We start from the raw sequence: 230,686 nt of genomic DNA, 5'->3' as shown, positions 1-230,686 counted from the left end.
CCTGGATGGCGGTGGTGCCTTCGTACAGCGAGTCAATTTTCGCGTCGCGGATGTATTGCTCAATCGGGTAGTCTTGGAGGAAGCCCGAACCACCGAGGGTCTGCAGGCTCTCAGTGAGTTTCGCGTAGGCCTGCTCGGAGCCCACCCCTTTGACTAACGGCAGCATCAGGTCGTTGATCTTGACCGCCAGCTTGGCGTCCACGCCGTGCACCGCTTCGGCCACTGCTGCATCCTGGAACGTGGCTGTGTAGAGGTACAGCGCTCGCAGACCTTCGGCGTAGGCCTTTTGAGTCATTAGCGACCGGCGCACATCAGGGTGATGCGTGATGGTTACCCGCGGTGCGGTCTTGTCGGTCATTTGGGTCAGGTCGGCGCCCTGCACGCGGGACTTTGCGTATTCCAGCGCGTTCAGATAGCCGGTCGACAGGGTAGCAATCGCCTTGGTGCCGACCATCATGCGTGCCTGCTCGATGACCTCAAACATCTGCGCTATGCCATCGTGCACATCGCCGACCAGCCAGCCCTTAGCGGGCACGCCGTGCTGGCCAAAGGACAGCTCACAAGTGGCAGACACCTTGAGGCCCATCTTGTGCTCGACGTTGGTGACGAAGACCCCGTTGCGTTCGCCGAGCTCACCGGTTTCGAAGTCGAACAGGAACTTGGGCACGAAGAATAGTGACAGCCCCTTGGTGCCAGGCCCGGCGCCCTCGGGGCGGGCCAGCACGAGGTGGAAGATGTTCTCGAATAGGTCGTCGGAGTCACCCGAGGTGATGAATCGCTTGACCCCATCAATGTGCCAGGAATCGTCTTCCTGATGAACGGCCTTGGTCCGGCCGGCACCCACATCCGAACCGGCATCTGGCTCGGTGAGCACCATGGTCGAACCCCAATTGCGCTCGGCAGCCCACACCGCCCACTTCTTCTGTTTCTCGGTGCCGAGGTGGTAGAGGATGTTAGCGAAGCCGGCACCGCCAGCATAAATCCACACCGCCGGGTTGGCGCCCATCAGATGCTCGTGCAGTGCCCATAACAGCGCCTTGGGCATCGGCGTGCCACCGAGTGCCTCGTCGATGCCGGCCTTGCTCCAACCGGCTTCGGCCACCGCCCTGCAGGATTTCTTGAACGACTCCGGCAGTGTGATCGAGTGAGTTTCGGGGTGGAATACTGGTGGGTTGCGGTCGCCTTCAGCGAACGACGCGGCGACGGGTCCCTCGGCCAGACGGCTGACCTCGGTCAACATTTCGTAGGCGGTGTCGGCGTCCAGATTGCTGAACTCGTCTGTACCGAAAGCCTTGTCCACGCCCAACACCTCAAAGAGGTTAAAAACCTGGTCGCGAACGTTGCTTTTGTAGTGACTCACTACGGTCCTCCTAGTCGAGAAAACCATCAAGAGGTTGGGTACTTCGGACTAAGTTACCCACCAGTAACACCGAATAAAATATATTATCAGTCAATATAGTTCAATTAAAAATATACCCGATCAACAAATAGGTCAACGATATATCGAAATAAGTCAACGCAAGTCGGTGTCGGTTACAATGCACCGGTCAACCAACCAGCCAACTGGTTGGCTAGGATCTTTGCGACCACCTGGAAATCCATGTCATCTGCGTTGATAGTGGGTGGACAAATTGCCGACCGGCTGGTGGGGTTGCCATACGGCCCGTAACGGCGGCCGGTCATTATAGCGTAATCGGACCCGCTCGATTGCTCACCAATACGATCCCATGCCGACCTGAGCCCAGATCTTAGGTCGGCATGGATCAGCCCTCTCAGCAGGGCCACTGGCCAATTGTCCTATGCCAACGGCAGCCCCGGTGGCAACAGTGGTCCACTGTAAGGCGGCCTGTTCGAGGATGCTTAGCTGGCAGGCTTGCTGCTGCCGCTGGATTCGATCAGCTGGCCACGGCAGCGCGTGTCGTTTGCCCTCGATCCGATGACCTTCTGGCGCGCATGGCTCGGCGGCACCCAACACCGCCGCAGCTGTGCTCGAGAACCCCAACCTCGCACCGCCTACCGCGATGGCCCGGGGGTTCCCATGCTGTTTGCTGCATGTGGTCAAATAGCTCGCCTACCCGTGGCGAGGTAGACTCAATGCGAACAGATCGACATCGGCCTTGGAACGTGTGCCTATACATGTGGGCTCGGTAAGCCGCAACATCTGTGGTTGCTGGACCCCAAGCAGTGGCCCGGCTGCATTGCCCGGGATCATCCGCGAATGGGGCCGGTACGCTGTAGGATATGGCGCGTGCATTGTTCGGACATTGGCTGGTATCGTTAGTTAGGTGGTCCGCCTGAAGTGGTCGACTCAAAGACTTTGTTGGGCCACCCGCCGCTGAAACACGGCGGAAGGAAGTTGGTCTCCACATGGCCACCGCCCAGGGTGTGAGTGCGCGGCCGAGATGCTGGCGTCCTCACCCTAGCTTCTGGCCGAATCTAGTGGCCAATACGTCGTTACTCCGGTTAGGATGGGGACCGGGACTGGATTGACATTGAGCCACTGGACGGGGTGTTAGTCGTAAACATCAGCAAGCTGCTTCAGGTAGCGACGGCCGGCTACCTGCGTGCTACCGAACATCGGGTCACCCTGCATCAGCCGGCGGCCGAACGGATTTCGGTGCTGTACTTCATTTAATTTCAATCCACGGTTAGACGCGTGGATGCCGGTGCTATCGTCACCCGCCTAACTAGCAGCTCGCATAGTTACCTGGCCGTTGTTGTTCGAAAACCGGTCAGACCCGTCCGACTCTAATTTTCTCGGTTTATTTGGGTGCAATGCTTGGAAGAGCAGATTGCGGTATCACCCGGATGTTCCCGCCAAGCAAAGGGTATTCGCCGGGTACTCCCGGTCTGTGTGAGACCCAGCGGGTAAGATCTAATGCGAGCAATGAACAGCCTGACACCGTCCTTACTTCGTGATGCTTTCGGCCACTTCCCGTCCGGGGTGGTGGCTATTGCGGCTGAGGTCGAAGGAGTTCGGGAAGGTCTGGCGGCCAGCACCTTTGTACCTGTATCCTTAGAGCCTCCGCTAGTGTCGTTTTGTGTGCAAAACGTTTCGACAACGTGGCTAAAACTCAAAGCTGTACCGATGCTGGGCATCAGTGTGTTGGGTGAGGTCCATGACGAGGTGGCGTGCACGCTGGCCACTAAGCACGGGGATAGGTTCGCCGGTTTAGAAACGGTGTCCAATGACACCGGTGCGGTCTTCATCAAAGGCACCAGCCTATGGCTAGAGAGTGCGATCAAACAGCTGATTCCGGCTGGTGATCACACTATTGTGGTGCTGCGAGTTAGCCAGGTCACCGTAGATCCCGACGTGGCGCCTATTGTGTTCCACCGCAGTATGTTTCGTAGGCTCGGCTTCTGACAGCACAACGAGCGCTTAGTCCTGAAATTCAGGTGTCCTATAATGTTGTTTAGATTTAGGGTGTGCGCTGTGCCGATGGGTGACTGTTATAGATTTCCGTTAGCTTCCTCGCGTGGGTGTAGCACCACATGGTGAAACAACTTACTACTCAGTCACGCCACAGGATCGGTTTTGCGGTCGTCTACTAGACTCTATTAATTTAATCGGTATCGGTGTTCTTGATGTTTTTCTGGGAAGACCTCGGTGCAGCACTTGGTGGTGTTGTAGTAACCCGGGCCGTGCTTTTTCTGCTCCTGTTGACGTCGGTCGCTTGTGTTCAGCGGATGCATCTCCAACTCGACACTCCGCATCAAGAACCGCGGTCCGGCGAACGCCTGCTTGTTTTCCTCGTCATCGAGTACTACGTGGCAGCTGTTTCGGTACAGGAAGCATGCGATGCACTTTCGGGACTCCATGCAAGCTTTGGACGTCAACTTGCGTCATAAGATATTCACCGGACTGTAGTGCACTGTAGTGCTTTGATCAGCCCGAACGATGGGATCTTTCTAGTAGTTGAACGACACGTTGGTGACCGGATCGCGAATGAACGGGAATGTTCGCCCTAGGGTAGGGGTAACGACTTCGTCTTCTCCGAATGTCAACATCCGAGTCATACACATCAGTCCTAGTCTGCCGTTGATCTCCGCCGGGCATGATCCGCACCTGCCCTGCAGTTCCGGCGTACCGCGCGGTTGGTCGGTATTCTGCGTCCTTTACAGCCGGAAAATGATATCAAACACGATCTCGTTGACCTCTACCGTGAAGTCATGGAGTGCGCGACCATCTTCGTCGCCACGCTATACTGGGAATCCTATGCCTCGTAGGTTATTTAACACTTCCGACCTGACCTTTCGACCAGCTCTTCATCGGTGTAAGACTTCGCCAATCCCGAGGATTTCGAAGGGTTCCAGCAAGTTGGGCCGCATGGGTACCTGGGTTTCGTGGGTGATGGTGACGTGTGCACCGTCAGCTCTGCCGTTGATGTTTTGCGTTGCCCGACAGACCAACAGAGTCTTGCATCACGCAGGGAGTCCATATTGGGATGGCTGCCGCGGCTTTTGACGAGTTCCAGCGCGGCCTTAACCACGAACTCGCTAACCAGCAGCACGTTGCGCAGATCGATGGCTAGATTCTAGCCTAGGTTTTATTGGCGATGTTCTTCATATAAGCATGTTTTGGTATCAAGTACGCCACTCCTTTAACTAAATGTCAGCGCTCGCACTATCTCCTCCTGGTTGCAGATGATGCCGACTAGGTCGTGTATCAAATACTGCAAGTCCATGTACCGTGTGTACGGATTTTCTGGAGCCGAGCCGTCTTTCGTACCCTCTAAGGTTTTTAGCGCCTGCTTGGCCGAGGTGTAGACAACCTCCGGTGCGACAATCGGACGGCTGCCCAGTGCCCGCACGCAGTCTGCGGCTCCTAGGCCGGACTACCAGCTGAAGACCAGCAGATCTGATAACGAATTGCTGCCCAGCCTGTTGGAGCCGTGCATGCTGCCGGAACATTTGTCGGCAACGAACAGCCTGGGGACTATCGGCGCGCCAGTATCCGTGTCGACTTCGATAACGCCCATGACGTAGTGACAGGTGGGACCGACTTCTATTGGCTGCGTGGCGATGTCGACATCGGCGAGCTACATGAACTGGTTATGCATTGACGGCAACCGTCGCTTGATGTAAGCGGGTGTCAGATGGTACGTGATGTCGAGGTAGACCACGCCGTGCGGGGTGACTTGGCCGGCTTTGACCTCGGAGTTGATCGTGCGCAACTTCATCGTGCAGCAGCAAGTCCGGCGTGCGACGGGTGGAGTCATTGTTCTTTAGCCATTGGCCAGCCTCTGTGTTCGGTTTCAGCGTACTAGCCTTTGAACACCGGCTGTATGTAGTCGAAAATGAACCACTTGCCGTCTGAGTTCTTCAGAACCCCGCCGCTACGAGTACCTTTGGTACCTAGTATGCCTTTCACGCTGGGGCTACACCATTCCCGTCGTGTGCAACTGGACGCACTCCATGTTGATTAGCGATGCGCCAGCTCGCAGTGCCAAGGCATTCCCGTTTCCAGTGTTTTTCCAGGAATTCGAAGTCACCTTGAATGACTTGCCGATGCCGCCGAGGGCCAGCACAACAGCAGGAGCCTAGAACACTACGAACCAACTACTTTCGCGCAAGTAGCCGAAAGTGCCGACTATACGTTACCCGTTTTTTTGTATTGTCTTTAATCAGCTCGGTGATCGTGCATTCGGCGAAAACCTTGATCCACACTTCGTAATAACCGAGTTCAACGTCATCTTACTGCTGCAATGCGACGCTCTTCTGTTGGATGGTGCGGATAAACTCCAGCCCCATGGTTAATTTTCTTATGTTGAGGTGCGCGTGTACCGTGGCGATCACCTCGGCTATTTACCAGTTGCTGATAGACTTCCCACCGCACATCGTGTCGCCGAAGTGGGTCCGCTAATCGTCCTTCGGGTTGGTATTGCCCAGGGCAATCCGCAACCGCCCTCGGCCATCCTCGTGTAGGCCTTGCCGAACAGGTGTTTACACACTACTGTGACCCGCATGCCCCGTAACCCGCCTCGATGACTGCATCATGTAGTATCGTATCGTCGCCACTTACCACTACTACAGTCTTAGGAGTGGCGTTCGACCTCAGCCATGGAGAACCGGGCTTAGCTCTTACTGGTATTTCGATACCGCCTTCTCAACCAACAATCTGATTTCTGTGATGGTGCTGCTAGCCGTCAGCGTGATGTAGAAGTCGGTCAGCGTCAATGCGCCCAGTGTGATCTATGGGAATTGCATGTGATGGGTGTTCAAGTTCCTGGCCTGTGTCCAGATCCAGTGTCGTACTGGGTGTTTGGAGAAATGCTTGAGTCAGCTATCACTGATGTGCCGACACAAATGGCACGAGATGGTGTAGCATCACAGTAAAAGCAAATTGATCACCAAAATGGCGTTGCCTAAGCCGGCGAGTGGATGGAACGCCATTATATTATTATGTCGTATCTGTTGATTACCCAGTCCACCAGCTCTGTATAGAATAAGGTATGCGGTAGGTTTTTTGGGTGATTAGCCTGAGCCAGGCTTAGCCGGTGTACTGTACTCGTGGTTCGGATACTACACTTCTGGTCAGCGACTGCTACACCGACCTATAGCATGTTTCGTACTAATATAGTAGCAGGTAAGTCGAACCGTAAGCAAGAATGGTAATGCTAGCATTCCAACATCCACTATGGGAAATGACCCAATCAGATGTTGAATTAGTTGGCGCTGGGCTCGCAGCAGATGCTGATACACGGCAAATATAACCGCGCCAGATAGTGGTATTCAGCTGCCCAATCGTTGCTACTCAAGAACGCTCGGATAGTGGCGTAAAGAATGAAAGTTGAAAAACCGATATTAGTTATTAGCGGCGGCAACCACTACCAGTCAGTGCAGAGCCTTTGTTGTGGTATTTGGGCCCGAGCAGCTGAGAACATGCTGGTAGCAGGCCGGTTCGGTGTGGGTGTGCTCATTTACTGGGATCTTTTCCCGTGTTACCTGGTCTAAGGGTACACAGAGCACCCCCTTGATTTTCGGGGGTTTGATTGTTAGGACCTGCTGTGGCCCCCGACGCCTTCGTCGTCAACATCACGCCAGAAGTCGCTGTCGTATTGGGTGTCGGGAATAGCGATCTTCTCGTTCGACTGCTGGACGGTGGCGCGAGCCAGGTCCAATTCGGAGATGTCAGCATCAAGCAGTTCGATGTCGCTGAGGATCCGATCAGCGTCGATGGCGATGCGACGCATCGCGGGACTGTCTCCGTATCGCGCCTTAAACGAGGCTACGGACCGTCGCATTCTGCCGATGAGGTCGTGAAGTTCGGCGAGTTCAGTAGTGGCATACAAACGGATCTCCTCGGCAGGCGGTGCTATGGATCACAGTATGCCCCCGATACTATCCACGGCGCGGCCCTTATGTGAGATAGACCACGTAGCGTGATTTAGTAAGGAGACCCAATGTGGCCTTCGTCGGGTCAGATCGTGCCTGCTGAATAGATGATAGCGCTGCTGGAATGTCTGCCGGGTCTGTCATTTTCACCGTGGGTAGTCATCTATCTAGTAGTCGATTCGATGGATCCGACGGAACTGATGACCCTGCCGGATTCATCTGTATCGCTTGGCCCCGAAGTTACTTCTAGTGATGACGATACGTTGCGCTTGGCCTGCGTCAGGATACCTTAAAGGCATCGGTGACCCGCACCGTCAATATACCGGCGTCATAGGAAGGTTCGATTACCTCGCTGGTGACGTGCACGGTCAGCTGGAAGGCCCTGTGAAACGAGCTGTAGCGGACCTCGTGCAGCATGCGGTCAGCGCTTCTGTCTCCGCCGTGCTCATCGCGGTGTTCGTCGTGAATACCCAGGCTCACGGTAGACCTTTATGTTGACGTATTTGTCTACGTCAACACCCGACAGTTTCGAGGTGACACTGTGTCGTCGCCATTCTTGACGATCTCAGCTGCCGGATTGAAGGCCGAGCTTATTCCAATGGTAACGTGCTTGAAGCCAGTCCCCGGCGGTTTTGATTAATCCTACCTTTCCCTCAAAGTCATGGCTCCAGCCGGTCTGCAACGCACGATGCGACCCGCCACCTCATCGTGGTCGGGCACAGCACGGTGGGCCACCAGCTAGCCGGAAGTGCTCCGTGCCCGCTGCAGTGCTACTGAATAGGGCGGGTACAGGCGAATCACCATCCTGACCGGGGAGGTCTATGCGGCTTGTGACCGCGTTGGTCTGATTTCTTACAGCGATAATTGGAATTGTGGCTCGCTGGTGTTGCCTAGCAATGATTATGCCACTGACTATCGGGTTCGGTTGCTGTGCAACAAGCGCTTCGTTGAAATCGGCCGCGTAACAAATCGGTAGATAACCGTTTACGGCTAGTGGTATAGTTATGCCGCCCTGGTGCTGGCGGCCGAGTCATAATGCTTTTGTTTCGCTGATGCCCGGCTACCACCCTATTCGAGTGTCACGTTTACCGTACAGTTGACGATATTGATGCTATTTGGGCCGGTGCCCACCGCACGCTGGAGGTCGGCCATTGCATGCTCGGGCGTGGTCAATTGGTGGCGACCTGCTGACGCTAGGGGTCGCAAACGCGCTGTGCCAGTTTTGGTTGCAAACCCACGTCATCGAGATGATGCCGTACTTGATGGTCGACCAAATTGCCGCGGCTGGTGGCGCGTTGCTGGCGTGGCTAATCACCGATCTTGGTTTCGCCGTTCATGTCGGAACAGGTACCTAATTGATTGAATCTGTTGAACATTTGAGCTGCCTTAAGTCGTTGTGGGTGTGTCTTATCTACGGTCAGAATAATAAAATGTCATAGATGTCGGGTTGTGATCTTCGCTGCGGGTATTAGGCCGTGCGATGAGTTAGCAGTCCGGCGGTGATGATCGCCGAGCTGCACAGAACGCCCACCGACTTGTCATGCTGAACAGGGGTTTTCCGGATGTCTACGTCGCAGTAGAGGGCCCTGCACGTGAATCCAAAATGTCTGCTTTATGGACCAGCTGTTGGACGAGACTGTGGAGTTTCCAAATGCGGTCTGATCGACCAAACTCAAACTGCCTCAAACTGCTTAGTGCCGATGCGGCTAGCTTCAGCGAAGCTATGGGTGCGACCGAGAACTTTATCGAAGTTGTCATTAATGACGCGGTAAACTGGACATACACCAAACTGGTACTTTCCGACGTCGCCAAGAATTTGCTCGATGCGAATCTTGGTCGTCGATGCTTCATCGTCCGGGGGTGTTGCGCCCTATGGTCGTTACCCGGTCAGCTCGGGGACCTGCTCGAGCTGACCGCTCCAGCCTAGCAGACTAGAGGCGCTACGGCGCTGACGGTCGGACTGCTCAACGAGTGGACGACGTTAATAGCATGCGCTGATGTTCCTGCACTCAAGGCATGCACGGCGGCCGAGACATTCTGTGGGTTTTGTTGCCGCTGCTCAAATAGCTGCTGGAAGCCGAGGACTTGGAACAATTTAAAGCGCTGTGTGAGCACTTCAGTCAATACGTGACCTGAACTCTTTGAAATAATCGCTGCCATCGAAATCTGCACGTTCTTTGTCCTGTTGGCGTGCTTTGGCCGCGGAAAGTTTTGCAAAATCTGCAAACTCGTGGTTGTAAGCCAACTTGGTATCGAAAGGTTAGGATCACATTACGCGCCGTTCAGCCAGCGTGGCGCTACTTGTTGGCGTGGCACCGCGTGGGGCTTGCTGCCGACGAGCCGGAGCATCTGATTTTGATTGGGCAGATTGGCCAGACTTCGGGCTCTACACCAAGATCACTTTCGGCCAGAGGATCGATCTGTTCGAATCCCATGTGTGTACCAGCTGCCGCAGATCTAGAAGCGGTTGGTGTCCGGCAGTATGTGATTTGGCCACATCTATGGGCAAAGCGGTGCGTCCGGTGAAGAACTGCGTGGGTAGCCACTGGTGTCGCTACGGGTCAGTAGGATTCGGTGCACCTGGTCATCGGCCTGAAATTGCGCTACCGGGGTTTATCGGTGCCGCCCAAGTTCAAGTTGGGCATCTTGGGTTGCCCGTGGCAGTGTGTCGAGGCCCATGGTAAGAACGTGGGTGTCATCTACCGCTGAGAAAGGCTGGAACCTTTTATGTAAGTGGCAACGGTGGCCTGCTTGCCTAGGCAGCTGCTGTCCAGCAATTCGGACACCGAATGCTGATCCGTTACATTGACCGGTTCCTGATGTACTACATCCTAACCACCGTTCGACTGGAAAAGCACCGCTCCGTGGATCGAATCGATACAAGCCGGGCTGGATGACCTGCACTACGGCTTGCTGCTGGTAGACGGCCTGTGCGAGGACTTCATTCGTTCTAGCGGAGGAGTTCTAAGCCGCGATGCAGCCTCATGTGCAGAACTACAAGTACGAATAAAAATGCGTGCTATAGGACCCCAGACAAGTTGTCGCAATCCGTCTCCTTCGTCAACGCTCCAGAGGCTGTTGACACGGCTGTGACATTCATCGAGTAGTCGGCCGCAAAGTTCCTATTCCTATTAGTAATATGCTACGTCTGTAAACGACGTCAATGAGCAAGGAGAAAACGATATTCAAATGTGGCTGACCTCCTGTACATACCTACTACCTGGTTGTGGTGTCGGTGTGCTGCTTTCATGACGTCACCTCCTCGGTGTTGTTCCGGTTTGACGACTGGTCGGTTCACGCAATAGGCAATGTTCACCCGTTTTCGGGAGTAGCAGTGATTTCACGCGGGATCGTCGACGGCCGCGGGGGTCGCGCTACGGTCAAAGTGCCGATTCTGGAGCAGGCATTAACGCTTGACGACGGTAGCTACTTGGTTGGTGTCCGCAGTTTTCCGTGCCGGTCTGACCGGTACATGTAATGCCTGAAAGGCAAATACAGCCCGTCTTCTGGGTCACCGCCTAGCTTGGGCTAGCTGATATGACCGACAAAGGTAGCGCTGCATTGTCGGGCCGATGGCGTCGACGAGCATGTCCACCGACATGTAAGGTAGTGCTTCGGAGCGTATCCCGTAGCGCGGGATGCCCAAGCTGCAATGCGCACATCGACATCCGGAGGGTTATCTTGTCGTCCCCAGCAGCTTGAGCAGCTAATTGAACACTGGCCCCATGAACATGAACTGCACAATTTCGGTGGTCTTGGTCAGTACGGTCGATGAAATGGCACTGGCGGCAAAAGGACCTCCGTCGGTAACATCCTATGTGGTGGTCAGTATGTACGGCGTTCGTCGTTCCACTGATTTTTTACGCTTTCGGTGATGATTCGGTCGATACATTCCGCTGTGTCGAACGATAAACGCAGTGTCTTTGCTACTTGGCCGAGAAGCCTCCACGGGGGTTCGTGCTTGCCAAAGGCAGGTTAAAGTCGCACAGTCGAGCAAAGTCAAGCTTTAGTTGGTGCCGTGCTCCTCGTCAGCAAAGCTGTAAACAGCCAGATCGTGTTGGGGAATCGTCCCTATGGAAATCTGTTGGCAATTGTTTTGCTCTAGTTCGGCGTGGAGGTTCAGCGGCTATGTTGTGATCAGATCGGTGCCGCAGGCGCGTAACTGTTCTGAAACAGCCCCTGGTCCAGCAGATAGCACATGCCCACCGAAACAATTCGCCACCCTCGGAGACCGGCGGAGTCATTTTAAAGACCGACCCATTGTCCATCCCGGGTTGGGGTCATTTGCTGCCCAGCACGCCCAGAGTGACGCGGTTACTTTCCGTGCGATCGGTTACTTTCCACCGTAGATCCGTGACAACGACCCCAATAGTGGTCCGACGAAGGTCATCTTGCTGTACTATCCAGCGCTGCGTCGCCAATCCCCTGAAACTGTAGAGGTTTTGTTTGTAGTGGGGGTGATTGTTGGTGTGAAGCTGGGAGCTGCGTGATTCGGCGGGGCAGGGCTCTGTGCTTGCCATTGCTCCTGCGCGGTGCTGGGCGGAAAGAACAGCGGCGGTGGAGCCGCTTCCATCTGGGTTCGTGTGATTTGTCCGTGGTCGGGCTGGGTGCCAGGTGTCGCGTTGTTCGGCTGTGTGCAGATGTGTTCGTAATCGATCGGACTGAGCATGCCGTTGGTGGGATGCTTATGTGCCCTGTTAAGTTGTTAGTCCAGCAATAACTGCGTGGAACAGTTTCTTACCGGTTATGGATTATGGAAGTGGTTGTTACGCAATCATTACCATTCAATGGGGGAGTTCGAAGATTCCCCGACAGCATCGTCAAGATCGGACCCGGTACGCCCTATCGACTGCGTGACATCGCCTTGATCGGTTTGGAAAATCACTCTGGCTACCGACCCACAGAGAACCGCGGTGGCCATACACAACGCTGCTCGCGCCAACGCGGCGTTGTGGTGGATGTCTATGGCAAAATTGGGCACTCGCTGTAATGCAGGCCGGGTTGTCCGTGAACAGTGCTGCCGTGACGCTGACTATAGCCCAGAACACCCAGTAGGGCGCTTGGTGGTCTGCGGTGGAGACTACCAGTAAGCCGACGAGCTGGATGACTAGCACCTCGAGGTTGTCGGCGCCGGCATTGGTGGCTAACGTTGGGCTCCCGCGCCGCTCAGAGTAGAAAGGCGTTTACGCTAATCAGCGTGCCGCGTAGTTGTTGTCGCCGCTCAATACCGCGTACAGCATATACGGTCACAGCTGCACGCCAGGATTGGTCAGCAGCACGATGTTGCTTACCGTTGAGATAAGCAAACACGAATGCCGAGACGTGGTTCAGGTACGGCCCCCAAAGGGGCAATTCCCGAGGCGGGGAATATGCTTACACAGCCACCGACCCGACCATGGTGGCGATAGTGACTAGCAACAACTTGTCGCTGACCGTCGGCCAGTGTGCAAAACAAATTGCGGCGGACGATCTTGTTGTTGCCGATCTCATCGGTTTGTCAAAATCAGGTCGTTGCGCAACATTTAAGCCTTTGCGCCGACACGTCCCGGCGGGAATCGCAGTAGGTTCTGCTTCGCTTTGCGGCCAACGATTGCCCAGCCTATGATTCTTCTACCAAGGCTGCATCGAGCATACCGAAGAGATATTTTCCAGTAGGGTCAACTGGCTAGCAAAGCCGGCATCCCCTCCTACTTGCTGATCCGTACCTGACGATATCCGGGACGCGCTTATCAAGATCTGCACCGACGGTGTGTACTAATTCGGGCCAAGTTTTGTTGTTCTTGTGGGACGCCTCGTCGGTGTGAAGATGAGGTCGAGTTGCTCGCCACCGACCTGGTTATGGTCCAGTGAGTCTGTAGCCAAACTTGACGCCGGGATCTGACCTGGAAGGGTCACGTATTGCTGCTTAGAGCATGACAGTCAGAATTTGCTTCTCTTGAATGAGGACTTCGGACGATCTACCACTGACGCAGTGGTATGGATTCAATTGGACGACAAGCCAAATAGCAGCACAACGCGGGTACAAGCGGAAGTTTGCGGTGGTGTCGGGGCCGGGGGAGATTCCTGACGCCGAACATGAGTTTTAGTGATCGACCAAATGGGAACGATGGTTCAGCCGGGTGTGAGACGTGCCCAACATGCACCAAGACCATAGGCGGAGCTGGCCTAGCAGCTAATCGAGGCCGGTATCGAAAAAGTGACCGTAGAGTCCACCACGGACTACTGGTGGATCTGGTACTACCTGCTGAAGGTAGCGTGACTGTAGGTGCAGCTGGTCACCACCCGGAATGTGGAGAATGTGCTTGCCCAGAGCAAGACCGACAAGCTAGATGCGGTGTGGTTGGCCAATCTCACCGAGAAGGGCTTGCTGTGATCAACTTTCGTGCCATCGGCCAAGTTCTATCCACCGCTGCGCGACTACACTCGGCTGTGGGTGGATCTGACCCGCAACCACACCCGCTATTGGCGGCGGGCTAGAAAAGTTAGTCTAGAACGTGCTGATCAAATCTGGTTGGTGGCCTTACCCCTGATCACGCTGTCAACGCAGGACATGATCGAAGTCCTGATCGACCGCACCGGCGCCGACGCGCCCGGCACCAATCCTGGTACCGACATCGCTCCCGATCCCAACACCGGCGGCACCAATCCGATTCTGGTCGATCCCGCCATCGTTGCCGAATGTGTTATCAACACCGTTGAGTGCTCTCACTGAGAGTTTCGAGTATCAGCGTCAGCAACCAGCAGAACATCCTGACTGAGGTCGAAACCGACATGAGTCGCTTAACCACCCACGAACACCTAGTCTCATAAGCCAAGCCATGCCCTCGTACCATTTCGTTCGGGCCGGTTAGCAGTGCCGGCAAGACCAGCAAGGGCAACCCGTATCTAAAGGTGCACTCAGCGAGGCCGCAGCCGCCAAACTCGCGATTCCCACTCCCACCGCTACCAGCGCCTAGTCAAACGCCTCCATAGGCTAACCGGATCACTATCAAACTCACTTTCTTCCCCTATTAGCACTATTAAAATGACACCCGGTTCCACTGGGTCGCTGTCGCTTACCCACTAACCCTAGTCATTTTCCGGTCAACCGGGTGTGAAATGGAGTGCAGTTGATACTCAATGAGGCTTATGTCGACACTAGACCGATCGGATACATTAAGCCGACGTCACTGACGACGCAGTTTCTAACACGGCATGAGCGGAGGCTGGCTGCGACTGGTGCACGTATAAGTCCTCAGGTCAACACCGAGGTGGTCACGTAGATCAACCAGGAACACCCAGAAAAGCCGATGTCGCCGATACACTGTTCCGGTGGGTCGGCGGCGAAGTCAGATTGACACTGATGCCTCCACTTGTGCCGGCAAGGACAAGTCAGTGCTCCGGACATCGAACATGACTACAGCCGCCGCTCGGCGTCAGTCACCGGTTGCGTGCTTCGAAAATCTATGCAATCTTTTTATATATCAGGCGATTGTCTACGCTGACAGTGTGAAGAATTTAGTCACGTAACTGAATCATCGTTCCGGCAGCGTATGGATACCTCCGGTATAGTAAACGAAAGTTGTTGCGGTGAAAATTATTCCAGAGCTTGATATAAGAGCACAGAAGGCGGCAAGGATGACCAGCTCACCTCAGAAGCGGTCAGTGATACGGCTGCCTTAGTCGCGGTATAGTTAGACCAAGAGTGGTAACAGAAAAAAGATTTGGTTCTAATGCAGTGAAGTCTGCGCCGTGCTTTGACTGTCGGCAATGCGTGTATTTGCAGCACTGGGCCAAATGCGAACGAAAACCCGACGAAGACGAAAGTGACGATGTGGAGCAGCGCGATCAGCCAGATATACGGTTCAGATAGCACCGCCAGCGAGGTGTTCACCGCGATACAGTACTGTGTAAATTGTCCATGTCGCTCACCATGTTGATTATGCTGACTGCCAGCATCACCAGATATACGGTACACACCCAGTAGGGCTGTTGGTTGCCCACCGTCGCGATCACCGACAGGTCCACCGGGGCCTAGATAGCCGGCATCTCGAGGTTGGCGCCGCTGGTGTTGCGAGTCAGTGCCCAGCCAGTGGGTCGCTGCGGAAAACGCGTTGATGTTTGTCATGGCCGAGGCGGAATTGCTTCCGACTAAGCCGGCAAAGGCCGTGCACTCTAGGTACGGCCACAGCGGCAGAATGGGATTGGCTGGCAGTAGTAGTGTGCCGATGGTGAATATCAACAGCACCACCGCGAAGATATGGTCCAGTTACGCCCGTCGAACCTTGCGGTGGTAAATGTTGTAGGAGGTACTCGCGGGAATCCTTCCGATCAGCGTTGCCGTGGCGCCCTAACAGGAACTTATAGCCTGTCTAAAGGTCATCCACGGACGTAGGGATGAACCGGCATCATCACTTAACCAGATAGACCAGGTAGAGAACTCGATCTGCTTGGTGGCGGCCCACCAGATCAAGTTGCTACAGGCTAGGCTTTAGGTTGTCGGCTTCCTAGGCCGCAGTGTTTTCGGGATCCAAATCTGATAGCAGGTGTGAATGGCCTATAGCCATTCTCCGAGGTTACTATCGTGACCTTGCTCGTGATCACGCTAGAATCCTTTTGTTGCCTGGGTGTTGCCGCCACTGGCCCAGTGTGTGAATTTTCGACTCACCGCTACAATCCTGACCCAGTAAGCGGAGTACAGGCCAGGTGAGGCACTCGGAGTGAGATGCGTGTGTTAGTCAATCAGCTTGGCGTGCAAAGCCATCATCGGTAGGTGTACCGAGTCGGAACTGAGTAGCAGTGAAAATGGTTGCGATTTGGTATCCAACGTCGCGCAGTTGCTCCGAATACTCGTCCCCGAGCATTCTGGTAAATTGGCGTCGAAGAAATTCCTGAATTTCGACAAGATATGTTGCGGTACCGAGGAAGTCCATTCGCCAGCCGTTGGTGGTCAGCGTTTCGCTGAACGTTGGATTCGGGTACCGCGTTGATCAGCGCCCCAATTCCGTTGATGTTGCCCTCAGAGAAGCAGAACAGATGCTAGTGCGCGTCGGGTCAGGTCGCTCGGTGCAGCCCGGCATTATATTGTTTTCATTTTCGCTTAAAACAGTGGCCAACTGCGTTGTTCACCATGGTGTTGAAGCTCCTGTCGTAGCCAGTGAAGTTGGTTGCTCGTCGGTGGCTGCGAAGTCGACCGTGACGCCGATTTTTGCCGGATGGTTCCGGCATTTTTCGATTGCGGTGGGCGATCTTTCCGGACTAGTCACCGAATATCCTTATTTTTCAAGAAAAATGGAGCTCTCACCAAGACCGCAATAGATATCGGAAACTTCACTGCGAAATGCCGCTGAGGGACTCTAGTTCCATCAATGGTGCCTGCGGCTGGTGGACATTCCGGTACGCAACGAGGCGGGTAGCTCGACCCTCGCTAACCAGTTTGCCACTGTAGGTTCGCTTGAACATCTCGGATATGAGTGGCGGGGTCCGTACGCAGAAGCGGCCATGACAATCCAAACATACTTACCATCCAAGTTACCACACGTTGCCTGCGCGCCAATCGCACATCAACCCCGAGGAGGTGTCCGGGTTGATGCCGACCGGAAGGACAAACACCGAGCCGTCATCATCGGGCGTACGGATCACACCGGTAGGAGCCAGCACTGACGTCGGGCCGAGCCATGGTAACCACCCGCGCGACATATACACCCGACGGGCTCGGTCCGAGGAACTCAAGGCACCGAATTGATAGGCGCCGCGTATCACTTGCTCGATAGCGTCCAGCAGCGCATGTACAAGTCCGCGGCCCCGGCAGTCCTTCCGTACCGCGACACCTTCGAGGTAACCGCAACGCAACGCGTTGCCGTGGTAGAATAGTCGCCGCTGAACGACCGCGGCGTGCGCAATGATTGTGCCGTGCCGCCAGATCAGGGCGTGCATCCCGCCCAATGCGTGTTCCCAGTCGGTCTCGTCGAAGTCTCCGGCGAAAGCGTCGGTGACCATCTGCTGGAGGCGCCGGAGAGTCTCGCCGTCGAGATCGGCGGTATGAACCAGGCGGGCGGTATGTACGTGGTGGGTATCCATAGTAGTTTACCAGGCTTTATCTACCGGGTTGGTGTTACTAGAACAGTCAGTTCTGGGACGCGGACCGTAGTCGTTCCAGTGGCGACGACTGGGTCCTTACCCAGTGCAGCCGCACTTGCTGGCCAGGCCGCAACTGAGCGAGCTTGTCGATGTCCTCATCGATCACCACGCCCGCTACTGGGTAGCCACCAGTGACTGGGTGATCGGGCCCCAGGATCACTGGTAACCCGTTGGGCGGTAATTGAATTGCTCCGCAAGTGGTGCCTTCGCTAGGCAGCTGACGGTCCGGGTATCGGTACAGCAAGGGGCTGCCGAGCAACCGCATCCCTACCCGGTCGCTGCGGTCGGAGGCTACCCAGTCGGTATGCACCAGTACGTCGGGATCGATGAACCAATCGTCGTGCGGCCCGGGTATGACCAGCAGCTCAACAGGATTGCCGGTGATGGCGGCCACGGGGGCGTGGTCGAGTGCGGGGTAGTGGTCGGTGTGGTCGCCGACTGGCAACTCGTCACCGGCTCGTAGTGGCGCCGGACCGATTGCAGACAAAACGTCGTAGCTGCGTGAACCCAGCACCGGGGTGACGCAGATACCACCGCGCACCGCTAGATACGTCCGCAGCCCGACATGCGGTGCGCCCAGCGAGATCACCTGCCCATCGCGGATATGTTGTATACTGTTAGTGCCAAACACAATACCGTTAGCCGTGGGGTTGGTGTCGGCGCCCGTGACCGCAACATAGACGTTGCCTCCGCAAACTCGAGCTGAGAAACCACCGAACGTCACTTCGACCGTGGCGCGGTCGTCGGGGTTGGCGACCAATCGGTTGGCTAGCTTGTGTGCGCGTCGGTCGGCGGCTCCGGACCGACCGACGCCGAAGTGAGCCAGCCCGGCCCGACCGAGGTCCTGCACGACTGCAAACGGGCCACTACGCAGGATCTCCAACTTGATTGGCGGGTTTGTCATGGTGGGCTCTCTACGATTCTTTTACGTGGCACGGAACTGCACCCACATGCCCTGTGTCAGCAATGCGGGATTGGGCCGGTTGGTGTCCCACAGCACTGTGTTGGTGTGGCCGATGAGTTGCCAACCGCCAGGAGATTGGCGCGGATATATCGCGCTGAATTCGTCGGCGAGGGCGACCGAACCAGGCGGCACCGAGGTCCGCGGATCGCACCGGCGTGGCACTCGCAGTCGTGGATCGCCGTCGACCAGATATGCGAAACCTGGTGCGAAGCCATTGAATCCAACCCGCCACGGAGTGCCGGTATGGGCGGTGATGACCTTCGCTACCGTCAGTCCGGTAGTGCGGGCAACCTCGGCGAGGTCCGGGCCGTCGTAGACGACGTCGATCACCACGTCGGCGCCGCGGTCAGCTGGCGCAGTCGCCTCCGGGGTGACCCGCAGCTTGCGTAGCCGCTGAAGGGTGACCTTTTGGTCGCGGGGTCCGCCGAGTTTCACCAACACGGTGCGGGCGCCTGGGACGATGTCGACCACACCGGGTAGTGCCGCCGCACGTAACGCATCTGCCCATGCCAGGACATCAGAGGTGCTGCCGCATTGCAGCATCAGCGCTTGATCGCCGTAATTGAGAATGGTATCGTTCCTTACCAAGTTTTTAGATAGCTCTTGCGTATGGTTGCTTGTTGTTTCCATAACGCTCATTCTTTGAAGGTAACGCCGGAATAAGGGTAGTGGGGAGGGATTTTGGAGCATTGCCAGAGGTGCCTTAGTAAAAGCTCAAAGACAGGTAATTGAGCCGGGTTTAACTCAGGATCTTGCCGGTTTGTTCAGCCAGTTGTTCGGTGGCCATCGGTTAGCTCAATGTTGACGAAAAGGCGGTCGGGCCGGCCTGGTCTTTGACGGTGAAAATGTGACAGTTTTTTCAGGTCCCTTGCGATGCTGCTGTGTCGGGGTTGGTCGGCATCGGCTTTTGGTTATCTGGGCCTTCGGTCACCAGTCGCCACATCAGCGGAACCAAGCATAGCTTTGATGTGATCACGTGGGATGATTGCGCGGTGATCGTCGTTGAACGATTTGATGTTGTTCGGCTATTGCCCAACCCATCTCGTCGAGGAAATCTGTCTGCCAGTACTCTAGGGCTGCTACCCTAGTGCGTTGTCTTTAGTCCAGCGATTTGGTCGACCGGAATGCCGTTATCGAAGTTTAACACTACGGGTTGCGCTATACCGAGTTTAGGTTGGGTCCACTGGCAGACTGCGAACGGCTGATCGCCGAACCAGTTGATTACCGTGATGGGCACCATACCCCCTGCGAACAGGTCGTCTTGGTCAGTGTAACCGGCACGAACAACTCGCTTGAGTGACTCCGTGATGATGGTTTGACCGAAAAGGCTTGTGATTGTTACCGCTTCGCCTCCCGGGGTCTCCGGCAGCCGTTTGGGTGAAAAACAACCGCTGGCGTCCAGCAACCCTGCCTGTGGGGCCCCGACGAGCTGCAGGAACTCACGCCGATCCCATCCGTCTCGTGTCGTGTTGAGAGTATCGCGTGGCGGGCTCGCATCTGCACCGACAGGAAGCATTACTAGCTCGAGTAATGTTGTACCGCTTCGTGGTTCTGCAATGCTTTCGGCTTGTAGCCGTGCCACGGCTGCAATCAGTAATCAGTTCGTCTTGATGTGGGTGCTGGTCTAATCGGCACATGCTGCAGTTTGATCCTGCTCCGATACTGGATCAAATTCGATCCAACACATTCCGTAGAGTACAGATATTGGCTGGTTGTAGCCGGGTGGGATTGGTGCTGGCGGTGTCGACCGGCGCGCTGTCGTCGTCTCATCCTTGGTCTTGGCGCGGGCTATCTAGACAATCGGTATCGGGAATTTGCACCGACCGCTGTTAGGACTAGCAGTGTGCCAGACGCTTTGGGTGCCTGCTTTTGGGAAGAGTCCCATTTCTTCGGCCAGCATCAGCAGTCGGTAACGTGCCCAAGCGCGTAGTTAATACCTGCCACCGGGTAACTGACTTTGGCGAATCGATTGGGCACGGTGGCGATGATGAACGTCTCGTGCTTGCAATCGGCGACATCGTCCCAATGCAACGGCGTCGATACCCGGGCATCTGGGGTAACCGCACACAGAGTACGTCCACGCGACGGTGCGGTCTTTGGCGTTCTGGTTGAAGTCGACCGACCTTCTGCCGGTTATTTCCTTCCATCAGCGGCTGATGGTGCCCATCAGGTACCCGCCGCTCGACCTCGCGAGCAACGGTCTGAGTGGTGAGCCGTACCTGTGGCGAACTGTCACCGCAGGGTGATCCGGGTATAGAGATGAAATCCTCGCGACTCACAAGTCTTCGGCCACGCCCCCAGGCCGTAGTTCTCCAGCACTTACCGTGCCACCAGCGCGAGAGCGTGATTCAGGTTGGTGCCTTGCTAGTCGGGATGACCGAAGTCCTAGGCCAACACCGGATGTGGGCCGAGATCTACGCATCCCAGGTGAAACCACCCAGGTTAGGCCGGCAGCGTCATGTATGCTGGCTTTAGTAGCTGAAGTACCCGACGTGTAGCGCAGTTTGGCAACGTAGACCCAGTCCGGTCGGTGTGGGGGCAGGCTTCTAGGACACCGCTTCTTCGGAGATGCCTTTGATCGAAGTGCTTCAGGATCATCGGTCGGTTTGCCACACCGCGCAGTACTACATCCTCGGTGACATTCAGGTAATAGTTGCATTAATTAAGTCAAGCTTGGTGTCGCCTCGTCGGTCGAAGATGATTTTGTCCGTATGCGTGATGGCACCCTGGTGTCCGGCCACTTCCAGCGGGCCGGTCATGGCAGTTCATTGGTAATTCCGCATTCTTTTGCCGCTACTGGTATAGCTACGTCACGATATTGTGTGCTCATGCCTAACATCCCTGGCCTGCCTGGGCAGGCTGTGACCAAGCTTCGGCACTACCTTGAGCGTGGCGCCGCCGAGGTACATTACCTGCGCAGCATCTTCGAATCGGGCGCGCTCGGGTTCGAGCCGCCGCTCACCTACGCCGCAATGGCCGTCGCTATGAGAAAGTGGGGCGATCTCGCCATGCTGCCGGCGATGCCGGCTAGGCGCTCTCCACACCGCGCGGCGCTCATCGACGAAGAGGGGACACTAACCTACAAGGAGTTAGACAGGGCAGCCCACGCGTTGGCCAATGGGCTAATTGCCAAGGGAGTCCGCGGCGGGGACGGCATCGCCATCTTGGCACGCAACCACCGCTGGTTTGTCATCGCGAACTACGGCTGTGCGCGAGTGGGCGCCCGCATTATTTTGCTCAATAGCGAATTCTCTGGCCCGCAAATCAAAGAGGTGTCGGAGCGCGAGGGAGCCAAGGTAATCATCTACGACGACGAGTACACCAAAGTTGTCAGCAAAGCCGAACCGGCACTCGGCAAATTGCGGGCGCTCGGCGTCAACCCAGACGAAGAGGAACCGCCGGGCAGCACCGACGAGACGTTAGCGGAGTTAATCGCGCGCAGTAGCAGCGCGCCAGCCCCGAAGGTACGTAAGCGCGCCTCGATCATCATCCTGACCAGCGGGACGACCGGCACCCCTAAGGGAGCCAACCGCAATACCCCCGCATCGCTTGCGCCACTCGGTGGCATCTTGTCGAAGGTCCCGTTCAGGGCGCACGAGGTGACGTTGCTGCCGGCGCCGATGTTCCACGCTCTGGGGTATCTGCACGCCACGCTTGCGATGTTCCTGGGGTCGACGCTGGTGCTGCGGCGCCGGTTCAAGCCGGCGACAGTGCTCGAAGACATCGAAAAACACCAGGCAACAGCCATGGTTGTGGTGCCGGTCATGCTGTCGCGGATCCTCGACACGCTCGAGAACTTGGAGACCAAGTCCGATTTGTCCAGCTTGCGTGTCGTGTTCGTATCTGGATCGCAACTGGGTGCCGAACTAGCCACACGCGCGCTCGAGGAACTCGGCCCCGTCATCTACAACATGTACGGTTCGACCGAGATCGCGTTTGCCACGATAGCAGGACCCAAGGACCTGCAAATCAACTCGGCGACAGTTGGTCCGGTAGTTAAGGGCGTCAAGGTTAAGATCCTTGACGATAGCGGCAAAGAAGTGCCGCGAGGCCAGGTTGGTCGGATCTTCGTAGGGAACGCCTTCCCATTCGAGGGTTACACTGGCGGCGGTGGCAAGCAGATTATCGATGGCCTGTTATCGTCGGGCGACGTCGGCTACTTCGATGAGCATGACTTGCTGTATATCAGTGGCCGTGACGATGAGATGATCGTTTCCGGCGGCGAGAACGTGTTCCCTGCCGAAGTCGAGGATCTGATCAGCGGGCATCCTGAAGTGGTGGAGGCCACCGCGATCGGTGTTGACGACAAGGAGTGGGGCGCTCGGCTGCGTGCATTCGTGGTAAAGAAGCAGGACGCCACTATTGACGAGGACGCGATCAAAGCCTACGTTCGCGATCACTTGGCCCGCTACAAGGTGCCGCGAGAAGTGATCTTCCTCGAAGAGCTACCGCGTAACCCCACCGGCAAGGTCCTCAAGCGCGAACTCCGCGATTTCGAGGTTCATTAAAATAGCCAATCTCGGGGGTTGATCCTCCACTACGGTTACCGTCGGGCCTGAGTGGTGTAGCCGGCTTTGGCGGACTGCTCAACCAGGTCGGTCAGAAGTTGCTCGATCAGTGCGGTAAACACTTCTTGTACAGTGATGCGGACGACGCTGAGAGGCGGTCGGCGGCTTGTTTGTTGCCAGATAGTCGAGGGCTCAGTGTATCGCGAGTGCGAGGTCAACGTTTGTCGTGTTCGTTGTTCTCGTGTTGATTGAATGGTCGCTTGTTCGCGTTCTCAAAAATGACGACAGCTGTGTCGGTCTTGTCCTCTCCGGGTCTGGATAACGGGGCTATCCTCGGGTGCGCACGGAACCCTCTGACGTTGTTTTTGTTGGCCGGGTACGGACATCATTGCGACGACCTCCTCGGGGGTGCAAGTCAGTAGATCTGGGTATCAGTATGTGTTTTGTTGAACATTCTCCCTATCGATATTATCGTTACCGGAATTTTTGAGGTGCAGGCACCGGGGGCCTCCTATGCCTCGCGAGCGCCTTGATCGCCGAAGCGAAAGTCGCTGCTGTTGTATGTGAACAAAGCCCACTTATTTAAAACTTGCTACACCTTGATGGGAATATGGTGTTCCTAGAGCAGTAGGGAATTTTATTCGATCCCAATCAGGAAAGGATATTAAATATACACAAGGCTTATTGACCTAGCCCCGTGAACCGGTAAACAGCTTGATGACTGCTAAGATCAAAATCTTCCTCTAGTCAATATCTTTAGGAATTCCGTCTACTACTAGTGCGTAGACGGTTTCATTAGTACATGGTATTACCTAAGTAATAGGGATGACTATCAAGTATATATCAAGGATAGTTTATAAGAGTTCTCTTCGTGTAGATTTTGCATAAAATAGTAACATAATTCTTTTACTTTCGCATTTTCTTCACCTTGTGGAAGGAGAGTTAGCAATTGTTGATTTTACTGCATTTCGTCCGTAAGGCTGCGGCTGGTGCGCTGGGCACAGGGGGTGACCGGAAAGAAAGCTGTTCGGTGCTGCTCCGACTCAGACTGTCGAGGAGCCTACCGTCGCATCAGCAGACATCGTTGCCTAGAGTGTGCTTGCCGCGAATCTGGCTGACCGGCAGAACGGCATTGCCGTAGGCCGTGTCTACTCAATGGACTGGGGTGGGATACCGACGGATTAGTGGGGGCCTGGATGGCATGGGAAGCACCAACAAAACATTATTGGGTCATTGCCAACACTGGGATATGTCTTGGCTGAACGCGGTTGCCCCTGCTGAGGGGCTGGAGGCTTTTGGCCGCTTCGGTGCGGCAAAAACCTTCAGCGCCCGAACGTCGTTACGGGTCGTGCGGCAACCTTAACAGCCGTTCGGCGTTTGTACCTCCGATCGACGAAATGATCCACGCCGCGATGCCAAGAGGCGGCTGCTTAACCTGTTCGGCGGTGAACTCATGGGTAATGATGACTTACTCCACCTGGCCTGGTGGCTTGGGTATACACGGCAACACCCACCCGCCTTCGGCGATAGCGACTTTGCGTGGCATCGCATCGAGCGAGGCTCCCTCGGCGCGGATCTCAGCGCTGGAACCAACTCTATATTTTAGCTATTTTGGCTAGCTTCGTCGGTCGCGAGAGCGGGGTTGTACACCCCGGCGGTGGCCTGGTCGGAGTCAACGATCATCTAGCATGCTCTGCGCATGTGTGTTTGATGTCCTGGAACTGGCCAATCGGTTTGCCGAACTGCTTGCGGATCTCTTGGCGAACGTTGATGCTGCGGGGTCGGTTGCCCAGAGCGCCACTCCGACGGCCTAGGCGGCCAGCAGAGCTAGATACCGACTGTGAGGTCCGGGGGCCCCTTCGTCATCCCGAGATTCAGCGCGCTGGAGATCGCTTACGGCACGATCGGCCCAGTAGCCGAATTCGGTCAGGACGATGGCCTGCCGAAACTTTGACTGCCAACGGATTCGGCCAGATGCACTCCCTGAAGCCCCTTGTTCAGCCGCAGTTTGCCAGTATGGCGGCGTGTTCACACGTTTTCCAGGAGAATACCCTATCGTCTTGTACAGCAGCTCGGATGGTGCTACACGCGCTAACAGGGAGCGCATCGAATCGACAAGTTTTTGATGCTCAGGAGTAATAGCGAATGGCATTGGTCGTCTTTCCCATGTCTGCGGGGCTTGTTTTGGCTGAGCACTTTCCAAGCTAACAGTTGGTCGTTTGGTTGACCAACGACATTATGGATTGGCCAGTGGCTCGGCGAGAACTCTCACTGCCATTGCTTGTTGATCCAGTTGGCAATGGTGTCGTCCTGCTCGCTGCGCGTGCCTGGGTTGGTAAATGTAGTGGTTGGTATTGATCGAGTATTGCGTCTTAATCAGTATTCACGTGCGTCGTGGGTGCGCTGTGCGTCAAACGGCCAAACTCTTGCATCTGCCTTGGTGTTGATCACCAAGGCCGGTCGGGTTATGCGGGCCCGGTGTGGCTCGGCCCGGGCTTGAGGCCATCCACAGGGTACCCAATTAAGCCAATTGCGTAGTGTGCAGATAGCAGCGATGCCATACGCGGAGCGGTTTGCTTTCCCCGGGATGTCCGCGTAACACAGGTTGGGTGCACACTTGGTCGACTTAATGCTGGGGTCGACCATTCGTAGGTCGGCCCAAGTGCGTATCGCAGCGAGCGGCAAATCGGAAAACCCGGCTGGGCGAACGCGTTTGATCTCCGGCTGGGCCCAGTTGGTGATGGCATGGTGTCGCTTGGTCTGCGCCAAGCAGTAGCAAGTGGCAAAATCCTGACGCGCACTGCGGGCCGCTTTGCGAACTGTACAGATCCAGGTTGGGATCGGTGGTGACCGAGTCGCCTTAGTCGCCGCCGCCAGCATACATCCAGGCGTCCTGGATACACGGTGGTGGCAACATAGCCATAGGTAACGAGCAACTTTATCAGTTCGGCTGCCTACCTTCTAGCGGAATGACGTTCTGGTCTACCGCTTGCTGCTGGTAGGTGGGCATAAAGTAGCCCATGCCTCAATTGCCTAGCAGTACAACGGTTTCTACGTTATGAGCTTCTAGCAGCCAGCGTACCTCGACCCTGAGGTCAACTAATGTGTGATCGAACAGCAAGGTGCTTTCAAAACCCCGGAACCTGGTATTCCAGCCAGGAAATCCGATGCTGTGGGTGGCCTATATACTACTACCTAATATAGTGCTTAAATGAAGTTGCTGTCGTCTTGGGTGGTGGCCTTATTGTTACCTTCAGCTTACGTTCCGCCGCGAGGCAGTACAGCCCTTGGAACGGGTGCCCGCTGGAGTCGGTGCGCCCAGCGGTTGGTCCCGGCAGCCCGATAAACTCGCGGATAACTCCCGGCGATCGGGCCTCAGTGCCCACCGTCTGCGTTTTTGCTGCCGTAGCTGGTTCGGTAGTAGATGTTGGCGAGGCTCTTGATGCAGGTTGATCGTCATCGAGTGCCTCCGCGCTGACACGGGTCCCGTTGCGCTGGACATAGCAAGATAGTTACGGCGATTAGCTGGGCTCATCGTCGGGGCAGTAGCCCCCAGCTTGGGCGTGTCTGAACCTTCTCGGCGATAAAAAGATCGAGATAGCGTACATCCCTAGTCAATACTAGGCGAAGTTGTCGCTGATTATTTCCAGAGGAGACATACCGGTCAGCTCGACGAGCCGAGTGCGACCAAGACAAATATGCTCGTGAATTGCATTAGCGTAACATGCACGGCCGCGGTTGGAGAAGGGCTATGCAGGGTTACCGAAAGCGCCCATTCGTTGGCTTCAACCTGGACAGCGTAGGTCCCTCCGACGGATTATCGTCTGCCTTTGGCAGTCGTAGCAATTGTAAAAGGATACCGCTGTAAAAGGATACCGCGGAACGGCCCGCTTCAGCAGCGATGTCAGCGATGGTCGCCGCGAGGATGCTTTTGCCCGCGATGACGGTTGGGGCGGCGGCGTCGATCGTCGTTTGTGTCCACCGGTCCCAATGCGCGGGGTACCCGAGCTGGACTGGCAATCGGATTCCGTCGAGGTTGACACCTAGCGCCTCATTTCTCGCGCGCGGTGCTTGCGTTTCATGCACAGTGAGTCCCTAGAGCAAAGCCGAATCTGATGCTAGGTCCAGATTTGGAACCTGGCTGGGGCTGGGTTTCTGGGTCCGTCGGGGATTGAGGGAGCTAACGGTGATCAAGCTGTACAGCACCAACAGCGAATTCTAGCTCGACTGGATCAAGCATGTCGTGCGCAGATGTGTTCGGACATGGCCCGCAGTAGACTTCTACAGCAACATCCTAGGCATGCTACTGATCAAGTAGCTAGATCTGCCCGGAGGGTCAGGGCCAGCATTTCTTCTTCAGCGTCGTCATCGGTAATTGCGTGGGGTTTTTCGAGTTCGTCGGTCTACCGCCCTCCCCGGGTGTCGGGCATCTCGTGCCGGATGCCGATTCTGAGTGTTGGTGGTATTACCACCGTGGTGAGCACGATGAGTTATCTCGCGTTTCACGGTGCCTGCTGGGGAGTGCGGACGCCTACCGGAAACGGCTTAAGGACAAAGCGTGTCAATGGGCCCGATATTAACCTGCAACCAGAACGAGACACAGGTTTCCGTGACAGTGCATCCAGGGGTGTACGTGTGGTCGTTCTACTGCCAGGCCCGCAATGGCATTACGCCGGACTTCTATTTATTGCTAGACAAAGCAGTTCAGTATACATGATACATAGGCTGTACTAAAGAAAGCTGTACTAAAGAAGGCTGTTGGCTGGCGGATTGACATGCTGGCTTAGAGCTCATGATGACTCGATCGTTTTTTGGTCGATATGCGGATCACGGCGTTGTTTACCGAGCAGCAGCGCGAGCTGATTTCTCGACTGATGCAGCCGCTGAGCGAGCCAGTGGATCCGATGGCCTTCAGCCGGATGCGGCGTATCCGACTGAGTTTGATGGTCAACCGGTGCGATTGCATCAATCTCTTGGATTGTGTGTCTTGCAATGACACTGCCGCGAAACCATGTTGCCCATAACTCGCCCGCTACCTGTGTGGTACTCAAACATCCTGTTGGCCTAGTTGGCCACCGCTGTACTCGGATACCTTCACCGCTAGCTGCTGCTTGCCGCGTCTACCTCCGGGGTGTTGCTGGTATGCGACGCCGGGTTCGATCTCATGATCGCCGAACCCAATGACGTCTGGTTGTCGGTGATCACGCCCTGCTGGTTAAAGGTGACGTTGGCGATCCTACGATCACGTGTGCGCAGCGTATCATGCGACTCACCCTGCCGCTCTGATGCTTGCTGGAGCCTCAGTTCTCACTATGGTTGGTGCCCCCATTAGTCTGAGGCAAGGATGGTACAGAGGTTTGGGTCAGCGAGCCCGTCGAGCAGCGAAGTGAGTTGAGTGCATGGACAACATGCTGACCGGAAAACAGGGCAAAAAGTGCGCTGGATTCGGTCAGTTTACGCGCGGTTACTGGGTTGGCCAGTTGCGTGATGGACACTAGATGTCTGATTCGTGCGACCACATGTCGGTTCGCACAATGTTGGCCATCCCCCCGCGAGTCTGTTGGTACGCTGGCGTCGTGGCCTGAGTGGTGGCGGGCCATCCAATCGGAAAACATCTCTGGCAAGTCTGTATTTGTTTCAGTGAGACTTTCGTAGTAGTAGAAGTAACGTACCGCCCAGGCTGCCTTGGTGACAGACACTACCGTACGGTTAGCGCGGAAAAGTCCTTGTGGTTGGCCTCAGCAGATCCAGGCCAGAGGCCAGTAGTCGGTAACGTCGTACGGCCACACGCTGTGCGGTCTGCACGCCGCGGTACGGCCGCACGCTGGCCACCTCCGGTCACCTGGGGATAGATCGGTCACTGACTCCTTCTTGACACCAGCGTAAAGACGGAAACACTATCAGGAAACGAACGTGCGCCCCGGAGAGCCCTCCATCGCAGTTATTAACCGGGCTTCTCCTGAACTCGGTGGGCATGTAGGGAGTGCAATAACAGCTCCTCTCCTCCTGCCGTTGGCCTGGCGCCGGCCAGCGATGGGGGCCTCGGTACGTACTGCGGTTTATGGGGGTTGGCGCTACTGGTCGGTCCGGCCAACGTGATCATGCTATTAAGTTCGCTACCCGGCGTCGGCTACGGTGTGGTGGAGAACTCTAGGGGACGCTTGGACCTGCATTCGATCAAGCGGGCTAGCACCCATATTCACCTACCTCGCCGTGGACACCGCCGGCAACGTTGCCCAGAGAGCGATCTTCCACCGCGAGGTGAACCGCATGCCCGCGCAGGTGTATTTGACAGCCCACAGCTCGGTGCAGTACAACCCGTGCGATGCCGACCTGCAGCTGTAGGTGGGGGCGTGTTTCTAACAAGGGCGTGGTCGATATCTATCGCATCTTCATCGGTGAGCGAAGCGACGAGTATGCCGACTGTCCACTAACCGAGAGGGCATGGCGTTGGCGACCCTGTTGCAGGTGTCGTCCGACATGTGGCCACCGGACTGAGCGGCCTTAGGTCGATACTGGCAGGAGCCACTGGCCAAAATGTACATTGGCTACGCCGTCTGTGACCTAATCTGTATCCGATCGCCGCGGCCCACATATAAGCTATCAAGGACATTGCTTTGCAACGCCCAGGGTAGCGGTTATCGGAGAACATTGCGTTGCTAATTACCGACCGGATTTTTGCTGCAGCGATTCCTCGATTAGAGGCGGTTGCCGTAGGGTGCCATCAAAGAACGGCGGTTCGACCGGTTGATGGCTGTATTGTGCCCAGCGAACCGGCTCATGCCGCGATTTGTCCGACAGTTTCCCTGCAACTTGTTACTATGGGATCGTGACAGGCGGCTCAGGATGGGGCTTCTGCTGGGCTGCTTAGTTAGCTACATGTAGCATGTTATTAAACAGCCAGATGAGCAGATCCGCCTGATTAAGTCGCCGCTTGCCTACGCTGTTCTTTTGCTGTGTTTCAGCGCCCGATAACTCCGTTGAACTCGTGGTCGGTTTAGGCGAAGTTGTTACTCACGGTTAGCAGTGATTGGTGACTCAATGGCTCAGCCGCATAGCTTTATAGTTCCCGAAGTTACGTAGTTAAATTCTGTGGTATGGTGGACCTTGCTGTATTGCAAGAAGGGCCATTGCGCGGCGGCCGTATGGTCATAGGTGAAAGGTTTGACACCAAGTTGATGTTCGCGCTGTGCAGGAGGTCCGAGGTCGTGCTTCCCACAGGCCTGTGGCGTCCTGGTAGGACGGATCAGACATTCAGCAACAGGTTTTGGTGCCGACATGACCGGGCTATGAGCACCGGCCAGCGCTGCTCCCCCAACCTGCACGATATGGGGTTGCTCATTTTGAATCACGGGTCATGATCATGCTGGTGTCGATGGTAATCGCACCGGGCTCAAACTCCCGTTGTTAGGTCGTAGCCAAGAATTTCCTCGCGCTTGCGTTTGGTGCTGGGGTTTGGATGCGGCCGGCGAGGGTTCTACGGACGCTGCAGCCGGGTATTCGGCTTCGAGCTGCTTTGACCAATCCGGCATTGAGGGCGCAAAAACCTGACTCGCTGGTCGTAGACTCTAATACGTAGGTGTTTTGTTGTGCCTCCCGGCTGGCATGGCCTGATGGGACGACAATTTTCGAGGTGGGACCTTACACAGGTCCTCGACTTAAAGTGCTGAGGTGCCCACTGGGTGCCCAATCGTGTACCGACTGTCATGCAATCACGATAGATCTGCGTAATAACTGGCCACGGGTTTTGCAGGGCAGTGTATTTGACTTAGCATCGACGTCACTGTGGCAGCGACTCGCTTGCAGGGCTGGATAGCTATGTCGCCGTCGAGGATGGCGCACCACTCGACTCGGACGAATTTGAAGCCAAAATCGAAGAAGAACGCGCCGCGGCAGCCGGCTGCGACCAGGGCGTGTTTTTTCAGTTGGTCTACAACTAGCAGTGTGCGCTGGCCATCAAATCGTTTGGCGAACGAGGCTGGACTGCCTGCGGTAAGTCATTGTCCTACTTAGTTACGCCAGCCCAGCTGGTCCCCGGACCCGAAACCGAAGTTGGATCGCTGATCGCCCGCAAAATTGAGGTCAGTACTGCCAAGAGGCGCTCGCCGGGTTCGTTACCTGGTGTGAAAGTCGTCGAGAGAATCGTGGCTCTAGGAGGTAATTCTTGTGAGCTTAGCACCGACTACTACCTGCGTGGTGGTGTGGTTGCTGATAATGACCGTTCCGGTGTCGCTGGCTATGCCAGCGTAGATCCATTGAACCCTATTGAGTAGCTGTTTGAGTAGCTGTTCCGAATCAGCACCTCGGCTGTTGGCGTTCGCTGAGTTCTGCATTTACTTCGGCGGCAGACTAGCTCAATTGTGATCGTGGCGTTGGCGTGGCTGTGTCGGCGGGAAGGTTTCAATCGCCGAGCAATATGCGGCTGTTGTACATGGCCTGTAAGTGGCATGGCTGACGCGGGCTAGCATCAACAGAGCAGGGATGGTGGTATTGTATGAAGGCCGTTGCCTAATGGTGCTGGTGGCAGTGCCGATCTTGATGGAGGTGGCTGCCAATTATGCGATTCATGCGGTATTGCCGGCTACGAATTTCTTTGGGCTTGACACCATACTTAATCACTCTAATCAGGATGACTACATGAGGATGTAGATCCAGGCGACTGCCACGATGGTCATCTAACCATCAGACGGCCTTTAGCGTGGTGGTGGCATTAGCGCCCACAGACTTATCCGGCGCCGCAAATCGAAAATTCGGTCAGCTCCGACAGCAGTCGTTACAGTGATGGTCAAGACATCGTTGACGATGACATCGTCAACATCATATGAGCTGAGTCGGTAGAGGAATCGATTCCTGGAGGTTCCTGAAACCTTGTGGAGAGATGTACTGGAATTTCCGCAGGATTCCTCCGGTGCGACAGCGCAGTTACAGTCTGATATACTGGGGTTTCGTAGTGGACGAAGCTTATTTAGGCGTTTATCCACGAAATGCAGATACTTGCACTTGATGTGGCGATTGCTAACGTCCAATTATTTGGGGGGAGCTACTGGGGTAACTGGACTCGCTGGGGTTCAGCTATCCTGGTCCCGGCGGTGGCTGTACTGTATGGTCTTCCGGTGGCTACTAGTTCTGCGGTGCTGAGCGGTGCCCCAGCCGCGGCTGTCGCCCTGTTTACGGGCTGTGTGGCTATGGCGGTGCACCCTGGCGATAGATACCCAGGTTGAGCCAGCCTGGGGTGCACTAACAGCGCTGTGTTTCCCGCTCGCTTGCAGGGGCGGATCGGCCGCCTCGGCGATCGCTTTGGGTTCAGCGGTGGTGCACCTCATGGGTTTTGTCAGCACCATGCCTCGTGATGATGACCAGGTGGCGACGATACTGGCCACGCTGGCTGGTGGATGGATTCGGAGGCCTGCCGGCCGGTACCGCGATGGCGCCCTGCACATGGCAGGCTGAACAACGGCAGCTTGGCAAGGAGGCCCAAGACGCCAACCGGGAAGTTTTTGAATATGATAATCGTATTCAGTAAGGTGCACTGGGTGGCGTCGGCGCTGTGGAAGATAGCCACGCGATAATGAATAAACCCTGGTCAGTGCCACGGAAATCGGAGTTGAGTCGTGAAGCGAGCGGGTCTGAAAAGCTCGACGGTTAGCTTACGCAATGCTAATTTCAGGCAGGTCAGGTTGGGCGATACTAGGTACGGGAGGCAAAGCGGCCGTGAACCGCGGTGACGCCGGCAAGCTTGGCGGGCAGTCTGTCATTGCTCGGGCGCACGTTAAGGTTGATGGCGACGTTGTTAGCCGATTCGCTACCTGTTGTCGCGCCCTCGGCCTTGCGGTCTACGACCGTCAACGTCCGGCCGACCTGGCCGCCGCTCGGTCGGGTTTCACCGCACTTGCCCGCATCGCGCATGATCAGTGTGATGTCTGGATCGGGTTAGCCGCTGCTGGTGACGTGTCCACCCCTGTACTGGCAGCGATTTCGTGTACCGCTGACACCGCGGGCATGCTGCAACGTCAGGTGGAACTGGCCCCCGCCGCGTTGGGCTTTCACTACGACACCGGACTGTACCTGCAGTTTCGAGCCATCGGTCCGGATGATTTCCATCTCGCCTATGCGGCGTCACTAGCGTCAACCGGGGGGCCCGGACCCTATGCCGAGGCCGATCAGATAGTCACCGGTATCATCGACCGCCGGCCAGGTTGGCGGGATGCCCGTTGGGTCGCTGCCGTCATCCACTACCGCGCCGGGCGCTGGTCGGATGTCGTCAAGCTGTTGACTCCGATCGTGAATGACCCTGATATCGACGAGGCTTACACGCACGCCGCCAAGATTGCATTGGGTACCGCGCTGGCCCGGCTGGGTATGTTCGCCCCGGCATTGTCGTATCTGGAGGAGCCAGCGGGCCCGGTCGCGGTGGCGGCTGTCGATGGCGCGTTAGCCAAAGCGCTGGTGCTACGTGCGCACACGGACGAGGAGTCGGCCAGCGAAGTTCTGCAAGATTTGTACGCGGCACATCCGGACAACGAGCAAATTGAGCAGGCCCTGTCCGACACTAGTTTTGGGATCGTTACCACTACCGCGGCCCGGATCGATGCTCGCACCGATCCATGGGATCCCGAGACCGAACCTGGTGTGGAAGATTTCATCGACCCCGCAGCCCACGAACGCAAAGCCGTGCTGCTTCATGAGGCCGAGCGCCAGCTCGCCGAATTCATCGGCCTGGATGAGGTCAAAAACCAGGTGTCACGGCTGAAGAGTTCGGTGGCTATGGAGCTAGTGCGTAAGCAGCGTGGGCTCATGGTAGCGCAACGTGCCCACCACCTCGTCTTTGCTGGCCCACCTGGGACAGGCAAGACCACAATCGCCCGTGTGGTCGCCAAAGTTTATTGTGGCCTAGGCCTTTTGAAGAAAGAGAATATCCGAGAAGTGCATCGCGCCGACCTTATCGGCCAGCACATCGGTGAGACCGAGGCCAAAACCAACGCGGTCATCGACAGTGCACTAGACGGAGTGTTGTTTCTTGACGAAGCCTACGCCCTAGTGGCTACGGGCGCTAAAAACGACTTCGGTTTGGTGGCCATCGACACTTTGCTGGCACGGATGGAGAACGATCGTGACCGGCTAGTCGTGATCATCGCCGGCTACCGCGCCGATCTGGATAAGTTCCTGGACACTAACGAAGGCTTGCGGTCGCGGTTCACCCGTAATATCGATTTTCCTTCATACGCATCGCATGAGTTGGTCGAGATCGCGCACAAGATGGCCGAACAGCGAGACAGCGTCTTCGAGCAGGCTGCGCTCGACGAGTTGGAGGTTCTGTTCGCTAATTTGGCGACATCGTCTACCCCTGACTCCAATGGAATCTCTCGGCGCAGCCTCGACATCGCGGGCAACGGGCGGTTTGTCCGCAACATCGTTGAACGTTCAGAAGAAGAACGTGAATTCCGGTTGGACCATTCGAACAATGTCGGTACTGGTGAGTTAAGTGACGAGGAACTCATGACCGTAACGTCCGAGGATGTACGGAGATCGGTAGAGCCGTTGCTGCGCGGTCTCGGACTTATGGTACCGCATGACTAGTAATGAGCTGCCCGGCGAGTGGTCAGGGGAAAGGCGTTCGTTCTTCTCGCGAACGCCGGTCAACGACAATCCTGACAAGGTGGTCTACCGCCGCGGATTTGTCACCCGTCACCAAGTGACAGGCTGGCGGTTCGTTATGCGCCGGATCGCCTCCGGTATCGCTTTGCACGACACCCGAATGCTTGTCGACCCGTTGCGCACCCAGTCACGTTCGGTGCTGGTGGGCGCACTACTGGTGATTACTGGGCTGATAGGTTGCTTTGTGTTCTCATTCATCCGGCCCAATGGTGCAGCAGGTAACAACGCGGTGCTTGCCGATCGGTCTACCGCCGCACTGTATGTACGGGTGGGCGATGAGCTCCACCCGGTGCTCAACCTGACCTCGGCTAGGCTGATCGTCGGCCGGTCGGTCAACCCCATCACAGTGAAAAGCAGCGAGCTGGACCGGTTTCCGCGCGGCAATCTGATCGGTATTCCAGGAGCACCGGAGAGGATGGTGCAAAACACAACCCATGACGCGAACTGGACGGTGTGTGACGTCGTCAGTGGGGAAGGCGGGCACGCTGCTCACAGCATGGGTGTCACAGTGATCGCCGGTCCGCCGGACAGTCACGGCATGCGGGCCGCCGTGCTGGGGTCCGCGCATGGTGTCTTGGTTGATGCTCCGTCTGAGCGGGGAGGCAGCACCTGGCTGCTGTGGGACGGCAAGCGCAGCGAAATCGACTTGGCTGACCACGCAGTGACCGACGCGCTGGGGTTTGGTGTCGGTTTTGCTGAGGTGCCTGCGCCCAGGCCTATCGGGGCAGGGTTGTTCAACGCGATCCCCGAAGCGCCGCCGCTGAAGGCGCCCGTCATTCCGAATGCTGGTGCCACACCAAGCTTCGGAGTGCGCGCTCCTATCGGGGCGGTGGTGGTGTCCTTTGGTCTGGCGGCACTGGGCAAGAACCCATACGACTCGGTGCGGTATTACGCGGTGTTGCCGGACGGTCTGCAGCCTATCTCGCCGGTGCTTGCCGCGATCCTGCGCAACATCAATTCTTATGGGCTGCAGCAGCCGCCGCGGCTTGGTGCCGACGAGGTCGACAAGTTGCCGGTGTCGCGGATGCTGGACACCGAGCGTTATCCTGAACAGCAGATCAGTCTCATCGACGCTGGCTATGCCCCGGTCAGCTGCGCATATTGGAGCAAACCAGCCGGGGCCGCTACCAGCTTTCTGAGTCTAATGTCCGGCGCGGCGCTGCCAGTGCCTGATGCTGCGCGCGCTGTCGAGCTGGTTAGTGCCCCCTCCCGGGGAGATAGCTCGACGGCCAGTCGGGTTGTGCTGACACCCGGCACCGGCTACTTCGCTCAAACCGTGGGTGTTGGCTCGGCAGCGCCAGCCACCGCGTCATTGTTCTGGGTCTCCGATACCGGGGTGCGCTATGGTATTGACACCGAGGCTGATGCAAGATCGGAAGCTACCGCTGGCCCCGGCAAAATCGTTGAGGCTCTTGGCCTGAAACTACCTGCAGTGCCTATTCCGTGGTCAATATTGTCGCTGTTCGCGGTTGGACCGACGCTGTCGCGTGCCGACGCACTGCTGGAACACGATGGCTTGGCACCCGATACCAGGGCCGGTCGTACGACGACAGCATACGGGGAGCACCGATGAGTCGACTTATCTTCGAAGCTCGTCGGCGGCTACCGCCACCCAGTAGCCGCAAGGGTACCATCCTCATCGAGGCGCCTTCTGAATTGCCTCGTGTGATTCCGCCGTCGCTCCTGCGGCGTGCGATGCCCTACATGATCGTGATCCTGATCGTCGGCATGATCATCGCGATGGTCGCCACCGGGATGCGGATCATCTCCCCCCAGACATTGTTCTTTCCATTCGTGATGTTGTTGGCGGCGACCGCGCTCTATCGCGGCAACGACAACAAGATGAGCACCGAGGAGGTCGACGCCGAACGGGCTGATTACCTGCGATACTTGTCGGTGGTCCGAGACAACATCCGGAACCAGGCCGCTGAGCAGCGCGCGGCCGCACAGTGGTCCCACCCTGAGCCGACGGCGTTGGCAGGCGTGCCCGGATCCCGCCGTCAGTGGGAGCGAGACCCGCATGACTCCGACTTCCTGCTTGTGCGGGTCGGGCGGCGCCAAGTGCCGCTGGACGCCGCGCTGCGGGTCAAAGACACTGCGGACGAGATTGACCTGGAGCCGGTGTCGTATAGCGCATTACGTAGTCTGCTCGATGTCCACCGCATCGTTCGTGACGTGCCGACCGGAATTGATCTGAGCAAAGTTTCGCGGATTACGGTATTTATTGACACTGAGAGCTCCAAGGATGAAGCGCGTGCGGCGTTGCGCGCTTGGATTGCTCAGGCAGTGACCTGGCACGATCCGGCGTTGCTTGGGGTGGCGCTGGCCACTCGCGATCTGGAGAGCAGCGATTGGTCCTGGCTTAAATGGTTGCCACACGTCGACATTCCCGGTCAGCTTGATGGTGTCGGCTCGGCGCGTTACTTATCGACCGACCCCGACGAGCTGGTCTCACTGCTGGGAGCTGCGCTTACCGACCGCCCTGCGTTCACTGGCATGTCGGTTGATGCGCTGCGTCACCTGATGATAGTGATCGATGAACCCGACTACGATTTAAATGCCTCAACTTTGGTGATGGGCCGCGCCGGGGTTACGGTGGTGCATTGCTCTACCACACCGCCGCACCGCGAACAGTATTCGGATCCCGATCAGCCGATACTGCGTATTGTGCGTGGCACCATCGAACGTTGGCAGACCGGAGGCTGGCAGCCCTACATCGACACCGCTGACCGACTTGGCGCCCACGAGGCCGCCCACCTGGCCCGCCAGCTGTCACGGTGGGACTCCAACCCTACACACGCCGGGTTGCGCTCTGCGGCCACCCGCGGCGCCAGCTTCACGACGCTGCTGGGAATCCCGGATGCGTCACGGCTGGATGTGACCACACTGTGGGCTCCTCGACGCCGCGACGACGAGCTACGCATACCGATCGGTGTTACAGGCACCGGCGAGCCGTTGATGTTTGATCTCAAGGACGAAGCCGAGGGCGGTATGGGTCCGCACGGCCTGATGATCGGGATGACAGGATCCGGTAAGTCGCAGACTCTGATGTCGATTCTGTTGTCGCTGTTAACAACTCACTCGGCAGACCGGCTGATCGTGATCTATGCAGATTTCAAGGGTGAGGCTGGTGCCGACAGCTTCCGAAATTTCCCACAGGTTGTCGCGGTGATCTCGAATATGGCTGAGAAGAAGTCGCTGGCCGAAAGGTTCGCTGATACACTTCGCGGTGAGGTGGCCCGTCGGGAGACGCTGTTACGTGAGGCCGGCCGCCGGGTTCAGGGTAGTGCGTTCAACTCGGTGCTCGAATATGAGAACGCAATAGCTGCCGGCGCAGTCGATCTGCCGCCGATTCCAACACTATTTGTGGTTGCAGACGAGTTCACCCTGATGTTGGCCGATCATCCGGAGTACGCGGAGCTGTTCGACTACGTTGCACGCAAGGGCCGCTCGTTCCGGATTCATATCTTATTCGCTTCTCAGACGTTGGACTTCGGCAAAATCAAAGACATCGACAAGAATACTTCATACCGAATTGGGTTGAAGGTGGCCAATGCCAGCGTTTCCCGTCAGATCATCGGTGTGGAGGACGCTTATCACATCGAGTCGGGAAAAGAACACAAGGGCATGGGCTTTTTGGTACCGTCCCCGGGCGCAGCGCCGATTAAGTTCCGCAGCACCTACGTCGACGGTATCTACGAGCCTCCACGATCAACCAAGGTTCGGGTGGTGGAAGTTACTCCAGAACCAAAGCTGTTCACTGCCGGTGTGGTGGAGCCGGATCACCCCATCGTCATCTCCAGTGAAGACGAGGATGAGTCGGTAGCCCCGCCGCGCAAGCTGATAGCGACAATCGGCGAACAGTTGGCGCGCTACGAGCCCCGGGCGCCGAAGCTATGGCTGCCACCGCTTGACGAGTCGATCCAGCTGACTGCGATACTAGCCAGTGCCGAAGTGCCGCAACGGCAGTGGCGCTGGCCGCTCGGCGAGATTGACAAGCCTTTTGAAATGCGTCGTGACCTTTTGATGTTTGATGCTAACTCGTCTGCCGGTAATATGGTGATCCACGGCGGTCCAAAATCCGGAAAATCGACTGCGTTGCAGACATTTATCTTATCAGCAGCGAGTCTGCATTCGCCGCGTGATGTGACGTTCTACTGCTTGGACTATGGTGGAGGACAGTTGCGAGCGATTCAGGATCTGCTGCACATCGGTAGCGTTGCGTCGGCTCTAGAACCCGAACGAATCCGTCGTACCTTTGGTGAGCTTGAGCAGCTGCTGCTATCACGGCAACAGCGGGAGGTATTCCGGGACAAGCGGGCCAGTGGTTCGGCTCCAGATGACTGTTTCGGCGATGTCTTTCTCGTCATCGACAACCTCTACGCTTTCGGGCGCGACAATACGGATCAGTTCAATACCCGTAACCCGTTGCTGGCCAAGGTAACTGAGCTCGTCAATGTCGGACTGGCATACGGAATACATGTGATAATCACTACCTCGAGCTGGCTAGAGGTGCCGCTGGTGATGCGAGACGGGTTCGGTTTGCGATTAGAGCTCAAGCTGCCCGATGCCCGGGACAGCAACGTGCGCGTGGTTGGTGCACTACGTCGCCCGGCCGACGCTGTCCCGCACGATCAGCCTGGTCGCGGGTTGACTATGGCCGCCGAACATTTTTTATTCGCTGCTCCGCAGCTAGACCAGGTTGCCGTGATCAATGCTCGCCACGCCGGTGTGGCTGCGCCACCGGTGCGGTTGCTGCCCGCCAACCTTGCGCCCGATGCTGTTGGTGCACTCTATCGAGGCCCGGAACAAGTTGTAATCGGCCAGCGTGAAGAGGATCTGGCACCGGTTGTTGTTGACTTTGCCAACAATCCATTGTTAATGGTGTTTGGCGACAGTAAATCTGGTAAGACCACGCTGCTGCGCCACATCATCCGCACGATCCGCGAACATTCTTCCCCCGACCAGGTAGCGTTTATTGTGCTGGATCGGCGGCTGCACCTCGTGGACGAGCCACTATTTCCCGACAATGAATACACCGCCAACATCGACAGGATCATCCCGGCGATGCTTGGGCTGGCCAATCTCATCGAAGCGCGCCGGCCACCGGTAGGTTTGTCGGCAGCGGAATTGTCCCGCTGGGCATTTGCGGGCCACATCCATTACTTGCTCATCGACGACGTCGACCAGGTGCCGGATTCACCAGCGATGAGCGGTCCATATATCGGACAGCGGCCGTGGACCAACCTCATCGGGCTGCTTGGTCAGGCCGGTGATTTGGGGCTGCGGGTGATCGTCACAGGGCGTGCCACCGGATCGGGGCACGCGCTGATGACCAACCAACTGCTGCGTCGCTTGAACGACCTGCAGGCAACTACGCTGATGTTAGCGGGCAATCCGGCCGACAGTGGCAAGATCCGGGGCCAGCGATTTAGCCGATTGCCGGCCGGACGGGCGATTCTGCTGAGCGACAGCAATAGCCCGACGTATGTACAGTTGGTCAACCCGTTGGCCGGAGAGTCGGTACCAGAACGGGTCAACGATGGTGGATTCCTCTGATGATTGGTAAAACGCGACAGAAGGAGTGATAGTCATGACATTGCGAGTTGTTCCTGAGAAGCTGGCCGCGACCAGTGAGGCGATGAAGGCGCTGACGGCACGGCTGGAGGCCGCGCATGCTGCCGCGTTTCCATGCCTCGTTGCGGTGGTGCCGCCGGCGGCGGATCCGGTGTCGTTGCAGACCGCCGCCGGGTTCAGTGCTCGTGGTCAAGAGCACGCTCTGGTGGCAGCCCAAGGTGTTGAAGAGCTGGGCCGCGCCGGTATCGGTGTAGGCCAATCCAGTACGCACTATGCAATCAGTGATGCCTTGGCAGCTTCAACTTATGGGATCGTGGAAAGCTGACGATGAGTGCAACTGTCTGGATGACCTCGCCGCCGGCGGTGCATTCGGTTTCGCTAAGCTCTGGCGCCGGGCCGGGACTACTGCTGGCCACGGCCGCCGCATGGAGCAAGCTAAGTACTGCATACAGCCCGTTTGCAGCAGATCCCAATGCGTTCTTAGCAGTATCGGTTCCAGGGTACCCCGCCCAGGCGGCTGTGGGATTGACTACCCAGCATGAAAAAACCGCATCAGCAGTATGCACCAGTGCGGTAGCGGTGATGCCGATGTTAGTTGAATTGGCTGTCAACCGCATCATCCGTGGGGTATTGGTGTCGGCGAAATTTTTTGGGGTCAATGCGATCCCGATCGCGCTCAATGATGCCGACTATCCGCGGATGTGGGTCCAAGCCACTGCCACGATGGCCACCTATCAGGTGGCCATCGTGGCAGTGCTGGCGTCGGCTCCGCGCATCATCTCGGCGTCGGTCGTGCTGAATCCCGGAGTCGGGGAAGTCGTCAGCGCCACAGCCAACGATCCTGTGTCGTGGATCTGGCAGCTTCCCCAAGCACGGTGGAACGCATACATGAACTTGTCTCTATGGATATATCAAGACATCTATGAGTTTTTGAAGAATCTGATTGCCAAAACCGTAGCGATAATTGAAGCATTCTTGACCAATTCGGAAGCTGCGTTGGTGACATACGTTCTGCTGTTGTCTGCGGTCGTCTACCAGTTGTTCTTTAACGCTATAGGCTGGACGACCTGGGCTCTTATCTTGAGTTCGCCATTCACGGTACCGCTGGCTAGCAGTCTGGGCTTATTTGCATCATTGGCTTGGCTGCCCACCCAGATTGCAGTATTTGCAGATCCGGCCGTCGGGGCGGCGCCCCCAGTCGTCGCTGCTGCGGCGGGGCAGTTTATGTGGCTAGCAACGTCCTGGCGATTGGCTGAATATGTGTGTTCTACAGGGTACTTCTGGATGCCAATATCGGAGTTATGTTCGATTGCCACGCAGTGGTGTCCGGCTAGAGTGCTCGGGCGTTCGGATTTGCCGGGACCGTACACAAAGAAGCCTGCCTAGGTGCCCAATGATTAAGCGTGTTGTGGGTTGTCCATGCTAGTTGGCGATGAGTTCGGTGGCGGCTCACAAGTGCTGAGGGTGTTGGATACCTGGGGTCAAGATCCGGGAGATCTTGCCAAGCTCAGCCAAGCCAACACAATGGGTTGGGGAGAGGAGGCTCGGAAAGTTAATAACGCAATTTCACTATGTGTTCGTTAGTAATCGAAATATGAAAGGATATAATTGTTGTGAGTCTTTTGGATGTTCATATCCCACAACTGGTCGCCTCGGAGTCGGCGTTCGCTGCCAAGGCTGCGTTGATGCGCAGCCAGATTAATCAGGCTGAGTGTGAGGCGATCTCGGCTCAGGCGTTTCACCAGGGGGAGAGCTCCGCAGCATTTCAGTCCGCGCATGCTCAGTTTGTCACCGCGGCAGAGAAAATCAACGCTCTGCTCGATATTGCGCAGCAGCATTTGGGTGAGGCAGCAGAGACGTATGTGGCCACCGATGCTACGGCTGCGTCGACTTACACCACCGGGCTGTGATCCGACTACTAGACTAAAAATAACCGAAAGGATTTGTTATGACACAGATTATGTACAACTACCCGGCAATGTTGGACCACGCCGGGAATATGTCAGCCTGCGCCGGCGCTTTGCAGGGGGTGGGCATCGACATCGCTGCCGAGCAAGCTGCGTTGCAAGCTTGCTGGGGGGGCGATACTGGGATTAGTTATCAGGCCTGGCAGGTGCAGTGGAACCAGGCCACGGAAGAGATGGTGCGTGCCTACCATGCAATGGCCAACACTCACCAAAACAACACTTTGGCTATGCTCACCCGCGACCAAGCTGAAGCCGCCAAATGGGGCGGCTAATCGTGCGGTCATGAAGGTCGATCCCAACGCCGTTGAGTTGACGGTCGATCACGCGTGGTTCATTGCGGAAGTCATTGGAGCGGGTAGCTTCCCGTGGGTTCTGGCTATTACCACCCCATATCGCGACGCTGGGGAACGGAGCGCCTTCGTCGAACGTCAGGTGGACGAACTGACACGGATGGGTCTGTTGGTGGCAGAAAACTCCGTCGATCCGACAGTCGCTGATTGGATCAGGGTGGTGTGTTTCCCTGATCGATGGCTCGACCTCCGTTACTTAAGGTCAACGTCGGCCGTTGGCGACAGCGAGCTGCTACGTGGCATGGTTGCGCAGCGCGCTGGCGTCAGTGACAAAACCGTGGTCGCGCTGCGCAGTGCGCAGTTGATCACGTTTACCGCAATGGATATCGATGATCCGCTCAGGCTGGTGCCGATTCTCGGCGCCGGCTTGGCGCAGCGGCCACCGGCGCGCTTTGACGAGTTCAGCATGCCGATGCGGGTCGGCGTTCGGGCCGACGAACGATTGCGGTCCGGCACTTCGTTAGCGGAAGTCGCTGATTACCTGGGTATTCCTAAATCGGCGCAGCCGGTGGTGGAATCGGTGTTCTCCGGTCCTCGGAGCTACGTCGAGATAGTCGCCGGCTGCCGCCGCGACGGGAAGCACGCTACCACCGAGGTCGGGATGAGTATCGTTGACACCACCACGGGCCGAGTGCTGGTCAATCCGTCCCGCGCATTCGACGGCGAGTGGGTGTCCACGTTCAGCCCAGGGACTCCCTTTGCCATCGCTGTCGGAATCGAACAGCTAACAGCCACTTTGCCAGAGGGCCAATGGTTCCCCGGCCAGCGACTGTGTCGAGATTTCTCTGGCCAAACTTCATAGCCAGACTACGACGCGGGCCGCAAGTCCGAGCAGGCGATCGGCGATTCAAAACAGTCGGGTGACACAGCGTAGTAGTAGTGAAAACCATGGCCGTGCAGGCGATGCGGTCGTCATAGATAGAGAGAAAACGATGTACCAAGTATGGTGTACGTCTTTGCAGAAGAATTTTGCGAGGGCCCGGTGACGTCCGGTGCCGTCATGCCGATAGTCCGCGTCGCCATTCTCGCGGACAGCCGGTTGATAGAAATGGCTCTGCCCACCGAATTGCCGTTGCGCGAAATCCTTCCCGCGGTAAAGCGTTTGGTGGTTCCTGCAGCGTCGGATAATGATTCTCCGCTGGCTGCCAACGCGAGTTTGCACCTGAGCCTGGCTCCCATCGGTGGAGCACCATTCAGCCTGGATGCCAGCCTGGACACCGTTGGAGTCGTCGACGGTGATCTGCTCGCATTGCAGCCGGTGCCAGTCGGTCCGGCGGCGCCCGGTATTGTCGAGGATATCGCCGATGCCGCGATGATCTTCTCGACAGCCCGGCTACAGTCGTGGGGCCCGACGCATATTCGACGCGGGGCCCTGGCCGCGACGACCGCTGTGACCTTTGCGGCAACTGGGCTGGGTGTCACCTATCGGGCAGTCACCGGTGCGTTGACCGGATTGCTCGTGGTCATTGTGATCGCGGTGCTCATCGCATTGGGTGGTTTGGTCCTTAGGTCACGTGCGGCGCGCACTGGGTTGGTACTGTCGATCGCAGCGCTGGTACCCATTGGTGCCGTCTTTGCGCTGGCGGTACCCGGCATATTCGGGCCAGCGCAGGTGTTGTTAGCCTCCGCCGGCGTTACCGCGTGGTCGCTAATTGCTCTGATCGTTCCTGGTCCTGAACGCGTGCGGATCGTTGCCTTTTTCACTGCTACTGTGGTGATCGGGGTTGCTGTGATGCTGGAGGCCGGCGCTGCATTGCTCTGGCAGCTAACGCCATTGACCATTGGCTGTGGCTTGATTCTGGCTGCTTTGCTGGTTACTGTCGAGGCGGCTCAGCTCTCCGCATTGTGGGCGCGGTTCCCATTGCCTGTGATCCCGGCACCGGGTGATCCGACCCCGTCGGCGCCGTCGTTTCAGGTGCTTGAGGACTTGCCGCGTCGGGTGCGCATCAGCTCTGCTCATCAGAGCGGTTTTATCGCCGCCGCCACGTTGCTCAGCATGCTAGGCTCGGTGGCGATCGCATTGCGTCCTGAGGCGGTGAGCAGTGTGGGCTGGTACTTGGTAGCCGCAACCGCGGTTGCCGCTACACTGCGTGCCCGGGTGTGGGATTCGGTCGCCTGTAAAGCCTGGTTGCTTGCCCAGCCGTATTTGGTCGCCAGCGTGCTGCTGGGGCTTTACACCGCTACGGGACGTTACGTCGCTGCTTCCGCTGCGCTGCTGGTGCTTGTCGTGGTTGTGTTGGCATGGGCGGTGGTCGCACTCAACCCGCGGATCGCCTCGTCGGATAGCTATTCGCTGCCATTGCGCCGTCTGCTTGGCATGGTCGCCTCCGGTCTTGATGCTTCACTGATCCCCGCCATGGCCTATCTGGTTAGTCTTTTCAGCTGGGTACTCAATCGATGATGCGGTATCGATGATGCGGTCTGAACTTCGAATTGGGCTAGCCGGTATCGCAACGACTCTGGTCGTCTTCCAAGCAACATTGTTGCGAGGCTGTCCGTGGGCACTCGCAATCAGTCCGCCGGTAGTCGATCCAGGTGTACCACCGCCGAACGGCGCACCGGGACCCGTGCAGATAATGCAACAACGCGGCTCATGTATCACTTCCGGAGTCATCCCCGGCACCGATCTAGGTATCGTCACATCCAGTCAATCGATGCTGAATCTTCCTGCAGCCTGGCAGTTTTCCCGCGGCGAGGGTCAATTGGTGGCGATCGTCGATACTGGGGTACGGCCAGGACCGCGACTGCCCAACGTCGAGGCCGGCGGCGACTATGTGGAATCGAGCGACGGCTTGACCGATTGCGACGGGCACGGAACCCTGGTCGCTGGGATAGTCGCCGGCCAACCCGCTCCTTCTGGTGAGGACGGTTTTTCGGGTGTCGCACCCGCGGCGCGATTGCTGTCCATCCGGGTGACCTCCGCCAAGTTCTCACTGCGATCGCTAGGTGGCGATCCACAGCTTAAGCAGGCGTCCCTCGAGGTGACCAGGCTCAGCCGAGCTATTGTACATGCTGCAGACCTCGGTGCGCGGGTGATTAACATCTCTGCGATAACTTGCTTGCCCGCCGATCGGTCCATTGACCAGTCCGGGCTTGGTGCTGCGATCCGCTATGCGGCAGTGGACAAGGATGCCCTGCTCGTGGCTCCGGCGGGCAATGCCGGGTCGACCGGAACGGTTGGTGGTAACATGAACTGCGAGTCCAACCCACTCACTGACCTGGGCCGCCCGGACGATCCGCGGAACTGGGCGAGCGTCACCTCGGTCTCCATTCCGTCGTGGTGGCAGCCATACGTGCTATCGGTGGCGTCGCTGACACCGAGTGGGCGGCCATCGAAATTCACTATGGCCGGGCCGTGGGTGGGTATTGCGGCGCCGGGCGAAAATATTGTTTCGGTGAGCAACCGTGACAGTGGAGATCTGGCTAACGCCCTGCCTAACGATCGGGACCAACAGATCGCGCTGAACGGCACCAGCTATGCTGCCGGCTACGTCTCGGGAGTCGCGGCGTTAGTTCGCAGCAAATATCCGGAACTGACCGCTAAACAGGTGATGCGCCGTATAACCGCGACTGCGCACACCGGTGCCCGGACGCTCTCCAACGTCGTTGGCTCCGGTACTTTGGATTCTGTGGCAGCACTGACCTGGGACCTGCCCGCAACCAACGACTCGCCGCCAGTCCCAGTAAAGCTGGTTACTGTACCGCCGCCGCCAGCACCGAAGGACAACACGCCGCGAAACGTTGCATTTGCCGGGACTGCCACATTGGTTATGGTGGTCGCGGCCGTAGTCGGGACTGCCACGATTGCTGCGCGTCGCCGAGAGGGTACCACCCCGTGAGTGCGCACCGATCACGCCCGGCTGCTATGTGGCCGGGCAGCAGCCGGATTACGCTGGCGCTGCTGGCCGTCATGCCCGCGCTTATGGCGTACCCTTGGTGGTTCACTCGCAGCTACTGGTTGCTTGGCATCGTCGCGCTTGTCGTAGTCGTGTTGTTTGGCTGGTGGCGGGGGCTGTACTTGACCACCATCTTGCGACGACGACTGGCGATGATGTGGCGCCGTGGTCGGCCAGTCAGCGCATCCGGCTCTGCTACGCGGACAACCGTGCTGCTGCGGCTGGGGCCACCGGTCGGCGGTTCAGACGTGATTCCGCTGCCGTTGATTACCCGGTACCTAAACTGCTATGGCATCCGTGCCGACAGTATTCGAATAACCAGCCGCAACAACGAATCCGACGGTGCACTGTGCGAGACCTGGATAGGGTTGACAGTGTCGGCGGCCAAAAACCTGGCGGCGTTGCAGGCGCGTTCATCGCGGATCCCGTTGCAGGAGACTGCCCAGGTCGCGGCGCGTCGGCTCGCTGACCACCTTCGTGAAATCGGTTGGGAGGTCAGCTTGGCCGTGCCGGATGGTATCCCGCGGTTGATCACGGCTGCCGGTGACGAGACGTGGCGCGGGATGCAGCAAGGCTCAGACTACCTTACCGCCTACCGGGTCAATGTCGATGACGAATTGCCTGGCACGTTGGATGCGGTCCGGTTATACCCAGCGCGCGAGACTTGGACGGCGCTAGAGATCGCCTGCCCCGACTCCTCAAGTAACCGCAACACCATTGCAGCTGCGTGTGCGTTTCTCACCGATACGGCTCCACAAGGGGCCGCACCATTGGCAGGATTGACCCCGCAACATGGAAATCACCGGCCGGCGCTGGCAGTGTTGGATTTGTTCTCCGCTCAACGACTTGACGGACACACGGATACGGACGCCGACTTGCTGACCCGGCTCCGCTGGCCCGCTCCTGCGGCAGGGGTTTCATCGTGCACCGCGACCCGAAGCCCAGCCGTTTCGGCCTGATGGCACGACAATCTTGCCGTTCCGGCAGGTGTTCGTCGTTGTCGAGATTGGTGGCAGGCGCCGCTCAGCTGGGTCATCTCAGTATGAAGTGTCTCCTGCCATTAGCGGCCGACCCACTCGTCGGAACGACGGTTAACCTACCGTTCCAGCATTGGTGAGGGTGTCAGGCGCTGGTCTTGCCTGATCGCCTCCTTGGCTAATCAAGCGCGCCAAGTGTTTTCCTGGTCTTCCAGATCTCGGCGATGCGGACGCCGCTTGTGGAACGTTTAATCCATGATTAGCGCTCTGGATGCCATGCGACGGTCTGTCCCAGCGGTCTGGTCTGGATATCCCACTGTAGATCTCGCAGTGGTCGGTCCGCGTAGTTTTCGATTTAGCTGTATTTCTCTTGTGCAGATTGCTTTAATCATATCATAGGAGTCGTGGTAGGTATTGGGTAGTGTTAGGTGAGTTCGATAATGTGGTTGTCTGGAGCACGCAGCAGACCGGTGTGCGACATACTGTTCGATATCGGTCGACATGTTCAGACTTGTCAGTTCTAACAGTGTCGGAACCAGGTCGTCACTGCTGAACAGTTCGTCTTAGCCGCAGGGGCAGTTCCTGGGTGGTGGGCCCTGTGCGGATGACTAGTGCGATGCCGGGTCTGGCGTTATACAACGTGGATTTAGCCTGGGAAAACGCCTGGCCATGATAGGCGAAGAATATCACCTAAGTATGGGCACCGGGGTCGGTCTAGGTCAATGTGTCCAATACTGGCCGACAGCGGCGTCGGCGGTGGATTCGTAGAATTTGGCGAGGTCTTGCGCCCCTCTGGGGTATCAGGTCGGTAGTCAGTCTCAGATCGACGGCCGTACTGTCGCCAGATTGGTAGTGGTCATGCGGGTAGGGCCGGCGGGTTTCAAAGAGCCTGGTCGTCAACAGAAATAGTTGTCCGGCAAGCCCGGCACGGTGCTGCGCAGTTAGTCCTCGGCCTTGTTGATTACCTACTCGCAGTAGGAGTTCGACACGTAGGCCACATCGACGCCCAGCAATTTCATGCAGCATGCATGCTGCATGGCGCAGAAGAACTGAAAAGAACTTTATTCAGATAAAATCTGAGTAAGGGTGTTGCCCCGGCGAGGTATTGTTAGCCGTCATCGGCTAGGCTGACCAGTCCATTGGTGTTCGGGTAGTGACCGGTGAATAGCGATCCTCAGGACTGCGAGTACAGCTGCGCGATGGTATAAGCCCTGGCGAACAGAATGCCCTCGCTGCGAGGCTTATCCATCTGCGTGCTGGATACCTCCAAGGTGTCCGTATACGCTGAGCTGGCGCCCCAGGTCGTGCCAGGGAACGATCAGCAAGTTGTCTTTCCTTTTGTTGCGTTGTCGCCCCTCGCTGCACTGCCACCCGTCATTTTCGACATATTATCCGGCGCTCATACTGCACTGGTGCGAAGGACTCCTGCAAGCAGGGCCAGGTTATGCTTGAATGCTGTTGGTTACCAATGTGTTGTGACTTACTGCCGTGGTTGCCACCCAACCCGGGGTTGGCGCTGACGTCGACTTTCCAGTAGCTCACCGCAGCAGTTGTGGTGGGCCGGGCAATAGCACGATACCTTAACGTTGCATTCACTGGGGTGACGCCGTACGTAACTCTGTACGAGTTGGTGGCCTTGGTCGTCGGGAACGGACTTGATCGATTGGTCGCCGACTAGCGTAGCGGCCGTCTGATGCTGCGGCGTGGATAACTCCCGCCGTGGTTGACCCCATCGGTTCTCAGATACGAATTCCGACACCGGTTGCGCGAATGCTCAGCCATACTAATTCTAGCACAAGCTGATCAAGAAACTTGGGCACTGGGCCCAGACACAGGATGGCCACCGGTTCGGCATTGACTGGCATTGCCAGTAGGGTTGCCAACCAGTCGGGATCGAACAAAGACACCCAGCCCATGCAAAGAGCTGCCAGCCACAGGTTCGGTATGGCGCACGATATCTATGCTAAGTCCATCTGCGGTAGCGTATGTCGGCCGAAGACGTGTCTTTCGCGATCATCGAACAACGCCACTACCAAGAGTTCAGCACACTCGAGAATGCCCTCAACCTTAACCTGCAGAAACTCCTGGGCCCGTGGTCCTAAGGCTTGTGCGATAAGCGTGCGTTCTTCGTCGACCAGTGCGTGAATCCGTCCGCGCAGCCGCTCATCGGTGATCCGGATGAAGCGCTCCCGACTGCATCAGACCAACACTGGTCACGGCGTGTGCGGCTTGTAACAAGCATAAGGTGGTACTATGGAGCCCAGCACAAACTGGCGCATGTCTCGCAGTTGGGCGGTCACGTAGTATACGGCCCGGAGCTCTTGAGCATTGAATGCGTGATCGGCCACCCGGCCATGTAGAAAATTGTAGCTAGGATGAAGCTTGTAGAAAAATATAGAGTATACGGTGAAACTTTCTGATCTGCTCGAACAGCTTTCTGACGATCGCACTCTACAGATGTGGTCTACGGCAATCCCTATGAGATGGCTGATGGGGCCACTGTAATTCCGGGTGCCAGGGATGCGCGCCGATCGTGCATGAAGTTGTTTAAACGATGGTTAGTTAGTAGGTCACCCAGGATGACCAGGACATAGCGGTCTTCGACTGTATCGTGGTGGCCCAATGGACGTATCCGTTGTCCACGGGAGTCAGGCATTCTGGGTGCTTACTGTGGGTTCCAGCTGGGTCACGCTGATTGGAATTACCACCGAGCTCTGTTAGCGGCGGTCATAGGAACCCTAGTGGTGCTACTTCAACCGTCCTGGCCACGAATCATGGACTATATATGATATGACGCCTGCCGGCACAGAAGACGTATTCAGCCAGGATATCAAAAGCCAGTGATATAAAGTGGCAGGCCTGCCTGCATATCGTCGCCGATGACGTCCTTGTAATGTAGGGACAGTTGGCCGCTGAACTTTGGGTCGCCCTCGGCAACGTCGAGAGAATTGCAGCCTGGTGGGCCAGATCTCAGCTTGCGCAGCACCCGTCTGTGCCTGGTTTCAGCGCCAGCCAGTCGCTGTCCGGGCCAACCCCGATACCGCTTCATAGTGTCGCCAGGATCCGCTCGGTGGTGAATACCACCGAATCCACGTAACTGTCGACACTGGGTGACGCCCGCGTGTCGGTGATTGCGTCGACGGAACCGTCGGGCAGCTTGCCAATGCCGAGTCACTTGTGAACGAACATAGGCCGCCATCCGGCCAGATATATCCCCGAGTGAGAGTTTCAGGGGTATATTGTTGTATTTATTTATATTTATTCGTATAGATTATGTTGTGGCCGACATGTAAAATCCTGGCTGGCTGTTGTTGCTTTAGCTGCTGTCGTGGTTTATGTGTTATGTGGTCATCTGGATGGGCCACCAGCAGGATTGGAGTTGGCTGCACAGCGTTGATTCGCTGTTGTTGAACGTCGCGCACAACAGTAGGGGTGGGTGCGGTTCTGGGATGATGTGTCTTTATGACTTGGTTCCGGTCACGTTGCGGGTGCTGGGCGTAGCGGTTGCTTTGGTGTTGTTGGTCTGTTTGCCACCTGGTGACGACCGATGATGGCGCTGTTAGAACGTACCATCGACCTTAATTTTCGTCCGGTCACGCGCTTAAAGTGACGACCAGCTTGCTAGCGCTGCTTATCGTCGTGATGTTGCTGTTGAGTAGCGCAGTGCGTGGCGGTTGTCGTGGCTGCTTCTGAGCGTGCTGACAGTACGGATCGCCAGGGGTCAGGGTTGTGCTGGACGTGCATCATGCTAGCCCCGTGGGTATTTCATCCGTCGATGAGAAGCGCCAACGATCCGACCGAGGTGAGAAGCTTGTTGCGCAGGTGCTTTTGGTCCATTGTCGTCGCCGATGGGGCAGTCCGAGCTAGTCGAACCCGAGTTGGGGACGGCCCTATGTAAAACTGCGCTGTGGTTAGATCACAACGCGGTGACCTAACCGAGTCTCAAGTTTTACTTGACCTTGAGTCTGGGTGGGTCTGATCATGAAACCCTATGTGCCGACTGATAGCTCTGCTGAGCGCTGTGGTCTGTGCGGCTTGGGCCACCTTAATACTTGCACCGATCGGTGCGGCGGCCGGAGCTGCCTGGTTCGCAAATAAAGTAGGCAATGCCACGCAGGTGGTTTCGGTTGTAAGTACTGGCGGATCGAACGCGAAAATGGATATCTACCAGCGCACCGGCACGGGCTGGCAACCGCTCAAGACCGGCATTCCTACCTACGTCGGCTCGGCAGGCCTGGTGGCGCAGGCCAAGAGTGGCTATCCGGCCACCCCGATGGGGGTTTACAGTCTTGACTCCGCTTTTGGTACCGCGCCGAATCCTGGTAGCCAGTTGCCCTACACTCAAGTCGGGCCCAATCACTGGTGGAGCGGCGATGACCATAGCCCAACTTTCAACACCATGCAGGTGTGTCAGAAATCGCATTGCCGATTCAATACGGCAGAAAGCGAGAACCTGCAAATCCCGTCGTACAAGCATGCGGTGGTCATGGGCGTCAACAAGGCTAAGGTTCCCGGAAGTGGTTCCGCGTTCTTCTTGCATACCACTGGTGGTGGTCCGACGGAGGGTTGTGTAGCGATCGACGACGTGACGCTGGTGCAGATCCTTCGCTGGTTGCGGCCCGGTGCGGTGATTGCTATAACGAAGTAGGGGGGGTTAGGTCTTGATTGTGAACTTTACGATGGAATTTAGGGTCTTGGCACGGTTTGCACTTGGAGTTGTCCGGCGGATAGTAGCGTTAATGCGCAGCCAGGTTTCACTTTAAAAAACTACTGTCGGTGTATCGGTACTGGTAGTGGTAAAAGGCTGAACTGATCAGCATGAAATTGGACTCGGCAACGATAACCTGCCCTGGAAGAATACCGCGTTGCTTGTGCGGTATTGCCGGTTTACGGTGATTTTCGGGTGTGTCACACGATTCTCGATGCGTGCCGGAGGGATCATTGAGCGCATGTAGTCCACCAAGTAGGTACGGTTGGTGAAGTGCAGTTCCTCGCTGCAGTAGGAGCCATAGTCGCCAGAAACGTCGTCCGGTCAAGGTATGGGTAAAGTTGTCCCAGTGCTTGGTATCTAGCGCGCGTAGGTACCGATACTTGATCTGCTTGATTGCTTCGAAGTCGACGGCCGTATCGTGAACACTTATTATGTCATTGTAGCAAATGCAGGTGTTGCCGAAGGTTCGTCGCGTGACTAGTTTTGAGTCATGCTTGAAACCGGTACGCACCGTTGTCTCGCAACGAGAGTTGCCGACCTTGGTTCACGAATTGCTGGTGATCGGGCATGTGATCGACCACTTTGTCATGGCCTGGTGTGTTGAGAAGTTCGGCCACGAAGCAATGTTGCAGACAACCGTGGAGGATTGGACGTCCGCTAGCCTGGTCTATACTAAGCGCATTTAGCAGGCGCTGAACTTTGACGGCGACGATATGCCGACCCTCGTCAAAGGTCTGCAGCTCGACATCGGCGCTTTGCCGCAGTTCATGGATTGCCGACCGTGGCCGCGTCGAATTCTGCCTCGACCACTGCGGTGCGCTGCTCTATGTAGAGTCGATAGGTGCCCCTGTTTAGTCTTCGGAATGTGTCATAACATCGGTGGCTCCAACGTCGATGCCACCGCGCCGTCGAGCAATCCGCGCGCAGATGCGTCCTATCCACTCCAGCGCCATAACATACGGCAATGCATCGCGGTGACTGTCACCCTCGGCGAAGTGCGCCAGGTGGTCGAGTGTATTATTGTCTTGCAGCTGGTCCTCGAAACCAATTCGGCTAGTTGGAAACTCGCTGCTGTTAACTGTTCCGACGAGGTCTTGGCCGATTACTCGGGTCCATTGTTGTCTAACCTCGACTTTTGGAGTGTTCTCGCACTCTGCCCTAATGCGGATGGACAACGAAGTGTGCCTGCAGATGCACCTGCTGTATTTGTCGTTTGTGCTCGCAGTGTGTGTTTCCGAACGCTGGGGCCGACACCGAATTCGCAGTTTCGGTCGGCACCCGCCAACTGAGCTGCCTGGCTGGGCTCGCCGTTGAGCACATATCACCGCGCGTTGGCGCTGCCCGACGACATCGAGGGCGTGGCACGGTTGTTGAAATTGTATCCTATGCTGAACCCGACTGGCTGCATGGCTGCCAAAAGGATAGCGAATCGGCTAGCTATTGACCGGTCGCTGAACCACTTCGACGGAGCGTAGATATTCATGCGCTAACCGGATTCCGTGTAGCCGTTGCAGGCGATTGCCACCGCGCCGTCCCTGCACATTCAAGTTCGGACCAGGAGGACGAGCACTTATATTGGATATTGGACTGCAGAATTGGCGCAAAACGACATTGCCACGCCACAACTGAACTACCAGAGGTGATGGTCACCAAGGTTAGGTGTGGGTCCACATTCCAGTTCGAGAAGAGTTGCTCGCTGCCGTTCACTGTGATGTGAACGCAGTGCGCGGTGATCTTGGGATCGACGGCGCGTGATGACTTTTCAAGTGTGCAAGGGGATCGACCCCATTTGATCAAGGTGATAGCGGTACCACTTCTGTTACATAACCGCATCGACCAGATACCAATGAGGGGTTGATAACGGCGTGGTTAGGATACTGATTGCGGCTATAGTTAAAGCCAGCCCTCTACGACCCGCTGGGGCTGTCGATCGGCACCACCGGCGGCGCAGTGTCTAATTGGCTTCTTCCGGCGAGTCGCCGTGCCGTACTGACCCTTTATCAGCACTATTCATCGAAAATCGTTGTTCTCGAGTATCATCCTGAGTATGAACGACTCTGGCTGGCGCGTGAGTGGCTTTGTGGAGCGATGACTCTGTGGTCCCCAATGAATTTTTTGGGTGATGCTGTCCAGATGGATAATGCCAAGCTGCTAAAGAGTTGTTATCTACTGGCACTGTCACAGAATTGGCTGCTGAACTTGGTGGACGGCGTTCCCGTATAACGCTGACTCGTGACGAGCTGGGGCATCTGATCCAGGACCGGCTGACCGGCGTCATTTACGCATGTCGACGACATGCTGGTGTGTCAGTTGCAAGAGTTGGACAGACTTAGAGGCTGTCGATCACGCACTGAACGTCTTTCGGTGCACAGTCGCAGACCGGTCGTGACCATGTCGTAGCTTGCCGTTCGTAGCTGCCTGCGGTGCGTTGCCGTTATGTTACGGGGCTGGCCTTGCGCGAGGAAGAGCTGGACATACGGACGCGCACATCCGTCGGCCTGTCTGTGGTGGCAAGTACCCAGGTTATCGAATTACCGGCCGTCTTAGACGCTGGGGTGTTGGTGGTCGATACGGATGCCTTGACCAAGCGCGATTTGTCCTCGTAGCAGGCCGAATATTCGGGGGGGTATCGGAGCGTTTTAGCCGCGATTCTTTGTACGAAGACGATCCGACGTGTCTCTGCGGTGCGGCTAAACGTGATCGAGCCGCCCTAGGACGGTCCTGGCGGCATGTCCAAAGCGTTGACAATCTGGTCATCGTGCTGTGCGCCTTGGTAGCCATGATTGTGACCGGAAATATATTGTACTCGCTAATGAGCATACAGTAAAGCACTAAAGCCCTGGCGGTGCTTAAACGTAACACTTCGGCCGGCACTGCTGCCCTGTTCATTAGCAGCAAGTCCGGTCCCAAGTGTTATACTTTGCCGCTAAGCGGCACTATGAGACGCCGGCTTCGCTATTCGGTACCGCCGCAGGTACTTGTGACAACAGTGCCATCGATGGTTACCAAGGTAACCATCGTACCAACGATTAAGCCGTCGGCCACCATATACATTGATCAGGTAGTTAGGTCGGTGCCCGGTTACACGCGTTACCCACCCCAACCCAAGCTGGTGACAAGTTGCCGTTGTGATGCCTCGTCGTTGCTGGCCGAAATTTGATAAACGTTCCCAGTTCATCAATGACAGCCCGCACGGTGCGGTCCGTCCACTCAAATCGTGGCTAGCAGCTAAACAACGTTTTGCCGGCCTTTTGAAACTTTGGAGTACCAGTGAACATCTTACTTGGGGTATCGATGGCACCTACGACGGTCCACTTGGTGCTGATCAAAAGCGAGAATACCGACGGCATCATCGTCGGGCGGTACATGTTCCAGCTAGTTGTCGGTGGGGATTCGGCGACTTCATAGTCTTCTCGTTATTCGTTGCCGCAGTATTGGCGCTGGGATCGGTTACCAGCCCATCGCCATGTTGGTTTGTAAATCCAGACAACGCAACGTTGGCTGTCGTTGATGTCGCCGGCAGCGCCTGGTGTGCGCCTAAGTCTGCTGACGTCGAACTCACCTCGTAGGCGGACGGCGTAATTAATTATCAGCTATCCGAACCGACGCCGTCACACTCAAGCCTGGACTCTAGACAGCGCCTTTGCTCGAGGTCAGCGTCCCTGGGAAATCGGAGATAACGCTAGACTGCGGGGCTGCTCTGGCTTCTACGAACATGCCACTATTCGCGGCGTGATCGGGCCACTCTGGCTCACTGTGCTGGAGTGTATACCGGCGAGGTAACCCTCCGTGTGCTGAATCCGACAGATCTCGACGTCTGCGCACATGCAGACATGGGCGAGAATATTCTGGCTATAGTGCTCTGTATGACGACCAGACCGTGCAGAGGCAGGGGGTTTTAACATACTGGTCCGGTAGTGCAATAGTGGGATCGCTGCCATCGTGTGGTCGCTGGTGGTGATTTCGTTAGCGTTTAATGCACGCTCAGTGGCCCAGCGCTCGCACCGGCGTCGTCACTCTTGCGCTTCGGTCGTCGCTTAGCCTGCTGTCGGTGCCATAGATCTCGCTATCGGCTGTCCCGGGTACTACCCCGCCGGCTGCGGTGTCGTTCCCACCGTCACCGCTGGTCGAGACTCAACAGCCCACTCCAATCATAACGATGTAGCTGCACGTCCCGTTCTTCGGGATCCCGATTTCAAGCTATCCACCGGCGCACCGCCCCCGCTCCCAGGTCTGGTGCTGGGCTACGAAACGTGGCGGATGGCTTCGGCGAAGCGCACACTGGGCAGTGTCCAGCTACCAACAGCAAGGAGGTCGGGTGGGCGAGTACAGTGCATTCGGATTTGATCCCGACGATTTCGATCGACTGATCAAGGAGGGTAGTGAGGGACTGCGCGACGCCTTTGAGCGGATCAGCCGATTTGTCGGTGGCCCAGGTGTTCGGACAGCATGGTCGGCGATCTTCGAGGACTTGTCACGGCGTGCACGTCCCGCGCAGGAAACCGCCGATGAGGCCGGTGACGGTGTGTGGGCCATCTACACCGTGACCGGCGACGGCGCCGCTCGGGTCGAACAGGTTTATGCAACCGAACTCGATGCTCTGCGGGCGAACAAGAACAACGTTGATCCGAAGCGCAAAGTGCGCTTTTTGCCGTACGGCATCGCGGTCAGTGTGCTCGACTCTCACCAAGAGTCGACGCAACAGTTGTAGTCGCAGCCAGCTCTGTTGGACGACGTCCGAGTCGTTGGACTTGTCTATGCTCGGTAAGTCGGAGCGATAAATGACTTGGTTGTTGAAGCCGGGTGTGTCGATGGTGTCGCCCGAGTCGACGGTGACTGAGTTCTTCACGCCGGACAGGGTGAGGTTGGCACGATGGCCGGTGATAACGACGGTGTTTGGAGACTCCAGCTGACGCCCACAATGCTGTTGTTACAAACGGTCATCTTGCTCTGATTGACGCCGGAGATGCTGATGGAGCGGGCTTGGTCGTCGGTGGTGTCGACGCTCTAGCGTTGGACGTTTGAGACCGACTTACAGGGAACCCGGGCTGCTGGGGCTCCTTCTCGGTGAACTGGGACGGGAAATACTCAGGGGTAAGGGACAAAATGACGAAGTTGCCGTGGGACAATCGGTGTGCGCTTAATGTGGCTATGCCGCCGACGGCAGTCAACATTAACACAACGTTCACCGGGTCCACCACAGGCGAATGCCCAAGTGCGGTCTTGGCGACAGGTCCCGGATCGGGCCGTCGTAATCGGAGGACGGCGGCGGAGAAACCGGCAGGACGAGTACATAGCTGTAACTGTGTGGTGGCTGCATTCCCCCACAGTTCGGGTACAGTGTTCCTAGTTGGCCAGCGGGCGCTCCACTCCCGGATACGGGCTTCGGACCATCCTGGGGTTCCATGACCCGATGCTGCCACACCGGATCGTGCATAATGGGCCATTACCTGAGGAGCTTTCGGTCCTTTTGGAGGGGTTGCGGTGCTTCGGTAGTTTCAATTGCGTGCCCGATTTGCTCAACCGAATTGACGGAAGCTTAGATTGCTGCGTCGGTTGGTTTCAGGGCAGCTGCGCGCTGGCTGCTACGGTCCTTGGCTTATGCTAGAGTCTTGATCGTCTCCGCGTGATGATGGCAGGGTTAGGCACATTCGCTGCCGCTGACCCGATGCTGAAAGAAGAGCTTCCCCACTGTAACCACCTCCTGCCGCGCCCACGACACAATCCGGGGAATTCCTGTTTCACGACGAGTTTTCCGGTTCAGCGGGCTTATCACCGGACCGGTCGACGTGGATTGTGTTTTAAAACTACCGCACGTTGATCAGGAACCCGGCCGGTTTTGACAGAACCGAAGTTTTTTGGGTAAGTCGCCAAAACGTGTTTCTTGACAGCAATTGCAATCTCGTTATGAGCGCCAGAAGAGACCGCACCGGTTACTTCGGTAGCTTAGTCAATGGTACTTGGCGAGGATCCATCGGGACCACTTGGGAAGCACGAATAAAACTCAACTGCTTTACCAGCGGTTGCTGGTCTGCTTGGTGGTTTGTCCAATGATGACCCTAGTCGCAGCGGAGAAGTCGATCTCATGGAGTGGTACGGCAACGGAGAGTGGCCGTCGGGAATACGGTCCACGCAAACCCCGAGGGCACAGCTTTTGAGACGCCCCGATTGTGGTGGACAACGTGTGGCATAACTAGTGAGTCACCTGGAATACAATCGGCATGTACTTCTGGCCGGATTACGCAGATAGCATGGAACCCTATTCCAGATTCCAGTGTTTTAGCGACCGGCATCGAAAATCCCAACGACCCAGTCCGCCAGTGGCCATTCAATTGATCCCGACTATACGATGATTCCGGTCTTGAATCTTGCTGTTGGTGGTTAAGGTGGTGGTGACCCTGTGCGTGGTGCTTATCCGGCAGAAATGCTCGTCGACTGGACGCGGCTGTGGAGATATGTGCTAACCACGATGCGTGGTTTCATAGCATTGTTTGCGAAAGTTGTCTGGGGAAACATGCTAAGACGAAGGAATTGGTTTTTCTAACGACCGGCGGTATTTTGAGGCGGCTTGTCATAGCATGTTGTTGACAATGGGGGAATCGGCATGCTGGAAGTCGCCGTTCGTGTCTCATAAGGCCCGGGGGACAGCCCGCGTTAATGCCAGTCCACACCGGGCGATCGGGTGCTACTGTCAGGCGGCTAGCCCGGAGGGTGCAGGATCTGTCCAGCCAAGTGGGGCGGTGCAGAGCTGGCAGGACGATATGTTTCCGTCGGTCGCGACGGATATACCGCGACGATCGCTGAAGTTTGTTCATCGATGACAATTCCAACCTCGTCCTCTGCGCCATTCAAGAAGTTGGCACCTACTACGGTGCTAAACTGTGTGGCAACTTACGCAGCATGATCAAATTAAATTTGGGAAGCGCGGATAAAAAACTGGAATTTTTCCCGGTCCGATGTCCTCGTTCTGGCGTGTCAATGAGGATTCCCTGCTAGACGGCAAGGTCGGCTTTTCGAATGGTATAGCAACAGCCAGTGGGCGTCGTTCACCACGGTCCAGATTGCATAAAATAGAAAAATCTGGAAAGGGGAAAACGATTTCCGGTTTGATCGACAGGGACTGGCACACCTGGCTAATGTGTTGTAATGGAGAAGGTTGCAAATTCTGGCGGGACTATGTCGATAGCGCCAAACCCTACTTCAATGTTCTAATAGACCCATATCGGTTGTACAGTAATGTCGATGACATACGTTGGCTGTTCAACAATCCGTGCTATTGGATGACTCCTACGTTCACCATGGTGGTCGGCGGCCTGAGTGCTGGTTATCCGCCCTGAGTATTTTGCCGCAGGCCATACTCATCTACTACATAAGTATCTGTTAGCGGCTACTTCATCGTTTTGATCACCTGGATGAGATTGAACTGCCCGCGCCCGGCCAGAGCCGTAAGGCCTAGGTTGTGACGAACCGCGAAGGCTGATGAGGTTGCTCCGTAACAAGCCGACCCCGCCTGCAGCGCTACACCCTTCTCATGGGCTTCTCATGGGCCGGCTGTGAGGTCTCGGCTTGGGGTGATGGCCCACACGACTCCGCAGTGGCTCAACGGCTCGGTGACAACGTCTGGTATGAGATTGGTGTAGAAGACGTCATTGCTGGTCCGTAGCTTGTTGCCGAAGGGTGAAGCTGATTAGTTTCCGGTAGCCACCAGGACGCTCCACCGTCAATGGGCGCATTGGAGAAGGCGGGAACGTTACTGTGTCGTTCACGAGTAAGCAATCACCTGGTGCTGCTTGCACTGATCAGATCGGTCACTTGATTGTAATTGTAATCCATTAAGTATTTGACATACGGGCTGCGCTACGCACGCAGGCAAGTCAATAACTGAGGTCAGAGAGAAAAGGTGGACGAGAGCTGTAGCTATCCAAGACTTTACGGACACGGAAGCGATGCGGCCGATGAAGACATCCACGAGTAGTGCTGGCACGGTTAACGACAAGTAGCGGGGTGTGTAGATCGGGTGGACAGCAGCCGACCACAAGAGGATAAGAGCGGTAGGGGTGGAAAGTCGCGCTATCGCATGTGTCAACAGTTATCGATCTCCGGTAATAAGTTGTGCGGATGTGCACAGCCACAAAATAGCTGTTCCTGTGAAAAGTTACGACAAAACCATAAACGCGGGGCTTCGTTCGAAATAGTATGATATTATTATATCTTCGAACCTTTGCTGTCTACTCGGTTCGATCCAGTTGATTTGTTGTACTTTCCCGATGGCTTAAAACAAAAATCGTGTCACAGCGCAATTGTCAACACCGGACGTAATAACGAACCGCGATCGAATGGTTCATGTGTGCTGGAAGGTGACGGTAAATAATGCATAAGCTAACAACACGAGGTACGCATCGAGAAGAATCGATATCGCTAGGGCGTAGCCATAAAATAGCCAGATCCGAACGTTACACACAGCACGCCGCATATCCGAGCAACACTGTCAGCCACACAACGGCCATCATCGAAACGGCGTACGGGCGAGTTTCGATGCCTGCTCATGTCGATCGCGGCAAGATTGCGCAGATGGCCCCAGCCGCCACCGCCACAGTCCGATAAGAAAACTGCCTACCCAGCAGCACTACTCCGGTTACGGTGTCTCCAGCAGCAGGACCGCTTGGCACGCGAGACCAGAATGCGATAGCCGGGAATATAGGCAAACAGCGGTGCACCAGCATATAGTACGGGACGTTAACACCGTCGACATTGCTCAGTATATGCCACCACTGACCCAGTAACGACCGTATGAAGCCGAAATGCTTTCGCCTCGTCGTACCCAGAAAGATGGACAGCCGACGCTGACTAAAACTCACTGCGGCGGCCAATAATCCAACGATCAGCGAGTCCAGCGCAGCTGGTAGCAGTGCGAGCCGGTCTCGGCGAAGTGCTGGTCGACTAAGCGGTTTCCCGATGGGTAGATGCACAGGTTTATCGGTTCTAGCAGCTACCCGCCCTTATAAGAATCGCGGGCAAACGTCTGAGGGAAATGGTCGGGGGTGTCTACGAAGCTCGGAAAAAAACTGGATCGATAGTAGGATACCATCGTGTAACGGTAATTAAACTGGACATTTGCTCGTTCGCAGGCAAAGTCTGATCGTACTATCGCCGTCGACGATCAATGCGCCTTCCGGAATCGACACCAGTGCATCGGTGGCTTCGGTCAACAGCAAGATGAAAATGTGTCCAAGATGAATTCGAGTTGCCGATTGATCCCTCCCGGGTGGGTTGCTTGACGAACAGTACCCAGCCACGACCGCTTCCCAAACGAGATGTTACGGCGGTGCAGCGTGGGTGTCGCCTGCCCCACAATGCCGGGTCATCGCACGCGATGTGCGTTGATTAACCATCGGGCCCGATGACCGAGGTTTAGGAAAAACCAGCCCAACCGCGGCGCGCTCTGTAGTCCAGACGTGGGTATCAATGCGAAGATGGCTAAACGCATAAAAAAGCTGGAGCTCGGTGTTGACCGATCTCATTTCGCTTGCGCTGTTTATCGCATCTCGCCGCTGTCGATCATCCCGGCGATACTGTAGTCTTACATGTGCCACGGCAGCGACACAGTAGCCTAGTGTTCCTTGGCGGCGGGCTGCTGGGTATTGTGGCCCTGACTGCGCTGTTCATCGCGGCATCCGGTGTGCTGGAATGATTGGATAAAGTAACTGCCCACCAGGGCGTCTTGGCTGCGTGTGGTCCTCGGACCGGTGCTGGTGGTGATCAGGGTTGAGGTACTGTTGATTTATGTGGCGGCCAGATTGGCCATCGGTGCCGGCGAACTTGGTGTCGCGGGTACGTGGATAGTTGCCGCCTGCTTCGTCGCCGTAGCTGCTTTAACGGCTGCTATCCCAGTATTTTGGCCTACGTGACCGCCGGTAATCGCCTTGATGATGCGCTGGTGCGGCTAAAAGAGTGGATGGACTGCAACAATGCCGGATTGCGTGCGGCTATCCTGATTTTGAGCGGCTTCGTAGTGTTCTACAACGTAATTCACGAAATATGACCTAGGATGCTAGCTGCGCCAACTCGGCAATCGGTTTTGCAAACTACCGCGTGCCATATGTTCGCTGAGTCCGTTGGTTATGATGTCTTGGGTAGTAGCGTCGAAACCTTGCTCGGTCTTGGCTGTGGACAGTACGCTCGCCCCCTGATTGGGGTCGGCACCGCGGTGGCCTAGTGTGTGTGGTCGACTCGGGTGCTCACAACGAAGAAAGATTTCGACATGAGCATTAAGGTGTTGTCGTACTTGTCACGGCGAGCGTTCTGTTTGGTTTTCCCGATGTCGTTGATGCCAAGCCAAGATTATCTACGATAGTTTTAAAGGCTTAATTGCTGGGCAGATATGCCGGACTCAGATCGGGGATCCAGTTACATGATTGACATCAGCTTGCCAAGTTTCTACCCTGCACCATACAGCCGTTGTAAGATTATGTTGCCTAGACCCGTGACGGATTCGTTGATGTGGCCAAGTCGGCCGCGCAACGCAACGTACTTAACGAACTGGATATCACCTCGGTCCTTTACGGGTCAGTGGTAGTTTCGGCTCGTTATGCAGTCGACTGGTGCGCAAGACCTACCAGACGGTCGGTGATGCCAACTACAAGGCGTTCACTTGGGACCAGAGTTACCATCTACCTACACCACGTTGTGGAAGTCCGACACCGCCCCGCTGCTGGCGGTATTTTCTATCGTGTACGATGAAGTTGCAGAAGCAAACGTGACAGCTAGTGTCGATAGCTCCGGATTCAGGTTTAGAGCCCGCTAATTACCAGAGTTTCGTTATCACCAATGATAGTTTATTTTCTTCTTCGGCCAAGGCATTCTGCTGCTCGATGTGGTCGTCGCCTCCCAGGTAGTGGTTCCGCGTTATGTGGTTGCCCCGAGCCTGAAGTAACCCGCAAGTATCGACGAGCCGCTATGTCCGCTATACCGTGGCTCGGCTACCGTTGTTGGACGGTGTCGGGTTGTGTTCGAGGATTTGGTTGCATGCGTGACTCCGACGTGCGGGGCAGATCCATGTGGTGGTGATGTTCGTGGATGCTCGAGATTTCTTCCGAAGCCCTGTCCTTGGTTTCGAGTGCTATGACCAGGAGGATAACGAACGCCGCCGCGGTGAGAATCTCGCTGGACAGCATGGTCGTGTCGGCGCCAAGGGAGAGCGATGCTCAGCGGCAGCAGGTACGTTCCGGTCGTGATTCCAATCCGGCTGCCCAAGATCGCATTCCGACGGCCGTTGCCCGTGGACCTCGGTCGGGAACAGTTCGTTCGGATAGATCCACACTAAAGTGCAAAATGACCAGGCCGCCGTACACGAACGCGTAGATGTACAACATGGCGACGATAAACCACAACGGGCCGTTCGCCTACAACCTGCAGGCAGGCCTGCGGAATCACCATTATGCTCAACAGAGACACTGCCATCGGGCGCGGTCTCCACCGCTCGACCAAGTACAGTGTGAGGATCGACCCCGCAACGATTAGGTCGATGATGCTGGTCTCGATCATCAAACCCGTCGACTCGTTTACCGGAATCGCGAAGCCGGACAAGATCTTTGACAGGAAGGTGAGTAAAGCATAGAGTGGGGTGACGCCAGCCAGGTACAGCGTACTGCACATGGTTAGCCGACGCAGGTACTCGCCGCGAAAGTACTCCCGCAAGTCGACCTTCTGCTTTTCGGTAGCCTAGTCGGTCCGCGCTAAGCTCAAATCGACTGCGATATCGTAGATTTTCTTGATGTTCTTCTAGGTGTCGGCGACGCGGCCGGTCTGCACAAGCCAGTGCGGCGACTCCAGGATTTCGCGTTGGAGCATGATGACAATCATGCTGAGCGTCGCGCTCGTGACGAGCAACATCCGCCAGTGGTCGTTGATGCCTTATATGTCGATGAACAAAGCGCCCCCAGTGTAAGGCGAAGACGGCAGTGGCCGACTAGAAGAACGCCTACATGCCTACCGCTACACTTCGATTCCTCGAGGGTGTGAACTCGGTCAGCAGCGACGTCACGATCGGATAGTTTGCCGCCAATGGTGGCACCGATAACGAAGTACAGCACGATCAGCTGCCGCGGGGCAGTCACGAGCACCGACCGAGTGCAGCTCGTCACCAACATAGCTAGGTTGATGGCATACATCTTCTTCCGCACAATAACGATCGGTGACAAAGTCAAATACTGCTGGCGCAGCAGTAACATTATTTATAGATGTTGCCGATTCGATGAGCCCCGATTCGGTGGTCATCGGATTGAGTTGTTCGGCCACTCCGGGCAACGCAAGCACTGATTATGCTTATAACGCAGCCGTCGAAGAATGGTCCGCTGCAGCCGGTGGTCAGGAGTCTGGTGTAGAAGCTGTGCTTGCCCGATATGTCCATAACGTTGACTGGGTTCATGTCGTGTCGACCCTTGTTCCGGGCATACTGTTAAATTTAGGCCTGTTGCTCGAACAGCAATGGCGGCTTCCTTTGGCAAGTCAAGGTTTACGTCCAGCACTGACATTGTTAATGTTCAGCGCCAACGGTGAATGCGCGTCGAGTTCACACGCGATGGCCGTTGCCTGCTTCAGATGCTCGCCGGGTACGGTGATCGCGATGAGAATGCCCCACTGCTCGTATTGTTGCATGTCTAATCGCTTGCCGCACAATATCGGTGCGCGGGTCCGTCCGGTGCCGAGCATCCAGGTGAGCCGGGTGATGCCGCCAGAGTAGTACAGGATGCCGATTTCGATTTCGGGGAATTCGAAAACCTTCGTGGAGTTGGCGATCCCGATGTCGGCGGCGAGTACTAACTTGAGCTTGCTGCCCAGGCAGTAGCTGGTGATCGCGGTGTATGTGGTTGCCGCCTTGGAGTTGCCCGATGGCGACCGGGGTCGGCTGGAGTGGTTGACGAGGGCGTTGTGGGTGCTGGTGGGGCAGGTGACACGGGCGTGGATTGTGTTGTTGGTGTACGCTGAAGTGGCTAGATACTGATATCACCGTTCGGGCACACCGGGTACGGGACGATGGCTCATCATCTCGCCGTGTTCACGGATCATGCTGCGATCAAAATGCTGGGTGGAGTGTTGAGCATGATCGTCTCTGCCATGAAAGCAATCTTCGTGCAGTTTGTGCCGGAACAGCTTATCACCCCGCCAGTGACCGTGTCGGCACGGCGCTTTCTGATGCTCAGCCCGACTCGAACCACCGTGGTAATGCGTCTTCTGAACGCATCACGAGTTTTTCTTGCTAAGCATGGAGCTGGTGAACGGGCATCGAATCCGTGTGTTCAGGTCTGGGAGGTCGATTCAGGACATCTAACCTGATCACGGACGGGGTCTTCGTGACGATGGAACCCTTCTTAGATGCCGAAGCATCAGACCGTTGGTTCCACGATTTTATCGTGGATGGAGTGAAAACGATGCCAATGCCTTGTTCACTTCGTAGAGAGCCCGCTCGTTGCAGTCGGCTCAACTCCGTTATTAGGCGACGCGTTGGAAAATGACGGTATAGCGGCTGCGGATGGTGGCGATTTATTTGTTGAGCCGAACAGGCCTAATGATATAGCCGATATCCTTTCGACGGCAGTTGGCTACATTGCGCGGCCTAAGGACATCCTTCGGGCTCACGGGTTTGGTTCCACGGCCGTCGTCGACCCCGTCGCGGTAGATCGTGAGCACTTACAGTAGCTGGGTGAGCGCCTCGTCGAGCGTGCTCCAAGGGCCTAAAGACCCCATCGAAATTGAGGATCGCGAAGGTGAAACCGTCGATCTTGGTGCCATTGCGAGTTTGCAGATTGGCGAGTGTCATCTCATCGTCGGGTACGGTGAAATCGAGGTCGATCAAGAAGCGGCCGGCATTTCCGGTTCTGAATTTGCGTAGCGCGGTGTCGCTCTTGAACAACAAGCTGGCTTCTAACGGCCCAGAGTTGTGGAGCGCATGCAAAGCATGGTCCTGCGCAATGTCCAGCAGTGCGGCGTAGCGGCCACTTTTGACGCCTTGGTAGTGCTGAGTTGGATAACAATCGGTGGATATCCGGTACCTGCCGCTCAAATAGTTATGGACCAGCGTGTCGTTGATCTTTGCATCGGCATCGAATAAGCCCTCACCGGCAACGTGGGGACCGAAGCAGATCGTCTCGTTCGCAGGGATAAGTCATAACAATCGCTTGTCGTGCTTCATTATCACCTGTCATTCTGAGCATATACGCAGCGCACTGTGCTGTTCCGCGCGACACGACAGCGAGCAAGTTAATAGACGGTATCGATTTTGGCCGCTTCGGGTAACAACTGTGCTAGGCTTGATACATCACTTGTAGCTGGATGGCCGCGCCGCAAACACCGACGATTAGCCCTTCAAGGTTCCACAATAATAAATCGTTGGATGTCGTCAATCTTTTTTCAGGCAAGCTGGATGCGGACGTAACGTCAGGTGCGTGCGAGTGCTTTAGGGAAGGGGTTTTCGGTTGGGCGCCCAGTGGACCTCCTATTCGGAGATCCACTGGGCCAGCCCGAGTACAGATGCAGCAGACTCCATCGCAAGCATGCTGTAACACATAGAACCCACTGCCCGCTGCCGTCGAAATTCGATGAAGCGATTACTCTAGTAATAGGCTGCTGGTAACAAGCTGCTGGCATGGGTTCCCGGCAGGAATTCCCAGGCATGTCGGGTCCCGAGTTTGCCCAGCCAGCAGTCATGTTGGAGTTCGATAGGCCATGCGCCGGGCGTCTATGTTGGTGCTTTTACTTTTATGGCCCTCGTGATGCCATAGCAGTGCACAATCGGTCCAGCGCTATCACAAAGTAGCCGTGGATTTCGAACTGCTCGACTACCTTGGCGAAGGAACACGATAGCATTTAGTGCCACTCGCATTCACCATGTTGTTTAGGTTGAGGATAACGAAATAAGACGTCGTATGACAGTGCGAGTGGCGTCGCGATCCGACGGTCGGAGGGCAGCAAACGATTTGGGGACGATGTCGCGTGCAGGAGTGTTTGCACAAGCTAGGTAGCTTGCATTTGCCGCGTGGGCGGGGTGCGAGGCTGCGCACCGAACCGATGTTCGGACATTACTCGCGCTGATCATGTATGGAGCCGATGACGGGAATCGAACCCGCGTATTCAGCTTGGGAAGCTGATGTTCTGCCATTGAACTACATCGGCGCGGTTGCTTGAAAGGCTAGCATCTGCTGTTGCACTAGCAGGTAGGCTCCCTACTGCTCACTGAGCATGACTTCAAGGCGCCGCGTTTATGGTGTCGACGTCGAAATGCCGTCGCGCTGACGTGAAAGTGCGGGAAGTTTTTTGGTGCAACCCGATTAACCCGTTTGTCCTGGTCAGCGGATAACTACTAGATTTTTAACGGGGTATGTTGATTCGTTCGTTATCTCGGAAGATGCTTTCCGTGGTTTGTCACAAAATTCCGAGGAACCGACGAAAGTTGTCACTGGTGTTGGCTACATCCTGGCCTTAGCAGCCGTGCTCTGTGCGGTGGCTAGGGGAGCGATGCGGGCGAGTACACTCGGCTATCTAGATGGCTTGTCGCCGCGCTCGTTTTTTGCCTGTTGGGGTCGCACCGGAGCAGAGCCTACAAGTGATGGCCATCTTGGTGGCGTGCGCCATCGCCGCGGCTTTCTTCTTGATACGTGAAATTGTTTGCGTGCGAACGGATTCGTTGAAATGGCATCCGGGTGCTTTGCGATCGATGTGGTGATTTCCAACCCCGATGCCCCCGAGGGGGTCACGCTGGGAAACGCGATCGTCGCTTTTGTGCTCGACAACGCAACCTGATTTGAGTGCGAGACGCGATTGGCGATGAATTATACTATAACACAAACACACCTGTGGTGCGCACGTTACGGGGTTCGGCAACTATGACCACGTCCACGATGCCATTACCGGGGGCGGGTACCCCACGGGTCAGGAAAACGACCTCTGCTAACGGGGTGGATCCGGTGACGCTAATTGAATGTAGTCGGTGGCAGATACGCTCATCGGGTGCTGCTCTCCGATCGTGACCTCAGGGCCGAAATCACCGCCGGCCGATTCAGCATCGATCCGTTCGACGACACCCTGGTGCAGCCGTCCAGCATTGATGTTCGCCTTGACTGCATGTTCCGCGTGTTCAACAACACCCGCTACACTCACATCGACCCCGCGCGACAACAGGATGAGCTGACGAGCCTGGTAGAACTGGTTGACGGGGAACCGTTTGTACTGCACCCGGGTGGATTTGTGCTTGGCTCCACGCTAGAATTATTCACCCTGCCCGAGGACTTAGCAGGACGGCTGGAAGGCAAATCATCGCTGGGCCGGCTGGGCCTGTTGACGCACTCGACCGCGGGTTTCATTGATCCTGGCTTCTGTGGCCACATCACGCTCGAACTGTCCAATGTTGCTAACTTGCCGATCACCCTGTGGCCAGGCATGAAGATCGGCCAGCTGTGCGTTTTGCGCTTGACCAGTCCGGCGGAACATCCCTACGGTAGTGCGAGCGCGGGGTCAAAATATCAGGGTCAACGGGGGCCGACACCATCCCGAAGCTACGAGAATTTCATAAAAAATACCTAGCTTCTACCGGCACGCAGCACAGTCTTCCCGGCCATAGTCTGCGCTGTCGTGTGGTTTCTCCTCCGCTCAGATTACGGCTGTCTCGCAAAATTTTTGGCGAGGTCTTAGGTAGCGTGTTCGGGGTGGCGATGGCATCGGCTTCGGTGCCGCTGGTCCTGGTCGAGGGAGAAAATTCTGATGGCATCATGGTCGAATGGGGAGGTGGCCGCTAATTTTCTAATACCGCCAGCGCACCAGATAAGGCTATCTCGGCCATTCTGGGTACCTGTGAAGGCGTGGTTGAAGCCGGCCTTCAGCTGTCCGCTATTGGGGTGACGTGGACCGATCAGGTCGTGGCTGGTTGTGCTACGCGACACGCTGGCCACCTATAAGCGTTGAGAACGCCTTGCTGTTATCGGCCCGTTCCTAGTCGTGGCTGATGGCAGGACAATGGGTTACGAGTGCGAATTTTGGCTGTCGTCGAGACCGCCGATGGCTCCATCGTGGATGTATATGAAGAGCAGGAGTGCAAGTGTTGCCAGCCCGGCCGTCATCGTGAAGTGGGTGTGCTATTTTGGTGACCGACCTGCAGACCGCGGAGTTGGTCAAGGTATCTGCTAATGCGTTTCTGGCAAAAAGATTTCGTTCATCAACCCGGTCTCTGAGATGTGCGAAGTCGCCTATGCTGGTTTCAGCCTGCTAGCCAGTGTGCTCGGATACGATTCGCGATGTCTTAATGCGGGTTTGGATTTCTGTGGTGGTTGTCTGCCCAAGGACATCCGCGCCTTTATGGCATGCGCCGGGGAGCTGGGAGCCAACCAGGTGCGGACGTTCCTGGCTGAAAGGGACAGTGTCAACATACGGTGCTTCACTCGGATGGTTGAGCTGGGCCACCACCGCATGGGGGTGGCGCGCTGCTAAGAACCAACGTCGCTGTATTTGACGTGGCTTTTCAACCCGAATCCGACGATACTGAGTGACTCGCCCGCGCTCAACGTTGCGGCCAGCTGTAGTTCAATGGTGGTGCGGTGAATTGTAGGGATGGCTCCCAAAGCCCTGGACAACTCGCGTCGCCAATGCCCCACGCTGAACTACGCAGTTTCCGTGGTGGAGGCCTGCATGTCCGCGGATACGGTCTTGGTGCTTACTAAGTGGCCGGATTTAACGACCTCCACCTAGTGGATTTAGCCGACCACGTGCGGGCCCGGATGATCGTCGACGGCCGTACTTGCCTGGACATCACCCGTTATCAGCAGGCAGGTTGGCGGGTATTTAGGCGCGTCGCGTGCTGACCCTAACGATGCGTGGTGTGGTTGTGTTCAGCGCTGTGGCCGGCGTTGAAGGCGCCTCCGCCCTGGTGTGTCACGAAAATATTGTCTGCACTGTTCGGGCGGCTACATCGGCTATGCAGTGGTAGGCGATCACCTGGAGTCCCAGGGTGTGCCATGCCGCTATTGACGTTAATGGAGGGACAGAGGGTATTCGTAACCTTGCCGCTAGGCTGGGCATTCCAACGTGTGTTCGGCATCTCGGTCTGGACGATTTGACAGATACCACCGTGGCGGTATCGGCTGGGCTACTGATGCTTACGCAATATGGGGCCACGTTCTCGATCTTACTTACCGGCAGAGTTGAAAACCAAGAGCTGGGATTTCGACTTAGTGGCAGGTGTTGATCATCGTCGCGGCGCTCTCGTTCGAACCGTCCGGACCCCAATACTCAATTGGCTATTCAACGTGACCCGAGTCGGCAGCACTTGCCGGATCAGTGTCTAGCAGCGTGGCACCGAATTACTGCGCCGACTACGCTAATGAAACGGTGCGCACCGTACACAAACGGCCGTGCATAAATACATTTCAGTTCCTGATCTAACCGTGGATACCACACACTTTGCAGACCAAAACGAAACCCACAAAACAGCTGTCCGCTGATGCTGGGTAACTCCAGCGGCCTGTCTCGCCGGCGAATCGGTTATGACCCGCCGGGTAGCCTGACCACCTCCGGCACCTGGCTGCATTTCTCGAGCAGAACCGCGCCTTTTCGAATCGTACCCGTGATGCCGACGAATCCAGCCCGTTGCCTACGTGGCTGGGTTGGAGCCTTAAATAACGGGTCCACCACGTCGGCTGCGGTGATTGCTATCCCTGAAACTCGACCGGTCGCTCGACGATGCCGTCTCCTGGTTGTACTAGCACAGCCGGGTGTTGGTGGCGCCACTACGCGGTGGCGCCACCGAGCTGCTGCTGGCGATGATGCTCTGAATGTCTGTTGCCGCTTCCCGGTATCGAGATGTACGGCTACGATGTCGTGTGGCAAAACCGGGCTGGACCGCATGCCGTTTTGGGCTAGGCCGACGATGTCGGATGCTAAGCTCACACAGTAGTTTGCAGACCATGAGCATATCGGAGATCGCCACCGTTTTGGCGCGGCACCACGCCCTCAACGCCGTGGACTGCGAGACCTTGGTGACCTTGTCCAGTGATGATATAGACGTCGGCAGCAGGTTCCGGCACCGAATACCAGTGCCATGCGGTGCCGCGTCGGTGGGCAACATCCGTCAAGACCGCGGTGGACTTGGGCCGTATGTACGTGCGCCATGATGTCGTGGTCGTCGAACAGAAGATCTGCAGTCTGGAAGACTCAGGCGCCGTTACAATCGCTGCATCGGCTTTTTGAGTGCTCCACGAGCACGTACGTAACGTCGGTGTTCCGGTATGAGACTTTGGTCGGCGCTAGAAGCCGTCGATCTCACTGAAGCTGATTTCGTCAATCAGTGGTCGATAAGAAGCGTTAGGAGCTACCTATGCGGGGGATTATCTTGGCTGGCGGCTCTGGTACACGGCTGTACCCAATCACGCTGGGCATTAGCAAGCAGTTATTGCCGGTATACGACAAACCTATGATTTATTATCCGCTGTCCACGCTGATGATGGCCGGCATCCGCGACATCTTGGTGATTACCACCGCTCACGACGCACCCGGGTTTAAGCGACTCTTAGGAGACGGCACACAATTTGGTGTCAACATCAGCTACGCGACACAGGATCATCCCGACGGTCTGGCGCAGGCATTCGTCATTGGTGCCAATCACATCGGCGCCGACACAGTGGCATTGGTTCTGGGGGACAACATTTTCTATGGACCCGGACTGGGGACAAGCCTGAGACGCTTCCAATATGTCAGCGGAGGAGCTATTTTCGCCTATTGTGTGGCTAATCCGTCGTCCTATGGTATCGTAGAGCTGGGTATTGATGGCATAGCGTTATCCTTAGAGGAGAAACCCGCCACGCCAAAATCTCAGTACGCGGTTCCGGGTTTGTATTTCTATGACAACGACGTGGTCGAGATTGCCAGGGGCTTAACTAAATCAGCGCGAGGTGAATATGAGATCACGGAGGTTAATCAGATCTACCTCAACCAAGGCCGGCTGACGGTCGAAGTGTTGGCTCGCGGGACGGCATGGCTTGACACGGGGACTTTCGACTCACTGCTGGACGCTAGTGACTTTGTCCGCACGTTGGAACGTCGGCAAGGTTTGAAGGTCAGCGTTCCCGAGGAAGTGTCGTGGCGGATGGGTTGGATCGACGACGAGCAGCTCGCCTTGCGCGCACATAGCTTGGCTAAGTCAGGGTATGGCTGTTACCTGTCAGAACTTTTGGAACGCGGTTGATTTCGGCAGGCTTAGCCAACACCGCGGCGACTGTTGTGGTCAACGGGACTGACGGAGCAAGCGCTATGCCATCCACCGCCGAGCGCACCAACTCGATGACACGTTCTCGCTGGTCAGCACTTCGCCCTGTGTTCGGTCTGCGGTGCTGAGCAAACTATTGACGGTAACTGACCAAGAAGTTACCGAGCCGGTCGATCGCAGCCGCAAGGTCACGAGACCACGGCAGCGTCACCAAGCGCAGATGATCCGGTGCCGGCCAATTGAATCCGCTGCCCTGGGTGACCAGGATCTTCTCTTGTAGTAGCAGGTCGAGGACCAGTTGCTCGTCATCGACGATGCCATAGACTTCTGGATCTAGCCGGGGAAAGGCATACAGTGCACCGGTGGGTTTGACGCATGACACCCCCGGGATCTCGTTCAGTTTGGTCCAGGCGACGTCACGCTGCTCGAGCAGCCGACCGCCCGGTAGCACCAAGTCTTCGATGCTCTGGTGGCCACCGAGGGCTACCTGGATCGCATGCTGCGCAGGAACATTCGGGCATAACCGCATATTGGCCAGTAGATTGATCCCCCCAATGAAGCTACTGGCATGGTCCTTGGGCCCGGTGATCGCTAGCCAGCCGGACCGGTACCCGGCGACACGGTAGGCTTTCGAAAGACCGTTGAAGGTCAAGCACAGTAGATCAGGCGCAATTGAGGCCACGCTGATGTGCTTGGTGTCGTCATAGAGAATCTTGTCGTAGATCTCGTCGGCAAGCAGCAGCAGCTGATGCTTACGTGCTAGGTCGACTATTTGGTTAAGGATTTCGTTGCTGTAGACGGCGCCGGTAGGGTTGTTGGGGTTGATCACGACCAGTGCTTTGGTGCGCTCGGTGATCTTAGATTCCACGTCGGCGATATCTGGTTGCCAGCCTTGGGTTTCGTCGCAGAGGTAATGTACGGGTGTGCCACCGGCCAGCGAGGTCGACGCTGTCCACAGCGGGTAGTCCGGCGAGGGGATCAGCACCTGATCGCCGTTGTCTAACAGGGCCTGCAGCGTCATCGTGATCAGCTCGGAGACGCCGTTGCCGAGATAGACGTCATCGACGTCGAATCGGGGGAACCCGTCGACCAGCTCGTAGCGGGTAACCACCGCGCGACGTGCAGGCAGGATGCCCTGGGAGTCGGAGTACCCCTGCGCGTACGGCAGCGCCTGGATCATGTCGCGCATAATTACGTCAGGTGCGTCGAACCCGAACAGCGCTGGGTTACCGATATTCAGTTTGAGGATGCGGTGTCCTTCAGTTTCTAGTCGTGTGGCATGCTGGCTCACCGGGCCACGGATTTCGTAGAGGACGTCCTGAAGCTTGGACGACTGCGCGAAGGCACGTTGCCGGTGATAGCCAGGGGTGTGCATGGGCAGCTGGTGAGTAGTCACGTCACTCATGGTGCCACTGCCGTCCACTGAAATTTGCTGATATAGTGTCAATCTCTTGGTCAGTGCTTGCCCGGCGGACGTGCGCTCCGTGTGATGCCCAGCCTTTTGACGGGCGCGGTTGGCGGAGCCGGGTTGCCATCGGCATGGTCAGACGGTTCCGGCTTTGCTTCCGATTTCGACTCGGTGGGTGCGGGAGTTTCGGCTTGGTCAGGGCTTTTTTTCGCTCCGGGTCGCTTGGCGCCACCAGCTATACCGAGCCCCTTAACGGGTACTGTGGCAGCCGGTGCCTCGGTTGCTTTAGCTGACGTGGTTTGAGATACTGGTTTTTTGGCGTCAGGTTGCTTGGCTCCGGCGGCCAGTCTTATTCCTTTGGCGGGTGCGGCTGATGCTGCAGCTTGGGTGCTCTTCTCCGGCGCTGGCGCCTCAGACTCAGTGGGTTTGGCGGGGGAAAGTCCGGCAGTTTTGGTGATCTCTGCTGCGGCCGTGCCCTTCGCCGGCAGTTTCGCCTTGTCGTAGTCGAGTGAGCCGAGTAGTACCTGGGCCACATCAAGCACCTCGACGCCGCTGCGACCGGCTTCTTCCTGCCGGTCGTTGACACCGTCGGTGACCATCACCCGACAGAACGGGCACGCGGTGGCGATCGTGGTGGCGTTGGTGGCTAGCGCCTCGTCGACGCGTTCGTGGTTGATCCGCTTGCCGATGTGCTCTTCCATCCACATACGCGCGCCTCCTGCGCCGCAGCAGAAGCTGCGCTCGGCGTGCCGTGGCATTTCGGTGAAGTTGGCTCCCGCGGCCCTGACCAGTTCACGCGGGGCCTCGTACACCTTGTTGTGCCGGCCTAGATAGCACGGGTCGTGGTAGGTGATGTCTTGGGACACCGGCGTGACCGGGACCAGCTTTTTGTCGTGCACTAGCCAGTTGAGCAGCTGAGTGTGGTGCAGCACAGTGTAGTTGCCGCCCAGTTGTCGATATTCCTTGCCGATAGTGTTGAAGCAGTGCGGGCAGGTGACGACAATCTTGCGGTCGACGCTATTCACACCCTCGAAAAGCCCATCCAGGATCTCGACGGCCTGGGCGGCCAGCTGTTGGAACAGGAATTCGTTGCCCGAGCGGTGCGCCGAGTCGCCGTTGCACGTTTCGCCGGTGCCTAGCACCAGGTACTTTACCCCGGCGATGGCCAGCAGTTCGGCGACGGCTTTAGTGGTCTTCTTGGCTTTGTCGTCGTAGGCTCCGGCACAGCCGACCCAGAACAGGTATTCGTAGCCGTCGAAGCTGTCAACGTCCTCCCCGTAGACCGGTACGTCGAAATCGACCTCGTCGATCCAGTTGGTCCGATCTCCAGCGTTTTGTCCCCACGGGTTGCCCTTGGTTTCCAGGTTCTTGAACAACGTGGACAACTCGGAGGGGAACTCTGACTCCATCATTACTTGGTAGCGACGCATATCAATAATGTGATCTATGTGCTCAATATCAACCGGACACTGCTCGACACAGGCGCCGCAGGTGACACAGGACCACAGCACGTCGGGATCGATCACTCCGCCTTGTTCGGCAGTGCCGACCAACGGACGAGTCGCCTGTTCGGGCCCGTGTCCAGGCACCCGGCCGAATCCGGATTCCGGCACATGGCGGCTCTTGTCTTTGGTCGTCTCGAGGTTGAGACCCTCCAGCTTTTCTGCTGTTTTCTCTCCCAGGATGTAGGGAGCCTTGGCCATCCAGTGGTCGCGCAGGTCCATGATTACGAGCTTGGGCGACAGGGGTTTGCCGGTATTCCAGGCCGGACACTGAGACTGGCAGCGCCCGCACTCGGTGCAGGTGGCAAAGTCGAGCATGGCTTTCCAGGTGAAATCCTCGATCTTGCCGCGACCGAAAACAGCGTCCTCGCTGGGATCCTCGAAGTTGATTGGTTCGCCGTCCGATTCCATGGGCATCAACGGGCCCAGCCCGTCGGGCAGCCGTTTAAACGTGACGTTGATCGGCGCTAGGAAAATGTGCAGGTGTTTGGAGTGCAGCACGATCAGCAGGAAGGCCAGCATGACGCCTATGTGCAGCAACAGCGCAACGGTTTCGATGATCTGGTTAGCACCTTGACCCAACGGATACAGCACTGCGGCTATGGCGTGCGAGAAGAATGCGCCGCTGTTGTAAGGGAACGCCTCGCCGAGTGCATCGACCGATGCCCCACGAAAAACGGCATACGTCCAAATCACGTTGAAGATCATGAACAGGATCAACCACGCACCGCCGGTATGGGATCCGTAGAAGCGGGACTTGCGGCCGTATTCTTTTGGCTCGTTACGCATGCGGATAATCGCGAACGTGACGGTGCTAGTCAGTACAGCTAGCGCAAAAAAGTCCTGAAGGAAGCCTATCGCGTTCCAGCGGCCGATGATCGGGAGGTGGAAGTTCGGCTGGAATAGCACGCCGTAGGCCTCGATGTAGACCGTAAGTAAGATGAAGAAGCCCCACATGGTGAATAAGTGCGTCAAACCTGGCAGTGACCACTGCAACAGTCGCCGTTGCCCGAAGACCTCGGTGATTTGCGTCCAGATTCGGGTGCCTAGCTCGTCGGTGCGTCCGTTGGCCGGTTGACCGGACATGGTCAGCTTGTATAGCCACAAGACGCGACGTGCCGCGAACAGCAGCACGACCGCGGTCATACTCAGGCCTAGCACCATTCTGATCAGCATCTGCGTGGTCACAGAAGGTTTCTCCCATGCATAGTTACTTCGACATTACTGCGCCGGACCATTCGATCTCCGTAGCAGGCGGCGCGACGTTGTTGCTTGTTTTGTCCTACTAATAGTGACATCTGTGCAGGTTGCGGCGCGAGAAAGGTAACCCTAAGTTGCTTATTATGGTGACAACTTCGGGTCGGTGTTTATTGGCCATGCACTTAATCGAATTTTGGCCTGTAGAAGGTTCAGCGTGCGTTAGCGTCTAAACGGTGGTTCACGCCGGGTCGGCCTGGTGGGCACTTCTGGCATTGTTTTGGTGCAAGGTCGTCGGCGGGGAAGTCGTCGTCGTTGTAGCGGGCCTGGCTGGGTGTTGTAGCCCTTGCTTTATACCGACCGGCGTGCGGCGGGATCACCTACACGGTAGAGTTGTTTTTCGGCATGGGCATGGTCTGCGGAGGTTGGCGATGCTGTACTGGTTCGGTGTTTGTGGTAGCGGTGAGCTTTTTGCCGTGGCCTAGGTTCACCGTCAGCAACACGGCTGCGCCCGCAGCCCCCACTCCGGGGATCAGGACCGTGTGTTTGTACCACGGCAGCGGTGCTGTTTCGGCCGCATAGCGCTGGCCGTTTTTATAGTCGAGTCACTTTGTCTCATAGGTATATTTCGTCAGCATCATTGATTCCTGTATAGGGTAAAGGATCGTCTACTTTAGCGAATTTCTGTTACCAGCTAATGATCGGTAAGTAGCCGATTTGTCTTTGCTAACGGTTTGGTCTCCCCATATCGGTGGCCCCATCTTGGTTAGCGGGAAGACTAAGTTGGTGGGTATGCTTATGCTGCCGACTATATGGCTATACATAGCCATATAGTCGGCAGGCCCTAAATAACGATTGCTGCTGACCGGGCACCGCCGCACCGATGGCAGCGCTAAGAGCGGGTTGCGGTGTGGTCAAGATGGCCACCTGTGGGCGCTTCTACAATTGTGCGGTAAGCAGCGAGATGCTTCTGCCTCCGATTGCCATGGCTGATTCCAGGTTCAATCACGGAATTTTGTTGCTTTGAAACGTCTTTTCGACAGTGCTGATGAAGAAGGCCGGTGTCCCAGCAAGAAGTTTCTCAAATTTATTGCAGGACAGCAGGATATCGGTGCTGTGTACCAATGATCGGAACGGGTTGTGGTTACTGAGGCCTAAGACAACTCGTCCTTGACATGCCGACATTAGACAAGCGATCTGGTCAGCGACTTCATGCGTGTGGTGCCGGCGAGTTTAGTGGTGTTGGCATTGATGCTGTCCGCACGAAGCTAAGTCAAGATAAGTTGATCGATCGCGTCACCGGAGAACTCGGGGTTGTGGACCGTGTGCCGATCTACGGCTAGTTGGAACCGGCATTCGACCTTACGTTCACCACAGTGGCGTTAATGCTAACGTCGCACAAGCCTTGCGCGCCATCACGTCCGGCGCTAATAGCGTCTCCGCTTTGGCGGGGTACTTCGTCTCGTTGGCAGCTACCAACGGAGTCTGGTCTCCTACTCGTTCGACAAACCGGTAACATCAGGAGGGGTTCTGTCATATTCGAATTTTCCTTTAGCAGAATGCTTTTAGCAGTACTGTGATCTAACAATGTGAAAATGGATCTGCGATTCGCCGGGCGCGTTGTTCACCCGGGACCCGACCAGGCTAGCTCCCCGATCGACGATCCGAGCGACTCGCTCACATGCGGTACTTCGGTGTTTTTGTTTGCTGGTGGTCGCCGGGGTGCTGCTGGTACCTTGGCTTCCAACTACCAGTTCGATGATGTCGTATACGATCAGCGCGATTAGGACCAGCAGGGCCCAGCCGACGAGTACCGCCGGCTTGAGGTACCACGGGGTGGGTTCGGTTTTTTGGTTCCAAAGTTCCGGGCGACTAGCATTAGCCAGGAGGAATTGAGCGCCGCTAGCGACGGTGTTGGGGCGGTTTCGGAGGTCCGGATGGCGGTTATACGGATAGGCTACTGTTTGCGTACTGAATCGGCTGGCTATTGAAATCTTCCGGTGGGCCGTAGCGTGCCACGGCATGATGGCACTGACACCAACTGTCAACTGCCGATGCAGTGATACCTTGTTGTATTGTTGTAATACAACAATACTGTTGCAGTCCCGGCCTGTACTATACGATCCTGGCCTGTGCCTAGAACGTGTCGACCTTGTCGATGCTGACGAACATGCCATGTCCGGTGTGATTGTTCGTGAACCTGATGCCATCCGCGGTCGAGTCGATCGTCCACCCTTGCGCGTCGTAGACCTTGTAGTCGACGGTGACGGTTGGGATAGCCCCGAGGTTGCCCAGCACCCACTGCACGGATCCGTTGGCGGTGATGTTGACGCCGTTGGCGTGCTCGCCGTTCTGTATAGGGGAGTGGGTGAAAGGTGCCTCGCACCCGACGTTGGTGGTGCTTATCTGGCAACGTGTCACTCCGGACTTGTTTTCTATAAAGACGTAACCGTTCTGGTCGGGCGGAAGTGGGATCGCGCCAGCTGGCAGGGTCGGACTTACCGGTGCACTGGATGGGGCTGTGTGAGGACTTCTGGTGGGCGGTGGCGTCAACCTGGGTGTGGGGAAGGACAGTCCAGTTGGTACCTTTACCGGCTTGCCCTCGATGATGGAGCTGCAGCCGTCGATCAGCATAGGACTTGCCAGCAAGGGGGTGAGCAACAGGGAGCCACCGGCCAGACTTCGCCGTGTCTTTTGCGAAAACCGCACGCGCCACTCCCCAAGATTTTGAGATACCGCAAGTCAGATTACGCATAAGGTAACGCAAGTTACTGCAGTGACTTCTTTTTGGAATAGCGCCGATGACAAAGTGTTACAGCTGCTGCACGGCCCCAGCCGTCATCTTAGCGGCGCAATGAGTCGTGGCTACGATGCCCTTGTTAACCGGTGCACTGGCGGAAGTTCCCAGATAGGCCGGTGCGCTGCTGAAGGTCGTCGTCGCGTTCGTAGCTGTCACGCAGCAATGCGGTCAGTGAAATTACAAAACCCGGCGTGCAGAAGCCGCATTGCAGCCCATGGCATTCCCGCAGTGCTGACTGCATCGCTGGCAAGGTGCCGTCGTGCGCCGCGACACCCTCGATTATTGGTAATTCCATATTGTCAACTTGCAGCGCGAACAGCAGGAATGACCGCACGGTATCATCGTCCAAGCAGTACCGTGCATGCGCCGTGTTCGCAGCCTAGACGGGTGTTGGTGAGGCCGCACTGCTGCTCCCGCAGCAAGTCCGCCAGCGTCAGGCGTGGTTCGATGATGGCCGTAACGGAGATTCCGTTGGGCTGGTTGTTCATGCATTTGGTTGCCCCCCGCGATTGCTTCTTTAACTGCGTCGGTCCAGGTCCGGGCCGTCATAGAGGTTCCCACCTGGGTAGGGTATGACACATGACTCGTGCATGTCGGTCGTAATCTCGTAAAGTTCCGTCACTGTAGCTTGGCTGTTCTCCTCGGGCCCTAGCTTTTCGACCGATCTTTAGACGATTTTCGCTTCCGTGTCCTAACGGTACACTGATGTCTGGAGGCAAACCTATCGCGTAGCTCGATACGCGATCGTAGCTATCGAGCTCGGCGAATTACAACGCTCTGGCGAGAGCGAAACACACTTTTCTGCAATAGAATCCATGTATTGAAAATAAAGATACTCTTCCCCATAAAGGAAATCACACTTCGGTTGTGATTGTTGTTCTGACGCGAACACGGTTTCCCGCAATCCAGTGAAGAAGAACGCGGCAAGTATCAACGACGTTCCTGCTGCGACAGTACCTAGACCATAGACTCCAATGTAATTGTGAAAGAAGAGTATTCGCTGAACATGTCGGTGTTAATCGACTCCAAACCGCCCAAGGTTTCTCTTTTGCTTATATGAACATGACTGATGTATGGTTTCTCTCGGGTTATCAGCGAAACAGGTTGCCGGAATTGAGTATCGGAATACGCTTTGGTCTTGGTAGTTCAGTCGCGGATCCCAACTCGTTGCCACGGATCTCAATGTCTTGTAACTCACTTAGCCAGGAAATATCGATGATATGGCCGACATACGCGAGTCGTATCAACAGCATAGACACCAGGTTTTGGCCGCTGGACAAAATCTTGGCGTCCTAGCCAAGTTTAGCGGGCAGATTAACTTAACCGCCTGATCAATGGTGTCGGTCCGACAGTAAGCGAGTAACGCGGTTTTCATCGGTGCGGTTGCGTAGCAATGGAGTATATGACAGCCAAGGCGTCCGAAATCCGGGTGATTGTCACACCCAGCGCCGCCATCGCTTCGTTCATCGCGTTGATCACCTCCGGAACTGAGCCGATGGCTCAATCCTTACCCACTGCTCTTGTATTCGCCGGGTTAGCGACCGGATGTCTCGGCGTGGCCGAAGTCGATAGGCGATAGCCGGGACTTCGTTTACCGTTAGTAGCGCATAGCCGACGAGTGTGGTAGCCAGTGGGGTTCCATCGTCATAGCAGGAGAGGTTTTCCAGTAACGCGCCACCCATGCTTTGCGTGTGTCCCATAGGCTATCCAGCTATACACGATCGCCCTGTTGATCATGAACTCTACGTTTTTGTTGAATATGTAGCGCAACGGCTTGCCGCAGTGGCTTAACGTCTCGGTGAGCATTGGTTTTTAGTAAGCTGATCGGGTACAGGTTGATTATAGTGGTGTTGCATGTAGTTCAATACGTCCCGACGTTGGTCCCGCGGTGGTTACGCTCGTGCTGGAATCATGAAACATGTTCTTCTGCAGCTATTTTCGCGACAATCTGGGACATCCTTCGTCATTGTGCGACGGCATATCTGAGCAGCCGGCTCGAAGTCGAGATGGTCGACTGTTGCGATCTCGCCACCGGATGAAATATCGATCAGCCTCAGGAAGAACCAGCGTAATGTTAATCCTCTTTCAGCTCTTAGGCATTGGCAGAAAGAGCAGCCGCGGCGTGGCCGAACATGGTCTGTTTGATGACGCCCAGCGTGCCTGGATCTTTGCCGCCGAGCGGATGAAGCAGGTCGACCGCCACGGCGGTAACGGCATCCTCGGCTGCCGTATTGTCGACAATTCCGAGGCGGGCGGCTTCGCCGCCGCCGAACCGGCGCCCGGTGGTCATTGACGCAGTTGCTGCCTGGGGAGCAAGTTTGGCTTGTATCAGTGCGGCCATGCCGGGCGTGAACGGGATGCGGATATCCACTTCGGGAAAACAGAAGTAGCCGCGATCTGCACGCATAACACGAAAATCGTGCGCCATGGCCAACATTGCTCCGGCGCCGAACGCGTGACCAACGACGGCCGCTGCGGTAGGGATGGGCAGCGTGAGGAGGCGAGCCAGGAGTCCCTGGACCTTGCCGACATACCACTGAGTCTGGTCACGGTGTGCGGACAGCCAGTCCAGGTCTAGCCCGTTGGAATAGAACTTGCCAAGTGCCGTCGTCACCAAGCCGTTGGCACCGCTGGCTATGATTTCGTCGAGGTGGGAGTTGATTTCTTCAAGAAAGACAGATGTGAAACGATTTTCGTCATCACCAAGTTCGAGGATGGCGATTTTTTCGTCATAATGCACGGCGATGGTCATGCGGTTCTTCCTTTCTGTTGTAGGTCACTTTACGGTGGTGGTCCGACCTCCAGAACCGCGCGCACTGCTGCATGGAGATGCTTTCGTGCCGTCTTGTTGCCCAGCCGGTCACGGTGCAGCAGGACTGCTGTCGGCAGATCCATGAGGCATGTCGTGATCGTGTCGATGGCACCGGTGTCTTTGCGGTCCCAGATGACCACCGCGAGCCGCGTCAGCAAACTGATCAGCAATGCGTCAAGCTCCCTGAGTTCAATTTCGATCTCGTTGGGCAGGAACGATTTGAGTAATTCTTCTCGCCTTACCGTCAGCAGCAGCCGGGAGGAGTCTGGATACTGTTCGGCAAAGACGACCGGTGCATCGGCGGCAGCCACCACAGCCTCGACTCCAGCCCGCCGTACCGACGCTGACAGGGCCTGATCAACTAGTGCGGTTTGCGTCTTCAGGAATCGGTATCCCGCCCGTAGCCATACTCGGCCCAGCAGCGCCGCCCGCGACGCGAACATGTGATAGACGGCGCCATTGGAAACGCCGATCGCTGAACTGATCGCACGGTATGGTCACTGCGGCCGGCCCGGACGCTACAACCAACGACTCGGCGGTATCCAGGACCCGATCTGGGTGATGAACACGAGGGCGGGGCATAGCCCCTCACGGTAACAGAGCAACTGTTCTAGGATCTGTGCATAATTAATTTCTTTGGTGCCACCAACATGCCTACTGTGACGAGGGATAGTTTCTGGGCTTTTTTGAGCCGTCGAGCAGTGGTCCGATGTGCTCTTCTGGGAAATGATGGCGTATGCGATAGCACTTTCACGAAGTTGGTGCCGGCCACTGACAGCGGCCGTCAACGAAATCCTCGTAAGTTGGCCCAAAAGTGCGGTCGCCAGCTCAACCTTCGATAACAACAGTAGTCTGTGTCGGTGAGCGCTGCTGTCCCATCTGTCCACCGAAACCGCCTATATCCCTGGGGTACCCATGCCACCAATGACACGCTGGCGGAATTTGTACAACCTCAACTCGTCGGGGACAAAATCGTGAACCGGAGGTGTTGACTATGAAGACAAGTTGAGTGATCTAAGCTGAAAGTCTGGGTTGACAGGGCCATGGCTGTAGGAGCAGACTTGAGTTAAGTTCACTCAGTCTAGTGCCCTAGTGCACGACAAAAGCTCTACTACATCAGGAGGAATCACCATGGCTCGTGCGGTCGGCATCGACCTCGGGACCACCAACTCCGTCGTCTCCGTTCTGGAGGGTGGCGACCCCGTCGTCGTTGCCAACTCCGAGGGGTCGAGGACCACTCCGTCAACTGTCGCGTTCGCGCGTAACGGCGAGGTTCTCGTCGGCCAACCCGCCAAAAACCAGGCGGTTACTAACGTCGACCGCACCATCCGGTCTGTCAAACGGCACATGGGCAGTGACTGGTCCATCGAAATCGACGGCAAAAAATACACCGCGCAGGAGATCAGCGCCCGCGTTCTGATGAAGCTGAAGAGGGACGCTGAGGCTTACCTCGGTGAGGACATCACCGATGCAGTCATCACCACACCAGCCTACTTTAACGACGCCCAGCGTCAGGCTACCAAGGAAGCCGGCCAGATCGCCGGTTTAAACGTACTGCGTATTGTCAACGAGCCGACCGCCGCCGCTCTGGCCTACGGTCTAGACAAGGGTGAGAGAGAACAAACCATCCTGGTGTTCGATCTGGGTGGCGGCACCTTCGATGTTTCGTTGCTGGAAATCGGCGAGGGCGTGGTCGAAGTGCGTGCCACCAGCGGTGACAATCACCTCGGTGGCGACGATTGGGACGACCGTATTGTCAACTGGCTCGTCGACAAGTTCAAGGGCACTAGCGGTATCGATCTGACCAAGGACAAGATGGCTATGCAGCGGCTACGTGAGGCTGCCGAGAAGGCCAAGATCGAGCTCAGCTCGAGCCAAAGCACCTCGGTTAACTTGCCCTACATTACCGTCGATTCAGACAAGAACCCGCTATTCCTTGACGAGCAGCTTATTCGCGCCGAATTCCAACGCATCACCCAGGATTTGCTGGACCGCACCCGTCAGCCGTTCCAGTCGGTGGTCAAGGACGCCGGTATTTCGGTTTCTGAGATCGATCACGTCGTGCTGGTGGGCGGTTCGACCCGGATGCCTGCGGTGACCGATCTTGTCAAGGAACTCACTGGTGGCAAGGAGCCCAATAAGGGTGTCAACCCCGATGAGGTCGTTGCTGTTGGTGCTGCGTTGCAGGCCGGTGTCCTCAAGGGTGAGGTGAAAGACGTTCTTTTGCTTGATGTTACACCACTGAGCTTGGGTATCGAGACCAAGGGTGGCGTGATGACCAAGCTCATCGAGCGCAATACCACGATCCCCACCAAGCGCTCAGAGACCTTCACTACTGCCGACGACAATCAGCCGTCGGTGCAGATCCAAGTCTACCAGGGTGAGCGCGAGATAGCTTCGCACAATAAGCTTCTCGGCTCTTTCGAGCTGACCGGTATTCCACCGGCTCCGCGCGGTGTCCCGCAGATCGAGGTCACTTTCGACATCGACGCCAACGGCATAGTTCACGTCACTGCCAAGGACAAGGGCACTGGCAAGGAGAATACGATCAAAATCCAGGAAGGCTCCGGGCTGTCCAAGGAAGAGATCGATCGGATGGTCAAGGATGCTGAGGCGCACGCTGAGGAGGACCGCAAGCGTCGCGAGGAGGCCGACGTCCGCAACCAGGCTGAGACGCTCGTGTACCAGACGGAGAAATTCGTCAAGGAACAACGGGAAACCGAGAATGGTTCGAGGGTGCCTGAGGATACCCTCAACAAGGTGGAAGCCGCTGTGGCAGAAGCTAAGACGGCGCTTGGCGGTACCGACATTTCCGCGATAAAGTCGGCAATGGAGAAGCTGGGTCAGGACTCCCAGGCACTGGGGCAGGCGATCTATGAGGCCACCCAGGCTGCGTCGAAGGTGGGCGGCGAGGCTTCCGCGCCTGGTGGCTCGAACTCTACTGACGATGTGGTTGACGCGGAGGTGGTCGACGACGAACGGGAGTCCAAGTGACCGAAGGCAATCCACACGAACAGGTGACGGTCACCGACAAACGACGGATCGATCCCGATACTGGCGAAGTACGATCTATACCTCTCGGCGACACGCCGGGAGGTAGCGAGCCGGCTGGTATGACCGACCGAAGTGCCAACAGTACCGACACAATGGTCGACAAAGTTGCTGAGCTGACTAGCGATCTGCAGCGGGTGCAGGCCGATTTTGCCAACTACCGTAAGCGAGCGTTGCGCGACCAGCAGACGGCTTCGGATCGAGCCAAGGCCACTGTCATCAGCCAATTGTTGGGTGTGCTTGACGATTTCGATCGTGCCCGCGAGCACGGCGATCTGGACTCGGGTCCGCTGAAGTCGGTCGCCGACAAGCTAATGAGCGCATTGACCGGGCTCGGGCTGGTGGCGTTTGGCGTCGAGGGAGAAGACTTCGACCCGGTGCTGCACGAAGCCGTGCAGCATGAGGGCGATGGTGGGGAAGGCTCCAAGCCGGTGATCGGTGACGTCCTCCGGCACGGCTACAAATTGGGCGATCAAGTGCTGCGGCACGCCTTGGTCGGGGTGGTTGACACGATCGCAGGCGATGGTGCCGAAACGGTTGCCATAGTCGCACCTGTCGACAGCACAGCCAAAACCGAGCAAGGTGAACTGGGCGATAACGTGACACCGCACAAGGAGGACGGTGATTAGGGGGTGACGCGATATGGCCCAGCGTGAATGGGTCGAAAAGGACTTCTACAAGGAGCTAGGCGTTTCCTCTGACGCCAGTCCCGAAGAGATTAAGCGTGCCTATCGGAAGTTGGCACGCTACCTGCATCCTGACGCGAATCCCGACAACTCCGCTGGTGAACGGTTTAAGGTGGTGTCTGAGGCGCACAATGTGTTGTCGGATCCGGTCAAGCGCAAAGAGTACGATGAAACTCGCCGGCTGTTTGCCGGCGGCTGGTTAGGCGGTCGTCGGTTCGACAGTAGTTTTGGTGACTTTGGAATGGGCGGCGACGGTGCTGAGTTCAACCTCAACGATTTGTTCGATGCTGCCAGTCGAACCGGGGGCACCAACATCGGTGACTTGTTCGGTGGCTTGTTTGGACGCGGCGCCAGTGTCCGCCCCAGTAGGCCGCGACGCGGCAACGACCTGGAGACCGAGGCAGATTTGGATTTTGTCGAAGCGGCCAAAGGTGTAGCGATGCCGCTGCGGCTGACCAGCCCAGCGCCGTGCACCAATTGCCATGGCAGCGGGGCACGTCCGGGAATCAGTCCGAAAGTGTGTTCCACTTGCAACGGTTCCGGCGTGATCAACCGCAATCAGGGTGCCTTTGGTTTCTCTGAGCCTTGTACCGAATGTCGGGGTAGCGGGTCGATCATCGAGCACCCTTGCGAAGAGTGCAAAGGCACCGGGGTTACCACCCGGACCCGAACCATCAATGTGCGGATCCCGTCCGGTGTCGAAGATGGACAACGGATTCGGCTGGCAGGGCAGGGCGAGGCGGGGTTGCGTGGCGCTCCGTCGGGTGATCTGTATGTGACGGTCCATGTGCGGCCTGACAAGATCTTTGGTCGAAATGGCGACGACCTCACCGTGACCATTCCGGTTAGCTTCACTGAATTAGCTTTGGGCTCAACCCTTTCAGTGCCCACGCTGGACGGAACAGTCGGTGTCCGGGTGCCAAAAGGTACCTCAGATGGCCGTATCCTGCGGGTACGAGGGCGTGGTGTACCCAAACGCAGTGGTGGCCATGGCGACTTGCTTGTCACAGTCAAGGTGGCAGTTCCGCTGAACTTGGAAGGTGCCGCGCAAAAGGCACTGGAGGCCTATGCGGCCGCCGAGCGGTCAAGTGGTTTCAACCCTCGGGCGGGATGGGGCAGGTAATCGGTGATGACTAGAAACTCTAGAGACCCCAGGCAACAAGAATCCCGGACGTTTTTGATCTCGGCGGCTGCTGAGCTAGCCGGTATGCACGCGCAGACCTTGCGTACCTATGATCGACTCGGGCTGGTCAGCCCGAGTCGGGCTTCTGGTGGTGGGCGCCGTTATTCGCAGCATGACGTCGAGCTGCTGCGCCAGGTACAGCGACTCTCGCAAAATGAAGGGGTTAACCTCGCTGGCATTAAGCGCATCATCGAGCTGACCAATCAGGTTGAAGCGTTGCAGTTGAAGCTGCAGGAATTGACTGATGAGTTGGTGATGTTGCGCGCCAACCAGCGTCGCGATCTTGCGGTGGTGCCCAAGAGCACGGCGCTGGTCCTCTGGCAGCCGCGAAAGCCGCGCTAGGCGACCAAATCTCTCTAGATTGGTCCAAAACCGGGTTCATGCCGCTTGATTTGCACAACATCCAACCAATTGCCATCCTCGATGGTGTCGTGTTACAATAGTAAGTGGCCAATGGTATTCTTGATTGCTGCATCTGAATTCGTGGTGGTGGCCACGGATGTGGTCAACATCGAGTTTGGACTTTAATGTCGCGATGGGGGGCAGCAGTGGGTTGCTATTTGGTGAAGATAGTATAAGGTGCCCGGGAAACTAGCGGGCTCTTAGGTGCCTACGGCGTTGCGGGCCAACTAGGATAGATCCACCATAAACACGTGCATCGAGAACTGCACTATAAGGCAGCTCGCCCGGACGTGCACATCGGTAGTGGCCGGCTATGTGGCGCGTCGGTAGACGTGGCAGTCGGCTCAACCACAAAGTCATCGGCGCAGACTAGTCGAGAGTTAGATGTCGCAGCGGCGGTGTCCCGATGATCCACTCGCCGCGGGACACATCCGGTAGGTGCCAGGACCGGTGCTGCCGGAAACCATCAGCACGTCTCCGCTGTCGGGATTGCCCCGCATTACGCCGTTCGGACTGGTAAACCACCACTTGGTCGGCCGGAAATGTTTTCGCCGACTAGGGCGGTGCTGACCAAACTTGCTGGGGGACCACACGGACATAGGACTCGATCGCGTTGTCTGTCACAGCAGGAACGGCTGGTCTGATGGTATCGTCACCGTCGCGGGCATGGCGGAATGTGGACGTTGACGTTCTGGCCGGGGTAATAGTGCATTGGTGGTCTAGTCGAAGTTGAACGTCTGTGAGATCCCATTATACCCCAATGTGTTCAGTGACCGGTTGTGTCTCACCAGGCGGGTTCTTCGTTGGCGTCACCGGCGCCGCTCGTTATTCTGGTGATCAGATTGGCGTGGCTGACTAACCATGTCGCAGACGGCATCGGTCCGTTTTTCGCCCAGATGAGTGCGTAATATGTAATTCTGGTGTGTAGAGTTGCGACACAATGTCTCGTTAATGGCTTGGCTGCATACTATATGCGGTGATCGCGGCCAAGTTGGGTAAGCTAAGGCCACCGGCTCTTTTGCTCGTAGGGCTACCAGCTTGCTGTACCCTCATTGTGGCACGTCGGCGAAAGCTGCTCGCTGGAGGTCTATTTCAGGTGGGAACAACTCACGTATCGAGGTGTCGAGACAAGCCAGTGAGTATAGAACTGTCGGACGAGTTGGTTGGCTTCGTTTGCCGGGTCCAGGTCCTTCTCTGTGAATATGTCGCGCAACCTGCGTAATTCATCCCAGTGTCTAAGTTCACGGACCTCGGTTCTACGTCGGCCATAGGCCGGTCAGATATAGTGAGTTAATCCCTTTGTACAACAACATTAGTCCGATCAGCACGAGGATAGCAGCTATCGATACGGCATTGTGTGTCTCTAGCCCGTTCGTAAGCCGCTCCAGCGGAGGGTCGAAGCGATAACTGGTGATCGTGCCGAACGATATAGTGCCTTAGTAAGCCAACTGGCAAGACAGGCGACACGGCCTCGGCTGCGGTTGCTGTGCGTATCAGACGCTTACCACCAGGGTGATCGACAGCGAATTTACGCAAAGATTAGGGCAACACGGTGTGCATCAACACGACGTCGTACGCCGACCACAGTGACAGATTGAAGTACAAGTCTCGACCTGACGACCAGGGATGGATCATCGGCGCGTAGATACCACCAGGCATCTGAAACGATGACACCAGAGGCTGCTCTGGACTCCACGGTCCTTGTGGAGCAGGTGCTGTTCGCGCCACAACGTCGTTGCTGTCACCGTTGCTGTAGAGAATGATATATTGCTTAAGATAGTCGTTGTACTGTGCTGACATTTCACCCACAGGACCCGAGAACAATGGCGTAGCGGCCCCTGGATTGTTGGGAACCCAGTTTCCGTTCCAGTATTGGTATTTACTGAGGTCTGGCACCAAGTTTTGGGGCACTCGAGCTAGATACGCCGCACCACTGCGCCCGGACGGGGTCCCGAACGAGTAGAGGTAGCCATCGTTACCCCGCATGAACGCCCCCATTTGGAAATTCTGGTTACCTGGAACAAAATGAGTCCCAGGTATGGCGTCCGGCGAGGCGGTGCGGATAGTGCCGGGGTAGGTCCCCCAACTTTGGCCGTTGTCGATTGACCTAGCGATTGCCGAGTAGTTTGTCGTCCATTCGCCGTCACGGCCCCATTTCTTTATGGACATGTAGTTCATGTATTGAGTTTTTCCGATGGAGATGGCGGTTGTCGGAATGATTCCCGTCTCGTGCGGTGCTCGATGGATGGTGTTGACGACCTGCTTAGCGAGGCCAGTTGTCCACACCGGTGAACCGGAGTACTTGTCGTTAGGCACGCCGTCCGCAATCCGGATTCCGTGCGACAGATCTTGGTTTGAACTGCGGAACAAGATGTTGTATCGTCGTTGCTGGCCTTTTACGCTACAGTAGCCAAAACTGTCACCGAAGGCCATAAGGACCTGATGGTTGGTGGGATCGCCGTTGTCCCAAGGGATCCCGAGGTCGGTTCCAGAGATGCCGAAACGTTGGAGTGTTTTGTTTGGGCTGTTGGGTCCGGTCACCCACTCGACGAGCGAGGTCGGTGCGCCCGCAATGGAGGCAGTGGGCGGTGGACCCGGCTCCAGCCGGGGTGCCGTCGGCGGGACTGGGAGTGCATTCGGAACACGCCGTACCGTGTTCGGGGGCTGTCCGGGGACAGCGGGGTTGGGTCCGGGCGGTACTAGCTCCGCTTGAAGTTGTAGTGGCGTGGAATAGTGATTATTAGGCGCAGGAGGTTTGAACAAAGAAGCGATCAGCGGCCCCAGCTTGGGCATCGGAGCATGGTCATTCGCGTTGGAAGGCCGGCGCCCAGTTGGTAGTTGGACGATCGGCGCTGGTGCGGGCATCGTTGGGGGTACCGCAGGCGGCAAGACGTTGGCTTCGGGCATGCTACAAGGCATAGTGCTAGCTGGTGGCGCGAAGCCCACTGCGACTATGAGTCCGGCAGCGACTGCTGACGCGGCGACTACCGTAATGATTAGACGAAACGCCGACATGCCATACCTTCCCGGGGGCAGGACGTCACGTCGACGTCCGTGATTAGTTATGTGACGATAGTGGCCCGTGAGGTTTCTGCGATCAGTGATGTACCGATAGGTATGCATTCGTTGCCGTGTCGCAACTCAATGTGTTCATCCGACACGTCGTCCGCTCCGGCGAATCCGGTGCGGCTGGGTTGCTGCATCCTGAGATAGCACCTTGGAATTCAGCACAGTGAATGTGGCTGCTGTCTCTGTCGCGCGGGCCGGGGTGACCGTCACCTAGGCCTGACCTTCCCGACCTGTGGGTTTGCTCTAGCAATCAACCGGCTGGGGAGGTCGCAAACGGGGCCTAAGACCGCCCGCTAGACCTGGGTCACCACCAAAGATAAAATTGAGTGGAACAGACTTAATGTTGACGGCGTTAAACAACCCTACAAGCATTTTTTAGACGTACCCTGAATGGAGATCGTCGTGGACTCTTTCAACCCGACCACCAAAATGCAGGTGGCTCTAACTTCAGCGCTGCAGGCAGCGTCGTCCGCAGGTAATCCCGAGATCAGACCTGTGCATTTGCTATTGGCGATGCTCATGCAAAACGACGGAATCGCCGCACCGTTGTTGGAGACTGTCGGTGTGGAGCCCGACATCGTTCGCAATGAGGCACAGCGGCTCCTGGAGCGATTACCCCAGGCCAGCGGCTGCAGCTCGCAGCCGCAGTTGTCGCGAGAGTCGTTGGCTGCCATCACCACCGCTCAGCAGCTCGCTACCGAGATGGACGACGAGTACGTGTCGACCGAGCACCTGATGCTAGGGTTAGCCATGGGCGACTCCGATGTCGCGAAGCTGCTTACCGGGCACGGTGCCTCGCCGCAGGTGTTACGGGAGGCGTTCGTCAAGATACGTGGCAGTGCCCGAGTCACTAGCTCCGATCCCGAGTTCACCTATCAAGCGTTGGAGAAGTACTCCACAGATCTGACCGCCCAGTCCGGCGAAGGCAAACTTGACCCAGTTATCGGGCGCGACAACGAGATCCGTCGTGTTGTGCAGGTGCTGTCCCGTCGCACCAAGAACAACCCGGTGCTTATCGGCGAGCCTGGTGTCGGCAAGACCGCGATCGTGGAGGGCTTGGCTCAGCGCATCGTTGCCGGCGATGTGCCGGAGAGCCTGCGTGACAAGACCTTGGTAGCGCTGGATCTCGGGTCAATGGTGGCTGGCGCCAAGTATCGCGGCGAGTTCGAACAACGACTCAAGGTCGTGCTCGACGACATCAAATTCTCTGCTGGACAGATCATCACGTTTATCGATGAGTTGCACACTATCGTCGGAGCCGGTGCGACTGGTGAGTCGGCGATGGATGCTGGCAACATGATCAAGCCGATGCTGGCCCGTGGCGAATTGCGCCTGGTCGGCGCCACCACGCTTGACGAGTACCGCAGGTACATCGAGAAGGATGCAGCGCTGGAGCGGCGCTTCCAGCAGATCTTCGTCGGCGAGCCGTCGGTGGAGGACACTGTTGGCATCCTGCGTGGGCTGAAGGACCGTTACGAGGTGCACCACGGTGTGCGCATCACCGACTCTGCTCTGGTAGCTGCGGCAGCCCTCTCCGACCGTTATATCACCGCCCGGTTCCTGCCGGACAAGGCCATCGACCTGGTCGACGAAGCGGCTAGCCGGTTACGCATGGAGATCGACTCGCGGCCTGTCGAGATCGACGAGGTTGAGCGGCTGGTGCGTCGCTTCGAGATCGAAGAGATGGCTCTTGTGAACGAAGAAGACGAAGCATCCAAGGAGCGTTTGGAGACGTTGCGTGCGGAACTGGCTGACCAGAAGGAGCGGCTCGCCGAGCTAACCGCGAGGTGGCAGAATGAAAAGAACGCGATAGATGTCGTCCGAGAACTTAAGGAACAGTTGGAGACGTTGCGCGGGGAATCCGAGCGTGCTGAGCGTGACGGTGACCTGGCCAAGGCCGCTGAGCTGCGGTATGGGCGCATCCCCGAGGTTGAAAAGAAGCTGGAAGCGGCGGTGCCGACGGCCCAGGCCCGCGAGGACGTGATGCTCAAGGAAGAGGTCGGTCCTGACGATATCGCCAACGTGGTGTCAGCGTGGACCGGCATACCGGCTGGCCGGTTGTTGGAGGGCGAGACCGCCAAGCTGCTGCGTATGGAGGACGAACTGGGCAAGCGTGTGGTCGGGCAGAAGAAGGCAGTGCACGCGGTCTCTGACGCGGTGCGACGCTCGCGGGCCGGGGTTGCCGACCCTAACCGGCCGACCGGCTCGTTTTTGTTTCTTGGCCCGACCGGTGTCGGCAAGACCGAGCTGGCCAAAGCACTGGCTGATTTCCTGTTTGACGACCAGCGCGCGATGGTCCGTGTGGACATGAGCGAGTACGGTGAGAAGCATTCGGTGGCCCGTCTGGTGGGTGCACCGCCCGGCTACATTGGCCACGATCAGGGTGGTCAGCTGACCGAGGCGGTGCGCCGACGGCCTTACACGGTGGTGCTTTTCGACGAGGTCGAAAAGGCCCACTCGGATGTCTTCGATGTGCTACTGCAGGTGCTCGACGAAGGCCGTTTGACTGACGGGCAGGGCCGCACGGTCGACTTTCGCAACACGATCCCCATCTTGACCTCCAACCTGGGGTCGGGCGGCAGCGAGGAGCAGGTAATGGCAGCGGTGCGCTCGGTGTTCAAGCCGGAGTTCATCAACCGCCTCGACGACGTACTGATCTTCGACGGGCTCAACCCCGAAGAGTTGGTGCGGATTGTCGACATTCAGCTTGAGCAGCTTGGCAAGCGGCTCGCGCAGCGGCGGCTTCAACTGGAGGTTTCGTTGCCGGCTAAGCGCTGGTTGGCACAGCACGGCTTCGATCCTGTATACGGCGCCCGGCCATTGCGTCGACTGGTACAGCAAGCGATCGGCGATCAATTGGCTAAAATGCTGCTGGCCGGCGAGGTGCATGACGGGGACACCCTTCCGGTCAACGTCAGACCCGACGGGGAGGCGTTGATCCTGGGCTGATCGGCTCTAGGGAGTCGGCCTGTGACGGGGTTGTGATCTGATCGCATTCTCGGTTTCGGGCTGACAGCAGATACTCTGTCTGGGATGGTTCCACTTTGGTTCACACTTTCCGCTCTGTGCTTCGTCGGTGCGGTTGTGTTGCTTTATGTCGACATTGATCGACGCCGCGGCCGCAGCAGACGCCGTAAGTCGTGGGCGCGATCGCACGGATTCGACTACGAACGCGAATCCACCGAGATCCTCCAGCGGTGGAAGCGCGGCGTGATGTCGACGGTGGGCGATATCTCCGCGCACAACGTCGTGTTGGGTCAGATCCGCGGTGAGGCGGTATATATCTTTGACCTCGAAGAAGTTGCGACGGTGATCGCGCTGCACCGCAAGGTGGGCACCAACATCGTGGTCGACTTGCGGCTCAAGGGTCTCAAAGAGCCACGCGAGAGCGACATCTGGTTGCTGGGTGCGATTGGGCCGAGGATGGTGTATTCCACCAATCTGGACGCGGCTAGGCGGGCCTGTGATCGGCGCATGGTCACCTTTGCGCACACGGCACCTGACTGCGCCGAGGTGATGTGGAACGAGCAGAACTGGACGCTGGTCAGCATGCCGATCGGCAGCACTCGTGTCCAGTGGGACGAGGGCTTGCGCACCGTGCGACAATTCAACGACCTGCTGCGGGTATTGCCGCCGCTGCCCGCCGATACCTCTCAGGAAGCAGGAGCGTCGGCCCGCAACGCGGCGCCGAGCCGTCCGTTGGCGTCGGTCGGCCGAGCGGAGTTGCCGCCGGACAGGGGCGTTGAGTCGGATGTTGCCGGGTTGCTAGGCTCGGGTGTTCAGGCTGGTCGCTCCGCTGAACCTATTTCCCGCGACGAGGGTCGCTGGGACGGCATCCGGCGCCCACCGTCAGTGGAACGCAACGGCCATCAGACCACGAACTACCAATACTGACTAGCGCGCTGGGCGTGGGCCGGGAAGTATAGGTCCCGCTCAGTACACTCTCGCTCATGCTCCGCCCTGATCACTGGGCCCGCGTCCGGGTGCAGTGCCGTTTACGCGCATGATGGCTACGACGTGATTTCTAGTCCCGCGCGATGTCGGCCGGTTAACGCACTTGGCGGACGAACTGCAGAACAAGACCGGCTGTACCGAGATTTGGTCAGCGGACTTTTCCGATTCCGCCGACCGCAACGAAGTCTACGACCGGCTCCTCGCGAGCGTCCGGGTATTGGTGAACTATGCCGGCTTCCACACGTATGGCGAATTCTGGACGACGGATTAGGCCCTGCTCAACTCTGGTATCGACACTGTCGTCAATATCGCCGGCGTTGCCGGCCTGTTGACTGAACGGGGTGATCGACCTATTCAGGTCTAAGCCCTGGCTGATTGCTTTCAGCGAAGATCTGCTCGGGCGGTTTGAAAGGCATCTACGCAGGTGTACATGTGGTATTACTTACTCATTATATAATTTCATGCCCGACCCTGGATACGATATAGCCGATATAGCCAAACTATCGTTGTTCATGTGTCTCGGGATCCGTGATGTGGTTAGTTTAAAGCTTGGCCGACATCATGGGCGGCAAGTTTATTCAGCATTCTGGTTCTGCAGTGCCAGGCGATTGTCACTGTGGGGAGAATGATCCGTGGAGTCTGTTGCGTGCCGTAAACAAACGAGTGGGGGCGGCTGTGGCCGAACTTGACCGAAAGGAGTTGGCTGATCTGGTGCGCCGGCTGTCGGTAGTGCAAGGGTGCGTCACGCTGTCGTCGGGCAAACAGGCCGACCACTATGTCGATTTGCGCCGCGCCACCTTGCACCACCGGGCCTCAGCGCTGATCGGCCGGCTGATGCGCGAACTTACAAAAGACTGGAACTACACGGTGGTCGGCGGCTTGACCTTGGGTGCCGACCCTGTAGCGATAGCTATCATACACTCGCCTGGGCGTCCGATCGACGCGTTCGTGGTACGCAAGTACGCGAAAACCCATGGTTTACAACGTCTTATCGAGGGATCTGAGGTATCTGGTCAGCGTGTGTTGGTGGTGGAGGACACGAGTACGACCGGGGCTTCGGCACTGACAGCGGTGCGCGCGGTACAAGACGCGGGCGGCGACGTGGTTGGCGTGGCCACCGTGGTGGACCGCGGTACCGGCGCGGCCGAGGCCATCAAAGCTGAAGGACTGCTCTACCGTAGCGTGCTGGGCCTTGCCGATTTGGGACTGGGCTAGCCTCTACCGCGATCATGGTGCTCGCCTTTCCTTGTGATTATCGCCATGGTATTGTTCGGGGCTCGAGCCATGTTGGTCGTCCGTATGGTGCTCATGGCCAGCTTCTCACCGAATTGTTGGGCTGGAATATGGCGGTGTCGAATCTGCGGTGGGATGGTGACTACGTGCTGATCGACATTGACGCAGCCCGATTGGGTCTGTGCGCTCCGCAAGCCAAACATCGAGGATAATTCGGTTTGTGCTCTACGGCGCGCTTGCTCACCTGATGATGGAGTCCACCGGATTGGTTAGCTGCGTGAGCGAGATGGCCAGCATGCCGGACGTTGCCTCGCCGTTGTCGGCGCCTGCCAACCGACTCACCGGCCCGGTCTGCCTGGGCCCGTTGCAGGATCGAAGTGCGGTCTGTGGGGTGTTCAGCTACTTGCCGCGCGCCCGGATTCCCAATACTGGGATAGCCTACCCTGCGGCATTTCTGGTGGGGCTGTTACCGACAAACCCGAACGACACCGGCCTGGTGGTAAAGACTGCCAGCCTGTCGAACTGGCGAACTGACGGCGCGCCGGTTACCGAAGTGCATCTCGGCGACTCGGGGGCATTAACCGGTGACGGCTAACTGCTGCTAGGACTTGCTGCCGACGTTGCAGCGGTCTGGTATCGCGACGATTCGGTTGCCCACGGCGGCCCTATGACTCTGCTCGCTTCGACGGCGCTGCTCGGTCTAGGACTCAATCCGGCTTGCGTGGCGTATGGCTCGTAGGTGCTTGATCTTGCCAATGTGTCATTGTATCTGGGTGCACGTAAGCGCGTTATCTTGCGCCCAGGGCGAGATGAACCAGGCGTTGTTGTACGCGACGCTGGCTCTCACCGGGACGTATTCCAGGATGTGGACCGTCCGATGAGTGAACTCGGCCCTACTGAATGGGGGACATCGTCCGGCAGTGTCGGCCCCTGGTCCGGTGACGTCCCGGATGACCCGCGGTATGACCCAGTCTTGTTGCGGGACGGCGATACTCGCAATGTTGTCGATGCCTACCGTTATTGGACTCGAGAAGCGATCATTGTCGATATCGATAGGCGCCGTCACCCCTTTCATGTGGCGATCGAGAACTTCGGTCACGACGCCAACATCGGCTCGGTAGTGCGTACCGCCAACGCGTTCGCGGTTGACACCATGCATATTGTTGGGCGTCGGCGCTGGAACCGCCGGGGTGCCATGGTGACGGATCGCTATCAGCGGTTGTGTCATCATGACAGTACTGCTTCAATGCTCGACTTCGCGGCGGGTGCTGGCTTGACTGTCGTCGCGGTAGACAACATTCCGGGGGCGGCGCGTCTGGAACAGACCACGTTGCCGCGGCAGTGTCTATTGGTGTTCGGTCAGGAAGGTCCCGGCATCACCGACGAGGCCCGGACCGGCGCGGCGATGATCGTGTCAATCGCCCAGTTCGGCTCGACCCGCAGCATCAACGCTGGTGTTGCCGCCGGGATCGCGATGCATGCCTGGATCAGGCAGCACGCGGACATGTCCCGCGCCTGGTAGCCAAAGCGCCCGGACACCCATGGGCCAGCACAATTTTTCAACTTGATATCGCATGCGGTATCAAGTTGCTGACCGCACCCCTTGGTTTCGCAGGGTGACATGTACCTTCGGTCGCAATAGGGTCACTCTGATGCTGGTTATCCGGAGCATCACCTGGATGCATCGCGGAGTGATGATGAAGCGAACCAATTTGGCCGCGGCGGGTTTGTGTATCGATGGAGCTAAGATGGTCTTGTACACCACTCACCTGACCTATCCAACCGGGGGGTACCCGGTCAGGTGAGACAATTGCCCGGCAGCGAGGTTTTTGACGGCCGCAAAGCCAATAGTAAACGTGGTACCGACGACTCGCTGCACCTTCTCGAGCACCGTTGTGTCGCTTTGGAAGATGCGCTGTTGTGACTCCGGGATTGCCAAACTGTTCCATACTATTGCAATCTCACTGTCCACGCTTCCGGCCGACGGGATCAGCACTCACTGCGGTGGTGTAACAGCGCGGGTGTCGGAGCATCTACGGACAATGGGTTAATCAGCGCTACTAAGGTGATGATCTGGTACTTTAGTAAGGGGGCGTCTGGAAAGTCGATCTGTAAGTAGATCATTGGTTCGTGGCAAGATAGAGCCCAATGAATCCCGGGTCAGCATGTTCGGCGAAGGTGATGGACGCCGTGATCCGCGGCAACCGGCGCCCGTCCTCATTAACAACGGGTCATCAAATTCCTTACGCAGTGCCACGACGTACATCGACATCCCTGCTATCGCGGCGTGCACCGAATCGCCTACCCCAATCCGGCAACCGCGATACCGTCAGTACCCGTCGACCCACCTGCATCGCCGCAGAATAGGCTCGAGGTTACGCCGGAGTCGTGACTTGAGGACTCTTTTGGGATTCATGTTTGTCGAGCTGATGCTATGCCTATCTGGCGATTAGTTGGAGATCTTTTGACGTCGTAGCTACCGACCCGGTTGATCCAGATCTACGGAGCTACACCTATCGGCGATGCCTTGACCCAACTGCGCGAGGTACTCGGTTACGATCTTCGGTGCTACAGCGATCTTACCTATAGTGCCGCGGTGGTGATTGCCAGCTCTGATGGTCTGGAGGTCGAAATCATTAGTGCTGCATTGGGTAATGGTGTTGAATATATCAGTCTGGTGGCCGGCAAGGTGCGTAGTGTGTCGATTGTGAATGACTCGAACTCTCCGAGGCTGAGCGGTTCCGTATACATATCCCGGCATACCCCGGTCGGATTTGGCCATCGGCGCCAAGACCTCCGCGGAGATCGCGGTGTCGGTCGCCGCTGAACCCGTCGCCGCCCTCTGTGGTAGCAGGCCTGACCTTGCTCGCTACTGAGGAAACCGGCGCATGATCGCTAGGCGGGTCACCAGTGTTGTTCTCGTGGCCAGCTGTTCCAGGAGACCTGGTGTACCTAAAAGCTTCTGCCATATCGGTATTAAGATCGTGCTCGGAGCTAGTGTCCGATGTTGCTCGCGGTACGGGATTCGGCCAGCTTATTGTCACTCTGGGTGGCGCTGGCTGAGCGGTGCTTGATGCTGTACCGCACCGCTAGACGAAGCTGATGGATGTAGGTGACCGTCAAACAATTTCGGAATGGGTGTTTGGGCGCACTGTGCTCGAACAGGTGGACTCGCAGGTAGCTGGAATAGTGGTGATGCTCGACAATCAGTCGCGGATTGATTCCGCAACTGTGCGTCGGCTGGCGACTGAAGGGACCGCTCCCGACATCGTGGTCTGTCGCTACGAGGACGGCATCAGCGATCTATCTGGCGGTCAGTTTGGGCCGGCCGTTACTGGAAGGCGAGCCTAGATTAGGCAGACAACGTCCGTGAAAATGCTTGCAAAGGTGCTGAATGCTAGGAGTATACGGCTGCATTGTTACGATGAATTGACCGCGAACGAGGCGCTCTATGACTGGAAGTACCAATGTCAGCTGCTGTCGATCAAGCTGGCCGAGGAGCCCGTAACGGAATATCGGATATCTCTGAAATCGAGACCTACCCCGTGGATCGTCCTATCCTGCAGTGTGTGCGGCATAGCGTGTCGACATTTCTAATGCTGTTGATCGATTAAATCGACTGTGCTGAAGACGAATTCCAGAGGGAAGTTCGTAGAATCACAGTCTAGACCTCCATGACGTACTGCGGCGATGTTGCCAATACCATTGGATCTATTTACCCAGAGTCGTGCCAGGCTACCGCGATTTTTTGTCGTACAGTACCCGGAGATTTACTCCGTTGATTTAACACTTCACCTAAATTCTTTTCTTAGTCAGCGCGAACGATCTTGATCTGGATAAGCCGACCGGGAGGGATTGCCGAAGTTATATACTGGGTTGCTGCATGGGTGTCGCTCGGTGTTGCGGACTTCATCCCGCCCGATTCGGTTGAGTCTGCACTGGTCAGTTTGGGGCCGTTGGCTCAGACTCTCGGCGACCGCGCCCCAGATTCGTAGCGTTTTTATCGAGCATCGCCGCACATGATGAGGACGTGCCGGATGAAAATCGCCAACCAGTTCACAGCCAGCGCGCCGATCGAGCAGGAATGGGGGTGTGCTGTCTGACTTGGAGCAGGTGATTCCATTGATGCCGGCGCTAGGCAAACCGAACCATCAGTGCGGCGACTATCTCGGCAAGGTCAAGGTTTGGCCGGTCACTAGTGAGTTCAGTGACAAAGTGCGTTTCGTTGAGCCGACCCGACCAGCACCGCGCGATCATTAATAGCAGGGGCAAGGAGTCGCGCTGTACCGACAACGCGGCCGCCACGGTCACCGCCCAGCTGCACGAGGCGGGGGAGTGTGCCAACGTCACTGTTAAAACCTATTTGAAGATAGTAGGAATGTTGGCCCCATTCGGCAGCGGCATGCTGCAGCAGGTGTAGGAGAAGCTGCTGGGTCAGTTCCGTGGAGTCGCTGGAGGCGAAACCGGCGCTGCAGAGCGTAGTGAGTTCCAGCAACCCGCCGATGAAGCAAGCTCGGTGGGTGCCATTGATAACGCACCTCGAGTCCAGGGCGTCATCCATCGAGCTCGCTCCCATCGATCGGTTGCAGCTTTGCGGTGGTAGCCAAATTAAGAAGTACGCCGCTGCAGTGCTAGCGGTGTTCGTCGTGCCCATGCTGATCCGGGTATTGCTTAGCCTGGGTTAAATTGGGTTGAGCCGCTATGAGTACCCCATTGTTTTTTCGGGGTGTCGATTTGGCGACGTTTGCTGCCGCTCTGGTGAGGTGGCTGTGTAACCTGGGTGTACTGTTACAGAGCTAGCCGGACCAGTGAATTGCGTGCAAGCGTTGCGGCATCGGGAATCACTCGTCGACGCTGTATCGGGTTGCCAGGCTTGATGTTGGTCCCCCGGAGGGATGATCTCAGTGACTTCGATGTGGTGTTCGCCGCGGTGTTCAGGATCGTCGAACCCTAACGGCACGATAGGTCCCGATTCGTCGCTGTCCGTTCCAGGGCCCCGCACACCCGCAAGCGGGTACGGGGTGCATCGCACTGACAGTCTATCCAGTGCCAGCCAAGCCCAGAGACTTGGGTCACTCGGAGTGTCACCGATTACTACGACGCCACTGGCGTGAGTCTGCAACTAGTCCTATGTTCTACCCGGCCGTATTGTCGGTACGCTCCGATGAGCTGTTTGACCGGTTCGATACTGACTACCTGCGTTTGTTTGGTTCCTGGATAGGGGGATCGGTATGCTGTTTCCTCCGACGCCACAGTTTGCGGTCTGAGCTCAGCCCGCACGGCAAAAGGATCGACTTGCGGCCGGACCGGTTGGGAAGCGGTGATGTTGGCGCGAACACGGCCCTGGCGTGTCGTCCTAGTCTGCGACTTGAGCTGTTTGATGCAGCTTCCCTACCTCGCTCCTAATCTATACTTGGAACGAGCTGTGGTGTTGCGCCAGGACTTGATACGCTCCGATGGCTTCGCCTTTTCGACTTCGCTGATCCGGATCACCTCGGTGCTGGCGCACCGCTCGGTCGAGGTGGCGCTTGGGTCGGGCCAATACAAAAGTGACCAACCGGCATAGAAGCACGTCCATCGGCCGCAGTATCGCCAGCCCTGCTGGCGTCGCACCGTGGCAACGCGCTGCGCGGCGCAGTGGTGATCGTCGCCTCTGAAGGCTGGGATAGCGATACCCCCGACGTGTTCCAGCATGTGCTGGCCAGGCTGCGTCGCCGCGCCGAGTTGCTGGTGTGGCTAAACTTGCGTGCGACGCACAGCTAGTTCAAGCCGCTTGCAGGTTGAGAGGATGGCTCTGCGCTGTCGTATTGCGAGATCTTGTACTGCCGGTGCATTCGTTCAGCTGACTGTGCTGGCTGCTGTTGGAGTTGGTTGGCGATCAGGGCCACCCTTGAGTCAGTCGACGCTAAGCATGTTGCGGGTACCCGACTTAGGACATGGCTACTGGAGCTGCGCATCCTACGGTGTATTCTGGCTTCCCCAGATGTATTACTGCGCTGAAAAGTGGTACACTTATTTGGTGCCGACCACACGTCCACGCTATCAGGTGACCGAAACCCCGCAAGTAGCGCACGCATTGGACCAGGCGGCCAAGCGATGGCCCGGTGAGCCCCGATCGAAGTTGCTGAGGCGTCTGATCGAGGTGGGTGCCGGTATCCTCGAGCGTGATGAGCGTGCGGAGGATTAGGTCCCGTCGTGCTGACGTGTTGGCAAGCAATGGCCGTTACGCTGAAGCCGTTGGGCCCAAACTATCTGGTTGAGCTGCGGGCAAACACGCCGGCCTGATTGTTTTGGATGCGAGAGTCCTGATCGCGCATATGCACCCTTGTCGACTTGCATCATGATGTGGCGACGGCAATTTTGCTAGTGGGTATACCCGGGCAAATATTGGTCAACATCATCACGCTGGCCGAGGTTCTTGTTTGGCGGGGCTCGCATAGGTCAGGGGACGTCGATGCGCGATGATCTGCGTGCTGCCGGCTCAGTCCGTCGCGCCGCGCGATGAAAGCGAGCCGTTGCCCCTCGCTGAACTGCGCGCTAGCACCGGGTTGCAACTACCTGATTGCTGCGTCCTAGATGCCGCAATTCATCACCAAGCAAGCCCTGGCAACCTTCGGTGGTGCATTCGCTACCGCGGACTGCAAACGCGGTGTGCGCGTCCACACCTAGGTTAATGTTCTCCACGTACCACGTGGCAAAGATCGTTAAGAACACGGCGTTATTTCACTTAAAAGATATTGTGAATAGATTGTGAAGGTGCATGCTTTGACACCTCGGCCTCGGGAGGGACGATTGACTATTCGTAAGGCATGGGGATAGCCCTGACTGCTCTTATTGATAAGGCATTGTTATATTCGCGACGTGCGAACTATGTTGTTCGCACAAAGAGCTAGCACCAATGCTGTAGTAACCTGGCATCGATTGCAGGACCTAGCTCGCCAGCTCGAATTGGTTCGGGCTGCCTCATCGACATGGTCGCGGTGCTGAAGTCATCTTAGCGGTGTAATCGCGAGTTTGCTTTGTTGGCCATGGCGTAGTGCTATCATATGATCGGGGAGGTTTGTCATGTCGATTAGTGGCTGCCGTCTCGGAGTCTTGCAGGTATGGTGGCTTCGGTCCGCTCAATTCGCCTCGTTTGGTTGAGGTAAGTTTCGAACTGTTCGTATGGATCCGATCACCCTGTTGTCGTCAGCCATGATGCGATATCGCCGGGCGTAACTGAACAGTCAGTCCTCCAAACCGGATCTGACCCCTACTATTTGGGGACTGCGTCCGAGCGCACCGTGCTAATTGTCCGTTTGGTCTCCCACGTCGGGGTCGGTAACGAACTTGAAGGTCTTCACGCGATGCGACTGGATGCCCCCACTTATGCCAGATCCGCGCGGCCAAGGAAAACGAAATCCCCCACAGCCATCAACTGCTCCGGTGACGGGCCGCTCCGACGCTGAACGGCCGATTCGCATAACATCGCCGACCAACGTCTCTACGAGCACCATGACCTCATCGATCACCGAAGCACGTCCCGTCCCCGGCGTACCCGAACCGCGATATCAGTATCTAGCCACTCCATCGGACACCAACCACACAATCCACGCCCGTGTCACCTGCCCCACCAGCACCCACAACACCCTCGTCAACCACCCCAGCCGACCCCGGTCGCCATCGCGCAACTCCAAGACAGCAACCACATACACCGCCCACTTACCTCAACCAACCACACCTAAACGCCTCAAAACCACCCACCACTAGCTGCTTGGGTTCAGTCTGGTAAGGCGAGTTCGCGACGGTGGTGTGACATTCGGCTAAACGAGGTATTCGCGTGCTATACGGAGTGGTTGTGGTACGAAAACAGCGGCGGGCTAAGCGCTGACGAGCTCGCCTATCGCTACCACGAACAGCTGAGAGAAGACACAAGACTTGCTGCTAGCCGACCCCGGACCACACTATATAGACCATATGTGTGTGTTGGACAACCGCGTTTACAAGCGCGGCGCGTTGACTTTGCACGCGCTTCGTGGTGTGTTGTCGGTGCCGAGAAATTCTTTGCTCTGATTAGGAATTGGTTGACCTGGTATCGCCATGCCACGGTCGTCACCGACGATTTCACCGGTCTGGTCGCCAACTATTCCGAAAAAGTTGTTGCGGCTATTGTGGGATACGTGGCTGTATTCGACGGAAGTGCTGTAACTGACACACGGTGGGTGGTCGTCGGCGTTACAAGTTAGCCAGGTTGTTGGGAACGTCGACTTTGTGTTCCTGCAGCGCTTAAAGCGGTACCACCTCCAGGGTGCGACGCCCGGTGACACCAGCATTACCGGGCAGTGCAGCCGTAGTACTGGACTCTCAGCCAGTCCAACGCGGTCACGCATCTACGTTTGCCCGGTGGCAGGTCGGGAAACTAGTACTCGGACACCGGTGTCAGCAGGTCCTTATCGATTAGAGCGCTGATGCTCTAGGGATGCAGCGGTCATTACAGCACAGGGGGTGTGTCCACTGAATCCTCGAGTATGGTTGGGCGGCAGCCGTAGCTATTTATTAGAAGTCGGTGAGTGCTTCAGTCCCGCACGGTTCCAGCTGGCCGCCGGCACGTTGCGATCAAGCATGTGCTTAGTGCAATGCTGCGTGGTATAAGTTTGAAAGGAACACTTGATCCGCTCTCGCAGAAAACTATGCGATCTAAAAGCTGGTCAGCACATTGGTATACATTGCGTTGCTAGCTGCTACGTCGGTTTCCGAATCCACCAGGCGATTTCTGCTAAAGTCGTGCCCGCTCGCCGAAGTTCTTCGTGCGCCGCTTAGTTCCTGCCAGCATCCTGATTAGCCTCTGCCAAGAAGAACTCTAGCGTGTACAAGGATAATTCCTCGGTACCGGAGGGCGCCAGCACCGTCAAGTCCGTCGATATGTTCTGGCTGGCCTGGGTTCCTTGCGCCGCGGTGTCGAGTACTTGCGGACCGATGGTGGTCCCGGCCGGGACGAACGACACGGCTGTACTTACCTCTCTGTACATGCGGCCGCTATGTGGACGTTTCTGGTCGTTCATGCCCACCGATGCCGCTAGGCTGAAACAGCCTCCCGCGGGTCACCAGCGAGATCGCGGAGCAACAATTTCTAATACTTAGTAATTAGGCAATAGTTTACGTATATATATATATATATATATACGTAGTGTAACGGTGTGGCGGTTGACACAAGGGGTATTACTTTTGTCGGGTGCCGTCCTCTGTCGACTGGTCTACTCAGGGGAGTCTGTCCTGCGTTCTTGGTTTTGAAGGCCTGTTAAGTGGTCGGTTTATTGATGTGATCGTTACCGGGACTTTGCTCACCGAAGCGGTCGCGACCGTAGATAACAAACTGGAACGTGTTGGCTAAGTATATGGTCCGGTCTGATCGGGTAGACCAGTTTGTGTTTTTGTGTTGCTGGGCCCGGCTGGCGCTGGCGCCGACGATGGGGACTGGTGCCTTGACGTCCGGTGATGCCTCCGAAGCTAGATGAGGTGCCCTAGTAGTACCGACGCTTCGAGGTGCCAGAAGTCGCCATTGGCATGTCGCCGGGGTTCCTTTCTTCGAGATCGACATAACCCTGCTTTTGATGGATGCTGGATGGTCGTGGTGGACTGGTGGCAGCGTACTGTTATCCCTTCCACTGGCTAGTGGATGGCTGGGCCCCGCCGCCATTAGATACCTCAACCAGCACAGCGTCCGCCAACGTCCACCACACTACCACCCCAAAGACAAGGCTGCCGACATGGGCGAAGAACGCGACCCTGTTGCCACCTGGGTGGACGAGCGCCTAATTGCCCTCGACGAAAGGTACAGAAAATCCAGCCTCTCGAGGAAGATCTATGCCGGAATCCTGATCGGGAACCACCCCACGCACGGCAGGGGGCGGTTGCGGCATAGCAGTTAGTTTTAAACGCGGGCTCAGTAAATTTGGTGTACGGCTCAGTAAATTTGGTGTACTCAGTGTGCCACAGAATAAGCAATTACAGAAACGGGGCGGTACTTTGCAGCGGGAATCAGCCCAAATCCCTTTTCTGCAGAAAGGTTGTTCGGTGCTTGTCGTTACTACCAATAACATTCCTGGTTGGGAGATCCAACGTGTCTGCGGCGAAGTCTTTGGCCTCACCGTCCGATCGCGAAATATTTTTCCCAGTTCGGTGTCGGATTCAAATCGATGTTCTGTGGCGAACTGCAGGGCATGACTAAAAACCTGGCTGAGAGTCGCAATGAGGCAGTGGGTCGGCTGGTGAACGAAACGCGTACCAAAGGCGGCAACGCGATGGTCGGGATGCGCTTCGACACCACGGAGCTCGGCGACGTGTGGACAGAGATCTATGCCTAACTGTACCGTGGTGTATGCTTTGTCCATCACCGAAGCCGCTCGCTACACTGCTACCCAACTGGGTTATGGGGGTGTCCCGCAGCCTCTGCAGCACTAGCAGCCACATCGCGCGGGTATTTTGAGTCGCACGCAGTGTTGGTTGTTGTTTGGTCAACGGTTTTAGTCGATGGTTTTAGTTGTCTTTTGGCAGGGACGATCGGGGTCTCTAGTGGGCGGGAATGGCGTGAAAGGAATTTCGGGTTGAGGAAGGAAGCCGGCTGTGTTGGATACGTTGGCGCTGTTGATTGCCTTGAGAGGGGCTTGCGGTGTGGTGGATGCTTAGGTGTCTGTGTCAGCCGACGAGCCGCTGATCATCGATCATCGCGCGCCGCGGGGCACGGTGACTTCCCGGCAAATACTGTCGCAGCGACTACCGACTGCGGTCCTATCTGGCGTGGGTGGTGTGTGGCTTCCTGTGCAGGCCAGTAGCGATGGGGTGCTGGCGTTTTATCGACAGGCTTATCTAGCAGATATAAACCGACTGCACAGGACTTGTCAATGCTGAGATTGCCTAGCAACTGCAGCAAACTCAACGCGAGGTGAGCCAGGCGTCGATGGTTATCCGTACCGCCAACGGGCCACACCGATACTGGCCGCTAGAGTCAAATCATCGCCGCGGTTCCACCGGATATAACGCTGTTTCTCGATATCGAGCAGATGCCTCCCAGCAGCTGCTGGTCTCAGCGGTCGCGGAGGTGTTGAATAAGATTAGGCTAGGATGGGCAACTGTCCTGCGGTCGACCCTCTACTTCACCGATAGGGTCATCACTAGCTTGGCTTTTCAGGAGCAGGGACTGCGGGTTCACCACAAGTCGTGATATACCCTAGCAAGTCTGCACCTGCTCAACATGGCGTTGAGCCAGCGCTGCGACCCGGCATCCCAGGCAGGTAAGTGGGCAGGATTTGAACTGCATTCTGATGTGACTGTCACCGAAAATTCACCGCTCGTGCCGGTCAAATCCGGCTAACGCTGATTTGTAAGACCCGGTCGCCGTCGCGTGTTTCAAATTGCCTCCTGGGGTGAACGTCATGTTTTGTCGTGAAAACAGCCGACGGACTACCAGCTTGCGAAGAAAGTCGGATTCGACGCCGTGCTTGTGGACTCTCCTCGGTCAGTCCAACACAATGGCGTGATGGCCAAGTTCGGTGGTAATTGAGCTGCTGCGCAGCATCACAGTAGGGGTCTACCGGCAATTTTTTGCGGGTAACTTTGGCGGTGGCGGAGGGATTTGAACCCTCGGACGGGTTTTTGCCGTCACACGCTTTCGAGGCGTGCTCCTTAGGCCGCTCGGACACACCACCATTACCATTGGGTAGTTTACCGAACCGGCGGCCCTTTACTCAATCGCTGGTGAGCAAAGAACGCCTCCAGTGGTGCTGTGCACTCCTGAGCAAGCACTCCGCCGCGTACGGCTGGGCGATGGTTGAGTCTATGGTCGCGGACCACATCCCACAGCGACCCGACCGCTCCGGTCTTGGGTTGCCAGGCTCCAAACACCAGTCGCTCGATACGTGCCAGGACCAGAGCACCCGCGCACATGGTGCACGGTTCAACGGTGACTGCCAACGTAGTCCCCTCCAGCCGCCATCCATTGCCTAGTGTACCGGCCGCCGCCCGCATTGCCAAAATTTCGGCGTGCGCGGTGGGATCGCCAATGGCTTCACGGGCATTTACTGCCCGGGCGAGTTCGTTTCCGTCGGCGCCGAGGACCACTGCCCCAATCGGTACATCGCGCGACCCCGCCGTCGTGGCAACTGTTAGTGCGGCACGGATCAAATCTTCGTCAGTGGTAACCGATCGGGTCTGATGGCGGCGCCCCGCTGCGCTCGGCATCGCTGCGTTTGCGGTCACCGACCAAGGCGGTTGATCACCGCTGACAGCTGCTCGGCAAAGCCCATCTCACGGGCAATGTGGCCCAGTTGCTCGTCGGCGTACAGGTCGGTCTGATCGAGGATGACCCCCAGCGTCGCCTCTGGTAGCCCTACATCGGACAACAACCCCAGGTCGCCTTCCTCAAAGGGGTATGCATCCTCGAGGTCCTCGGGATCAATTTCGGCGTCTAAACTGTCCAAAATTTCGGCGGCGATATCATAGTCCAGCGCGGCGGTAGCGTCCGACAGCAGCAACCTGGTACCGGACGGTGCTGGGCGCAGGATGATGAAGAATTCGTCGTCGACGTCCAGGAGACCAAAGACTGCTCCCACACTCCGCAGCTCACGCAGTTCCGTCTCGGCTGCCGTCAGGCTCGTCAACGACTTGGAGGCCATCGCAGAACAACGCCACTGACCCTCTTCTCGCACAACCGCAACGCCGAAACCGTCCGGCATGTCTGCCGCTGGGACTTTCGCCGACGCCCGTTCTGCCCCCATGGGCGCTTACGCTAGTCGCCGACCGGGTCCCTTGACCAGATGACTGCTCGTGATCGACAGCACTTGGGGCAACCACGACCCGCAAACTGTGTCAATCTTGGATGGTGGCTGGGACTGCGTCGGGCGACCGGTGTGCGTGCTTGGGCTGGGATTGATCGGCGGATCGATCATGCGGGCCACGGCGGAGGCCGGTCGTGAGGTTTTCGGCTATAATCGTTCAGTGAAAGGCGCGCAGAGCGCTCGGTCAGACGGTTTTGACGCCACTACCAAACTTGCTGACGCGTTAGTTCGCGCCGCCGATACCCACGCATTGATCGTGCTGGCTGTGCCGATGCCGGCATTGCCGGCCATGCTCGCCCACATTCGCGAATTGGCGCCCAACTGTCCGCTCACTGATGTTACCAGCGTCAAAACCGCGGTGCTCGACGCGGTTGTTTCGGTTGGTTTGCAGGCCCGCTTCGTCGGTGGTCACCCGATGACCGGCACTGCGCAATCGGGTTGGGGCGCCGGACATGGCGGGTTGTTCAACAGGACTTCCTGGGTGCTTAGTGTAGACGACCATGTGGACCCCGCGGTGTGGTCAATGGTTATGACATTGGCGTTGGATTGCGGCGCGCTGGTATTACCGGCAAAATCCGACGAGCACGACGCCGCTGCAGCTGCCATTTCGCATATGCCGCACTTGCTCGCTGAAGCTTTGGCTGTAGCCGCCGCTGAGGTTCCGCTGGCGTTCGCGGTGGCGGCAGGATCGTTCCGTGACGCCACCCGAGTAGCCGGAACCGCTCCGGACTTAGTGCGTGCGATGTGCGAAGGAAACTCCGGCCAACTGCTGTCGTCCGTCGACCGGGTCATCGAGTTGCTTTGCCGTGCCCGCGACTCCCTGGCTTGCAACAATTCAGTGGCTGAACTCGTCGAAGCGGGCCATGCCGCGCGCGCGCGTTACGACAGCTTCCCGCGCTCCGACATCGTCACCGTCATCATCGGCGCGGAGAATTGGCGCGAAGACCTGGCGGCTGCAGGCCGAGCAGGTGGGGTGATCAGATCCGCTCTGCCAAGCCTGGGTAGTCCATGATAAACGCGTCGGCATCGACGATGGTGTTCCTGACCGGTGAACGCAACTTGATTCCGTCAAGGTGTATTGAGCTGGTGTAGCTCACGGTGTCGGCTGCGACGGGCAGCTCAGGCACTCGTGCATAAACCATCGACAAAATGATTTCTTCCACCCGTTCGTGTAGACCGAGGCGGCGGATCGGTAGGGCATTGAAGGACGCACTAAACACCACGTCGACGTCGAGCGCGTCATTGTATGCTCCACGTTTGCCCCTGGTGGACCAGTCACCGACCGCATGTTTTTTTTCGCCGCGGGCGATAGGCAAGCTGACGTTTTCGCACGGCTAGCGTGACGGTCATATCCGAAACGCTTGGTGGCGCCAGTCTCATCGGTCTGCACTTCGTGAAAGGCGCCGAACGCCAGATTAGTTGCGGTGGCCGCGGCGACGATACGACCATGAGCCCTGATGCGTTTGTCGGACAACGCAATCACACCGATTCCATGCGCGGAGACATACCTGTGTGCGCCAAGTTAACATCGCCAGCCAGGAGCACGTTGGATTAGAGGACGCTGCGTCCATGTGCAGCCGCCCCTCCTCCTTGCTAGGCTTCTGTGTCGTCACCGGCGCGGTTCATCCCTCTACCGTAAAACGTGCCCACGTACAGCGGTGTGCTTGTTGGTTAAGTGCGGACTTCGCTGTGGACCAGTTTGCGCTCTCGCAGACCGATGCGTTTACGCAGTTCAATGGGCGCCGGGTATCGATACCCACACCGCCGACGCTAGCTAGTACTAGTAGTAGTATGTCAAGGGTCAGCGCCAACGCAGCGACTATCCAGTGCACAGACCAGGGTGAGGTGAAATGCACGGACTTTGGTTCCGCCTATGAGATAACCCACCTAGTCTACTTAGGCGTGCCGTACGCGGCCAACATAGCGGTCGTCGCTGTTTAGCTGCAGGGTTGTGCTGCGCAGCACGTCTAGCGGTTAATGGCAGCGTGTTAGGGACTTCGACCTGCAGCAGTACCTCTGCTTCCGTCATGGCTATTAAAGCGGGCGGCATTGAGTACCGGCGGATCACCATTGGCTACGTCAGTGTAGTTGCCGGTCAGGAGTGACAGGACACCCAGTGCCATCAGAGCAACCAGCAGCGGCCCGGGCCCGGACTGAACAGCAGCATCATACCCAGCGTTGGTGGTGCGCACAGTCCGTTGACTGGTACCCACCATCAGCAGGATGTTGCGGCTGAGTGTGCCCGTAAGCAGCCAGCTTGGGACAGCGAGCAGCTACTAGGCCCCCGCCATTGTGACTGTGAGCGGACTCCAGATGTTTCAAGATGTGCGTGGGTCGGCCAGGTAAAGTTCAAGTAGGCGATCAGCAGGTACGACACCGCCTGTGCCACAAAGTACATCGCGCACCGCCCACGATCGGGGCCAGTACGAACGCCACCGACGGGCAGTCCGTGTGGTATGCTTTCAGCGTGGGAGTAACCAGCCATATCGATGGCGATTCGAAGCACAAACAGTGCGATGATGCTAGCAAAGACCTGATCGTTTTTTATTGATTTTTTGTAGTTTGGCCGTAAATCCGCTCCCAAATCTTGGATGCCGCCCACCGGTACCACCACGATGTCGTTCACTACAGTATTATGATGTCGTTCACTACAGTATTATGATGTCGTTCACTACAGTATTATATAGTACCACCCGCAAATTGGCGATAAACACCGTAAGAGATAGCAGCAGCTCAATTTAACAGTATCCGGGCGACTGTGGTCGCCGCGTGCTGCACCTGGGGTGGGTACTTCGTCCAGGGCTTCGGGCACCGCCCGCATCAGCAGCGCAGCGGGGTTAGGCGTTCAGCGCGACCATTACGTTGGCCTCGTAGCGGAATCGGAGCGTGTTGCACTAGCACCCCGGCGATTAATGAGCTCGAACAGCATCGAGACTTACGACAATCGCATACGTACCACTGTTAGTGCCTGCGTGTAGTCCGAGGGGGAAAAGTAGATAGTGCAAGTATGATGCCCCGTTCCGGCTCGCCGCCGGGCTTTGACTGCGGTCAGCACTTTGTGGTCAATATGCCGCCAATGACGTTGCTCTAGCCGTTAATCGTGACGTCTACGGATGTCGGCGAGAACGGCGCCGCATTCAGTGCTCAGCTTAGATTTCCGAACGGCTGGAACAGCACCGATACTGTCGGACAACTACACGCCGGCACGGTACCGCCGCAGGCCTTTAGCTGTCGATACAGTTCAACGGCGAGTCCTCGTTGACGACTAGCATACAACCGGCCAGAAGTTGTGTGTTGCCAGGATCGGCGAGGCCGTGCGCAGGGATTCGTTCGATACCGTGCAGCGGCCAGGACGGTCGCGTCGATGAGCTGCAACCACCGGATAGCTAACGGCTGAGTCCGATACTTCGCCATGAGTTCATTGGCCAGCTCCGACAGCAGCCGCACAGGCTTGTCGAACTGCTGGAGCACACCGTCTCGACTGAACACCGCTTCTTTGTCGGTGAGCTTAGTGCCCCATTGATATCCTTCGTGACGAACGAAATGGTTTTGCCAGATTCGCTTTGTAAACACAATACTTCGTTCTGCAATTCATGACGAACCACGTTGTCGACGTCCGAGAATGGCTAGTACATAAACAGGATTTGGTCGATTAACCGGCCAGCGCGCGTGCCACCCCGATGCTTTGTTGTTTCCTGACGAAAGAGCTTCCCAGGTAGTGAAGTGCCAGCCTGGAATCCAGGAACACCTGTTAAAACGCCTGGTAATCGTCTTTACGAGCGGTTTGACGCGACTGGCCTCGCAGTACTGGCACTGTCCGACGTTGTCGATCACCCGTTGATGGGGTATTTAGTCCGGCGTCTTAGATGAATGTAGAACTTTGAAATACGCAGCTTCATCGGATAGGCGCCGGCAACGTCCGCGCTATTGACAATTATGGTTACGGAAGTCGGGTAGACTACATGGTGGTTATTTTTTGCTGGTTTGGTTTGGGTGGTGGTGTTGTGGTGGGCTGGTGGGGTGTGGGTGGTTGATCTGCGCTAGAAGGTTGCCGTATGTGCCGCCGACGGCCGGATCATCGATGCACTGTTCACTAACACGATACTGCTGCACCCGGCGGCATGCCTGCTTGCTGGCTGAGGGCCGGTCAACAAGCCGCCGACACCGATACCAGCGGCAGAAATGGTGCAAGGGATAACATCAGGTGCGAATAGTTATACCGTGCACGGGGACGTGCCTGTTCAGGTGCGGCCACATTGACCACGCCGACACCTCAAGGCCATGACATGCACACTAAAACGCCCCTACCCCGCGGCGCTAACAACTACCCTCACACCCACGCCTGCATCGATATCGCCTTCAGCACAGCCCAGGTGCCCAGCCCCTGGCATCATCAACATGTAGACCAAGCAGCACCCACCACCGACATGCTTACGTGCGCCGCGCTAATCGTGTCCACTGCGGCAAAGCACACGAAGCCTCATCGAAAGCAGGCAGTCAGCCACCCACCAACAAAAACCCCGCAACACAGCAAAACACGTCAACAGGATTCCGGGCTGCCCCCCACGACTACCGAACATATCGGCCAGTCATAAAACGCAAAAACAGCCATTTCACCCACCACCTATGAAACACCCACAACACCCTAGAACGGCTCGGGCGCGCGCGCTCCTTCCAGCGCAACGACGCGAGCCAAACACGCGTAGCGCAACTCCAAGTCCTTGAACCGTATGTAGATGCTCAGCGTAGTAAAACTGAACGCCATAATTAGTGCATAGAGCACGAAGAAGACACTCATGGCGTATTCCTGGCCAGATGTCAACCTGGTCAGCGACGAAATTTCGTCGACTGTGAAGGCGACGACCAAACCGGGCAATCACATCAACGTGGCATCACAGGACACATGGAAAAACGTGGCAGCCAGTCGGTCGAGTCGTACAGGGGTCTGGCTCGCTGACCGAGGATAGCGGTCATGTGATTATTTCCTTGGAGCGACAGTTGGGTGGGGTGCCACCGAAACACTGCCACATATATTCGTGACACTATATACGTACTGCTGCCCATAGTAAGGACCAGGTAGCTCATCCGTCTATTTCCGATTTTGACTACGTCAACTATTTTCAAAAGCCCACACAACTTTTGCGCGCCGGTAGCGTATCGGCGCGCAAGATCACCTAGCCGAATCACTGACACGTATGGGAAATACAGCGAGTTGTAGTAGCGGTACTGTTTGGTGATTACGAAGTCGCCAGCGTTGTGCGGCTTGTGCCGCCTAATGCGGTCGGCGAGAACAGCCTGGACTTCGTTGACCCGCTCCAGCGGATGGTCGGGCGCGTTACGATCGGCAAGTCGCTTATCGATCACCGGCAATGCGGTCCAGCTGGCTGACGGCCAGTTCGGCTAGGTCACTGTAGTAGCCCAGCGCCTAGCGGGTGGTCTTATCAATGGCTTCTAGTCGCCATCGACCAGGGGCGCAGCCGACCGCAGCGGCGGTGCTGCACCAGTGTAGTCGTAGCGCGGCTCGGTCAGCACGCAGCGTGAGGAACTTGGAGAACGCCAGCAGGTTAAAATCCCGACCAATAGATCTGCCAGCACTTGCACTAGTATCGAGATTACCAGGCTAGCGACCAGCAACACCGTCAGTTAGATCTGTGCGGTGGGTTCGTTGCTGGTTGTGCCGCCAGGCCGAGTAGGGCCTGGCCACCAAACAGCGCCACCACCGAACAGCCAGCAAACGGATACAACATGTTGGTACGCAGCGCGTGCCTCTCATTCAAGGCATCTCACAGAGCTGCGGCGAGACCCAGCAGCACGTCGAAACCCGTCCCGCGCCAAGATCCCAACCAGCCGGGAGCCAGGCCGAGCGGTATAACCAGGATAGCTTCGCCCAGCGCAAAGAAAAAGAAATAGCGTGGCTACAACCAGTCCGAGGCCACTGCGGCCAACCAGTACCGGCCTTCTGGGTAGGCCGTCGTATTGCCGCCACCATGGCATCCAGCACGGACTATCGAGATCACCGCGCACATCAGCCAGTGACCCTGCCCCAGCGGTCCGTTGACATTGCCGGCCATCGTCGCACCGAGCAGAGTGAGTGCACCAACAGCGGGGGCCGACCAACAACAGTTCAACGGTGCGCGCTCTAGCGGTTTCAGGCGGACAGGACAGCTCTACGAGTACTGCGTAACCAAGCCAAGCCCGGGGACCGGGGACAACCAGGTAGATCTCGAGCTGACTAAGCAACTGGGTGCGTGCACCACTGACGGTCCGCACCACGTCGAACGCTACTCGCTACTAACAGCGCTAAAACACACAGTACGATCGCCGCCTCAATGCGAGCACCAGCTTGTTGGCGGATAACGAGCAAGCAGATACAAAACCCTAGCCACCCGCTGAGCGTGAATACAACCACTGACAGCGCAATCACGCATAGGTTGTGTCACTTGTGCCCCCACTGACTAAGACCTTCGCCGCCGGCCGCTACTTGCCGTACCGACGGTGCCTCATGCTGTAATCGCGCAGCGCGCGCAGGAAATCGACCCGCCGGAATGCGGGCCAGTGCGTTTCGGTGAACCACATCTCTGAATACGCACTCTGCCACAGCAAAAACCCGGACAGGCGTTGCTCCCCTGAGGTGCGGATCACCAGATCGGGGTCAGGTTGGCCAGAGGTATACAGGTTCCTGGCAATGCCTTCAACGGTCACCGCCTCGACAAGCTCCTCGGCAGTGGCCCCGTTGGCGAGTTCCTTGCCCAACAACGCACGTACCGCGCCGACTATCTCGCGGCGACCTCCGTAACCCACCGCGACATTGACATGGAACGGCGCTACACCTGGTGTGGATTCCACCGCGCCGCGCAGTCGACAGGCTGGTTCCTCGCCAAGTAGTTCCAAATCACCGACGGTACGCACACTCCAGCGATTGGCAGGTGCGCAGATTTCCTCAACCACATCAGTGATGATCTCGATTAGTGCGGCCAGCTCATCGGGATCGCGTTGCAAGTTTTCCGTGGATAGCAGATAGACCGTGGTCATTTCGATGCCGGCTTCTTGGCACCACCGCAGCATTTCAGCGATCTTGGCCGCGCCCATCCGGTAGCCGTAGCTGACATCGTCGTATCCAGCGTCGCGGGCCCACCGCCGGTTTCCGTCACACAGGACCGCGATGTGGCGAGGAAGTCGGGATTCCGAGGCTGTCAGACCCTGTCGCAGCCGCAACTCATAGAGCGCATACAATGGCTCTTTGAGCCGTGGCGGAATGATCTCCACGAACATCTACCCTACTGTGACAAGCAACAAAGTCCGGTCTGCATTTCCTGCTATATCACGTCGGGTCTGTGCGATAAACGTGCCAGGTTACTGGGATTCACATTGGCCAATGGCAACTCAACGGAGGGGGAGGCAGACAGAGGAAATGAACGGTCAGGTCGGCACGGTTAGCAACGCGGAGACTGAATCGTCAGGCTCGGCGCCGGCTAATGCCACTTTCAGGTTGTAAAAGGCGTCGCCCGCTTCCTGACCACACCTCGCCACAAGCCTCGTTTCAAGGCTGGATCCACGTTTATTCCGCGTTAATCGCTGCCCTTGCGGGTGCGTCACTGGTTGCTGTCTAATAGGCGGTGGCATCCACCGCGCTCAGCTTGCTACGTTCGCCTACACTGCGGCCACTGTTCAGTATCAGCACCACCTAACCATCGCATCAACTGGAAACCCGCGACCGCTCAGAAATAGTTGAGGCGTGCTGGATCATTCGATGATCTTCGTGTTAATTGCGGTAGCTATCCTTCCTTCGCACTACTGACCATGCCGCCTGAGTCTCAGGGCGAGTGGTGCTGTGGATCGTATGGGGCGGCGAGCTGGACGGCATTTTGCCGAAGATGTGTTGGCCGACGGCACCGCGCTGGGGCTGGATGAGAGTGCCACTCTACCCGGCTCCTGGGTTGGGTGGCGGTGTGGTACAACCGGCACGATCCGGCACAATGCCGTGGTGGCCGCCATGAGCTATGAGTGTTGTTGTTCGTCGTCGGTATCACTCTACAGGCTGCGCTGGCTCAGCCCGTGGCCGGCAGCATTCGGCTTCCACGAGTTTTTCTTTTTCCACGCCTGCACCGCGATCTTCCACTAACATCGCCATGTGGTTTGTGCTTTTCTCAGCTGTTTCTGGGTTCTCTACAGTTGGGTGGTGTCGTCGACATACTACCACGAGATACTGCCAACAGCGAGCACACGTATTACTATGTGAATAATGGCTTGGATCTTATCGACCATATTTAGCAGCAAACGAACATATTCAGAAAACTACAGTAGTGGTAATATTCAAGAATCGAAATTGCAAGCTCCACTCCCACAACAGAACATGCACACAAATTACAATTCAACGAGCATTACACGAACTTCAAACGCACGAGATTAAGGATTCCTGTAAGGACCTAGCACGAGTTGTCCAACGGGATGTCGAGGCTCGATATCGTCGCCGCGAGTCCGTCGTATTGGCTTATGAGCATGCAGAATTCGATCAGTCGACGTCGATCTAGGTGAGTTTCCAGCTGCTGCCAGCTACTGCTAGTTATCTTTCGGTCTTTGACGAACTCGTCCGTTGCGGCCAACAGGGCTTGTTGCCGGACGCTTAACCCAGCTCCTGTTGGAACGTCAGGCCAGGCGAAGATCATAGCCTGTATTTTTGTATCCAGACCCCGTTTACGTGCCATGCGGCGATGGTGTTGCAGCTCGTATTCGCAAGTGCGTAGATGTGCGACCCGCAGGATTACCAACTCGGTATCGACGCGCGGTAGTTTGCCCCGCAGCAGTCGGCCGCCATAAATCAGCCACGCCCAGAACAGCAGTTGGCGCTGTCCCAGAATGGTGAATAGATGCATCTCAGATGTGCGAAGCAAGCTCGCGGCCAACTTGGCGATCACCCAGTTGATCGGTCCCAGCTGACGCAGGCTGCCTGGTGGGATGCGACCGACCGGTCCGGTGCCAGTACCGCCGCTCATGCGTGTTTCACCAAGTACGGAGAGATTGTGCTGCGGTGTTCGTCGAGCTTGAGTGCTCGACTCAAAGCGGGGAACGTCCGCAGAGGACAGTTGTTACGTTCGCAGACACGACTACGCGCGTCGATTAGTGTGGCGATATTTCTCAAGCTTCCCTGGATCTCCTGACAAGTCAAGTCCTGACGAGCCGGTTGTGCCTGAAGAAGTTCGCAACTCAGCTCAGTCAATTGTGAAGATTTTACCAGACTGATCATACAGGGTGGCTAGGCGCTCGACGGTTCGGGCCACCTACATCTCTAGATACGCCCGTAGGGCATTTGGGCGATTTGCACCAAAGATCTTACCCGGGTTGGCGAACGTTTTCGTAAACGTTCCATAGTGATCAGGTTCCTTCACTGGAGTAGGCGTGAAAGCCGTTGATATAGTAGTCTTTTGATATGTTTATTGCTCGGTGTTCGCGGACGAACGAAAAGGGCACACCCCGTATTCATGGTCGCTGCAACGTTGACAGCCGGTGCGCTGTAGTCTCGTAGCTCACCGAGTAGAACGCTGACAGCTGCTTTACGTCGTAGCGAAAGTTCTCGGACACGTCGTGGAACTGGCGGTAGGGCAAGCACCACGGCTACGGTGAAGGAAGTAATTGGCCAACCCGAGCTCGGGCCAGGGTGTGCGACTCGTCGCTGGTGAATTTGCCTTCTGCAACAAGGTGGTTGATCAAATCACCGTACTTCGAGATACGCCACATTCGGCGGCTATCTTGAACACCTGCTGACCTAATGATGAGGTGGCTGTTGATTTGGAGCGTGTTGGTTGTGGGGTCGCAGCGGTGCAGCACACTCATCACCGAGAGCGCTTAACCGGTTGCTGTGCACCTCGGTGAACCGGCCGGGTCAACTCGCGGGCCAAGTGGCCGTGATGCGGCTGCGTCTGGGTCTTTATGTTTTCGGTTGCGGTGGCCAGTTCGTGTAGGTAGTTCTGGCGTTGGTCGTTGGCATATTTGTAGTCGCGGGCTTCTTCGTACTACGTGGTGATCGATTCGCTGCCGTTACCATCGAAGAACCGTTCCTTGGTAGCGGCGTCTAGCTGTGCAGTGGTGAGTCGGTAGCGTCAGTGCAGGTTGACCACCGCTCGGGTGAGGCCCGAATGGGCACTGATCATTTCCCATTTGGCGACTTCGGTCGGGTCAATGTCGAGATCCAGCATCGCGGTCCATTGTCACCCCATGCAGCTCGGTTGTCAGTCGGGTGTCGTTGTGAGGGCCGCGGAAGGTCGCGTCCACCCCGAACACCTCAGGTGATTCGCAGCAATGCACCCACTTTAAACGGGCGAACGTCGTGCTCGATCTGATTGAGGTTAGGGTGGCGAGATCTCCAGTATCTGGGCCAAATTCATCTTGGCTGAACCTGCACTCACTACGCAACTGTCGCACATCCGGGCTGACGAACTTCGTGAACACACAATCGAACTTCTTGAACACCCAATTCAGTTTACTTTTGTTGTTGAGGCACAATTCGCAGAGTTCGCACTGGGATCACGTTTCATGTTCGACTGGTATTTGACAGACGTCGTTTGGCATAATTCGGTTCGGGGCTAAGACCTTGGGGTGTGGACGAGTAGGAAACGGGGCCGATGCCGTGAGCCTAGACAAGATAATGATGCCGGTTCCCGAAGGTCATCCCGATGTGTTTGATCGTGAATGGCCGCTTCGCGTAGGGGACATCGACCGCACCGGTCGGCTGCGATTAGACGCAGGTGTCCGGCATATCCAAGACATCGGTCAGGATCAACTGCGCGAGATGGGGTTCGAGGAGACCCACCCGCTGTGGATTGTGCGCCGCACCATGGTTGACTTGATCCGTCCGGTTGAGTTCCAGGAAATGTTGCGGCTGCGGCGGTGGTGTTCGGGTACCTCGAACCGGTGGTGTGAAATGCGTGTCCGTATCGATGGGCGCAAGGGTGGCCTCATCGAGTCCGAGGCGTTTTGGATCAACATCAACCGGGAAACTCAGATGCCGGCCCGCATCGCGGACGACTTCCTGGCGGGCCTGCACAGGACCACGTCCGTCGATAGGCTGCGGTGGAGGGGCTATTTGCAGCCGGGTAGCCGTGACGATGCGTCGGAAATCCACGAGTTCCCGGTGCGGGTAACTGATATTGACTTGTTCGATCACATGAACAATTCGGTGTACTGGAGCGTGATCGAGGACTATTTGGTGTCTCACTCCGAACTACTCAAAGGGCCGCTCCGCACCACCATCGAACATGAGGCTCCCGTTGCGCTGGGCGACAAGTTGGAGATCGTTTTGCACGTTCACCCTGCTGGCTCGACTGATCAATTCGGTCCTGGCTTGGTTGACCGCTCTGTTATAACGCTCACATATACGGTTGGCGACGAGACTAAAGCCATCGCTGCGATCTTCGCGCTGTAGCGAAATCGTAAGCCGGGCAACTCTCGGAAAATTCTTGGTTGACCTGCTGATTTGTGGTTACTGAACGGTAGTTTCTGAAATGGTTTAGCGCCTTTGCTCTTTCGTAAAATTCGCGCAATCTCCTGAAGTAATGACCGAAATTTGTAAGTGAAACAAGTGAGTTTTGGGGAGCAGGCTGTGCCATAGTCGAGTTAGCACAGCAGTGGATGTTGGGCTACCAGCACTGTCTCGTAGCGGTTCGGTTTCACCAATTCAGCAGTACCTGACCACGAAACACTGTTAAAGGAGCAAGCCCACTGTCTGTCGTCGGCACCCCAAGAGCGCCGAGCGGATTCAGCACGACTGGCTACACAGATTCGCGTTGGAAGGACGTCCACTCGTTACCTACACCGCTGCGGACGTGGCAGCCCTGCAGGGCAGCGTCGTCGAGGACCACACGCTAGCCCGCCGTGGCGCGGAGCGGTTGTGGGAACAGTTGCATGACTGGAAATGAGTCAAAGCCAAGATCCGTGCCCTGATTGGCAACATGGCTGTCTAGCAGGTGCGCGCCGGCCTGAAGGCTATCTACCTGTCGTGTTGGCAGATCGCCGGTGACGCCTAACTTGTCCGGCAACACCTACCCCGGCTAAAGCCTGTACCCGGCCAACTCGGTGCTGCAAGTACTCCGCCGTATTAACGGCGCGCCGACCAGATCGCCAAGGTTGAGGCCGACACCTCGGTGGAGAACTGGCTAGCGCAGATCGTCGCTGATGGTGAGGTTGGCTTCGGTAGTGTGCTTAACGTTTTCGAACTGTAGAAGGCCTTGATCACCATGGGTGTTGCTGGTTAGCATTGGGGGAGTATCAGCTTGGCCTCTGAGAAGAAATGTGGTCACCTGGGCGGCAAGGTGCTGATTCCCCTACCCAGCAGCACATCCGCACTTGATGTCTGCTCGGCTCGTGTTCGACGTGCTGACTGTCATGATTGCCCGTCCCAACGCCGAGGTTGCCACCCTGATAACCTCCGACGTAGACGAGCGTGACCGGCCGTTAATCACCGGTGAGCGCACTAAGGGCGGTTTCTACCTCGCCAAGAACGGCATCGAGCTCTGTATCGCTCGGGCAAAAATCTATGCGCCGTTAGTCGATTTAATCTGGATGGAGACCGACACCACCGTACCTCAAACTTGCATAGAAATTCTCCGAGTCGGTCAAGGATTCCTACCCGGACCAGATACTGGCCTATTAGTTCGCTATCGTGCAATTGTAAGCAACACCTTGACTACAGCAATATCACCAAGTTCCAGAAGGATTTTTCTGCAATGGGATTCAAATTCCATTCTATTACGTTGGCCGGCTTCCATGCACTGAACTATTCCATGTTCGATCTCGCCTACGATTATGCTCGTAACCAGATGACCGCCTAGGTTGAGTTGTAGGAGTGCTAGTTTGCCGCTGAAGTGCGCGGCTACACCGCTACCACGCACCAGTGCGAGATTGGTGCCGGCTCTTTTGATCGCGTCGCCACCATGGCCGATCTGCATTCGTCGACGGTTGCTTTGACCGGTTCTACCGAAGAAGGCCAGCTTCACTGAGGATTGAGTGGGCGTAAGTCTGCGCAGACGAGGTGAACCCGATTGAGTAGGTCCACTAAGCATGACTGGGGTCATGCTAGGCGTGGAGCTGATGCGATACTTCTGCTGGTTTTTCGCTGCGATTTATGTTCGAAGGCCTGAGATGAGTTTGACAATTTAGGCCCTGCCCAGCAAACCTAGGTGGGGCCTCTTGCGGTAGAACGACAATACGACTCTGGAGAGACAACAGTGAGTGATGCAGCGATCCAGCGAGTAGGGGTTGTTGGGGCGGGGCAGATGGGGTCGGGCATCGCTGAAGTTGCTGTTCGTGCCGGTGTTGGCGTGACGGTGTTTGAAACCACTGACACGTTAGTCACCGCAGGACGCAACCGCATTGTGAAGTCCTTGGAGCGTGGCGTTAGCGCAGGCAAGGTGACAGAGCGCGAGCGCGACAGTGCCCTTGGCCATCTGGTCTTCACCACAGACCTGAATGACTTGGCCGACCGGCAATTGGTGATTGAGGCCATTGTCGAGGACGAGGCTGTCAAGACGAAGGTTTTCGCCGAACTCGACCGAGTCATTACCGATCCCGATGCGGTGCTTGCGTCGAACACCTCCAGCATCCCGATCATGAAAATCGCTGCGGCCACCAAGAACCCACAACGAGTCCTGGGCCTGCACTTCTTCAACCCAGTACCAGTGCTACCCTTGGTCGAATTGGTCAGCACGTTGGTCACCGATGAAGCCGCTGCCACTCGTGCCGAAGAGTTTGCCAGCGGAGTACTTGGCAAGCAAGTGGTGCGCTGCTCGGACCGGTCTGGTTTTGTGGTCAATGCTCTACTGGTGCCTTATTTGTTGTCGGCGATCCGGATAGTCGAAGCTGGGTTTGCCACCGTCGAAGATGTCGACAAGGCTGTCCTTGCCGGGCTGTCGCACCCGATGGGCCCGCTGCGGCTCTCCGATCTCGTTGGCTTGGACACCCTAAAACTAATCGCGGACAAGATGTTCGAAGAATTTAAAGAACCGCACTACGGTCCGCCGCCGCTGTTGCTACGTATGGTCGAGGCGGGCCTGCTAGGTAAAAAATCGGGTCAGGGTTTCTATACGTACTGAAGTAGCATATGGTCCACCCGCGCGGTTCTTGCCAAGGTCGTTAGCGCCGAGAGGATGTCGAGATCATCCGCAAGCGCGCCGAGTGGTACAACAGTTGTTGTAAGAATAAGGTACCACTGCTCAGGTCGACGAACGAGAGGTTTTTGCCGAGCATGACCGAGCTGGCGCCTTTTTATGAAGAGTCCTGATCTATTTATAATGTTTCGGATGAATTTTTCGCATTATTTTTTAGATCCAACGATAGGTTATTACGTGCGCGTATTTCGAGCGTGACGACATGACGCTCGAGGAAGCGCAGCTCGCCAAGGTCGATCTAGCGTTGGGAAAGCTCAAGCTTGAGCCCGGGATGACGTTGCTGGACATCGGCTGTGGTTGGGGCGCCACCATGAAACGCGCGATTGAAATATACGACGTCAACGTTATAGGCCTGACCCTGTCCGAGAATCAGGCCGCCCACGTTCAGAAGACATTCGACGAGTTAGACACCCCCCGAACCCGGCGGGTACTGCTGGAGGGCTGGGAGAAGTTCCACGAACCTGTCGACCGGATTGTCTCGATCGGTGCATTCGAGCACTTCGGCCGCCAACGCTATGCACGCTTCTTCAAGATGGCCCACGAAGTCCTACCGGCCGACAGCGTGATGTTACTGCACACCATCGTCCGTCCCACCTTTAAAGATGCCAGAGCGCGGGGCATGACTTTAACCCACGAGATTGTTCACTTTACCCAATTCATTTTGGCTGAGATCTTCCCTGGTGGCTGGTTACCAACAGTACCGACGGTGGAAGAGCACGCCACCGCGGCCGGTTTCAAGTTCACACGGATCCAGTCGCTGCAGCTACACTACGCCAAAACCCTGGACTTGTGGGCCGCCAGACTGGAAGCCAACAAGAACAAGGCGATCGCCATCCAGTCTGAAGAGGTCTACGACCGCTACATGAAGTACCTAACTGGGTGGGTATTTCTTCCACAAAGGCATCCGCAACGTGGGGAGTTTCACCTTGACCAAGTAAGCTTGCGACGATGTCTCAAGCGATGGGGATGACTCCAGACTTGCGCGCGGCTCTGGAGTTTGTGGTTTTGGGATGGTTCTGGGGGTAAATCCGCGACGGTTTTCTGATGGTTAAGCGGGCGACTCAATGCCGGCGTGCGGTGGCTGGTTGCTTTTCCAAAGTGAACTGGTCGACATCAGTGTACCCGTCGCGGAACAGCTTTGCGCACCCAGTTAGGTACTTCATGTAGCGGTCGTAGACCTCTTCAGACTGGATGGCGATCGCCTTGTTCTTGTTGGCTTCCAGTCTGGCGGCCCACAAGTCCAGGGTTTTGGCGTAGTGTAGCTGCAGCGACTGGATCCGTGTGAACTTGAAACCGGCCGCGGTGGCGTGCTCTTCCACCGTCGGTACTGTTGGTAACCAGCCACCAGGGAAGATCTCAGCCAAAATGAATTGGGTAAAGTGAACAATCTCGTGGGTTAAAGTCATGCCCCGCGCTCTGGCATCTTTAAAGGTGGGACGGACGATGGTGTGCAGTAACATCACGCTGTCGGCCGGTAGGACTTCGTGGGCCATCTTGAAGAAGCGTGCATAGCGTTGGCGGCCGAAGTGCTCGAATGCACCGATCGAGACAATCCGGTCGACAGGTTCGTGGAACTTCTCCCAGCCCTCCAGCAGTACCCGCCGGGTTCGGGGGGTGTCTAACTCGTCGAATGTCTTCTGAACGTGGGCGGCCTGATTCTCGGACAGGGTCAGGCCTATAACGTTGACGTCGTATATTTCAATCGCGCGTTTCATGGTGGCGCCCCAACCACAGCCGATGTCCAGCAACGTCATCCCGGGCTCAAGCTTGAGCTTTCCCAACGCTAGATCGACCTTGGCGAGCTGCGCTTCCTCGAGCGTCATGTCGTCACGCTCGAAATACGCGCAGCTGTAGGTCAGGGTGGGGTCGAGGAACAGGCGGAAGAAGTCGTCAGATAGGTCGTAATGGGCTTGTACGTTTCTAAAATGCGGCGTCAGCTGCACGGACATACGGTTATTGAGCCTTTCTGTGTCCCGGAGGCGTTTATGGCGCGAAAAAAGACACACCCTGGCTTGGCCCCCCGATGCATCCCCTGCATGCTAACCGTTCAAGTGGCTCAAGTCGTCTACGCTGCGCTCGGCATGCATCACAACCGTCGATGCGATTGACAATGTGTGCAGCCCGGCGTCAATCCTGAGGTCCATGACGAGCAGTCCACCGGCCGGACGCACGTGCACCTACGTTCACCCAGCGTACTACAGTGGTCAGACCGGAAACTCCGGCGGCGGTTGGTTGGGTTTCTGCCGACGGAAATATGGTCACATCATTCACCCAGCCGAGGCAGCGCTATCAGCACGACACAATGCGGACTAAAGCATCGTTCCCACCCCGGCAACGGCTGTGACCAGTACAGTAGAACTGGGCCATCGGGCCAGCTTTACCACGCTAGCGCGAGCTTTGCCAAGCAGGACCCGGGAACGTCGCGATGCCGAGCACTCGGTCGTAGTGGGATCTTGGAGATACGCTTGCCCATCAGCACCGTCGTGCACAACAAACCATTAGAGATACAAGGCCAGCGCGATGCCTCAACTGGCTGTGTCCACCGCCGAGTAGTACGTTCCACACACCATTAGCGGGCATCATAGGACGAAAATGTCGGATGCACCGGAAGTCACATCTCTATATAACCGCAGCTTAGATTCTGTGTAAGCAACGCTAAAGTATAGAGCGAAGCCGCTGAATGCGAGGAACCGCCACGGGTCCCTCGATCATGGCCGGGATTGCCAGGTAGACGGAATTCATCAACAGATATTGCCAGACTCAGCGTGCGGAAGCTGACAGGACTGGGTGAGGAGCGTAGCGTCGCGGGCACGCGGGTAGAATAGGCACTGTCGGTACTGACGTAGGAACTAGACAGGTTGTTGGCCATGCGCGCGCCCGTGATATCCACCACGGTCAGGATCAGCCAGCGTCAATCGAGACCAGGGTCATTGGCCGCCAGCAATACCGCGACAAGGCAAGAGAACAAGGTACATTCGGCAGTACCGCGGCACGCGTGACGACGAGCCAGCGCGTGACGTGGTCGATCGGCGTGTCGGGTGGCGGATTGGTAGTACGTATGCCCACGACTTCAGCCGCGAGCCAACGCTCTCCTAGGACATTCCTTAAGCCTAAACCCGCGGCGGAACCGCTTAGGGCCCTCGTGGTGGGATTATCGGTGATGGATGTGGCTGCTTACGGAACTTTTCCAGCGATCCGCCGACCTCGACGATCCCGCACAGTGCGTTCCAGCTGAGCATGGTCAGGTAGTCGATCAGCTCGTCGGCGCTCATCCGCGGGTCCGACATCCACGAGTGGGTGGCAAGCTGCACGCCGCCAACGATCAAGTAAGCCCAGGGCTCCACACCGCCGGCGTCCATGCCGGCCTCTTGCATGCGGCGACGTATCATGACTGCGAGCATGCGCGCAATGATCCGCTCAGAGTCGGCGATCACTTTACTTTTGCTGGCCGAGCTGTTCGCCATCACAAACTGATATGGCTCGGGTTCGGCCGCCACGGTTTTGACATATACCCGGATGATTTCGCGAGTAAGATCGAAGCCATCCAAATTCGTTGACAGCGCGGCGGCCATGTTGGGAATCAACGTGGTCTGCGCGAAGCGCATCATCACCGCTGTAGTCAGGTCGTTTTTGTCTATGAAATAGCGGTAAAGCACGGTCTTGGAGACCCCGATCTTCCCTGCGATTTCATCCATACTCAGGAAGCGGCCCTGCCGGCGAATCGCATCGATCGTGCCGTCAACCAGCTCGTTGCGGCGCTCTACCTTGTGTTGATGCCACCGCCGCTTGCGGCCATCCGTCTTGACGGCCACAGCCGGGATATGCTCTGCCACTGTCCCTGGTTCCCATTCACTAGACGCACTCGATATTATGGCCTGTCGATGGCATGGGCTCCATGCGCACAAGGCCTCGGGGAAAAGTGTGGTTACAGTAACTGGTTTCCCGCTCTAGCGGGTGGTCGAGTGCGACTCACCTAAGTAGGTCGCCGAGCTTCATCGATCATCTCGTTAGGTTGCCGCATCGTTGTTGTGATAACCGCATAGATTGTGATTTGGTGGACTTCACCGACAAAGTGCGTCGCAACCCCGACCACAAATTACGTCGTTCGTTGACTCGATTTCTGTTAGAACTCGCTGACGATCTGCAGCATGAACCGGCCCACTATTGCGCGCACCTGTGCTGTCAAGGAGCAGTTGATAGCGCGCGATGAGATCGGCAATGGCGTGGCAGACGTTGAGGCGCTGGTTTCTTAGGGTCCAGAAGGGTTGGTCGACTCGTCCGGCACGTTGTGCGCCCGCATAGCCCACACCGTGGTTCGGATCGGGGAATCACTGTGTGTGACGCCGCCTACATGCGAGACAAAGTCGAGGGCTGGATGGTGCGGGCGACCCAGCATCTGGTTTTGCAATATGGCGTAGAGATTATAGCGATCATCACCGAGGCGATCGAGTGCTGAGACGGCGAGTAAGCCAGCCGACGCATCGAATTGCACTCGGCCGTTACCTGCAGTTTATTCGGATCAATGGCACCGTGGTGAGTGCGCTGGCCGGGCTAACAATGTACACCGTTGCGCAAATTTTGCTCTGAAGTATGCATAACAAATGCTTGCGAAAGCAAGCATTTGTTATGCATACTAGTGCCAGTGAGCACCGACTATCGGACGCAAGGAGGTGCGTCGGTGGTCTCAGATGGAAAACTTTTTGCCAATGTGTTCACCGCTGCCTCTGGTAGGGGTAGTTTTATCAGAACCCAGCGTGAGACGGCGCAAGTCTCGATGCGGTAGCTTGCTGAACGGTCCGGCGCCAGCAATTTGTACTTGAGCCAGGTGAAGAGCGGATCGCGCAAACTGTCCCCCGATCTCTTGAACCAAAATCGTAAAGGTGCTACGGGTTTCCGCTGAGGTCTTTTATGTACAAGTCGGAATTCTTAAGGCCAGTGAGACCAGGCAAGTGCGTAACGTCATCATAACCGATACAGCGATCACTGAGCGGCAGAAGCAGGTTTTGCTTGACATTTATGCTTAATCCACCTAATCAAAACGAATCCACCCTCGAGGCGTGTCCCACCGAGGCCCGTACCCACGACTGATCAGTCCGGTTGGTCCGGAATCGGCTGAGGCTTGTGGGAATATCCCACTGGTTGCCGGGTTACCCGAAGAAGGGCGACCTTGTTCAGGTCATGGTGAATCCAACCCGATTAGTTGGCCAAACAGTAATGTCAATCCGCGAGTCTTGACTACTCCTCCCAGAGGAGCCGACGCTTGGCCTAACTCTCGGGCCAGATACTACTGACGCCTATAACGACAACAATCCATGAAAGGAAACACCATGGCTGAAAACCCTAACGTCGACGACCTGCGGGCGCCATTGTTGGCAGCGCTGGGCGCGGCAGACTTGGCCCTGACCACCGTTAATGAGCTGGTCGGCAACATGCGCGAACGTGCCGAAGAAACCCGCATCGATACCCGCAGCCGTGTTGAGGAGAGCCGCGCTCGCGTGGCAAAACTGCAGGAGGTTCTGCCCGAACACCTTAGCGAGCTGCGTGAGAAGTTCACCGCCGACGAGTTGCGTAAGGCCGCTGAGGGCTATTTGGAGGCAGCGACCAACCGGTACAACGAGCTAGTCGAGCGCGGCGAGGCCGCCCTGGAGCGGTTACGCAGCCGGCCGGTTTTCGAAGATGCGTCGGCACGTGCCGAGGGTTACGTGGACCAGGCTGTCGAGTTGACTCAGGAGGCGCTGGGTACTGTCGCGTCGCAGACCCGCGCGGTTGGCGGGCGTGCAGCCAAACTGGTCGGCATCGAGCTACCCAAGAAGGCGGCGGCGCCTGCGAGGAAGGCTCCGGCCAAGAAGGCGCCTGCGAAGAAGGCTCCGGCCAAGAAGGTCACACAGAAATAGGTTCAGGTTCCGAATTACCCTGGTGTGGTGGCTCGGACCGGTAACGCATTTGATCCGAGTTGTCCTGGTGGCGTACTCGGAGTCGACGTTTGGGACGGTCTCCGCATACGCTTATCAAGATGAGCCACCTCGTGGGTACTGTCATGTTGGTCTTGCAGCTCGCCGTTCTGGTGACGGCGGTGTACGCGTTTGTGCATGCAGCGCTGCAGCGACCCGACGCCTATACCGCCGCTGAAAAGCTGACAAAACCGGTATGGTTAGTGATCCTCGGTGCGGCTGTGTCGCTGACCTCTATCCTAGGCTTCGTCTTCGGTGTGCTTGGCATAGTGATAGCCGCCTGTGCCGCTGGGGTCTATCTGGTTGACGTACGGCCCAAGCTGCTCGATATTCAGGGCAAATCGCGCTAAACCGAGTGACTGTTCTTTCGGCCGCGTCGGCGGCGGTACTTGTTGGCGTACTCGGCTCGCTAGTAGCGTGCAGTTTACGCTTTGGCCGATCCGGACACTGGCATGTCTAGCCCCTTGAGCCCGTTGTATGTCCTGCCTTTTGTTGACCACACCAAATGGACACGTTGGCGAAGCCTTATCAGCTTGCAAGCCTACTCGAACCTCTTTGGGCGTACCTCTGCGATGCAGCCCGACGTGGCTGCCGGCGACGAAGCGTGGGGTGACGTCCTCACGCTGTCTCCGGACGCCGACACCGCCGACATGCACGCGCAGTTCATCTGTCACGGGCAGTTCGCCGAATTTGTGCAACCCAGCAATACAAGCTCGAATCTCGAGCCATGGCGTCCCGTCGTCGATGACTCCGAGATATTCGCTGCCGGTTGCCATCCCGGTATATCCGAAGGAATACAGCAAGCCGACGAGGGACCGCGGTAGTGCAGGGCCAACCTACTCGGAAACAGTTGGCGGCGCTGGTTGACCATACCCTGCTCAAGTCCGAGGCGACCCATGCTGATGTGGCTGCTCTTGTTGCCGAAGCTGTTGAGCTGGGCGTCTACGCGGTGTGTGTCTCCCCGTCGATGGTGCCGGCCGCCGTCGAAGCCGGTGCGGGTGGTTTGCGGGTTGCTACGGTGGTCGGGTTTCCGTCGGGCGAGCATGTGTCCATTGTCAAGGCGCAAGAGGCAGTTCAGGCCGTAGCATCCGGTGCAACTGAGATCGACATGGTCATCGCCGTCGGTGCTGCGTTGGCTGGAGACCTCGATGCGGTGCGGTCCGATATCGAGATGGTGCGCTCCGCTATAGCCGGTGTCGTACTCAAGGTGATTGTGGAGTCGGCGGTGCTGTTGGGCCAGGCAAACGAACGTACGCTGGCTGAAGTGTGTCACGTCGCGGAAGCCGCCGGCGCGGACTTCGTCAAGACCTCGACTGGGTTTCATCCCGCTGGGGGAGCGTCGGTGCGTGCTGTCACGCTGATGACCGAGGCCGTCGGGGGCCGGCTAGGGGTCAAGGCCAGCGGCGGCATCCGTACCGCCGTTGACGCGATCGCACTGCTGGACGCTGGTGCCACGAGGCTGGGCCTGTCTTCCACTCGAGAAGTGCTGGATGGGCTCAGCTAAACTCTATTTGTTTTCCTGTGCAGGTCGAGCGATGGCTGCCGGGCGTCACGAAGCCCTTAGAGGTTAGCGAAACAGGGGTCCTGACCGCCTGTGCTGTTGGGGATATTAGTGTTCCGGGCTGAGAAGTGGCTTGTCACGCCGGTCGAAGTGACCTCCACGTTGTCCGCGTGGATGCCCAGGGGGTAGTTCTTGGTTAGGTTGGTGGTGAAATCGTCCAGGGTGAATTGCACGGTCTCTTTCGGCAGCGAGAATCCCAGTGTATTAAAACTGACGATCTGTAGCTGCAGGCCACCGTTGGACACCACCGGCTTAGCCACAATGTCGTTCAGCATTCCTTTCAGCTCGATGGTGCCATTGGTGGGATGAGTGGTCACACTGGTGGTGACAACGCCGCCAAGTACCGGAATCGAGTTCTGCACCGATTGCCTGATGCCATCAGAAGACCAGGTGATGATGGCATCCAACACGCCGATCGTGCCCCTCGAAGTCGGAGTGTCTCTGATCTGCACATTCTGAATGTCTATCGCGATCTTCATGCCTTTGGCATCACGAATCTGGTTACCTGCGGTCTCCACGGAGATGTTGGTGAAATGTTGGGTAGCGAACTGCCAGAGCAATAATGGTGTCACACCGAACTTCGCGGTGGCCTGATCTTTGATCTCGCAGGTCACCACTCTAGCGACTTTGCTGTTTGCGGTGTGGCGGGCAAAAAGTTCGGCTCCGATTAGCCCGCTGATGACGAGCGCAACCACTATGATCAAGATCAGGACGATGGCGAGTGGGTCGCGAAGCAAGCATCGTTGGATTTTCTCTGGTTCTGGGTCTTTTTTCGGCGCAGCCAGCTGATCTGCTGGGGTCGGGGGTGTGGTGCGCGTTAGTGGGTTCCCTGCCCCCTGTGCCTCCATATTTGCCCCTCCGATCTGCTCGGTCTGCTGTGTCAGCTGGCCGGGCGCAGTCGGAGGCTCACCGGCCTTCATCCGTTCAGTTGGAGCTTGCGGATGGTTGAGGAGGCCCCGGTAGCTGGGATGCGCCCACGTCGAAGGGCCTTCATTCGGTGGTCCTTGCTGATTGGTCACCCACGTGATTGTGCTCTATCAACCTAAGCAAAATGTGACCGGTTACGCAGTACAGCGATGTTCTCGCGAGCTGTAGTCACGTTGTCGACGTCGATGTCGGCGACGACCAGTTTTGATTCGGTGCCAGCCGACGCCACCACCTCGCCTAACGGCGAGGCCACCAGGCTGCCGCCTACTCCGGTCGGTGCGGCTGAGCTGGGGCCCGAGTCGGTCAGGGCACCTCCTGGGTCAGCCTGACCGACTGCGGCGACGTAGCTCATCGAGTCAAGGGCACGGGCACGGGCAAGCAACGTCCACTGCTCGAGTTTGCCAGCACCGGAGCCCCATGACGCGCAGACCACGATCAGTTGCGCGCCGCGGCGGGCCAGCTCAGTGTACAGCGCTGGAAAGCGGATATCGTAGCAAATAGTGAGACCAACCTGGACGTCGTCTACTGTGATCACCACCGGTTCGTGCCCGGCTGTGACCGTCCGTGACTCAGTGAAGCCGAACGCGTCGTAGAGATGGATTTTGTGGTAGTGGGTGTCGGGCTGGTTGGGTGTCCCGGGGCCGGCAGCGATCAGCGTGTTCATTACCCGCCCGTCGTCAGCGGGGGTGAATATTCCGGCGATTATGGTGATGCCGGCCTCGGTCGCGATTTGTCGCACACCGTTGGCCCAGGGGCCGTCTATGGGCTCAGCGACCGGCCCCAGTGGAACACCGAATCGGCACATGGTCGCTTCCGGGAAGACCACTAACGTCGCGCCGGCGTCGGTGGCCTGGCCTGTGTACTCTCGCACCAGCCGCAGGTTTGCTACCGGATCGGTGCCGCTGAGGATTTGCGCCAATGCGATTCGCATGCGTGCCAGCTTAAGCTTGGCTACGCCGCGCGGCGCTTGCGGTGTGAGGGTAAGGGGTATTGCCCGCTTGCGAGGGAGAGCGAGGCTGTTCTGGATGGGTCCGGCGGTTGCTTCGGTCGGGCAGTCTCAGGTTGGACCGGTGGAGAGCGGTAGGTTACGCCGGCAGTTAATCAGGCGTTCTTCGCGACACATCGTGGTGAAGCGCTGTTCAAGTCTCACCGATGCGGCTCAACTGGGTGCCGGTGATCTTCTCGAGGTTGCCGCCAATAATGGTGATTCGCACCTGAACGGTGACCTGAAGCTTCAGCCGGGCTCCGCTGGACTCGGCCGATTTGGCGACAGCATTGCAATGCCCGAAAAGTTCGTCGGAGCATTCAAGATCGATCCCACAATGGACCTCCAGCGCGACGCCATCAGTATCAGTGATTGGACTCCGGGGTCTTCTCACGTCTTAATGTATTTAGGCTGCCTCGGTGCACCTGTCTGACCAGGTTCGGTAGGCTGTGACTGCGCATCACCTGCACGATGACCACTTCAAGTAGTCCCGTCGTTGCTTGACTCCGCACCCCACCCGCCTCGACTCCAGCCGCATCCCGTCGACCGCGGACGACTTAGCCAGACTTAGCCACTAGGGCCTGTCAGTAGTCCGCCTCGTTTAATGTCTGAAAAATGTTTTCGACACCGCCTTCGTAGTCGGCGGACATGTCGCATTATAGCGGCATAGTAGGCCAGTCTATCGTTACCTGCCATGAAACGGAGCGCTGTCGGTTCGTTCTTTGCCGGCGCGCATGTCGCAGAGGCGGTGTCACTTGCGCCGTTGACCACGTTGCGGGTCGGTCCGGTCGCCCAGCGGGTTATAACGTGCGCCAGCACTGAACAGGTAGTCGACGTTATACGGCAGCTAGACGCACCAGCCGGCGGCAGGGGAGCTGGGCCGCTGCTGATATTTGCTGGCGGCTCCAACCTGGTGATTGCCGACACGCTGGCCGACTTGACTGCGGTGCGCTTGGCCAATGCCGGCATCACTATCGACGGCAACCTAGTGCGTGCCGAGGCTGGCGCGGTCTGGGACGACGTGGTGGTTAGGGCCATCGAGCACGGGCTCGGTGGGCTGGAATGCCTGTCTGGTATCCCCGGATCGGCTGGGGCCACTCCGGTGCAAAATGTGGGTGCCTACGGCGCAGAAGTGTCTGACACAATCACTCGGGTCCGGCTGCTGGAGCGCAGTAGCGGCTCGGTTCGTTGGGTCTCCGCCTGCGAGTTGCGTTTTGGTTATCGTACCAGCGTTTTCAAGCAAGCCGACCCGTCAGGGTCGCAACCGCCTGCTGTGGTGCTGGAAGTCGAGTTCAAGCTCGATGCATCGGGGCAGAGCGCACCGTTGCACTATGGTGAGCTGGTGGCCACACTCGACGCGACTAGTGGGCAGCGCGCCAACCCACACGCGGTGCGCGAGGCGGTGCTGGCGCTGCGTGTTCGCAAGGGTATGGTGCTCGATGCGGCAGACCATGACACCTGGAGTGTCGGATCTTTCTTTACTAATCCGGTAGTAGCGCCGGACGTTTACCGTCAGCTAGCCAAGATGGTGGACGGGCCGGTGCCGCATTATCCGGCGCAGGACGGCGTCAAGCTGGCCGCTGGCTGGCTGGTGGAACGGGCCGGCTTCGGTAAGGGTTATCCTGATGGTGCAGCTCCATGCCGGCTTTCCACCAAACATGTGCTTGCCTTAACCAACCGCGGTGCCGCCACCGCCGAAGATGTGGTAACTCTGGCCCGCACCGTTCGTAATGGGGTCCTAGAGGTGTTTGGTATCACACTCGAACCTGAGCCTGCACTGGTTGGGTGCGTGTTGTAGCTATTGGATACGGGTTACCGTATTTTGCGGAAAGTGTTTAGGGAGGGGGAAAGTCGCCTGGCCCGGTATCTTTGTGTATCGTGATCGCATCCACTCCGCGTCAAAACCGGGAGTCGATTAATCGGCGCGTGGCTTTGACCGCTCTTGGGGTAGGTGTGTTTGCTCCGAGTGTATTTGTCGCTTGTGCGGGCAGTGCGATCAAACCATCCGAGAAGAAGACGACGCCAGCGCCGCACTTGACGTTTCAGCCGGCGACTGCGACTGATGACGTGATCCCGGTCGCGCCGATCAGTGTCCAAATCGCCGACGGCTGGTTCCAGCGCGTCACATTGACGAACCCAGTGGGCAAGGTTGTTGCTGGTGTTTTCAATCAAGATCGCACCGTCTACACGATTACCGAGCCGCTGGGCTATGACACGACCTATACCTGGAACGGTTCGGCTGTTGGTCACGACGGCAAGGCTGTTCCGGTAACGGGCAAGTTTAGCACTGTGACCCCCGTAAAGAAGGTCAATGGAGGATTCCAGCTCGCTGATGGCCAGACGGTAGGGGTCGCGGCGCCGATCATCATCCAGTTCGATGCGCCCATCAGCGATAAATCCGCTGTCGAAAAAGCGTTGACCGTCACTACCACCCCACCCGTTGAGGGTAGTTGGGCATGGTTGCCTGACGAGGCGAAAGGCGCCCGCATTCACTATCGCCCGCGCGAGTACTACCCGGCGGGCACCACCGTGAACGTTGACGCGAAGCTCTACGGGCTGCCGTTCGGCGACGGTGCATACGGCCTGCAAGACATGTCGTTGAACATCCAGATCGGTCGACGCCAGGTGGTCAAGGCCGAAGTCTCGTCGCATCGCATTCAGGTCGTCACCGATGCCGGCGTCATCATGGACTTCCCGTGTAGCTACGGCGAGGCCGACCAGGCTCGTAACGTGACCCGCAACGGCATCCATGTGGTCACCGAGAAATACTCCGACTTCTACATGTCCAACCCGGCTGCCGGCTACAGTAATGTGTATGAACGCTGGGCAGTACGGATTTCCAATAATGGTGAATTTATCCACGCCAACCCAGCAAGCGTGGGAGCGCAGGGCAATACTAATGTTACCAACGGGTGTATCAATCTGTCCACGGGCGATGCCGAGCAGTTCTACCGCAGCGCGATCTATGGTGACCCGGTTGAGGTGACCGGAAGCTCGATCCAGCTGTCCTATTCCGACGGTGATATTTGGGACTGGGCGGTGGACTGGGACACCTGGGTGGGGATGTCGGCGCTACTATCTTTTCCGACGGTGCATCAGCCGGCCACTCAGATTCCTGTCACCGCGCCGGTCACCCCGCCGGGTGCTCCTATCTTGTCGGGCACTCCGACGAGCGGTTCAGGGACGGCTAGACCCGGTGGTTAGCGCGGTGGGTGGTTGACGCTTGATCATGTGATCGGAAGATGGTCTGGTCCACGTTGATCATGGGAAGGTTGTAACATCACGAATCTGATCACTTAGGCGACGTCAGTGTACGCCAGCAGTGTCATTCCGGCGTAGGCGGTGTCCGCGCGCTGCTGGCCACCAGCGAAGCGGACATCGAGAACTCTGTTTTGACCACGCCTGGCGCGATCTCGGTGAGTCGTACCGGGCTTTCCCTAGTTATTCTACGCTGCGTAGCGTGCAGCGCCAGGTGCTCTGGGCTTGCTGACCGCCGTTTAGTCAGCGTCGCCGTCAGTAAAATCCCCATCGTCGCAATCGAGGTGATCATGATGATCAGGACGTCGCCGGAGTCGATCAGCTTGGGCAGCAGTGCCCAGCTGAGCTGGAGCGTATCCACCATGTTGGTAGCCCACATCCAGCGTCAATGCTTCAATAAATCGTCGTTGGCGACGAATTTCAAGCCCCACGCGCCACTGGGGTTGTTGACCAGCACATCAACCCGGTTCGAACTGCGCAGCAACGCCTCGACCGCGCCATAATTTGTGATTTTCATCACGATCACCGTTCTGCCGATCCCGTCGAGTAGCGCGGTGTTCCGGTCCCCATGACGCGCCACGGCGACCACATGAAACCCAAAGGGTGCAGGGTTTCTCGCGGCTGCCTCATCGATGCCGAAATTGGCGTAGGTGACCACCGCGATCCCTTGATCCGCAACCGGAACTGCGCTTATCCGAACCATTCCAAAAAATAAAAACGTGCTAAATTCTCGGTGTACATCGCACCGCTTTGTCCAACACCACGACCGCAGGTGTCTTCTTGGCTTGTCTGTGTTGTTGCTGTGTTCATCGCCGTGTCGGACTTCACACCAGTCAATAAGTGGGGCTAAGACCGGAGATAGGAACTTTGGTTACGGATGTTCGTACGCACTACTGTTGTTAACCGCCATTCACTTACATGTCGCGGCTAGCTGCGGTTACATAGCCAGGTTGTGCCTCCGTCGCTGAACTTGTCTGACTTGGCGGTGGCTGCCGTTTTTCGTGCCGTGTAGTTGCGCGGCCCGGTCGGTTGTAACGTCATCGTAGGGGCCATATCATTGTCATCATTGTCCATCGCGGCGGTGAACCGTCAGGCCATCGCGCTGCTTGAGGCCAGTGTGCTGCGGGAGCAGTCCGGCCCGGTGGACTCCGGGGCTATCGGGCGCCCTTGAGTGCCCGGTCCGGGATCAACCACGAACCTTATCTGACGATAGGCATCCATGTAGGCGCGCGAACCACCAGCATCCGTGGGGTGCCAGGAGCCGAGTCGTACCCTGACTTCGTTGGCCTAGAGCACTTCTCGATGCTTGCGGCGCTGGCATCGCCGCCGCCGCGTTGCTCAGCATGCTAGACTCAGTGGTACCGTCGACGGCGCCGCTGGCCATGGTGTCCCGCGCTTCGACCACTCTGTACGTGTACGCCTGGGACTGGTCTTCGAACGCAATCGGGAGGCACAGCGTGGGCTCGGCAGGACTGGGAAGTTGGAGTCCACCGTCAGCGTTGATGTGGTTTCGGCTGCTGGACCGCCTGGTCAAGGAGCATTCCCAGCATGTTATCTGGCGTCGCCTGCTCGGGGGGCGGTGTCGCTACTGCTATTACTGATCTCCTGTGAATGGCCCGGGTCGGCAATCAGTAAGTTAAAGATCTCCCCGGCGGAGCAGACCTAGATGTTCTATTAGGCCGGTTGCGTTACTGCGGGACTTGCTCAATCCCGACGAACTGGTGGCGGGTAGCCAGGTGTTCACTGAATACCCTGAGGCGCTGGCCTAGGTGGTTGGTGGCATTCACTGCACGTTTGTTGTTACGGCCTCGTGATATCCGGGTGACGGCCTTCGATAACCGGGTACAAGAGGCCGGGGCAGCGATGCGCCGTTCCGGTGTCCTGAACTCCCGGTTGCTCAAGACGAGTCTTCTGCTTGATGGGTCTTGACGTGCTGTTAACTCCCGTTTCGGGCGGTTCCAGATCGGTCCTGTAAAGATGACTAATGTGCGGGCCATCGAATTGAAACGTTTCCGCCAGTGAATGATCTCCATCGGGTCGCGGTGCTGGCGGTGCACACCTCACCGCTGGCTCAGCCGGGCATCGGCGACGCAGGCGGCATGAATGTTTACGTGCTGCAGAGCGCGTTGCACCTGGCTCGGCGTGGCATTGAGGTGGAGATCTTTACCCGGGCCACTGCCTCTGCCGATCCGCCCATCGTGTGGGTAGCGCCCGGAGTGTTAGTGCGCAACGTCGTAGCAGGGCCGTTCGAGGGCCTGGATAAATACGACTTACCTACCCAGCTGTGTGCGTTTGCTGCCGGGGTGCTGCGCGCAGAAGCGGCTCACGAACCGGGCTACTACGATATCGTCCACTCGCATTATTGGCTGTCTGGGCAGGTCGGCTGGCTGGCCCGGGACCGCTGGGCGGTGCCGTTGGTGCATACCGCGCACACGTTGGCCGCGGTGAAGAACGCGGCGCTGGCCGATGGTGACGCGGCTGAGCCGCCGTTGCGTAGTGTCGGCGAACAGCAGGTCGTCGACGAGGCCGATCGGATGATCGTCAACACCGATGATGAAGCAAGGCAATTGATTTCGATTCACCGTGCCGATCCAGCGAAAATTGACGTGGCCCATCCTGGTGTTGATCTGGACATGTTCCGTCCAGGTGACCGGCGGGCTGCTCGGGCTGCGCTGGGGCTGCCGCTCGACGGCAACGTGGTGGCCTTCGTCGGACGGATCCAGCCGTTGAAGGCACCTGACATCGTGTTACGTGCCGCCGCGAAACTGCCGCAGGTGCGCATCGTTGTGGCTGGCGGACCGTCAGGCAGTGGTTTGGCCTCCCCGGACGGGCTGGTTAGGTTGGCCGACGAACTTGGTATCACGGCCCGGGTGACGTTCTTGCCGCCGCAATCCCGTACGAATTTGGCTACAGTCTTCCAAGCCGCCGATCTAGTTGCGGTGCCGAGTTATTCAGAGTCGTTTGGCCTGGTCGCCGTCGAGGCGCAGGCTTGTGGCACTCCGGTGGTAGCGGCGGCGGTCGGCGGCTTGCCGGTAGCGGTGCGGGACGGGGTCACCGGCACTTTGGTGTTCGGACATAATGTCGGTCATTGGGCGGACGCCGTCGATCAGCTGTTACGACTCAGTGCCGGGCCGCAGGCAAGGGCGATAAGTCGCGCGGCTGTCGTGCATGCGGCCCAATTCTCCTGGGACAACACCACTGATGCGCTGCTAGCCAGCTACCGTCGTGCGATCGGTGATTTCACCGCGACGCGTCAGCATCGGGTCCGCGACTTGGTGGCAACGCGCAAGCCCCGTCGTTGGATCTCACGCCGTGGGATGGGCGCATGACCCGTACCGGCGACGATGCAGAACGAAGCCATGAGGCAGGGGCATCTCCTGCTTGCAGGGGAGCGGGGCGCCAATGAGCACAGCCTGGGATACGGTGTGGCACGCGTGTTCGGTGATTGAGCACGCGCTGCAAGCCAGCCACCTCACCTACTCGGAATTTTCTGGGGTGCCCGATGGATTGTTGCGATTGGTAGTGGAACTGCCTGGTGAGCGTAGGCTCAAGACCAACGCCATCCTGAGTATCGGCGAGCATTCAGTGCATGTTGAGGCGTTCGTATGCCGCAAACCTGACGAGAACCACGAGGGTGTCTACCGGTTTTTGCTCAAGCGCAACCGTCGGCTCTTTTGCGTTTCCTACACGCTGGACAACGTGGGCGATATCTATCTGGTGGGCCGGATGTCCTTGGCGTCGGTCGACACCGACGAGATCGATCGAGTGCTCGGACAGGTACTCGAGGCGGTGGAATCGGACTTTAATACGTTGTTGGAATTGGGTTTTCGTTCGTCGATCCAAAAGGAGTGGGACTGGCGAATCTCTCGCGGCGAGTCGCTGAACAATCTGCAGGCCTTCGCGCACCTAATCGACGACGAAGGTGACGGCGACGCTTCCATCTACGCTCGTCCGTGAAATGCTAAGCCGATGCAACAGGGTAACACTGCTACGCTGATTCTACTCCGTCATGGCGAGAGTGACTGGAATGCCCGGAATCTGTTCACCGGTTGGGTGGACGTCGGGCTAACCGACAAGGGTCGAGCGGAGGCGGTCCGCAGCGGTGAGTTGCTTGCCGAGCACAATCTGTTGCCCGACGTGTTGTACACGTCGCTGTTGCGCCGCGCTATCACCACTGCGCATCTGGCGTTAGACACCGCCGACTGGCTATGGATTCCGGTCCGTCGCAGCTGGCGGCTCAATGAACGTCACTACGGCGCGCTTCAGGGTCTGGACAAGGCCGTGACCAAGGCCCGCTACGGCGAAGAACGATTCATGGCTTGGCGCCGCAGCTACGACACTCCGCCACCACCGATCGAGAAGGGTAGCGAGTTCAGCCAGGATGCTGACCCTCGCTACACCGACATTGGCGGCGGGCCGCTGACCGAATGCCTGGCTGATGTGGTGACCCGCTTCCTGCCGTATTTCACCGACGTGATAGTCCCCGATCTGCGGACCGGCAGAACGGTGCTCATTGTGGCGCACGGCAACTCGCTGCGCGCGCTGGTCAAACACCTAGACGAGATGTCCGACGACGAGGTCGTCGGGCTTAACGTTCCGACTGGCATTCCGCTGCGCTATGATCTAGATGCCGATCTGCGTCCGGTGGTACCCGGTGGTACCTACCTCGACCCCGAGGCGGCCGCTGCGGTAATCAGTCAAGCGCGCCCGTAAAAACATTTGTTGCAGTGCCTGTTGACGCTTCAAGATCCCATGTGTCAAACATCCCGTGAACAACAGCTGAACACCTGTAACGCAAAGTGTGACTTTTCCGATTTTGGTCTCGCACCGCTGGGGCGGCGTTAATGAAGGATTTGTAAGATTTTTTATGTGACTGTGTTCTCGGCTCTGTTGTTGGCCGGGGTATTGTCCGGGTTGGCGTTTGTTGTTGGTATTGTGGCAGGAATCCGGCTGTCGCCGCGACTAATCGAACGCCGGCAAAGACTGGCTAACGAATGGGCGGGCATCACTGTTTTGCAGATGCTGCAACGCATCATCGCGTTGATGCCGCTAGGTGCTGCGGTGGTTGATACCTATCGTGATGTAGTTTACCTCAACGAACAGGCCAAGGAGCTAGGACTCGTGCGCGACCGGCAGCTCGATGACCAGGCCTGGCGGGCAGCACAGCAGGCGCTGGGCGGTGACGATGTCGAATTTGACCTGTTGCCCGGAAAACGCCCGGCTGCGGGCCGGTCTGGGTTATCGGTGCACGGCCACGCTCGACTGCTAAGTGAGAAAGACCGCCGGTTCGCCGTGGTCTTCGTCCACGACCAGTCCGACTATGTGCGCATGGAGGCGGCTAGGCGTGACTTCGTAGCCAATGTTAGCCACGAGCTCAAGACCCCGGTCGGCGCCATGGCCTTGCTAGCTGAGGCTCTGCTGGCATCGGCGGATGACGCCGAAACCGTGAGCCGGTTCGCCGAGAAGGTGCTCATCGAGGCCAATCGATTAGGATACATGGTTGCTGAGCTCATAGAGTTGTCCCGGCTGCAGGGCGCCGAGCGGCTGCCTAACGTAACGGACATTGACGTCGATATCATCGTGTCCGAGGCGATTGCGCGCCATAAGGTGGCCGCCGACACCGCTGCTATCGAGGTTCGCACCGATCCGCCTAGCGGTTTGCGGGTATTGGGCGACCAAACTCTACTGGTTACCGCGCTAGCCAATCTGGTGTCCAACGCGATTGCCTACTCGCCGGGTGGTTCGCTGGTGTCGATCAGCCGTCGCCGTCGTGGCGACAATATCGAGATCGCCGTCACCGACCGCGGCATTGGCATCGCTCTTGAAGATCAGGAGCGGGTCTTCGAACGCTTCTTCCGCGGAGACAAGGCGCGCTCGCGGGCTACCGGTGGCAGCGGGCTGGGGCTGGCCATCGTCAAACACGTTGCCGCCAACCACAATGGCAGTATCGGTGTGTGGAGCAAGCCGGGAACCGGATCTACGTTCACCCTGTCTATTCCGGCGGCCATGCCGCTTTACCAGGACAACGATGAGCAATCCGGGCAACCCCGGGGCTGCGATATGTGGCTCAATAGGCCGCAACGAGAGGAAGAAGAGTTTAAGTCGATGACACCCGCGCAGGCGATGATGCAGAGCGAAGTGACGAGAGGGAATGTGAATGATAAGTGTCCTGATTGTGGAGGACGAGGAATCGCTGGCTGATCCACTGGCGTTTCTCCTCCGCAAGGAGGTTTTGAGCCCACGGTGGTGACCGATGGGCCAGCGGCACTAGCGGAGTTCGATCGCTCCGGGGCGGACATCGTGCTGCTGGACTTGATGCTGCCGGGGATGTCTGGCACTGATGTGTATAAGCAGCTGCGTGTTCGTTCCAGTGTGCCGGTGATCATGGTGACTGCTCGAGACAGTGAGATTGACAAAGTGGTCGGCCTCGAGCTGGGCGCCGACGACTATGTTACGAAACCCTATTCGGCGCGTGAATTGATCGCCCGGATCCGGGCGGTGCTGCGGCGTGGCGGTGATGACGACTCCGAAATTAGCGATGGTGTGCTGGAGTCCGGGCCGCTCCGGATGGATGTTGAGCGGCATGTGGTCTCGGTGAACGGCTATGCCATCACCCTGCCTCTTAAGGAATTCGATCTGCTGGAGTACCTGATGCGCAATAGCGGGCGGGTGCTAACCCGAGGGCAGCTGATTGACCGGGTCTGGGGTGTGGATTACGTCGGCGATACCAAGACCCTCGATGTCCACGTCAAGCGGCTGCGCTCCAAGATCGAGGCCGATCCCGCTAACCCGGTACATCTGGTGACAGTGCGAGGTCTGGGCTACAAACTGGAGAGTTAGCCTGTGCACCGCACTGTGACCACCTCGTCAGCCACAGCCAGCGTCATGATCGATAGCTGCGGTTCACCTCTAGGCATCACGGGTGCGCTCAATCTCCACGTCAGCAACCCACACCTTCGATGCTGCGCAGCCGGTTGATAGCAGCTATTGTGATGAGCAGCTTGGTGTTGTCAGCTTGGGCAAGGTGGTGGTGCACCATCGCTTCACTATGCACCGACAGAACCGAGCCAACGCTGCGATCGGTCACCATCGCGCCAAACGTTGCGACGTGCGATGCCCGATCCAGCTAGTTGAGCAGTTTGGTGCTGTAGCCGGAGAAGACCCATCAACCCCATGCCCTGCGGCGTAGCGATGGCTTCAATCAACACGCCAGCTGACTCGTGAAATTTGTGTACGTCGGCGCTTTGCAGCACGCTGCGACACGCGACAACATCCCCGTCGAAGCGCCCGACCAGCATGGTGGCCGGATGCAGCGCGAGTTTTCGGTCGAGCCGCGGGTGCACGCCATGACTGCTGCTCCGCAACAGCACCGGGTGTTTCGATGGCGCCGGCGGTGATGATGACGGTTTCCACTAACAAATCGGGCGCAGTGCTGCCGTGTCGGTGGGTTTGCACTCCGTCCGTCGGCCGTACACGCCTGGGGTAATGCATTGAGGTTTACACCGAATTTAGCGTTGCGTGGGCATCCGATTGTGCATTGGCAGTTGTCTGCACAGCTGGATGCGTTGTACAAAATGGGCATCGCTTGCTAATCCAACGATTTGGAGGTGTTCGGTCAGCTGCTCCGGATCGGCCAGACAAAGACCGAATGCATAGCGCCAGTGTAGTTGCACAGCCGGCTGTGGGCAGGAAGGCCGGTAGCCGGAGTTCGTGACAGTAGTGCCACCGACTACGTGGGCCGATCGCCATCAACAACGACGGTCGTACCAACGCGATCGCGATGGTGGCCCACCGGGAGCGGTGGTATAGGCCGGTTTAAGGTCAATTAGGTGGCTGGTACGTAACTCGTCGACCGCCCAGCGACGACCCTCTTCGAGTACGATAACGGTTCTTAAGCCGGCTTGCGCCAAGGTGTGAGCCATCATGGCGCCGCCGGCGCCGTACTCGACGATCACCAGTCGGCGGTAATGACGGAAGCTCTGTCACTTGATTGGGTGACGGTCAAGGCGGTGTCGGTGCGAGCCGCGTCATGTGTCGTGGGCGCGAGCGAACAAATTCCTGCGCAAGGCGTATGCGTCGTTGGCCAGCAACACGATCACCTTCATCACTTCGATGGCGCACTGGCATCCGGGTTCAGCGCGGTGACTCGCTGCAGTAACCTGATCTTGCTGGCCGGGGTCAAGTCGCTACCGCGGTCGGCCGGTGGTCAAGTGGCTCGTCGCGGTCAGCTAGAGAAGCCCGGTGTGCACCGCCCGCCCGTGCCGGGGCAGTTAGCTGTGTGAGGTAACGGTCAACGCGCGTGACGAGCCGGGCCCGTGACGGGCTAACGCGCTCCTCGGGCAGCAGCGCGCCGCCGAACGAGCCGAACGAGGCGGCCTGAGCGCGATAAGCAAGATGACTCATTTCCTGCGCCCGAGCCGTCGTCTTAGGTTGATGAAGAACGGGTAGGTCGCAAAGCTGCACTTAGCCGCTACCGTGCAGCGGCCATACCGCTTTGTTTGTCTTGACGTCTAAAACCCCGTTTGCCTACTGGGGGCCAAGCTATTGAGTCAGAAAAGCTGGAACTTTTGCAACTTCATTACACGCCGTATCGGACCAGCACGACGGTCGGTGTGCAGTTCGCGCTTGATCAGTATTTCTGCGGCAAGCAGCAGCGGCGGGTCAAAGAGAAAGGGATCCTTTAGTTGATCTAGGGTGCCTTGACGTCGCATAGCCTGACATCGGCATGCCCGGTTATGAATCAGCTACCGAACAGTGCCGTTCTCCGATCTCTATGTAGCTGTCGGCCTGCTAGGTGTTAGTGCAAACCGCGGCGGCTTCGTCCGTATCCGTGTCTCCCACAGGCTCAGGCCTCGGTCGGTGGGCTGGTCTACACGGATGAGCATGGCGCGCGGGTGCCAATGCCTCCCTCCAGTAGTCCAGTTACCAGTGTCAGTGTCGCAGACCGAATGTGGTCCGTATCCGAAGCTACGAGAAAGGGCTTGCCGGGCAATTATTAATACGTCAATACAGGAAGCGAGCTAACGCGATTGTGATCGCCGTAGACGGTGCTACCGCCCCATCTGTCGACACAGTGGGTGGTGTCGCCGACCGGTCAGCGAACTGGGTTTCTTCCAGGACAGACCCCATACGAGTGATTGCGTGTTCGGTCAACACATCCCGCGCCGTCTGCACGCTCGCCGCGTCGAACCACGTCATGCCGGTAGCGGGTGTTTGGATGGTTTCAGGGCCGAACCGCTCGGCCCGTGTTGGAGCTGGGCCGTGATCGAGCAGTGCCGCGCTGCGAAAGTCTCGTAGTGGGTCCACAAGCTGGCCGCAAGTCAGCGAATCCGACAGGGTGGCTACCAGGTCTTCTAGGCGCTCGGCTTGACCCTGCCAGTGTTGGGGCTGCGGGTGGATCTCAGGTGGTCGTCCACTACTCCACCTCTGGTCGACTAGTCGCCGAGCGGACGCTACGCTCAGCGGGTTGTGTCGCCTGGATGTGCAGTTGTGTTTTGGCGATCTCATTAGGTCTATTTACTTTAATTGATGGAGTTAATGAACCAATCAAGGCTGATTCAGCCGTCTGATTGTTACCGTGTGGCTAAGCAAATCTCTGTGTCGATTGGCCGATGCCATCCTCGACGGCGCTTTCCCGCCGAGCTAGATCCTGCAGCCTGAGCGGGAGTGAGCTGAACAAGCTCAGTGTTAACGGCATGTTCTTGCCGGCGGACTCGTGCCCGGATGCAGTAGATGGGTACTTAGCGAGGCCGGAAATGGGAACGGCAGCGTGGTATGCGATCTGACGGCCCTAATATCCCGCGGTCGTCGAGGTGTTGGTGCGGAAATTGGGTTCCGAGTTCCTGATCGAGCTGTTTGAAATTCGCGCTGCCTTAGGTTCTCTGATCGGCTGCCTGGTCTCCGACCGGAGCACATTCGATGATGTCGAGGCATTGTGCGTCGCGCTGGCCGGAATGTGTGGGGCCGAGACGGCCCTGGCGCGTCAGGTGGCCTACCTAGCCTACTTCCGGTCCTCATCCAAAGCATTCGCAACTGTGTGTTGGGGCTGTTGTATCGTTTGGGTCGAGCACACTTTCGGTGGACGCGAATATGAGCTCACCGGTAGCCTATGCCGACCCCGCCTCGGTGGTCGTTGACTTGCAGGCCATACCTGAGGCTGTGCTGCCGCGCGACGCGGCGACGGCCGCTTCGTCGGTTGAGTCATGCCTATAGGCCAGCGCGCTGCGCATGCTCGAATCGTACCAAGAAGGTGGCATACCGCTGCGATTGGGCTAGGTTGTCGGTGCTGGCCAACCTGGTGCTATTTGGCCTCCTGCGTCGCCGGGTGCACTGCGATGATACCTAATCTGTTGCGGCGCTTACATATTGCCGCCAGCTTAGCGTAGGCTTTCGCGCCAAGTAGTTCGGTGAGTTCGTCGGCCAGGCTCTCCCACAGCTGCTTACTGTCGACATGGCTGGCCGGATCGCCGGTGCAATACCAATGTAAATCCGCGCCGCCGGAGCCCCAGCTGCGGCGGTCATATTCGGTGACCGTGGTTTTGAGAATTTCGGTGCCGTCGGGCCTGGTCACCCACTCCTGGCTGTGTCGGATCGGCAGTTGCCAACAAATATCGGGTTTCATCGTCCGCGGCGGTACGCCTAGCTTGAGGGCTTTGCTATGCAGCGCGCAGCCAGCGCCGATAGGGAACCCGGGTCGGTTTAGGAAAATGCAAGCGTTCTTGTGTTTTCGGGTCCGGAATTGGGATTGGCCATCATGCTCGTCGAGTTCCAAATAACCCTTACGGCCCAAACCTTTTTCGCGGAATTGCCAGTCGTCGTGGCTGAGCTTTTTTACCGCGTCGTCCAAGCGCGTTCGGTCGGCGTCGTCCGACAGGAATGCGCCGTGCGAGCAGCAGCCATCATCTGGTCGACCGGCCACGGTGCCCCTGCACGCAGGTGTGCCGAACACGCACGTCCACCGTGACAGTAGCCAGGTGAGATCGGCCGCGATTAGCTGCTCCGAATTGTCCGGGTCGTAGAACTCCACCCACTCACGGGTGAAATCCAAGTCGACCTCTTCCCCTGGATGCACCGGTTCCAGGTGTGAGTTTGCCACGTATTCAAAGGTAGACCCAGATTCTGGACAGCTTGACACGGAGACACCCGACGCGCATCGCTGCTTGTCGGTGTTTGTTTTGCCGCGGCGCCTCAGTGGGTCGCGCAGCGCTAGCATCGTTGCCCGGCTAGGTTGGTGTTCTGTGCGATTGGGCGTGCTTGACGTTGGTAGCAACACGGTTCATCTGCTTGTGGTTGATGCTTATCGCGGCGGACATCCGACACCAATGAGTTCGACGAAGGCTACGTTGCGAATGGTCGAAGCCACGGACAGCTCGGGTAAAATCACTAAGCGCGCTGCCGACAAGCTAGTTTCCACAATCGGCGAATTCGCTAAGATTGCTGTCAGTTCCGGCTGCGCTGAGCTGATGGCCTTCGCTACGTCCGCGGTTCGCGAGGCGGGAAATTCCGACGACGTGCTGTCTCGGGTGCGTAAGGAAACCGGTGTCCGGTTGCAGGTGCTACGTGGCGTCGATGAGTCGCGACTGACCTTTCTGGCGGTGCGGCGGTGGTTTGGGTGGAGCGCGGGGCGAATCATCAACCTCGACATTGGCGGCGGCTCGTTGGAGTTGTCAAACGGTGTCGATGAGGAGCCCGAGGTCGCGTTATCACTGCCGCTTGGTGCCGGACGGTTAACCCGCGAGTGGTTGCCAGATGATCCGCCCGGTCGGCGTCGGGTGGCGATGCTGCGTGACTGGCTGGATTCCGAGCTGTCGGATGCCAGCGTGACCGTTTTGGAAGCCGGCAAACCCGATCTCGCGGTAGCAACGTCGAAGACGTTTCGTTCGCTGGCTAGGCTTACTGGTGCGGCACCGTCGGCGGCGGGACCACGGGCGAAGCGCGCACTAACGGTCAACGGCCTGCGACAACTCATCGCGTTTATCTCTAGGATGACGGCGTCTGATCGTGCCGAATTAGAAGGGATAAGTACCGAGAGGGCGCCGCAAATCGTAGCGGGCGCTTTGGTGGCCGAAGCAAGTATGCGAGCGCTGTCGATAGAAACGGTGGATATCTGCCCGTGGGCATTACGGGAAGGCCTCATCTTACGCAAACTCGACAGCGAAGCCGATGGAACCGCACTCGTGCAGACCTCGGTGCGGGATACTAGAGGCCAAGAGGTTGATCGGAACGCAGCTAACCGATCGAGAGGCGACAAAACATGACCGGACCACACAACGACACCGAGAGCCCCCACGCCCGGCCGATCTCGGTGGCCGAATTGCTGGCTAGGAATGGAACCATTGGTGCTCCCGCGGTCAGCCGCCGTCGGCGTCGGCGTACTGACAGCGACGCGGTCACGGTCGCGGAGTTGACCTGCGATATTCCGATCATTCATGATGATCACGCTGACGAGCAGCATCTGGCAGCCACCCATGCTCATCGGGCGAACATAGGAGTCCGGGTTGTCGAGCCGGCCGCCCAATCTCCGCTAGAACCGGTCTGTGAAGGCATCGTCGCTGAACCACCGGTCGACGACCACGGCCATGTCCCGCCCGGCTGTTGGTCCGCACCTGAGCCGCGTTGGCCTAAGTCGCCGCCACTAACCCATCTCAGGACGGGATTGCAACGGAGTGCTTGCTCGCGTCCGTTGCCTCACCTCGGCGACGTACGGCACCCGGTTGCTCCGGACAGCATTGCGCAGAAGCAATCCGATGCCGAGGGGATGAGCCCCGATCCAGTGGAGCCTTTCGCCGACATTCCGGTGGACGTGATGGGCTCTGAGGTGCGTGCGGCTGAATTAGTGGCGGAAGAGTCAGCGTACGCGCGTTACAACCTGCAAATGTCAGCGGGGGCTCTGTTCAGCGGGCATACCCTCACCAATGAGCTAGCTGAACGGCGCGGCGATGAACACGCCGCAGGGGGGTTGCTGGCTGTCGGAATAGACCTCGACGAAGACCATCTCGACCTGCATACCGATCTTGCTGGTATAACCTCGCCTGCCCGCGGCTGGCAAAGCAGATTCGAAGCACTGTGGCGCGGTAGCTTGATTGTGCTGCAGTCGATTCTGGCGGTGGTGTTCGGTGCCGGGTTGTTCGTTGCCTTCGACCAGCTGTGGCGTTGGAACAGCATCGTGGCGCTGGTATTATCGGTGTTGGTGATTCTCGGCTTGGTGGTCGGGGTGCGGGTAGTTCGCAGAACTGAGGACATCGCCAGTACGCTAATCGCGGTTGTGGTGGGTGCGCTGATCACCCTGGGACCGTTAGCGTTGTCCTTGCAATCGGGCTAGGCTCAAGCTCCTCGAAACCACCGTAGACCTTTGCGCCCAGTCATTAAAGTCGGTCTGTCGACGGCCTCCGTGTACCCGTTAAGGGCCGAGGCCGCATTCGAGTATGCGGCTAAGCTTGGCTACGACGGGGTCGAACTGATGGTATGGGGCGAATCGGTCAGCCAGGACATCGATGCTGTCAAGGGGCTGTCGCGACGCTATCGCGTGCCGGTGCTATCTGTGCATGCGCCCTGTCTGCTGATCTCGCAACGGGTGTGGGGTGCCAACCCAGTACCCAAACTGGAACGCAGTGTGCGAGCCGCCGAGCAATTGGGTGCACAGACGGTCGTCGTGCATCCGCCGTTCCGTTGGCAACGACGTTACGCCGAGGGATTCAGCGACCAGGTGGCCGAGCTGGAAGCAGCTAGCGATGTGATGATCGCCGTCGAAAATATGTTCCCGTTTCGGGCTGACCGATTTTTCGGGGCCGACCAGTCGCGGGAACGGATGCGCAAGCGTGGTGGTGGTCCGGGTCCGGCTATTTCGGTGTTCGCACCCTCATTCGATCCGTTGGCCGGCAATCACGCGCACTACACCCTGGACCTGTCGCACACAGCGACCGCGGGGTCCGACTCGCTGGAGATGGTGCGGCGTATGGGTTCGGGGCTGGTGCACCTGCACTTGTGTGACGGCAGCGGGTTGCCCGCCGACGAGCACCTGGTGCCTGGCCGTGGCACGCAACCTACCGCTGCGGTGTGCCAGTTGCTGGCCGGTGCAGACTTCGCCGGCCACGTGGTGCTCGAAGTGTCCACGTCCAGCGTGCGTTCGGCAACTGAGCGTGAAACCATGCTGACCGAATCGTTGCAATTCGCTCGCACGTACCTGCTGCGGTGATGTTCATTGTTAATTGAGACCTCTGATGACCGCCATGAACGAACTATTCACTACTGCAATGACGCTGCGGTAGGTCGATGCAGGCGTATACGAAGGTGAGTTCAACCAGCATTGGATCATAGGGCCCAAATATAGGGCTCAAGGTGTACAGCTGGGGTGATGTTGGCACTGTGTGCCAACGCTGCGCGCAGCGTATGGGGCGGCGAATCGAGTGGATTGCAACCGGTCGCGGTGTTGGCCAGTTCTCTGTGGTTGTCGGACCAGCGTGTTCGATGTCGAGCTTGCCCAAGACAAACCGCGTAGTGGTGCATGCCATGGTCAATTTCGCTGAGCTAGAGCATTGGGTCGCTGGTGATAGCGAAGTCTTTGTAGTCGCCCGGACGACCCGACCCTGGCGATTTGGCCCCCGCCAGGGTCGGGTCGTCCGGGCGGCCGTCTGTGATCCAGATGTGGGCACGCCCGTGTGGCGTAGCTCCCGACACGTTGTCCTCCCTCATGTGCGGAGTATTTGTCGGCGCTGGTGACAAATTGGTCTTGGGCAGAATCGGCTGGGCGCCAGCCGTCGTACTTACCGCCTTTTGTCGGTGCTTGACGACTTACGGCTGGCTGCGGGTGATCTGCATCTGCTTGGAGATTGGGCAGTACTGGGTTCGACCAGGATCACATCGTCGTCGACCAAGTTGTCCGTGTCGTGGCGCAGTTGTGCTACCTGGCGTTTGGTACTTCTGCCCGGTAGTACGGTCGAGCCGAGCTGTCTGGGATGCTTTCCAGCATGGCAAGAATCGCGATCATCGGTGGTGGCAGTATTGGTGAAGCGTTGTTGTCGGGGCTTCTGCGGGCGGGGAGGCAGGTCAAAGACCTGGTGGTGGCCGAACGGATGCCTGATCGCGCCCGATACCTAGCGGACACTTACTCGGTGTTGGTGACGTCAGTAACCGACGCGGTTGAGAACGCAATGTTTGTCGTTGTCGCTGTGAAGCCGACCGACGTTGAGTCAGTGATGGGGGACCTGGTTCAGGCAGCCGCAGTCGCGAATGACAGCGCTGAGCAAGTGTTAGTCACCGTGGCTGCTGGTGTTACGATCACCTATCTCGAGTCCAAGCTTCCGGCTGGTACGCCGGTGGTTCGTGCCATGCCGAACGCAGCCGCGTTGGTGGGCGCGGGGGTTACCGTGTTGGCCAAGGGGCGTTTCGTTACTGGACAACAGTTCGAGGATGTTTTGGCCATGTTCGACGCGGTGGGTGGCGTTCTGACGGTTCCTGAGTCGCAAATGGATGCGGTTACCGCGGTATCGGGTTCAGGCCCGGCATATTTCTTCTTGCTGGTCGAAGCTCTGGTGGATGCCGGCGTCGCGGTGGGTCTGACTCGTCAGGTGGCTACCGAACTGGCCGCGCAGACCATGGCGGGGTCCGCGGCAATGCTACTGGAGCGTATGGATCAAGATCGGCATTCAGCCGAGGTGGCGCCTCTGGGCGCGCAGGTGGATGTCCCGGCGGCGCAACTACGCGCCACGATTACCTCGCCTGGTGGTACTACTGCCGCTGCGCTGCGCGAACTCGAACGTGGCGGACTGCGGATGGTGGTCGACGCAGCGGTTCAGGCCGCTAAAATCCGGTCTGAACAGCTCAGAATTACATCGGAATAATTCAAGATTTTTGAACTGATTTCCCCCATCAGTACCAGTAACCCCACTAGTACCGCTATCCTCTTTTATTGTATGCACGTGTGGGTGCCAGCGGAGGGGAAGCCGCTGGCATTGCGCGTGCCTGACACGATTGGGTTGCGATGACGTCTACTAACGGGCCATCGGCGCGGGATTCAGCTGGCAAATCGGTGCGGGACACCGGTTCGTTCGAGGGCCAGCAGCCCCGCACGCAATTTCTCACCGTGGCCGAGGTGGCGACGCTAATGCGGGTCTCCAAGATGACGGTGTACCGGCTGGTACACAACGGTGAATTGCCGGCGGTTCGGGTTGGGCGGTCCTTCCGGGTGCATGCCAAGGCTGTCCACGACATGCTCGAGACGTCGTACTTCGACGTGGGCTAGCCTCGGTCATTGCCTTTGCTCCTACTCACGCCGCTGCACGGCACGCATTGTCGAAAGTTCAGCTGCGCACCAACGCAAGGCAGTACCAAGCGAGTCCGGGGCACAGTGGGCAATGTAAACTGTGAGCACCTAGCGTGCCCTGGTACGTGGTCACGCGGCCGCTGGTTTGGTGTTCGACCCGGCCAGTCGGGTACAGTGACCAGGACGTTTTCTTCCAAGCCGGCCACGGGATAGCGGAGTTCATGGGTTCAGTAATCAAAAAACGGCGCAAGCGTATGTCCAAGAAAAAGCATCGCAAGTTGCTGCGCCGCACCCGGGTGCAGCGCAGAAAACTTGGCAAGTAGCCGCCGCTACATGTTCCGATTTTCATACGGTTGTAGAGCCACTGTTTCTTCTGGCCTTTAGGCTCACCAAGTGGATTCCTCGAGCGGTCAGGATGGCGGTGGAACAGGCGGAGTCGTGCCCTACCCCAAGGTAGTACTGGTTACTGGTGCTTGCCGCTTTCTCGGCGGCTATCTGACTGCTCGGTTGGCGCAAAACCCTTTGATCAATGCGGTCATCGCGGTGGATGCGATTGCGCCCAGCAAGGACATGCTGCGTCGGATGGGGCACGCCGAGTTCGTGCGCGCCGATATTCGTAATCCCTTTATCGCCAAGGTGATTCGCAACGGCGAGGTCGATACGGTCGTGCACGCGGACGCAGCGTCCTATGCGCCGCGCTCCTGCGGTAGTGCGGCGTTGAAGGAACTCAATGTGATGGGCGCGATGCAACTATTCGCCGCCTGCCAGAAGGCGCCCACCGTGCGTCGTGTCGTGCTGAAGTCGACCTCGGCCGTTTACGGATCGGGTTCCCGCGATCCGGTGATGTTCACCGAGGACAGCAGTAGTTGGCGTTCTTTCCGTGAGGGTTTCGCCAAGGACAGCCTCGATATCGAGGGTTACGCACGCGGGCTGGGCCGGCGCCGGTCCGATATCGCGGTAACCATTCTGCGGTTGGCTGACATGATCGGCCCGGCGATGGACACCACGTTGTCGCGGTATCTGGCCGGGCCGTTGGTGCCGACGATGTGCGGCCGTGATGCACGGCTGCAGCTGCTTCACGAACAGGATGCGCTGGGCGCACTGGAGTGCGCGGCGATGACCGGCAAGGCTGGCACCTTCAACATCGGCGCCAGTGGCATTATGATGCTTTCGCAAGCTATTCGGCGGGCTGGCCGGATCGCGGTGCCGATACCCAGCTTCGGCGTCTGGGCACTTGATTTGCTAAGGTGGGTGAATCGCTACACCGAAATCACTCGAGATCAGTTTGAGTACCTGAGCTATGGTCGGGTCATGGACACCACCAGGATGGGTTCCGAACTCGGTTATCACCCGAAGTGGACGACGGCCGGGGCGTTCGATGACTACGTTCGCGGCCGAGGTTTGACTCCCATAATTGACCTACATCGGGTACGCTACTTCGAGGGTCGCGCCATAGCGTTAGCGCAGCGCTGGAGTAGCCGAAATTGAATTCCGTGGGGTGGGGTCAGGTAGATACTGTGGTGGGCGAAACCAGAGCGAATGTTATTCCGTTGCATATCAAGAGGGGTCGGGTAGCATCACGTCGGAGAGCCGGTTATCGGGTCGACGGGTCTCGTCAACATCCCTCGTTACTTTCTGATCTACGCGGTCGCGCATCAGCTGAGCAGATCGCGGCAGTCGTCCGCGAAATCGATGAACATCGGCGTTCCACGGGTGCGACCAATTTATGGGAGGTAACCACTGAAGCACCACTTAGTGAGCTTGCCCAGCATGTTGCCGCTGTTGCAGGGTTCCTTCGGCAGCGGTTGACCGGCGACTACACGGTCGACGAATTTGGGTTCGATCCGCACTTCAACAACGCGATCATTCGGCCTTTCCTCCGGTTTTTCTTCAAGTCATGGTTCCGAGTCGAAGTTAGCGGTATCGAAAACTTGCCGAGCACCGGTGGGGCGCTCGTGGTGGCCAATCATGCCGGTGTGCTGCCGTTCGACGGATTGATGCTGTCGTTGGCGGTGCACGACGAGCATCCAGCGCAACGGGACTTGCGGCTGTTAGTAGCCGACATGGTGTTCGACTTGCCAGTGGTCGGTGAAGCCGTACGTAAGGCAGGGCACACCGTGGCTTGCACATCCGACGCACACCGCTTGCTCGCCGCCGGTGAGCTCACTGCCGTATTTCCGGAGGGCTACAAGGGTCTGGGCAAGCGCTTCCAGGACCGTTATCGGTTGCAGAGGTTTGGTCGTGGCGGCTTCGTAAAGGCGGCGTTAAGCACCAAGGCGACGATTGTGCCGTGCTCGATTGTCGGCTCGGAAGAGATTTACCCGATGCTGACTGATGTCAAGCTGTTGGCGCGGCTGTTCGGCGTGCCGTATTTCCCGGTTACGCCGCTGTTCCCGTTGGCTGGACCGGCGGGTTTGGTGCCGTTGCCGTCGAAATGGCGCATTGCATTCGGGGAGCCAATTTACACCACCGACTATGCTGCCACCGACGCCGATGACCCAATGGTCACCTTCGAGCTGACCGATCAGGTGCGTGAGACGATCCAGCAGACGCTTTATAGGTTGCTCGCTGGTCGCCGGAACATCTTCTTCGGCTAAGCATGTGCCGCGATTGTATGTCGCGTAGCTACTTGACCAAGGTGAACTGGCAGACGTCGGTGTAACGGTCGCGGAATAGGTCTGAACACCCCGTCAGGTAGTGCATGTAGGTGTCGTAGATTTGCCGCCCCTGCAGTGCGATGGCCTCGTCCTTGTGAGCTTCCAGCGCTGCGGCCCAGGCGTTCAGCGTCGGGACATAGTGGGACCCGATCCGATGGTACCGCTCGACCGTGAAACCAGCGTTGGATGAATAGTGGTCGACCTGCGAGATCTTCGGCAGCCGACCGCCAGGGAAGATCTCGGTCAAGATGAACTTGATGAAGCGGAGCAGGCTCATCGGCGTCGTCAAGCCCAGCTCCTTGGTTTCCTTGGCATCAGGCACGATGATTGTGTGCAGCAGCATCCTGCCATCGTCGGGCAGCACGTCGTAGCACATCTTGAAGAAGCTGTCGTAGCGTTCGAATCCGGCGTCGCCTGCGCCATCAGCAAAATGCTCGAACGCGCCGAGTGAGATGATGCGGTCGACCGGTTCGTCGAATTGTTCCCAGCCTTGCAGCCGTACGTCCTTGGTCCGGTCTGTTCGGGTGTGGTCTATTTCGGCAAACTTCAGCTTGTTGTGGGCGAGCTGATTCGCGCTCAGCGTCAAGCCAATCACATTAACGTCGTACTTTTCGATCGCGTGCAGCATGGTCGATCCCCAGCCGCAGCCGATGTCGAGCAGAGTCATACCGGGTTCTAGCCCAAGCTTGCTCAAGGCGAGGTCACGCTTAGCGCGCTGGGCCTCTTCCAGCGTCAGGTCGGGGCGTTCAAAGTATGCGCAGCTGTAGGTCATCGATGGATCGAGCCACAGCTTGAAGAACTCATTCGATCGGTCGTAATGCGACTGTACGGCTTCGATCGGTGGTTTCAGCTGTTTACGAGGGGTTTTGGCCGGATGGCTCTGTGACGGAACCATGATTCGCCTTTCATATAGAAGCGATTGCAGCGACGGTTTCTTCAGCGGTAGCATCCTGACGGGCCAATTCGCCCAGCATAGTGACAATACTGGTGACGACCGCCTTGCCCTCCGTATCGGTGACCTCGCTGCGGACTTCTGCGATCACAGTGCCATGTGACTCGATCACCGAGTCGAGGTAGGTGTCGAAGTAGAGCTTATCCTGTGCCAGGATCGTGCGGTAGAAGCGAAATTTTTGGTCGCGATGGAAAACCCGGGCGACATTGATCGGGATGTTGAATTTAGTAAAAATCTCGAGCTGCACGCGTCGCCCAGCGATCGCCAGGAAGGTTAGCGGAGCCACTAGTGCAGGGTATCCGGCCTCGAAGGCTGCAGTTTCGTTGTAGTGGGTTGGGTGGTCGTCTTTAACCGCGATCGCGAACTCACGGATTTTCTCGCGTCCAACTTGGAAGTGATCCAACTGCCGGTAATGCTTGCCGATTAGTCCTTCGGCCTCTAAGGGAACTGTCATGACGCTGCGCTCTCCGCTCAACTCTGGGCTTAACGCCGCAGTTTATCAGCATGATTGGCGTTGCGATGCTTGGGTTCGGTGAGGTCGTTGTGCTTCTCGCGGGTTATTCGCGGTCGCGGCGACGCGACACGGCCGCTGCCAACGCGCCGCCCAACGCCAAGGCCGACGGCACCCCGATCCGGGCAGCCTTGCGAGCGGTTCGAAAGTCGCGGATCTCCCAGCCCCGTTCACGGGCCAGACTGCGTAGCTGGGCGTCCGGGTTGATGGCGACCGCGGTGCCCACCAACGACAGCATGGGCACGTCGTTGTAGCTGTCGGAATAGGCGGTGCAGCGCTTCAGATTGAGGCCCTCCCGGATCGCCAGCGATCGGACTGCATGTGCTTTCCCGACTCCATGCAGGAGCTCATCTACCAGTCTGCCAGTGAATATCCCGTCTACCGACTCGGCGACTGTTCCCAATGCCCCGGTCAGGCCGAGCCGACGTGCGATGGTGGCAGCGAGTTCGTATGGCGTGGCAGTGATCAGCCACACCTGCTGGCCGGCATCAAGGTGTATCTGGGTGAGCTGGCGGGTGCCAGCCCAGATTTTATCAGCGATGATCTCATCGTAGATCTCCTCGCCCAGAGCTACCAGCTGCTCGACTGATCGTCCTTCGATGAACGCGAGCGCTTTGCGCTGGCCGGCTGCCACGTCCTGGCTATTTTCTTTTCCGAGTAATTGAAATTTAGCCTGGGCGTAGATGAATCCGAGTACATCGCGATAGGTGAAATAGTCGCGAGCGGCCAGCCCGCGACCGAAGTGCACCGCCGACGAGCCCTGCACCAGCGTGTTGTCGACGTCAAAAAATGCTGCTGCGGTCAGGTCGATCGGTGGTTGCGGGCGGACCCCTGCGTCGTCCACTGCTGTGGGCATATCGTTAAGCGCCCGGTTGATGCTCGCGTTGTTGGCCAGGGAACCCAGGTCAATGCGACCGTTATATGCGTTACTCAGGTCAGGGGAAGCCATCGCGAAACCTCCTAAATCGCTGCGCTTGCCCGGTGGTCGGTTCAGTGGCCGACATCAACCCTATCTGGGAAATTGGGTTGCGGAGGTTTACGTATCTAGTCGGTGAGTCAGCGACTAGATTGTAACTCGGGTCGCAGAGGTTATGGCTAGCGGTCCATCGGTTCACGACCGCATCATCAAATTCGTTGACATGGCGTCAGGGTAGTTGTGGTGAGTAGTCTCTCAAGCGTCCTGTAACTGCGCTAACGCGTTGCATATCAGCTCCTCGCTGTGCGCTTAGTGCAGATGCGCCTCGGCCATGTGGCCGCTGCACCTTAGTCCTAACCACATTGTATGCAGACTGGCCACCAGAGAGTCGATTTCGGCTAGCATGCTTTTTGCATGGCGTTGAAACTTGGCTATACTGATCCACTACATCAGACCATCGCGTCGGGATCCGACGAGAAACGCTTCAGCCATTGTCAGCTTCTCGCAGTGCCTGCGCCGATGTCGTATTGTTCTTTTGGTAACCGTCGTCGGCTTCGGTTGTCAGCTGCGCTAACATAGACAGGCCCGCTCCCGCCGCGGCGCTACATCACATCCGCGGGTGTTACTGCGTAGAATTTGGGCGAACCTCTGCAGCACCACGGGATCGACACTAGGTTGTCCGGAGGAGCCACAGCGGCAATCTAGTGAGAACTGGGCTGGGACACTCTTTCACTAGGAACGCCTTTCGATAACGGCTGCCACACTGGTGGCCATGACCGAGGCGCTAGGTCGGTCGCAGGTTGAGCTGCCAACCTGCGGCGGGTGCGCGATCTGCGCGCGGGTACACATCTAGCTGATTGAATTGGCTAATGAGCTGGGCTTAGATTTTACGATGACGGATGTCGACGCTGCAGCGCTAGAGGGCACCCCTGGGCTATGGGTGGAGTTCGGCAACCGTCTTCCGGTGATCCTGCTTGATGGCAGCTAGTACAGCTACTGGGAAGTCGACGAGGTCCAGGTCTGCGTGGATCTTCATCCGCTGACAATATTTGGTAGCCCACTTGATCAACGTCTACCGTAGACACCAGCCTGACTACTGGAGGAAAGCAAGGGAGCTGGCCAAGTGATGCTGCCGTGAGCATCTTGCTCTTCGGGGTTTCGCACCGCAGTGCGCCGGTCTCTGTCTTAGAACAACTCAGCCTGGACAGATCCGATCAGATCAAGATCGTCGACCGGGTGCTGCAGTCCCCGCTGGTGACCGAGGCGATGGTGCTGTCGACCTGTAACCGTGTCGAGGTTTACGCCGTGGTGGAAGCGTTCCACGCGGGATTATCAGTGATTGGGCAAGTGCTGTCGGAATACTCCGCGATGTCGATCGGGGACCTGACCAAATACGCTTATGTACGCTACAGCGAGGCTGCTGTCGAGCACTTGTTCACGGTTGCCAGCGGTCTGGATTCAGCGGTGGTCGGCGAGCAGCAGGTGCTGGGTCAGGTGCGTCGCGCGTATGCCGCCGCTGAGGCTAATCGCACGGTAGGCCAGGTGTTGCATGAGGTGGCCCAACGAGCGTTGTCGGTGGGTAAGCGGGTGCATTCCGAAACTGCCATTGACGCTGCCGGGGTCTCGGTGGTGTCGGTCGCCCTTGGCATAGCTGGACGCACATTGGGCGGGCTGGCGGGCCGGATCGCGGTGGTGATTGGCGCTGGCGCGATGGGTGCACTCTCGTCGTCGTACCTGACGCAGGCCAACGTCGGACGTATACATGTACTCAACCGGTCGTTGTCTCGAGCGCGGCGGCTGGCCGGCAAGATCGGTGAATCGGGCGTGCCGGCCGACGTGTGGACTCTTAATCACCTTGACGAAGCATTGGCGGACGCTGACCTAGTGGTCAGCTGTACGGGGGCGGTAAGCCCCGTGGTTTCGCTGGCTGACGTGCATCATGCATTGGCCGCTATGCGCCGTGACGAAACGACTCGGCCGCTGGTGATATGCGATTTGGGCATGCCGCGTGACGTGGATCCGGCTGTGGCCAAACTGCCCGGCGTTTGGGTCGTCGATGTGGAAGGCGTGCAGCGTGAACCGTCGGCCCGTGCCAGTGCCGCCGACGTCGATGCCGCGCGCCGCATTGTGGCGGCTGAAGTGGCCACATATCTGACTAGGCAGCGGATGGCCGAGGTGGCCCCGACGGTGACAGCGTTGCGTCAGCGAGCTGCCGATGTGGTCGAAGCGGAGTTACTGCGCCTAGACCACCGGCTGCCAGGGCTGGAAAGCGCTCAGCGCGAGGAGGTGGCACGCACCGTGCGACGGGTGGTGGACAAGCTGCTACACGCGCCTACCGTGCGGATCAAGCAGCTTGCCAGTGCTCCCGGCGGTGACAGCTACACCGAGGCGCTGCGTGAGCTTTTCGAGCTTGATCAGACCGCTGTCGACGCGGTCGCCACCGCGGGTGAATTACCAGTGATGGTAAGTGGGTTCAGCGATACCACTAGGTACGGCACAAGCCCTGCCCAGAGCAGCTCAAAATATCACGCCGAGTAGTTGATTGGCCCACGTGATCCGGATAGGCACTCGGGGTAGCTTGTTAGCCACCACTCAGGCTGCGCTCGTTAGAGACGCTCTCATAGCCAACGGGCATCCTGCGGAGTTGGTGATCGTCAATACCGCGGGCGATCAGTCGTCTGCGTCTATCGACAGTCTAGGTGTGGGCGTCTTCACCACCGCATTGCGTGCGGCTATCGAAGAGGGCTGCGTCGATGCTGCGGTGCACTCGTACAAGGATTTGCCAACTGCTGACGATCCGCGGTTCACGGTAGCGGCGATTCCTCCACGAAATGACCCCCGCGACGCAGTGGTAACTCGCGATGAGCTGGTTCTTGCTGAATTGCCGGCTGGATCGCTGGTAGGCACGTCATCGCCGCGGCGGGCAGCTCAGCTTAGGGCATTGGGTCTCGGTTTGGAAATTCGCCCCCTACGAGGCAACCTAGATACCAGGTTGAACAGGGTAAGCAGTGGCGATCTTGACGCCATCGTGGTGGCCCGGGCCGGGTTGGCCCGGCTGGGCCGCCTCGATGAAGTCACCGAGACGTTAGATCCGGTGCAGATGGTGCCAGCACCGGCTCAAGGCGCGATCGCGGTCGAATGCCGCGCTGGTGACAGTCGGTTGGTGGCGGTGCTGGCGGCGTTGGACGATGCCGACACACGTGCGGCGGTCACCGCGGAGCGAGTCCTGCTCGCCGAACTGGAGGCCGGCTGCTCCGCACCGGTGGGCGCGATCGCTCAAGTGGTCGAGTCCATCGATGGGGAAGGCCGCGTCTTCGAAGAGTTGTCGTTGCGCGGCTGCGTGGCGGCGTTGGACGGATCCGACGTGATCCGCGCGTCCGGCATCAGCACGTCCGGTCGGGCGAGCGAGCTTGGGCTAGCAGTTGCCGTGGAGCTGTTTGAGCTGGGTGCCCGGGAGCTGATGTGGGGAGCGCGGTCAGACCGGGCGCGAGGAAGTTGAACGGGAGTGGTGGGAGCGACAATGACGACGCGAGGGCGTAAGCTTAGACCAGGTCGCATCACATTTGTGGGCGCCGGTCCAGGAGCCCCAGGGTTACTAACTGCTCAGGCTGTAGCGGTGCTAGCAAACGCCGCCCTTGTTTTTATCGACCCCGATGTACCTGAACCGGTGCTGGCGCTGATTGGCAAGGACTTGCCACCGGTCTCTGGTCCGGCGCCTGCCGGTCCGGCTGCCGTGACCGCCGGCAGGGCTGCTGACGGTACCCTCGAGGGGGATCACTACCAAGCCGCACCGATGGTCATGTCCGGAGGCGCCGACATCCGCCCTGCGTTGGGTGACCCTACTGAGGTCGCCAAAACGCTGACCGCCGAGGCTCGTTCCGGTGTTGATGTGGTGCGCTTAGTGGCGGGTGATCCGTTGACGGTGGACGCGGTCATAGCCGAGGTGAACGCTGTGGCACGCACCAATCTACAAATCGAGATCGTGCCCGGCTTGGTCACCAGCAGCGTCGTACCAACCTATGCCGGGCTACCCTTGGGTTCGTCGCACACGGTGGCTGATGTACGTGGCGACGTGGACTGGGAAGCGCTAGCCGCGGCTCCTGGGCCGTTGATTCTGCAAGCCACCGCATCACATCTTGCCGACGCGGCGCACATCTTGATCGACCACGGGCTGGACGACGCCACACCCTGCGTGGTGACCGCTCAGGGCACGACCTGCCAGCAACGTTCTGTCGAAACCACATTGGAGGGATTGGCTGACTCGGCTGTCCTGGTCGGCACCGATACCGCAGGCCCGCTGACCGGGCCGCTGGTGGTGACCATAGGCAAGACGGTGACCAGTCGAGCTAGACTGAACTGGTGGGAAAGCCGTGCACTCTACGGCTGGACCGTGTTGGTACCGCGTACCAAGGACCAGGCCGGCGAGATGAGCGAGCGGCTGACGTCGTACGGTGCGTTGCCGGTTGAGGTGCCGACCATCGCTGTCGAGCCGCCGCGCAGTCCCGCTCAGATGGAACGTGCTGTCAAGGGGCTGGTCGACGGTCGTTTCCAATGGGTGGTGTTCACCTCCACCAACGCGGTGCGCGCGGTGTGGGAGAAGTTTGGCGAGTTCGGTCTGGATGCCCGCGCCTTCTCCGGGGTGAAGATCGCCTGTGTCGGAGAAGCGACTGCCGACAGGGTCCGTGCATTCGGGATCAGCCCGGAGCTGGTGCCGGCTGGGGAACAGTCTTCCCTCGGTCTACTGGACGAATTCCCGCCTTATGACAGCGTTTTCGACCCGGTGAACCGTGTTTTGCTGCCGCGCGCTGACATTGCCACCGAAACCCTGGCTGAGGGACTGCGCGGGTGTGGCTGGGAGATCGAGGACGTCACCGCTTATCGGACGGTGCGGGCGGCACCGCCGCCGGCGGCCACCCGGGAAATGATCAAGACGGGTGGCTTCGATGCAGTGTGCTTCACCTCCAGCTCCACGGTGCGTAACTTGGTTGGTATTGCCGGCAAACCGCACGCGCGGACGGTCATTGCCTGCATCGGACCCAAGACTGCTGAGACCGCTTCCGAATTTGGTTTGCGGGTGGATGTCCAGCCCGAAACCGCCGCGGTTGGACCGTTAGTTGATGCGTTGGCCGAACATGTCGCTCGACTGCGCGCCGAAGGCGCGCTGCCTCCACCGCGCAAGAAGAGCCGCAGGCGCTAGTAGTGATCGTGAGCACGGTTAGGACGGGCGCGGCAGTAGGCAGTCAGTGAGCGTCAGTGGTTACCCGCGGCACCGGCCGCGCCGGCTTCGCTCAACCCCCGCGATGCGCCGCCTGGTGGCGCAGACTTCTCTGGAGCCAAGGAATTTGGTGCTGCCGATGTTCGTTGCTGACGGTATTGACGAGCTGCGGCCAATTGCTTCCATGCCGGGTGTTGTGCAGCACACCCGGGATTCGCTGCGTCGCGCTGCTGTCGCTGCCGTCGATGCCGGGGTAGGTGGATTGAACCTGTTTGGCGTGCCCCGCGACCAGGATAAGGATGCAACTGGCTCGGCTGGGGTAGATCCCGATGGCATCCTCAATGTCGCTCTTCGCGATCTGGCCGAGGATCTCGGTGATGCCACCGTGTTGATGGCCGACACCTGTCTGGACGAGTTTACCGACCACGGGCACTGCGGCGTCCTAGACGGGCAGGGCCGAGTGGACAACGACGCCACCGTGGCACGGTATGTGGAACTTGCTGTGGCACAAGCGGAATCCGGTGCTAACGTGGTTGGTCCGAGCGGGATGATGGACGGCCAAATAGGTGCGCTCCGAGACGGACTTGACAGTGCAGGCTATGCCGACGTAGCGATCCTGGCTTACGCTGCGAAGTTTTCTTCGGCGTTCTACGGACCATTCCGCGAGGCGGTGAGCTGCAGCTTGTCCGGTGACCGACGCACCTACCAGCAGGAACCAGGCAATGCCCGCGAGGCGTTGCGCGAAATCAAGTTGGATCTCGACGAGGGTGCAGACATTATCATGATCAAACCCGCTTCGGGGTATCTGGACGTCGTTGCTACGGCAGCCGGTGTTTCGCCGGTTCCGGTAGCTGCCTATCAAGTCTCGGGGGAGTACGCGATGATTTGCGCTGCGGCCGCAAACAACTGGATTGACGAACGTGCCGCTGTGCTGGAGTCGTTGACAAGTATCCGGCGCGCTGGGGCGGATATCGTGTTCACCTATTGGGCCGCTGATGTGGCGTGTTGGCTTTCTTGACGAGTCTATAGGCCACAATCACGAGATGGGGCTGTAGATGACGGCAAAAACGGAGGCCAATCGCAAGCCTTTGTTTTATGAGTCCGGCGCCAACTGGATCGGTACCAGCGGCAGCGGCGGCCGTGATTTTCATTGGCATTTTGGGAGTGGTGCTCCGATGCAGCTGGTGGTCCTGTTGATTTTTCTGGTTCTGGTGTCTTGGTTTGTAGGCCTCCAGGTGAAGCCGGCGCAAATCCAGTCTTCAGTCGAACCGACCTACGGTGCCCTGTGTCGGGGCGTCGAGACGATCCTTGTTGCCGAAATCGTGAAGATCCTATCCGGAAATCGAGAATTTACCGGCGTTCAATAAGAAAGAATTTACCGGCGTTCGATAAGAAGTTGTAGCTGTGGCGGTCGGCGCTTGGCGCATTGGTCGGGGTGCTGCACGGCTGCGTTGGCATCGGACTGAAGCTCAACTAGGAGCGCATCGCGCAGGCCTGGTCGTTCATCCTCGGGCAGTGCTAACTCCGCTGGTTCAGGAGCGTGTGGAGCCCGCCTGATCGGATGTGTCACCGAAGTCGGTAGTGACAACAACGCGTCACCGCGGTGAACGGTCGTTATCGAACGATGATCGAATTCGGTTTGGCCTTTTCTCATGTTTGTGGGAGCTGAGGTGAGGTGGTTGCGCTCGCGTTACATTGTGATCGGTTGCCCGTCGTAGACGGGCACCGATCACAATGTTGGTGTGCATTATCCTCAGCAGCTACTACTAAACCTTGTTGTTGGGAACGTAAACCTTGTTGTTGGGAACGCTCGCCGGGATCCTGGCGGTTGTCGGGGTGGCGTGGCCATATCAGTGTCTGACTGCTCTCCAAAAGTGAGGTGAAAAGTTAAGTAGCGCAATACTTGTTATTTTTGCGCGTTCTCCACTAGTAAGTCTAGCGTTCCAGCCGCTCCTGCAGCAGCACAAGGCCAAGCCCGGCCAGTAGACAGGCAGACCAGCAACATCGTCATCTCAAATCTACTCAAACCTTTCAGTAATAGGAAATATATAGGACGAGTGGCTTTAGCAAGAAGTTCACCGCAGCAGCTTGACCATATTCGCTAACGTGTTGATTGGCCTCAGCCTTCGGCCAGGGCGCGATCGGCTACCGCGTCGATGGCGAGTGCCAGCAACTGCGCGTGCTTGGGGGTGTCACATAGTTGTCGTACCGGGACACCAAGGTACTGCCGACGATCATCGGGCAGCTGTCGGGGGTGCAGAACAGGTCAATTAGATCGGGGTAGTAACCTCATCGCACCGGTCGTTACCGTTTCCTAGCCTGGCTAGGTAGCATAGCACCGCGAACACCGCGACGGCACGCAAGCCCTCGATGTCCGGGTGGAATCCACGCAACTTTGCTCGGCGGCGAGGACGGACGGTATTTTCTTACTGTGTCTGTCATGAATTCGTTGTCTGTCCACTTCCGCTAGGAGGCCAGCTGGTCCAACTTGCCGGGTAGCTGCTTTCGGCAATACGAAATATCTTGCTCTCCTGGGGAAAATCCACTTCAGTGGAGAGTTCAGTTGGTTGACGAATTGGCAGGTGGCGAAATAGAAATATGAGGTGGTCGCTGGTGCGCAGTCCACCCACAGCGGGAGCTACGAAAGTGCCAGGAGACCCTACTACGCTGTGTTGTACCCAATCGTCGTAGCTGTCAAACGCGCCGGGGATGCGATCGGTGAATGAGGTAAACAATGCCGGGGTGATCGCGCAGATCCCTGCAGTTCGCGATGGCCCCGGCCGGGTGCTCAGCAGCAGCGCCCTGTATTCGCCTATCTACCAGCCCAGGAAGTGCCCCATATCCATTGAGGACAGCGCATCGTCAGGATGCTTTTCAAGTACCATAGCGTCGGAGTCCACGCCAGATGCACGTCGGTGCCAGTAGGTATCATCACCATCGACGCCTACCTCGGGGAATGGTGTCGGCCCGCCTTGGCTAGTTGGGTGAGTGCGCCCTCCAAGCACGCTTCGGGCATCATGTCTGCGTTGCCACTCTTGCCGTGCAACACAATCACTGTACGCAGCATCCCGGTCTTGCCCGGCCGCGAAGCGACAACCCAGTTGGTCTTGACGCCGTCGCGACCCGTTGAGATGAACGAGCTGGTGAGCCTGGTCGGTACGATGTTACCTGCCGTAAAGGTCTGAAACGGGGTGAGTGCCAGGGGTTGCGGCGCAGCTTGCGGTTCGCGTGTATCCAGGATGGCGCACAAAGTGCACGCAACACCACTGCAGCGCTTGTCCTGGCGCTGGCAGTCGACCACCACGGCGTGTGTTTAGGCGACGGGCGTCATAATGCCGCGACGGCCGGGCGCTTTGCTGGTCGAGCTACGCTACATCCGAGAGCAATGTAGATCTACCTAGCATTTCAGGGTCTGTAGAGACAGTGATAAAACAGTTCGACTCCTGATAGGCGGTCCGTTCCTATGCCGTTAACCTAATGGGTGCCTTTAAGGCCCATAAGGTTGGGTATGGGTCTGCTAAATGTCATTGCAGCCCAACGGTCACTTGAATTCGTGTTTTCGCAACGCGTCCTGCCCAACGGGTGTGCGGTTTCCTAAGCAGCGGCCGCGGTGGTTGCTCTTGTCGCGGCGTGCTCTCACAGATCCAAGACCCCGAGTGCGGGACCGGTAACTGCGACCCCAATACACCATCGAGTGGTCATCTTCCAATAGAACATCTACATTTGACCACTACTTCGGAACCTAGTCATTATGTCGCCAACATCGATAGCCAACCTTGCATGGCCAAACCATACACTCTTACGGTCAACGGTCTAACGCCAGATTTGTTGACGCACAATCCCAACTTGGTGCAGCCGATGCGTTTGAGCGGACCGGGTCAGCAGCTGACCTGCGATCAGCAGTACGAATACCAAACCGAGCTACATGTCTGCCCATGGTGGTGCCATGGATCGGCGTGTTGAACACGACGAGGGTGACCCATGTGCACCGCTGTTCTTTGGAGTTCTTGGCTTGGTGATGTCCTTAAACTACGACGCCAACTCGGTTACTCTGCTGTGGAACTACGCCCGAGGGTACTCAATGAGGGACAACTTCCACCGGTACCATCTTCGGCCCTTCTACGCCAAGCCGCATCAACTTGGTGTCGGGTTACACTTATAGAACAATAACCATATTCACTCACACTGTTATAGGGAACCGTTCCGGCCTCGTATAGTCATTGACGTTGCAAGCAACGGACAAAACACTTTGATCGAAGATCCCTAATCGTTAGGTGACGATTGTTCCTAACGGGAGCAGGTGCAGTTCAGCGCTGACGCCAAAAACATTGGTGAACTGCTCAATGCGAAAGGCTTCACCGAGACTATTTTTCAAGTTTCAAGGCGGTTTCAAACAAAAGCGATTTCAAACCCAGCGGCCGCAAGCCCGACGTTGCCGGTGGAATGCGGTGCAACGCACAACATGAGTACGGTCTTGGGTGGCACCGGCAAGACTGGAGCTTTGCCGTTCGAAACTAGAGCTGACTACCTGGTCTACCACGAGCTGTTTCAGTACTACTCATCCACGGCAAACCTGGACCATCTGCCGCCGAGCGCGACCGGCAAGGTCAGCTTCACCGATACGGCCATCCACCAAAATACAGCCTATCGGATTTTTGGGCACCCGTCGATGTGGGCGACCTGCCAGCGATGAGCATTCTGAAACCGCTAGGCTACCAAGATATGCACGCCGGTTACTCCGGTCCGCTCGACGAACAACAGTTTCTCGTTAATATGGTCAACCATCTGCGGAAGCACCCGAAATGGTGGGATATGGCCATCATCATAGCCTATGACGATTCAGACGGCTTATACGACCACCAGCCCCCTCTGGTCGTGTAAGCCGCTTCCGCCACAGCTGAAGACGCTCTGGACGGCCCAGACAAATGCTGAGATCCGGGCCGGCATGCTTCATCGTTCACCAAGGACGATGCTGGTCTGGCACGCGGCTACCGCTGCTGATCATAGCGTTATGTACCAAAGTAAGTTTTGTGGACCACACGCTAACTGGCCAAAGTTCAATCACTCGGTTCATCGAAGACAATTGGGAACACCGGCCGCATTGGTGATCACTCGTTCGTTCAACGGGCGTGCTGGTGTACTGGACGGGATGTTTGGACTTCAAGGGTTCGGACCACACCATCCCGTGCAATCACCAGGATCCGATCCCGCTGGTTTCGATAGCCCCACACCGTATGCCGTATGCCACCGAGTGGTGCTCCGCCCCCTGATGTCTGTTGTGGTTAGAGACCAACATTAGGGGACGGGGCGCGTCAGGAGGACCCATGAAATGGCAAGCCATGGGTAACTCCATAAGAGCTGCGCCAAGGCCTGTCGCAGCGTTAGCTCAACATGATCGCCATCGGCGGCGGATTGGCTCCGGGTTGTTTGGCGGTTCTGGCGTGGTAATCCACGCGGCTGGCTCCGCTGCGTTCCTGACTTACGCGGTTTGCGATGTGTTGAGCATTCTCGTGATGCGTATGCTCGGCGAGATGGTTGCCGCGAACCTTTGCACGGGATCGTTCGCCGACTCTTGTGGGACAAGCCTTTGGTGGCTGGGCTGGCTTCTCGGTTGGCTCGCTGTACCGGTACTTATGGGTAATTGTGGTCGGATTCGCGGCTGTCGCTGGCGGGTAGGTCATCACTTACTGGCTCCATACGCCGTTGTGGCTGCCTGCACTAATCCTGATGGTCATGATCCGTGACCAATCTGTTCTCCGTCGCATCCTACGGGGAGTTCGAATGTCTTTTCGCTGGAATCAAAGTCGCTATCATTGTGGTTTTTCTGGGTGTCGGAACATTGTTCGTCCTCGGGCTGTGGCCACATTGTCAACTGGATTTGTCCAACCTCGGTTAGCATGGCGGATTTTTCCCGAATGGTGTGGGGGCCGTTTGTTTGTGCCGTCATCGTGGGTCGCGATCTCCTCCATGGTCGGCGCGGAAATTAGCTACCATCGCCGCCGTCGAAACCTCCAACTCTGAGTGCGCGGTACAGTACGCGACCAACACCGTGGTCGCTCGTATCGTGGTGTTTTTCATCGGTTCAGTCTTTCTGCTGGTTGTGCTGTTGCCGTGGGATTCTGTGCAAGTCGGTGCCTCACCCTAAGTGGTTGTGTTAAAGTGGATACATATTTTCGGTGCGGATAAAATCATGAATGCGGTGGCGCTCACCGCCATACTCCTTTTTACCCGAACTTCGGGCATATACACAGCGTCGCGCATGTTATTCGTGCTAGACGGTCAGCCCGAAGGGGCACCGGCCCAACTGGGTCAAGCTCAGCCGGCGTGGGTTAGCGTACGTAGCGATTTTGTGCTCGTTGGTGGTAGGTATCGGCTGCATCGTGATGGCTTGGCTCGCGCCCGGTACGGTGTCGCCTTACTCTTCGACTCGTCAGCGCCATCGTCTTATGCGTTTACATATTGATTACCTTATGCGTTTACATATTGATTACGTTGTCCCAAATTGTTCTTCGCAGCCGGGATGTCTCCGGATAAGCTTCGGGTCAAAATGTGTTTATTCTCAGGGTTTTCCATACTTCCTCTCGTCGGCATCGTGGGTTCTGCTGCGTATGGCGTTCGATCGCAGCGAACACACCCAACTCTGACTCATTCTGTTGTCGTGGTTCGTCGTGATTACGTTGTACTTCCTTGTTAACTGGCCGGCGTGGATCGGCTGCACACTAGATGCTGCTCGGCGGTAAGGCCAAGGAAGTTGCTAGTCGTCAACGACGTTTTTTGGGGAACGGAGTTATTCGAGACATATTCGAAGTGCTAAACCGTCGCGAATCACAGTCTCGCTATCCCTGACTGGTTTGATCCTACCGGGGATCATTTAGTGTTCTTGCAATTAAAGTCTGCATCCTCGCAGAGCGATGGAGCTAGACTAGCGCGCTCACTGGACGGCTCGAGCATATGTTTATATGCTCGAACTATTCGGCATTAGGATATCACGGAGGGCGTTCGGCAAGTTCCGGAAGTCCGAGTCCAGAGTGCTGGTTATCTTTCTTGTGCTTCCGATCGAAGTCGACACCGAGCTAAGGTTATGAGCAGGCACGCGGTGCGATTTTGAATCGCGCTGTTTGCATGGAAACTGGACGGATCGGCACTTGGCTGCCGTGGTGACTGCCAGTCCGTCCACGCTGGTGGGGGTGTCGATGATGCTGAGCGTCTACCTGATCGTAGCGCTGATCATGATCACGTTTGCTGATATCGGTAGAGGCGATGTACCGTAAGATCCCAAAGAGTGGGGGCGGCACGCCCCGTCGATGAACGGATGGTTCTGAAGCAAGCTGTGCAGCAACACGGCCGCTTTCTCGTGCAGCATCGGATATATGTCGTTACCGAACGTAGTAACCTGGAGTCGCAGCCTCCAGGAGGCCGACATCCCGCAGCATATCAGGGCCGACAAACCATGCATTGGATTGCTCCGCGTCGTCAGTAGTCGACCACATTGTCATCGGAAGTGTTCCAACTTCTCTAACGTAACGGTGTTCTGTTGAAGCACTCTTTCGAAGGCGCCTCGTACCATGTCGGTGCGAGCGTTTGGCCTTCAGGTATTCGACCAGTGCTTGTTTGATAACCTCGTTGGCGGATGGACTTGTGACGAAGTCGTAATTCTTGAATGTGTCTGTTTAGCTCAGTTAGCAGACACAGAGTCATCTCTGTAGTCCTTATTATTATTATGACATTATGATACCATAAGCTATGGATAGATGTCCACATTTTAGGAACAGGGCTTTAACCAGGTCAACGGCACCGAAGCTACATCAGCCAACGGCTGACAATCATCAGTGCACATATCATGAGGCAGTGTTTCAGCCCAGGCTCACGACGATTTAGCCGATGATGATCGTCGGTTCGCGTGGTGTCCCAACTCGTGGAAACGTGAAAATATTCTCTTCCTCTGTCGTGAACCAGGATGTCTTTGGCGATATTTCTATCCAGGTCTAAATATCAAAGTCTACTTGGTGTGGTGGCTGCGCTCGTTGCTTGTCCTTCGTCGGCAATGAGGAAGATGGCTCCGCATTCCGGATCTGCCGTTGGTCGGTTTTGTTGATCAGCAGGACAGCGACGCCAGGACGCCATCTGTATGTGGAACGCCACGCTGCGTAAAGCAGTACCGCAAGCTGGTTTTTGGCCGGATCAGTGCAGTGAGCACCCCCAAGTCTGGCGCCTGCGCTGATGCGGGCTGGGCCGCCGGGATTAAACAATTCGACCACCGTGCGGGTTAACACTCACGCGGTCGGAGTGATCAGCACTGCTTGCTAGGCAGGCGGCCTCGCGGAAGGCCGCCGGCCGATACGTACGTGTTGGGCCGCATCGGCCTTAGCGGTGAACTGGGGGTCGGTGACACTGTAGCTTTTGCTGCTGCGGCGCAGCCTCCCACATCTTGCTGCGCTGAGGTTATTCAGTCAGTCACGGTCGGAGCCTTATGTCAGCAGGATCGCAAACCCGAGCTGTTCGTTGATGTTGTCGTGAAACACCACCAACGGTTTGCTGTAAGCTTTGTCGGATCTCCGCTCGACGTGTCCGAGAGTGCTGTACATGGGTAGCCAGCTGGCACACGGCTGCTTAATGGGACTGTTGATGTGCGGTCCGGGCGGGTTATTGGGCTAGCCATTGAGTGTAGTTGCATGTCGTTATCCAACTTGTCGACTTGGGCCGACCTAAAGTTGCGCCGAATTCTTACACCCTGTAGTTCAACGAGTCGTGGAGGCTGGAACACTGGTAATCGTGGGCAGCACTGACCAGGCAACCGCACCGGCCGGCCCAGCCGTAAGCATTTCGGCGAAGCTGTTTGAGGATGCCTGCGCCGTCATTCCCGGTGGGGTGAACTCCCCGGTACGCGCCTTCTCGGCGGTCGGTGGCACCCCGCTCTTCATCACCGAAGCGCGCGGTTGCTGGCTAACCGACGCCGACGGCCGCCGCTATGTCGATCTGGTCTGCTCGTGGGGGCCGATGATCCTCGGTCATGCGCATCCCGCCGTGGTTGACGCTGTCGCTACCGTTGCTGCCTCCGGGCTGTCGTTCGGGGCACCGACTCCGGCGGAGACGCAGCTGGCCGCCGAGATCATCGGGCGGATGGCGCCCGTCGAGCGAATACGGCTGGTGAACTCTGGCACTGAAGCCACCATGAGCGCGGTCCGGTTGGCCCGTGGATTCACCGGACGGACCAAGATCATAAAGTTCTCTGGCTGCTATCACGGCCATGTGGACGCGCTATTAGCCGACGCGGGCTCTGGGGTGGCGACGCTGAGCCTACCGTCCTCGCCGGGAGTGACTGGAGCCGCCGCAGCTGACACAATTGTGTTGCCCTACAATGACATCGAGGCCGTTCGGCAGACGTTTGCCCGGTTGGGGGACCAGATCGCCGCGGTGATTACCGAAGCGAGTCCCGGCAATATGGGAGTTGTCCCACCCGCGCCCGGCTACAACGCGGCGCTGCGCGCGATCACCGCAGAGCATGGTGCGCTACTGATCATCGACGAGGTGATGACCGGTTTCCGGGTCAGCCGAAGTGGTTGGTACGGGCTCGATCCGGTCGCCGCTGACTTGTTCATCTTCGGGAAGGTGATGAGCGGCGGAATGCCGGCCGCTGCGTTCGGCGGGCGAGCTGAGGTGATGGAGAGGCTGGCGCCGTTGGGGCCGGTGTATCAGGCGGGGACTCTGTCGGGTAACCCGGTGGCGATGGCCGCCGGGCTGGCAACGCTACGGGCTGCCGCCGACGCAGTTTATGCTACACTGGACCGCAACGCCGACCGGTTGGTTGCAATGCTGTCTGAGGCGCTTACGGATGCCGGTGTTCCACATCAGATTCCGCGTGCCGGCAATATGTTCAGCGTGTTCTTTTCCGAAGCGCCTGTGACCGACTTTGCGTCCGCTTGCAACAGCCAGGTCTGGCGTTATCCGGCGTTTTTTCATGCCTTGCTGGACGCGGGCGTCTACCCGCCGTGCAGTACGTTCGAGGCGTGGTTTGTCTCGGCCGCTCTCGACGACGCCGCGTTCGGTCGCATCGTTGATGCTCTGCCCGGTGCGGCCGCTGCCGCAGTCGCCGCCCGGCATCGGGAGTCCTGATGGCCGAACATAATCGGGTCCATGTGGTGCGTCACGGTGAGGTGGACAACCCCACCGGGATCCTCTACGGTCGACTCGCCGGGTTTGGCCTGTCTGAGACGGGTAGAGCGCAAGTGGCCGCAGTCGCTGATGCGTTGGCCGACCGTGATGTCGTTGCGGTAATCGCTTCTCCGCTACAGCGGGCACAGGAGACTGCGGCACCCATTGCTGAGAAGCACAACCTGCCCGTGGACACCGACCCCGATCTGATCGAATCGGTCAGTTTCTTCGAGGGGCGACGTGTCGGCCTGGGCGGCAGCACCTGGCGGGACCCTCGGTTGTGGTGGCAGCTGCGCAACCCATTCACCCCGTCATGGGGGGAATCCTACATCGAAATTGCTGCTCGGATGACGACTGCGATGGACAAGGCACGTACCCGCGGCGCCGGCCATGAGGTGGTGTGTGTCAGCCATCAACTACCTGTGTGGACGTTGCGGCTACACTTGACCGGCAAGCGACTTTGGCACGATCCGCGGCGCCGAGACTGTGCGTTGGCCTCGGTTACGACCTTTGTCTACGACGATGACCGGCTGGTCGAGGTGGAGTATTCCCAGCCGGCGGGCACTTGATAGCGCCGGCGACGATGCAGAGCGAAGCGATGCGGAGGAGTGGTGCCACGATAATCTGGCGGCTGGCGAACGCCGGTGCACTGTTGGCGACCCTGCTAGCGGGCTGTTCGGGTCGCGATGCGGTAGTCCAAGGCGGCACCTTTGAATTTGTCTCGCCCGACGGCAAGACCGACATCTTCTACGAGCCACCCGCGAGCCGTGGCCGCCCGGGGCCGCTGTCCGGGCTGGATCTGGCGGATCCTGAGCGGACGGTCGCGCTGGACGACTTCACGGGAAACGTTGTCGTTATTAATGTTTGGGGCCAGTGGTGTGGGCCTTGCCGGACCGAAGTGACCCAACTGCAGCAGGTCTATAATGCTACCCGAGATTCCGGAGTATCCTTCCTCGGTATCGATGTCCGCGATAACAACCGCCAGGCGGCCCAGGATTTCGTCAACGACCGCCAGGTCACGTTCCCGTCGATCTACGACCCGGCGATGCGGACTCTGATTGCTTTCGGCGACAAATACCCGACCACCGTGATCCCATTCACGTTGGTGCTGGACCGTCAGCATCGGGTCGCGGCGGTATTTCTGCGGGAATTGCTCGCCGGGGATTTGCAACCTGTGGTGGCTAGGGTGGCGCACGAAACCGTGGCGGGTCAACTGCCGCGGGGAACGTCATGACCGGCTTCACCGAGATTGCCGCAGCGGGACCGCTGTTGGTGGCGCTAGGGGTGTGTATGCTAGCGGGGCTGGTGTCGTTTGTCTCACCGTGTGTGGTGCCGCTGGTGCCTGGCTACCTCTCGTATCTGGCGGCGGTCGTTGGTGTTTCTCACGAAGAGACGCAGCCAGGGGCCGGTGTGATCAAAACCCCACCTGCCGCCAGATGGCGGGTGGCAGGATCCGCGGTGCTGTTCGTTGCTGGGTTCACCACGGTGTTCGTCCTCGACACCGTCGCCGTCCTGGGGATGACCACTGTGCTGACCACCCATCAGGTGCTGCTGCAGCGGGTCGGAGGTGTGCTGACCATAGTGATGGGGCTGGTGTTCGTGGGTTTGCTCCCTGCCTTGCAGCGCCAGGTTCAGTTTAGCTTGCGGCAGTTGACGACGGTGGCGGGGGCGCCGGTGCTTGGCACAGTATTTGCGCTCGGCTGGACGCCGTGCTTAGGGCCGACGTTGAGTGGGGTAATCACGGTTGCTGCGGCCACCGACGGCGTAAATGTGACGCGCGGGATTCTACTGGTAATTGCCTACTGCATGGGCTTAGGAATCCCGTTCGTGCTGTTAGCGTCCGGTTCTGCGCAGGCGGTGGCCGGCTTGAGGTGGTTACGGCAATACGGCCGGGCCATCCAAGTCTTTGGCGGCATGCTCCTGATAGCGATCGGTGCGGCACTGATCGCCGGGGTGTGGGATGACTTTGTTTCGTGGCTGAGGGATGCCGTCGTCAGTGACATGAGGGTGTCGATTTGATGCAGGTTCTCATGCGGCTTCTGGCCTGGGTGCGCAACACGTGGCGTGCGCTTACCTCGATGGGTACTGCGCTGGTGCTGTTGTTTTTGCTTGCGCTTGGCGCTATACCCGGTGCGTTGCTGCCGCAGCGCGACCTCAACGTTGGCAAGGTCGACGACTACGTGGCTGCTCACCCGGTAATCGGGTCGTGGCTGGACCAGTTGCAGGCCTTCAACGTGTTTTCCAGCGTCTGGTTCACCGCCATCTACACGTTACTGTTCGTATCCCTCGTCGGCTGTCTGACCCCGCGGATGATCGAGCATGCCCGCAGTCTGCGCGCCATGCCGGTGATTGCCCCACGCAACCTGGCCCGGCTGCCCAAGCACGCCAGCTTCCAGGTCATCGGTGATGACAAGACTCTAGCGGGCACCATCGCTGGCAGGCTGCGCGGCTGGCGCACGGTCATTCGCACTCAAGACGGTGTAGTCCCCGAAACCGTGGTGTCCGCTGAAAAGGGTTACCTGCGTGAATTCGGCAACCTGGTCTTTCACTTTTCGCTGCTGGGCCTGCTGGTTGCGGTGGCCGTCGACAAGCTGTTCGGTTACGAGGGCAATGTTGTTGTCATCGCTGACGGTGGACCTGGCTTTTGCTCAGCATCGCCGGCTGCATTCGATGCGTTCCGTGCCGGCAACACCGTCGACGGAACTTCGTTGCATCCGATTTGCATTCGGGTAAACGACTTTGCGGCACATTACTTGCCCTCGGGACAGGCTATGTCGTTTACTGCGGATATTGACTATCAGGATGGTCACGATTTGACGGTGAATAGCTGGCGGCCCTACCGGTTGGAAGTCAACCACCCACTGCGCGTCGCCGGTAACCGGGTGTACTTGCAGGGCCACGGCTACGCGCCCACCTTCACTGTGACATTCCCCGACGGACAGACGCGCACGTCGACCGTGCAATGGCGACCTGAAAACCAGCAGACGCTACTGTCGTCGGGCGTGGTGCGCATCGACCCACCCGCAGGCAGCTATCCCAACATGAGCGAGCGTCGTCAACACGAGATCGCGATCCAAGGCCTGTTGGCACCGACCGAGCAGCTAGACGGCACCTTGTTGTTGTCGCGTTTCCCAGCGCTGAACGCCCCCGCGGTAGCCATCGACATTTACCGCGGCGATACCGGCCTGGACAGCGGGCGGCCTCAGTCGTTGTTCACTCTGGATCCCCGGCTGATCAATCAGGGCCGGCTGACCAAAGAGAAACGGGTCAATCTGCAGGCCGGCGAACAGGTCCGGCTTGGCCAAGGTCCAGGGGCTGGCACCGTGGTGCGCTTCGATGGGGCTGTGCCGTTCGTCAATTTGCAGGTGTCACATGATCCCGGCCAGGCTTGGGTATTTGTTTTCGCCATAGCGATGATGGTCGGGCTAGTGGTGTCGCTGATGGTGCGTCGTCGCCGGGTGTGGGTCAGGCTCACCCCGGCGGCCGGTACGGTGAACGTCGAACTAGGCGGCCTGGCCCGCACCGACAATTCCGGATGGGGCGATGAATTCGAGCGATTGACGGAGCGGCTATTGGCCGGGCTCGTCGCGGCTGACCGGACGCTTGCAGCGGCCAGAAGGAGTTCTCAAATGGACGTCAAATGAACACTCTGCACGTCAACATCGGCCTGGCGTGCTACTCCGACTGGGCGTTCACCTCGGCCGTGGTGGCGTTGGTGGTCGCTCTGCTACTGTTGGCTTACGAGCTAGCGTACGTTGGCAGCCGCCGGTTAGACAACCGCACGCGGGTGGTGCCCGGGTCGGTCGCCGCCGACAGCGGGACCCCCGGTATCGTGGTGGACTCTCTGCAACGGCCGTTCGGCGAACGTGTCGGGCAGGCTGGGTTGGCCGTGGCCTACCTTGGCATCGGTCTCTTGCTAGCGTGCATATTGCTGCGCGGCCTGGCCACCCTGCGTGTGCCTTGGGGCAATATGTATGAGTTCATTAACCTGACCTGCTTCTCCGAGCTGGTCGCCGGCGCGATCGTGTTGCGTCGGCGACAGTACCGCCCGCTGTGGGTTTTCTTGCTGGTGTCGGTGTTGATCCTGCTCACGATTTCCGGTCGGTGGCTCTACGCCAACGCCGCACCGGTGATCCCGGCGCTGCAGTCCTACTGGCTGCCCATCCACGTGTCGGTGGTCAGCCTCGGCTCGGGGATTTTCCTGGTCGCCGGCATCGCCAGCATCTTGTTCCTGCTGAGCACCTCGCGGCTGGTGGCCTCCGACCCCGAAGGTGCAAAGGCACTGGCCCGGCTGGTGCGGCGGTTCCCTGACGCACAGACCCTGGACCGGATCGCCTATCGAACGACGATCTTTGCGTTTCCGGTGTTTGGTTTCGGGGTGATCTTTGGTGCGATCTGGGCCGAGCAAGCCTGGGGCAGGTACTGGGGCTGGGATCCCAAGGAGACGGTTTCTTTTGTTGCGTGGGTAGTATACGCAGCTTATCTACATGCCAGGTCGACCGCGGGATGGCGGGACAGGAGGGCGGCGTGGATCAACGTGGTCGGGTGTGTTGCTATGGTCTTCAACCTGTTTTTCGTTAACCTGGTGACTGTAGGTCTGCATTCGTATGCGGGAGTGGACTGAATACTTGTTGGTGGACGGCTGAGTACTGCAGCCAATGGAGTAGTCGTCTCTCCGAGCATTCACGGTTGTAGACGCTCCGAACTTATGATGGCTATGGCGACATTGATAATCCTACGACACAGTTGCCGCTTCAACCGTAGTCCGGCGACCTACCCAGCGAATCCGGCAGTGTAGTACCGACCCTTGCCTTTGTTGGATTTTGCAGATAGCGGCGTCCCCTGGGCCTGACCCGCTGGCCAGGACACCTCTACCAACACCCGCATCGCCTGTCCCGGATGCCGCACTGGGATCCACCTCTGGTTACCGGCGTCCTGCAGGTTGACGTGGCAGAAATTCGGCAGCTATTATGTGCAGAGAGGTCAGCGGAGCCGTTGGTGTCTAGCACCTTCTTGAGTCCGTGCCACACACGCTGTATCCGGAATTGTACACCCGGATGTTCATGTGGGCCGCCAGATTTCCATTGCTGGAGTTCTGGCGGTCTATCCTTTAAAGGCATCCGGCTAGCTGATTAACCTGATGGAAAGCTCTAGGGTCTCTGACTGTAGTGATTTGGTAGCCCAGGTCGATTGCCCGGTGCGGGGTTGCTACCCGATTGCTATGCTGTCGCTGAAGGGTGGGGGCGGCAAAACCACAATTCATCACGGGCCGCTGGGTTCGTGTTCGCTGCTGTCCGAGGCGACCGGGTAGTGGCCGGTAGATGTCAATCCCGATCGCGGCACCTTGAGCAGAAGTTTCCGTTGGAACCCTCGGCTACTATGCGCCAGTTACGGCACGACGCCGGAATAAAGCAATGTCCGCCGTTACACCTCGCAAGGCTCGAGCGGGGCTGGAAGTGCTGGCGTCGGAAAGTGATCTGACGGTTTCCGACGCGCATCTAGCGCTGACGACTATAGTTGCATTCAGGAAATCCTGGAGCGGTTCTACGGCCTGATGGTGACTGACTGTGGTCCAGTGCTGCTGCATTCGGCCATGTCGTCGTGCTGGCCATTGGTGGTCATTTCTCGCGACGCTGCCGAGCGGTGAGGTTGGCGCTTTTTGCACCCACATCTGGGAGGAGGGCGCCGAGATTAACCTGGCTTGGTTGCGGCGACAGACTCGTGAAGCGCTCACTGAGCTGGCAGCAGTTCTCACCGACGGGCTCCCCGGTTTAACGCGGGTTATCGTCCCGATGCTCGAGTCGCCACAAGAACTCTGGGTCGTCGTCAGGTCCGATAACGCGAGTTTTCGGCCGGTTGGCCTGCGCCTGCGCAGCGCGCCAGCCAATGTAGAACAGTGTCCCTAAAACCAGGACGAGGAGCAGGTAAAGCACTCGACACCTCCTTGGAGCGAATATACTCGCGCCGTAAGCTCAAACCGTGTCAAAGGGGCCAAACAGCATCTGCGCTGCAGATCACAACCGGGATCACCTAGTCGTAAACGTCTTGCTTTACGCGGCGGCGCGGTTACTACTGGTGATTCTACTCGGCAGCGTGATTTACGGGGTGGCGCGATTGTTGGGGGTAACCCAGCTGCCCATTGTCGTAGCCGCGTTGTTCGCTCTGATCATCGCGATGCCCCTGGGTATCTGGCTGTTCAGTCCGCTGCGTCGGCGTGCCACCGCTGCGCTTGCTGTCGTTGGCGAGCGCCGGCGTTCCGAACGCGAACAGTTACGGGCTCGACTGCGCGGTGAGCCTTTGCCTGACGAGGAGTAAGATCGCTGCGGCGCTGAAAGTTTTGCCAACAAGGACAATTCACATAGTTGAAGCCGTAAGCGCACCGTCAGTACGTCACTGACCCCGCCAGTGTTAAAGCTCCAGCTACCGCGATCGCCCACACCACCATCGCAAGTCCGGTGTCCCGCAGCACCGGGGTCAAGTCGGGCCCCATGCGGCCGGAGCGCACCGGCCGCATGGCGCGCAGAGCCAGCGGCGTGGCCACCAATCCGACGGCACACCATGATGTCGCCACCATCAGCACCACGGTAAGCACGCCGGTGGCGACCAGCAGTGCTTGATATAATTGCCGTGTGTGAGCATCACCTAAGCGCACCGCCAGGGTGAATTTGTGTGACTGTGTGTCGGTGTGAATATCCCGCAAGTTGTTGGCCACCAGGACTGACGACGACAGCGCTCCGGTCGACACCGCCAGCACCAATCCCACCCAGTCCACCCGCAATGCTTGGGTGTATTCGGTGCCGAGCACAGCGACCAGGCCGAAGAACACGAACACCGCGACTTCGCCAAAACCTTTATAGCCGTAGGGCTTCGAGCTACCGGTGTACAGCCAGGCTCCGGCGATGCAGGTAGCGCCGACCATGATTAGCCACGGTGCGCTGAGTAGCGCGAGTGCCAACCCGGCCACCGTGCTGACCGTCAAGCCTACAACCGCGGCGGTCAGCACCGATCGCGGGAAAGCTAGCCGCGAGCCCACCAAGCGCATTGGCCCGGCCCGGTGGTCGTCGGTGCCACGGATGCCGTCGGAGTAGTCATTGGCGTAGTTGACCCCGATGACAAGCGCGACAGCGACGACCAGCGCTAGCAGCGCTTTCCACCACACGGCCGAGTGCAGCCATGCCGCAGTGCCGGTGCCTGCAACAACGGGCGCCACCGCGTTCGGTAGCGTCCGTGGCCGAGCACCCGAGATCCACTGAGCGAAACTAGCCATCAGGGTATCCTGCCGGTGGTTGGACGCATGCGATCAAACGCGGGGCATGCATAACAATGGGCGAATGCTTGGAGTGATCAGCATCGACTTCTACACTTTTTTGGGTTCTGTTTGCAAGTATTTTTCCGCTACGGCAAACGGACATTCCGTGTGACAAGCCTAGTGTCCCTATCACGGGTGGCGCTATCGGGGAACACGACGTGGCTCTCTTGCCGCGGCACGGGGCGCACTACAAAAATACTCGGCGCACACCGTGTCGTATCGGGCCCAACATGTGGGCGCTGTGCTCGCTTGGCGTACGGCGAGTTTTCGCGCTGTACGTGGGCGGCAGTCTGAACCCCGAACTTCGAGCGTACCGGTAGCCGTATCGGCATTTATTTCGACTTTGCCGATACCTATTGCCCGATTTTGCGTGCCGCGGACACCGTCCTAGCCAGCGTGGTCGACGGCGGTATCAGTGTGGTAATTCGGGGCTCGCGATTTTCCACCCGAGCGGAAAACCAGTAGTTCGTCCGCCTCTGGATTTGGCATGGCCAACCTGACCGGCTATTACTCTAGGAGGTGTTCGCCTAAGAACTGGAAACATACCATGCGGCAGTAGTTTTAAGTAACTGATCTGGACGCAGGTGTTGTGGTTGGCGATGGCGTGAAGGTTGGCGGCTCGGTGGTGGTGTCGCGGTACCACAACATTTACGGCCCCGGCATGTCGCGCGACCCTCCATACTCCTGGGTGGCAACGATCTTCCGTTCTGCACTCGAAATAGACTATCCACCGAAGATTTTCGATGACAGCGGTTAGATGTGTGACTTTTTCCATGTCAACGACGTATCAGCAGGCGAACCTCGCTGTTGCATTATCATGTAGCTGGATTGTGAAGGCTTCCCCGCGGTCAATGTCTGCTCTGTGCAGATCATCTCGACCCTCGAGGTGGCAACCGCTATGTGCTACGCGCGCAGTTGCCCGAATAGCGCCGTGGCACCAGTCATCACCGGGCGGTACCGCAACAGGACGTGCGCCACATCGTCGTCGATCCCGCCCGGGACGCCGAGGTGTTGGGCTTCCGTCTGGCCGGTCGATCTGCGCGAGTTTGCGTTCGCATCACCCCGATAGAGATAGAGGTGGGGGTTATTTTAGCCATTTTGGCTAGGTAATACTGAGGTGTAATACTTGTTGTAACAGTGGTTTGGGTGGCGGTGTTGATGGGTGAAGTGTTTTGTGTTCTGTTGTGGGGGTGGAGTAAAGGGTGGTGGGTCAGTGTATTGGCGGGTCGGTGCGTCAGGTCGCAAAGGTCGGTATCGATGCCGTGGTGATGCGGGTATGAGAGTCGTTTCGAGGTCTTGGTCTCACGCTGGGGTTGTACAGCGATTCTGTGGTAGGGCGTTGTCTTGTGGTTGATCATGGCCGCAGTGATCACATCAGTGCTGTGGTCCTTGGATAGGTGTAGCAGCTGCACGAATCCGCTACTTGTGTTCGGCCAGGGCGCCGATTTGGGGGTCTAATTTTTGCCGATGATTACATCATCCGCCCAATGCTATGAGGTTAGAGCACCACACGGTCGTGTAGTTTTCGCGGGACGTGCACTGGTGGTGGCCATACCTAGAGAATAATGGTGGTGCCCGGTTTTAGCGTGCTGTGCCCTCAGCGTGCGGAACATCCACCCAGTGCGCACATGTTGGTTGAGCTTGGACTCGATGTTGAAGTGTTTTATAGGACACCTGCATCTTTCGGGCCGGTCGGGATAGGTTTTGGGCCAACACCCCCACAATTTGTTCGGGACTGTACTTCTTGGCCAGCACACATGTCTATCTCCGTACGCAGCTGCCCACAACGCTCACCTTGCCGGCCTTTAAAGCCACTGGCCCACTGCTCACTGCATAGCTAAGCAATACAAGCTCAGTAACCCGATTGAGCGTCTTAGCCAGCATAGTTGGTGTCGAATCAGTGCAACCCCCAAAGCAACCCGCAAACACGCGGGCCCCACCCTTGCTGGTGATCTCACGCACGATCCCCACCCCCACCCAACCCAAACGAACGGTTAACGATCGATCACATCAACTCACAACACTGCAACACACCGCCACCCAAACCACTGTTTCACCCACCACCCTTGACTCTAAGCGGAGCCGATTCGCATAGTGTGTAATTTCCGATGCCTGAACGTTAACATCTCAGTGTTGTACAACTCCTCGGAATTATGAATTATATAGTAAGGACGGCTACCTTGCTGAATGAACAAACATCAGGTCAACCCTCATATTTAATTGTAGTCGTCACTTCGTCCTAGTTGTTGCTGTGCAGCAGTGTTCGCAGCCTGTCGGTTTTTTTGCGGTGTTCTATTCTAGAAGCGCGCCCACACCACGGCTCAACCATTGGCGACATAATGGTGGCCATGTCTGTCGGGTACATCGACGGCGACCGTCATGTCGGCAGAGACTTGCAGGAAAGTGCTTCCCGGAATCCATTGCGTCTAGGGTAGCACGTCGTAGCTCCGTTTTTCTTGCAATCCAGTCCGGTCTGGAGAAAATAAAAGATTTTTAAAGTGCAACACCAGGGAGTCTCCCACGTGATCAGGTAGGAGGCGTTCTGCAGGTACATCATCTTAGGTCTAACTCACAGAGTGTTCCAGTGTCCTAGATTTGCTTGGACGGGAAACGAACCGGCTGTTATGACCGTCGTCGTATATGGGTGGCCCTTGTCGGTGAACCACGATTGCGGGTCCCGGTCAGTTAGGTCTAGATGGTGTTGTTGAACAACGTAGGTCAACTGTATAATTCACTCTCGGTGTAGGCAACGAGGTTGTTCAGGTTCATGAACGGCGCCTCGCCACCCGAACAACGCCAGACTTTCTGGCAAAACACAAACAACTTGGGCCGTTGCGCTTCCAGCATTTGCCGGATCAACTTGTTAACCGCTTCAAAGAGTCCCTGGCCGGCGCGTCAGGTATTCTTTTTCTCCACCAGGAAGGACAGGTCAGCTGGGCAAAAACGAATACTACATGTTCACGACCGCGGTGTTGCTGGTGTACATATACTCTAGCCAAGGGGTCAGCTTCAGCCTCGTTGATCTACCCGGTCAAGGTAGGACGTTGCGACCGCGCACTGCAATTTGCCAGTCCGATGCAGTTTGCGCGTCGCCACCTCCGTAGTCACCGAGGTGCCGTCCGCGAAGTCCGGTCCTGCGTAGGCCTGGATCGGCTCGATGGTCGGGATTGCGTTGAGCGCCGTGAGTTCATCGACGGTTGGGCCGGCCTCCACGAAAATTCGTCCTTGGCTGCCCTGTGGCCAGCGGGTACTCTTAGTTTTCAGGCTTCTTATAGCCATAAGGTCATATATTTGGTATTGCCAGGCGGGGAATTAGTTCGCCATAACGAGCAGACCCAGCGGGCTGGTCCCGATAAACTCCAGCTTAGGCCTAGCAGGCGCGGACGGGCAGGAGTCCTGAAACCGTATTGAGCGGGCCAGGCAGACGGCAAAGATGCCAAGGTAGTAGCCGGTCGTTCAGGAGCAATCCGCTGACCAGCCGTTGGAACAGTGGACCACGCGGCAACAGAGGCGGCACCATGTGCAATTGAATAAAAATAAAGAGCCAGCCACATTGCCAGCAGTAAATAGCTGCAGTAAATAGCTGTAGTGGTGAGCCGCTGAATTCGGTGCTTGGTGGCGACACCGGCTTTTTGGTTTTAGTGGGTTCAATTGGGTGTTGCGTTAGCACCGGCGGATTCCGCGGTATCGATCGCTGATTCGCTGTCAACCGCTTCATCGCCAACGGCGGCTGTTGCAGAGCCAGCTTCGCTCATCGGTGGGTAAACTGGGGAGCGCGTTTCTCGATGAATGCCGCCATGCCCTCGGACTGGTCGTCTGTCACGAAGGTCGAATGGAAAAGCCGGCGTTCGTGGAGCAATCCTTCAGCCAGCGTGGATTCGAAAGACCGATTGACTGCTTCCTTGGCCATCCGGGTAGCCGACCGAGACATCTGCGAAATGGTAGTAGCGACAGCCTTGGCCTCGGGCAGTAAATCGTCGGCCAGCACCACCCGCGAAACCAGGCCGCTGCGTTCGGCTTCGGCCGCGTCGATGGTGCGTCCGGTCAAGATCAGGTCCATTGCTTTGGCCTTGCCGATCGCTCGGGTTAGGCGCTGGGAGCCTCCCATACCGGGCAGAACGCCGAGTTTGATTTCTGGCTGACCGAATTTCGCTGTGTCGGCGGCGATAAGCAGATCGCACATCATCGCTAACTCGCAGCCACCACCGAGTGCATATCCGGCCACCGCGGCGATCATTGGGGTACGCACGGCGGCCAGCTTGCCCCATGCGGAGAAAAAATCAGCGTCAAATGCGTCGGTGAACGTTAAACTGGCCATCTCTTTGATGTCGGCGCCGGCAGCAAAAACCTTGGGTGAACCAGTAATGAGGATCGCCCCAACATCGGGATCGATGTCTAATTCTTTTGCTGCATTAGTGATTTCGTTCATCATCTGGCTATTGAGTGCGTTCAGAGCCTGTGGCCGGTTCAGTGTGATGATGCCAACTCGCTGGTAGCCGTCAACGAGGATTGTGTCGTACTTCATGTTATTCGTCACCAAATTGCCTTTCTAGAAACTCAAGTCATCGTCAACCGGCTCGAAATATCCACAGATGTCGGCTGCAGTGACTTCGGCCAGTGTCGTCGGCGCCCATTGTGGATTGCGATCCTTGTGGACCAGCTGCGCGCGGATGCCTTCCACCAGGTCGTGTGAGTGCAGTGAAGCCGACGACACCCGATAGTCTTGAGTCAGAACATCTGTCAGTGTTTCCAGTTTGGCTGCTCGACGCATCGCCTCCAGTGTGACTGACAATGCGACGGGGGAGCGGCTAACGATCAGGTTGAAGGCGCCTTCAGCAGGTTCCGCATCATGCCCACGCAAAGCGGTGATGATGTCTTTGACGGTTTCGCCAACGTAGCATTCGTCGATCCAATCACGTTGTGCGGCAAGGTAGCTTGGTGGAGGTTCGATAGCGTAGCCGGCTAGCGCACTGTTAACGCCGTCGGTAACGACCGCTCGGGTGAACGCGTTAAGGTCGCTGTGCGGCACATAGTGGTCAGCGAAGCCCAGCTCGATAGCGTCGGCACCGGAAAACGGTGCTCCGGTTAGCGCAACATGCAGACCCAGCGCACCGGGCGCCCGAGACAACAGATATGTCCCGCCGACGTCTGGGATAAACCCGATGCCGACCTCGGGCATTGCCACTTGCGAGGTATCGGTTACCACTCGAGTGTTTGCGTGTGCACCGATGCCGACGCCACCGCCCATCACGATGCCGTCCATCAACGACACGTACGGCTTGGGGAACCGGGCGATTTGGCTGTTGAGCAGATATTCGCTGCGCCAAAACCGCCGTGCCTCAACCCCATCCTTGAGAGCACTGTGATAGATCGCCACCACATCGCCACCGGCGCATAGTCCGCGTTCCCCGGCTCCAGATAGCACCACTGCACGTACCGCGTCGTCGTCTGCCCAGCTGGTGAGTATGGCGGTCAGCGCGTCCACCATCTGCTGGTTCAGCGAGTTGATCGCCTTAGGGCGGTTAAGTGTGATAAGGCCGATACCGGCCTCAACGCGCGCCAAGACCTCATCTGATTCGCCAGCCACACCCTAGCCTTCCACGTCAATTGGAGAATACGACCCAAAAATGCCACCCAACGGATTGATCAGCACTCTAGACTGTGGCTAGCTCGATAGCCGTCCGCGGGTAAGGTTATGTTTATCCCGACAACAAACATGCGAGAACATACGAGCCCGGCAATAATCAAAAAAACTGCAGCTCGATGGGGAACTCGGGTGGGCGATTGATCGTTGAGGCAACTGTTCGCATGGATCGAAGCCACAGCCACAAGAGAGGAGTCGACCGGTGCGCGAGACAAGCAACCCGGTATTTCGTTCGTTGCCTAAGCAGAGGGGCGGGTACGCCCGGTTCGGTACTGATGCGGCCCCGATGCAGCAGGGGTACTATCAACCCGATCCATATGCCGCGACTCCCTACCAGGAGACTCGTGCTTATCAGGTTTCGCGGCCACTGACCATCGACGATGTCGTTACCAGGACCGGCATGACGCTGGCGGTGTTGGTGGTCTCGGCCATCGTCTCTTTCTTCCTGGTGGCATCGAATTTCGCACTAGCCACCCCGCTCACCTTGGCCGGCGTTTTTGGCGGCTTGGCGATGGTGCTGGTCGCTACCTTTGGGGGCAAACAGAACAGCCCGGCAATCGTGTTAAGTTACGCTGTACTCGAGGGGCTGTTCCTCGGCGCGGTTTCGTTCCTCTTCGCCAACTTTCAGGTATCGACAGTCAACGCTGGAGTGTTGATCGGGGAGGCCGTTCTAGGCACCTTCGGGGTGTTCTTTGGCATGCTCGTCGTCTACAAGACCGGAGCCATCCGGGTCACCCCGAAGTTCACCCGAATGCTGGTTGCGGGAACATTCGGTGTGCTAGCTTTGATGCTAGGCAATTTTGTGCTGGCGATGTTTGGTTTGGGTGGCGGAACAGGTCTAGGTTTGCGCAGCGGCGGACCGGTGGCTATCCTCTTCTCACTGGCGTGTATCGGCATCGCGGCATTTGGCTTTCTTCTTGACTTCGATGCGGCTGACCAGATGATCCGCGCGGGGGCGCCGGAGAAGGCGGCGTGGGGTATTGCTCTGGGCTTGACCGTAACGTTGGTCTGGCTATATGTCGAGATCCTGCGTCTGCTTAGTTATCTACAGAACGACTAGCTCACCTCACCTATTAAGACACAAGAGCCGGCACGCCACCTGGTATGTCAGCTCTTGTGTCTTGTGTTGCGTTACCCCGCGGGCTGCTCTAACTGAGCAAGCTCGATTACCATCGCCATGCCCTGCTCGACGTCGACGCACATGATTTTCTAGACCAAAATGCCTTGTTGTAGTTGGTCAAGTTGCTCAGCAGCGTGGTAACGATACGTCGCACCGGTCATGCCAACGGGTGACCTAGCGCTATCGCTCCGCCCAACACGTTCAGCTTGACTTCGTCGATTCCCTGCTAGCGTAGCTAGGCTCAGGATATTCAGTGCGAAGGCTTTGGTTGATCTCGTCCAGATCGATGTCGCTTGCTGACATGCCGACTCGTTGCAGCAAGCAGAATGATTTTTTGCCGTGTGTGTCACTGTCCCCAAACACCTGCGGCGCACCCGACCTCTAGGGTGGCACGGTAGCTGATCGCCGCAGCGTGCGATCCCGGTGCCAACAGTTGATACGCTTTTATCCATTTCTGGTGCCAGCCTTGCCGGCTTGCTGCAAAGGGACAATAAAGATGATGGTGTGTTGACCCATTCCAAGGCTACACTAAAATCCATCGCCAACTGAACGTAGTCGGGACGCACAAGTCGATGAACGTGTTTGGCCCTCACCAGCCGCGTGAGAAAACTATCCTGGTGGTTCACAGCGCCGACGAGCAGTAGAGGTTGATCATGGGGTTAAGTAGTAGAATTCTTATAGGTGGAGTTCGACGGCCACCACGCGGGCACGCGGGCTATGTCACCGAACTTACCGCCTGGCAGGCCACATCTAAGATTCCAAGATGAGGTCGTCGATCTCGTGCGACTTCAGCGGTCGGCACTGTGTTGAGGGTGGCGTGAACAGCCACGTCGTCGGTTTGCATACTAACCGGCGACCCCCTTCATAGCGCGGCTGATCGGTGAATGGGCCGTTGCAACGATAACAGCTTCCAGTGCCGGCGTAGGCGAATCCTCTATTATTATGTGGTAGGGATCATAGACAGGTGGGGTCGACTACCGGCGACGAGCAATAAGAAGACGTAGTTCAGTCTAGTCGTTGTCCTCTAGTCCGGACGGGCCCGGGCTGCAAGGGTGCCGGCCGCGGCGCCGCGGCAGTGACATGACGTTTAGCTGCGTGTGTTTACGGGGGAGGGGGCTGATTTTTCGTGCAGTACCCGCACCAGCTGGTCGATCTCCGCGCATATGTCGTCGCCGAGGGGGGTATAACCGTCGACGGAGCGCATCTTCTCGGGCGTGGCCTCTATGATTGGGGCGCCGACAGATGCGCCACCGGTTACCCGGCACACCGCAGGCTGTTCGGACATCCGCAGCCCGCGAGTGCTTTCCAGCCAGCGCAGTAACTGCGGAATGGCGGAGATGGCCCCCAGATCCCAGCAGGTCCCAACGACCACCATCGCGATCGCGCTCCGGGCATGCAATCTGTGCACTGTCAAGCCCAGCTAACCCTGGCACAGACTAGCATCACTGCTGCGTCTGGTGGCAGTCTAGTTATTAACATCACATCGATTTGGCCGCCCACGTCTTTTAAGGTGGTGCCGACAATGGTTTTGGTGCTCAGCCGGATGTGCTTACCAGTTTGCTCTGCTAATCCGCATGCGATGAGCACGCCCGGGGCACCTCATCGGCGCTGCCACAGCCGTACACGGTTGCCGTGAAGTGATCAAAATCAATCAAATACAGAGTTGGGCATGCACGCCGCGCCAACATCGCTGCATGGGCTCGCTACTGGGTTGCATGGCGGGATATTCTAGGTTTTGGGGATGACGGTGCGCGCGTGTGTGGCTTGGCTAGCCAACAGATTACGTGCGGCCAGACAGGCCGTTCCTGCCACAGGCTAGTGCACCCACCGAGGCCAAAACGATCATCGGCCGCCGCGCGGCGCTCTATACGGCCACGCCACTAAAACTAAAGTGTAAGAAGGCCATGATGACGTTTGTATGAGCGGCTGAAAATAATACGATGTACATTGCGGATCAATTACGGTATCGAATCAGACTCTTCCAAACTTTTGCTCAGAAACAGCTGGTAAGCTAAGTACGAGAGGTTGGTTGAACGCCCCGGTGAGTGGTTTGAACCAGATGCTTAGGTCGTCTCGTCACATAACTACAACTGTCTAGTGAAGTGTCGACATGACCGCACGCAGCAAGGTATCTGGCTCACCTCGCGATGCTTCCGCCAGTATGAGGTATTCCAGACACGTACAGTTGAGGCCCGCAGACTCGCGATCAGCGACGGTTCCTCCTTCGGCCTCAACGTCACTGCGCGAGTTGCCGCGTTGGTGTCGCTACTGACGGATCCGGCCAGTTTTGGCTGGTCGGCTTAGCTACTATTTCTAGCGTGCCGTGGCCGTGGGGCCTCATCGATGTGACGTACCGTGTTCCACTCCCTAGGTTTGTGACCATTCGGGCGCAGGTGAGTCTTACCCAATGTCAGCTCAGTTGGTGCGAGCGCCTGGAGTTATAGCCGTGGACGGCACACGGCGGGTTATTGTCTACTTGCATCGCGGTGCGTTCTTAGCCGATGGAGCAAAATCGGATGGCAAGCTCGTCCAGACGCTGTCAAACTTTGCTGACTCGGCGTTTCTTGTGGTCAACTATCGGCTATTACCTAAGCACTCGATCGGTATGGCCCTCGAGGACTGTTACGACATTTACCGGTGGTTGTGGTTGCGCGGATACAACCCGGGACGATTGTGTTTGGCTGGGGATTCCACTGGTGGATATCTTGCGCTCGTCTGCGTGCAGCGGTTGCAGGAGGAAGGCGAAGAGCCAGCAGCGCTTGTGGTCATCTCGCCATTTTTGCAGCTAGCAAAAGAATGCAAGCAGGCGCACCCCAACAAGTACGTATTACATGCTTAGAGCGACGCAATGTTCCCGGAAAGGGCATTCAACGCGCTTGTCGCATTGGTATGCTAGTGTTATGCGCGCCGAAGGACGGCTGGGCGAAGAGATCTAGATCGATGTGAGCCCCTGGCACACAATCAAATCCCGGCCTGACACGGACATTTATTCACGTTTCTGGATCTGAGGGGCTGCTGCACGACGCGCAGTTGGCCGCCAGCCGGCTGGCTGCCGGTTGGTGTGCCGGCTTGTAGATACGGGTCTGGCCTGACCAGGTCCAAAATTTTCAGCTGGCCGCGCCGCTGGTGCCAGAGGTGGTCCGTTCGCTGCGCCAGATTGGCGAGTACATCCTCGAGGCCACCGGATAGCGGATCGGGGTGGTTCGCCATCACCCGAGTGGTTGTGGGTGGCAAGAATTCGCCTGAGATTATGAACACATGCGGATTGCGCAGCACATCAGTGACCTCATCGGCGGCACGCCACTGGTCCGCCTGAATTCTGTCGTCCCGGCCGGTACCGGGGTCGTAGCGGCAAAGGTCGAATATTTCAACTCCGGGGGCAGCTCCAAGGACCGGATCGCGGCTAAAATGATCGATGCGGCAGAGGCCAGCGGTCAGCTGAAGCCGGGCGGCACCATTGTCGAACCTACGTCGGGTAATACCGGTGTTGGTCTGGCTTTAGTCGCCCAGCATCGCGGGTATAAGTGTGTGTTCGTCTGCCCCGACAAAGTTAGCGAGGACAAACGGAATGTGCTGTTGGCCTACGGAGCCGAGGTAGTCGTATGTCCGACGGCCGTGCCGCCCGACGATCCGGACAGCTACTACAGCGTTTCCGACCGGTTGGTCGCCAAGATCGACGGTGCCTGGAAACCAGACCAGTACGCCAACCCAGCAGGACCGGCCAGCCATTACGAGACCACTGGCCCGGAGATTTGGGCCGACACCGACGGTAGGGTAACCCATTTCGTCGCTGGCATCGGTACCGGTGGGACAATCACCGGCGTGGGCCGCTACCTCAAGGAGGTGTCCGGCGGATTGGTACGTATCATCGGTGCCGATCCGGAAGGGTCAGTGTATTCGGGCGGTACCGGACGGCCATATCTGGTCGAGGGGGTGGGCGAGGACTTCTGGCCGGCGGCGTACGACCCGATGGTGCCCGATCAGATCATCGCGGTGTCTGACTCCGACTCGTTCAATATGACCAGGCGGTTGGCCCGCGAAGAAGCGATGCTGGTCGGCGGGTCGTGTGGCATGGCGGTCGTGGCTGCTCTGCAAGTGGCCGAAGAAGCCGGGCCGGCCGCGCTGGTCGTGGTCTTGCTGCCGGACGGCGGCCGTGGCTACATGTCCAAGATCTTCAATGACGCCTGGATGTCGTCGTATGGGTTCCTGCGTAGCCGTCTGGACGGGTCTACCGAGCAGCCCATAGTGGGTGATGTGTTGCGTCGGAAATCGGGCGCGTTGCCCGACTTGGTGCACACCCATCCGTCGGAGACGGTGCGCGATGCCATTGGCATTCTGCGTGAGTACGCGGTATCCCAGATCCCGGTTGTCGGCGCCGAGCCTCCGGTGATGGCGGGCGAGGTTGTCGGCAGCGTCTCCGAACGGGAACTACTTTCGGCCGTGTTTGAAGGTCGTGCCAGCTTGGCCGACGCCGTCTCGGAGCACATGGGCCCGCCACTACGACTAATCGGCGACGGTGAGTTGGTTAGTGTGGCCGGTGAGGCGCTGCGCGACTCCGATGCGCTGATGGTGGTGGAGAAAGGCAAACTGGTCGGGGTCATAACGCGATACGACTTGTTGGGTTTCCTCTCGGAGGGCGCACCGCTACGTTAGCGGGATGATCGAGCCGCAAGTTAGTTCGGCTACAAACCAAACACGGCGACGACTCGATACGCCGAAACCCGTGCCCGTTCGCTACGCGAATTTGTTCTCAGGTAGGGTAATGCGGCCTAGTTCAGCTCCTCCGCAGTGGAAGGTTACCCATGACCGATCAACCGCCGCCGAGCGGGTCTAACCCGACACCTGCTCCGCCCCCGCCCGGGTCATCCGGTGGGTATGAGCCTTCGTTTGCCCCGTCTGAGCTGGGCTCTGCCTACCCGCCGCCTACTGCGCCACCCGTCGGTGGTTCTTACCCGCCACCTCCGCCGCCCGGCGGTTCTTACCCGCCACCTCCGCCGCCCGGCGGTTCTTACCCGCCACCTCCGCCTTCCACCGGCGCGTACGCGCCGCCTCCACCTGGACCGGCGATCCGCTCACTGCCTAAGGAGGCCTACACATTCTGGGTCACCCGGGTGCTGGCTTATGTCATCGACAACATCCCAGCCACGGTCCTGCTCGGCATTGGCATGTTGATTCAGACGCTCACGAAGCAAGAGGCGTGCGTCACTGATATCACGCAGTACAATGTTAATCAGTACTGTGCTACTCAGCCTACCGGCATCGGCATGTTGGCGTTCTGGTTCGCATGGTTGATGGCGACGGCCTACCTGGTCTGGAACTACGGCTATCGCCAGGGCGCCACCGGCTCCAGCATTGGCAAGACGGTAATGAAGTTCAAGGTGATCAGCGAGGCTACTGGGCAGCCAATCGGTTTCGGTATGTCGGTGGTGCGCCAGCTCGCGCACTTCGTCGATGCGGTCATCTGTTGCATCGGGTTCTTGTTCCCGCTGTGGGACTCCAAACGGCAAACCCTGGCGGACAAGATCATGACGACGGTGTGTCTGCCGATCTGACACAGTGCCACGACTTGGCAGGCTAGTCGGCGGCCCCCCAACCGCTGACCGCAGCGGCCATCTCTTAGGCTAATCGTCGATGAGCGAAGATTACCGGGGACACCACGGCATTACCGGACTAGCCACCAAAGCCATCCATGCTGGCTATCGTCCGGATCCGGCAACAGGGGCAGTGAATGTCCCGATTTATGCCAGTAGTACTTTTGCCCAAGATGGCGTCGGTGAGTTGCGTGGCGGATTCGAATACGCGCGTACCGGCAACCCCATGCGCGCCGCTTTAGAGGCATCCTTGGCCACGGTCGAAGAGGGCGTTTTTGCGCGAGCCTTCAGTTCCGGAATGGCTGCTAGCGACTGTGCCTTGCGGGTCATGCTGCGGCCGGGGGACCACGTGATCATCCCGGATGACGTCTACGGCGGCACCTTCCGGCTGATAGACAAGGTCTTTACTCAATGGAACGTTGACTACACGCCGGTACCGCTGTCTGATTTGGACGCGGTCCGCGCCGCGATCACATCACGGACCCGGCTGATATGGGTGGAAACACCGACCAATCCGCTGCTGTCCATCGCAGATATCACCAGCATCGGCGAACTAGGCAAAAAGCACTCAGTAAAGGTGTTGGTGGACAACACCTTTGCTTCACCCGCGCTGCAACAGCCGCTGATGCTGGGGGCAGACGTCGTGTTGCACTCGACCACAAAGTACATCGGCGGCCACTCTGATGTGGTGGGCGGCGCGCTAGTCACCAACGACGAAGAGCTGGACCAGGCTTTCGGCTTCTTGCAGAACGGAGCCGGTGCGGTGCCGAGCCCGTTCGACGCGTACCTAACGATGCGCGGATTGAAGACTTTAGTGCTGCGGATGCAGCGGCACAACGAAAATGCCATTACTGTAGCGGAATTCCTGGCTGGGCATCCGTCGGTGAGCGCCGTGCTGTATCCGGGCTTGCCCAGCCATCCCGGGCATGAGGTCGCTGCACGGCAGATGCGCGGCTTCGGCGGCATGGTTTCGTTGCGGATGCGAGCCGGCCGACTAGCCGCCCAGGATCTGTGTGCCCGCACCAAGGTGTTTACCTTGGCTGAATCCTTGGGTGGAGTGGAGTCGCTGATTGAGCAGCCCAGTGCCATGACGCACGCGTCGACAACCGGGTCGCAATTGGAAGTACCCGACGACCTGGTGCGGCTTTCGGTCGGTATTGAAGACGTCGGCGACCTGCTGTGCGACCTCAAGCAGGCGTTAAACTAACTGCGCCGACTGTGAATCTGATGACGCGACGCCGGCCGTCGCGGGATTCACACTTGCGATAATTATGAGTGGTAAGGCTCAGCGCTGATCAACGTGACTTGAACGGTGTTGCCATTGGGTACGGTGTAGCTGCGAGTCTCACCCACCTTGGCGTCGATCAGGGCGCCCCCCAGTGGTGAATTTGGCGAGTAAACCTCGAGCTTGCCCTCGTTGACGCCCTCCTGGCGAGTGGCTATGAGGAATGTCTCGGTGTCGGACTTGTCGTCGTTGTAGTAGACCTTGACCACCGAACCGGGCAGCGCCACGCCGGACTGCTTGGGCGCTTCACCGACCTTCGCGATGTTGAGTAGATCTTGCAGCTGGCGGATGCGGGCTTCCTGCTGGCCCTGTTCCTCGCGGGCGGCGTGATATCCGCCGTTCTCGCGCAGGTCACCCTCCTCGCGGCGGTCGTTGATTTCCGCGGCGATGACCGGACGATTTGCGATCAACTGGTCGAGTTCGGCCTTTAGTCGGTCATGTGACTCCTGGGTCAACCAGGTCACCTGAGTATCCGTCATTTCGTCGTGCTCCTTGTGTTCTCGGCTTCGCTTATCCGCGTAAGTATTTGATTCCCCGCTGCCCAGGGGGCGTATCCGGGTCACCCCGTGTAGCTGCTGTTCCGTTTCGCTCATGGCTACCAATGCAGCAGTCAATACACGGTCCCAGCAGGAACCGTGTATTGACTCATGCTACCACCGCGAAAACAGCTGGTGACGTCGCCCGTTAGCATTTGTCGTTTAGTCAGGCTGGGCGCAGGTAGCCCGGTACATCGGTTCCGCAGCCATAGATATCGGCCATCACCGGTGGTCGGGCGGATTTCACCGTCGTAACTACCTGAACCGTGGTCGCCTCGGCTGGTGCTACCAACACTTCACGTCTACCTGTTTCGCTGCCGTCTTTGGCACGAACTCGCACAATGCAATCTACCGGACGTGACGGGTCGGAGCGCATCACGCTTATCGTCACCGACACCGTCTCGTCGTCGAGAACTCGGTAGCTGGCGAGCGAGCCCGCAACGTCGCTGGTGCCGAGCCGTTGGTAACCGATGACAGCGATGCCAGTGCTGGCAGCAACAGCCAACACGGTCAGCGCGATGACGCCACGGTGCCGTGATCTGCCGGGCAGTCGGGAACGTCCGTACCGGGTCTCAGTAAGTGGGGTGAAAGCTTGGTTCATGAGTGGCTTGTCGGATGCCGTACCCTGGCCAACAGGATGCAATGATCTAGCAGTGGAATTATATATAGGCTCAGGAGTCGACCGGCGAACGGACAAGGGGGCCTGTGAGCGAACTGCGCTTGATGGCGGTACACGCTCACCCTGACGACGAATCCAGCAAGGGCGCTGCCACTCTCGCACGTTACGCCGACGAGGGCCATCGGGTGCTGGTGGTGACGTTGACAGGCGGTGAACGTGGCGAAATTCTTAACCCGGCAATGGACCTGCCTGATGTACATGGACATATTGCCGAAATTCGCCGCGACGAGATGGCGAAGGCAGCCGAGATCCTCGGCGTGGAGCACACTTGGCTGGGCTTCATCGATTCCGGCTTACCCAAGGGTGACCCGCCGCCCCCGTTGCCCGACGATTGCTTTGCGCTGGTGCCGCTGGAGGTGTGCACCGAGGCGTTGGTGCGGGTGGTTCGCAAGTTTCGTCCGCACGTGCTGACCACTTACGATGAGAATGGCGGCTACCCGCATCCCGATCACATTCGCTGCCACCAGGTCTCGGTTGATGCCTACGAGGCTGCCTGCGACTATCGGCGTTTTCCGGACGCCGGCAAGCCGTGGACGGTGTCCAAGCTGTACTACAACCACGGCTTCCTGCGGGCTCGGATGCAGTTGCTGCACGATGAATTTGCTAAGCATGGTCAAGCCGGCCCATTCGACAAGTGGCTCGCGCAATCGAACCCCGCGCACGACCCGTTTGAGTCCCGGGTGACGACTCGGGTCGAGTGCTCGGCGTATTTCAGCCAGCGCGACGACGCTTTGCGGGCGCATGCTACCCAGATCGACCCCAAAGCCGAATTTTTCGCAGCGCCAATATCCTGGCAGCAGCGGCTATGGCCGACCGAGGAATTCGAATTGGCCCGCTCGCGAGTCCCCACTCGGTTGCCGGAGCACGATTTGTTCGCTGGAATCGAGGCGGCCGGGTGAGCCATATCTTTCTCACATTGATTGCTGATGGTGAATTGCAGTATCATGGGCCCGATTTTGGCAAGGCGAGCCCGATGGGCCTGCTAGTTATCGTGTTGCTGTTAGTCGCCACGTTGTTGCTATTGTGGTCAATGAATCGACAGCTTAAAAAGATCCCCGCATCATTCGACTCTGAACACCCCGAGCTGGACCAGGCCGCCGACGAAGGCACCGAACTGGGGGGCTATCTTGATGAAGAGCCCTCCGACACCGATCGCAACGGACCTTCGCTACCACCGGAACCCGGCGCTGACTCCGGCTGATTCGCCCCGGGCAAATATCCTGGGTCTGATGACCAGTCCGTATTTGTGCCGGCATACTGGAAACCCGGTGCATTGGCAGCAGTGGACGTCACGGGTATTGGCGGGTATGGCTGCGCGTGATGTGCCGATCCTGTTGTCCGCCGGCTACGCCATAATCGATCACTGGTGTCACATCACTGATGCCTTACTGCCTACCGTTTTTTTGCGGCACTTACTATCCCAAAGTCGCTTTCTTGCAAATTCTTTCGGTTATTTCTGACGCCTGGCAGGACTTCCGTGCCGGCGTCGAGGAGGCATCCGAGCACATCCCTACATCGACCGATGAGTTGCGCTCGATGGCTGGGGCACTCAGTGCGCTCCTGGAGCCGCACGGTGGTGGTTCTGCGGTGACGTCGACATTGTGCGATTAACGCCGTGGCAACCGTGCTGCACGACCAGGACACTGCTCGTGGTGGTTTCCACGGAGCGCCCAAGTTCTCGCCGTCGGCGATGGTGGAGGAGGTTGCACGTGCTGGGAGTGCGATGGCCCGGTGCGGCGTTTACGACCAACTCGACGGCGGGTTTGTCCGGTGCGGCGTTGACGACGCTTGGGGCTTGGGTGATACTGCATCTCGGGAAGATGTTGTTATTACGACGTAAACGTACTATTGTTGTGCCCGTATGCGCCTTGGGTCCATAGCACCGGAGTCCGGTTAACTCGCCGGGTCGCCGCGCCGACCGCCCGTTTGTTGCTCGACGAGCTGGCCGATGCGGGAATGTTCACTTCGTTACTGGATACTGCCGCCGACGGTCGTGAGGGCTCGACCCATGTCTGGACGCCAGCGCATCTAACCGAGGTGCTAGACGACGAGGACGGCCGTTGGACCTGGGACGTTTTCACCGTCACCGGATCCCTCCGAACATGGGGCGGCGGTGCTGTATCTGCATGGGGATCCGGATTCGCAACGACTGTAACGGACCGGACCGCGCTGTTGGCTGCGCGGCTTACCCGCGCACAACCCGGACGCGATGACAAGATTGTCGTTTCCTGGCGGTAACCGCCCTGAGCTAGATCAGTGTGCCATTGTAAAAAACTCTAATTAGAGCGAGCCGGGCGGGACTCTGCTACAGCGTTGCCGAACTTGCATATGGCCGACGATGGTGGGCCAGCCTGGGCTGGGTGGTCGGCGACAGCGCGGTGATCCATGAAGGCCATGCTATGTTGGTTAACGTACTGGCAAATTGTACCAGCTGACTTCCGATAAAGTCTGGTGGCTACGGTGATTGACCCGCTTGACACCGCGTTGCGGCATTTTGCTCACGTGACGCGTCCTGACCGCTGGTTCGGACACCACCGACACCGTGGACGACGCCAAGAAGCTGACAGCTGTGGCCTGACGATACGCAGGATGGCTGACGCCGTAGGGGCCGTCGATCACTGAGGCACTGCTGACCCGTTGCAGATTACGATCGCCTATAAACCATCGCAGTCATCTTTATTGGTCTATTGGCCGACGCGCGTCGGACGGAGCGATAGTCGTCAGTGGTGACACTAACTCGTCAACGCTGCTCGTCAGTAGGAACCGGGTGGCCGGTGCCGCTGTGGCCCACGTATGCCACGGATGAATCTGCGATCGACCGGTCACTAGAGTATCGGATCTACCGGCATCCGGGCTTACGTGAACTAGTTCGACGTTAAGGCGTGTTGGTGTTCGGTGGCACGCACGTTCGGATTGACGGGGTTGAATTGTACTTTGTGTGCATGTTCTGTTGTGGGGGTGGAGTAAAGGGTGGCGGTGTGTTGCAGTGTTGTGAGTTGATGTGATCGATCGTTAACCGTTCGTTTGGGTTGGGTGGGGGTGGGGATCGTGCGTGAGATCACCAGCAAGGGTGGGGCCCGCGTGTTTGCGGGTTGCTTTGGGGGTTGCACTGATTCGACACCAACTATGCTGGCTAAGACGCTCAATCGGGTTACTGAGCTTGTATTGCTTAGCTATGCAGTGAGCAGTGGGCCAGTGGCTTTAAAGGCCGGCAAGGTGAGCGTTGTGGGCAGCTGCGTACGGAGATAGACATGTGTGCTGGCCAAGAAGTACAGTCCCGAACAAATTGTGGGGGTGTTGGCCCAAAACCTATCCCGACCGGCCCGAAAGATGCAGGTGTCCTATAAAACACTTCAACATCGAGTCCAAGCTCAACCAACATGTGCGCACTGGGTGGATGTTCCGCACGCTGAGGGCACAGCACGCTAAAACCGGGCACCACCATTATTCTCTAGGTATGGCCACCACCAGTGCACGTCCCGCGAAAACTACACGACCGTGTGGTGCTCTAACCTCATAGCATTGGGCGGATGATGTAATCATCGGCAAAAATTAGACCCCCAAATCGGCGCCCTGGCCGAACACAAGTAGCGGATTCGTGCAGCTGCTACACCTATCCAAGGACCACAGCACTGATGTGATCACTGCGGCCATGATCAACCACAAGACAACGCCCTACCACAGAATCGCTGTACAACCCCAGCGTGAGACCAAGACCTCGAAACGACTCTCATACCCGCATCACCACGGCATCGATACCGACCTTTGCGACCTGACGCACCGACCCGCCAATACACTGACCCACCACCCTTTACTCCACCCCCACAACAGAACACAAAGTACAATTTGCGGTAGTCACCGGTGACAACTTCCAACAACTAAGAATCCAACCCTTACAGGTAAATTTTGGCCAACACTGCCAATGTCAGGACCACCGGAAATACCGGTAGACCGAAAGTGAACGCCCCCCAGGCATGCTTACGGCGCTGACGTAACCACCATCCGCACATCCCGGAGCAGAATACCGACACCATCGACAGGATCAACACGATCAGGCTCCACTGACTGACTGTCGTGATGTTATATCCGATCGACATGACCACAAGCCAGAGTACGTAGCCGGTGGCCACCCCGCCGATGGCTCCCACTGCGATCTCGGGGGTGTCGTTGCCAATCAATCGGTTGTCTCCAGCCGCCACAAGCCGTTACTGAATGCTCAGAAGTTGATCATATGGCCGATTAGGCCGTGAAAGCACTCCTGCAGCGCCTCTGACAGCGTCGGATGCGTATGCACGTTGCGAACCAGCTCGGTGGCCGTCAAATCCCATTTCTGCGCGAGCGTGAGCTCCGGTAGTAACTCGGACACGTTATGGCCGATCATGTGCCCGCCCAACAGCTCCCCATACTTGGCGTCCGCAACGAGCTTGACGAAACCGCTGGGGTCACCCATGCCGTGCGCTTTCGCGTTGGCAGTAAACGGGAACTTAGCGACTACGACGTCATAACCCCCGTCTCGGGCTTGCTGCTCGGTCAGCCCGAAGCTGGCCACATTCGGCTGGCAGAACGTTGCGCGTGGCATCATACGGTAGTCACTGAGCGCCAAAGTCTCTGCGCCGGCGATAGCCTCGGCCGCAACCACCCCTTGGGCTTCGGCAACATGGGCCAGCTGCAGCTTACCGGTAACATCGCCGATGGCATAGATGTGCGAAACATTGGTTTGCATATAGTCATCGATGTCGACCGCCTTGTCGGCGGTCAAAGCTACCCCGACCTTGTCCAGTCCGTAACCGTCGACGTTGGGAGCAAACCCGATGGCCTGCAACACTTTGTCGGCCTTGAGTTCCTGGAATTGTCCGTCCTTGCTGACAGCCACCAAGACATGCGAACCGTTGTCAGAGATGGACTCCACTTTGGTTCCGGTAAGGATTTTGATGCCCATCTTCTTGAATTGCTTCTCGATCTCCTTAGACACTTCGGCGTCCTCGTTGGGCATCGCGCGCGGCAGGAATTCCACGATCGTCACGTCGACACCGTAGTTCTTCAGGACGTAGCCGAATTCTATACCGATGGCCCCTGCACCGACGATGACGATCGAGTCGGGAAGCTCCCGGGTCAGGATCTGCTCCTCGTAGGTAATCACGTTGGTCGACAGCAACGTGCCAGGCACCAGCCGGGTTTTACTGCCGGTGGCGATGATGACGTTGTTGAACGTGACCTTTAGCGGAGTTTCAGGGACGCCTTCCGACAATTCAACGGACAACGTGTTGGCGTCGGTGAATCTGCCGTAGCCGTGTATCTCGGTGATCTTGTTTTTCTTCATCAGGAAGTGCACGCCGGCGACGCGACCCTCGGACACCTTGCGGCTACGGTCGTAGGCAATCCCGTAGTCGAAGCTGGCATCGCCGCTGATGCCGAAAGTCTTCGCCTCTTTAGTGAAGATGTGTGCGAGTTCGGCGTTGTGCAATAACACCTTGGACGGGATGCAGCCGACGTTGAGGCAGATCCCTCCCCAGTACTTGGGTTCGACGACTGCTGTGCTCAAGCCGAGCTGTGCAGCACGAATGGCAGCGACATATCCGCCCGGACCGGCTCCGAGCACAACGACATCATAGTGAGTCACGACAGCTACACTAGTGGCCGGCTACGCGGTGACCTCTGAACGGGTCACGCGCGTACTTGAACGTGCGAACCGAGATCCGCTGGGCGTCAGTAGGAACGACACCAAACCAGACAGTGAGCGACCCGTTCGTACTAAATATGTTTAGTAGTTAGTTCATAGATTTCATAAATGAGGGGTCTCCGCGGCGACGAAGGCAAAAAGGGGCCTGACAGCACCGCAAGTGCCAAACGTCGTGATAAGCTCACTTTCCAGGGACTAGCATCACGCCTGCCAGGGTGCGTCCGACGACATAGACTAGCACCATAAACCATAAATAGCGGCGCTGTCGTGTCAATCGAGTGATACCATACAATAAAATCAGGGTGAGCCCGATCTCCGCGACGGCGATTAATACATCGAGGATCGCCGTAACCAACTTCCACCACTTCAGATAACTGGTAACGACCGGCTACTGCAACCGGTACGGCAGCCAACTCGGCTGCTAAATTCTCGTCTCGCTAGCCACTGCCAGGTCAGATTTCTCCGGCCCGGTGTATGAGTGGCGGCTGCTGCGAGTCAATGCCATCAAAATCAAGCTTGAACAGGACTGACTCCTTGTCGATGTTGACATCAGGGACGAACGGTTAAGTTCCCGTGCTGGGTTTGCGATCTGGGTCGATGTCTTCGTCAGCCACGAGACGTAATTTCGATAGCGGCGAGCGCACCTAAACAACCTGGCGCCACCGCGAGGATGAAAATGAGCCTAGAATCGCTACCCATCGACACCCGGAAAACAGAATTAAGCGTCCTGTACCAGTCACACTGGGAATACCGAACCCAAGGGCAATGACGACGTCGGGCCGGATCCTCTGATGAACCAACACGGTGCACGCCACTCCAGTCAGCAGCTCGACCGTGCTTCCGATCAGCAGCGCGCTGGCCAGCCAGGGGCGCGCGGTACAACGGTGGCGATCATACTGCGGTTACCAATGACCGGTGCGGAGCGATCACGGGCCCGGCCGCGTGCTCCAAGTTCACCACCTGACCGCGCTAAGGTGGCCCGTTCGCCTCCCGCGTAGGCGTTGCCAGTGGTGATCGGTGTGTGCCTGCAATGGCGCCTTCTTCGCGCCGGTGCAAGCCCGACCGCGACTGAGGAACCGCACGCTTTTCGCTGTTTCCAGACTGAACCCACAGCCGCAGCACAGAACCACATTGAGGACCAGCTAGGTGCGTTTGTCTCCTTGGTAGTCGGCCTGGTACTGCGGTTAAAATCTACACTGGGATCCCTTGGCCGACATCGAGCACGTTGAGCAAGACGTCACGGTTGCCGATAACGAAGTCTGCACGTGGGTAGCCCATCGGCGATGACCTACCGAAGCAGCCTCCGGACTGGTGGAACAGCACTATTCCGTGCTGGTCTTGCAGGGAAACCACCCCGCCGGCGGGGTGGTTTGGGGCGCAACCATCAGAAAAATACCAGCGCCTTGTCCGAATTAGGACACTAAACAGATTCTTTGTCTGTCGGTATATGGTCGAGCATCATATTTTGGGTCTCGCGGGCGAAACCTGCCTGGCTTGTAGCCGTCGAAGGCCGCGTGGGCGTGATAGGGTTTATAGCAGTTGATCCACATTTCGCTGGCTTGAGTGTCCCGGCTGGGCCCCGGTAGGCGATATTGCAATCGCGGCTCCACATCCCAACACCAAGACTGTAAGGGGTGTCGTTGTCGATACTATATAAAGTCGCCATCGGTGAACGGTGACATCGCGATCATCGCCCCGAAGAATTCCTCCTGGAAGATCTTTATCTTGGCGTTGCCGGCAATGATCGCCGAGTATACATAAAACCCGCAGGCCAGGTTCTTGCCCAGATCGGCCCGCTCACCACCGGTGATCCGGGTGGGACGCTCTCGTCTTTGTCGATCTCTATTGTATGTAAGACAACACCTTCTCTAGCTGATCGTTGGAAGCCTGAGAATCCAGCATCGCCTCGGTGTCCAACGAATTGACCTGGACTGCTTTGGTTTGGATCGCCGCCAGTTTCAAAACTCGTCATAGATATCGGTCTGGAATCAGGCTGGGCGATGGCCCGGTGCACACTCTGGTTGATGGCTAACACGGTGAATCCTTCGGCGCCTTGTCTTGGAAGTTGTCGTTGACGACCGTCATGTCGGAGAAGAAGGTTATTGGGGCTCTGGCCGTCGAGTTCCAGGCTGCCCGGGACACCTGCACTGGCATAGGTGTTTGTTCAGCCGGTTTGAGCACTACCGCATTGCCTGGCGCTAGTTTCCAGGCGCCCATTGGTATGGTGAAGTTCCACGGAATGATCTTCCCCACCATGCTGAGCGGATCACGTAAATGATAGGTGACAGTGTCCTCGTCGATTTAAGACAGCGAAACTTCCTGGGCGCAGATCGCGTCGGTGAAATACCGGAAATGTTCTGCCGCAAGCGTGATGTCGGTGGCCAGCACTTCCAGGATCGGGTTGCTGTTATCCCAAGATTCGGTTATTGCTAACGCGGCTATGTATTAGCCAATACAATTGGTGATCTTGTTAAGGATCGTTTTCCACTCGGCAGGGGCGATCGTACTCCAGACCGGGCACAGCGCAGAGCTCCTTTTTGATGCCAGCCTCGTCAGATTGGGCTACCTAGCAAAACGTCTGTCCGGTCACCGACGTCGGATTCTCGACATAACTGGCCTTGGTGGACGGTCACCCACTTGGCCCCATAAAATTATCGTACCGGGATTCATACGACATCGGTGCCCCAGCGGAGTCCGGACGTGGGAAAAATAATCCTCAGTTTGGTCCCTCGTTTACTTACAGTACCAAATATTCTAATACACAGAGATGTAATGCAATGCATATTACCGTCGACGCCACCGTGTCTTCCCTGACATCGGAAGTCGCTCGGACATCCGCATCCCACTACCCGTATCTGTGGTTCAGAGAGATCACCAGTGTGAAGGCGCTGGATTGGGTGCGCGCGCAACGAACCGACACTGGCTGATTTGTGCGATGCGGAGTTCGAGCGGATGCACACCTAGGTGCTCGACACCGATATCTGGATCCTGTACATGAATCGTCGTGGTGAGTACCTATTACAACTTCTGGCGCGATGCCACCAACCCCCGCCGGCTGTGACGGCGCACCACACTCAAACGTTACCGTAACGATTCCCCCGAGTGGGACGTGCTTATCGATATCGATGAACTAGGGCGAATTGACAACGAGAAATGGGTGTGGGCTGGCTACTTGCGTCATCATACCTGACCACACGCGGACGCCGATCAGCCTCTCTCGAGGTGGCGTGATGCATCGCTCATGTGTGAATTTAACATGTTGACAAGCGAATCCGTAGTTCACGTGTTAGAATTACCGGAGGGCTAAATCAGATGTAATTTGGGACGACCTCCAAGATAACGTGTTGGTGGGCAACGGCTTTGGCGCTGACTCACTTACCGAGTTCGGCTATACGCGACCGATCAAGCGATGGTGTCTAAACACGCCATTGGCCGATGCAAAGACCTCTTTTGAGGATGGTAAGCTCCGATGTCCCGATCTTTGCGTCCGTCGATCGAACGCTAGGCTTCGCATGCACCTTCATGGGGCGAGCGCTAGCTTTATGGAATTAGAAGCTCTACGAACTTCGCGGCTCGGAGCTGCTTAGCATCGACAAGCCCACCGATGCGAGCGCGTCGATCTATCGCAATTGGCTGTTGATTGCGCTGCGCACTGATTGGATTTTCGGCACTAACACTTACCCCACGGTCTTGCTGTTGTCCGCTAACTATGACGAATTCCTCGACGACACAGCAAAACTGCGCGTGGTGTTCGAGCTCTACGAGCACACCTCGCTAAACATACTCTATGTGGATCCATGACCAGCTGTTGATCGTCAACGCCCGCCGATGTGGCCAGCTGCGTCTAGATCGCTACACCAGATAGCTCGCAACGCGAACCATTGGCAGGCATCCCGGTCACCGCCAACACCGTACTCCACCGTCATCGTCGCCGCGTACGAGCACGGCGACGGGTTCTTTCTCGACTCCAGCGGATTCGACACACCCTCTCGATTGCTGCGGGGCGCGACCAAATGGACAACTAGATCAAATCAATTTGACACCAGCTTTCTTAGATGCTGAAAACACCATCGTGGCCAAATGTTTTGTGCTATCAACAGAATGGCAAGTTGATTCTGTACCTAGTGGTTCGACCCGGAGACACCAAAAACAGCCGTGGCTGACACTGTTCAACGGTTATGGTGGGTTTGTAAGGTCATCCAGCACATAAGGATATGGGAGTGCTGGATCAGCCGTGGCTGGACCACGAGGGTACTTATATGCTAGTCACTAATACGCGGCGACGGTGAATATAGGCCTGGCTGGAACACGCGGGAGACGCTCGATGGCTTACACAAGGTTGCCGAGGATTTCGTTTCGGTAGCAAAAGATTTGGTGAACTGCGGCATGACAGGCGTCGAGCAGTTCGGCTCACGCGGCGGCAGCAACGGCAGGTTACTGATGGGCGTCATGCGGACCAAATATCCAGAAAAGTTCGGCATACTGGTCTGTGATATGTCAGCTGGACATGCGCTGCTACCATCGACTGTTGAACGGCGCTTCCTGGATGGCCTGCCATGGCAAGCCGGACAACCTCCACGACTGGGAGTTCATCGTTTAATCTTTGTTTTATTAGAGCATTTCGGTGACTTGGCAGTATCCGCCGGTGCTGTTCACCGCGGCGGCCGGGTGCATACTGGCCATTCCCGCAAGATGACCGCGACCCTTTAGGCAGCCGGGTCTGGTACTACGAAAACAGCGAGGGCGGGCACTCATGTGGGGCCGACAACGAGCAGTTAGTGTTGGGGGCGCTCAGTTACGCATTCCTGTACCGCAGGCTAGGGGCTGACTCGCGCAGCATATCGCGGCAAGGGTCCCGACTTACTTCGCTGCTGCTATGACTAGAACCCAATCCGGGGTCAATTTTGATAGCCTGCATTATGCGGCCACCGGTCCGGTCGCCACCATCACATTGGATAGCTCAGAGCACCTTAATACTATATTAACGTCCCACCTATTCTCGACAAGATCGAGACGATCGGCAGGCTGGCTGAGCGAGACCACGGTATCAAAGTCTATAGTGTTGCGTGGCGCCAGCCAGTCCTTTTCTGACGGCTATAATTTTGGCGGCGGGTTTCAGCAACGGGGGCGATGGCCTGATGACCTACAGGCAATGGTATCCAGGCAAAGAGTTCGCTAGAGTTACCGCTCGTGAGATTCGGCCTATAGAGAGGTTCATGGCCATTTAACTAGCCTCTAAGCCGATGATCGCTAGGCGCAAAACTGATGCGTCGCTGATTTTCAGCAACTACGCAAATGCACTGACATCGCCATTACCGACAACAACGCGATGATCGGCACCCATATAATCGGATATAGAGCTTATCTAATTGAAAGCATAAATATGCTTGCTCGGCCTTGCCAATGTCAAGTGGCACCCGCTTACTGGCCGGCCGTTGACCGGTGTCCAGGAAGCTGAAGTCAAGCTGATAAACGAATAGGTGCCGTTCGAATGCCTCTAAGCTTGTGTCACCGAGATTGCTGCCGAGCTGGTACGCATCCTCATTGTCGCAGTTGTGGGCACTAAGCCTGATCGTTAATCAGGCCGCTTGCGAGATACATGAACCTAGCGTCTACCCAGATGCTAGGTGGCATTCTGGATGGCCTGACGCGCAACATCCCGACGCGCTCGACTTGATCCGCGCCACCGAAACCCAAGGGGTACGGATCGTGATCGCACGCCGAGACGGCCCGTTCGACAATTACAGCCAAGCCGTACCCAAACTACGGCCGGACCCCTCAACATGTCTATTGTTCCTGCTGGCTCGTAAGCCTAGACTAGTAACTTGCTGTCGAAGCACTACTTCAAAACCCCGAAAGGGTTACGGTTAATCACCATGTCTCGGCTGAGCACCAGCCTATGTAAAGGTGCTGTTTTTCTCGTTTTCGGTATCATTCCTGTGGCATTTCCGACGACCGCCGTTGCCGATGGTTCCACGGAGGATTTTCCGATCCCCCGCAGGCAAATCGCCACCACCTGTGATGCAGAGCAGTATTTGGCGGCCGTCAGGGATACCAGCCCGATCTACTACCAGCGGTACATGATCGATATGCACAACAAGCCGACTGACATCCAGCAGGCCGCGGTCAATCGTATCCATTGGTTCTATTCCTTGAGCCCCACCGACCGTAGGCAGTATTCCGAGGACACCGCTACAAACGTCTACTACGAGCAGATGGCCACGCATTGGGGAAACTGGGCGAAGATTTTCTTCAATAACAAGGGCGTTGTCGCCAAAGCCACCGAGGTTTGCAACCAGTACCAGGCCGGAGACATGTCGGTGTGGAACTGGCCGTAGTCCTGTTCTAGTCGCGATTTGGCGCTTTACCCGCCGAGTCGGACCGATTCGTGTTGTCCCCCAATGCCCAATAGGAGGATAATCTAAATTAAGCTATTCGGCGGCGCGAGCCCGCCGGGTCGGCAGGAAGAAGTGGCAGTTATCATGCCTTGGTGCGCTTGCCGAACTGCTTACCGTGAGGATTTAGATCGTGCTCATCACAGTTATCGGTTATGGAATCACGACCGGCTCCGCGCCGATGCAGCTTGGTGCGGGCGAGACAATGCTTGTCACATGAGCCAAGTACCTGGTAACAAGATCCCGGACACGCTTGCTTCCCTCGATTGGCATCAGCTCACGTGCCAATCGGAAGCGGGCTGCACCAATCCGGCTACCCATATCGTGCACCGGCACGCCGTAGATGAATGCAGCAATCCGAATCTGGACCTGGGCGGAAACATCGTCGACATCTTGTGCCTCTGCTGTGTGCGCAGCCTCAGGCTCGTCGTGCTGCGGCAGGTCAGCAAACTGACTCGCCACCGGGGTGCATATTGTTTGACGTGCGGGGCGCCGTTGCACGAGCTGCGCGACATCATTCGCAACACCGTGCGGTTAGCCAGCTGACATGGTTTTTAACCGCACTTACCGTCATTAGTGCAGTATGGCTGCCAGGAGTCGACCGGTGTTTGCGGCGCCGGCTATTTTCTCATTCCTGGGCAGCGGCAGTGCATGAACCACCGGGTGGGCCGCAGCAACCGCGATGGACACCGAGCCCGCGTGGTCACACCAGCTAACAGTTAGTCGCTGTACACCAGGGACCGGTCTGGAGGTAATCCAACCGGAGCAGCCACGGTCAACAACGGTCGAGTGCGGCCCTGTTGCGGCCACCAGAACCAGCGTCCCAGCAGGGCAGCGATCGAGGGCATCATGAACGAGCGCACGATCAACGTGTCGAACAATAGACCCAGACCGATGGTGGTACCCACCTGCCCGATCACCCGCAGGTCGCTGACGACCATGGATGCCATCGTGAACGCGAACACCAGCCCAGCGTTCGTCACGACTTTGCCGGTGCCGCCCATCGAACGGATGATGCCGGTCTTCAATCCGGCCTGGATTTCCTGTTTGAACCGCGACACCAGCAGCAGGTTGTAGTCAGATCCTACCGCCAACAGCACGATAACCGACATCGCAAGCACCAGATAGTGCAATTCGATACCGAGAATATGCTGCCAGAGCAATACGGACAGTCCAAAGGAGGCGCCTAGTGAAAGCGCGACCGTACCCACGATAACAGCGGCGGCTACAAAGGCTCGAGTAATGATCAGCATGATGATGAAAATCAGGCAAAGCGATGAAATCCCCGCGATCACGAGATCCCAGTTAGCGCCCTCGTCGATGTCCTTGAAGACGGCCGCCGTACCGGCCAGGTAGATCTTGGTGTCCTCCAATGGGGTGCCCTTGAGAGCCTCCTCGGCTGCCGTGCGTATCGCGTTGATACTCGCGATACCCGCGACGCTGGCGGGATCCCCCCGATGTAAAATAATGAAGCGAGCCGCGTGTCCATCCGATGACAGGAATGATTTCATCGCGCGCTTGAAATCGGTGTTCTTGAAGACCTCGGGTGGAAGGTAAAATGAGTCGTCATTTTTGGCAGTGTCGAATGCCTTCCCCATCGTATTGGCGTTGTCGCTCAGCTCGTTCATCTGATCAAAGATCCCAGACATTGTGCTGTGCATGGTCAGCATGATGGTGCGCATGCTCTCCATGCTTTCGATCATCGGCGGGAATTGCTCCAACATCTGCGGCATCAGCAGATCCATGTTTTTGATGTCACCAACGATCGAGTTCAGTCTCTCGTCGATCTGGTCCACGCCGTCCAGCGCATCGAATATTGATCGAAATGACCAGCATATCGGAATGTTAAAACAATGTCTTTCCCAGTAGAAATAGCTACGAATCGGTCGCCAGAAATCATCAAAATTAGCTATTTCATCACGCAACTTGCTGGTAGTTTTTTGCATTTCTACAGTGTCGTTTAAAATGTGGTGAGTATTTTCTGTGAGCAACGCCATTAATTGATGCATACGCCTCATCGAAGCAATCGTTTCGGCCATATTTTCTGCCTGTCTTAGAAGGTCATTCATCCGGTCCTTCTGATACTTCATGGTTTGTACTTGTCCGGCATTTTGCATGCTTATCTGAAATGGTATCGAAGTATGATCCATTGCCGTTCCGTCGGGTCTGGTTATCGCCTGGACCCGGGAAATTCCTGGAACACGAAAGATTCCCCTGGCCAGCTTGTCCAGGATCAAAAAGTCGGCCGGATTTCGCATATCATGATCCGACTCGATCATTAAAATTTCGGGCTTCATCCGGGCCTGTGGGAAATGGCGATCCGCGGCGGCAAATCCTTGGTTGGCGGGGATGGACGCAGGAAGATACGCCCGGTCCTTGTAGTTAGTCCGGTATCCGGGCAGAGCCAGCAGACCGACCATGGCGATAGCGCAGGTGGTGATGAGAATGGGCAGCGGCCAGCGGACCACCACGGTGCCGATCCGTCGCCAGCCACGGACCTTGATCAGCCTTTTGGGTTCAAACAGACCGAAACGGCTGCCGACCGTCAACACCGCCGGTCCGAGGGTGAGTGCGACCGCCACGGCGATGAGCATCCCCACCGCGCACGGGACACCCAAAGTTTGGAAATAGGGCATCCGGGCGAAGCTGAGGCAAAACGTCGCCCCGGAGATTGTCAACCCAGAGCCTAAGATGACGTGGAAAGTTCCCCGGTACATAGTGTAGAAGGCCGCTTCTTTGTTTTCGTTGGCCTGGCGGGCCTCCTGGTAGCGCCCAGTGATAAATATCCCGTAGTCAGTGCCCGCCGCGATGGCCAAGGATGTGAGCAGATTCACCGCGAAGGTGGACAGACCGATGAGCCCGGTATGTCCGAGCAACGCGACGACTCCCCGCGCCACCGCCGATTCGATCCCGACCGTGAAAAGCAGCAGAATCACGGTGATGAACGATCGATAGACGAGCAGCAACGTCACCAAAATCACGATCACACTCGTTGCGGTGATCCGGATCATGGATTTGTCGCCACTATGATGCATGTCCGCGATCAAGGCTGACGCTCCAGTGACCCAAGCCGTTATTCCGGGAGGCGCAGGCGTCTGCACGACGATTTTGCGGACCGCATCGATGGATTCTTGAGCCAGCAACTCACCTTGGTTACCCGCTAGACTCAATTGGACATAGGCGGCCTTACCGTCATTGCTTTGGGCGCCGGGCGCGGTAAGAGGATCCCCCCAAAAGTCTTGAACGCTTTGCACGTGCTTGTCTGCCCGCAACTTGCGAATCAGGCCATCGTAAAATCTGTGAGCATCGTCACCGAGCGGCTTATCGCCTTCCAGGACGATCATTATTACACTGTCGGAGTTTCCTTCGTTGAAGACCTGACCCATCTTCTGCATCGCAATGTACGACGGTGCGTCCTTAGGGCTTAGCGACACTGAACGCTCTTGCCCAACGTCTTCTAGTGATGGGATAAAGACACTAACGGTGACGGCAATGGCTAACCATACCAAGATGATCGGTACCGCAAATCTGTGGATCATCCTTGCGACGAACGGTGGCTTGGTGTGGGTGTCCAGGTCGTTCGCGCATTTGACCGTCACGCGGACTTCACCAGGCAGTAGGTGTAGGCGTTGACTTCGTTGGAAACTCGCTCAGCTTTGACTACGCCGTCCACGATGATCCGGCAGCCGATACTATCAGTATTGCCCTGAGCCACGAGGTTTCCCATCACTGCGGCCAAGGTCGTGGTCATAAGTAACGACCATGGCAATTGTGCCCCATCGATTCGCTGGGGGTCGGAATTAGCATCGAAATAGCTGATATCTGCAACCGTTCCGGGTGGGCCGAAGACCTCGTAAACAATCTGCTTGGGGTTGAACGGCTTGCTGCTTCCCAGGTTGCTATCTGCGTAGGATTCGCGTTTCTCGGAGGCGAAATAACTGTGGACACGGTACACTACGAATCCCCCAACCACGAGCACCACAAGGATGACAAGTGGAATCCAAATTCGTGACAACAGCTTGAAAATTGAAATCCCCTTACCCCGTTGGCGTTTGGACATTGACGGCCCGATGTCCGCTCGACCAAGTTCAACTTCAGATCGTGGTGCCGGACTACCCGGACCACAAGCTCAGATCGCCACACCTTTGTGATGGTCGGTTCGAACCGAAGGCGTTTGGGCCGGAGTACAATCAAGTCTTGCCAAAGTAAATCACGGGGCCTTGTTGCTTCCTTCCTGCCGGGCTCTTGGAAAGAGTAACGCATATATCATGCGTAACGGCGCACTGCTGTGCCGCTGGCAAATCATGCCCGTGCGTTATGCAAATCACATTCTGTGAATTATTCCTATGGTGGTGGCACAACTTACGTTCCAGCGCTCCCGTACCGAGGGAAACAAGCGTCAACGGCCGGCCGCGGTCGTGGAAACCGCATGCCCACTGGCGCTTGAGACCGGTGTGACTTCGGTGACGTTGACTGCTGACGCCGGCCATGCCGGAATTCATTACTCCGCGGTGCGTCGCTACTTCACCTCTTATAAACATAAACTATAAATATAAATGAAGTACTGCTATACCTCGCCGCCGAGGGTGGGATACGTTGGTCGAATACGGTGTGTGAAACGTCGGCGAAATCCGGTCCGAGGTCACCATCGCGGATCGCTGAGACGTTGGCCAACGTCCTGGGCGCTGTTCTGCGATTTGCTCGCCAATCTGCACTGCATCTTGAACACGAAGTGGACGTCGAGGTCAAGTGGGCCAGTACCACTGCCGTGATTACCTTGGCGTACGCAATCCAGCAACATGTTGCCCGTGCTCGGGCGTTCGGGTGCATTAGACATACTTGCTGGCTGCCTGTTCTCTGGCGGCTACCGTGTGGCAAATCGCGCACCCCCAGAGCAGCTCACTGACGCTTATGCCGGATAACCGGAGATCCTCCCATCCGAGTGAAACCTTGACTTTGCCACAGCGCTGACTCGATTTCTCACTGCTACTTGCCTTGGCCTCATCGCCGAATCGCAGTGAGCAGAAACAGACGTTGTGCTGTGGCGAAGCAAATGGACGTTGACCACCGGTGCCTTGTGCGACGTTCAGGTGAGGGGCATTTTAGCGGGCTTTCTTATCTGGGACAGGAACGGTTTCGGCTGATGCCAATGCGGGGGCAAACGATGGTTAAAGCGGTCGCACGAGCAATGGGGCGCCAAATAAGTGAAAGACGATTGAGTGGCCAAGATTCCGGTTGCTGTCGCGGAGCGAGAAGTGCGGATCGTGATCGTGGTTGCAGTAATGGAGTTCGGTGTTTATCTGCTCCGCAGCTTCTTCTTTTACTTTCACGACAACAAGGCGGTTACCAATGGCTTTCCGCTGACATCCCAGCCGTTTAATACCAAACACTTAGTCCACTAATTTTATGGCCCCGCCAGTACTGTGGCCAACGCCAATATATATATATATATATATGCCCAACTGTAACGGGTAAGTTAATCCGACGCTGCCCTGGACGCTTTCGGTCGACCACAACACTTTCCGTCGGTAAACCCGTGCCACAACCGTCGGAAAAGAACATACGGTATCAATGACCACCAACGATACACCGGCCATGCAGGCGATGAAGCGGGCCAGCCAAATGTTCAATAAGTTCAACACCGACAGTGCTATTATTATCGTCCTAAAAGACGACAAAACAGATTGACGATGAGACCCACCACGATAATAAATAATACAGCGAGTTAATCCGGACGTCTTGGTGGATAAAAGCAGACTCAGCACGTCACAAAACTGCTGGAGGACCCATTGACGGTGGCCGGGTCGCAAAGCTCGGACAATCAAGCGGTCTATGTGCAAATGTATCTGGCCAGTAACCAGGGCAAAAACTTAGCCAACGAGTCTGTCCAACAAATCGTGAACGGCACGCCGGCGCTGTCGGACATCAAGGCCTACATGATCGGTGGTGCGGTTCCAGCCGGTGCCGATCAGTCAACGGCGGGTGAGCACAGGGTTCAACAAGTCACGATGATCACCTTCCTAGTGGACATTGTTATGTTGCTTTTTGTCTACTGTTCTGTTGTTCAGGTGAACCTGACCCTCGTGATGGTGGTAATTGAGCTCATGGTGGCCCGGCAAGGTATCATTTTTCAGCTTATAATAACACCATTGGACTATCACAACCTTAGCGGTAAATCTGCTTGTACCGCTGGCCATTGAACCGTGAGCTGACTATGCACTATTAGTCCTTAGATGGTCTCAAGAGGCACGCACTCTCGGTAAGGACGGGGAAAAACTTTCTACACCATGTTCCATGGAACTGCGCACGTTGCCATCGGTTCGGGTCTGACCATAACCGATGCTATGTACTGCCTCTGCTTCACCCGGTTGCCCTATTTCCGAACGCTCGGCTTGCTGTGCTCCGTAGGAATGCTGGTCGTCATGATCTCGGCGACCACGGTGAAGTGAGCCGTCCTTACTATCGACAGTTTTCCATTTATTAGACCCAAACGGAAGTTGCGGACCCGTGGATGGCCACAGGTGGGTACCGTTAGCCTGAGCAAATTCTTGCTATGTCTGTCGTGATTGCTCTTATCGAATTGCTCTATTTGCTTGGGTACAAGACTAATTAAGACAATTTCTGTTATTTTCCTAAAAGCACCACGAGAAAATCGAATCTACCGACACTGCCCGGAATTTTTCCCAGGCCCGGATAAAGCCAAAATTGCTAATGATCGAGACCGACCACAACATACCATGTTTTAACATTCCGATATGCTGGTCATTTCGATCAATATTCGATGCGCTGGACGGCGTGGACCAGATCGACGAGAGACTGAACTCGATCGTTGGTGACATCAAAAACATGGATCTGCTGATGCCGCAGATGTTGGAGCAATTCCCGCCGATGATCGAAAGCATGGAGAGCATGCGCACCATCATGCTGACCATGCACAGCACAATGTCTGGGATCTTTGATCAGATGAACGAGCTGAGCGACAACGCCAATACGATGGGGAAGGCATTCGACACTGCCAAAAATGACGACTCATTTTACCTTCCACCCGAGGTCTTCAAGAACACCGATTTCAAGCGCGCGATGAAATCATTCCTGTCATCGGATGGACACGCGGCTCGCTTCATTATTTTACATCGGGGGGATCCCGCCAGCGTCGCGGGTATCGCGAGTATCAACGCGATACGCACGGCAGCCGAGGAGGCTCTCAAGGGCACCCCATTGGAGGACACCAAGATCTACCTGGCCGGTACGGCGGCCGTCTTCAAGGACATCGACGAGGGCGCTAACTGGGATCTCGTGATCGCGGGGATTTCATCGCTTTGCCTGATTTTCATCATCATGCTGATCATTACTCGAGCCTTTGTAGCCGCCGCTGTTATCGTGGGTACGGTCGCGCTTTCACTAGGCGCCTCCTTTGGACTGTCCGTATTGCTCTGGCAGCATATTCTCGGTATCGAATTGCACTATCTGGTGCTTGCGATGTCGGTTATCGTGCTGTTGGCGGTAGGATCTGACTACAACCTGCTGCTGGTGTCGCGGTTCAAACAGGAAATCCAGGCCGGATTGAAGACCGGCATCATCCGTTCGATGGGCGGCACCGGCAAAGTCGTGACGAACGCTGGGCTGGTGTTCGCGTTCACGATGGCATCCATGGTCGTCAGCGACCTGCGGGTGATCGGGCAGGTGGGTACCACCATCGGTCTGGGTCTATTGTTCGACACGTTGATCGTGCGCTCGTTCATGATGCCCTCGATCGCTGCCCTGCTGGGACGCTGGTTCTGGTGGCCGCAACAGGGCCGCACTCGACCGTTGTTGACCGTGGCTGCTCCGGTTGGATTACCTCCAGACCGGTCCCTGGTGTACAGCGACTAACTGTTAGCTGGTGTGACCACGCGGGCTCGGTGTCCATCGCGGTTGCTGCGGCCCACCCGTAATCTCACCCTATCCGCATAGCAAGCTATACACACGATCGCGCTAGATCGGATTTTGAGTGGCCTGATTACCGGAATGTCGCCGTGCATCTTGCCGGTGCTTTCGGTGATGTTCTTGTTCAGCTTAAACGCCACCGAAGAACTGATCTACTAACTGCTTGTTGCTGCTAATCCGGATATTTCATTGCCAGACCCAACACAGTCGGTCAACACCACCCCGCACACCAGGCTCACGCCCTAAACCTACCTGGGTGTTGGGTAAAAGCGGAGACTACCCCGGCTACGGCAAATATCAGGTGGGCAGCGCAACGTTCGGATACTTGGACGAGTTGACCTACTATGCATTCGCTCTGCGCAGCACCTGGAATTTAGAGGACCAGGACGCCATCGCCGACAACGACGATGACGCCATTCGGCTGAACTATATTGCTTAAAGTCGTCTTCACCGACCGCTGGGTTGCTGTTCCCTGAGGGCCGCATCACCGCACTGCGACAAGCGCGTGTACTCGGGCATGTCTTTACCCCGTTGAGCGTATCTTTTGATACCGCGCCCGCGACGGGCTTATGTGCCATTCGGTCGGCGAAGTGCACGATACCTACGGTGAACGCTATATTTTAAAATTTATTACTACTTGATTACCATCAGCCGACCAGCCTGTGGCGACGGCAAAAGCCTGCTACGTTTCCCCGTTCAATCAGGTGGATGGTCTTATTCGGTGCACGCACCACAACCCGACAGCAAGGTCCACATCACCGTTACCTTGCACCATAATCACCGGTCGACTCCTATAGCTATAGCCAGCCTGCGCGTCGACCGACAACAACCCGGCAAGTAGCTATCATGCAAATAATTTCACCGCTGGCACCGTTGTCGGTGGCGACGCATAGCCGAATACAGGGAATCACATTGTGGTTAAGCCGATTTCTGGTGGTGGCCTGTCACCATCTGTTCGTGGAGTTTCTCTACCAGGCCATGACGTACTCATGCGCGTTATTAACCCAACTGCCAACTCGAACATCCCGGTGGCGCGATTTGGCTGCGACTCAACGACGCAAGATCAACCGTCTGCTCAATATGGCCGGAGTCTAAAAGCGACCAGACAGGTGCTCGAAATAGGAATTGGGTGGGTCGGCTGGGCATACACGCGGCCACTTGTGGAGCCTACGCCCGCTCAGTTATCTTACTCATCAAGCAGCAGTGTCCTGACGTGACAACGTGCCGTCATAGTCGGGTTGTCGTATCAAGTCGAGATTGACCTACGCTATGTACCGCGACGTCGATAGAAGCTATGACTTTCTAGTGGTCCTTGGTTGTTAGAACGTTGAGAATTGTGTTGGGGGTGTTAGACTGCGTTCGGTAAGAGTAGATGGTTTCGCCGGTGTGGATACCATTGTATGGGCTCGGTATTTTGTTACGCCTTGGAAAGGCTGGTAGGCGCACCTCGTGATCAAGGCGATAACCATGCCGAACGCACTGATGTTGGCCGTTTGCAACACACTTTGGATTCACGAAGTACATCTTCTTCTCTGACGTCCTTCCACCCTTCACGGAGGCCATCGTCGGTATCACCGAGCGACACAACTGGGTACGTGCTGTCGATATGACCCTATTGCGTACGCATCATGCCGAAATTCTGCGACTCTGGCAGGGTAGGTTCATGTAGCCGCTATATACATTGGAGCACTTGGTTTTTCGACGAGGTTGTCGAGAAGATGCAGATGTACGATCTGTACCGCGGTATATGCGAAGTTGGGCTTCTGGGTCGGTTATCTAGGTGTCTACCAGTGAACGTTCGCGCGCGGCGGGAGTTGTGAACGATGACGGCATTCGGGTGATTGCAAACGTTTCGGTGTTAGCGGCTGGCGGTGGTGCATTCGATCACGTTTGCCATCGGTAGGAGGTCGGGGCACTACAACATCATTGATGTGGCATGGAACCTGGGCTTTGTCGCCGTGGCTGCTGCTAGTGCTGTCGCCGACCTGGGCTCTGCGGCTGAGCTAGTTCATTTACCGCAAGAAGGCTGGCAAGAGCGCGGGGACACGCTACGCCAACCTGTTGCACGACGCCGCGGCGGGTCACGTGGTATAAAGAATCTTTCTCTTACATGGCTTCTTGATGCTATTTGTTTCATTACTGCTACAGTTATCGGGAATTCTCAGCTGCGGATATTTAATCCGACTCGGCCAATTGCCGGGTTCATTATGGACCGCGACCTGTGAGCCTGGACGCTCCACCCCAACTACTTTGGTGACGTCTGCGTGTGGTGGGTTTTGTGACTCGAGCACGATCAACGGCTGGGTATCGTTGGCCAGGATGGTTTCATCGTTGGTGATAGCCCATTTCCTGATGTACTTGAGCGGGGACCAACTCACCGATAAGTACATGAAAGACCGTCTCGGTTGCGCCTAAATATCAAAAGCTAACGGCATATTTCATGCACCGACAACCGCGCGTGCTCGTCGCGCGCTATCTTGTCATTAAGACGCGGGTCTACAGACCCGTGATACGGTCGCTGCGTGGTTCGGGCTACAGCGAAGAAACCACTCAGGATGTCTACTTACAAGGTGTCGTGAGTGGCGTGAGAATAGTACTCTGACAAGAGCGGGCAGTGGGGCGCTGGCGTGGTGATGGGTCAAGCAGTGTCGGTGGGTAAGACGGTGGTCGTGTTTCCCGGACAGGGTGCGCAGCGAAGAAGCCGGCAGCCGCCGGAATCGTATTACGCTGTGGCCAGTGTAGACCCGGCCAGCGCCGCGGAGCACGACCTGGTCCCTTAGTCGGCGATGACCAATGACGAGCGTTGTCGGGTAACTCGTCTACCTGGAGGCGTTGTCGGTGGGACGCAGCCGCTTTTACCAACTAAGTTCTAGCCGTCCGCGAGACCATGGCGGTAATGTTGGGCGGCGATCACCGGCTGTACCGCAGGAACAGCTTCGTGCGGCCAAACTCGCCGCGGTGAAACCCGATACGGGGTCGGGCCGGTTACGTAGGCGTCCAACAGTATTGGCGGCCGCGGCAACGATCGTAGTGACCCCGGACACGTTTGCCGCCGGGGTGTTGATGTCGCCCCGCGTCCTTCCTCGCTGCTGGCCGCACCGATCTCGACCTCGAGAATGACCTTGGCGGCCCCGGATGTGCGGACCGTCTTTGTTTCGTAGGCTACCGGGACGGCCACGATGATGTGCTCGTTGCGATCGAAACACGGGCGCGCTGGTGATTAACAACATGCCGTCGCCGTTGCCGGACTACCGTTTACTATTTGTGGCGATCGGCCTCAAGGTCGAACATCCGCAGGAACAATGGGCACCGAGCCGTGGCGCCCTCGTCAGCGGTTAGACCATCTAGGTAGGCAGCGCCCTGACCCCCGTCGTCCGCGCACGGGGTAACGGATGGGAAACTGCGGAGTTGACTTCGCGCTGTGCAGCCAAGAAGACCACGACGTACTCGTCGACGTGATGGCTGGGGTGTCGTGGACATTCTCTAGAGTGTTGTGGTGACTGACGGCCTGCCGTGGACCGGTAAACTTTTCTTTGAGTATTTGTTATGCCCTGGAAGCCGACAAACGTGATATTGATGTCGCTACTTACTTTGCCGCCTTCTCCGCTGCGGGTCTACGTTATGAGTTAGCGCGGAGCCGACTGCGAACCAGCCACTACTGGAAATTTCGCGTAAATGCGCACGTTGGCCGAAGCAAGCTATGGAGATTGGAGCGTTGGGCTTCGCGTAGCAGCTGCTGACCATACACCAGACCGAGAGCGGATCAACCGATCCCGAGCTACGACACCACCCGCGAGGAGATTTAAAGGGATCACCAAGGGGGTGGTCGATGGCGGCGGTGGCCGGCTCCAATGCGTGACTGACATTCCTGCAGCACCGGCTATCAGCCGGTGCTGCAGGAGGTTTTCGATGTCGTCGAGGAGATCCGGCTTGTCGGTCACTTTCACGATGGTTTTCGCCTACGCGGGTGACCCAACGCGACCGGATAAAGAAGGCCAGTAAATTAGGGTTGGAGCTGGCGGTTTTGCAATTCACCCGCGCAGTTATTGCCGCGTACGATCGGATTGCAGCTCTTCGTCAACCCGTTCGTGTTATACCCCAGCTACCGCGGAATCGCCCAGCTAGCGTTGGCCGAGCACGTCGTGCAGATACGCTGGCCCGAGGTTAGCGCCCGCATCCTGGCCGACAAGCCTGGGCATGATCATCCGATCCTGTACGTGGCGCAGGCACAGTACTGGATTTCCCACTAGGGGACCAACCCCAATAACGAACTCGACCGGCGATTACTACATAGCCACTCGTACCCGCGGCTGTCGTCGAAAACCCGATGTAAGTCTCCTACATCGGGTTCTCGACGACGGTAATGTCATGCTGCTTGCCGCGACCAGCAACCTAGAAGACAACTCACGAGACATCGTCGGAAAGCTACTGCACCGCGACGGCGGCACATGCTACGGCATGATCTGCGACACTAGCTACCCGACTGCTCTTCCTGGCGTGATTGGGCATGTGACTGGGCGCGTGGACGGTTCTCGTTGCCTGTGAAATCACCTCCTTGCCGGCCTGCGTCGCCGGCACGGCCGACCGCGGCCGGATCGCAGTCGGCTACAAGGCCCCGACCTGAACGTCATCGACCACATCACCCTTCGGGTGTATAAGCCGGTGATCAACTACGACCAGATCGCCGAGAGCTACGTCGCGACCGTGGTTGTCGGCCAAGTATGTAGTCGACAACAGGTTGCCGACCGATGCCCGTCCCGGCAATCTGGTACATGTCCTGCAATCCACGCCCCAGTGCGGATGATACGGTTACGGTAGTGGTCTTTACCATTAAGTTTGAGTTGTGACACATCGGCATCACGTTTGGTTGCCGACTGAAATCAATTCGGTACTCATGTTCGTTGGTCCCGGATCGGGGCCACTGCTTGCTGCAGCAAAAACCAGTTGTCCGAGGACCTTCTGTCGTCGGCAGCGATGCTGGCTGCGGCGACGCCAACGTGGATGATTTAGTGCAGCACTCAGGCCACTACAGCCGTGTTCGAGGCGACAGTAGCGACCACAGTCTAGCTTGCGGTGGTGGCGGTCAATCGGGTCCTAGTGCAAGTGTTAGCGGCCACAAGCTGGTTGGTGCAAAACAGGCTCCCGTGATCGTCGACATCTAAGCCGCGTACAAGAATAATGTGGGCGTGGGAAGTAGATGCGATGTTCGGGGTACCACGCCTGCGTGTCTACAGCGGCTGAGCAATTGGCTTCGGGGCAGCGAACGTTGCGCTACCTTGGTATCAGCATCGGCACGAATAGCGCAAGCTTCGCGAGTGGTAACGTCCGCAGCGGAACCGCGGGCATCACCCAAGTCACCGGCGTGACCCCGGTACTAGGAAACCCTCGGCTGGTAGACGCCCGGACTGGGCGGCCCGGGCAACGTCAGCTTCTTCCACTCCGGCCGCTGCTACGTAACGGGTGGTCTCAACGGGGCAAATCTAAACTCGATCTTGCTCAACGCAGCCGCGCCAAACCAGGCTATAGCCGTTATCATCTTATCATCGGATTCGAGTCGGGTAACCCGAACCTCGGCCGGCGTCGGAAGCGCAACTGGTCCTAGCTCGGCCCTCAGAAACTCCGTACGAATGCCTTTAACAGCGGATATCCTGGTCTCAGGCTTTTTCAACAAGGCAACCAGCGCCACCGGCATCATGAGCTCAGACACCAGGCGCCGGTTCCATCCGGAGTAAGCTCACTGCATCGCATCCTTTGGCGCCTGTCCTCGAAGCCGTGGGCGCGAGGAAGGTGGACCTCAAGCGGCTAGCCAGCAGCTCTCACCGACTACCTGTTCACCTAATCTGATCATCGTCGCTGTCGGTCTTTGTGCGAGTCAGCATCGGACGGGGCATTGTTGGGGTGATTGAGGCCTAAGGGTGGTGTTGTGGTGGGCTGGTGGGGTGTGGGTGGTTGATCTGCGCTAGAAGGTTGCCGTATGTGCCGCCGACGGCCGGATCATCGATGCACTGTTCACTAACACGATACTGCTGCACCCGGCGGCATGCCTGCTTGCTGGCTGAGGGCCGGTCAACAAGCCGCCGACACCGATACCAGCGGCAGAAATGGTGCAAGGGATAACATCAGGTGCGAATAGTTATACCGTGCACGGGGACGTGCCTGTTCAGGTGCGGCCACATTGACCACGCCGACACCTCAAGGCCATGACATGCACACTAAAACGCCCCTACCCCGCGGCGCTAACAACTATCCTCACACTCACGCCTGCATCGATATCGCCTTCAGCACAGCCCAGGTGCCCAGCCCCTGGCATCATCAACATGTAGACCAAGCAGCACCCACCACCGACATGCTTACGTGCGCCGCGCTAATCGTGTCCACTGCGGCAAAGCACACGAAGCCTCATCGAAAGCAGGCAGTCAGCCACCCACCAACAAAAACCCCGCAACACAGCAAAACACGTCAACAGGATTCCGGGCTGCCCCCCACGACTACCGAACATATCGGCCAGTCATAAAACGCAAAAACAGCCATTTCACCCACCACCTATGAAACCAACCGAACAACTCACCGCCACAGACACAAACACGACAGCAACCTGCAGTTCAAGGGAAGCAGCGGTGGCCAAACCAGCTGAAACCGTGTCCAGCACATCTTTGAGACGGTCCGATTTCTGCTGCGAATTGACCAGCGGAACATGTTGCTGGCTAGGAAGTGGTGCTTTGGATCCTCGAGTGCCACCAGGTGATTTTGTGGGATGGCCTGCGATGTACCGAAGGATGTTGGCGGCGGTCACCCTCCCTTCCCCGGGGGTGTGCACGGTTACCGCACCGCCGTAGTCGTTGGGCACCACTAGGTTGCTCGGGCTGATATCGAGTGAGTAACTTCTGTCGCAATCCTTTGTACGGCTGGCGGAGCGGCAAACTTCACATCCAGCGAATGTGTTCGCCAAGTTAGTGATTGTTTTCGAGTGGCCACGCGGTGGAGGTCTGATTGGTGACAGTTACCGTGTCGGTGTCAGAAGCCGGTGATGGCGTTAGAATCGATGGGTCTCCGGGCCGGAGCTTATAGAGCTCCAAGTCGACTGCGTCGAACACGGTTGTTGTGGAGTCAAGTTGAAAATACCAACAACAGGTTGCTGATGTACTCTGTACTAGGTCAATGGAATGGTCTTTGAGTGAGTATCGGGGTATACGTTTCGTAGTTGCTCATTCCCATCCGCCACCCGATGTCGAAACCATGACCTGCGACGCTTGTGCGCATAGATTTCGGCGGTGATCGCAGATTCCGAAAAGCACCGGAATTGATCACGGTGAATTTCACGCTGCGAGTCTGTGCCCCGAACGGATCGGAATTGCTGCAGGAGGCAACCAGGAACCTGGTGACGCGCTATGCTTCTACGGGCAGTATTGCAAACGCACGCGTTGCGGAATCTCTATACCGCCGACTCTAACGTCAGAAACGATGAGGCGTTGCTGCATCTGCGTGCGGACTGGCAGATTTTTCGTGCGTTTTGGTTCCATTTTGCCTGAGATAGGACCAAGATGGCATTTATGACCAGCAATCCTTCTGGCCCGCCTAGTCAGCCAGCGCCCGCCGTCGGACTGACACCTGGGGAACGGGCTGTCCCGGTTACCCGCGCGGGCGCTTTGTGGTCGGCATTGTTTGCCGGCTTCTTGATCTTGATCCTGTTGCTGATTTTCATCGCACAAAACACTACGTCTACACCTTTCACCTTCTTCGGCTGGCATTGGAGCTTGCCTCTGGGGGTAGCCATAATGTTGTCGGCCGTGGGTGGTGGACTGCTAGCAGTGGCAGTCGGCACCGCGCGGATCCTTCAGCTGCGCCGCACGGTCAAAAAGCGCTACGTGGCGGCTCATCGGTGATGAGATGAGTGCTAAAACCGTTGACTACATGCTCAGCGTGATGAAGCGTCGCCAGTTCTAGGGAAATCAACGTTGCTACGACTTCAAGCTTCCTGTCGTTAAACGTTTCGTCTTTCCCTGTTCCTGTTCTGACATACGTTTGCAAATCGATGCCCGCGGCCATGATGGCTAGCTTGAAATAGCCCAGCGCCATGTAGCATTTCCAATGCGCTAGAGGCAAGCCGGTAACCAGCAAGTACCGATCTGCAAGTTTGTCGGATGTTGGTAGCAGCGGCGATGTCCAGACGGTTGGCGCGTTGACGATCAAGTCAAGCTCGGGGTAGTGGTACACGCACATCGACGCCGTATAGTTTGAGCGGGTCCTCCTAGAGTCGAGAGCTCCCAGTCCACAACAACTCGAACTTGTGTTGGGTTGTCGTCGTCCAGAATGGTGTGGTCGATCCAGTAGTAACTGTGCACGATCGAGGTGCGGCCCCGTTGTGGAATAGTTTGGCGCAGAATGGAATGTAGTCGATCGACGTCGGCGTAGGGGTGGTTGCCGGGTAGTCGTACCAGGTCCCATTGCGAACCTCATCGGCGCCCCTGGTGTTCCAGATATTCGCTGAATTTGCCGAAATTACTCAGTCCTACCGCGTTTGAGTTAATTCTGTGCAAGTTGACGAGTACTCGGATCAATCCGTTGACGCAGCTGTCGATTACGTAACGGCCGTCTAACGCTTCGAGCTGGACACACCGCTGCACTACTTGCCCGGCAACGAATTTGAGACCTGAAACGGTGCACCCAGCACCGCGTTGTCCTGACACAGGGCGGTGGTGCGCGCCACCGGAACTGGCCATGTCCTGCAGCGCGACGACTCTCGTGCCATATCGTGCGTGGACAGCGTTAGCCGATGCAGCGGTGGATGCCGAACCAGCCAGTTCGTTTTGTCGTCGTAAATTCGGACAGTCGGATTGGAGTGGCCACCGAAAATAAAGTCTGCCCGCAATTTGCTTTAGCGCTCGATGCCGAATGAACGCAGATACCCGTCCAATGCAGACAGGTCGAGCCCCTTGAGTTGGTCAGCTGTTGTCGACTCGAACTTGTCTACCACCGCTGGTGTCGCGGCCGGATTCACCACCGCTGATTTCGGGGTAACAGATCCACACATGTTCGGCTGCATTCACCGTCGCTACCGTTGCCTGATCAGACCGTTAGTACAACCGCCGTGTCAGCGACGTGTTAGTTGAGGGGGGAAGTGATAAAAGTGGGGCCGTCCTCAGACTATCGTGCAGAAGCACGTTGATTACCTCGTCATGGCTGAACATCGCAACAGTGTCTTCGGGATCGGCGGCGACAACCAGGTTATTGACCGCTGTGCGGCCGCATGCAAGAAAAACATCCTCGCGACCACACCGGGCAGATGGCCTTGAGTCATCCGCACCCATTCCGCGGGATTTTCCGCACAGACCTGCTTGATGGGGATATACAGTGGTCCGCTACGGTCGTATTCCGCGAATCGGTCGTCTATGTCGACAGGTGGGTTACACGCCGCCGCGACTAGTGTGTCGGTTTGGTCGGCACGGCGCTGCGGGCTGATCACTACCCGGGTTATGGTAAACTAAGCAACCACAGCGGGCAGACCGCGACCTACGCCAGCCTTTATTCGACAGGTCGGGGTCGGAGCTCTCACCGTATTGTTGCGCAGTGGTAACGTATGCCGGGTCGGGAGTACCTCCATGTTTCTTCCCATAGTGGTTGTCGGCGCTGCTAAGTTCGTTAGTAAGAATGCTCTGTCTCTGTATCGGGAGAGTGTTGTGTAGACAATGGTCAACAAGTATCCGGGCCCTAGCTGGATGTGTGGTCGGTGGTTGGACGAAAACGGCGCTCCGGGCGGCGGCTAAGAGCTATTGCTGGCACAACTAAAGGGTTGTTCGCAGAACACATTGTGTTTGATTGAGTGAGGTCCTAAACCAGCAGTGGCGCGCATGGTGCTCTAGATGGCCGGTACACACCGCCGCTGCAAGCTGTATCGACGGCTTGTTGCGAAAGATCAGGCTGATACAGGCGTTCTCTGGCGCGCAGTGACGTTTCGCGCCGATGAGACGGACACGGTGCTCGGTATGCCGTTCTATGTGATGCAAGCAGTAGACGGGTGGAGCCCGATGGACTGCGGATAGCAAACGCCGTTTGATATCTACCTCTGCAGGGCCCGTCGCGGGCTGGTGTTCGAGCTTGTCTATGGCTCAGCTAAGCTAGGAAGAGTGGATTGGCGCGCTTAAGGACTCGACGGCTTTCGCCATATCGATGGATTCCATGAAACGTTAAGTTGACCGCTAGTCGCCAACGTGATGTTTGCGTACGGGATTCCGGCTTTACTGGCAGTGATTGTGGACTGGGAGATGACGAAGATCGGTGACTTGCTGTTAGATTTCTTCTGGTATCTGCTGGGTTATTACGGCTAATACCCCTGCGCCGATGGCGTCTATCTGAACATGCGTGGCATGCTAACTCGCAGCGAGTTGCTGTAACGCTCCGAAACGGTCAGGTGGTTTTCCGTCGAGAAAATAGACTACTATCTGGCGTTGGACAACTGGAAGGTTGATATTGTATCTGGAGAAGACCTACGCCGCGGAGCCGTAAGAACCGGCAAAGTTGACGTCAAGATCACCGTAACTTTCGAGTCGATGATTCCGCAACTCATCCCCACCTCAGCTGAGCTCGTCTGGTCACGACCGACCAAGATGCACCGAATAAGGTTATTTATGTCAGCTTTCGGTACCATCTACCGGGTAGTATTGATCACTGGTGGCAGCTGCGGACGGGGACGCGAAATCGGTTTTGTCGCTGCACGTTGCGGAGCTGGCGGGGTTATCGCTAGCCGCAAGATGGATAAATGCATTGCCACCGCCGAGGAGATTGGGGCCGAAATCGGTAGCGCTGCTGCGGCTTATAAAGTGCAAGTAGGACACTGGGACCAGATCGACGGATTTTGGTTGAAATAGCTTGCGAGTGCTTCGGCAGGGTGGATACCTTGATTACAACGTGGATATGTCGCCGCTTTACGACAATCTGATCGACTTCACCAAGGATTTGTTCGCCGCGGTGGTCGCTCTCAACTTCGAGGTCCCCTTTAGACTATTATCCATGTCGTGCAAGGAGAATCGGTTGTTGTTTTGGGTGCTGTCGGTGGGCTACAATTAGCTTCTGTCGATCTGACTGTGGCCATGAAGGTGGGGGTTTGTGCGGCAGTGTCTAGGTCAGAGAAGTTTGAGCTATACCGGTAGCGCGGCGGCTACCGTCGACTACGATCTGGATGGCCCTGAAGGCTCGAATCCTGGAATTAACTGACTATGCCGCTTGAGTGGTCATCGACCGTCGGTATTCCGATTTGTTGCCGAGTGCAAGGTGGCTATCCACGTCACTTGAGGTTCTCAGCCGGAGTGCTACAGCGTGACGATGTTGAAGTTGGGTCTGGCTCGTCAAGCACATTTAGTAATGCCTGCAGTCCGGCCCGGTCGCTGGAAACTTCCAGTTCAGGTGAACTGAAATCGTTCATCGCCACACTCAAGTAGTCGAAACTTATTGTACAATTTCATTATAACTTTTGCTGTTGCGTATACAACTGCGAGATGACGGTAAATTATGACCCCGTTACGTAAGGAAGTTGGTAGTTTGTGCGAAGGTTTGCGAAAGTGATGTCAATGACGATATCGAGATGCTAATACGGTCAGTTGACACGGATGGCGATCCGGTCGAAGATTTGCTCAGGAGTTGGCTGATTAAGCATTGATACGGAGCTGATTGTGCTAGCGGTGTCGAAATTGCTGTAGCTTAATTCTTTTACCCCCTTATTCAACAGTTGCTCCATGTAGTATTTCCTTAACCGTAGGCCAACTTCTCCAACGTGTCGGAGCGCACTGCCCAGGGTGTGGCATACTAGCTGTCGGTGAACATTGCATAATCGAGTGGCTTTGCTGCCCAAAGGAAGTTGCTGGATTGCAATGCTGTTTGGGCAAGTTCGACTATCCGGTCGATTCCGACCATCGCGTCGACGTAACGGGGCCCGATTGCTTATGGGGGTGCGGCTATAGCCGTGCTGAATTGCCATCGAACCAACCCATGCAGCACTCGTAGGCCGCCTTCATGTTGTGGCTGATTAACCCGTAGTAGCTGGGGTTACCCGGTACTGTTCTAGTACGAGTGGCATTTGGAACAATTTCGCGATGTTAACGCCTGTGCACCTCTGGTTAAGTAGTTGCAGTGTCTGGTTGTGCAGATATGCATACATGTCGCGTTGCAGTGACATGAATTTGACGATGTTCTTTCGTCCCCAGGTTGGTCAATGGTGCGAGGAGAACACTGCATCGGTTCGATCGGCGAAGGTGTCAATCGCTTCGGTTAGGGATAGCACGCCCAGGTGTGCGGATCTCGCACCAATGTGCCCCGCAGAGCCAGCAGGCTGTGGTTGTGGGTGTCATTCCTGGTCATGAACAGGGTGCGAAATCGTGGGGAATAGAAAATGCATCTCGGTGGGGACCTCGGTGTCCGACACGTCCTGCTGATGGACCGCCACACTGTCGATGGTGTTGCCTCATCGGTCGTCCAGATGTCGATTGGCCGAGACGATGACGGTGATCTAGCTGGTGGACGAGGCCTGGTCGAGCCTGCAGCCCACCTGGCAGTTTTGCAGGCCGTGCCATCGCCGGATACGCGTCCGTTTGTGTGGTGATGCCCAGGCCCAGAACGCTGTTGAAATGATCGACGAAGCTAGACGTGGTTATAGGTATAGACAACCGCGACGACGGGACGGTCACCATCCTGATGGCTTGCCGTACCAGTCCAGTGCCGCAGCGGTCATTTCGGTGGATACCAGAGGATCAATTACGAATATATTACGATAATCCCCGTGTCGCCTTCAACGAAGGTGATATTCGATATATCGAAGCTGCGGATCGGATAGATATAGATACCGCGAACTACTTCGAACATTTCTTGTTTGGTGGTTAGGGTCTATTGCCGCCAGAGGTTGGGATGCACCGAAGTCGGTGCGAAGGCGCCGAGGAACGAGTACACGTCGTTGTTCCACCCATGCTGTTGTCGGTCCTTTTGATCGCGCATGGGTATAGGGCAACAATGAATCCATGATCAGCGTTGTCTAAATCCGTGGTGTCGTGGAACGGCAAAGTGTGTTAGCTGTGGGACGATTCGATGACTGCGGTAGGGGTTTGTGGTCCACAGGCAATACCTCGCTATCGATCCGGTTTCCGGAGAAAGAAAAGTTATGTATACACTTCCTATCCGTGTAATAACCATGCGAAGGACTGAGGGCTATCAGAAGAATTTTTCGCCGAATTTTTTGTTCAGTCGTGTTAACTCAGCATATTGCTGAGACGGTACTCAACGTCGATGAACCGCAAAGATCGAGCAAAGGAGAACAGGTGGAGCGTGGCCTGACAGTCGCGATAGCCGGGGCGGCAATTTTGGTTGCTGGTGTTTTTGGCTTTTCGAGCAACAAGTCAACTAACAGCAGCGGGACCTCGAGTGTAGGCGCTACATCGGCTGTTACCGACGGGTCGACGCATCATAAGACGGGAAGAACCAAGACATCACTGGCGCGGTCGTATGCATAACTGCGGGTGGCACCGTCAACATCACGATCGGTGGGGCCGCGACAGGCATCGCCGCCGTGCTCACCAAATTGTAATCCTACCGAGGTGAAGTCCGTTGTGCTTGGCAAGGTTAACGGTGTGACGCTGGGATACAAGTCGGATCGCGGTTAAAATGATCGATGCGGCAGAGGCCAGCAAGAATGGCAATAGCTGCAAGATTACCGTGGTGTCCAGGCTGGGCGCGGCAGTAGGGTCGGTGGCGGTGATGACGAACACGTGCTGCAGGGCCCGTGTGACCCGATGCGAACGGGTGCCATTACCGTGCCTGCGGTCTCGCACGAGCCTTCGTCGTCGCACAGTTTGGCCAGCATCAGCAGCGGGCCTAAAAATGCGACCACTCGGACAAGTACGGCAACCTGCACGGCCGCCTGTTGAACCGAAATCGCGTCAATCTCTATCTAGAATGACAGTTGCCAGTGCCTCTGGTCAACCCTGTGGCCGTTGAGCAGGCCATTGGAAATCGACGTGATCTGCTACTAGCTATGTGGTGATCTGGAACTAGCTCACGGTGCGGTTGCCACCCGTTGAGTGGCAACCGCACCGTGAACTCGGTGTGACCGGGTGAATTGTTCACCGTGATCTTTCCGTTGTGTGCCTTAACTACCGAGAATACGGTAGCCTAACCCAGCTTGATACTGCCCGTTTGTGTTCGAGCGGTTCCCCCGCGGGCGAACCGCTCGAACACCTCCGACTTAGGTGATAAAGGAATGCCAGGGCCGTTGGCTATCACCTGCAGCATGCTATGGCTGGGGTCGGTGGTCAACCGCGACGGTGCTGGCGCCGGGATGGATGCGGACGTTGGCAAGCAGGTCAGTCATCACTTGGTGAAACCGCGCCTCATCACCGGGAACAATCACTGGCTCTTCAGGTGGGTAAAGCTCCCACTGGTGGCCCGGTCCTTGTTACGTGTGCTTCGCTGACTGCGTCAACGGCCAGTCGAGACAGGGGTCCACCTGTTCGCGCTCTAACGGGTGACCGGAGTCCAGCCGGGCCAGGAGCAGTAGGTCCTCGACGAGGTGCGTTGTCTGCTTGGTCTCGGGTAACACCCAGCTCATCGTGTGTGCACCCCCTCCTGGCCTCGACCATCCGGCCCATCCGTTGTGCTAATCAGGTTATAGTGGCGCTCAGCGGTGTGTCCAATTCGTGACTGGCGTTGGCGACGAACTGGTGCAACTGGTTTTGTTCGCTTGCCGTGCCCCGGTGCGGCCGTGATGTGATCGAGCATCTGGTTGAGGGTCGATCCGAGTCGACCCACCTCTTTATGGCGGGTTTGCATCGGGTTCGGGAACCTGCCCACCGGCAATACAACATCACCGCGGTCCAGCGGCAGAACAGCCACATGGCTCGCGGTTTGGACGACGCGTCTCAGCGGCGCCAGCGCCCGTTTGATTATGAGCATGCCGGCGGTTATCTAGGCGTTCAGCGCGATCACGGTGACTATTGCAAAGACGATCCACATCCGGAGCATGGCGGAGTCAACGCCTGCCGGCGGTTAGTTTCAGCTGGGCCTGGGCGGCTGGGGGTCAATGCGGCATGGAAATCGCTGTTGGTCAGATGGCCGTCATCGACTGCCTTGCCGTTGTTGACTACTGCGGCCACCATGTCGGCCGGCTGGACCGGGGCATTAAGGAACCTCGGACCTTCCCGGCCTCGGATAGCTAGTATGGATTCCTCGCGTCTTCACCCCCGATGCTGGGGTTCAAGGTACGTAAACGCGGAGCGATAAATAAGAGGTTTCGCCGAGCTACGCCATCAGATGGTGGTTCAAGGCTAATTCGGTGGTGGCGATAATTCCCACGCACACCAGAGTGAGCACCACGACTTGCCCGACTAGTATCCGCCCAGCCGAAGCAACCAAGCTCGGCAAACGCTAGCGGGCTGGATAACCCGCGTAGCGTGCGGATCATCGGCTTAAGACTGCTGTCTATCTTCTTGCCATAGGTAGGAGATGTACAGCTAGACGATGTTGGAGTGGCCGCCGAAATCGTAGCTCCGCACCCGGTCCAGGATCTGAGCCTTGCTCAAATATTCGCTCAGCGGTGTGCATCGTAAATCGTAGCAGCTCGAACTCGGTGGAGGTCAACGAGATTTGTGACCAGCGTGCATTACTGCGTGACTGTCCGCGTTCAACACTAAGTTGTCGGCCACCAACCTCGCCATCGCTGTTTACCGTCTTAACCCCGATGCACCGCAGCACCGCGCGTAACCGCAACATTAACCTCCTCGATGCTGAACGTTTAGTGACATCATCGCCGCCTGCAGTTAGCCCAGCGATGCGGTCTTTAACCGCGTGCGATAGTGGGGGTGGTCTTCGTGTAACTTGTGCAGCACGTCGAGCTGGCTCATGTCGGGTATCATCACCTCTAGAACAGCCACATCTGGTCGCTGCGTGCGGAGCTGCCACGACCGCCCGTGATCTATCGGGCGGCGACTATGTTCCAGTTCTCGTAGCGTAACGTCATCGACATTAACTCGGCGAGGACAGCTGCATCGTTAATAACCAGCACGGTGATTGGGTTGCCATGAGTACGGCACATGACAACACGATCAGCCCCGGTTCTGGAATGGCGCGCACAGGCTCCGGTCTCTGCGTGCGACCGAGTCGACGCTATGGCGTTCCTTGATGTGCACGATGGAATCGTCGCCGCCCGATGGGGGCTCAATATCGGTAGCTCTTGCTCGTGACGGGACGTCCCAAAGAGCACGTTGCCTGGCGGAGCGCCGGCGCTAGCCTAGCAATGATGCTAGCGAGTCCCGCCGTAAAGGGTTTCCCGCTTCGACCTTGAGGAAAATCCTGCTGTTCAGTCGTAAGTCGATAGCCATTGTCGATAATAGGCAGATAAATGTTCGCCGAGAAAGAGCTAACTTGACCGACACCTTGTTCGTTGACATAGCCGAATATCAAGTACCCGTGGAATGGCCCATATCAGTATCAGGTTCTTTCGAGTCGAGTTTGCGACGGCACCTATCATAATCTCATAATCATAACTTTGCTACCAGATTATGGTTGGGTGTTTGCCGCACTGGACAGTGGGTGAATGATCTTTGGGATCGTTTACACTCAC

At 57.4% G+C, this 230,686-nt stretch carries 158 protein-coding genes, 2 tRNA genes and 60 pseudogenes (1 of these 220 only partly in view); 136 read left to right on the top strand and 84 right to left on the bottom strand.

Annotated features, from left to right (window positions below; translation table 11 throughout):
• Both ML_RS13105 and ML_RS13100 read right to left on the bottom strand, forming a co-directional pair.
• Positions 1-1,360, bottom strand: partial view of an acyl-CoA dehydrogenase gene (locus tag ML_RS13105; protein WP_010908958.1) — the 5' portion only. Its footprint begins 476 nt before the window's first position; only the first 1,360 of its 1,836 coding nucleotides appear in the window; it begins with the start codon at positions 1,358-1,360; its stop codon lies off the left edge, out of view.
• A 351-nt stretch (positions 1,361-1,711) separates the two neighbouring features.
• Positions 1,712-2,002, bottom strand: a complete 291-nt coding sequence (locus ML_RS13100) for a hypothetical protein (protein ID WP_010908957.1) — start codon at positions 2,000-2,002, stop codon at positions 1,712-1,714.
• Between the two features lie 483 nt (positions 2,003-2,485).
• Between ML_RS13100 and ML_RS13095 the strand changes: the two genes are divergently transcribed.
• On the top strand, positions 2,486-2,635 hold the full coding sequence (locus ML_RS13095) for a 2OG-Fe(II) oxygenase family protein (RefSeq protein WP_081439385.1): 150 nt from the start codon (positions 2,486-2,488) through the stop codon (positions 2,633-2,635).
• Positions 2,636-2,878: 243 nt separating this feature from the next.
• Positions 2,879-3,367, top strand: a complete 489-nt coding sequence (locus ML_RS13090; RefSeq protein WP_010908956.1) for a flavin reductase family protein — start codon at positions 2,879-2,881, stop codon at positions 3,365-3,367.
• Between the two features lie 227 nt (positions 3,368-3,594).
• Here ML_RS13090 and ML_RS13085 read toward each other — a convergent pair.
• The 5 genes and pseudogenes from ML_RS13085 to ML_RS13070 all read right to left on the bottom strand — a co-directional run.
• Positions 3,595-4,203 (bottom strand): annotated as a pseudogene (locus ML_RS13085) (succinate dehydrogenase/fumarate reductase iron-sulfur subunit); the annotation flags it as partial.
• Between the two features lie 32 nt (positions 4,204-4,235).
• A pseudogene (locus ML_RS13080) lies at positions 4,236-6,065 on the bottom strand (FAD-binding protein).
• A gap of 19 nt (positions 6,066-6,084) precedes the next feature.
• Positions 6,085-6,923, bottom strand: a pseudogene (locus ML_RS18265) (hypothetical protein).
• A 75-nt stretch (positions 6,924-6,998) separates the two neighbouring features.
• On the bottom strand, positions 6,999-7,247 hold the full coding sequence (locus ML_RS13075; protein ID WP_414085572.1) for a hypothetical protein: 249 nt from the start codon (positions 7,245-7,247) through the stop codon (positions 6,999-7,001).
• 370 nt (positions 7,248-7,617) lie between these two features.
• On the bottom strand, positions 7,618-7,818 hold the full coding sequence (locus ML_RS13070; RefSeq protein WP_049769912.1) for an Hsp20 family protein: 201 nt from the start codon (positions 7,816-7,818) through the stop codon (positions 7,618-7,620).
• A 228-nt stretch (positions 7,819-8,046) separates the two neighbouring features.
• Between ML_RS13070 and ML_RS19720 the strand changes: the two are divergent.
• Both ML_RS19720 and ML_RS13060 read left to right on the top strand, forming a co-directional pair.
• Positions 8,047-10,492 (top strand): annotated as a pseudogene (locus ML_RS19720) (nitrite/sulfite reductase domain-containing protein).
• A gap of 35 nt (positions 10,493-10,527) precedes the next feature.
• Positions 10,528-10,803, top strand: a pseudogene (locus ML_RS13060) (nitrite reductase (NAD(P)H) small subunit).
• A gap of 46 nt (positions 10,804-10,849) precedes the next feature.
• Here ML_RS13060 and ML_RS16980 read toward each other — a convergent pair.
• A pseudogene (locus ML_RS16980) lies at positions 10,850-11,256 on the bottom strand (TetR/AcrR family transcriptional regulator).
• 383 nt (positions 11,257-11,639) lie between these two features.
• A pseudogene (locus ML_RS19715) lies at positions 11,640-11,722 on the bottom strand (hypothetical protein); the annotation flags it as partial.
• 1,998 nt (positions 11,723-13,720) lie between these two features.
• Between ML_RS19715 and ML_RS13055 the strand changes: the two are divergent.
• Positions 13,721-14,050 carry a hypothetical protein gene (locus ML_RS13055; protein WP_041322253.1) on the top strand — a complete coding sequence of 110 codons (330 nt, stop codon included), beginning with the start codon at positions 13,721-13,723 and terminating at the stop codon, positions 14,048-14,050.
• Positions 14,051-14,914: 864 nt separating this feature from the next.
• Here ML_RS13055 and ML_RS13050 read toward each other — a convergent pair.
• Complete coding sequence (locus tag ML_RS13050; RefSeq protein WP_064430302.1) at positions 14,915-15,568, bottom strand: hypothetical protein; 654 nt, start codon at positions 15,566-15,568, stop codon at positions 14,915-14,917.
• Between the two features lie 692 nt (positions 15,569-16,260).
• Between ML_RS13050 and ML_RS13045 the strand changes: the two genes are divergently transcribed.
• Positions 16,261-16,635: a hypothetical protein gene (locus ML_RS13045; protein WP_145985232.1), complete on the top strand. Its 375-nt coding sequence runs from the start codon at positions 16,261-16,263 to the stop codon at positions 16,633-16,635.
• A gap of 213 nt (positions 16,636-16,848) precedes the next feature.
• On the opposite strand, the gene aac(2')-Ie is transcribed toward ML_RS13045, so the two are convergent.
• The 5 genes and pseudogenes from aac(2')-Ie to ligD form a co-directional block, all read right to left on the bottom strand.
• A complete protein-coding gene (gene aac(2')-Ie / locus ML_RS13040) occupies positions 16,849-17,397 on the bottom strand; it encodes an aminoglycoside N-acetyltransferase AAC(2')-Ie (RefSeq protein WP_010908954.1) in 549 nt (182 codons plus the stop codon).
• Between the two features lie 46 nt (positions 17,398-17,443).
• Entirely contained in the window at positions 17,444-18,361 is a 918-nt protein-coding gene (locus tag ML_RS13035) for a 5-oxoprolinase/urea amidolyase family protein (protein WP_010908953.1), read from the bottom strand.
• A 21-nt stretch (positions 18,362-18,382) separates the two neighbouring features.
• Positions 18,383-19,051: a 5-oxoprolinase subunit B family protein gene (locus tag ML_RS13030; RefSeq protein ID WP_010908952.1), complete on the bottom strand. Its 669-nt coding sequence runs from the start codon at positions 19,049-19,051 to the stop codon at positions 18,383-18,385.
• 160 nt (positions 19,052-19,211) lie between these two features.
• Positions 19,212-19,937, bottom strand: a pseudogene (locus ML_RS18260) (hypothetical protein).
• Positions 19,938-20,004: 67 nt separating this feature from the next.
• Positions 20,005-21,180, bottom strand: a pseudogene (gene ligD / locus ML_RS19710) (non-homologous end-joining DNA ligase LigD); the annotation flags it as partial.
• 69 nt (positions 21,181-21,249) lie between these two features.
• Here ligD and fadD2 point away from each other — a divergent pair.
• Positions 21,250-22,929, top strand: a complete 1,680-nt coding sequence (fadD2, locus tag ML_RS13020; protein ID WP_041323469.1) for a long-chain-fatty-acid--CoA ligase FadD2 — start codon at positions 21,250-21,252, stop codon at positions 22,927-22,929.
• Positions 22,930-24,620: 1,691 nt separating this feature from the next.
• Here fadD2 and ML_RS16970 read toward each other — a convergent pair.
• The 3 genes and pseudogenes from ML_RS16970 to ML_RS13015 form a co-directional block, all read right to left on the bottom strand.
• A pseudogene (locus tag ML_RS16970) lies at positions 24,621-25,081 on the bottom strand (hypothetical protein); the annotation flags it as partial.
• Between the two features lie 116 nt (positions 25,082-25,197).
• Positions 25,198-26,315 (bottom strand): annotated as a pseudogene (locus ML_RS16965) (alpha/beta hydrolase).
• A gap of 373 nt (positions 26,316-26,688) precedes the next feature.
• Positions 26,689-27,015: a hypothetical protein gene (locus tag ML_RS13015; protein ID WP_049769910.1), complete on the bottom strand. Its 327-nt coding sequence runs from the start codon at positions 27,013-27,015 to the stop codon at positions 26,689-26,691.
• A gap of 1,931 nt (positions 27,016-28,946) precedes the next feature.
• Between ML_RS13015 and ML_RS16960 the strand changes: the two are divergent.
• The 15 genes and pseudogenes from ML_RS16960 to eccE all read left to right on the top strand — a co-directional run bounded on the left by ML_RS16960 (position 28,947) and on the right by eccE (position 47,333).
• A pseudogene (locus ML_RS16960) lies at positions 28,947-29,814 on the top strand (oxygenase MpaB family protein).
• Between the two features lie 694 nt (positions 29,815-30,508).
• A complete protein-coding gene (locus ML_RS19705; RefSeq protein WP_111481108.1) occupies positions 30,509-30,745 on the top strand; it encodes a class I SAM-dependent methyltransferase in 237 nt (78 codons plus the stop codon).
• A gap of 184 nt (positions 30,746-30,929) precedes the next feature.
• Complete coding sequence (locus tag ML_RS16955) at positions 30,930-31,202, top strand: hypothetical protein (RefSeq protein ID WP_041323460.1); 273 nt, start codon at positions 30,930-30,932, stop codon at positions 31,200-31,202.
• A gap of 208 nt (positions 31,203-31,410) precedes the next feature.
• Positions 31,411-31,578, top strand: a complete 168-nt coding sequence (locus tag ML_RS19930; RefSeq protein WP_145985231.1) for a PPE domain-containing protein — start codon at positions 31,411-31,413, stop codon at positions 31,576-31,578.
• A 1,062-nt stretch (positions 31,579-32,640) separates the two neighbouring features.
• Positions 32,641-34,506, top strand: coding sequence for a type VII secretion AAA-ATPase EccA (gene eccA, locus ML_RS13005; RefSeq protein WP_165443164.1), 1,866 nt, complete (start codon positions 32,641-32,643; stop codon positions 34,504-34,506).
• Positions 34,499-36,157: a type VII secretion protein EccB gene (eccB, locus tag ML_RS13000; protein WP_010908949.1), complete on the top strand. Its 1,659-nt coding sequence runs from the start codon at positions 34,499-34,501 to the stop codon at positions 36,155-36,157. Before eccA ends, eccB begins: the two co-directional genes overlap by 8 nt.
• The gene (locus ML_RS12995) at positions 36,154-40,143 is read left to right on the top strand and encodes a type VII secretion protein EccC (protein ID WP_010908948.1); all 3,990 of its coding nucleotides are present in this window, start codon (positions 36,154-36,156) and stop codon (positions 40,141-40,143) included. Before eccB ends, ML_RS12995 begins: the two co-directional genes overlap by 4 nt.
• Positions 40,144-40,177: 34 nt before the next feature.
• Complete coding sequence (locus tag ML_RS12990) at positions 40,178-40,486, top strand: PE family protein (protein WP_010908947.1); 309 nt, start codon at positions 40,178-40,180, stop codon at positions 40,484-40,486.
• 2 nt (positions 40,487-40,488) lie between these two features.
• Positions 40,489-41,547: a PPE family protein gene (locus ML_RS12985; protein WP_049769909.1), complete on the top strand. Its 1,059-nt coding sequence runs from the start codon at positions 40,489-40,491 to the stop codon at positions 41,545-41,547.
• A gap of 227 nt (positions 41,548-41,774) precedes the next feature.
• Positions 41,775-42,071, top strand: a complete 297-nt coding sequence (locus ML_RS12980; protein ID WP_010908946.1) for a WXG100 family type VII secretion target — start codon at positions 41,775-41,777, stop codon at positions 42,069-42,071.
• A gap of 38 nt (positions 42,072-42,109) precedes the next feature.
• A complete protein-coding gene (locus ML_RS12975) occupies positions 42,110-42,400 on the top strand; it encodes a WXG100 family type VII secretion target (protein ID WP_010908945.1) in 291 nt (96 codons plus the stop codon).
• 10 nt (positions 42,401-42,410) lie between these two features.
• Complete coding sequence (locus tag ML_RS12970) at positions 42,411-43,280, top strand: ESX secretion-associated protein EspG (RefSeq protein ID WP_010908944.1); 870 nt, start codon at positions 42,411-42,413, stop codon at positions 43,278-43,280.
• A 141-nt stretch (positions 43,281-43,421) separates the two neighbouring features.
• Positions 43,422-44,879, top strand: a complete 1,458-nt coding sequence (gene eccD, locus ML_RS12965; RefSeq protein ID WP_010908943.1) for a type VII secretion integral membrane protein EccD — start codon at positions 43,422-43,424, stop codon at positions 44,877-44,879.
• Positions 44,880-44,889: 10 nt separating this feature from the next.
• Positions 44,890-46,317, top strand: a complete 1,428-nt coding sequence (gene mycP, locus ML_RS12960) for a type VII secretion-associated serine protease mycosin (protein WP_010908942.1) — start codon at positions 44,890-44,892, stop codon at positions 46,315-46,317.
• A 26-nt stretch (positions 46,318-46,343) separates the two neighbouring features.
• Positions 46,344-47,333, top strand: coding sequence for a type VII secretion protein EccE (gene eccE, locus ML_RS12955; protein WP_172591981.1), 990 nt, complete (start codon positions 46,344-46,346; stop codon positions 47,331-47,333).
• A 1,729-nt stretch (positions 47,334-49,062) separates the two neighbouring features.
• On the opposite strand, the pseudogene ML_RS16950 reads toward eccE, so the two are convergent.
• Positions 49,063-49,699: pseudogene (locus ML_RS16950) on the bottom strand (nitroreductase family protein); the annotation flags it as partial.
• A 1,008-nt stretch (positions 49,700-50,707) separates the two neighbouring features.
• Between ML_RS16950 and ML_RS12950 the strand changes: the two are divergent.
• A complete protein-coding gene (locus ML_RS12950) occupies positions 50,708-50,902 on the top strand; it encodes a hypothetical protein (RefSeq protein ID WP_145985230.1) in 195 nt (64 codons plus the stop codon).
• 440 nt (positions 50,903-51,342) lie between these two features.
• Positions 51,343-51,999 carry a L,D-transpeptidase family protein gene (locus ML_RS12945; RefSeq protein ID WP_010908940.1) on the top strand — a complete coding sequence of 219 codons (657 nt, stop codon included), beginning with the start codon at positions 51,343-51,345 and terminating at the stop codon, positions 51,997-51,999.
• A gap of 127 nt (positions 52,000-52,126) precedes the next feature.
• Here ML_RS12945 and ML_RS18255 read toward each other — a convergent pair.
• Positions 52,127-52,510, bottom strand: a pseudogene (locus tag ML_RS18255) (nuclear transport factor 2 family protein); the annotation flags it as partial.
• 25 nt (positions 52,511-52,535) lie between these two features.
• On the opposite strand from ML_RS18255, the gene ML_RS19700 reads away from it, so the two are divergent.
• Positions 52,536-52,748 (top strand): hypothetical protein, encoded by a 213-nt coding sequence (locus tag ML_RS19700; RefSeq protein WP_414085580.1) that lies wholly within the window; start codon positions 52,536-52,538, stop codon positions 52,746-52,748.
• 165 nt (positions 52,749-52,913) lie between these two features.
• Here ML_RS19700 and ML_RS19695 read toward each other — a convergent pair whose 3' ends face one another.
• Positions 52,914-53,237, bottom strand: a complete 324-nt coding sequence (locus ML_RS19695; protein ID WP_414085502.1) for a hypothetical protein — start codon at positions 53,235-53,237, stop codon at positions 52,914-52,916.
• A 135-nt stretch (positions 53,238-53,372) separates the two neighbouring features.
• Here ML_RS19695 and ML_RS19690 point away from each other — a divergent pair, with 135 nt between their 5' ends.
• The 3 genes from ML_RS19690 (at position 53,373) to ML_RS12930 (ending at position 56,773) form a co-directional block, all read left to right on the top strand.
• On the top strand, positions 53,373-53,537 hold the full coding sequence (locus ML_RS19690; protein ID WP_414085501.1) for a hypothetical protein: 165 nt from the start codon (positions 53,373-53,375) through the stop codon (positions 53,535-53,537).
• 978 nt (positions 53,538-54,515) lie between these two features.
• Complete coding sequence (locus ML_RS12935) at positions 54,516-54,668, top strand: hypothetical protein (RefSeq protein WP_162618291.1); 153 nt, start codon at positions 54,516-54,518, stop codon at positions 54,666-54,668.
• A 1,712-nt stretch (positions 54,669-56,380) separates the two neighbouring features.
• Positions 56,381-56,773: a hypothetical protein gene (locus ML_RS12930; protein WP_010908939.1), complete on the top strand. Its 393-nt coding sequence runs from the start codon at positions 56,381-56,383 to the stop codon at positions 56,771-56,773.
• Between the two features lie 48 nt (positions 56,774-56,821).
• Here ML_RS12930 and ML_RS19685 read toward each other — a convergent pair.
• Positions 56,822-56,947: pseudogene (locus ML_RS19685) on the bottom strand (DUF3060 domain-containing protein); the annotation flags it as partial.
• A gap of 783 nt (positions 56,948-57,730) precedes the next feature.
• On the opposite strand from ML_RS19685, the pseudogene ML_RS16945 reads away from it, so the two are divergent.
• A pseudogene (locus ML_RS16945) lies at positions 57,731-58,513 on the top strand (glycoside hydrolase family 16 protein); the annotation flags it as partial.
• A gap of 3,053 nt (positions 58,514-61,566) precedes the next feature.
• Positions 61,567-62,104: pseudogene (locus ML_RS14540) on the top strand (GAP family protein).
• 1,277 nt (positions 62,105-63,381) lie between these two features.
• On the opposite strand, the gene ML_RS12915 reads toward ML_RS14540, so the two are convergent.
• Together ML_RS12915 and ML_RS16940 are read right to left on the bottom strand one after the other, a co-directional pair.
• On the bottom strand, positions 63,382-63,759 hold the full coding sequence (locus ML_RS12915) for an MFS transporter (RefSeq protein ID WP_111481105.1): 378 nt from the start codon (positions 63,757-63,759) through the stop codon (positions 63,382-63,384).
• A gap of 810 nt (positions 63,760-64,569) precedes the next feature.
• A complete protein-coding gene (locus tag ML_RS16940) occupies positions 64,570-64,860 on the bottom strand; it encodes an enoyl-CoA hydratase/isomerase family protein (RefSeq protein WP_231846816.1) in 291 nt (96 codons plus the stop codon).
• Between the two features lie 52 nt (positions 64,861-64,912).
• Between ML_RS16940 and ML_RS16935 the strand changes: the two genes are divergently transcribed.
• Positions 64,913-65,065, top strand: coding sequence for a hypothetical protein (locus ML_RS16935; protein WP_231846651.1), 153 nt, complete (start codon positions 64,913-64,915; stop codon positions 65,063-65,065).
• 699 nt (positions 65,066-65,764) lie between these two features.
• The gene (locus tag ML_RS12905; protein WP_145985229.1) at positions 65,765-65,953 is read left to right on the top strand and encodes a hypothetical protein; all 189 of its coding nucleotides are present in this window, start codon (positions 65,765-65,767) and stop codon (positions 65,951-65,953) included.
• 1,206 nt (positions 65,954-67,159) lie between these two features.
• Here the strand turns inward: ML_RS12905 and ML_RS12900 are convergent.
• Positions 67,160-67,233: transfer RNA gene (locus ML_RS12900), tRNA-Gly, on the bottom strand.
• Positions 67,234-67,479: 246 nt separating this feature from the next.
• On the opposite strand from ML_RS12900, the gene ML_RS14535 reads away from it, so the two are divergent.
• The 7 genes and pseudogenes from ML_RS14535 to rfbA all read left to right on the top strand — a co-directional run bounded on the left by ML_RS14535 (position 67,480) and on the right by rfbA (position 72,289).
• Positions 67,480-67,719 carry a hypothetical protein gene (locus ML_RS14535; protein WP_145985228.1) on the top strand — a complete coding sequence of 80 codons (240 nt, stop codon included), beginning with the start codon at positions 67,480-67,482 and terminating at the stop codon, positions 67,717-67,719.
• 348 nt (positions 67,720-68,067) lie between these two features.
• A complete protein-coding gene (gene dcd / locus ML_RS12890; protein ID WP_010908938.1) occupies positions 68,068-68,640 on the top strand; it encodes a dCTP deaminase in 573 nt (190 codons plus the stop codon).
• Between the two features lie 50 nt (positions 68,641-68,690).
• Positions 68,691-68,852, top strand: a complete 162-nt coding sequence (locus tag ML_RS12885; RefSeq protein WP_156511831.1) for a hypothetical protein — start codon at positions 68,691-68,693, stop codon at positions 68,850-68,852.
• Positions 68,853-69,178: 326 nt separating this feature from the next.
• Positions 69,179-69,911 (top strand): annotated as a pseudogene (locus tag ML_RS12880) (UDP binding domain-containing protein); the annotation flags it as partial.
• Positions 69,905-70,036, top strand: coding sequence for a hypothetical protein (locus tag ML_RS17625; RefSeq protein ID WP_269147036.1), 132 nt, complete (start codon positions 69,905-69,907; stop codon positions 70,034-70,036). The pseudogene ML_RS12880 and the gene ML_RS17625, both read left to right, overlap by 7 nt.
• Positions 70,037-71,012: 976 nt before the next feature.
• A pseudogene (locus ML_RS12875) lies at positions 71,013-71,390 on the top strand (hypothetical protein); the annotation flags it as partial.
• Between the two features lie 32 nt (positions 71,391-71,422).
• Positions 71,423-72,289 (top strand): glucose-1-phosphate thymidylyltransferase RfbA, encoded by an 867-nt coding sequence (gene rfbA, locus ML_RS12870; RefSeq protein WP_010908937.1) that lies wholly within the window; start codon positions 71,423-71,425, stop codon positions 72,287-72,289.
• 154 nt (positions 72,290-72,443) lie between these two features.
• On the opposite strand, the gene ML_RS12865 is transcribed toward rfbA, so the two are convergent.
• Positions 72,444-73,733, bottom strand: coding sequence for a pyridoxal phosphate-dependent aminotransferase (locus ML_RS12865; protein ID WP_041323439.1), 1,290 nt, complete (start codon positions 73,731-73,733; stop codon positions 72,444-72,446).
• Positions 73,734-73,765: 32 nt separating this feature from the next.
• Positions 73,766-76,408, bottom strand: a complete 2,643-nt coding sequence (locus ML_RS12860) for a heterodisulfide reductase-related iron-sulfur binding cluster (protein WP_010908935.1) — start codon at positions 76,406-76,408, stop codon at positions 73,766-73,768.
• Between the two features lie 1,604 nt (positions 76,409-78,012).
• Here ML_RS12860 and ML_RS12855 point away from each other — a divergent pair.
• Positions 78,013-78,204: a hypothetical protein gene (locus ML_RS12855; protein ID WP_145985227.1), complete on the top strand. Its 192-nt coding sequence runs from the start codon at positions 78,013-78,015 to the stop codon at positions 78,202-78,204.
• Positions 78,205-78,553: 349 nt separating this feature from the next.
• On the opposite strand, the gene ML_RS12850 is transcribed toward ML_RS12855, so the two are convergent.
• Positions 78,554-79,126 carry a hypothetical protein gene (locus tag ML_RS12850; protein ID WP_041323437.1) on the bottom strand — a complete coding sequence of 191 codons (573 nt, stop codon included), beginning with the start codon at positions 79,124-79,126 and terminating at the stop codon, positions 78,554-78,556.
• Between the two features lie 103 nt (positions 79,127-79,229).
• Positions 79,230-79,705: pseudogene (locus tag ML_RS12845) on the bottom strand ((2Fe-2S)-binding protein).
• Between the two features lie 914 nt (positions 79,706-80,619).
• Here ML_RS12845 and ML_RS12840 point away from each other — a divergent pair.
• Entirely contained in the window at positions 80,620-80,796 is a 177-nt protein-coding gene (locus ML_RS12840) for a hypothetical protein (RefSeq protein WP_156517107.1), read from the top strand.
• Between the two features lie 513 nt (positions 80,797-81,309).
• Here ML_RS12840 and ML_RS12835 read toward each other — a convergent pair.
• Complete coding sequence (locus tag ML_RS12835) at positions 81,310-81,969, bottom strand: enoyl-CoA hydratase-related protein (RefSeq protein WP_010908934.1); 660 nt, start codon at positions 81,967-81,969, stop codon at positions 81,310-81,312.
• A gap of 29 nt (positions 81,970-81,998) precedes the next feature.
• A pseudogene (locus ML_RS12830) lies at positions 81,999-82,611 on the bottom strand (TetR family transcriptional regulator).
• Positions 82,612-83,160: 549 nt separating this feature from the next.
• On the opposite strand from ML_RS12830, the gene dnaK reads away from it, so the two are divergent.
• From dnaK to ML_RS12810, 4 genes and pseudogenes are all read left to right on the top strand, one after another.
• Positions 83,161-85,023, top strand: coding sequence for a molecular chaperone DnaK (gene dnaK / locus ML_RS12825; RefSeq protein ID WP_010908932.1), 1,863 nt, complete (start codon positions 83,161-83,163; stop codon positions 85,021-85,023).
• Entirely contained in the window at positions 85,020-85,709 is a 690-nt protein-coding gene (gene grpE, locus ML_RS12820) for a nucleotide exchange factor GrpE (RefSeq protein ID WP_010908931.1), read from the top strand. Before dnaK ends, grpE begins: the two co-directional genes overlap by 4 nt.
• A gap of 13 nt (positions 85,710-85,722) precedes the next feature.
• Positions 85,723-86,896, top strand: a pseudogene (gene dnaJ / locus ML_RS12815) (molecular chaperone DnaJ).
• Entirely contained in the window at positions 86,896-87,291 is a 396-nt protein-coding gene (locus ML_RS12810) for a heat shock protein transcriptional repressor HspR (protein ID WP_041323434.1), read from the top strand. The pseudogene dnaJ and the gene ML_RS12810 overlap by 1 nt, the downstream one beginning before the upstream one ends.
• A 1,599-nt stretch (positions 87,292-88,890) precedes the next feature.
• Here the strand turns inward: ML_RS12810 and ML_RS14530 are convergent.
• Positions 88,891-90,366 (bottom strand): DUF4185 domain-containing protein, encoded by a 1,476-nt coding sequence (locus ML_RS14530; RefSeq protein ID WP_172591934.1) that lies wholly within the window; start codon positions 90,364-90,366, stop codon positions 88,891-88,893.
• Positions 90,367-90,822: 456 nt separating this feature from the next.
• Here ML_RS14530 and clpB point away from each other — a divergent pair, with 456 nt between their 5' ends.
• The 5 genes and pseudogenes from clpB to ML_RS12775 all read left to right on the top strand — a co-directional run bounded on the left by clpB (position 90,823) and on the right by ML_RS12775 (position 97,129).
• A complete protein-coding gene (clpB, locus tag ML_RS12795; RefSeq protein ID WP_010908927.1) occupies positions 90,823-93,369 on the top strand; it encodes an ATP-dependent chaperone ClpB in 2,547 nt (848 codons plus the stop codon).
• A gap of 84 nt (positions 93,370-93,453) precedes the next feature.
• Positions 93,454-94,314 carry a trehalose monomycolate transport factor TtfA gene (gene ttfA / locus ML_RS12790; protein ID WP_010908926.1) on the top strand — a complete coding sequence of 287 codons (861 nt, stop codon included), beginning with the start codon at positions 93,454-93,456 and terminating at the stop codon, positions 94,312-94,314.
• A 735-nt stretch (positions 94,315-95,049) separates the two neighbouring features.
• Positions 95,050-95,589 carry an orotate phosphoribosyltransferase gene (gene pyrE, locus ML_RS12785; protein WP_010908925.1) on the top strand — a complete coding sequence of 180 codons (540 nt, stop codon included), beginning with the start codon at positions 95,050-95,052 and terminating at the stop codon, positions 95,587-95,589.
• A gap of 14 nt (positions 95,590-95,603) precedes the next feature.
• Positions 95,604-96,488 (top strand): annotated as a pseudogene (locus tag ML_RS19680) (hypothetical protein).
• Positions 96,485-97,129 carry a TrmH family RNA methyltransferase gene (locus ML_RS12775; protein ID WP_041323891.1) on the top strand — a complete coding sequence of 215 codons (645 nt, stop codon included), beginning with the start codon at positions 96,485-96,487 and terminating at the stop codon, positions 97,127-97,129. Before ML_RS19680 ends, ML_RS12775 begins: the two are co-directional and overlap by 4 nt.
• Before the next feature lie 60 nt (positions 97,130-97,189).
• On the opposite strand, the pseudogene ML_RS18250 reads toward ML_RS12775, so the two are convergent.
• A pseudogene (locus ML_RS18250) lies at positions 97,190-97,936 on the bottom strand (LysR family transcriptional regulator); the annotation flags it as partial.
• Between the two features lie 159 nt (positions 97,937-98,095).
• Between ML_RS18250 and ML_RS12765 the strand changes: the two are divergent.
• The 7 genes and pseudogenes from ML_RS12765 to ML_RS12745 all read left to right on the top strand — a co-directional run bounded on the left by ML_RS12765 (position 98,096) and on the right by ML_RS12745 (position 101,794).
• The gene (locus tag ML_RS12765; RefSeq protein WP_049769901.1) at positions 98,096-98,434 is read left to right on the top strand and encodes a hypothetical protein; all 339 of its coding nucleotides are present in this window, start codon (positions 98,096-98,098) and stop codon (positions 98,432-98,434) included.
• Positions 98,435-98,709: 275 nt separating this feature from the next.
• Positions 98,710-98,958, top strand: coding sequence for a hypothetical protein (locus ML_RS12760; protein ID WP_049769900.1), 249 nt, complete (start codon positions 98,710-98,712; stop codon positions 98,956-98,958).
• Positions 98,891-99,630 (top strand): annotated as a pseudogene (locus ML_RS19675) (MoxR family ATPase); the annotation flags it as partial. The gene ML_RS12760 and the pseudogene ML_RS19675, both read left to right, overlap by 68 nt.
• A gap of 14 nt (positions 99,631-99,644) precedes the next feature.
• A pseudogene (locus tag ML_RS12755) lies at positions 99,645-100,292 on the top strand (SRPBCC family protein).
• 638 nt (positions 100,293-100,930) lie between these two features.
• On the top strand, positions 100,931-101,173 hold the full coding sequence (locus tag ML_RS17620; protein WP_269147823.1) for a VWA domain-containing protein: 243 nt from the start codon (positions 100,931-100,933) through the stop codon (positions 101,171-101,173).
• Entirely contained in the window at positions 101,170-101,370 is a 201-nt protein-coding gene (locus ML_RS19670) for a VWA domain-containing protein (RefSeq protein ID WP_414085571.1), read from the top strand. Before ML_RS17620 ends, ML_RS19670 begins: the two co-directional genes overlap by 4 nt.
• A 127-nt stretch (positions 101,371-101,497) precedes the next feature.
• A complete protein-coding gene (locus ML_RS12745) occupies positions 101,498-101,794 on the top strand; it encodes a hypothetical protein (protein WP_145985226.1) in 297 nt (98 codons plus the stop codon).
• 1,363 nt (positions 101,795-103,157) lie between these two features.
• Here the strand turns inward: ML_RS12745 and ML_RS12735 are convergent.
• The gene (locus tag ML_RS12735) at positions 103,158-103,301 is read right to left on the bottom strand and encodes a hypothetical protein (protein WP_156511828.1); all 144 of its coding nucleotides are present in this window, start codon (positions 103,299-103,301) and stop codon (positions 103,158-103,160) included.
• A gap of 81 nt (positions 103,302-103,382) precedes the next feature.
• On the opposite strand from ML_RS12735, the pseudogene ML_RS16920 reads away from it, so the two are divergent.
• A pseudogene (locus ML_RS16920) lies at positions 103,383-103,794 on the top strand (M1 family aminopeptidase); the annotation flags it as partial.
• Between the two features lie 78 nt (positions 103,795-103,872).
• Here ML_RS16920 and ML_RS18245 read toward each other — a convergent pair.
• Together ML_RS18245 and ML_RS12725 are read right to left on the bottom strand one after the other, a co-directional pair.
• Positions 103,873-104,210: pseudogene (locus ML_RS18245) on the bottom strand (DUF2237 family protein).
• Between the two features lie 192 nt (positions 104,211-104,402).
• Positions 104,403-104,591 carry a hypothetical protein gene (locus ML_RS12725; RefSeq protein ID WP_145985225.1) on the bottom strand — a complete coding sequence of 63 codons (189 nt, stop codon included), beginning with the start codon at positions 104,589-104,591 and terminating at the stop codon, positions 104,403-104,405.
• Positions 104,592-105,660: 1,069 nt separating this feature from the next.
• Between ML_RS12725 and ML_RS18240 the strand changes: the two are divergent.
• Positions 105,661-106,047 (top strand): annotated as a pseudogene (locus tag ML_RS18240) (YbjQ family protein).
• Positions 106,048-107,200: 1,153 nt separating this feature from the next.
• Here ML_RS18240 and ML_RS12710 read toward each other — a convergent pair.
• From ML_RS12710 to ML_RS12700, 3 genes are all read right to left on the bottom strand, one after another.
• Positions 107,201-107,291, bottom strand: a tRNA-Ser gene (locus ML_RS12710).
• Positions 107,292-107,307: 16 nt separating this feature from the next.
• Positions 107,308-107,823 carry a nucleoside deaminase gene (locus ML_RS12705; RefSeq protein ID WP_010908921.1) on the bottom strand — a complete coding sequence of 172 codons (516 nt, stop codon included), beginning with the start codon at positions 107,821-107,823 and terminating at the stop codon, positions 107,308-107,310.
• Between the two features lie 14 nt (positions 107,824-107,837).
• Entirely contained in the window at positions 107,838-108,359 is a 522-nt protein-coding gene (locus ML_RS12700; protein ID WP_041323417.1) for a tRNA adenosine deaminase-associated protein, read from the bottom strand.
• Positions 108,360-108,489: 130 nt separating this feature from the next.
• Between ML_RS12700 and ML_RS12695 the strand changes: the two genes are divergently transcribed.
• The gene (locus ML_RS12695; RefSeq protein ID WP_064430461.1) at positions 108,490-109,431 is read left to right on the top strand and encodes a prephenate dehydrogenase; all 942 of its coding nucleotides are present in this window, start codon (positions 108,490-108,492) and stop codon (positions 109,429-109,431) included.
• On the opposite strand, the pseudogene ML_RS18235 reads toward ML_RS12695, so the two are convergent.
• The 5 genes and pseudogenes from ML_RS18235 to ML_RS12660 form a co-directional block, all read right to left on the bottom strand.
• Positions 109,397-109,990 (bottom strand): annotated as a pseudogene (locus ML_RS18235) (putative glycolipid-binding domain-containing protein). The gene ML_RS12695 and the pseudogene ML_RS18235 sit on opposite strands and share 35 nt — an antisense overlap.
• Positions 109,991-110,407: 417 nt before the next feature.
• Complete coding sequence (locus ML_RS12685; RefSeq protein WP_064483009.1) at positions 110,408-110,635, bottom strand: hypothetical protein; 228 nt, start codon at positions 110,633-110,635, stop codon at positions 110,408-110,410.
• Positions 110,636-113,064: 2,429 nt separating this feature from the next.
• Positions 113,065-113,217, bottom strand: a complete 153-nt coding sequence (locus ML_RS12675) for a DUF2304 family protein (RefSeq protein WP_414085570.1) — start codon at positions 113,215-113,217, stop codon at positions 113,065-113,067.
• Between the two features lie 653 nt (positions 113,218-113,870).
• Positions 113,871-114,056 carry a hypothetical protein gene (locus ML_RS12670; protein ID WP_049769896.1) on the bottom strand — a complete coding sequence of 62 codons (186 nt, stop codon included), beginning with the start codon at positions 114,054-114,056 and terminating at the stop codon, positions 113,871-113,873.
• Between the two features lie 840 nt (positions 114,057-114,896).
• On the bottom strand, positions 114,897-115,685 hold the full coding sequence (locus ML_RS12660) for a (2Z,6E)-farnesyl diphosphate synthase (RefSeq protein WP_010908917.1): 789 nt from the start codon (positions 115,683-115,685) through the stop codon (positions 114,897-114,899).
• 145 nt (positions 115,686-115,830) lie between these two features.
• Between ML_RS12660 and ML_RS19665 the strand changes: the two are divergent.
• Positions 115,831-116,566, top strand: a pseudogene (locus tag ML_RS19665) (hemolysin III family protein); the annotation flags it as partial.
• 279 nt (positions 116,567-116,845) lie between these two features.
• On the opposite strand, the gene ML_RS12650 reads toward ML_RS19665, so the two are convergent.
• Both ML_RS12650 and ML_RS12645 read right to left on the bottom strand, forming a co-directional pair.
• On the bottom strand, positions 116,846-117,412 hold the full coding sequence (locus ML_RS12650) for a carboxymuconolactone decarboxylase family protein (RefSeq protein ID WP_010908916.1): 567 nt from the start codon (positions 117,410-117,412) through the stop codon (positions 116,846-116,848).
• Positions 117,409-118,865, bottom strand: a pseudogene (locus tag ML_RS12645) (helix-turn-helix domain-containing protein). The gene ML_RS12650 and the pseudogene ML_RS12645 overlap by 4 nt, the downstream one beginning before the upstream one ends.
• 178 nt (positions 118,866-119,043) lie before the next feature.
• On the opposite strand from ML_RS12645, the gene ML_RS12640 reads away from it, so the two are divergent.
• The 4 genes and pseudogenes from ML_RS12640 (at position 119,044) to ML_RS12625 (ending at position 123,516) form a co-directional block, all read left to right on the top strand.
• Positions 119,044-119,838, top strand: coding sequence for an acyl-[acyl-carrier-protein] thioesterase (locus ML_RS12640; protein ID WP_010908915.1), 795 nt, complete (start codon positions 119,044-119,046; stop codon positions 119,836-119,838).
• Positions 119,839-120,134: 296 nt separating this feature from the next.
• A pseudogene (locus ML_RS12635) lies at positions 120,135-121,411 on the top strand (beta/alpha barrel domain-containing protein).
• 228 nt (positions 121,412-121,639) lie between these two features.
• Positions 121,640-122,503, top strand: a complete 864-nt coding sequence (locus tag ML_RS12630) for a 3-hydroxybutyryl-CoA dehydrogenase (RefSeq protein WP_010908914.1) — start codon at positions 121,640-121,642, stop codon at positions 122,501-122,503.
• 191 nt (positions 122,504-122,694) lie between these two features.
• Positions 122,695-123,516: pseudogene (locus tag ML_RS12625) on the top strand (cyclopropane mycolic acid synthase family methyltransferase).
• A gap of 123 nt (positions 123,517-123,639) precedes the next feature.
• Here the strand turns inward: ML_RS12625 and pcaA are convergent.
• The 3 genes and pseudogenes from pcaA to ML_RS12610 form a co-directional block, all read right to left on the bottom strand.
• Positions 123,640-124,527, bottom strand: a complete 888-nt coding sequence (gene pcaA, locus ML_RS12620; protein ID WP_010908913.1) for a cyclopropane mycolic acid synthase PcaA — start codon at positions 124,525-124,527, stop codon at positions 123,640-123,642.
• 965 nt (positions 124,528-125,492) lie between these two features.
• A pseudogene (locus tag ML_RS12615) lies at positions 125,493-125,652 on the bottom strand (prenyltransferase); the annotation flags it as partial.
• Positions 125,653-125,709: 57 nt separating this feature from the next.
• Positions 125,710-126,411 (bottom strand): TetR/AcrR family transcriptional regulator, encoded by a 702-nt coding sequence (locus tag ML_RS12610; protein ID WP_010908912.1) that lies wholly within the window; start codon positions 126,409-126,411, stop codon positions 125,710-125,712.
• A 118-nt stretch (positions 126,412-126,529) separates the two neighbouring features.
• Between ML_RS12610 and ML_RS16905 the strand changes: the two are divergent.
• The 6 genes and pseudogenes from ML_RS16905 to deoC all read left to right on the top strand — a co-directional run.
• Positions 126,530-127,165, top strand: a pseudogene (locus ML_RS16905) (DUF445 family protein); the annotation flags it as partial.
• Positions 127,166-127,256: 91 nt separating this feature from the next.
• A pseudogene (locus tag ML_RS12600) lies at positions 127,257-127,694 on the top strand (helix-turn-helix domain-containing protein).
• Between the two features lie 211 nt (positions 127,695-127,905).
• Complete coding sequence (gene hbhA / locus ML_RS12595; protein WP_010908911.1) at positions 127,906-128,472, top strand: heparin-binding hemagglutinin HbhA; 567 nt, start codon at positions 127,906-127,908, stop codon at positions 128,470-128,472.
• Between the two features lie 119 nt (positions 128,473-128,591).
• Entirely contained in the window at positions 128,592-128,879 is a 288-nt protein-coding gene (locus ML_RS12590) for a DUF2516 family protein (protein ID WP_010908910.1), read from the top strand.
• Positions 128,880-128,981: 102 nt separating this feature from the next.
• Positions 128,982-129,353 (top strand): DUF2599 domain-containing protein, encoded by a 372-nt coding sequence (locus tag ML_RS12585; RefSeq protein WP_010908909.1) that lies wholly within the window; start codon positions 128,982-128,984, stop codon positions 129,351-129,353.
• Positions 129,353-130,033, top strand: a complete 681-nt coding sequence (gene deoC / locus ML_RS12580; RefSeq protein WP_010908908.1) for a deoxyribose-phosphate aldolase — start codon at positions 129,353-129,355, stop codon at positions 130,031-130,033. Before ML_RS12585 ends, deoC begins: the two co-directional genes overlap by 1 nt.
• Before the next feature lie 56 nt (positions 130,034-130,089).
• Here the strand turns inward: deoC and ML_RS12575 are convergent, their stop codons facing one another.
• The 3 genes from ML_RS12575 to ML_RS14510 form a co-directional block, all read right to left on the bottom strand.
• Entirely contained in the window at positions 130,090-131,109 is a 1,020-nt protein-coding gene (locus ML_RS12575) for an LmeA family phospholipid-binding protein (RefSeq protein ID WP_041323409.1), read from the bottom strand.
• A 23-nt stretch (positions 131,110-131,132) separates the two neighbouring features.
• Complete coding sequence (locus tag ML_RS12570; protein WP_010908906.1) at positions 131,133-131,948, bottom strand: carbon-nitrogen hydrolase family protein; 816 nt, start codon at positions 131,946-131,948, stop codon at positions 131,133-131,135.
• Positions 131,949-132,156: 208 nt separating this feature from the next.
• Positions 132,157-132,396, bottom strand: a complete 240-nt coding sequence (locus ML_RS14510) for a hypothetical protein (RefSeq protein ID WP_049769895.1) — start codon at positions 132,394-132,396, stop codon at positions 132,157-132,159.
• A 300-nt stretch (positions 132,397-132,696) separates the two neighbouring features.
• On the opposite strand from ML_RS14510, the gene ML_RS12560 reads away from it, so the two are divergent.
• Together ML_RS12560 and ML_RS12555 are read left to right on the top strand one after the other, a co-directional pair.
• Positions 132,697-133,800 (top strand): UDP-N-acetylmuramate dehydrogenase, encoded by a 1,104-nt coding sequence (locus ML_RS12560; protein WP_010908905.1) that lies wholly within the window; start codon positions 132,697-132,699, stop codon positions 133,798-133,800.
• 80 nt (positions 133,801-133,880) lie between these two features.
• The gene (locus tag ML_RS12555) at positions 133,881-135,206 is read left to right on the top strand and encodes a L,D-transpeptidase (protein WP_010908904.1); all 1,326 of its coding nucleotides are present in this window, start codon (positions 133,881-133,883) and stop codon (positions 135,204-135,206) included.
• On the opposite strand, the pseudogene ML_RS12550 reads toward ML_RS12555, so the two are convergent.
• Positions 135,190-135,963, bottom strand: a pseudogene (locus ML_RS12550) (SDR family NAD(P)-dependent oxidoreductase). The gene ML_RS12555 and the pseudogene ML_RS12550 sit on opposite strands and share 17 nt — an antisense overlap.
• Positions 135,964-137,278: 1,315 nt before the next feature.
• On the opposite strand from ML_RS12550, the gene mshA reads away from it, so the two are divergent.
• The 5 genes and pseudogenes from mshA to regX all read left to right on the top strand — a co-directional run bounded on the left by mshA (position 137,279) and on the right by regX (position 142,100).
• On the top strand, positions 137,279-138,589 hold the full coding sequence (gene mshA, locus ML_RS12540) for a D-inositol-3-phosphate glycosyltransferase (RefSeq protein ID WP_172591929.1): 1,311 nt from the start codon (positions 137,279-137,281) through the stop codon (positions 138,587-138,589).
• Positions 138,590-138,662: 73 nt separating this feature from the next.
• Positions 138,663-139,217: a type III secretion system chaperone family protein gene (locus ML_RS12535; protein ID WP_010908902.1), complete on the top strand. Its 555-nt coding sequence runs from the start codon at positions 138,663-138,665 to the stop codon at positions 139,215-139,217.
• A gap of 12 nt (positions 139,218-139,229) precedes the next feature.
• A complete protein-coding gene (locus tag ML_RS12530; RefSeq protein ID WP_010908901.1) occupies positions 139,230-139,973 on the top strand; it encodes a phosphoglyceromutase in 744 nt (247 codons plus the stop codon).
• A 156-nt stretch (positions 139,974-140,129) separates the two neighbouring features.
• Positions 140,130-141,461 (top strand): sensor histidine kinase, encoded by a 1,332-nt coding sequence (locus ML_RS12525; protein WP_231846646.1) that lies wholly within the window; start codon positions 140,130-140,132, stop codon positions 141,459-141,461.
• Positions 141,418-142,100, top strand: a pseudogene (gene regX, locus ML_RS12520) (two-component sensory transduction protein RegX). Before ML_RS12525 ends, regX begins: the two are co-directional and overlap by 44 nt.
• A 206-nt stretch (positions 142,101-142,306) precedes the next feature.
• Here regX and ML_RS12515 read toward each other — a convergent pair.
• Positions 142,307-142,624 (bottom strand): hypothetical protein, encoded by a 318-nt coding sequence (locus tag ML_RS12515; RefSeq protein ID WP_145985224.1) that lies wholly within the window; start codon positions 142,622-142,624, stop codon positions 142,307-142,309.
• 549 nt (positions 142,625-143,173) lie between these two features.
• On the opposite strand from ML_RS12515, the gene ML_RS12510 reads away from it, so the two are divergent.
• Complete coding sequence (locus ML_RS12510) at positions 143,174-143,542, top strand: hypothetical protein (RefSeq protein ID WP_049769893.1); 369 nt, start codon at positions 143,174-143,176, stop codon at positions 143,540-143,542.
• 721 nt (positions 143,543-144,263) lie between these two features.
• Here the strand turns inward: ML_RS12510 and ML_RS12505 are convergent.
• Positions 144,264-144,458: a hypothetical protein gene (locus ML_RS12505; RefSeq protein WP_145985223.1), complete on the bottom strand. Its 195-nt coding sequence runs from the start codon at positions 144,456-144,458 to the stop codon at positions 144,264-144,266.
• Between the two features lie 614 nt (positions 144,459-145,072).
• Here ML_RS12505 and ML_RS16900 point away from each other — a divergent pair.
• Complete coding sequence (locus ML_RS16900) at positions 145,073-145,396, top strand: hypothetical protein (RefSeq protein ID WP_231846645.1); 324 nt, start codon at positions 145,073-145,075, stop codon at positions 145,394-145,396.
• A 164-nt stretch (positions 145,397-145,560) separates the two neighbouring features.
• On the opposite strand, the gene ML_RS12495 is transcribed toward ML_RS16900, so the two are convergent.
• Positions 145,561-146,355, bottom strand: coding sequence for a hypothetical protein (locus tag ML_RS12495; RefSeq protein WP_172591928.1), 795 nt, complete (start codon positions 146,353-146,355; stop codon positions 145,561-145,563).
• Between the two features lie 142 nt (positions 146,356-146,497).
• Here ML_RS12495 and ML_RS12490 point away from each other — a divergent pair, with 142 nt between their 5' ends.
• From ML_RS12490 to ML_RS12455, 9 genes and pseudogenes are all read left to right on the top strand, one after another.
• On the top strand, positions 146,498-147,517 hold the full coding sequence (locus tag ML_RS12490; protein WP_010908897.1) for a Ppx/GppA family phosphatase: 1,020 nt from the start codon (positions 146,498-146,500) through the stop codon (positions 147,515-147,517).
• Positions 147,514-148,581: a hypothetical protein gene (locus ML_RS12485; protein ID WP_010908896.1), complete on the top strand. Its 1,068-nt coding sequence runs from the start codon at positions 147,514-147,516 to the stop codon at positions 148,579-148,581. The genes ML_RS12490 and ML_RS12485 overlap by 4 nt, the downstream gene beginning before the upstream one ends.
• Before the next feature lie 30 nt (positions 148,582-148,611).
• On the top strand, positions 148,612-149,454 hold the full coding sequence (locus ML_RS12480) for a sugar phosphate isomerase/epimerase family protein (RefSeq protein WP_010908895.1): 843 nt from the start codon (positions 148,612-148,614) through the stop codon (positions 149,452-149,454).
• Between the two features lie 34 nt (positions 149,455-149,488).
• Positions 149,489-150,190, top strand: a pseudogene (locus tag ML_RS16895) (thioesterase family protein).
• Between the two features lie 36 nt (positions 150,191-150,226).
• The gene (gene proC, locus ML_RS12475; RefSeq protein ID WP_172591927.1) at positions 150,227-151,099 is read left to right on the top strand and encodes a pyrroline-5-carboxylate reductase; all 873 of its coding nucleotides are present in this window, start codon (positions 150,227-150,229) and stop codon (positions 151,097-151,099) included.
• A 140-nt stretch (positions 151,100-151,239) separates the two neighbouring features.
• Entirely contained in the window at positions 151,240-151,500 is a 261-nt protein-coding gene (locus ML_RS12470) for a cell division/environmental response transcriptional regulator (protein WP_010908893.1), read from the top strand.
• A gap of 242 nt (positions 151,501-151,742) precedes the next feature.
• Positions 151,743-151,844: a 30S ribosomal protein bS22 gene (locus ML_RS12465; protein ID WP_003402602.1), complete on the top strand. Its 102-nt coding sequence runs from the start codon at positions 151,743-151,745 to the stop codon at positions 151,842-151,844.
• 70 nt (positions 151,845-151,914) lie between these two features.
• Positions 151,915-153,009, top strand: a complete 1,095-nt coding sequence (locus ML_RS12460; protein WP_010908892.1) for an SDR family oxidoreductase — start codon at positions 151,915-151,917, stop codon at positions 153,007-153,009.
• Between the two features lie 29 nt (positions 153,010-153,038).
• A complete protein-coding gene (locus ML_RS12455) occupies positions 153,039-154,118 on the top strand; it encodes a lysophospholipid acyltransferase family protein (protein ID WP_049769949.1) in 1,080 nt (359 codons plus the stop codon).
• Positions 154,119-154,146: 28 nt separating this feature from the next.
• On the opposite strand, the gene ML_RS12450 is transcribed toward ML_RS12455, so the two are convergent.
• The 3 genes from ML_RS12450 to ML_RS12440 form a co-directional block, all read right to left on the bottom strand.
• Positions 154,147-155,073 (bottom strand): cyclopropane mycolic acid synthase family methyltransferase, encoded by a 927-nt coding sequence (locus ML_RS12450; protein ID WP_010908890.1) that lies wholly within the window; start codon positions 155,071-155,073, stop codon positions 154,147-154,149.
• Positions 155,074-155,083: 10 nt separating this feature from the next.
• Entirely contained in the window at positions 155,084-155,584 is a 501-nt protein-coding gene (locus tag ML_RS12445) for an FAS1-like dehydratase domain-containing protein (protein WP_010908889.1), read from the bottom strand.
• Positions 155,585-155,687: 103 nt separating this feature from the next.
• The gene (locus ML_RS12440) at positions 155,688-156,590 is read right to left on the bottom strand and encodes an HAD family hydrolase (RefSeq protein WP_010908888.1); all 903 of its coding nucleotides are present in this window, start codon (positions 156,588-156,590) and stop codon (positions 155,688-155,690) included.
• An 820-nt stretch (positions 156,591-157,410) separates the two neighbouring features.
• Between ML_RS12440 and ML_RS18230 the strand changes: the two are divergent.
• The 6 genes and pseudogenes from ML_RS18230 to ML_RS18225 all read left to right on the top strand — a co-directional run.
• A pseudogene (locus ML_RS18230) lies at positions 157,411-157,542 on the top strand (glutaredoxin family protein); the annotation flags it as partial.
• A gap of 149 nt (positions 157,543-157,691) precedes the next feature.
• Complete coding sequence (locus tag ML_RS12430) at positions 157,692-159,095, top strand: glutamyl-tRNA reductase (RefSeq protein ID WP_010908887.1); 1,404 nt, start codon at positions 157,692-157,694, stop codon at positions 159,093-159,095.
• Between the two features lie 13 nt (positions 159,096-159,108).
• Positions 159,109-160,056, top strand: a complete 948-nt coding sequence (gene hemC, locus ML_RS12425) for a hydroxymethylbilane synthase (protein WP_041323398.1) — start codon at positions 159,109-159,111, stop codon at positions 160,054-160,056.
• 21 nt (positions 160,057-160,077) lie between these two features.
• Complete coding sequence (locus ML_RS12420) at positions 160,078-161,754, top strand: bifunctional uroporphyrinogen-III C-methyltransferase/uroporphyrinogen-III synthase (RefSeq protein WP_041323393.1); 1,677 nt, start codon at positions 160,078-160,080, stop codon at positions 161,752-161,754.
• A gap of 46 nt (positions 161,755-161,800) precedes the next feature.
• A complete protein-coding gene (hemB, locus tag ML_RS12415) occupies positions 161,801-162,790 on the top strand; it encodes a porphobilinogen synthase (RefSeq protein ID WP_010908884.1) in 990 nt (329 codons plus the stop codon).
• Positions 162,791-162,827: 37 nt separating this feature from the next.
• Positions 162,828-163,329: pseudogene (locus tag ML_RS18225) on the top strand (DUF3093 domain-containing protein).
• 1,387 nt (positions 163,330-164,716) lie between these two features.
• Here ML_RS18225 and ML_RS16885 read toward each other — a convergent pair.
• A complete protein-coding gene (locus ML_RS16885) occupies positions 164,717-165,076 on the bottom strand; it encodes a hypothetical protein (protein ID WP_231846643.1) in 360 nt (119 codons plus the stop codon).
• A gap of 642 nt (positions 165,077-165,718) precedes the next feature.
• Here ML_RS16885 and ML_RS12400 point away from each other — a divergent pair.
• The 10 genes and pseudogenes from ML_RS12400 to ML_RS19655 all read left to right on the top strand — a co-directional run.
• Entirely contained in the window at positions 165,719-165,934 is a 216-nt protein-coding gene (locus ML_RS12400; protein WP_145985222.1) for a hypothetical protein, read from the top strand.
• A gap of 398 nt (positions 165,935-166,332) precedes the next feature.
• The gene (locus tag ML_RS12395) at positions 166,333-166,653 is read left to right on the top strand and encodes an alkaline phosphatase family protein (protein ID WP_081439381.1); all 321 of its coding nucleotides are present in this window, start codon (positions 166,333-166,335) and stop codon (positions 166,651-166,653) included.
• 510 nt (positions 166,654-167,163) lie between these two features.
• Positions 167,164-168,413: pseudogene (locus ML_RS19660) on the top strand (GABA permease); the annotation flags it as partial.
• A gap of 2,131 nt (positions 168,414-170,544) precedes the next feature.
• Positions 170,545-171,885: a glutamate-1-semialdehyde 2,1-aminomutase gene (hemL, locus tag ML_RS12385; protein WP_010908883.1), complete on the top strand. Its 1,341-nt coding sequence runs from the start codon at positions 170,545-170,547 to the stop codon at positions 171,883-171,885.
• Positions 171,885-172,493, top strand: coding sequence for a histidine phosphatase family protein (locus tag ML_RS12380; RefSeq protein WP_010908882.1), 609 nt, complete (start codon positions 171,885-171,887; stop codon positions 172,491-172,493). Before hemL ends, ML_RS12380 begins: the two co-directional genes overlap by 1 nt.
• A gap of 29 nt (positions 172,494-172,522) precedes the next feature.
• A complete protein-coding gene (locus tag ML_RS12375) occupies positions 172,523-173,158 on the top strand; it encodes a TlpA disulfide reductase family protein (protein WP_165443163.1) in 636 nt (211 codons plus the stop codon).
• Positions 173,155-173,943 carry a cytochrome c biogenesis CcdA family protein gene (locus ML_RS12370; RefSeq protein WP_010908880.1) on the top strand — a complete coding sequence of 263 codons (789 nt, stop codon included), beginning with the start codon at positions 173,155-173,157 and terminating at the stop codon, positions 173,941-173,943. Before ML_RS12375 ends, ML_RS12370 begins: the two co-directional genes overlap by 4 nt.
• An 11-nt stretch (positions 173,944-173,954) precedes the next feature.
• On the top strand, positions 173,955-175,568 hold the full coding sequence (gene resB, locus ML_RS12365; RefSeq protein ID WP_162618342.1) for a cytochrome c biogenesis protein ResB: 1,614 nt from the start codon (positions 173,955-173,957) through the stop codon (positions 175,566-175,568).
• Positions 175,565-176,548 (top strand): c-type cytochrome biogenesis protein CcsB, encoded by a 984-nt coding sequence (gene ccsB, locus ML_RS12360; RefSeq protein WP_010908878.1) that lies wholly within the window; start codon positions 175,565-175,567, stop codon positions 176,546-176,548. The genes resB and ccsB overlap by 4 nt, the downstream gene beginning before the upstream one ends.
• 388 nt (positions 176,549-176,936) lie before the next feature.
• Positions 176,937-177,716 (top strand): annotated as a pseudogene (locus ML_RS19655) (MinD/ParA family ATP-binding protein); the annotation flags it as partial.
• Here the strand turns inward: ML_RS19655 and ML_RS12355 are convergent.
• Positions 177,696-177,857, bottom strand: coding sequence for a hypothetical protein (locus ML_RS12355; protein WP_111481095.1), 162 nt, complete (start codon positions 177,855-177,857; stop codon positions 177,696-177,698). The pseudogene ML_RS19655 and the gene ML_RS12355 overlap by 21 nt on opposite strands.
• 46 nt (positions 177,858-177,903) lie before the next feature.
• Between ML_RS12355 and ML_RS12350 the strand changes: the two genes are divergently transcribed.
• Positions 177,904-178,239 carry a DUF4229 domain-containing protein gene (locus tag ML_RS12350; protein ID WP_010908877.1) on the top strand — a complete coding sequence of 112 codons (336 nt, stop codon included), beginning with the start codon at positions 177,904-177,906 and terminating at the stop codon, positions 178,237-178,239.
• A 67-nt stretch (positions 178,240-178,306) separates the two neighbouring features.
• On the opposite strand, the gene ML_RS12345 is transcribed toward ML_RS12350, so the two are convergent.
• A complete protein-coding gene (locus ML_RS12345; RefSeq protein ID WP_010908876.1) occupies positions 178,307-179,191 on the bottom strand; it encodes a 1,4-dihydroxy-2-naphthoate polyprenyltransferase in 885 nt (294 codons plus the stop codon).
• A gap of 655 nt (positions 179,192-179,846) precedes the next feature.
• On the opposite strand from ML_RS12345, the pseudogene ML_RS16865 reads away from it, so the two are divergent.
• Positions 179,847-180,302, top strand: a pseudogene (locus ML_RS16865) (NAD-dependent epimerase/dehydratase family protein); the annotation flags it as partial.
• 1,252 nt (positions 180,303-181,554) lie between these two features.
• Here the strand turns inward: ML_RS16865 and ML_RS16860 are convergent.
• The 4 genes from ML_RS16860 to ML_RS12315 all read right to left on the bottom strand — a co-directional run bounded on the left by ML_RS16860 (position 181,555) and on the right by ML_RS12315 (position 184,820).
• Entirely contained in the window at positions 181,555-181,614 is a 60-nt protein-coding gene (locus tag ML_RS16860) for a hypothetical protein (protein WP_231846814.1), read from the bottom strand.
• Positions 181,615-182,242: 628 nt separating this feature from the next.
• Complete coding sequence (locus ML_RS12325; protein ID WP_049769889.1) at positions 182,243-182,446, bottom strand: hypothetical protein; 204 nt, start codon at positions 182,444-182,446, stop codon at positions 182,243-182,245.
• 538 nt (positions 182,447-182,984) lie between these two features.
• The gene (locus tag ML_RS12320; RefSeq protein WP_010908875.1) at positions 182,985-183,758 is read right to left on the bottom strand and encodes an enoyl-CoA hydratase; all 774 of its coding nucleotides are present in this window, start codon (positions 183,756-183,758) and stop codon (positions 182,985-182,987) included.
• Between the two features lie 24 nt (positions 183,759-183,782).
• On the bottom strand, positions 183,783-184,820 hold the full coding sequence (locus ML_RS12315) for an enoyl-CoA hydratase/isomerase family protein (RefSeq protein ID WP_010908874.1): 1,038 nt from the start codon (positions 184,818-184,820) through the stop codon (positions 183,783-183,785).
• Between the two features lie 259 nt (positions 184,821-185,079).
• On the opposite strand from ML_RS12315, the gene ML_RS12310 reads away from it, so the two are divergent.
• Complete coding sequence (locus ML_RS12310; protein ID WP_010908873.1) at positions 185,080-185,937, top strand: Bax inhibitor-1/YccA family protein; 858 nt, start codon at positions 185,080-185,082, stop codon at positions 185,935-185,937.
• Positions 185,938-187,084: 1,147 nt separating this feature from the next.
• Here ML_RS12310 and ML_RS16855 read toward each other — a convergent pair.
• Entirely contained in the window at positions 187,085-187,396 is a 312-nt protein-coding gene (locus ML_RS16855) for an SGNH/GDSL hydrolase family protein (RefSeq protein WP_231846641.1), read from the bottom strand.
• Between the two features lie 711 nt (positions 187,397-188,107).
• Between ML_RS16855 and ML_RS12295 the strand changes: the two are divergent.
• The 4 genes and pseudogenes from ML_RS12295 (at position 188,108) to ML_RS12280 (ending at position 192,795) form a co-directional block, all read left to right on the top strand.
• Positions 188,108-189,186: pseudogene (locus tag ML_RS12295) on the top strand (alpha/beta hydrolase fold domain-containing protein).
• 69 nt (positions 189,187-189,255) lie between these two features.
• On the top strand, positions 189,256-190,650 hold the full coding sequence (locus tag ML_RS12290; protein ID WP_010908872.1) for a cystathionine beta-synthase: 1,395 nt from the start codon (positions 189,256-189,258) through the stop codon (positions 190,648-190,650).
• Between the two features lie 149 nt (positions 190,651-190,799).
• Positions 190,800-191,549, top strand: a complete 750-nt coding sequence (locus tag ML_RS12285; RefSeq protein WP_010908871.1) for an RDD family protein — start codon at positions 190,800-190,802, stop codon at positions 191,547-191,549.
• 79 nt (positions 191,550-191,628) lie between these two features.
• Positions 191,629-192,795 (top strand): cystathionine gamma-synthase, encoded by a 1,167-nt coding sequence (locus tag ML_RS12280; RefSeq protein ID WP_010908870.1) that lies wholly within the window; start codon positions 191,629-191,631, stop codon positions 192,793-192,795.
• Between the two features lie 62 nt (positions 192,796-192,857).
• On the opposite strand, the gene greA is transcribed toward ML_RS12280, so the two are convergent.
• Positions 192,858-193,352: a transcription elongation factor GreA gene (gene greA, locus ML_RS12275; RefSeq protein ID WP_010908869.1), complete on the bottom strand. Its 495-nt coding sequence runs from the start codon at positions 193,350-193,352 to the stop codon at positions 192,858-192,860.
• Positions 193,353-193,575: 223 nt separating this feature from the next.
• The gene (locus ML_RS12270; protein WP_010908868.1) at positions 193,576-194,010 is read right to left on the bottom strand and encodes a DUF4307 domain-containing protein; all 435 of its coding nucleotides are present in this window, start codon (positions 194,008-194,010) and stop codon (positions 193,576-193,578) included.
• 104 nt (positions 194,011-194,114) lie between these two features.
• Here ML_RS12270 and mca point away from each other — a divergent pair, with 104 nt between their 5' ends.
• Genes mca through ML_RS16835 form a run of 6 tightly spaced genes read left to right on the top strand, consistent with a single transcriptional unit; the run spans position 194,115 to position 196,326 of the window.
• Positions 194,115-194,987 (top strand): mycothiol conjugate amidase Mca, encoded by an 873-nt coding sequence (gene mca, locus ML_RS12265; RefSeq protein WP_010908867.1) that lies wholly within the window; start codon positions 194,115-194,117, stop codon positions 194,985-194,987.
• On the top strand, positions 194,984-195,289 hold the full coding sequence (locus ML_RS12260; RefSeq protein ID WP_010908866.1) for a hypothetical protein: 306 nt from the start codon (positions 194,984-194,986) through the stop codon (positions 195,287-195,289). Before mca ends, ML_RS12260 begins: the two co-directional genes overlap by 4 nt.
• Complete coding sequence (locus ML_RS16850) at positions 195,219-195,548, top strand: DUF255 domain-containing protein (protein WP_330944547.1); 330 nt, start codon at positions 195,219-195,221, stop codon at positions 195,546-195,548. The genes ML_RS12260 and ML_RS16850 overlap by 71 nt, the downstream gene beginning before the upstream one ends.
• Positions 195,523-195,699 (top strand): hypothetical protein, encoded by a 177-nt coding sequence (locus ML_RS16845; protein ID WP_231846639.1) that lies wholly within the window; start codon positions 195,523-195,525, stop codon positions 195,697-195,699. Before ML_RS16850 ends, ML_RS16845 begins: the two co-directional genes overlap by 26 nt.
• A 4-nt stretch (positions 195,700-195,703) precedes the next feature.
• Positions 195,704-195,928, top strand: coding sequence for a hypothetical protein (locus tag ML_RS16840; RefSeq protein ID WP_064430454.1), 225 nt, complete (start codon positions 195,704-195,706; stop codon positions 195,926-195,928).
• Positions 195,929-195,939: 11 nt separating this feature from the next.
• Entirely contained in the window at positions 195,940-196,326 is a 387-nt protein-coding gene (locus tag ML_RS16835) for a hypothetical protein (protein WP_231846638.1), read from the top strand.
• 1,655 nt (positions 196,327-197,981) lie between these two features.
• Here ML_RS16835 and ML_RS12250 read toward each other — a convergent pair.
• From ML_RS12250 to ML_RS19640, 5 genes and pseudogenes are all read right to left on the bottom strand, one after another.
• Positions 197,982-198,287 carry a hypothetical protein gene (locus ML_RS12250; RefSeq protein WP_010908865.1) on the bottom strand — a complete coding sequence of 102 codons (306 nt, stop codon included), beginning with the start codon at positions 198,285-198,287 and terminating at the stop codon, positions 197,982-197,984.
• Between the two features lie 17 nt (positions 198,288-198,304).
• Positions 198,305-199,708 carry a dihydrolipoyl dehydrogenase gene (gene lpdA / locus ML_RS12245; RefSeq protein WP_010908864.1) on the bottom strand — a complete coding sequence of 468 codons (1,404 nt, stop codon included), beginning with the start codon at positions 199,706-199,708 and terminating at the stop codon, positions 198,305-198,307.
• Between the two features lie 704 nt (positions 199,709-200,412).
• A complete protein-coding gene (locus tag ML_RS19650) occupies positions 200,413-200,571 on the bottom strand; it encodes a putative holin (RefSeq protein WP_414085569.1) in 159 nt (52 codons plus the stop codon).
• A gap of 388 nt (positions 200,572-200,959) precedes the next feature.
• Positions 200,960-201,091 carry a DUF779 domain-containing protein gene (locus ML_RS19645; RefSeq protein WP_414085568.1) on the bottom strand — a complete coding sequence of 44 codons (132 nt, stop codon included), beginning with the start codon at positions 201,089-201,091 and terminating at the stop codon, positions 200,960-200,962.
• A 582-nt stretch (positions 201,092-201,673) separates the two neighbouring features.
• A pseudogene (locus ML_RS19640) lies at positions 201,674-202,445 on the bottom strand (aldehyde dehydrogenase family protein); the annotation flags it as partial.
• Between the two features lie 133 nt (positions 202,446-202,578).
• Between ML_RS19640 and ML_RS14505 the strand changes: the two are divergent.
• The 4 genes and pseudogenes from ML_RS14505 (at position 202,579) to ML_RS12205 (ending at position 206,709) form a co-directional block, all read left to right on the top strand.
• Positions 202,579-204,648 (top strand): annotated as a pseudogene (locus tag ML_RS14505) (prolyl oligopeptidase family serine peptidase).
• A pseudogene (locus tag ML_RS16830) lies at positions 204,645-205,549 on the top strand (crotonase/enoyl-CoA hydratase family protein); the annotation flags it as partial. The pseudogenes ML_RS14505 and ML_RS16830, both read left to right, overlap by 4 nt.
• Positions 205,550-205,644: 95 nt before the next feature.
• On the top strand, positions 205,645-206,106 hold the full coding sequence (locus ML_RS12210; RefSeq protein WP_010908863.1) for a DUF5078 domain-containing protein: 462 nt from the start codon (positions 205,645-205,647) through the stop codon (positions 206,104-206,106).
• Positions 206,107-206,379: 273 nt separating this feature from the next.
• On the top strand, positions 206,380-206,709 hold the full coding sequence (locus ML_RS12205) for a hypothetical protein (protein ID WP_010908862.1): 330 nt from the start codon (positions 206,380-206,382) through the stop codon (positions 206,707-206,709).
• Positions 206,710-206,882: 173 nt separating this feature from the next.
• Here ML_RS12205 and ML_RS12200 read toward each other — a convergent pair whose 3' ends face one another.
• Both ML_RS12200 and ML_RS12195 read right to left on the bottom strand, forming a co-directional pair.
• Positions 206,883-209,762, bottom strand: coding sequence for an MMPL/RND family transporter (locus ML_RS12200; RefSeq protein WP_010908861.1), 2,880 nt, complete (start codon positions 209,760-209,762; stop codon positions 206,883-206,885).
• Positions 209,759-210,181 carry an MmpS family transport accessory protein gene (locus ML_RS12195; protein WP_165443175.1) on the bottom strand — a complete coding sequence of 141 codons (423 nt, stop codon included), beginning with the start codon at positions 210,179-210,181 and terminating at the stop codon, positions 209,759-209,761. Before ML_RS12195 ends, ML_RS12200 begins: the two co-directional genes overlap by 4 nt.
• 328 nt (positions 210,182-210,509) lie before the next feature.
• On the opposite strand from ML_RS12195, the pseudogene ML_RS12190 reads away from it, so the two are divergent.
• The 7 genes and pseudogenes from ML_RS12190 to ML_RS19635 form a co-directional block, all read left to right on the top strand.
• Positions 210,510-211,184, top strand: a pseudogene (locus ML_RS12190) (TetR/AcrR family transcriptional regulator).
• A gap of 198 nt (positions 211,185-211,382) precedes the next feature.
• Positions 211,383-211,565, top strand: coding sequence for an MmpS family transport accessory protein (locus ML_RS12185; RefSeq protein WP_041323381.1), 183 nt, complete (start codon positions 211,383-211,385; stop codon positions 211,563-211,565).
• Between the two features lie 393 nt (positions 211,566-211,958).
• A pseudogene (locus ML_RS16825) lies at positions 211,959-212,612 on the top strand (MMPL family transporter).
• Positions 212,613-212,901: 289 nt separating this feature from the next.
• Positions 212,902-214,035 (top strand): annotated as a pseudogene (locus ML_RS14490) (MMPL family transporter); the annotation flags it as partial.
• A gap of 310 nt (positions 214,036-214,345) precedes the next feature.
• Positions 214,346-214,528: a hypothetical protein gene (locus tag ML_RS12175; protein ID WP_041323372.1), complete on the top strand. Its 183-nt coding sequence runs from the start codon at positions 214,346-214,348 to the stop codon at positions 214,526-214,528.
• A 1,432-nt stretch (positions 214,529-215,960) separates the two neighbouring features.
• Complete coding sequence (locus ML_RS16820) at positions 215,961-216,314, top strand: hypothetical protein (protein ID WP_049769886.1); 354 nt, start codon at positions 215,961-215,963, stop codon at positions 216,312-216,314.
• Between the two features lie 263 nt (positions 216,315-216,577).
• Positions 216,578-216,677: pseudogene (locus ML_RS19635) on the top strand (RNA polymerase subunit sigma); the annotation flags it as partial.
• Between the two features lie 281 nt (positions 216,678-216,958).
• Here the strand turns inward: ML_RS19635 and ML_RS12165 are convergent.
• Complete coding sequence (locus ML_RS12165; protein WP_041323369.1) at positions 216,959-217,267, bottom strand: hypothetical protein; 309 nt, start codon at positions 217,265-217,267, stop codon at positions 216,959-216,961.
• Between the two features lie 868 nt (positions 217,268-218,135).
• Here ML_RS12165 and ML_RS19630 point away from each other — a divergent pair.
• The 3 genes from ML_RS19630 (at position 218,136) to ML_RS19925 (ending at position 219,094) form a co-directional block, all read left to right on the top strand.
• Entirely contained in the window at positions 218,136-218,339 is a 204-nt protein-coding gene (locus ML_RS19630; RefSeq protein ID WP_049769885.1) for a hypothetical protein, read from the top strand.
• Positions 218,340-218,457: 118 nt separating this feature from the next.
• On the top strand, positions 218,458-218,634 hold the full coding sequence (locus tag ML_RS19625; RefSeq protein ID WP_156511989.1) for a hypothetical protein: 177 nt from the start codon (positions 218,458-218,460) through the stop codon (positions 218,632-218,634).
• A gap of 298 nt (positions 218,635-218,932) precedes the next feature.
• On the top strand, positions 218,933-219,094 hold the full coding sequence (locus tag ML_RS19925; protein ID WP_119608011.1) for a PPE domain-containing protein: 162 nt from the start codon (positions 218,933-218,935) through the stop codon (positions 219,092-219,094).
• A gap of 1,527 nt (positions 219,095-220,621) precedes the next feature.
• Here ML_RS19925 and ML_RS12145 read toward each other — a convergent pair.
• Entirely contained in the window at positions 220,622-220,936 is a 315-nt protein-coding gene (locus tag ML_RS12145; RefSeq protein ID WP_145985221.1) for a type 2 periplasmic-binding domain-containing protein, read from the bottom strand.
• Between the two features lie 703 nt (positions 220,937-221,639).
• On the opposite strand from ML_RS12145, the gene ML_RS12140 reads away from it, so the two are divergent.
• Positions 221,640-221,972: a LapA family protein gene (locus ML_RS12140; protein ID WP_414085500.1), complete on the top strand. Its 333-nt coding sequence runs from the start codon at positions 221,640-221,642 to the stop codon at positions 221,970-221,972.
• A gap of 43 nt (positions 221,973-222,015) precedes the next feature.
• Here the strand turns inward: ML_RS12140 and ML_RS12135 are convergent.
• Together ML_RS12135 and ML_RS19620 are read right to left on the bottom strand one after the other, a co-directional pair.
• Positions 222,016-223,063: pseudogene (locus tag ML_RS12135) on the bottom strand (phosphotransferase family protein); the annotation flags it as partial.
• Positions 223,064-223,083: 20 nt separating this feature from the next.
• Positions 223,084-223,690 (bottom strand): annotated as a pseudogene (locus ML_RS19620) (histidine phosphatase family protein).
• Between the two features lie 85 nt (positions 223,691-223,775).
• On the opposite strand from ML_RS19620, the pseudogene ML_RS18215 reads away from it, so the two are divergent.
• Positions 223,776-224,672, top strand: a pseudogene (locus ML_RS18215) (protein kinase family protein); the annotation flags it as partial.
• 42 nt (positions 224,673-224,714) lie between these two features.
• Positions 224,715-225,099 (top strand): annotated as a pseudogene (locus ML_RS19615) (SDR family NAD(P)-dependent oxidoreductase); the annotation flags it as partial.
• A gap of 296 nt (positions 225,100-225,395) precedes the next feature.
• Here the strand turns inward: ML_RS19615 and ML_RS12115 are convergent.
• Positions 225,396-227,194: pseudogene (locus ML_RS12115) on the bottom strand (alkyl sulfatase dimerization domain-containing protein).
• A 196-nt stretch (positions 227,195-227,390) separates the two neighbouring features.
• On the opposite strand from ML_RS12115, the pseudogene ML_RS19610 reads away from it, so the two are divergent.
• A pseudogene (locus ML_RS19610) lies at positions 227,391-227,487 on the top strand (lipoprotein LpqH); the annotation flags it as partial.
• A gap of 1,036 nt (positions 227,488-228,523) precedes the next feature.
• Here the strand turns inward: ML_RS19610 and ML_RS17610 are convergent.
• The 3 genes and pseudogenes from ML_RS17610 to ML_RS14475 form a co-directional block, all read right to left on the bottom strand.
• Positions 228,524-228,676, bottom strand: coding sequence for a hypothetical protein (locus ML_RS17610; protein WP_269147033.1), 153 nt, complete (start codon positions 228,674-228,676; stop codon positions 228,524-228,526).
• Positions 228,673-229,020: a HAMP domain-containing protein gene (locus tag ML_RS17605; RefSeq protein ID WP_064430456.1), complete on the bottom strand. Its 348-nt coding sequence runs from the start codon at positions 229,018-229,020 to the stop codon at positions 228,673-228,675. Before ML_RS17605 ends, ML_RS17610 begins: the two co-directional genes overlap by 4 nt.
• Before the next feature lie 460 nt (positions 229,021-229,480).
• Positions 229,481-230,158: pseudogene (locus ML_RS14475) on the bottom strand (response regulator transcription factor); the annotation flags it as partial.
• Positions 230,159-230,686: the final 528 nt, after the last annotated feature.

The sequence above is a fragment of the Mycobacterium leprae TN genome (assembly GCF_000195855.1).
Classification (GTDB): Bacteria; Actinomycetota; Actinomycetes; order Mycobacteriales; family Mycobacteriaceae; genus Mycobacterium; species Mycobacterium leprae.
This window is presented reverse-complemented; position numbering and strand designations above follow the sequence as displayed.

Bases quoted from the DNA above. Each gene is read 5' to 3' on its own strand.
- resB (WP_162618342.1), top strand. From the start codon at position 173,955: ATGCGGCTTCTGGCCTGGGTGCGCAACACGTGGCGTGCGCTTACCTCG.
- ML_RS12375 (WP_165443163.1), top strand. From the start codon at position 172,523: ATGCGGAGGAGTGGTGCCACGATAATCTGGCGGCTGGCGAACGCCGGT.
- ML_RS12285 (WP_010908871.1), top strand. From the start codon at position 190,800: ATGACCGATCAACCGCCGCCGAGCGGGTCTAACCCGACACCTGCTCCG.
- ML_RS12760 (WP_049769900.1), top strand. From the start codon at position 98,710: ATGGATGTAGGTGACCGTCAAACAATTTCGGAATGGGTGTTTGGGCGC.
- rfbA (WP_010908937.1), top strand. From the start codon at position 71,423: ATGCGGGGGATTATCTTGGCTGGCGGCTCTGGTACACGGCTGTACCCA.
- ML_RS12995 (WP_010908948.1), top strand. From the start codon at position 36,154: ATGAGTCGACTTATCTTCGAAGCTCGTCGGCGGCTACCGCCACCCAGT.
- ML_RS12990 (WP_010908947.1), top strand. From the start codon at position 40,178: ATGACATTGCGAGTTGTTCCTGAGAAGCTGGCCGCGACCAGTGAGGCG.
- ML_RS12485 (WP_010908896.1), top strand. From the start codon at position 147,514: ATGACCGGACCACACAACGACACCGAGAGCCCCCACGCCCGGCCGATC.
- ML_RS17605 (WP_064430456.1), bottom strand. From the start codon at position 229,020: ATGCTCATAATCAAACGGGCGCTGGCGCCGCTGAGACGCGTCGTCCAA.
- ML_RS14530 (WP_172591934.1), bottom strand. From the start codon at position 90,366: ATGTCGGCGTTTCGTCTAATCATTACGGTAGTCGCCGCGTCAGCAGTC.
- ML_RS12945 (WP_010908940.1), top strand. From the start codon at position 51,343: ATGTGCCGACTGATAGCTCTGCTGAGCGCTGTGGTCTGTGCGGCTTGG.
- greA (WP_010908869.1), bottom strand. From the start codon at position 193,352: ATGACGGATACTCAGGTGACCTGGTTGACCCAGGAGTCACATGACCGA.
- fadD2 (WP_041323469.1), top strand. From the start codon at position 21,250: ATGCCTAACATCCCTGGCCTGCCTGGGCAGGCTGTGACCAAGCTTCGG.
- ML_RS17620 (WP_269147823.1), top strand. From the start codon at position 100,931: ATGTTGGCGCGAACACGGCCCTGGCGTGTCGTCCTAGTCTGCGACTTG.
- ML_RS12280 (WP_010908870.1), top strand. From the start codon at position 191,629: ATGAGCGAAGATTACCGGGGACACCACGGCATTACCGGACTAGCCACC.
- ML_RS13090 (WP_010908956.1), top strand. From the start codon at position 2,879: ATGCGAGCAATGAACAGCCTGACACCGTCCTTACTTCGTGATGCTTTC.
- ML_RS12970 (WP_010908944.1), top strand. From the start codon at position 42,411: ATGAAGGTCGATCCCAACGCCGTTGAGTTGACGGTCGATCACGCGTGG.
- ML_RS12840 (WP_156517107.1), top strand. From the start codon at position 80,620: ATGACAGCCAAGGCGTCCGAAATCCGGGTGATTGTCACACCCAGCGCC.
- ML_RS12420 (WP_041323393.1), top strand. From the start codon at position 160,078: ATGACGACGCGAGGGCGTAAGCTTAGACCAGGTCGCATCACATTTGTG.
- ML_RS19930 (WP_145985231.1), top strand. From the start codon at position 31,411: ATGGTGGTATTGTATGAAGGCCGTTGCCTAATGGTGCTGGTGGCAGTG.
- hbhA (WP_010908911.1), top strand. From the start codon at position 127,906: ATGGCTGAAAACCCTAACGTCGACGACCTGCGGGCGCCATTGTTGGCA.
- ML_RS12570 (WP_010908906.1), bottom strand. From the start codon at position 131,948: ATGCGAATCGCATTGGCGCAAATCCTCAGCGGCACCGATCCGGTAGCA.
- dnaK (WP_010908932.1), top strand. From the start codon at position 83,161: ATGGCTCGTGCGGTCGGCATCGACCTCGGGACCACCAACTCCGTCGTC.
- ML_RS12700 (WP_041323417.1), bottom strand. From the start codon at position 108,359: ATGGGGGCAGAACGGGCGTCGGCGAAAGTCCCAGCGGCAGACATGCCG.
- ML_RS12855 (WP_145985227.1), top strand. From the start codon at position 78,013: ATGGATCTGCGATTCGCCGGGCGCGTTGTTCACCCGGGACCCGACCAG.
- ML_RS12205 (WP_010908862.1), top strand. From the start codon at position 206,380: ATGAGCCAAGTACCTGGTAACAAGATCCCGGACACGCTTGCTTCCCTC.
- ML_RS12270 (WP_010908868.1), bottom strand. From the start codon at position 194,010: ATGAACCAAGCTTTCACCCCACTTACTGAGACCCGGTACGGACGTTCC.
- ML_RS13075 (WP_414085572.1), bottom strand. From the start codon at position 7,247: ATGCGACGGTCCGTAGCCTCGTTTAAGGCGCGATACGGAGACAGTCCC.
- ML_RS12705 (WP_010908921.1), bottom strand. From the start codon at position 107,823: ATGCCGAGCGCAGCGGGGCGCCGCCATCAGACCCGATCGGTTACCACT.
- ML_RS12975 (WP_010908945.1), top strand. From the start codon at position 42,110: ATGACACAGATTATGTACAACTACCCGGCAATGTTGGACCACGCCGGG.
- ML_RS12985 (WP_049769909.1), top strand. From the start codon at position 40,489: ATGAGTGCAACTGTCTGGATGACCTCGCCGCCGGCGGTGCATTCGGTT.
- ccsB (WP_010908878.1), top strand. From the start codon at position 175,565: ATGAACACTCTGCACGTCAACATCGGCCTGGCGTGCTACTCCGACTGG.
- eccE (WP_172591981.1), top strand. From the start codon at position 46,344: ATGTGGCCGGGCAGCAGCCGGATTACGCTGGCGCTGCTGGCCGTCATG.
- ML_RS17610 (WP_269147033.1), bottom strand. From the start codon at position 228,676: ATGAGCTGGGTGTTACCCGAGACCAAGCAGACAACGCACCTCGTCGAG.
- ML_RS12345 (WP_010908876.1), bottom strand. From the start codon at position 179,191: ATGGCTAGTTTCGCTCAGTGGATCTCGGGTGCTCGGCCACGGACGCTA.
- ML_RS12140 (WP_414085500.1), top strand. From the start codon at position 221,640: ATGACCAGCAATCCTTCTGGCCCGCCTAGTCAGCCAGCGCCCGCCGTC.
- ML_RS12380 (WP_010908882.1), top strand. From the start codon at position 171,885: ATGGCCGAACATAATCGGGTCCATGTGGTGCGTCACGGTGAGGTGGAC.
- eccB (WP_010908949.1), top strand. From the start codon at position 34,499: ATGACTAGTAATGAGCTGCCCGGCGAGTGGTCAGGGGAAAGGCGTTCG.
- ML_RS16850 (WP_330944547.1), top strand. From the start codon at position 195,219: ATGAAGAGCCCTCCGACACCGATCGCAACGGACCTTCGCTACCACCGG.
- ML_RS12320 (WP_010908875.1), bottom strand. From the start codon at position 183,758: ATGAAGTACGACACAATCCTCGTTGACGGCTACCAGCGAGTTGGCATC.
- ML_RS13035 (WP_010908953.1), bottom strand. From the start codon at position 18,361: ATGACAAACCCGCCAATCAAGTTGGAGATCCTGCGTAGTGGCCCGTTT.
- ML_RS12505 (WP_145985223.1), bottom strand. From the start codon at position 144,458: ATGACGTGGTTCGACGCGGCGAGCGTGCAGACGGCGCGGGATGTGTTG.
- ML_RS12450 (WP_010908890.1), bottom strand. From the start codon at position 155,073: ATGGTTCCGTCACAGAGCCATCCGGCCAAAACCCCTCGTAAACAGCTG.
- ML_RS12465 (WP_003402602.1), top strand. From the start codon at position 151,743: ATGGGTTCAGTAATCAAAAAACGGCGCAAGCGTATGTCCAAGAAAAAG.
- ML_RS19625 (WP_156511989.1), top strand. From the start codon at position 218,458: ATGCTGCTTGCCGCGACCAGCAACCTAGAAGACAACTCACGAGACATC.
- mycP (WP_010908942.1), top strand. From the start codon at position 44,890: ATGATGCGGTCTGAACTTCGAATTGGGCTAGCCGGTATCGCAACGACT.
- ttfA (WP_010908926.1), top strand. From the start codon at position 93,454: ATGGTTCCACTTTGGTTCACACTTTCCGCTCTGTGCTTCGTCGGTGCG.
- ML_RS12210 (WP_010908863.1), top strand. From the start codon at position 205,645: ATGTCTCGGCTGAGCACCAGCCTATGTAAAGGTGCTGTTTTTCTCGTT.
- proC (WP_172591927.1), top strand. From the start codon at position 150,227: ATGGCAAGAATCGCGATCATCGGTGGTGGCAGTATTGGTGAAGCGTTG.
- ML_RS12675 (WP_414085570.1), bottom strand. From the start codon at position 113,217: ATGAGTGTCTTCTTCGTGCTCTATGCACTAATTATGGCGTTCAGTTTT.
- ML_RS12290 (WP_010908872.1), top strand. From the start codon at position 189,256: ATGCGGATTGCGCAGCACATCAGTGACCTCATCGGCGGCACGCCACTG.
- ML_RS12470 (WP_010908893.1), top strand. From the start codon at position 151,240: ATGACGTCTACTAACGGGCCATCGGCGCGGGATTCAGCTGGCAAATCG.
- ML_RS12585 (WP_010908909.1), top strand. From the start codon at position 128,982: ATGTCTAGCCCCTTGAGCCCGTTGTATGTCCTGCCTTTTGTTGACCAC.
- ML_RS12530 (WP_010908901.1), top strand. From the start codon at position 139,230: ATGCAACAGGGTAACACTGCTACGCTGATTCTACTCCGTCATGGCGAG.
- ML_RS12445 (WP_010908889.1), bottom strand. From the start codon at position 155,584: ATGACAGTTCCCTTAGAGGCCGAAGGACTAATCGGCAAGCATTACCGG.
- ML_RS12650 (WP_010908916.1), bottom strand. From the start codon at position 117,412: ATGAGCGGCGGTACTGGCACCGGACCGGTCGGTCGCATCCCACCAGGC.
- pcaA (WP_010908913.1), bottom strand. From the start codon at position 124,527: ATGTCCGTGCAGCTGACGCCGCATTTTAGAAACGTACAAGCCCATTAC.
- ML_RS13030 (WP_010908952.1), bottom strand. From the start codon at position 19,051: ATGGAAACAACAAGCAACCATACGCAAGAGCTATCTAAAAACTTGGTA.
- ML_RS12370 (WP_010908880.1), top strand. From the start codon at position 173,155: ATGACCGGCTTCACCGAGATTGCCGCAGCGGGACCGCTGTTGGTGGCG.
- ML_RS12590 (WP_010908910.1), top strand. From the start codon at position 128,592: ATGAGCCACCTCGTGGGTACTGTCATGTTGGTCTTGCAGCTCGCCGTT.
- ML_RS12950 (WP_145985230.1), top strand. From the start codon at position 50,708: ATGGGCCACCAGCAGGATTGGAGTTGGCTGCACAGCGTTGATTCGCTG.
- ML_RS12535 (WP_010908902.1), top strand. From the start codon at position 138,663: ATGAGCACAGCCTGGGATACGGTGTGGCACGCGTGTTCGGTGATTGAG.
- ML_RS12560 (WP_010908905.1), top strand. From the start codon at position 132,697: ATGAAACGGAGCGCTGTCGGTTCGTTCTTTGCCGGCGCGCATGTCGCA.
- eccD (WP_010908943.1), top strand. From the start codon at position 43,422: ATGGTGTACGTCTTTGCAGAAGAATTTTGCGAGGGCCCGGTGACGTCC.
- ML_RS12400 (WP_145985222.1), top strand. From the start codon at position 165,719: ATGGATCGGCGTGTTGAACACGACGAGGGTGACCCATGTGCACCGCTG.
- ML_RS12810 (WP_041323434.1), top strand. From the start codon at position 86,896: ATGACTAGAAACTCTAGAGACCCCAGGCAACAAGAATCCCGGACGTTT.
- ML_RS12440 (WP_010908888.1), bottom strand. From the start codon at position 156,590: ATGGCTTCCCCTGACCTGAGTAACGCATATAACGGTCGCATTGACCTG.
- ML_RS12775 (WP_041323891.1), top strand. From the start codon at position 96,485: ATGAGTGAACTCGGCCCTACTGAATGGGGGACATCGTCCGGCAGTGTC.
- ML_RS12685 (WP_064483009.1), bottom strand. From the start codon at position 110,635: ATGGTGGGTACCAGTCAACGGACTGTGCGCACCACCAACGCTGGGTAT.
- ML_RS12835 (WP_010908934.1), bottom strand. From the start codon at position 81,969: ATGACCATCGCCGTGCATTATGACGAAAAAATCGCCATCCTCGAACTT.